Below are 196,423 nucleotides of genomic sequence, written 5' to 3' on the forward strand. Positions count from 1 at the left end.
CCATCGGCAATATATGCGACATCTTCGAGCCTAATGAATGCTGGAACTTCTTTAAGGCTGCAGGCTATGCTTCAGATTAAAAGCAAAATGCTTTAAGGCTATTTGCTTTCGATCCGCCAGCCGATCAGACACATCAACCCCAGAAGAATAGCAACGACCGGAAGAGGCAACAGATTGGTAATGCCGCCAATCACTGTGCGATAGCTTTCCGTTTCCATCAAGCCTGCCCAGTTTGTGCCAAACCAGACACGTTCCTCTTTCACCCGGCGGAAATCGGGAAGCCCTTTTTCGATGCGATCAATATATCCGCCATTGGCCAGAACCAGTTCGCGTAAAAGGTCCGATGTCGAGTTGGTGTTGCGACGTTCACTGGTCAGAACATCGCGGTCGACATGCAATGCTGACTGGGTAACGCCGTCGCGATCAAGGGCCTGAACGCGGATCAGGCCGCGCTCTGCGATGGGCAGGGTGGCCTGCCATGTCTGATCCGATGTTCGTTCAAATGTTGTGCGCACAACTTCGCCGGTTTCCGGATCGGCACCGGTTGCGGTTGTCGGTTCAGCCCCGATCTTGCGCCAGCTCAGGGTCAGACTTTTACCATCGGCGCTGCGTTCGGTGGCAATGGTGTTTTCGTCAAGGGCCGGTTCCTTCATCAGCCAGTGCGACAATCGGCGTAGTAATTCGGCAATCGGTCCGCCACCATCATGGCCGCGCTGCCACAACCACATCTGATCCGAACTCAGCATAGCTGCCCGGCCTTCTTCAACACGCCGCAAAGACAATAGGGGTAATTGATCCACACCGGTCAAAAGCGTCATGACGTCATTGTCAGTTTCCCGGGTTTCGATTTGCCGATACCAGCGGCCCCATTTTGGCGGGGTATTGATTGAACCGGCAATCGGGGCTGTCACCGGATGAATGCGTCCGGCTGTGTTCACGCGCGGCGCAAAAGGTTGTTCAATCACACGGCCCGTTGCCCGAACCGGCATCAAATCACCCAGAACCGTGTTTGAAAGCCCATCAGGTCCAAGATATTCCGGCCCGGCGACAACAAGGGCGGCACCACCCCATCGGACATAATCCACCACCTTTTCCAGATAGTGGGCAGGCAAAACCCCGCGCATCTGATAGCGATCAAAAATGATCAGATCGAACTGCCGCAGGCGCACTTCAAACAGATCACGGATCGGAAATGGGATCAGAGCCAATTCGTTGATCGGGGTATCGTCGCCTTTTTCCGGTGGGCGTAGGATCGTGAAATGCACCAGATCAACACCGGGATCGGCACGCAGAAGGTTCCGCCATGCCCGTTCGCCGGGATGCGGTTCGCCCGAAAGCAGCAGGACACGGAGCCGATCACGAACGCCAGTCGTTTCAAGGATCAGCCGGTTGTTGGTCTGATCTGTTTCGTCAGGATTTTCATCCATGCGCAATTCGGCGATCACCGGCCCGGCATGGGGCACAGGAATGGTAACCCGGTGCGGTTCGTTGGCCGGCAGTGTCAGGTTCCGTTCGGTGCCATCTTCATGCAGCATGCGGACCGATACCGGACTTCCTGTCGCAAGGTTGCGATCAATGGCTTCGACCATGAAATCCGCGTTCTTGCCGACAATACCGTAATCCGCGGTCTGGCGAATTTGCAAACGCCGGTCATGTTCATCTTCGCGCCCGGTAATGAGCGCATGCAGGGGCGCACCCAGATTCAGACTGGCGGGAATATCGTGAATTTGCCCATCGGTAATCATGACGACCCCGGCCAGTCGTTCGCGCGGGATTCCGCCAAGAAGCCGGTCAAGGGCGGCAAACATCAGGGTGTCGGTTTCGCCCGGCACTTCTTCGATACGCAGTTCGATACTTTGATCATCGGCAAAGCGGTTGCGTATCTGCGAGATCGCGGCATCCGTCTGGTCGGTGCGGCTGCCGATATTCTGGCTATTGGAACGATCCACCAGCACAAGGACGATGTCGCTTAGTTTTTCACGGTTCTGATCGGTAAATTGCGGCGCAATCAGTGCAAGCAGCATGACCGCCATCGCGATTGCCCGCCAGATCGTGCCCCGCAGGCGAAATACCGCAAAAAGCAGAATGGCGGCTACACAGGCGATGGCAAGTATTTGCAGCAGCCCGATATCAAGTAATGGTGCGATCTGAAAATCCTGCCAGCTTCTGTTCATCGGCCAAGCCTTTCAAGGATTGCCGGTAAATGAACCTGATCCCCCTTATAACTGCCGGTAAGCGCATACATCACCAGGTTGACCCCGAAACGCCAGGCCATTTCGCGCTGGCGCGGGGAAATGTCATCGGTGCGGCTCTCTGTCTGGATGCCTTCGTTCAGCATCCAGGCCGATGCCCAGTCATTCCCGCCAAACAGAACAGACGCAACACCGTCCAACCGTTGATCGGGCCGTGCATCAAGCCAAAGCGGCGCGGCAAAGCGGCCATAGGCATGGTCCAGCAGATAGAAACTGCGAAACAGGATATGATCCCCCGGCGCCTTATCAAGGATCGGGATTTCCAGCCCGGCCAGTAATCGGCGCAGGCGGGCGGGTTCGACTTCCTGATCACGGCTGTCAATCAGGATCATGCCGCCGCTATCAAGATATCGGTTGATACGCGTCCGGGCAAAGTCCGAAAAAGGCTGCTGTCCGTCAACCAGCGGCCAATAGATCAGCGGATAAAAGCTGAGATCGTCGGCTTCGGGGTCAATGGCATCCGGGGCGGCCAGGTCAGCGGCCGTTCGCCGACGCAGGATTTCGGTCAAGCCGGCAAGTCCCGACTGGCTGAGACGGTCAATCGGGGCAACATCCGTCTTGAGATAGGCGAGACGCGGTTGCAAAGCAGCGGCCTGGGTTTCGACCGCCCTGGCGTCGCGGCCACCCAGCAGCATCGTTGCCGAAGCACCGATAAATGCCAGCAGAAGGAAAGATGTCAGCGCATCTTTATGCCGGGTACGTCTCAGACTGACGTGATGGACGAGTATCAGGGCAACCCCGTCAAGGATCAGAAGCAGCATCGCAGCCATCAGGCACATCGCGGCAAGATCGATTTGGTCCTGATCGGTGATTTCGCGTATGACCGTGCCGGACGGCCAGCGAACCTGACTGTCAAGATTTTCAAGGAATGAGCCAAGGTTAAGCGCAACGGCCTGACCATTTTTGCCGTATATCCCCGGCGGATGCCGTGGATCGGGCATCGGCAACGGTGTGCGCAAGGGCAGGGTCGTTGCATCAGGTTGATGAGCACGGCCAAAGCCATCGAGCACGGATTGGGCCGGCAGGCTTGTTTGCAGTTCGGCCTCAGACCGGTCACTTGGGCTTGCAAGGGGTAAAAGGCGTTGCCAGATTTCGACAAACAGGCCCGACATCGGAAGGTTCGACCAATCGGCCCACGGGGTCACATGGAAAAGAACAATTCGCCCGGCATTGCGCGGGGCACTTGTAATCAGCGGGGTGCCATCAGTCAGGCGGGCCCATGTTTTGGCAACAATTTCCGGATCGGGTTCGGCAAGAAGTTGCCGATTGATGGTAATTTCCTCGGGAATCAGGACGCCGAAAAATGGACTGGTTTCCGGAAATGCCAAAAGTCGTTTCGGTTTTTCCCATGACATCGATCCGCCGAAATCCCGATTGCCAAGACGCAGCGTCACAGGCAGGAATTCCGGTTCGACCTCGGTCGTGCTGTCCCCTGCGAAACGCACCAGCATACCGCCATCGCGGACCCAGCGTTCAAGGGCTGAATATTGGCTGCCAAGGCCGGAAATCGGTCCTGTGGCGACAAGGATATCCATCCCGCTTTCAAGCAGCTTTCCAAGTGGTGCATAGGTCACGTCGGCATAGGGGGAAATTGCCCGGTCCAGAAAGAAATACCGATCCGACAGCAGCACCGGACTATCACCTGAACTGACAATCACGCCGACTTTTCGCTGTTGCCAGCGGGCGCCGGTTTGAAAGACCGTGGCAGCGGATTCTATGCCTTCTATTCCTAAGGACTGTATCGAATTGGTGATGTCGCTGGGTAGTGGGATTTGGGTTCTGGTCTGATGGGTTGCAGGTTCAATTTTTACGGTGTGACGCAACAGAACCTGACCACGTTCATTGCGCGCAAGAAGGGCAAATTCGCCTGGCGCATTCATATTCTGATGGGCCAGGGTGACATCAAGTCCGGTACGGTTGCGTGTCAGCGATTGAACCGCGATGCGGTTTTCACGTTTGGGACCAAGTACGGTAATCGGTGCAATGGTACCAAGTTCGTTGGCAAGATCGGCCTTTGCGGGGTGTTCCATATTATCCGTCAGCCACATAATGCTGCCGATGGAATTGGCCATATGCTGGTGATCGGCGATCCGGTTTGACAGAGCCGTATAATCGGGGCCCCATGGGCGCGGATGCAGTCGATCAATAAAACGGTCAGCTTCGTGCGGCGATATCGGGCCGATAATATCGGGTAATCTTGTTGTTGTTGCGCCGGATGCCTCGGGTGCGGTTTGTGCGATATAGATACTGCGCAAGTCCAGCCGTGCCTGATTGATGATCTGGCTAAGGCCGGTGCGATATTCCTGCCAGTTTGCTGCTGATGACCAGCTGTTTTCGGCAATGATCAGAATAGCGCCCTCGTCGCGCGAGAATTCTGTTCTGTTAAGGACTGGTCGCGCGGCGGCGAGGATCAGCATGGTCAGGATCAGGCAGCGTAAAAGCGTTTGCCAGATTGGTGCACGTTGCATGTCACGCCGGTTGGCACGAAGCCCCCGCAACAACCGGGCCGCCGGAAACACGACTTGTTTGGGCGACCTTGGTGCGGATCTGATGATCAGCCAGACAATCGGCAGAACCAAAAGACCGGCCAGCATCGCAGGGTATAAAAAGGTGATGGCCGCAAGGTTCATCGCGGCCTCGTCGGGCTGTTGCGGTTCATTGCCGGACGACCACGTCCGTTAGAGCCACTTTGGCTTTGGCGTTCGCTTAGATGCTGATAAAGCGCAAGCAGGGTCGGGCTTGCACTTTCCGAAGTCACATGCTGGTCACACAGCCAGTCGTTTTCACGCGCGGCGTCGCGGATGTCGGCACGCCAGGTTTTGGCCCGCTGCCGGAAACCTTCCCGAAGGTCTTCAAACCGTTCGCTGCGGTAAATCATCTGATCGTCGGTATCCATGAAATTGACCCGACCGGTAAAGGGGGGCTCGATTTCAGCGGGATCAAGAACATGCACCAGCGCACCGTCATTCTGATACTGGCCAAGGGTCTTGATCGCGCGGACCGGCGACTGCTTGCTATCGACGAATTCCAGAAAATCACCCAGCACCAGAACGGAATGTTTGCGACCGGCATGCATCGAACCGGCATGGTCGGTGATGTTGCCCGGGCTTGCCAGCATGGCGTGGGCCAGTTTTTCAAGATGTTCGGCAGATGTGATGCGAGTCCGTTCGGCATCGAATGTTCCGACCGTTTCCCCGTTGCGCAGCAGCAGATCGGCAAGTGCGATGGAAATGACAAGGGTGCGTTCGGCCTTGAAAGGGATGTCTCGTGCCGATGACCAGTACATGGATGGCGATAGAACCGGCCAGATCCAGTAATTGTGGCTGGCCTGCCATTCGGTCTGGCGGATAAAGGTATGATCGCTACGCGCGGAACGACGCCAGTCGATCTGGTTGGTCGGGTCGCCAGTGATATAGGGGCGGAACTGCCAGAAATCGCTGCCAGGGCCGACTTTGCGGTTGCCGTGAAGGCCGCTTCGCAAGCTGATCGCCATGCGTCGGCTTTCATCGATCAGTTGCGGCAATCGGGCCGCCAGTGCACGTGCGGCTGCAACATGATCGTGGACCGCGGGCAATGCCAATTCTTATTTCTCCTGCAGATGTTCCAACGCGTTGGTGATCAGGCCTCTGGCGGTGAAACCCTCGGCACGTGCCCCATAGGTCAAGCCGAAACGATGGCGAAGCACCGGAACGGCAAGGGCTTCGATATCTTCGATCGAGGGGGCGAAGCGGCCAAACAGCATGGCACGGGCACGACAGGCAAGCGACAGGGCCTGTGCCGCACGCGTGCCGGGGCCCCAGGCAACATTATCGCGGATATCGGTCATATGCGTGCTTTCCGGTCGGCATTCACGGCAAAGTGCAATGATGGTATCCAGCACCCGGTCGGGCATTGGCAGACGCCGGACGAAATCCTGTGCTTCGGCCAGATCGTCGGCCTGAAGCACCTGCCGCGGGCGCACAGGATAGCGGCCAGTGGTTTCGGTTACGATGCGTCTTTCTTCATCCTGATCGGGATAGCCCAGCCGGACTTCCAGAAGGAAACGATCAAGCTGTGCCTCGGGCAGGGGATAGGTGCCTTCCTGTTCCAGCGGGTTCTGGGTTGCCAGAACGTGGAACGGTTCCGGAAGCTTGTGGCTGTAACCGGCGACGGATACTTCGCGTTCCTGCATGGCCTGCAACAGGGCGGACTGGGTGCGCGGGCTGGCGCGGTTGATTTCATCGGCCAGAAGCAACTGACAGAAAACCGGGCCCTTGATGAAACGAAATGCACGTTTGCCGTCTGCCCCTTCTTCCAGAACTTCGGAGCCAAGGATATCGGCCGGCATCAGGTCGGGTGTGAACTGGATACGCTTATCAAGCAGGCCAAGGACTTTTCCCAATGTATGGGCCAGTAATGACTTGCCAAGTCCGGGCGCACCGACCATCAGGACATGTCCGCCGGATAAAATGCCGATAAGTGTTTGCTCTATGGCTTCATTCTGCCCAAATATAACAGATGAAACCATCTTGCGGGCTTCGTCCAACCGGCCAACACAGGCGTCAAGCCGCCCTGCGTCGCGTTCAAGGCTGCTGTCTTGTGAAAGACCCATTTCTTCGGGAAAACGTGGCGCGTTTGTCATGACAGGAAACTTTGCTTCCTCTGTTGTGCCGGTAATCGAAGCCGGTTACCCAATAAGGATGGTATCAGCGTTATAAAAGCGCGCAATCTTTTGGTTTCGGACCTAAGTGTATAGCATGAGCAGTAACGAAAAAACCGTCGATCTTGCCGAAAAGCTCTGGACCCGCCTTCGCGCCGGAAAACCGGCAGGCGGACGCCATCCACAGATCTGTGGCGACATTCCCATGTCTATAGGTCGTGATGGAACCTGGTTCTATCAAGGTGGGCCGATTGGCCGTATCGAACTTGTCAAACTTTTCGCATCTGTCCTGCAACGCGACGAGGAAGGCGGGCACTGGCTGGTGACCCCGGCCGAGATGGCGCGCATTGAGGTCGAAGATGTTGCTTTCATTGCGGTCGAGCTGGAAAAAACCGGCGAGAGTACGGCATCTGTCATCCGTTTTCGGACCAATATTGATCAGTGGGTCGAGCTTGATGAAAATCATGGTTTAAGGGTTGAACACGACCCCGAAACCGGTGAGCCGTCGCCCTATGTGAAGCTTGATCGCGGTCTTGAGGCCCGACTGAACCGGGCTGTATTTTATCAGCTGGTCGATATGGCTGACGAGCTTAAAGAACCGGAGACCGGCAAAATGCGTATTGGTGTTTACAGTCACAATCAGTTCTTCGAGATCGGAACGCTGGAGGCTGGCGAATGACACCGGCCCAGATCATTGCCGCATTGAATGCGCCGCGTGATGATATTCTGCAGCGGCGTGGGGACCATGCGGTTGACTATCCGGGATCGAAATCACGCGCGCGCGAATTTGCCGAGGGGGAATTGATTGCGCGTCCGGCAGCGGTTCTTGTGCCGCTTGTACGTCGCGACGAAGGCCTGCATGTGATTTTGACGCGCCGCACCGATCATCTGAGCGATCATGCCGGTCAGATCAGTTTTCCCGGCGGTCGTCAGGAAGACCATGACAATACGCTTGAGGAAACCGCCCTGCGAGAAACCGAGGAAGAAATTGGGCTGTCGCGCGCGCATATCGAACTGGTTGGTCGTCTGGACGATTATTACACTGTAACCGGATATCGGGTGACGCCGGTTGTTGGGCTGATCACACCGCCTTTCGACCTTGCACCCGATGCACATGAAGTGGCAGAAGTATTTGAAGTACCTTTGGAATTCATTGTTGAACCGCAAAACCAGAAACTTCAGACCGTGACCTTCGAAGGGGCAAAGCGCCGCTATTTTGCCATCCCGTATCAGGAATATTACATCTGGGGGGCAACGGCCGGAATGCTGGTGAATTTCAGCGAGGTTCTTAAGGCGAGTACTGAACGGTAATGATTGGAGACTATCGGTAATGCTGCGACAGATTATTCAGATTGCCATTCCCGTAATCCTGCCGTTTCTTGTTTACGGTCTTTGGCTTAAATGGGCGCGGGCTAAGGCGATTCGGGAAGGGCATGATGTTATTCCGCCCTGGGACAAAGGGCCGTGGCTTTTGCTGCTTGGTATTGGTGTGGCGCTGGCGGCGGCAATCCTGATTGTAACGGCACTCGGGACTGGTGCATCACCTGATTCCATTTATCATCCGCCGGTATTAAAGGATGGTGTCGTTCAGCCAGGATTTTTCGAACCCAAGGAATAACTCGGAAAAAAGACATCCGCCTGCAAGGTTTCAGGCCAGCAAAGATTTACCGATGACCGAACTGACAGCAACCGGACATCTGCAGCCCTATGGGGTGATGACGCATCCCGACACAGCACGTGTATTTGATGCAATTGCAGCACATGGCGGCACGGCCCGCTTTGTTGGCGGGATCGTACGCGATGCGCTTTTGAAACGTGATCTGATCGATGTGGATATCGCGTGCGACCTGAAACCGGAAGAAACCGTTATTGCCCTTGAAAAGGCGGGGCTCAAAGTTATCCCCACCGGGCTTAAACACGGCACGGTGACGGCGATAACCGATGCATCGGCCTATGAAATCACGACGCTGCGCATTGATGTCACGACCGATGGCCGTCATGCAGAAGTCGCCTTTACTGATAGCTGGCTTGGCGATGCCAGACGTCGTGATTTTACATTCAATGCGCTTTATTGCGATCTGGACGGGACGATCTATGATCCGTTTGACGGTGAAACGGATTTGCGCGAAGGCCGGGTACGTTTCATCGGTATTGCCGAAGACCGGATTGAAGAAGACTACCTTCGTATTCTGCGATTTTTCAGGTTTCAGGCATGGTTTGGTCGACCACCACTTGACCCGATTGGTGCGGAAGCATGCCGCAAGGGGGCGCAAGGGCTTCGGGATATTTCACCCGAACGTATTCGCGATGAGATGTTTAAATTGCTGCGTTCACGCAGCCCGGCAGCCACGATTAAGGAAATGATCGGCTTTAATGTGTTGCCGGTTATCTTGCCGGATTTGGCAGATACACCGCGACTTCGCATGATGGAATGGCTTGATAGTACGGCTCTTGCCGATTCTGCAATCAAGCCCGATCCGTTGCGCCGTCTGGCGGCCTTGTACCGTGCGCCGGAAAATGCTGATGACGATTTGCAGGCGGCAACCGAATTTGGCAGGGCATTGAGATTGTCCAACGACGAAGCTGACCGTTTCGCGGCAATGATTTCCAATGCCAATCTTATCAGTGCCGATTTGTCCGAGGATACGATCCGGCGTGATCTTTATCGCATCGGGCCGGATGCCTTTCGCGATGCGGTTTTGATTGCCTGGGCGGCGCGTGCGGCGATCCCGCCACGGGCCAGCAGTGCCGAAAACCGCGATTGGCAGGCTTTGTTGCAGGCGGCAACAGACTGGGTCGATGTTAAAATGCCAATTCAGGGGCGGGATCTTCTCGCAGCGGGTCTTGTGACCGCCGGGCCGACAATGGGCTGGTTATTGAAGATGGCGGAAGAATACTGGATTGCAAATGCCTTTGCGCCCGGTCGCGAGGAACTGATGAATTATTTGGCGGCGCAGAATGCCGCAAAGTTGCAGGAGTAATCATGACCGAAGGTGTTACAGGTCATCGCATTTGCTGTTTTGGGGACAGTCTGGTCAATGGCGTGCGCGACGGGGATAAAGGCGGTTGGCCAATACGGCTAGGCCGCCGGTTGCTGGACGAGGCCAAGCGCGAAACGACGATCTATAATCTGGGCATTCGTGCCGAAACCAGCGAGGGCTTGAAAGCTCGTTGGAAGTTTGAGGCCGAACTTCGCATGGTGCCGGAATTCCCGACGGTTTTGATGTTCAGTTTTGGTGTGAATGATGCCAACCATGCCGAAGACCGTGGCGAGGAAACCACAATGCGGGTTTCCCCCGCCAAATCGGCGGCAAATGCAGCAGAGATCATAGGCGAAGCATCCAAATTGGCACCGACCTTGTGGATCGGACCGCAGGCAGTCATTGACGGCGGTAAGTCCAGTAAGGAAATCAACGAACGCCTTGAAGGGCTAAACCAGATATATGCCGAAACGGCGCGGGGTTTTGACGTGCCTTATCTTGATCTGCATGCAACGACGCTTGCCGATCAGGATTGGCAGCGCGCGCTTCGTCGTGGAGATGGCTATCACCCGGACCGGGCCGGTTATGACCGGATTGCCGAACTGATTTGGAACTGGGATGGGTGGAAACGTACCCTTGGGCTTTAAGGCCGGGTTATCGCTGCTGTCAGGTTAGACGTAGAAATCAACAAGGCTGCCACGGTTGTTGGCACCCCTGGCGAAGGTGTGACTGGACTTCCCGTTGGCCCCGTAGCTGTTGGCGGGATCATCGCCCTGATTATTTTCAAGTGTCAGGGCAGTCTGGCCATCCTGAAACCGGCGTTCATTGCGTGCCGTTTCCGCAGCACGCTGAACGCGTTCGATTTCTTCGTCAGAAAGCTGGATCGAGTTTGCGACCTGCTCGACGGATTGCTTCTGTTCCTGCTGCGTCTGGGATGCACGTGGCGATACCGGACTTGCCGGGCGGACCGGAATCGGCGGCAGAATTTCAGAAGTGCTGGTAACGCTGACCATGATGGCAGGACGGCTCGCTACATTTGTTATGACGGGCAGCAAAACAAGTGTGCTGTATTTTCCGGATTTTAGCGTCAGTGATTTTAAAGAAAAGCGTTATTTGCAACGATAACGCGTATCACCTGTTATCCGGGTTCCTGTATCATCGGCGCGATATTGTCCGGCGCGTCATAATGGCCCGCGGCAAAGCGGGTCACGCTATTTTTGGCAATCGTTTTGAGTTTCGCGGCCTCGATCGAGATATGGTCAAGCGTAATGTCTGTGCGTTCCGGCGGGATACGTACCAATGCCGCACTAACCGTCATCAAAGGAAATTCGCTGCTTTCACCGTTGCGCCCCTTGCCGATCAGGTAACCCTGATCGCGGGTTTGGGCGTCATAGAAGCTTTTGATCTGTTCATCGAACATGGATTGGGCACGTTGAACCGCACTTACGGCATCCTCGAAGTCAATTGACTGGACATAGGCAAAGAAATCATCGCCGCCGATGTGACCAACAAACCAGTCATTCTGGCTTAGCGCTTTGCCCAATATATCCTTGAAAAGCAGTATCGCGCGATCCCCTTGCCGGAAACCGTAAAGGTCGTTGAAGGGGTTGAAATTGTCGAAATCAAAGTAAACGGCAAAGCGACGGCGGCGCGGTTTGGCAAGTGCGTTGGCCGCATAGCGATAAATCGCACTGTTTCCCGGAAGACGGGTCAGCGGATTTTCATCGCGTGCATTTAGCGTATTGCGTTCATTAACCGCGCGCAGCAGCGCACTTTGATCAAGCACGCCAAGGTAAACCCCCTTTTCAGTCAGGATCACACCATCAAGCGAGTTTGCCGCGACAAAGGTTTCAAGCAGTTCTGACAGACTGGTATTGATATCGGCAATCGGGCAGCGGCGCAAAAAACGGCTGATATTTGTGCGGTTGGCCGGGTTTTGCAAAAGCTCGCGACCAAATGGCGTGTATATGAAAGCCTTGAAATCCGAATCCCTGATCACGCCAAGCGGTTCGCCCTGCCTGTTGATAACCGGTGCAATGGCGATGTCGGTATTTTTCTGGAAATAGGACAGGATTTCCACCGGATTGATGTTGTTTTCGATCGGTGGCGTCTCGAGCAAATAGGACCGCAAAACATCGCCGTCACGTTCCACCCCGCGCCGGTTTTCTATCGCAACCCCGGAAATGGCAGGGACGATATCTGTACGTTCCGGCAGGTCGACCGATGGCCGTGCAATAAAAAATCCCTGCACCAGATCGCATCCGATCCGTCGACAGCACAAAAACTCTTCGCGGGTTTCAACGCCTTCGGCCACGACCTGCGCGGCAATCATATGCGCGAAAGCCGTGATTTGGGATACAAACAGTTCCTTGCGCCGGTCGCGATCAATCCCGTCGATAAAGAACCGGTCAATCTTGATGATGTCTGGTTCGCATTCGTAAAGCGCGCGAAGCTGGGCAAAGCCGCTGCCATAGTCGTCGATCGCAACCTTGAAACCCTGACTGCGATATCGCGTCAGAATATCCTGAAGGTATTGGGCGTTGCTGATGTCGTGACGTTCTGAAATTTCAAGAAAGATGGTGTCGCGTTCAAGACCGGCTTTCCGCAGCAATTCGGCGGTGCGGCCCGGCTGATAATCCGGGGTACGGACAACACGACTGTCAAAATTGTAAAACAGTTTCAATCGGCGTGCTTCGGGCAGGCGGGCAAACTTTGCAATCGCCTTTTCGCGCAACATCATGTCAACGCCGTGCAGATTGCCGGTTTCCCACGCCGTATCGAAAAGGGACTGGATCGACTCAAAGCCGCTGTCTTCCCAGCGACGCAAAAGCGCTTCGTAGCCAAATATGTGGCCGGTATGCGGGTTGACGATCGGTTGAAAGGCAAAGTCGACTTTTTCGACGATCTGCTTCCAGTTCCGAAGGCGGAGTGCCGAGCCGGCAGCTCTGTCCGCGGTCAGTTCATCCTCCGCATCAAATGCCAAGGCTATTCCCCGATCTTGAAAAATTTACTGAATCCTCTGAACGGCAGGAGCATCACGGTACATGCAAAGCTCCTAACGCAGGATCGGCAACAACCTGATGACAGTACAGTTACGAATATATGACATCCGCAGAAAACCGACACTTTCCACAGCATTTGGTCGAGGTTTCTTATACAGAGAGCTAGACAAATTTTGTGATTCCGGCGGGCGAAGTCAGCCACGTTGCAGTTGAGCAAGTGGATGGTGTTCCTGCACAAGGCCGCGTAAACGCGATTCGAGGACGTGGGTATAGATTTGTGTCGTTGAAATATCCGAATGGCCCAGCATCTGTTGCAGGCTGCGCAAATCGGCCCCGTTTGCCAGAAGGTGGCTGGCAAAGGAATGACGCAAGACGTGCGGGGAAACCCGTGACGGGGCAATTCCGGCCTCGGCAGCAAGGTCCTTGACCATATTGAGGAACATCTGGCGCGTCAGATGACCCGATTTGCCGCGCGACGGAAACAGATAGGGTGATTGGCCGGGCTGGTTTGCCTTGGTGACCGGAATAAACAATGCCCGGACTTCAAGATAATCCCTTAAGGCATCACGGGCAGGATCGGACAGCGGGACGAGCCGCTCCTTGTTTCCCTTGCCCCGAACGATCAGCATTTGCGGGTCACGCGCCGCAGCGGCAAAAGGCAGTTCAACCAGTTCGGAGACGCGCATGCCAGTGGCATACATCAATTCTACCATCGCCAAAAGGCGTTTGCCCTTGATGCCGTCATGATTGGTGGCGGTGACAATCAGTCGATCAATTTCATCAATGGTCAGGAATTTTGGCAATGTATTGCCCTGCCTAGGGCTGTCGATATGGGCAGATGGATCGTCATTGCGATATCCATCGGCATAAAGGAATTTGTGGATCTGCCGGACGGCGGAAAGCCGACGGGCCTGGGTTCGCGGCGCCAAACCTGCATCGCCAAGCGATGCCATATATTTCCGGACATGGATGTCCTGCGCACCGATCAGGTCCGATTTTTGCGTTTTCAGACTTGCAACATAATCTTCCAGATCACGGCGATACGCGTCGAGCGTATGAATGCTTGCCCCACGTTCTGCTGCCATCATTTCCAGAAAGGCCGCGACAAGATTGCTGTTAAGCGGCTGTGCCACGATATCTGTCCGTTATTGGCTTCGAGCCATCAGGATTTCGACGGCAAGACGGCGCGCCTCGCGGTTAAGCCCGATATGGTTGAGTGCGGCAACCGCGTCCGAAAGATCCTTCGGATCACCGTTGGGAACCCCCGCAACCTGCTGCGCATGAATGGCAAGGGCGACGGTTTTGCCGCGCTGCATATTCATTGCTGCGGTTTCCAGATGATGGTTGACTGCCGTGCTTACGGTTTGGCGTTCATCAAGATAGGGTGCGGTCAAAAGCGCATCCCAAAGTGCAATCGGGACTTCAATGCCAAAGCCGTCAAACAGGCTAAAGATCAGTTCTGAATCACGTTTTGCCTGAATCTGATCGCCGCGGGCGGCGTCCATTTCCTGCCATTCGGTCATACGGGCGCGGTGTTTGGCCTGTGCGTCGTTCATCGGTGCAGAAGTTTTGGCTGGTGGCGTAAGAGTTACAGCACCGCCCAGTCCATAACGGACAGGCGTTGTTGCCCCATCGTCGGGCAGATTAACCGTGACACTGCCATTCGACCCGTCGGCCATTTCGGTGGCGGTTGGTGTTCCGGTATCTTCAAGTCCGGCAAGTGCCAGAACCGGATAAAGAAGGATCAGACGGGATTCGATATCGTTGCCCGGATTGGAACTGTTTTTGGCGGTTTGCAGCCAACCGGACGCACGTTCCATATTGTTTGCCGCAATCGAGGATTTTAGCGCATCAATCGCAAACCACGAAAAATCACTATTCACCGGGATATCGGTCAGCAGATCGGACGTCAGGCGTGATACCTGAACGAAATCACCATTGATGATTGCAGATTCATAAAGGGCAGCAAGGATTTCCGCACGGACTGCTGCAACATCACTTTTGGTGGCCGCCTGATACAGTTTGGCATATTGGCGGGCCTGCACCCCTTCGGGGGCATCGTCAAGCGCATTGGTTATCGCATCTGCGTCAAAAGAGACGTCGCTATAAATCTTGCGCAACTGCGCGGCTTCGATCAGGCCAAGTTTTTCAGCTTTGCGGGCGGCTTCAAGGCGCACATCGGTCGACGTTGCACGCGCATTGATCATGCCCAGAATGGCGGCGGCATTACCGGTTTCAAGCTGATTGGTCGGAATGCTTTGCTTGGCGATTTCAAGAAGCGCAATATCGATCGGGCGCAACGTGTTCAGCGAGTTCAGAATGTCTTGCGACGGGGCCGATCCATTCCGGATGGCTGATACCAGACCAAAGAAGGTTTTGTCGGTTTCGCCTTCCATTTCGCGGACCAGATCTGTCGAAAACGATGCCGATGTCCGGTCATTGGCATGAAGCGCGCACATGACAGCGGCTTTGAGCCAGAAAATATCGTCGAAGTTGTTGCTGTAACCATCGATTGCCGCACAGGCATCATCAAGTTTTCCAGCAATCATCAAAGCATTCACTTCGGCCTGTGCCAGCAACGAGCCCCGTGCCCCTTGTGGTGTGGCGCGGACCAGATCAATCGCACCGTCCAGTTCACCCATATTGATCAGCTTGGCAGCACGCGTTTCAAGCATGCTGATTTCCTTGTGGTCATCGGGAACGGCCGCGATGCTTAACAACAGGCGACGTGCAAGGTCGCGGCCCGTATGCGTTGCGGGCATTGCCGGAATATCTGTCAGAAGACGTGCCGCCGTTTCCCGGCTTGTGCCGTTCCACATATCGGCACCAAATCCGCCACGTTCACGTCCCAGTGTACCAACGGCCTCGGCATCAACAGCTTGCAACGTAACCGTCTGGACCGCGTCGGGGTCGCTTGGGAATGTATCTGGTAGTGTACCGGTACCCTGACCAAAATTGCTGTTTTGGCCCGAATTGCCGCCTGTTGCAGGGGCGGTCGCATCCGGTTGCGAATTTGCGTTCTGTTCTGCTTCCTGTTTCAAAAACAGCGGCACCGGTGCCTGCGCGTTGGCAAAAGCCACGGGCAAGGTGATTCCTGTCCCTGCCATCATTGTGACGAAACAGGATTGCATCAGCAGGCGAGAACGCAAGCGCATGTCAGTTGAACCTCGAATTCGGGATGGTTTCTTCCATCTGGGTCGTTGGCGATGGAATATCCCAAGTGACCAAAAATGTTGCGCCACCAGCGATGACAGCAATAATCAGCAATAAAATGAGACGCGAAATTATCTTCATGGTTATCCAGACTTCGGTGCGTTGGTTCTATATGCGCAAAGATCAGTATGCGGGGCCCGGTAAAAGATGCAAGACAGAGCCGAACCGCTTTGGCCCAAAGCCATGAATTCAGCCTGTGATTTCTCCAACCCCGTTCCCCGAACCTTTTCCCTGACATTCCAATTCGGCGATATAAAGGCAGTTTAGGGTCCGGGTCCTCACAGAGGGTTAACACGATGGCCAAAAGTTTTCGGCGGGTGCACAAATCTCGCTGCGTACCGGAATTGCTCAGGTCCCTTGTGTAACGAAGGAATTTGTCGGTGAACAGCGCGGTTTGCTTGCGTTCAGGCCGCAGCTGGCCTAAAGAAATGGGTAAATTGTTTGATAACCGGATTAAAGACAGGACTGCAAACCGATCATGGAGAGCAATATTGCCGAGTCGGGTTTGCGCGATGACGTGATTGCAAATATCCGGACAGGGCTGAAAGGCCGACCGCTGGTGTTTATCGGTCTGATGGGGGCCGGGAAAAGCTGCATCGGACGTATGGTCGCCAAGGCACTTGATCTGGATTTTGTTGATGCTGATCGTGAAATCGAGGAAGCCGCAGGCTGTTCGATTGCCGACATCTTCAAGCTATACGGCGAAGAAGCATTTCGCGAAGGTGAAGAACGCGTAATCGCGCGTCTGCTGGATGGCGAGCCGCTTGTGCTTGCGACCGGTGGTGGTGCGTTTATTCGCGAAAAAACCCGGGAACTTATTCTGGAGAAATCGGTCTCGGTCTGGCTGCGTGCCGACCTTGATCTGTTGCTGCAACGTACCAGCGGGCGAACGCATCGTCCGCTGCTCAATAATGGCGATCCGCGTCAGATTCTTGGAGATCTGATCGAGGCGCGCTATCCGGTTTATGCCGGAGCAGACATCATTTTTGACTGTGACGAATCCTCCAAGGAAGAAACGCGCGACGGGGTCATTGCCCTGCTTGGCCGTTCATTCGATAAAGACGGGAATATAATCCGGTGAGCAATCAGACGTCTCCTCTTGCGGCAAATCATGACGTTTTGCGCGTCGAACTTGGTGCGCGCAGCTATGATATTCTGGTCGGAAGCAATCTTTTGGCGGATACCGCAAGCCATATCGCGCCGTTCGTCAGAAAGGCCGGTGTCGTCGTTATCAGTGACGCGACGGTGGCGGAACGCCATCTTCCGGTGGTTCTGGCATCACTTGACGGGGCGGGTATCGCGCATCGCGAAGTGATCGTTCCTGCCGGTGAAAAATCCAAAAGCTTTGCCGTATTTGAAGATGTTATCGAACAGATTCTGGCGATGGGGATCGAACGTTCGACCCTGATCATGGCACTTGGCGGTGGGGTGGTTGGCGATCTTGCGGGTTATGTTGCAGCGTCGCTTTTGCGTGGTCTTGATTTCGTTCAAATTCCGACAACCCTGCTTTCACAAGTCGACAGTTCGGTTGGTGGCAAAACAGGCATCAATTCGAAATCGGGCAAAAACCTTGTCGGTGCATTCCATCAGCCGCGCCTTGTTTTGGCAGACACGGCGGTTCTTGATACATTGCCGCGCCGCGAAATGCTTGCCGGGTACGCCGAGGTTGTTAAATACGGCCTGATTGATGATCCGGACTTCTTTGATTGGCTTGAACAGAACGCCGAAGCCGTTTTGAGCAACGATGGTGCGGAGCGCCGCGAAGCCGTGATGCGCAGCTGTGCGGCCAAGGCGCGGATCGTCTCTCAGGATGAACGCGAGTCCGGGAAACGTGCTCTATTGAATTTGGGTCACACATTTGGGCATGCGCTGGAAGCGGAAACCGGATACGGCGCAAAGCTTCTGCATGGCGAAGCCGTCGCGATGGGGATGGTCATCGCCCATGACGTTTGCGCGGCAATGGGCATGGCCCCGGCTGGCGAAAAAGAACGGATTGCAAGTCATCTGAAATCGGTTGGTTTGCCGGTATGTGCGTCCGAAGTTCCGGGCATGCATTGGGATATTGATCGTTTGATCGGCCATATGTCGCGCGATAAAAAAGTTCGTGACGGTGAAATCACGTTTGTCATGACGCGTGGTATCGGCAAGGCTTTTACATCCAAGGCGATGGACATTCAGAAAATGCGTGCTGCCATTACCCGTTCCTGCCACGGCTAAGGCAGAAGTTCGGGGCAATAGCGACTGTGAACATGATGACTTGCCCGATCAGAGATTGACCTGATAGGCCGCAACAGCACAAAGTAAATATCTGTTGCGTACACCCATTGGAGACGAACCTGAATGACAATCACGATTGTCGTGATTTTTATCCTGCTGATGCTTTCGGCTTTCTTTTCTGGCTCGGAGACTGCGCTGACAGCAGCATCAAAGCCAGTCATGCATCACAAGGAACAGGATGGAGATCAGCGGGCAGGGATCGTCAACCGGTTGCGCCAGTATCAGGAGCGGCTGATCGGTGCCATTCTGCTGGGTAACAACCTTGTCAACATTCTGGCATCTGCCTTGGCAACGTCTGTCATGATCGAGCTTTTTGGTGAACGCGGTGTCGTTTATGCGACCGCGGCCATGACGGCACTTGTGCTTATATTTTCTGAAATTCTGCCAAAGACCTATGCGCTTCAGCATGCAGACAGCATGGCGCTGCGCGTTGCCCGGCCGATGAGTATTCTGGTTGTTGTTTTTGCGCCGGTTACTCAGACCATTCAGGTGCTGGTACGTGCCACCCTACATCTTTTTGGCAGCGGCGACGGCCCGGGAACCGACCGCGAGCGTGAATTGCGCGGTGCCATTGAATTGCATGCGGATGACGTCGTTGTTGGTGATCATCATGCAGAACGCACGATGTTGCATGGGGTTCTTGACCTTGAGGATGTCGGGGTCTGGGAAATCATGGTGCACCGTCGCAAGGTGCAGATGATTGATATCACGCGCCCGATGGAAGAAATCCTTGATACGGTATTGGCAAGCCCGCATACGCGTATTCCGATCTATGACAAGGATCCGGATAACATCGTTGGCGTTTTGCATGCGCGTGAGGCGCTGAAAGCGATCGTCCGCGGGGCAAAGCCTGAAACGGCAGAAGATGTTCGCATGCTGAGTTCCGAACCCTGGTTCATCCCCGATAGCACCACGCTTGCCGATCAGCTTAAGGCGTTCAAGGAACGTCACGAGCATTTCGCGATTGTCGTCGATGAATATGGGGCGTTCGAAGGCGTCGTGTCGCTTGAAGATATCCTTGAAGAAATTGTTGGGGATATCGCCGATGAAACCGACGTCGAGGTTGTTGGTGTTCAGCCGCAAACCGATGGATCGGTCATTGTGCGCGGTGATGTGACCATTCGTGACCTTAATCGTCGTTTTGGCTGGCGTTTGCCCGACGAAGAGGCCGCAACCGTTGCCGGGTTGTTACTTTATGAAACCCGCCGTATTCCCGATGTCGGACAGCAGTTCCGATTCCATGGACTGGAATTCGAAGTCCTGCGTCGCATTCGAAATCAGATAACCCGCATCAAATTGCGTGAAGTGCGCGAAGTCGCAACCGACGATACGAACTAGCATTGATTGCATCAAAACAAACGGGCTGCACGGGAAACCGGGCGGCCCTTTTTGTTTGATGGGTGTAAATATGTTATTTTAAATCTACTTATCGGTTAAAATGATCGACAAAGGTCTTGATCGATGTGATTGCAGGGCCACTTGCAAATAAGGGCCCCGGACGCATTTGATGCGTTGTTTTCAGCAATCTGATCGGGGCAGGGCACGTGGCAACAGCAACCCGCAGAGGGAAAAACATGGATACGAAAATCGTACCTGGTGTGGTCAAAGAGCAGTCGATCGCAACCTTGAACCCAGCAGACTCGGTCATGGACGCCGTTAATATGATGACCGAACGCAAGATCGGTGCTGTGATCATTGTCGATAACAATGCCAGGCTTGCCGGCATCTTTACAGAGCGTGACCTTGTAAACCGGGTTGTCGCAAAGGGTCTTGATGCGGCTTCTACCCCCCTTAAACAGGTTATGACGGCCAATCCCGATACACTTGCACCCGGCGATACGGCGATGAATGCCCTTGAATTGATGAGTGCGCGCCGCTACCGACATCTTCCGGTGCTTGATGGGGAAAATGTCGTCGGCATGGTGTCGATCCGCGATCTGTTCAATGTCGTGAAGGCACAGCTTGAAGAAGATTTGCGCGAACGCGAAAAGTTCATTTTCGGGTCCGATTACGGCGTCGCGTAAATCAGGTTTAGTCCATGAAATATGCTTTGGGCGGCTGATGCGGAGGTTCCGCATCAGCCGTTCTGCGTTTTTGAAGGTTGACAACGTGCCAGTTACTGTCTTTACGTTTACGTAAAGGAGATATACGCCATGCCTTTATCCAACCCTTCGGAACGTGACCATATCCATACCCGCAACGTTACCTGCACCGGATATCGTCGCAAGGACGGTCTTTGGGATATCGAAGGCCATATCAACGATACCAAGACATACGGGTTCGAAAATAACGACCGCGGCGAAATTCCCGCCGGTGTACCGATCCATGAAATGTGGCTGCGCATTACTGTGGGGGATGACATGGTGATAAGTGCGGTTGAAGCCGTCACTGATCATGCCCCGTTCAATGCCTGTGATGAAATTGCCCCGAACTACGCCGCACTGGTCGGACTTCGGATCGGGCCGGGGTTGAAACAGCAGATTCGCGAACGGGTTGGTGGTATTCACGGATGCACGCATCTGACCGAACTGATGGGACCGGTGGCAACGACTGCGTTTCAGACAATCTTTCCGATCCGCGCCCGCGAGGCCGAAGAACGCCGAAAGCAGGCGGAAAAGGATGGCACGGTGCCAAACCCGCCGAAAAAGCGCCGATCCCCATTGGTGAATAGCTGCCACGGGTGGCGAAGTGACGGTGCGGCGGTCAAACGCATTGCGCCCGATATGTATACCGGTGACTAAGCGGTCAGTCTTGTAACGCTGTTATTACACCCAATATCACCGGTGACGGGGTTTGGTGAATGTCAGGTGTTGCATGAGACGCCATACACAGCCATCAGGACAAAATCTTTCGGGGCGATTTGCGTCGGCCTATAGCTGTATTTTGCTGCTTGGCCTGATGGCATGCGTGTTTGTGATTACGCTGAAAGGCCTTCCCGCACAGGGGCAGGAACAAGCACAGGATTCTACCGGCTCATCGGACAAGAACGCATTCCTCATTCTTCAAACCAATCTTCAGCCTCCCTATCAGCAATTGCAGAACGGCATTTTGCGAGGCTATTCCATCGCAGTATTGAATTGCGCGTTTGACCGGATCGGGGTTGGGTTCGGGATCGCGATTGCACCCCGCCAGCGCAATCGGGAAATGGTGCGAAATGGGCAGGCGGACGGGTTCTTTCTGGCGCGGATCAGCTCCTTCATGGACGAATACGCCGAGCCGACCTTGCCGTTAGCACTTGAAAAATGGGTCTGGATTTCAGCTGCCGGACAACAGGGCAGTTTCGCGTCAAGCCCGACACCCGACAGTCTGCTTTCTGTTGGTGCCATCCTTGGCTCCAACGAAGCAGAATGGCTGGCAGAGCAGGGGTATCAGAAAATTGCCAAGGCACCGTCCATCAACTCCCTGATTTCGCAGGTCCTGGCCGGGCGCGTTGAATACGCCTTGGTCGACAAACAGACATTCGAGGCCGCGCGCGACAGCATGGGCAACCATGAAGATCAGTTCAACGTCCAGTTCGAACGATATGCCCCGCTTGTTGTTTATATTGGGCGGGAATATACCCGCCTTAATCCCGGGCTAATTGCGTCGCTGAATACGGCGCTGGGTGCATGCGAAACCTTACCCATGCAGCTTGAGGATTGGGAACGTGATCTGATTACTCGTCAGCAGTTACCGGCGATCCGCGCCATGGCGGCGAATGCGGAACTTGTTGGGGCGGTACGGTCCGCAATGGGTCGAGCACAAATTCAGCCTGATGCGATTGTCGAAATCGATCGCGAATGGCGTCAGGGCAGCGAAGGCGGGATTGCCAGCCCGAAGGCAACCGAAATCCTTGAAAATCCGCTTTCCGATATCTTGCGGGCCTTTCAGGAAAGCGACGCCGACAATATTGCTGAAATATTCGTATTCGATACCAACGGCGCGGTTATCGGCATGAACCGGTTGACGACCGATTTCGATCAATCAGATGAGCAGAAATTCGAGGTCGCCATTAGCCATGACCCGGATATAAGTCAGATCGCCGACATCTATTTTGATGGATCAACCCGCGCCTTTCTGTCGCAGGTTACGGTTCCGATCATCAATCCGGAAACCGGAGATGTTATCGCGGCAATGACGGTTGGCCTTGATGTTTCAGGGGCACTGCGACCCGACAGCTGATTTTGGTTTCAGTTCGGTTTGGTCGGATCGGTGATGTTGATCGTAATCGCACTGTACCAGTCTGCTGCGGTCTGCATTCCTCTATCGTCAAGCTCGGTTGCAATTGGCGACATGATGTCATGATTGCGCTTGCCGTTTCGGAACGCTTTTAACTGTGTTTCGAGATAGATATTGGTTTCACCGGCAAGGTTGGGAACGTCCGGCATTTCCGAAATCCCGTTTGAACCATGGCAGGTGCTGCAAAGTTCCGGGGCATCATCAGGGTTTTTCCCGGCTGGCAGTGTGGCAGTCACATCAAAATGGTTATACCAGGCCGCGGCGTCGGCGATCTGCTGGTCGGTTAAACTGCTGGCAACCACGGTCATCATTTCATGTTCCCGGCTGCCATCGCGAAACGCGCGCAATTGGGTTTCAATATATGCCGCGGGTTCGCCGCCGATATGCGGGGCAATCGGGATGCGGGCAAATCCGTCCAGACCGTGACAGGTTCGACATATGCCCGCAACTTTCCGACCGGCATCAATGTCCTGTGCCACGGTAGCCCCGGCGGGCAAAAGCCCGCCGAGAATCACGATAAGCAATATCCGCATTATTTCCCCTCGTACCAGATGCGGTACAGGGCACCGGCAAGGTCGTCCGATACAATCAGGGACCCGTCGCGCAGCTGGGCGACATCAACCGGGCGGCCAAGATATTCCCCGTTTTCATCGATCCAGCCTTCGGCAAAGGGCTCTATGCGGGCCGTGCCGTCACTGTCGATAAAGGTTACCATCACGCGCGCGCCGACCGGCGTGGTGCGGTTCCACGATCCGTGCTGGGCCGAGAAAATCGCATTCTTGTATTTGGCCGGGAACATCTTGCCCGTGTAGAAGGACATGCCAAGGTCGGCAGCATGTGCAATGGTTTCGACCGCGGGCATCACGACATCATAGGGAACTTCTTCACCGGCATATTCATTTGTGCGAACGTTGCCGCCGCCATACCAGGGATGGCCGAAATGCTGACCGGCTGCTGTCTGGTGATTGATTTCACCGGGCGGAATGTCATCGCCCATGCCGTCAACCTGATTGTCCGTCCACCATAGTTCGCCGGTTTCCGGATGGAAGTCATGACCGACGGAGTTCCGGACCCCGTATGTGTATACTTCACGGCCGGTTCCATCGATGTTGATGCGTATAATACCGCCGATCCCGTGTTGGCGATAAAGATCAAGCTTGTCCTTGGGGGAAACGTTGAAGGGTTGCCCAAGCGAGATATAAAGTTTGCCATCCGGGCCGATTTTGCAAACACGTGCGGTGTGATTGTAGCTTTCTTCGGACGGTGGAATCAGCTCACCCTGCTTAACGACATTGAATGCCGCGACATCGGGGCTTTCATAGAAAAATTCGGCGGCGGGGAAGGTCAGAACCCTGTTTTGCTCTGCGATATAGAGCATGCCATCGGGAGAGAAGCACGGACCGTTGGGAATGGAGAACCGCAAGGACGGGGCGAAGTCCTTGACCTCGTCTGCAACACGGTCCTTGTTGCGGTCGGTTACCGACCAGACCTTGTCCTTGCGCGTGCCGACAAATGTCACAACCCCTTGCGGGCCAACGGCGATATGGCGGGCATCGGGAACAACGGCATAAAGGGCAATCTTGAAACCGTCCGGCAGAGTAATGCGTTCAAGCGTTTTCTTGATGCCGTCAGCATAGTCACCGGTTTGCTCGATTCTTGTGAACTCGCTGGTGCCTGTAGACTGGAAATTGGAGAGTTTTTCAAGATTGTCCGGGGCAGGGGCCTGTGCGTAGGCCGTTCCAGACATAAACAGGGCGACGCTTGCCCCGATAAGGCGCGTTCTCATAACCTAGTCCTCCCGTTTGTATCGGGCGCAGATTTGACCGGCGCCCGTGCCCCATATGCAGGAGACTGCGTATCGGGCTTCTGGGCTTATTATTGCGCCGAAAAATAACGGTCGTCTAAGTTGATTTCACGATGCGGAACAAACGCATTGGTTATTTTTAGATCGCAGCCGCTGCATATTCGGAAGGTGTCATGGTTTTCAAAGCCAGCGCGTGAACGCGATCTTTCAGAAGCTGATCAAGGGCTGCGTAAACCAGCCGCTGGCGATTGACTCGGTTCTCGCCATCAAATTTTTGGGAAACGACCAGTACGGAAAAATGCGACTCTCCGCGTGGGTCGGCGCCTGAATGACCGGCATGTTTTGACGAATCATCGATGATTTCGAGTTTCTCGGGGGCGAATTCCGCGGTCAGGATATCGCTAATCTGTTGGGCTACCTGCATGACAATGGCCTCATGTTTCGGTGTGTTTCGCATGAATTAATGCGAAAATCTGACTGTTGGCACCGTTGTGGCACGCGATGGCAGTTTTTCAAGCCTTTTATCGCATTAAAACGGCTCGTATGATATTGCGAAGCTTAATGATCAGAACATATAAACGCAGATGAACCGCGGCCAACGCAACAAACGCAAAACCCTTTACCATGAAGAACCAGACCTGCCCGTATGTGAATGGCCGGGATGTGAAGGTCATGGGGAATTTCGTGCGCCCAAGGACCGCAAACTTCGCGAGTACTATAAGTTCTGTCTCGACCATGTCCGGGAATACAACAAGTCCTGGAACTATTACGAGGGCATGAAAGCCGAAGACATCGAAGACGATGTCCGGCGTGATACCCATTGGCAACGCCCGACATGGCGGTTCGGGCATATTCGCGGCGCCAAGAAACCGTTTAACTTCAAATTCAGCGACGGTTTCGGCTTCTTTAACGAAGATGGTGATCCGACCCATCATGGCCCAGGGGGTGACCCCGCGGGGGATCGCCGACGCAAAAGCGAAGATGCCCAGCGTCGCGCGGGGGCTATGGGCATGCCATCCGAACAGCAACAGGCCATGGCAACGCTTGATCTTCCTTGGCCGTTTTCCAAGGACGAGCTGAAGTCAAAATACAAGGCGTTGTCGAAAAAATACCATCCCGACGCCAATGGCGGCGACAAGGTTGCCGAAGAACGCTTTAAGAAAATCAGTGCAGCCTATTCGTCGCTGATGAGATACATCCGTGATCTGGAAGCACGTGTTTCCACGTAATCAGAGACTGGTATCGGGCGAAATTTGATAAAATCTGCCTTGCAATTCGTGCCGCGGACCTTTTCATTGTTCGATCCATTGGCGGCGATAGATTTTTTTTGCGCATCTTCCCTTTGTCACGCGCATCTTAGCCGCTATTAATGAGCTAGTTTCAAACGAGACCGCGTCACCGGTCCGACAAATGCGCGAGTACTTATGAGCCAAGGTTACGAAGCGACAGGTGCAGCCGCCGAACATCCGCTGGATGCACCAGACATCAAAATCTCCGTTCGTGAAGCGTTCGGGATTGATTCCGACATGAAGGTTCCGGCATTCAGCCAGGGCAGCGAACATGTTCCCATGATTGATCCGACCTATCGGTTTGATCGCGATACCACGTTGGCCATTCTGGCGGGCTTCGCCCATAACCGCCGCGTGATGATCCAAGGGTATCACGGTACGGGTAAGTCGACCCATATCGAACAGGTTGCTGCACGTCTGAACTGGCCTTGTGTTCGTGTAAACCTTGATAGCCACATTTCGCGTATCGACCTGATCGGCAAAGATGCCATCGTGTTGCGCGATGGCAAACAGATCACGGAATTCCGCGAAGGCATTTTGCCCTGGGCGCTTAAACGTCCGGTCGCGATGGTCTTTGATGAATATGATGCCGGTCGCCCCGATGTGATGTTCGTTATCCAGCGTGTTCTGGAAGTCGATGGCAAGCTGACCCTGCTTGATCAGAACAAGGTCATCCATCCGCATCCGAATTTCCGCCTGTTTGCGACGTCAAACACGGTCGGCCTTGGCGATACCACGGGCCTATATCACGGGACCCAGCAGATCAACCAGGCCCAGATGGACCGTTGGTCGATTGTTGCGACCCTGAACTATCTGTCGGTTGCCGATGAAACCAACATCGTGACCGCCAAGGTGCCGTCGTTCGACAATGCCGAAGGCCGCAAGAAGATCGAGGCCATGGTTGCCCTTGCCAACCTGACCCGCCAGGGATTTGTCGCAGGCGATATTTCGACTGTCATGAGCCCGCGTACCGTTATTACGCTTGCGGAAAACGCCGAGATTTTCGGGGAAATTTCCTATGCGTTTCGCGTGACGTTCCTTAACCGTTGCGACGAGGTCGAACGCCCGATCCTTGCTGAATATTATCAGCGGTGCTTTGGCGAGGAACTTCCCGAAGAAGCCATCAATGTGATGGTCCGTTAGGATCATCCATTGTTAAAGCAAATCGGCGACCTGATTCCAGAAGCGAGTAGAGCAATGAAGAATGATGAAGCGCTTTCCGGATTTTTGCGCGGCACAGCGGCGACATTTCGCGCGCTTGCCGGACGCAATGATCTTGAAGTCGGCTTTGTCAAAGGCGGTCGGGCAGGTGGCTATGGCGAACATGTGCGCCTGCCGATGCCCAAACAGGCGCTGCCGAAGGACGAGGTTGCCGACCTGCGCGGGGTTGCCGATGGCTGGGCGTTGAAACTGCGTCACCATGATGTGGCCCTTCATGCCCGCCGTATGCCCGAAACCGCCGAGGCACAGGCCGTTTACGACGCGCTGGAAACGGCCCGTTGCGAGGCAGTTGGTTCGCGTTATTTCCCGGGGGTCCGCAAGAACCTGCGTGAACATGCCGAACAGGATTGCCGTGCCAAAAACTTCCATCGGTTGACGGCGCGCGAAGATGCCCCGTTTGCTGATGCAATCGGGATGCTGGCGCGCGAGATTTTTACTGGTGAACCCGCCCCGTCATCGGCCCGCCCGCTGATCGATCTGTGGCGTGCCCATATCGAAGAAAATGCCGGTACAGACCTGAACGATCTGCGCGATCTGATTGACGATCAGGATGCGTTTGCGCGGGGATTGCGCCGCCTGCTTGATCATTTGTCTCTTGAAGATGATATCGACGAAGCCCCGCCTGAAAATGATGGCGAGGATGAGGACGAAAAAGAAGGCGAAACCGACCCGGACGAGGAACTTGACAGTCAGGGTGGCCAGCAGGGGCAGGCTGACGAGTCCGAACCTGATGGTGATGATCAGCAGCAGGATGCCGGTACCGAAGAAGCCGAAGCCGGTGAAGGCGATATCGATGACCAGCAGCTTGAAGCCATGTCACAGGAAGAACAGCCTGCCGGACCCGGTGAACAGCCTGAATTTGACGGTCGGAACGAACCGATTGAACGCGGCTATGAACCCTTTACGCGTGAATTTGATGAAATCGTAACTGCCGACGAGCTTTGCGAAGGCCTGGAGCTTTCGCGTCTGCGCGCCATGCTCGATAAGCAGCTTGCGAATTTGCAGAATGTCGTTTCGCGCCTTGCCAACCGCTTGCAGCGCCGCCTGATGGCGCAGCAAAATCGTGGCTGGGACTTTGACCTTGAAGAAGGCATCCTTGATGCGGCGAAGCTGGCGCGTATTGTTTCAACACCTTCGACCTCGCTGTCCTTCAAACAGGAACAGGATACAGATTTCCGGGATACGGTCGTGACGCTGCTGATCGATAATTCCGGTTCCATGCGCGGGCGACCGATCACGATTGCCGCTCTATCGGCCGACATTCTGGCACGTACCCTTGAACGGTGCGGGGTGAAGGTCGAAATCCTTGGTTTCACTACCCGTCAGTGGAAAGGCGGGCAATCGCGCGAAAAATGGGTTGAAAGTGGCAAGCCGCCAAAACCGGGCCGTCTCAACGACCTGCGACACATCATCTATAAAGCGGCCGATACCCCGTGGCGGCGCGCGCGCAAGAATCTTGGCCTGATGCTGCGCGAAGGATTGCTTAAGGAAAATATCGACGGCGAAGCCCTGCTTTGGGCGCACGAACGCCTTCTGGGCCGTTCGGAACAACGCCGGATTTTGATGGTGATTTCCGACGGCGCGCCGGTCGATGATTCGACCCTGTCGGTAAATTCCGGAAATTACCTTGAACGGCACCTGCGCGAGGTCATCGACTGGATTCAGACCCGTTCGCCAGTTGAGCTGCTTGCGATCGGGATCGGACATGATGTGACCCGCTATTACCAGCGTGCGGTAACGATCAACGACCCCGAAGAGCTTGGCGGGACGATGTTGCGTGAATTGTCCGATCTGTTCGATGAACAGGGGGGCCGTCAGCCCAAACGTCCGATGCGTCATGTGCCTGCGGATACCGCCAAGGACAAGGCGACCGGTGATCGTGACCGCTGGTAGGTCATGGGGATAGGGCCGTTATGACAGCCATTACCCGCTTTGCCCCCAGTCCGACCGGGTTTCTGCATCTTGGTCATGCGGCCTCGGCCCTGTTTTCCGCAAAACAGGGCGGGCCGGATGGCCGTTTCCTTTTGCGGATCGAAGATATAGATCAAACCCGCTGTCGCCCGGAATATGTTGATGCGATCTTTGAGGAACTTGCTTGGCTGGGGCTTCGATGGGAAGAACCTGTTCGCATTCAGTCGCAGCATTTCCGTGATTATGAGAAGGTCCTGGATCGTTTGAGCGAGGCGGGGCTGCTTTATCCGTGCTTTTGCACGCGAAAAGACATTCAGGAAGAAATCGCGCGGATTGGAAATGCGCCGCATGGGCCGGATGGTGTGCTTTACCCGGGGACCTGTCGTAATCTTAGTGCTTCCGAGCGCGCAGACCGTGTTGCGACGGGGGAAAGCTATGCGCTGCGTCTGGATATGGTGCGTGCCCTTAGACAGGTCGCCAGCCCGTTATCGTGGTATGACCGCAAGCTTGGCAAACAGGATGCAACGCCGGAAATATTTGGCGATGTTGTTCTGGCGCGCAAGGACACGCCGACAAGCTACCATCTATCGGTAACCCATGATGATCATTTGCAGGGCATCAACCTTGTCACCCGCGGTCAGGATCTGTTTTTTGCAAGCCACCTGCATCGCCTGTTACAGGAATTGCTGGGATATGATGTTCCTGAATATCATCATCATGTCCTGCTTACGGGCCCGGATGGCAAACGGTTTGCCAAGCGCGACAAATCAAAAACACTGCGATCCATGCGTGACGAGGGTATGAGCGCCCAAGAGGTCATTGCGCTAAGCGGATATGTCTAGGCGACGTCGTTCTGGTTTCCAGAAGGTCAGGTCGTTCGACGAACCAGCTGCGAATAAAATCAATCATCAACCGGTTTTTGACCGGCAGGTTTTCCTGATAGGGGTAAACCAGATAGATCGGTCGTAACGGCGATGAATAGCCATCCAGTGCCGTTTCAAGCAATCCGTCGAAGATTGCCGGAAGGGCAACATACCGGGGCAGCCGGGCAACGCCCAATCCGCGGATCGCGGCATTGCGCAACAGCGGATAATGATTAAGGCGCAGATTGCCCTGTGCCGGAACTGATTGTGCGCCATCATCGGAAAAGAAAACCCAGTTGCCATCTTTGTAGTACTGAAAATTCAGCAGGCAATTGTGATTTCCCAGATCGGCGGGTGTTTCGGGCTTTGGGTGCTTTGCCCAGTAGGTAGGGCTTGCGCAGATCAGTTCGGACAATTGACCCAGCGGAATGGCAACCTGTTCTGGGTCGTCGGATAATCCGACGCGAATGGCGATATCGATATGGGCAGATTGCAGCGCGCGGAAGGTGTTTTCCAGTTCCATTTCGATCTGTATGCGCGGATGTGCTTTTTGAAATGCGACGATGATGTCATCAAGAAACATCTCGCCAAAGGAAACGGGAACCGTAATGCGAACGGTGCCGACCGGCTCGCCGCGCATAGCCTCGACGGCTTCGAATGCGGCGGCGGCACTTTGGGTGATGTTTTGGCAATAACCCAGAAATGTGATCCCGATTTCGGTTGGTTCTACCTTGCGGGTTGACCGGAACAGCAATTGCGCCCCCAGCTCTGATTCCAGTCTTTTGACATGCTGGCTGATCAGGCCCTTGGACACGCCAAGTGCCTTGGCGGCGTGGGTAAAGCCACCATTTTCCATGACGGCCGCAAAGCTGCGCATTTCACTCAGATAATCTTTCATTGTTTAGAATATTAAACAAAATGTTTGGAAATAACCAGATTATCCTTGCAATTGTCTCATGAGACAATCCATCCATCGAAGCACTTCCATGGATGGAGGATCAGATGAAAGTTCTTTTGGTAGGCGCATCGGGGATTGTCGGGCGCGGGATTGATTCCGAGTTGTCCCAACGCCACGACATCATCCGTGCGTCCCGCGCAAGTGGAGACGTTAATGTTGATCTGACGGATATCGCATCAATCCGTGCGATGTTTGAAAAGGTCGGCAAAGTCGATGCGGTTGTTTCTGCGACCGGAAAGGTTCATTTCGGTGATTTTGCCGAAATGGACGATGACAAATACCGCATCGGGATCAATGACAAACTGATGGGGCAGGTCAATCTGGTGCTGGTTGGGCGTGATCACGTGGCAGACAATGCATCATTCACGCTGACCACTGGTATCCTGTCCAAAGATCCGATCCGTTACGGTAGCTCGGCCTCGATGGTGAATGGCGCAATCGAGTCTTTTGTGCGGGCTGCTGCAATCGAAATGAAACCGGGGCTTCGCATTAACGCGGTCAGCCCCGGTGTGATCCTTGAGGCCATGGAAGGCTACGCACCGTATTTCCGCGGGCATGATCCCGTTCCGGCGGCACGTGCGGCCCTTGGCTATGCCAAATCGGTCGAGGGTCTTCAGACCGGGCAAGTCTTCGAGATATTCTGAGGGTATATTCTGACGATCTGGCATCGAAAGCCGACCGGGGCAAAACCGGGTCCCGGTCGGCTTTGGGGCTTACAAGGGGCATTGCTTCAAAAAACCGCACTTTCTATCTGGAATTATTTAGGGTGACTGCTTACCATCCAAATAGCTAATGTTGCGCATCCGATTGTTAAGCGTGTAAACGGCTATAACGGAATTTCCGGATGGGGCAGTTCACAGCCAGGATGGCTGACACCTTGAAACGGCTGCTTTGGGAACCCGGACACGGGACCGAAGCAGGGCCGAAATTGCAAAAGAAGGTTCGCGCGGACCTTCTTGATCTTGCCTATCGCAACAACTGGGCGAACGTCCTTGTCAATCTGTCGGCCGGAAGTGGTCTTGTCGGGACGCTTTGGTTTCAATCCGAACTATCATTTGGCATGACCGTCTGGATTTGCGTGATTTTTGCAACGACGGTGATCCGGCTTTTTATCGGGTATCGCTATCATGTCGAACGACGGCTGGTTTCTGCATTTGATGATGCGGAATTCCATAGATGGTTTATGCGATATGCCTGTGGTGTTTGTTCCGGCGCTATCCTTTGGGCGTTGGCGTCAATCTTTGACTTGCCAACGCAAAGTAATGAAAGCCGTTTCGTAACCCTGATCATATTGGCGGGGCTTGCCGGTGGCGCGACCGGAATTCTTGCACCTGTTTTCAGGGTCGGCCGGTTCTATCTTCTGATGTTGCTACTGCCTGCCTGTATTGTTCTGATTGTCATGCCGGAGCCGAATTACGTTCTGTCGGGGCTTGGCTTCATCTTTGTAACCGTCATGATGATCACCCATCGCAATAATCACGGTATTCTGTATCGGTCGCTTGTGCTGAAGCACGAAAACGACTCTCTGGTTGACGACCTGCGCGAGAAAAACCGGATAACCGAGAACTGGAATGCGACACTTGAAGCTCGGGTGGCGAAACGAACCCGTGAACTTCGCAATCTTCTGGTGCGCGACACCCTGACAGGATTGCTGAACCGTGATGGCATCGTTTCCTGGTTTGAAGAGGCGCGCGCAAGCTGGGGCAATCGTGCCTATGCCGTTCTGTTCATTGATCTTGATCATTTCAAACAGATCAATGACGGGCTCAGTCATGCGATCGGTGATCTGGTGCTTAAGGAAGTTTCGCACCGTTTACGGGAATATGTCGATGATCGTCATGCTCTCGGGCGGTGGGGTGGCGATGAATTCATCATGATTCTGACCGACCACCCGGAAAATCTGCATCAGATGGTAGATCAAACCATCGCCGAGGTCCGGGCGGCTGTTAACCGGCCAATCCATATCGCACGGCAGACATTGCATGTCGGTTTCAGCACTGGTGTCGCATTTGGTATGGACGAGAACCCGCAGATTGCGGAATTGATCCATTGGGCCGATCTGGCCGCAGCCGAGGTTAAGCGGTCCGGGCGTGGCAGCGTGCAAAGTTATGACAGCAAGTTGCTTGTTGAGCAGGAACGTCGATTGGCGATCAATCAGGCCCTGCGTCAGGCTTTGTCCGCCAATGAGCTTTTTCTTGAATATCAGCCGGTAGTCAGTGCGAAGACGGGCGACATTACCGCCTATGAGGTGTTGTTGCGCTGGGAAAGTGCGGAACTTGGCCGTGTACCACCAGACGAGTTTATTCCGATTGCTGAGGAATCGGCGCTGATTGTCGATATCGGCGAATGGGTGATGCGCGAAGCCTGCAAAACGATCCTGGACTGGTCCGGCTTTGCCGGTGGGCCCAAGATTGCGGTTAACGTATCGGTGCGTCAGATTGTTGTGCCGCGTTTTGCCCGTATGGTGGAAAATCTGCTGCTTGAAACGGGTCTGCCAGCCAACCGTCTGACTATTGAAGTGACAGAATCGATCTTTGATATCCGGCGCACACAACTGATTTCAGAAGTCCTGTCTGATCTGCATGATCAGGGAGTGGAAGTTCATATTGATGATTTCGGTACGGGCTATTCATCGCTTTCCCGCCTGCATCAGATCCGCGTTGATGCGGTCAAAATCGATAAATCTTTCATCCTGAAAATGGATGTCAATTCACGTGCGGTGATCGAAGGCGCCATTCTGATTGCGCATCGGTTCGGTCTTGATGTGATTGCCGAGGGTATTGAGACCGAGCAGCAACGCAGCGAACTTGCGGCGATGGGGGTTGATGCCTATCAGGGATATTTCTTTGCCCGCCCGTCGGCGGGGCCCTGTGAAAATCCCCATTGGCAACAAAGAAGTTCAGCCGTCTGATCGTGATTTTTCAGGCGAAAGCCCCCCAAACAATAAAACGGCCCGCCGAAACTGGCAGGCCGTTTTATTGTTTGCAGACAGTGCGCAGGATTAGCGGCTGAAATCCAGAAGCACGAGGAAGACGACCGGGACCAGTGCGAGTGCGACGTAAATCCAGACCGATGCAATCGGCACACCGAAATGCGCAAGCACATAACCGGCCAGATACAAAACAAGGCCGATCACAGCGACCAGCAGAATGCCCAAAAGGGGCAAGGATACCTTGGAATCGGTTTTCATCATGCGCAGTGCTCCCCAAGCGTGTGCGGAATAACTATGACGGCACGCTAACACCGAATGCGCGATGATGTTTTGACAAGGATCAATCTGGGTGACCTTGGGTGTTCTGACCTCTACCTTCTGAATCCTTATAAAGAACTTAACGTCAAAGAGCCAATATGAGCAGCGAGAAGGCCTGAACCCGACTTTATATATGTTTGTCTTTGCCGGATGCCGTCCAGAATCGGGTCGCATCATCGTTATGTAATTGCTAAACCGAACCGGGGGTATGGCTGTGTGCCGGGGAAAATCGCTTGATTCCGTGTGGTTGAGATGGGAAAAGCCGTCCTTGCGTGATGCAATATGAACGGATTGCGCAAAACAGGTGTTTTTGTAGCGTAAAAGCGTGGATGAAGGCTTGACGGCATCTGTCAGAGACGGTAATAACCCGGCTCCAAGCGCGGGCCTGCCTGTCAGGCCAAGCGTCCTTTTGCGAATTATAGACCAGGAGATCAGGTCATGGCACGTCGCTGCCCGGTATCCGGCAAAGGCGTTTTGGTCGGCATGAATGTGAGCCACGCCCACAACCGCACCAAACGTCGTTTCCTTCCGAACCTTCAGCCGGCTTCGCTGCTGAGCGAAGCGCTGGGTCGTTCGGTGCGTCTGCGTCTGACCACCAATGCGATCCGCACCATTGAAAAACGTGGTGGTCTGGATGCATATGTGCTCGGCACAGCAGCTTCCAAGCTGTCGGCAGAGCTGGTGAAAGTCAAACGCCAGATCGCCAAAGCTGTTGAAGCGAAAGCTGCCTAAGGCAGACTTTTGCTTTAAGAATTACGAAGGCTCGCGATTGCGGGCCTTTCGTTTTTCAAAGATTTCAGATCGCCCTGTTCCGGGGCCATAAAAGGGTCGTGCATCATCGATGCGCGGCCTTTTTGTTTGTCCGGGCGTTGATGTGCCTGATTGCGAGTCGTACCTGGTGCCGCCGGTTTTGCGTAAATGTTTGCGACTCGGCCTCAAGCGGGATTTGCGCTTTGCGAAAATTGGTCTATACTTTGCTCTATCAGTGATTTACGTGACCGCGTCGCATGGATTGATGAAACGTCATGATATGTTCATCACCCGCGATTCGCGAACCTGCTAAATAGTGGGTGCGACTCGGTAAACACGGTGGAGCGGATGATATGCATTTATCGCCCAATGCGTGTCCGGCACTTGTCCTTAATGCCGATTTCCGGCCGTTAAGCTATTTCCCGCTGTCCTTGTGGTCCTGGCAGGATACGCTTAAGGCAGTGTTTCTGGAACGCGTTGATGTTCTCTCGGAATATGATCGCGAAGTCCATTCCCCATCTTTCAAAATGAAACTGCCGAGTGTCATATCGCTTAAGGAATATGTATCGCTCAAAAGCAGCCCGGCCTTTACCCGGTTCAACGTTTTCCTGCGTGACCAGTTTTCCTGCCAGTATTGCGGGGATCGTCTGCCGACCAGTGACCTGACATTCGATCACGTCATTCCGAGGTCGCGGGGCGGGCGAACGAACTGGTCCAATATTGTGACTGCCTGTTCGGACTGTAACCTTTTCAAGGGTAGCCGATCGATCAGGGAAGCCGGACTCCGGCTGCGCAGGACCCCCGAACAGCCGAGCATGCACGAACTCCAGACCATCGGACGCCGCTTCCCGCCAAACTATCTTCACGAAAGTTGGCGGGATTTTTTGTATTGGGATACCGAACTGGAATACGACTTCTGATCCGGGTCCGGTATATGTGGACAAAGTAAAAGCACCGTCGTTTCCGGCGGTGCTTTTATGTTTTACGAAGTCTTTCGCAATCTGACTACCAGCGATATTTGACCGTGGCGAGAATCGTGCGTCCCTGACCGTAGTAGCAGGCATTTGTTCCCGAGCAACTTGCGACCCAACGTTCATCCGTCAGGTTGGTCGCATTCAATGCCAGAAGGTAGCCTTCAATCTCATAGTGGATGCCGGCATCGAACAGAGTGGTTGACGGGACTTCAACGGTGTTTGACTGATCAGCGTACTGTTTACCGAGATAGCGAACGCCACCATTGAACCCAAAGCCACTCATTGTGCCGGACTGTAACGTATAATCAGCCCAAAGAGATGCTGTATGTTCCGGAACGCCGACCGGGGCTTTGCCCTGATAGCCATCGTTGTCTTTGGTGACTTCGGCATCGTTGAAACTGTATGCAGCTTTGCCAACCAACCCTTCAAAAGGCTCAATGGTTGCTTCCAGTTCGATACCGCGCGAGCGGACCTCGCCTGACTGGATTTTACGTGCTGTATCGTCAGGGTCGGTTGTCGTGACATTTTGACGGCGCAGATCATATAAGGCAGCGGTTAACAGGCCATCGAAGCTTTCAGGTTCGTATTTGGCACCAATTTCGTATTGCTGACCTGTTTCAGGATCGAAGTTTTGTGTTCCCTGACTGGCGACGGGGGTAAAGGATTCCGAGTAGCTGATATATGGCGTAAGGCCGAGTTCGGTTTTGTAAACGAGCCCGGCCTGACCGGAAAAGGCATGATCGTTTTTGCTGCTCTCTGCACCGTTATTGGCGTTGTCGTATTTTTTCTCGTCTGACCAGTCCTGGCGACCGCCAAGGGTCAATACCCAATGTTCATCAAACTCGATCTGATCTTGTGCATAAACACCAAGCTGGCGAAGCGTTACATCGTCATCGTACCAAGTCGTCAGGGCAGACAGAGTTCCGCCGTAGGACGGGTTATAGACGTTTAGCGCCGACGCACTGCCGAACGCGGCATAGCGATCATAGATGTAATGCTGATAATCCAGTCCGGTCAGAAGGGTGTGATTGACAGTTCCGGTTTCAAACCGGGTTTCCAGCTGGTTATCAATTGTAATGGCATGTGCATTCTGGTCGGTGCGCAGGAGACTGCGATTTAGCGTGCCAGCATTTACATCTGCCCAGCCGTTTCCGTAGATTGTTTTGTAATCGACATCAACAAAGGCATATCGCGCGTTCTGGTGGAATGTAAGATCATTCGTGAAGTCATGGCTGAGCTCGTAACCGAGTGAATACTGAATGCGCTTGTAGCCCTCAAACGCCGGTTCCCCGGTAAAGACATCAACCGGAATTGCACCATTGGGGGCGCCAAATATTGTTCCGACGGCGGGCAGCCAGTTGTTTGCCGAGCCGGTATCGTCTTCCTGATAATGGGTGAGAAGGGTCAAGGAAGTGTCGTCATTTTCCCATTTCAGCGATGGCGCAAGATAAATCCTTTTGTCGTCGACCATATCGGTCTGGGTGCCGGAATCTTTGACGAGGCCTGTAACGCGGTAAAGAACGCTTCCGTCTTCAACCAGCTTGTCGCCGATGTCAAAGGCCCCTTGTTTGTGATCGAAGCTGCCGGTTTGCAGTTCTACTTCGTTCAGCATGTCTGCATGAGGGCGCTTGGAAACGACGTTGACGATACCGCCCGGCGCATTCTGACCATAAAGAACCGATGTCGGGCCACGCAGGAGTTCAATGCGTTCTGCCCCATATGCCTCTTGCTTGAATGACGCATAACCCGATGAGCGAAGCTGCATACCATCGCGGTAAAGGCCTATGTCCTGTTGGGCGAAGCCCCGGACCTTGAACCAGTCATAGCGGGTGTCGTAACCATACAAATCCGGTTGAATGCCCGGCGAATATTTAAGGGCATCCATAACGGTCTGGGCTTGGCGTGTTTCGATCTCTTTTTTTGAGACGACCGATATGGCGCGGGGCGTTTCCGAGATCACGGTACCGGTTTTGGTTGCTGTTGCGCTTTGCTTTGCAACATATCCCTTAACAGGTGACGTTGCTGTTTCACTTTGTTGGTCGGCTTCGATCAGGATGGGATCAACAAGGATTTCGTCTTTGGCCTGTTGTGCGAAAGCCTGCATTGGTGATGTTGCGAAAATCATTGCAACACTGCCAAGAAGAGCGGCTCTTAAGTTCTTGTCTCTGAAGGACTTCATTGGGTCTGTTCTCTGCGTCAGTTGTCACGTGTGACGTCCCGATAGCACGCAGCGAATGGGGAAATATTGAACCCTATTTGGCTATATTGAACGGTTTTTGGTTTAATTTATGATAGCCTGTTCGCGGCGCCATGCGCCGGGTGTGGTGCCTGTGATGCGGCGGAATACCCGTGTGAGATGGGCCTGATCTGCAAAGCCGATTTGGGTTGCGATGGATGCCAAAGGAGTATCGCATTTACGCAGCATGGTTTTGGCACGTTCTATTCTGGCTTTCATCTGCCACTGGTGGGGCGGCATGCCTGTGCTCTCGCGAAAAGCCGAGCAGAAATAAGATTGAGACAGTCCTGCAAGTTCGGCTAATTCATCCAGGCGAATAACGCGACCGCAATTTTGTTCAATATAATCGACAGTCCTGCGTAGCTGGAACGGGGCGAGCCTGCCGCGTTTGCGTGTCGTATCGGTTTCTGGCATCGGTGCCAGAAGGGCGCTGGTCAGTGCGGTTAAAAGTCCTTCACCATATAGCGCCGGTGATGGGCTATCGGTTGCGATGTCGTCGGCAATCATGCGCACAAGCGCATTGATGCGCTGATCATAAAAGCCGATCCGCGGCATTTCGAGGACGCTGGGATCTGCCTTGTAGCCAAGACATTGTTCAAGCCGTTGTGTATCAAGATGGATGTCAAGATGGCGCAGGCGGCATGAGCCCTGTACCTCAGAGGTGACATGCATGCCGGCCGGAATATAGAACAGGCACCCCTGATCACCGCGGCCTTCACCAGTATGGTTTTTGTTTGCGCGAATGTAAAATTGCGCATCCCCGGCGCATTCCAGAATGGCAACCAGTCGCGGCGCTTCCGAGACATAACTGCCACCCGAGGTTTCTGCACATTGCACATGCCATAGATCGGTAATCCCTGTGTTCCAGCGTCTGAAACGAAGTTCTTCCAGGAATGTGATTCCTTCGATCTTGGTTGTCATATGGGGATGGAATGTCTGGTCTGGCATTCCTGCCTATATCCTCGCTGGGTATATTTGCTCTTCGGTCGTGCTCGATCAGCGCAGACCTATCTGGTTCGGTATTCCTTAAGGCTGCGGATATTATAAGAAGAATTTTATGCAAACAAGAATAATTCGCATTATTATTTAACGGAGGGAAAAAGAATATCTCGTGTCCGCAACCTGGTGTGTTTTTCGCAAAAAAAAGCCTGCCAGCAAAGCGTCTGGCAGGCCGGATTTCGGGTTTGACTTTGATCGTTCTAGCGTTTCATCCACCGTGATGGGGCGATCAGGCAAAGGATCGTCAGCGCGGCCGAGAAGAAGACATTGACCGTTGGCATAGTGATGCCAAACAGGGCCCAGTCGATCTTGTCACAGCGGACAATCGGCTGGGCCATCAGTTGCGCTTTCAGGTCGGCGACCGATGCCGCACCGCTGGTAAGGCCGCCACACATGGCCGGACCTTCCCACCAGAGTTCCTGAACGCCGACATGATAGATCGCAATCCCGGTACCAATGGCAAAGGCAACACCGCATAGATAAACAATAACCCGCGAAGCACCCGGTATGCGCAGCAGCAAAAGGGCAAGAATGGCAAGGCCACCGGCAACATAAAACGGCACGCGTTGATAAAGGCATAACACACAGGGCAAAAGCTTCTGCACATACTGCGCATAGAAGGCAAAGCCGAGGCTTCCGGCAGAAATCAGGAAAATGGCAACAGGTGGCAGGGCTGGGGCATAATGTGCGCGAAGCAATTTGATCATCGGGTTGTTCCGTTATCGTTTTTCGGTGTTAACCGTGCGGGATCAGTTTGATGGCAGCAAATCCACCGACAAGAACCACGACAAATATGGTAAAAACGAGGCCAAGCCGCCTTTCGATAAAGTCGCGAATGACCGGGCCAAATTTCCAGATCAGGGCTGCAATAATGAAGAAGCGCAAACCACGCGCCAGAACCGATGCGACCATGAATATTGCCGGATCAAGTGCTGTCACACCCGACAGGATGGTAATGACCTTGTAGGGGAACGGGCTTATCCCGGCGATGAACACAGCCCAGGCACCCCATTCGTTATAATAATCGCGGAATACATCGAACTTGGCGCTATAGCCATAAAGCTGCAATACCGGTTGGCCGATGCTTTCAAAAAGGAAGTAGCCTATGCCATAACCGGCAATGCCGCCAAGAACAGACCCGACAAGGCAGATTAACGCATAGCGCCATGCGCGTGTTGGCGCGGCAATGATCATCGGGATCAGAAGAACGTCCGGCGGGATTGGAAAAACCGAACTTTCCACAAAGGCGATAATGAAAAGTGCAATGGCAGCGTGGCGATGGGCGGCCAGGCCAAGGGTCCAGTCATAAAGGCTGCGCAGCACGGAAACGCCCTTTGCATTTAAGACGATAAAAACAATACGGCACTATGGCCCAGGAACGGCTGATGTAACCGCATTTGGGGCCGTCTCGCAATGCCGTTTTCCCGAGAAAAGTCCGCTGCGGCCAAAGATGTAATTTTTGCGCAAAGCCCCATTGACCGGACGAAAATTACAGCTATTATCCGCCCCCACGATGGCGGGTGCGCAATGCACCCATATGTGCCTGCCCCTGTGGCGGAATTGGTAGACGCGGCAGACTCAAAATCTGTTTCTCTTTGAGAGTGGGAGTTCGATTCTCCCCGGGGGCACCATCGCTTTTTCAAAATCAATCTCCAAGAAATGCTCGTGGTATCCCGTGTCGTGTTTGCGGGCTGTTGCGCGCTAACCGATCATTCTAAGTCTTGAGTTGATCGATATCCGCTCCCTTTTTCGGTGGAAATGCTGATTTGCGTCACCTTTTTGTTGGCACGACAATTGCCACTCTCTAAGTGCTTATCAACTTAGGGAGGAATAAATGCAAAAAGCAAAAATCCTGATTTCTGCATCAATAATATTGGGTTTCATCGGAGCTGCCGACAGTGCATCGGCAGATGACAGGTTCATCTCGCGGTTTGGTCCGGATGATCAGATCGGAGCCGCAAACTATCTTTCATCAGATGTAACCCTTGCGGCAAGCAAGCTGATTTCCGAGGGAAAAGTCTACTCATTGGGTATGGAAATTTCGCGCGATACGCCTGCATTCGCACCGCGTGGTGTGGCTGTAACGGTTTTCTCGCCCGGGCAAAGTGGGAACAAGACCATCGGCAGTAATGCCGGAACGTATAATGACGACATGTTTACCGGCTGGCTCGGCGTGGGAACCCAGATTGATGGCCTTGGTCATCTTGGCGATCACCACACTTACTATAACAATAATCACGCCGAAGACATGGTCGCTGCCACCGGATTGACCAAGCTGGGTATTGAAAATGTTCCGCCAATGGCAACCCGTGGTGTGCTGCTGAACGTTGCCGCGATAAAGGGAGCTGCCCGGTTGGAAGGTGGATATGTCATTACCCTGGATGATATCATGGCCGCCCAAAAGGCGGCTGGGACTGAAATCCGCAAGGGTGACGTTGTTCTGATCCATACCGGCTGGCTTGATCTGGTGGGTAAGGATAATGCGCTTTATGGCAAGACCGAACCCGGTATCGGGCTGGAAGCAGCGGAATGGCTGGCTGGGCGGGGTGTGGTCGCGGTTGGCGGAGATACATGGGGCCTCGAAGCGGTTCCTCACGAGGACCCGAATGCCTTCTTCCCGGTTCATGTCAAGCTTCTGGCAGAAAACGGCGTTTATATCCTTGAAAACATCGTCACCAAGGATCTGGCAGCAGACCGCGCCCACGAGTTTCTTTTTGTTCTGGGGCAGGCAAAGTTAAAAGGCGCAGTCCAGATGATCATCAACCCGGTTGCCATTCGGTAATCCGGGATCGCCTCAATTGATTTTAAGAACCGGCGGCCAAGCGACCAAACAGGCCGCCGGTTCTTTGCCACTGTATAAATCGGAGTTCACAAGCGGCTAAATCAGAAAACGCTGCGGTAAATGGCTTCAATATCGTTTGTCGTCATATCGCGCGGATTGCTCTCGATCAGGCGATGGATTTTGGTAAAGACCTCCTCGGCCATTTCAGGCAGAGAGTCTTCGGTGATCCCCAGTTCATGCAATCGTGTTTCAAGGCCGCTGGCAAGGACCATTGCCTCAATCCGGCGAACAAAGGCCTCTGCGGCATCTTCATCGGATGAGAAATCGGCATCTTCGATCAGACAGGGCGCAAGTTCGGCATAGAGTTTACTTGCGGCGGGCAGGTTGAAGCGCAAAACTTGCGCCATTACCAGTGCATTGGCGTGTCCGTGCGGAATATGGAACCGTGCGCCCAACGGATAAGCCAGCCCATGGACGGCTGCGACTGACGCATTGGCAAAGGCCATCCCGGCAATCAGTGAGCCCTGAAGCATTGCAGATCGGGCTTCCTTGTCGCCGGGGTTCTCGATCACCTTCATCAGGTTCTTGCCGAGCAGAGAAAGCGCGGTGATTGCCATGCCATCAGCAATCGGGTTTTTGCGTGTGCGGCTGGTGTATCCTTCGATGGCATGAACCATGGCATCAAGACCGGTTGCCGCGGTGACTTTCTGTGGCAACCCATAGGTCAGTTCAGCATCCAGAAGCGCGATATCGGGCATCAGTTGCGGGGTATAAACAACCTGTTTCAGATTATTGTTATCGGTGATGACCGACACCCAGGTGACTTCCGATCCGGTGCCAGCGGTTGTCGGGATCTGGATCAGGGGCAAACGGTCGCCGGTTGCCTTGTCGATCCCGTAAATGCCTTCGATTGTCTGATCGCTATTGGCAAGCAGCGCGACAAGTTTGGCACTATCAAGCGAACTGCCACCCCCAAGACCAACCACACCATCAGCCTGCCACTCCTTGGCACCATCAATGGCCTGCTGAACGATATTCTGGGGGGGATCAGCTTTAACATCGGAGAATATCTGAACGGCAATACCAGCCGCTTCCAACGATTTTTGCACCTGATCGGCAAAGCCAAGTGTGACAATGCCCGGATCGCAAACAACAGTGACGCGGGTTGCGCCAAGTTCTTTCATCAGGGTGCCGGTTCTGGCAATGCCGCCCGCCTCGCATACGATGCGCGGGACACTGCGAAACATGAAACTCATGGTGGGGCTCCTTGTTGCCGGTCAGTTGGCTTTCCCGGCAAGACCGCCGAGACACATATATTTGATTTCGACAAAATCATCGATGCCGTATTTCGATCCTTCGCGGCCGATACCGGATTCTTTCACACCGCCAAACGGGGCTGATTCTGTGGAAATGATCCCTTCATTGATGCCGACAATGCCGTATTCCAGTGCTTCGCCAACCCGCCAGATACGACCGATATCACGGGCATAGAAATAGGCCGCCAGTCCAAAGGGCGTATCATTGGCCATACGAATGGCGTCTGCCTCGTCGCGGAACCTGAACAGGGGGGCAACCGGGCCAAAAATTTCCTCGGAGAAAATCCGCATGTCGGCGGTAACACCGGTCAGGATGGTCGGGCTGAAGAAATTGCTACCCGGTTTGGCGCGTGCGCCACCCAATACTGCTTTTGCGCCACAACTGATCGCGTCATTGACAAGGGTTTCGACCTTCTCAATGGCCTTGGTATTGATCAGCGGCCCCTGGGTTACACCCTCCTCGGTGCCGGGACCGACACGCAGGCTGGCAACGGCGGCGGCAAGTTTTTCGGCGAAGGCGTCATAGACACCTTCCTGCACCAGAATGCGGTTGGCACAAACGCAAGTCTGTCCGGCATTGCGGTATTTCGATGCGATGGCACCGGCAACGGCCTCGTCAAGATCGGCATCATCAAAGACAATAAATGGCGCATTCCCACCAAGTTCCAGACTGACCTTTTTGACGGTGTCGGCGCATTGCCGCATCAAAAGTTTGCCGACCTGGGTTGAACCGGTAAAGGACAGTTTGCGCACAATCGGGTTTCCGGTCAGTTCATTGCCGATATCCGCCCCATGCGATGCGGTCACCACATTGATCACGCCATCGGGGAAACCCGCACGCTTGGCCAGTTCGGCAAGGGCAAGGGCGGTCAAAGGCGTATCTTCGGCAGGTTTGATGACAACCGTACAGCCCGCGGCAAGTGCCGGGGCACATTTGCGGGTGATCATGGCCATCGGGAAATTCCAGGGCGTGATCGCAGCAACAACGCCAATCGGTTGTTTGACCGTGATGATGCGTTTATCCGCACCGTGCGAGGGAATGACATCGCCATAAATGCGTTTACCTTCTTCGGCAAACCATTCAAGGAATGACGCGCCATAGGCCACTTCGCCACGGGCCTCGGCAAGGGGTTTTCCCTGTTCGCGAGTCATTAGCAAGGCAAGGTCTTCCTGTGCGGCCATGCACATGTCAAACCATTTGCGAAGGATGTTTGCCCGTTCCTTGGCAGTCTTTGTCCGCCATGCCGGAAGGGCGGCATTGGCGGCATCAATCGCCAGCCGGGTTTCGGATGCCCCCATATCGGGAACATCGGCAAGATGTGCGCCGGTTGCAGGATCTGTCACTGAAAAGGTTATACCATTTTCAGCCGACACCCATTTGCCATTGATATGACCAAGGGTTTGCCAAAGACCGGTATCATTGAGTTCAATCGTCATGGGGCTATCCTGCGGTTACAGCACGGTGGCATAAATGTCGCGGGCGGCTTCAAAGGTCATCTCGCGCGGATTATTGATCAAAAGACGTTCGACCTTCATCGCATCCGTCGCCAACATGTCGAGATCGGACTCGGTCACGCCGACATCGCGCAGCTGTCGGGTAAACGGCATGCGTTCGACCATGTCGGTCATGTAGCTGATAAAGCGATCACAGGCGGCATTATCATCGGCAAACCGTTCACCCGGCAGAACAGCACGGGCCAGTTCCGCATATTGCGCGTGGGCGGCATCGCGGTTGAATTTAAGAACCTCGATCAGGACAAGCGCATTACTGTGACCATGCGGCACATGAAAATGCCCACCCAGCGGATAGGCCAGCGCATGAACTGCGGCGACCGGGGCATTGGCGAATGCCATGCCGGCCATCATTGATCCTTGCAACATGGCTTCGCGGGCTTCGCGTGATGGTGTTGCCGATACCGCATCATCAATATGGGCGGTCATCAGCTGCATCGCGCGAATGGCCAAACCATCAGACAGCGCGTTTTTCTTGTGCTTGGTTGTATAGGCCTCTATTGCATGAACCATCGCATCAATACCGGTCATTGCCGTAATCGATGCAGGAAGACCCATCGTCAGTTTGGCATCAAGCAATGCGACATCCGGATAAAGAAGCGGCGATACAACGCCCTTTTTCTCCTGGGTCGGAGTGGTAACGATGGAAATGGGTGTGACTTCAGAACCGGTGCCTGCGGTGGTTGGAACCTGAATAAGCGGTAGTCTCGGTCCTTTTGCCAGACCGATCCCATAGATCGCGTCAAGTTGCTGCGGGTTGCCACACAGCAAGGCCACCAGCTTGGCGGTATCCATCGATGATCCACCACCCAGGCCGATAATGATATCGGCCGCGAAATCCATCGCGCCCTTTACGGCATCAAGGATGGTGCTTTCAGGCGGGTCGGCTTCAACACGTGTCCACAGAAGAGTATCGATCCCGTCATCAATAAGGGCCTGATAGGGGGCATCAATCAATCCGGCTTTCTGCAGGCCCGGATCGGTGATGAGGATGGCGCGTTTTGCGCCGAACTCGTTACACAGGCTGCCCAACTGAAGTGCGCCATCAAACTCGCAGATGACGCGGGGCGTGGTTTCAAATGTAAAATCTGACATGGGGGTCCTCGCGTTGGCCGGTTCAGGCGAACTGGGTTGCTGATGGGGAAACTGTGCCGCGTTCGATGCGGTAGCTCCCTGTCACCAGATCGGCGGAATGGGTGTCATCTGACTCGGAAATCAGGACGCACAAACCGCTGCTGCCAAGGTTGGAAATGACTTCGGACAGGCGGCGTGACAGAACCGGGGCAACACCTTCGAACGGTTCATCAAGCAGCAACAACTTCCGGCCCGGCATAAGGGCGCGGCCAAGTGCGACCAGCTTTTGCTGTCCCCCCGAAAGCTGTAAGGCGCGGCGCGCCCGGAACTGCGCAATTTCCGGAAGCAGGTCATAAACCCATTCCAGACGTTCCCTGGCATCGGCAATGCCGTTGGCCCATGCAGGCAGAAGAATATTTTCCTCAACCGTAAGTGACGGGATCAGGCGGCGGTCTTCGGGCATGTAACTGATACCGCCTTTTGCCCGACCAAAATCAGCCGTTTTGCGCAGGTCCTTGCCATCAAAGGTAATGGAACCATCGTCGGCCTCAAGCAATCCCATGATGGCACGCATCAATGTGGTTTTGCCTGCACCATTATGACCGATCAGACCAAACATCTGCCCGGACGGAACGGTCAGCGAAACATCACGCAGGATCGGAATGTTGCCGATTGAAACATTCAGGTTCTTGATTTCAAGCGTCATGATGCGCCATTCCCCTTTTTGTGAGTGGGACGATGGCCGGTCACGAGATCACGCACGCGTTCTTCGGCAAGAACCGCCGACGGGTTGCCGTCGGCGATGATTTCACCGCTATAGAAGGCCAGAACACGCGAAACGTAACGTTCGACCACATCCATGTCATGTTCAACAAACAGCACTGTCACACCGTGCTGGCGGACGGCATTCATCACGGTGTCCATCAGGGCGGTTTTCTCGTCCATGCTGACGCCACTGGTCGGTTCATCCAGCAAAAGCATCTGCGGATTGCCAATCAGGGCCATTGCGATATCCACCAGTTTGCGTGCACCTTGCGGAACTGCCGTCACCAATGAATCACGATAATTTTCGACACCGAATTCACGCAGGATGTCTTCGGCCCGTGCGATGCGTTTGTCGCTGCGAAGCGGGCTCAGGAAGCTTGGGCGTGGACTTTCGGCAGCGGCAAGGGCAACGATCAGATTGTCGATTACCGTCATTTCAGGAAATAGTTGTGCAACCTGAAATGAACGTGCCATGCCAGCACGGGTGATGGCACGTGGCGAACGGCCAAGAATAGACTTGCCGTTAAACTGTATTTCACCACGGGTCGGCTTAAGATAACCGGTCACCATATTGATGAAGGTTGTCTTGCCCGCGCCGTTGGACCCGATGACGCCAACGATTTCACCTTTGGAAATCCGGACATCAAGATCCTTTGCGGCGATGACCGCCCCAAATTCCTTGTTTAGCGATCTGGTTTCAAGAATGACAGTCATGCACGTTCTCCTGACTTTTTCCGTGATACCAGGCTCCAGAGCCCTTTAGGCAGGAAGACGATGACACCCAAAAGGGTAAATCCGAGGATCATCTGCCAGGTATGGGGAACCAGTTCGATTGCATAGGTCCGCACGACCGAGAAAACCACGGCGGCAATGAACGGAGCGGCGACATGACCCAACCCGCCGAGAAGAGCGATAAAGATGAATTCGCCCGATGTGGTCCAATAGGCCATTTCAGGGTCGACATGCCCGGTGGCCAGGGCAGTCAATCCACCGCCAAGTGCGGAAACTGCTGCGGCACAGACATAGTTGCCGTACAGTAGCCAGCGCGGCGAGAGACCAAGATATTCTACGCGGACTTCGTTTTCGCGAACGGCTTCGCAGATCACGCCGATCCCGGCCTTGGTATAACGGTGGATCAGAACGGCAATGACCAGACCTGCCAGAACGGTCAGGGTGAAGACAGTAAGCTGACTGCCTTCGCCGCCTTCTGGTGCCCAGCCAAAGACGGTCCAGTTATGCACGTTAAATCCGTCCGTACTGCCCAGTTCAGGGCTTTTGACAAGGATGCCGAACAGGATCATCGAAAAGGCCAGCGACAGCATCGCAAAGAAGATGTCCCGATATCGGGTCAGCAACAGCCCCAGCAACATGGCAACCGCAATTGCCACCAGCATGCCAAGGGTCAGGGCTGCAATTGCATCATGGATGCCAAAGAACTGGCCACCCATGCCGACGGTATATCCACCAATGCAGTAAAATAGGCCCTGGCCAAACGATACCAGGCCGGAGCGCATCTGCATGACAACGCCTTGCACAACGAGGGCTTTGGCAAAGGCGATGGTCAAAAGGAAGATCAGCCAGCCGGGCGATACAAACCCGAACAGCACGCAGGCAATCGCAATTGCAGCAAGCGAGATTTCTGTTTTATCGAAGCGCATGTCAGATTTTCCTCGCCAAAGTACGGCCAAACAGGCCTTCGGGGCGGAACGCCAGAACCAGCGACATCACGCCGTAAATGACGAAAAGTTCGAATTCAGGGGCATAATGAACGGCAGCGGCGCGGCTCAATCCAACCAGAAGGGCACCAACCGCGGCACCGCCGATGCTGCCAAGTCCACCAATCACGACCACGGCAAAGGCCAGAACGATGACTTCAATCCCGATACCCGGCACAACCGAGATGGCAGGTGCGGTCAGCGCACCTGCAAGTGCACCAAGGATGGTACCTATGACAAAGGTGATGGTGAACATGAGGCGGACATTAACGCCCATCGCCACCGCGATCTCGCGGTCATGGATCACCGCGCGCAATACCTTGCCGGTATTGGTGCGTTCGAGCAGCCCCCACAAAACAAGGCCAATGACGGCCGAAACCCCGACCAGTGACAGGTCGTAATTCGAAACCTTAAGCAGTCCAAAAGACGTTCGGCCGAGTTCGGAATAGGGCTGATAGGCGAAATACGGATTGACCCCCCAGACGATTTTCATCGTGTCTTCAAGGATAAGCAAAAGCGCATAGGTAATGATCACCATCAGGATTTCGTCGCGGCCGTACATCAGGCGCAGCAATCCGCGTTCAATGATCACGCCGACAATCAGTCCGGCAACCAGTGCCGCACCAACCAGCAAAAGATAACTGATCCAGGCCGGGCCGATACCGTTGTTGAAATACCAGCCAACAAGGGATGCTGCCGAATAGGCGCCAATGGCATAGAAGCTGCCGTGCGCCATGTTCAGGATGCGCATCACCCCGTAAATCACGGTCAGGCCAGCGGCCACGAGAAACAGCCACGATGCATAGATCGAGCCATCAATCAGGACGGCAAGAAGACTTGTCATCACAAATATCCAGTGTGCAGGGAAAAGGGCGGGCATCCCCCAAAAGAGATGCCCGCATCGCAGGAAGATTGCGTTTAGTTACACTGAGCGCCCGGGAAGCCCTGGGCAATCCAGTCTGCGGCAGAAACACCTTCTGGCGGAGTTACGCATTCGCCTGAGAATGAAACGGTATTGACGATGGACGCCTTGCCGTCTTCATAGTGGTATTCGCCATAGGTGATGCCCTGCATCGCCTGATGACCATTGCCGCGCGCCATTTCGACAGTACCCGAAACGGATTCAAAGGTTGCCCCCTTGAGGCCCGTCGCAAGCTGATCTGCGGTCGGGATTTCCTTGTCGGCAAGGCCTGCATTTTCAGCGGCAAATTTCAGGCCGAGGATCGCTTGTGCCATCTTGGTTGCCGGGTAAACCGGATCAAGATCATAGGCGGCGTTATAAGCACCCTTGAACCAGGTGTTCAGGGCGTTGTCCGGCGCAAATGCACCGAACGGACCGCGCGCACCAATGATCATGCCATTTGGTGCCTGATCTTTATAGGTGGCAAGGCTCGCTTCACCGCAGGTTAGCAAACCGGTGGCGTCTTCAAGAAGGCCACGGGCATTTGCCTGAAGAACCAGGGCTTCCATGTCGCCACCCCAGAAGGAGCTGTGGACGATTTCCGGACGTTTGACCGACAGGGCAGAGATTTCTGCGCCATACTGGCCCTGATAGATTTTTGGGAACTGTTCTTCGACGATTTCTGATTCCGGCAGCAGTTTTGCCGCTGCAGCGGTAAAGTCAGCCCAGCTGTCCTGACCCCAGGAATAGTTCTGCTGAATACCTGACAGACGGGTTACGTCCGGACGGGTTGCTTTGAGATAGCGAACGGCACCGATATTGTCGACCGATGCATCAAGGCCGGTACGGAACATATATTGTGCATCGGGGTTATCCGCAAACAGGCGGGGAGTGCCGCAATCATACGCAATAGTGAAGGTTTTCAGTTCTTCTGCTACAGGAGCAACTGCGAGGCAATCACCCGAAGACACATAGCCGATCACGGCATCAACTTTCTGGCGCTGGACAAGGTTGCGGTATTCTTCAACCTGCTTGGTTGCACCACCAGCCTCATCAATAATAACTGCTTCGATTTCCGCCCCATTGATGCCAAGCTTGTTATAAGGTGCCGGTACTTCTCCCTTGTTAAGCGCTTCGACAAGAATTTTGGCGGCATTCGCAGAAGGAACGCCAAACGGACCAGCAGCCGGGCCAGACAGGAAGGTGACGATGCCGACGCGGAATTTGCCGTTTTCGGCAGCCGATGCAACTGATGCAAGGCCGGCCGTCAAGGCAAGGGCAGCGACGCCCGAAACCAGATAATTACTGAAAGTTGTTTTATTATTCTTCACTTTTTTCCTCCCTTGGGAAAGGTCTATGGAGATGGCGGTGGAACAGCCTCAGACCCACCGGCCACGGCATCGCGGCGGCGTTTGACCATCTCTTTTGACGGTTTGAGGTCTTCGGCGTCATAGATCGCCCAATTCCCCACCATCAGTTTCGATGGCGGAAAATCTTCGTTATGGACGACCGTGCCCACGGCTTGCGCCTGGACAATCTGGTGGGTGTCGGGATCGATATAGGATGCAAAGCCCGGCGGGTCTTCGGGCAGGGCCAGTTGCAACCCTTTGAGTGCGGTGATCAGTGCCCTGTCATCGTCTGAGCCGCCCGCCTTTTCGATGGCACGCGCAATTGCAATAATGCCGGTATAGGCACCCTCGGCGGCATAAGTCGGATAACGACCGGTCAGGTCATGGAATTGCGCGACAAATCGTTTGTTACGTCCGGTTTCTGGCCAATTATTGTGATGACGAGCCGAAAGGATCAGACCGGGATAGGGCTGATTACCCAGCGCCATCATCACATCGTAATTGGCACCGGTATCAAAATTGGCCAGACGGGTGGTTTCAAAGAAACGGGTCGTTGATGCCTGTTTGATGAAGGCAATGAAATCTCCACCCCAAAGTGCGGTGACAACGACGTCCGGCTTCGCCGATTGCAGGGCATTGATATAGATCGAATAGTCCGGCTCATAGAGCTTGGGCCATAATGCGCTGACGGTTTCATATTCAACACCAAGGCCATCGAGTGCCAGTTGCAAGTCCGTCCAGGAAACATGCCCATAATCATAGTCGGGCCCCACAAAGGCCAGCCGTTTCCAGCCAGTTTCCTTTTGAATGTCGCGCAGATAGCGCGCCCCTGCGGCCATGCTGGTCCAACTGTCATTTGTGACCCGGAAATAATAATCATGACCGGCTTCGATGCTGAGCCGAGAAGATGCATGATCGGTTCCGATCATGATGACTTTTTCCTGACGGGCAAGGTCGCTTACTGCGTGGGCAACGCCTGATGATACGATCCCGCAGAAAAACCGGGCTTTATCCTTGGCGATGAAGTCCTGTGCCAAACGCACGGCATAAGATGCCTTTGATCGCGGATCATCGGCAATGATGCGAAGTTTTGGTGGGGTTAGTCCTGCCTTGGTTTCAGCGGCAAGGTCATCAAGTGCGATTTGAATGCCGACGATGCTGTCTCGACCATAGGTCGCCGATCGACCGGTCATGGGGTACAAACAGCCGATCACCGCATCCGCTTCTTTGGCTGATGCACCCAGCTCAAAACGTTCGGCTTGTGCGCTATTGGCGACAAGCATTGTGAACGCGGCAATAATTATGGTGATGCACCCGGAAACCGGGCGTTTGAGCATCTCCATGATGTATCCTCCCTACGAATGGTTGTTCCATTCGTGTTTGTACCTTTGTCCCACTAATTGGCAAAGGCTGTGCCAACTGATCACTAAAAAGAAAAAGGCAGGGAGATTGCGGTTTTGTGCGATGGATGTGCGGGCGCTCACAAACAATGCGCGCGGTTATGAGCGGTTGGCGCTCCGAACGGAAAAAACCATTGAGCGGTTTTCGCTCAATGGTTTTTGATTTCGTGAATGGCCGGAACCGCCCTTTTTGTTATTGCAGTCCAAGTCTTTGCAACCTTCGCTTTAAGGCGTGTCGTGAAATGCCAAGGATTTCTGCCGCTCGGCCCTTGTGCCCGTTTGCCTGATCAAGCGCGTCCCGCACCAGATTGCGTTCCGTGGTATCAAGGCGATCCTGCAATTGCGGCGCGTTAGAGCTTGCGGGCTGATGGGGTTCCCGTTCGCCATCCAACTCGTCTTCATGAAATTCGGCAGGCAGGAGTTCCGGGTAAATCATCTTTGCCGGATACAAAATGGTCAGCCGTTCGATCAGGTTCTTGAGTTCGCGTACATTCCCGCGCCAACGATGTGCAAGCAAAATATCAACCGTTTCCAGTGCAAACTTGATCGGTTGGCATCCCTCGGCTTTTGCCTGTTTATCGGCAAAATGTTCGACCAGTTTGATGATGTCGTCACCCCGTTCCCGAAGGGCCGGGATATCAATGGTAATGACATTCAACCGATAGAACAGGTCTTCGCGGAAATTGCCTAGACGGACTTCTTCGGCAAGGTCGCGGTTGGTTGCCGCAATCACACGTACATTGGCCGATGCCGAATGCTCGCTGCCAACCGGGCGATAAGCACCATTTTCCAGAAAGTGCAGGAATTTCGCCTGCAGAGCCAGCGGAAGTTCGCCGATCTCGTCGAGAAACAGGCTGCCACCATCTGCGAGCTTTACCAGACCGGTACGTTTCTGATGGGCACCTGTATAGGAGCCTTTTTCCGCGCCAAAGAGTTCGGACTCAATCAGTTGCTCGGGCAATGCTGCGCAGTTCACCTCGATGAAGGCGCGCGATGATCGTGGGCTTTCGCCATGGATTGCACGTGCGACCAATGCCTTGCCAGTGCCGGACTCTCCCAGCAAAAGAATACGGCTGGCACTACTTTTGGCGACGCGTTCAATAGTGGTGCGCAGGTTGCTCATGACTGTGCAATCGCCGATCAGGCCGTTGGCCGGAACATCGCGTTTACGATGATATTCCAGTTCCAGCGCCGTCTGATTTTGATCCAGAACCGTATTGATCGTGTGGATCAGCTCATCAAGTTCGAACGGCTTGCTAAGATAGTCTGCGGCCCCAAGCTTGACGGCCTTGACTGCCGCACGGGTATCGCCATGCGCCGAGATCATGATCGCAGGTATATCAATGTCAAGATTACGGATACTGTTCAGAACCTCCATGCCATCGGCGCCGGGCAGGCGCAGATCAAGCAGGATAATGTCGAACTGGTTCTTCCGAACTTCGAGAAAGGCATCTTCGCCGGAATGAACGCCCGTGACGTCCATACCTTCTGTTCTCAGTGCAAAACTCAAAGAACGAACGAACGATTCCTCATCGTCGACGATCAGTATTCTGATCTTCTGGGACATTTTCGGGATATTCCTCCTTGGAAGTTCCTGCTTTTGCGGCGAGGAACTTCAATGTAATTGTCGTGCCCTCTTGCGGGGCGCTTTCAATATGAATGGTACCTTGATTGGCCTCGACGAGCTGCTGGCTGATCGTCAGGCCAAGACCTGTCCCTTTGCTTTTCATGGTAAAAAATGGTTGTACCACGTCAAGCAAATGCTGTTTGGGGATGCCCGCGCCATCGTCTGTGACGCGGATTTCTACCCACTCTTCGTTCTGTTCTGCCCGCAAACCGACGGTGCCGCCGACCTTACAGGCCTGAATGGCATTGATGCCAAGATTAAGCAGAACCTGCAAAACCTGATCCGGGTCGATATTAAGCTTCAGCCCGGAATCGCCGCTGGTGTAAAACCGGACATTCGCTTCTTTGGCAATCGGTTCAAGAACGCGGGAAGACTGACGAAACAGCTCGCGAACTTCGGCATTTTGCAGATTGGCCTCTCCCGGGCGTCCATAAGCCAGAAGATCGTTCACCACGCGTGAAAGGCGATCAATCTGATGGCCCATGTCGTCAAGCAAGACCTTGCGTTCACCATCCTGTTCCTTGCGAGTGAGGGCCTGAACGGTGGTTTTCATCGTGGCCAATGGATTGCGAACTTCGTGGGCAACGCCCGTTGCAAACTGTCCAAGTACTGCAAGTTTTTCGGCGCGAACGGTTCGGTCAATCAGGTCTTTAAGCTGCCATGCCATGGTGTTGAATGCTTTGGCAACCGTGCTGATTTCATCACGGCGGCGGCCTTCGGGCAGACGGTAATATAGATCGCCCGATGCAATGCTGTGCGCGCCCTGAACCAGTGTATCAACCCTTCGCCGCAGGCTGCGCGACAGGGCAAAAAAGATTGCCAGAATGACCAGGATTATAAGGGTCGCTGTGACATAAAGCCAAAACCGGGTCTGATCAATCGGTTGCAAAATGGTGCCTGGATGAACACTCATGACGATATTCCAGCCCGGAAGAATGCTGGGGCCTTCAATCAGTTCACCGGTGACTTCGGCTGGACGGCCCGTTGGGTCCAGAACAACACCACCTGGCGTTCGCAAAAGCGGTTCAATCACCCCGGCAACACCAGCACTGACAAGGAGTTCGGTCAGGGATGCAAGACGCATATGAAGCGCAACAGACGTATTCTGGCCAAGCCCGTTATCGCGAATATGCTGACGCATCAAAATCCAGCCGGAATTCCCATTTTCGGGCAGTTGCGGTCCGATGAATTCGATACCTTCATGTTCGACGCGGGGAAGACCCCGGATATCCCAACCAGTTTTGGACCAATATGGCGGGCCGGACGCGGCTTGCCCGGCAACCAGTCGGTCCAGATTATCATTCCAGTCAAAAAATAGGACGCCATACAAATCAGGTGAATCCGCCTCGACCCGCAGCAATGCAAGCGCCTCTTCTGCCTGCGGTGAATTTGGCGCATCAATGAAGGCCGGTAACGCCGGGTGGTTTGACAGGGTCACCAATTGATAAATGCGGGCGTCCAGAAATGCGGAAAGTTTGTTTGATGTTGCTGCAACCTGCGCGCTCAGGCGCTCACCCGTCAGGCGGTCAATCAGTTCATTGGAAAAACGCTGATAAAAGAAGCTCAGTGCAACAAGCGCACATATAACAACGCCGACCGATAAAAGCGTGTATCGGCCAACCAAACTCATACGCTGATTGCGCGACCAATGGAAACCGGACACTTAGCGCCTCCCATGCGCTGGTTTTACCAACGCGCATTGTTCATTTGCTTAGTTCTGTCGGAATTGTCTTCATCCGGCAAGTCAAACGTCTCTTTTGCCCAAGGACGACAATTTAACAAGTCGTCCTAGAATGTGACGCACATCAATCTTCAGCCGCATGCCGGGGGGCAAGATGGCAAACCTGCCAGACGTTTCATCGGGCCTAACTAGGGGGCCTCATGAAGAAGGCTGTGACATGAATAATGCCACAGCCTTCTTGGTATCCGGATAAACAGGAAGCAAGTTCAATTGGCGAAAGACAATTGAACTTTAACCGATTTGCTTCGATCTCGTGCGACGTCAAACGCTTCTTGTGCGGTTTCAAGCGGATAGGTTTGGGTGATGATTGGGGTGACATTTATGTCACCGCGGTCAATCAGGCGCACAGCATCGGCAAATTCCGCGTGGAATCGGAAGGTTCCGGTGATCGTGATTTCCTTGGCGACCAGCGGGTTGAATGGGACAGGGATTTCACCTGCAACCCCGACCTGAACCAGAATACCCTGCGGCCTCAAAACACTGATTGCAGACCGCAATGCCGCCGGGGCGGCTGAGCATTCCAGGCAAACGTCAAACAGACCTTTGTCCTGTTCATAGGCTTTCAGGTCGTCCGCGGCATTGGCGATATTGATGGTGCTGGTTGCACCCATTTGCTGCGCAACATTCAGCGCGAAATCCTGCAAATCGGTAACAACAATTTCACTGGCCCCCGCACGTTTGGCCGCGGCGGCACAAAGGCTTCCAATCGGGCCAGCCCCGGTAATCAGAACCTTTTTCCCCGAAAGGTCACCAGCACGCGCCACGGCATGCAGACAGACTGCCAGTGGTTCTGCACAGGCGGCATGGCCGATATCTGTTTGATTGCTGATCGCAAAGCACTGGCCTTGCCGGACATTGACCAGATCACGGAATGCTCCCTGAATATGGGGCATTGGCATTGCAGAGCCGAAGAACTTCATGTTCAGGCAATGCTGCTGCAGGTTTTTCTTGCAATAGCTGCATGTGCCGCATGGGTGACTTGGATTGATCGCTACCTTTTGTTCGATGGCAAGCCCAGTAACATCAGGGCCAAGTGCAACAATCGTCCCAGCGGCTTCGTGGCCCAGAATGATCGGTTCGCGCACGCGGATCTGACCGATGCCGCCTTCGAAATAATAATGCATGTCCGAACCGCATACACCGCCGGCCCCGACGCGGATAAGAACTTCGTCATGGGCGGGAGCAGGGGCGTTTTCAGTTTCGATCCGCAGATCGTCTTGGCCATACAGACGGCAAACACGTGTTTGCATAGATTACTCCATCAGGGACGGCAGCCAGGTTGACAGCGCCGGGATATAGGAAACAAGAAACAGGATCAGGATGTTCGTCAGAAGGAACGGCATCAGGGCCCGGATCACCGTGGTGACCGGTGCCTTGGCAATGTTTGCGCAGATAAACATGCAAATCCCGACCGGCGGAGTTGTCAGACCGATCATCAGGTTGAGAACGGCAAAAACCGCAAAATGGATAGGATCAACGCCGACATTGGTCGCCAGTGTCAGAAGCGGCACAAACAGGATGATCAGGGCTGCGATAGTTTCCATGAACATGCCGACGACAAGCAGCACCAGATTGATCAGTAGAATGACGACATATTTATTGTCGGTCACGGACAAGACCGCATTCGAGATCATCTGGGGAATGCGTTCAGAAACCAAAATCCAGCCAAACACGTTGGCCAAACCGACAAGGGCCAGAATGGCCGCCGCAGTGACGGCACTATCGACAATGATTTTTGGAACCTTGCGCAGTGGCAGTTCACGATAAATGAAGCAGCCAACAATCAGGGCATAGAGGCTTGCGATGACGGCGGTTTCTGTAGGCGTGACTATGCCGCTTAGCAGACCACCAACGATTAGTGCCGTCATGGCAAGAGCCCAGAAGGCCCCCATGAAGGAGCGAAGCAGTTCGCCAAAGCCCTGCCATGGCTGGTGGGGGAATTTGCGACGAACAGCGATGATGTAGCAAGTAATCATCATGGCAATGCCCATCAGGATACCCGGGATGGCCCCGGCGATGAACATTTTGCCAACAGAGATACCCGAAAGTGCGCCGACGATGATCATTGGCATGCTTGGCGGAATGATCGGGCCAACCGTAGATGAGGCCGCGGTCACCGCCGCAGAAAAGGCAGGGGTATAACCGGCGCGCACCATGCCGGGAATCATCATGCCCCCGATGGAAGCAGCATCGGCAACCGCGGTGCCAGAAATGCCACCAAACAGCATGGAGCCGGTAACATTGGTAAGGCCCAGCCCACCGCGCATCCAGCCCACCATTGCATTGGCGAACCGGACGATGCGCGGCGTGATGCCACCCCCATTCATCAGGTTCCCGGCAAGGATGAAGCCAGGAATACAAAGCAGAACAAAGACGTCCATCCCCGCGAACATTTTTTGCGGGATGACGACGAGCGGAATGCCTTCAATGAGCAGATAACAAAGCGAAGACAGGCCCAAAGTAACGGCAACGGGAAGCCCGATAACAAGGCCGAGCGCGAAAACGCCAAGTAAGATTGCAAGGCTCATGGGAAGTCCTTTGTCGTGTCTTCGGGTTTTCCGTCAGATACACCGGCGATAACACGGATCATACGCAAGGTTGCGAAAAGGCTAAGCAGCACGAGAAGGATGAATACCGTCGCGTGAATAAAGTCCATGCGGACCCCGAGTGCAGGCGAGGTTTGCATGACGCCGATGGAAACGAACCTCGATGCGGGGGATACCAGAATTAGGCAGAAGCCAGTGGTTAGTGCGGCTGAAACGAACATGAGCGCCCGCTGTATGCGCAGGGGTAGCATTTCGCATACGATATCAACATTGACCAATTCACCATTGCGGAACGAGAGGCCAACGCCGAAAGCGGCGAGAAATAGCAGGGCATAGCGCGTTAGTTCTTCTGTCCAGACCGGAGAGCTGGGCATGAAGGTGCGCGAAAAGACCTGTATCAGAACCGTGCACATCAGGATGCTGAAGGCAGCCCCCGTTGCGATGCGACACAGTGCGATAATGAACGCGTATAATCTGGCAAAAAGCACGTTGCTTCCCCGTCGGAAAGGGATCGGTCACGCGAAGTGACCGATCCCGCACATTTTATTTTGCGAAGAGTTCTTCGACGAACGGACGAATTTCGTCGGAAACATTGGCGAGAACTGCATCTTTAGCTTTTGCAGCAAAGGCTTTTTTGTCAACTTCAACAAAGGTCATGCCTTTTTCCTGAAGTTCTTTGGTCAGGCGTTCTTCGTCCGCGGCGAACAGGTCGCGTTCGTAAGCTTGTGCGCGTTTTGCGGCCTCGGTCACAGCAGCCTTGTCTTCGTCAGACAGGTTGTTCCAAGTGATTTCCGAAATGGTCACGTAGATCCATGAACGAACATGCTCGGTTTTGTTCACGAATTTCTGAACTTCATCGAAGCTGGCGGAATCGATGAGTGCAAGCGGGTTTTCCTGCGCGTCAATTGTGCCAGCCTGAAGCGAGGTAAAGACTTCGGAAAACGCCATCGGTGTCGGCTGTGCGCCAAGCGCCTTCCAGACATCGAGGAACAGCGGCACGTTCGGAACGCGCATTTTCAGACCATTGAGATCATCCGGGCTTTTGATTTCACGGTTCGAGGTCAGGTTACGCGGACCACGTGCAAAATAGGCGATCGGACGAATCTGTGCCTTTTCGACGATCTGATCTTCGATTTTTGAGCCGATTTCGCCGCTGGCAACCGCATCCATGTCTTCTAGCGTGGGATAGGCGTAAGGCACAGCCAGAAGGGCTGCCATCGGAGCCCAGTTCTGAAGGCTTTCACCGGTAATGGTCATGTCGACTGAGCCAAGCTGCATGCCGTTGATTAGGTCGATTTCCTTACCGAGGGTTTCGTTCGGGAAAACCTGAACTTCAATACGGCCATCGGTCAGCGCAGAGACTTCTTCGCCGAACTTCAGAGCCGCTTTGTGCCAAGAGTTCTGTTCATTGGCGAGGTGGCCAAGTTTCAGAGTTACTTCTGCGGCAAATGCGGACTGGCTCATCATGACGGCTGCCACACCGGCAAAGATCAAATTTTTCGTAGTTTTTCTTAGCATCGGTTCCTCCCTATTCGGTTTGATGCTTTACGGAGAAGACGCAGAAGTCGCGTCGTCAAACAGCTCCGATCTGGAGCGTGCTATATCAGGCAGCGTATGCAGGATTTCACGAAGGTGTTCCCGCATGGCCGCACAGGCTGTTTCGGGATCGCGCGAGGTTATCGCCGAAACAATTCGGACATGCTGTTCGATTATTTCATCCATCGGAAACTGGAAGTAGCTGAGATACCGGACCCGGTCGAGCTGGGCGCGGACGTCTTCGACTACTTTCCATGCATAGGTTTTCCCCGCGGCTTCGGCGAGGCAGCGATGGAAGTCATGATCCAATTTCAGAAACGACCGCGCATCGCCTTTCATTGCTTTGCGCTGATCGGAAATCAGTTGTTCGAGACGGGCAAGAAACGCATCGTCAGGTTCTTTTGCAACAAAGCGTGCAATGTCGGCTTCAATGGCTTCGCGGACAAATCGTGCGTCAAGAACAGCGGCAACAGAAATTTTCCGCACATAGGTTCCGCGCTGCGGACGAACTTCCAAAAGACCCTCGTCGGCAAGCTTGATGAAAGCTTCGCGGACCGGTTGGCGGCTGACATTAAAATGTTTTGCAAGTTCTGCTTCGGACAGGCGCACACCGGGAAGCAGGTCCGTACACACGATCCGTTCGCGTATGATGCGATGGATCTGTGGGCCGACAGCCTGATCGTGCGTGATTTCCCAGTCGTTTTGTTCGGGATCGCCCATCAATCTCTCCTTGCTTTTCTGAGTCATGATGCATACTACCATACTAGTCAACAAAATTATGTCGTGATACTGTTCACAACCGTTATAGTCGGTGTTGAAGACACCACGCCAATACAGAGAGAAACACATGAAACAAACCTGGAGATGGTTCGGCCCGAGTGACCTGGTCAGCATTGACGATATTTGTCAGGCCGGTGCACATGGTGTGGTTTCCGCCCTTCATCATGTGCCGAGTGGCGCTGTCTGGACTTCCGATGAAATTGCCAGGCGTCATGCCGAAATCGCGACCATGAAAGATGGTGCGCCGTCGGGACTGACCTGGGATGTTGTTGAAAGTCTCCCGGTTTCCGAATCGATCAAACGTCAGGTTGGTCCGTGGCGTAATCACATCGAAGCTTACAAGCAAAGCCTTCGCAACCTTGCCGATTCCGGCATCCGTATTGTCTGTTACAACTTCATGCCGGTTCTTGACTGGACACGCACGCATCTGAATTGGCGACTAGCCAACGGTGCGACCTGCATGCGTTTTGACCTGACCGATTTCGTCGCGTTTGACCTGTTCATCCTGAACCGTGCCGGTGCGGAAAATGACTATCCCGCCGGAATCGTTGCCGAAGCCAAAAACCGTTTTGCCGAAATGACGGACAAACGCCGTGCCGAGCTGGAACGAACGGTTGCCTTTGGTTTGCCGGGGTCGGTTGAAAACCTCTCTCTGGATGATCTGCGTGCTCTGCTTGAAACCTACGCCGCGATCGACGCCGATACGCTGCGGGCCAATCTGGTCGCGTTTCTCGAAGAAGTTGTTCCGGTCGCGCGCGAGGTTGGTATTCGTATGTGTTGCCATCCCGATGATCCCCCCTTCGCGCTTCTGGGGTTGCCGCGGATCATGTCGACCGAAGACGATTACGTCTTTATCATGCGTGCTATCGATATCCCGGAGAACGGTATTACGTTATGTTCCGGCTCGCTTGGTGTCCGTCCTGAAAATGACCTGCCGGGGATGATGAGGCGCTGGGGGGATCGCGTGCATTTCATCCATTTGCGCAATACCAAACGCGAAAGCGAAGGCTTGCCGTGCAGTTTCCACGAGGCAGAGCACTTGGACGGTGACACCAACATGGTCGATCTGATCGAGGAAATCCTGCGAGAGGAAGCACGCCGGAAGGCTGCGGGACGTGCGGACTGGAACATCCCCATGCGTCCGGATCACGGGCAGGATATTCTTGATGACCTGAACCGGAAGGGACAGCCGGGTTATCCGGCGATCGGGCGTCTCAAGGGCCTTGCCGAGTTGCGGGGGGTAATGACGGCACTTTCTGCAAGGTTTGATTTGCTTGGGGCCCAAAAATGACACCTTCTGATAATTCCGCTGCTGCCCCCCATGCAGATATGGCAACGGCCGGTATCGTGCATATCGGCATTGGTGCTTTTCACCGTGCCCATCAGGCGGTTTATACCGACGTGGCGATGCAGGCCAAAGGCGGGAACTGGCGCATCCTCGGTGTCAGTTTGCGCAGCACTGATATTGTCGATGCCCTGAATGCCCAGGACAGCGCCTTTACGGTGATTGAACGTCATCCGGATGGCCCCAAGGCCCGCAGGATCACCAGCCTGTCAAAGGCAATAGCGGCTTCGCGCGATGTTGCACCGGTTTTGGATGCGCTTGCCGATCCGGAAATCCGGATTGTTACCATCACGGTCACCGAAAAGGCATATGGCATTGATCGGGTGTCGGGGACGGTTCAGGCGGAACATCCGGCTGTAAAACATGATCTGGCATATCCCGCCACGCCAACCGGGCTTCTCGGGATATTGGTTGCCGGGCTGAAGCGCCGCAAACAGGCCGGTATTCGTCCATTTACAATCGTTTCTTGTGACAACCTGCCATCGAACGGGGTGTTGTTGCGCAACGGTGTGATTGACTTTGCCAAGCGGAGCGACCCGGACCTTGCAGGCTGGATCAAGGATAATGTGTCGTTCCCTTCGACGATGGTTGACCGGATTACCCCGGCTGCAACCGCGACAACGCTTTCGGATGCCAAGCGTTTAACCGGGATCGACGACCCGGCGGCAATTGAAACCGAACCCTTTTCACAGTGGGTTATCGAGGATGATTTCCCCGATGGCAGGCCCGCCTGGGAAGAAGCCGGTGCAATTCTGGTTCACGATGTAGAGCCATACGAGCTTATGAAGCTTCGTATGCTTAACGGCAGCCATTCCCTGATCGCCTATTTGGGGCAAGTCGGTGATTACCGCTATGTCCGCGACGCCATGGCGAACGAGGCTTTCTCGCAACTTGTTGCGCAGCATATGGAAAATGCTGCTGCAACGATGGCACCGCTTGCCGGGATTGATTTTTCGGATTACGGGGCCGAACTGGTCGCGCGTTTCCGCAACCCGGAAATCGCACATGAAACTCGCCAGATCGCCATGGATGGCACAGAAAAACTCCCGCAGCGGATTTTTGCCCCGGCCTGCGACCTGCCACAGGAAAGCAAGAAGATCGGTACATTTGCCCTTTGTTTTGCTGCCTGGATGGCTGTGATGCGCCAGCGTGTCAACACTGCGCCAGACGCAGCTGCCGAACTTCTAAATGACCCGCGTGCGGACGAAATAATAGAAGCATTGGCCGGTCATCAGGATGCAGCAGATATATATGAAAATCTTGCGAAGCTTCCCGGCTGGATGCCCAGACAGTTGCAGGACAGTCCGTTCTGGCGTGAAGCCGTAATTGAACGTTTGGCCATGTTATTGTCGGACGGCGCCGATGCTGCCATTACCCACGAGATCAATGCGTGGCTTTGCCCTTGTTAATCGTGGTCGGTGAATGGGCGATCGAAAGGGCATCTGATCAGCTAAGGCATCGCCACTTATCGATGCTTCGCATGTTTTGATTGGTGTGGTTACAAAAAGCATCAACAATATTGAAAATGATTATCATTACTGATACTTTCCGCTCGTCACCGTTGTGGGGGCTGTCTGTCCGGGCGCGCGAAACGGGCCATAGGGCGGAGTTTCATAGGTAATGATAGAACATACGCATGAGTTTCTGGCGGAACACACTTGCAAAGCTGTTCGAAGACCATCGGCGTCAGCTTGTCGCGATGGTTGTTCGGCGGATACGTGATCGTGAAGTTGCGGCCGAACTTGTGCAGGATGTCTATGCGCGTCTGATGCAGTCCGGTGATTGCGGCGAGCCGGAAGCCAATACCAAGATGCTTTATGCGTCAGTACGCAATGCCGTCATTGATCATCACCGCAGCACCTTTGGCCGCGCGAAGGCCATGAACGGGGTCCTTCCGGATCAGATATGGCAGTGTGAAACGACGTCTCCTTACGATCATACCGAAGCCCGTCAGGCGCTTTCCGCGCTTGACCGTGCCTTGCTGGAACTTTCGCCAAAGGCGCGCGAGATGTTCATCCTTCATCGTGTCGATGGCATATCCAACGCAAAATTGGCGAAAAAGTATGGCATTTCCGTCAGTGCGGTGGAAAAACAACTGGCCCGGACCATGCGCCATTGCCAGGAACGGCTGGCAGCCTATCGCGACGACGTCTGATAAATCCCATACGTGCTATGAGGATATTTTATCGTCATCCGTTATTGTTTATAGAAAGGGAATTTGGCGGATCACATCATTTACTGATATGAACGCCAGATCATGACGGGCGAAACGGGAACCTATGCAAGGCGCTTTTGAACCGACTGAACAGCAAAAGGACGAAGCTGCACTCTGGCACGCAAGACGGGCAGGTGGTTCGCTGTCGGCTGAGCAGGAATACGAGTTCGAACAATGGTTGAATGCAGACCGCAATAACCGGCTGGCCTTCGATCAGATGCGCGTGCTTTGGGCCCGGATCGAGGAGCCGGCAAGACGTCTTTCTGAAACCCAAAGGAAGCCAGCACTTTCCGGTTTCCTCTCATGGTTCCGCCCGCGGCGCTCTTTTGCCGCCCTTGCGGGAATGGTATTTGTCGCGGGCGCGGTCTTTTTCCTTCATCCCGATTTCATCGATAACATCCAGGCCGATATCGTTACCGGGCAGTCAAATGTCACTGCAATTGCATTGCCCGATGGTTCGGTTGTGCGGCTTGCGGCCAACAGTGCGTTATCGACCGACTTCGATGAAGGCCACCGGGAAATACAATTATTGCGGGGACAGGCATTTTTTGAAGTTGTCCACCGTAATGGAGATCCGTTCCGGGTGCGGACCGGCGATGCCACGGTACAGGTCGTTGGCACTCGATTCAATGTGGATCGCCTTTCACAACAGACTGTTGTGGTTGTCGAGGATGGGGCTGTTCGCGTATCAAGCGGGCTGAATGAAAACGGTGTTCTGCTGGGACCGGGGCAGCAGGTTGTTGTCAATGACGGAACCCTCTCGCCATCTGAAATCGGCGATGTCGGACTCGCACTATCCTGGATGAAGGGGCGGCTTAGTGTGCACAACATGTCCGTTTCAGAGCTGACCGCCAGGTTGGAAAACTTTGATGAAGGCCGCATCGTTGTGATTGGCGATGTAGGAACGCGCAGCATTTCCGGCAGTTTCCCGACGACCGATATTCCCGGATCGCTTGAAACTGTTGCCGATGCGATTGGCGCAAAGGTCGTCAGAACCTCGCCCTGGTTGACTGTTGTTTACTGAGATTGCGAAAAATTCGCAAAAAATCATTCTCCGATGTGAGGACTCTTATTTCCCGTTCGTTTGTCCTTTTAGATGCAGGGGGGACCTGCCTGAAAGAAAAGACGTTTATGGAGCGGGAAGTTGGAATTCAAACAAGCAAGAACAAGAACATACTCTCTGATTTCGGCATTGCTGGTTTCCACGGCAATGGTCGTTCCAGCGACATCGGGGGCGCTGGCGGCAAATGTGCAGACCGAAATTGCACAGGCGACCTATTCATTTGATATCTCGGTTTCCTCCCTTGCCGAAGGGATTGCTGAAATCGGCGCCGCTTCGGGATGGCGGATTGCCTATACGATTGATCTGCCGTCTATCGATGGTGCGTGCGCAATCCGCGGGGATATGACGGTTCCCGCCGCAATTGATACATTGCTGCGCGGTACCGGGCTTTCCTATCGTGAAACTGGCGAAAATTCCCTGATCCTGATCGACCCTGCGGCGGAAGCAGGGCAAAGCGGTGCTGCGGTTGTTGATCCGATCCGGGTTGAAGCCAACAGCACGCAATCCGATCTGCCACCTGCCTATGCCGGTGGCCAGATCGCGACCGGTGGCCGTCTTGGCATGCTGGGCAATACGGACATCATGGATGCACCCGTCAGCATCACCAGTTACACCAGCGAAAAGATTGCCGATCAGCAGGCTCAGACGATTGCCGATGTCTTAAAGCATGATCCATCCGTTCGGTCACCAAACAGTAGTGGCGGGATGCTTGATACCTATCAAATCCGTGGTTTCAACATGAATACCGGTAACTCTGGCGAAGTTTCCTTCAATGGGGTTTACGGTGTTGCACCAACATATCGTGCGCAGACTGGTTATGCCGAGCGTATCGAAGTTCTTAAAGGCCCCGCTGCGCTTCTGGGGGGAATGGCACCTAATAGTGGTGTTGGTGGTGTGATCAATATCGTTCCCAAACGTGCCGGAGACGAAGACCTGAACCGGGTCAGTACCGATTACGGACTTGGCGAGCAGGTAGGGGGTAACGTTGATTTCGGTCGTCGTTTTGGCGACGAGAATCAGGTGGGCGTCCGCTTCAATGGTGGCTACCACAACGGCCATACGTACCTTGATCATCAGGAACGAGAAGCATCGTTAGGGGCGCTTGCCCTTGATTATCGTGGTGATGATTTCAGAGCAACACTTGACCTGATTGATCAACGTGAAAACCTGAATGCGCCATTCCGGGAATTTCTGGTGGATGGAGCTGTTACCTCGATGCCAAATGCGCCAGATGGGAATAGAAACGTTGCCAACAAGTGGGAATGGTCCGAGGTGGCCGATCAGTCAGCTCTTCTTGGGGCCGAATATGACCTTACCGAAACAATGACCGTGTTTGGCAGTTTCGGTGGCGGGAAAACCCAGGTAGAGCGTCTGTTCGGCTATCCTGAAATCCAGAATTCTGCCGGGGATACAACCGACACCGTTTCGTACGCAAAGTTCCAAACCAAGCGCTGGACTGCGGATGCGGGAGTTCGTGGGGAGTTTGAAACAGGTTTTGTCGGACATCAGGCAACTTTGCAAGTCAGCCGTTATTCCGATGAATTTAGCCGGGGATTGCGGAACGGCGATGATACTCTGAATTCCAACATATATTCACCTGTTGCCAATCCGATGGATGCTGTCGCGGTTCCGGCAGGCCGCCCAAAACTCTCAGAAACCGATCTGAGCGGGATTGCCATCGCAGATACCCTGTCGATGTGGGATGATTTCATGCAAGTGACAGTGGGCGCTCGTCACCAGCGCATTGAGACGGACAACTTCAATGCCTCGACCGGGGCGATAACTTCAAGTTATGACGATAGCGTCGTGACCCCGATGGTTGGTGTTGTCGTGAAACCAAACAATTCGCTGTCGGTTTATGCCAACTATCTTGAAGGGCTCAGCCGCGGCAGCATTGCACCAAATACAGCGACCAATGCCGGCGAAGCAATGGCACCATACGTTGCCAAGCAGATCGAGACAGGTGTGAAGCTTGATTACGGTAACTTCGGTGCTACGGCGGCGATATTCCAGATCACGAAACCATCGGGACAGTTGGTAAATAACGTTTATAACTCCGATGCAGAGCAGCGAAATCGCGGTATTGAGCTTGGTGTTTTCGGTGAAGTTATGCCCAATGTGCGATTGCTTGGCGGCGTCATGTTCCTGGATGCGGAACTGACCAAAACCAATAGTGCGACAACAAAGGGAAATCAGGCTGTTGGTGCACCGGAAATGTCAATCAACCTGACGGCCGAATGGGATACACCATTTGCGCAGGGGCTGACGCTAAGTGGCACGGTCAACCACGTTTCCGAGCAATATGTCAACACAACGAATACGTTGGATATCCCGGATTCTACGACGCTGGACTTGGGCCTCCGTTACAAAACAATCTTCGCAGAAACACCAGTTACCTTCCGGGCGACGATCCAGAATGTAACGGACGAGGACTATTGGGCGGGAGTCAACGAATTCAGCATGGTCTCTGTCGGAGCACCTCGTACGGCTCTGCTGTCTGTAACGGCTGATTTCTAGTCGGATGTCCGTTCGCTGGCAGATACATCTTCTGTTTATCATCCAGCTGGTCTCGATGGGTGCGATGGAGATGAGCGGGCCGTTCTGGCCCGTTCATTTGCATTCATTAAGCCATTCGGACGACCTGTTCACATTTGCCAGTATTGCGGTCTATGTCGGGCCGATGCTGGGCATCATGCTGACCAGCACGTTCTGGGGGCGGCTTGGGGATCGGTTCGGTCATAAGGCGATGATGATGCGCGCCCTTTTCGGGCTTGCGATTACCCAGCTTGCGCTGGCCTATGCCAATGACGTGTGGCTGATCCTGATGTTGCGGTTCCTGCAAGGGGCGTGTGCGGGCTATATTGCGCCAGCACAAGCTTATGGCGTCAGTATCGAAAGTCCGGCAAGACGGGCAAAGCTGTTTGCCTATCTTCAGGTCTCAACCAATGTCGGTTCGCTTGGCGGTGCGTTGGTGGGGGGCGTGATCCTTGATCATGCGGCTTTCTTCTGGATCAACTTTTCCGCGGCCATTCTTTGCACGATCTGTTTGATCTCGGTTTGGGTATTGCTGCCGGTTGCAACGCCAAAAGGTACAAACCGTGATGCTGCCCCGGATGCAACGCCCGTCGCAAAGATCAGTATTTTGCGATCACCACAGATCATCCCCATTCTGACCATTCTCGGCATTTTGCTACTCGGCAGAATGGTAACCCAATCGCCGTTTTCGATTTATGTGCTGAACATCTTTGATGTTGGCAACTGGGTCGTCGGTTTTTGCTATGGCTTGCTGGCACTTGGTTTTGTTGTTTCGGCATCCCTTTGGGCGCGCTATTTCGAAGGGCGTGCGGCGCGCGATATTCTGGGCGGCATGTGTCTGGTGATTGCCGGATGTGTGGTGGTGACCGGGCTTGCCGGTGCCACCCGGTCGATCTTTGTTTTTACCACGATGTATTTTATCTGGGGTGTGTTGCTTGGTGCGACGACGCCGGTACTGGCCGCCCTTGTGTCACGTGCGGTGGGCGACCACAGCCAGGGTCATGTCCTTGGTCTTGCGCAAAGTACGGCACAATTTGCCTCCATCGCGGGTATCGCCCTTGGCGGCTGGTTCAGTCAGGCCGCCGGACTTTCAAATATCTATTTCCTTGTCGGATTTGTTTACGCCATCGGGTTTGTCCTGACCGTTTTTGCGCGCGCGCGTGCAGACACGATTGCCCGACCATCAGAAATTCCCGGAGAATAATAATGATCGTAAAAGCGATATCACGCCTGATTACCGCCGCAGGTTTAAGCCTGCTTTGTATCCAGGTAGCACAGGCCGAAATGATCACCGTCACCGACATTGCCGGACGCGAGGTCGGGGTTAATATGCCGATCCAAAGGGCTGTCTTGGGTGAAGGGCGGCAGCTTTATATCATCGCCGCATTGGATCGTGAAAATCCGGCGAAACGGATTGTTGGCTGGCGCAAGGACCTGATTGAGGCAGACCCGGCTACTTATCAGGCCTATCTGGCGAAGTTCCCGGCATTTGGCGATATTCCGGCTTTTGCCGGGCTGGAACAAAGCCTGATTGATATCGAAACCACGATTGCGCAAAAGCCTGACGTCGTGTTCCTGAACCTTGAAACACAACAGGCCGTTGACGAGGCGAACTATGTTGAGAAGCTTGGTGCGCTTGGCATTCCGGTGATCTATGTCGATTTCCGGCATGACCCGGAACGCAATACGGAGCCATCAATCAGGCTGTTTGGCAAACTGTTCGATCAGGAAGCCCGTGCAGAAGAGTTCATCACATTCCGCGCCGCCGAAATTGCCCGCGTGACCGATAAACTGGCGGAAGCCAATCCGGCGCGCCCCAAAGTCTTTATCGATCGGGCCGCCGGTTTTTACGAGGATTGCTGCCATTCGTTTGGCGACGGCAATTTCGGTGCGATGGTTGAAATGGCGGGGGGGGATAACATTGCCAAGGACCTGATCCCCGGAACGTTCGGGCAAATCAATGCCGAACAGGTTCTGGTTTCAAGTCCCGATCATGTGATTGTCACCAGTGCCGCGTGGGATGCCTATGTGCCGGGCGGGAAATGGGTGCCGGTCGGGCCGGGGGCGGATGCGCAACTGGTTGAGAAGAAGCTAGAATATTATCCGGCACGTTCGGCCTATCTTGGAATTGCGGCGCAAAAAACGCAAGCATTCCATGCTGTCTGGCACCAATTTTATAATAGCCCCTATCAGTTCGTTGCGATCCAGCAGATGGCAAAATGGTTCCATCCTGACCTGTTTGCCGATCTTGATCCCGATGAAACGTTCCGCCAACTGCATGACCGGTTCCTGCCGATCAATTATCAGCTGGGTTATTTTGCGTCACTGGACGCGGCGAAGTAATAGGCGATTCCCCGCGATAACATGATGGATATCGCGGGGTATTTGGCGATCTATAAGCCTTCGAGAACCGGCGTGGTTAGAAGTTGACCGGTGGTAACATCGCCGATCCCGCGGTCGGTTTGGTGCGGGCCGGGATTGCAGGCCAACGTTGCGCCAAACAGGGCCTTGAAAACCAGATAGGGCGGTTGCCAGTCGACAATCGCATCCGCGGCGGTTCGGATATCGGCAAATTGCTGCGCAACATGATCCATGGGGGCGTCCGAAACCAGCCCGCAAAGCGGCAGGGGAAGAAGCGCATCAAGCTTGCCGTTTGATGCCACCGCCATACCGCCACCGGCACGGATGACGGCATTGGCCGCCACCATCATGTCGCGCGGGTTACCGCCAAACACCGTAACGTTGTGGCTATCATGCGAGACGGTGGTGCAAACAGCACCTTTCCAGTCACCCCATCCGGTCAGGAAGCCGACGCGTGGTTTGCTGTCCGCCTTTCCGTGGCGATGGGCAACAGCGATCATGGTCGTGCCCGAAGGTGGCACAACATAGCCGTCCTTTACATCGGTGTCAGCCGTCGCCCAGCGGGTAAAGCGCGGTCGGTCGATGATGGCAATCCGGACGCGATCCCCGGACGCAGGCACGCGAAAATCATCAATGCTCAGGACATCCATCTTCATTGTGTCGGAAAGGGGGGCGGGATCAATCGAAACGGCTTTCGCCGTCATTTCACCTGCCTCGGAAACAATCTCGCCATTTGCGATGACATGGCGCGCCTGAAAATCGGTCAGGTCGTCATAGACGACAATATCGGCACGCCGTCCGGCGGCAATCAGACCAAGATCGGAACGGCCAAGGCGCATCGCAGCATTCAGGGTTGCCGCCCGCAACGCCCATTCCGGTTTCATGCCATAACGGACCAGGCGACGCACCACATCATCAAGCCCGCCAGCATTGAACAGGTCGTCGGGGAAGACGTCATCGGTACAAAGCGTGACGGTTTGTGGCAGAAAACCCAATTCATTAAGCGTTTCGACAAAACCCGGCAGCAGATGGTCGTGCGATCCGCGCATTTCAATCGCGAGACCGGCACGCAGTTTTGCCATCAGATCATCGTTTGAAACCAATTCATGATCAGAACTGACCCCTGCCGTCATAAAGGCGGCAAGATCAGGTCCTTCAAGGCCGCGTGCATGACCGCAGACAAGTTTCCCCGATGCAAGCCCTGCCTGCATGATATTGGTCATGCGCGGATCGCGATCAATCACACCGCGCATATTCATGACTTCGGCAACCCCGGCGATTTCGGGCCAGGACAGCATTTCGGCCATGGCATCACCGTCAAAATCAGCACCGGACATTTCAAGGCCGGGCGCAGCGGGAACGCAGGACGGTGCCAGAACAAGTACGCGCAATGGCATGTCACGTGTTGCTTCAATCGCCCAGCGGACACCGCCAAGCCCCCGCACATTGCCAAATTCATGCGGATCCCAGACGATTGTGGTGACGCCGCGGGCAACGACTGTTTCGGCATAGACCGCCGGTGTGACCATCGAGCTTTCGACATGCATGTGTGTATCGATCAGGCCGGGGCTGACATAACCGCCCCGGGCGCTGATGATTTTGCGGGCGTCGCTTCTGGTTGCCGGTTCATGGACGCTTGCGATCATTGGCCCGATCAGGCCAATATCGGCCTTGCGAATTTCACCGGTCACCATATCGACGAGCTTGCCACCGGTAATCAGGATATCGAACGGTTCATCGCCGCGTGCGGCGGCAACGGCACGTGTGCGCAATTTATGGCAGGTCAGATCACCGGGTTCTGTCGTGCGGTTATTCATTTCGCTGCTTCCGCCTTCAGGGCTGAAAAGATCAGGTCGCGCGCGCGTTTTGTATCAACAGAAACGGCATATTGCGCGTTTTTGATCGCGGTCGGGTGTGGGTCAACAATGGTTTGCCCACGCGAAGGACCCTGGCTGGTATCAATTTCGATATGTGCATCGGCAAAGCTGATCGCATCCTGATCAATTACCGCGACCGCCGCGCAAGGATCGAAAATCGCCATCGCATCGCGCCCGCGTGATAGGGCAATATTGATATATCCTTCGGTCAAGTCCGCCAGAAGACCGGCATTTTTTCCGCCAGCATTGCGGATAGGTGTCACATCATTCGGGGTGGCCAGTACCTGCCGACAGAGATCAAGATCCACCATGCGCAGGGGCACCTGATGGGACAGGGTAATGGCAACAGCTTCGGGGTCGGCAAAGGCATTATATTCGGCGAGTGCGGTATGATTGCCGCGCGTTACGGCACCCCCCATCCATGTCACACGGTCGATTTTGCGCGCCAGATCAGGCCGGGCCAGAACCAGAGATGCAATATTGCCAAGCGGGCCAAGGGCCAGAATATGGCGTTCATCATCCGGTCCGGATTTGCCTTCAAGCCAGTTGCAAAGACCGTCGAACGCGCTGCTTTCGGCAATCGGACGGCAATCGGGCAGGTGTGCGCCGCTTGATTGCATGCCAAGGGGGCCGAGAATCCGTTCGGCGGTTTCAAGTCCCCCCATAACCGCCGTTTCCCGGCCGGTATAGATTTTGAAACCCCAGCCAAACTGGCGTGCGGCACTGGCTGCATTGATCCGCACGCGTTCAAGCGGGGAATTCCCGGCAATCAGGGACATTCCGTCGATCCGCTTTCCGGCATGGATGACAATCAGCACCGCGGCCAGATCGTCAAAGCCCATATCGGTGTCAATCCACAGTCCCATCAAAGGCTCCCGACGCGCGATAGGGGTGCGGCCTGCGATACAGGCAGATCGAATTTCAGGACAGAACCGAATTCATGGGCCGGAAGGCTGGCATCGCATTCCGCCTTGATCGGGCCAAGTGGGGTATCAAGCAGGTATTCCCGTGTGCCTCCGGCAAATGACGTACCGCGTATGGTGCCCTCGAACGGTCCGCTGCCAAGGGAGACCATCGACGGTCGCCAGGCAAGGCCTTTGGTATCAAGCGGGGGCGTGCCCGAAAGTTCGACAGTTCCGGTTGCGGTTTTGAGTTTGCCGTCTTCAAGCGCGAAGACATTTTCAAACCCGACGAAGTCCGCAACAAAATCGGAAACCGGGCGGTTATAGATATCTTCGGGCGTGCCGATCTGTTCGATATGACCATCAAGCATCACGATAATCCGGTCGGCCATGGCAAGGGCTTCGACCTGATCGTGAGTAACAAAGATCATCGTGACACCGCTTTCCTTTTGCACACGCTGTAATTCGGTGCGCATTTCAAGGCGGAGCCGTGCATCAAGGTTTGAGAGCGGTTCGTCAAGAAGCAGCACCTTGGGTTCCATCACCATCGAACGCGCCAGCGAGACGCGCTGCTGCTGGCCGCCGGAAAGCTCGGCGGGTTTGCGGGTGGCGAATTTGGACAGGCCGACAGTTCGAAGGCCTTCCTGGACCTTGTCGTCCAGCTCCTTGCCGCGAACTCCCATCAGCTTCAGGCCGAAGGCCACGTTTTCATAGACATTAAGGTGCGGGAACAGGGCATAGGACTGGAACACCAGCCCGACCGGCCGTTTGTTGGCGGGGGTTCGGGTGATATCGATATTATCAAGGATGATCTTGCCCGATGACGGCTCCATCAGCCCGGCAATTGCGCGCATGGTTGTGGTTTTGCCACAGCCTGACGGGCCAAGCAGGGCAACCAGTTCACCCTTGCCGATATCTAGATCCATTTCCGGCACGGCAACATTTTTGCCGTAGGACAGGGTCAGTTTTTCAAGACAGAGAAAGCGGGCATCAGACATAGCGGGAAAATCCTAGGAAACGTTCGGCCAGAAAGACAATGCCCAGCGACATGAAGGCCAGCAGCGCGGACAGGGCTGCGACCGACGGGTCATAGGTGATTTCCATATAGGCGAGCATGTCGATGGGAAGGGTTCGGACGCCGGGGCCCGACAAAAACAGGGAAACCGGAACCTGATTGAAGCTGGTGACAAAGCCCAGAATGAAGGCAGCAAGAATACCGCCACGGATATTGGGCATCACCACGCGGAAAAAGGCGCCAATCCGCGATGACCCCAAAAGCACGGCGGCTTCTTCGATGTCAGATCGCAAATTGTTCAGGCTGGCCGACACCACGCGCACCGCATAGGGCAGGATCAGTGCGGTATGCGCCAGAAACAGCGCAAACAGAATGCCGAAATTGAAAGGTACAACGAAATAACGCAGCAGTGCCAAACCGACGATGATACCCGGCACAATGATCGGCGACGATACGATGGTCCGGATGGTTTCCGCACCGGGAACCTTGTAGCGCGACAGCGCATAACTTGCCGGAATGCCAAGGATCAGGGCGGCAAGCGTGCCGCCGATGGCAAGAAACATCGAGATGCCGAAACTCGCACGGAAGCTTTCGACTTCGAAGACTTTCAGCACCCAGCGCAGGGACAGCCCTTGAGGCGGGAAGGCAAGCGTTTCGCCCGCCGACAGCGATGCCGCGATAATGATCAGGAACGGACCAATCAGAAAGGCCAGTACCAGCAAAAGAATGATCGGGGAAAACAGCTTGTTGGTCATCGCTTGTTCCTCGCGGTGGCAAGGCGTTTGAGCAGAAGGTTGGCTGCAAATGCCATAACGATCAGGATCAGGGCGATCACACTGGCTGATACGAAATCATTGGCCACGGTCACGCGCTGATAGAGCAGGGTTTCAAGCATCAGGACCTTGGACCCGCCGAGAATGGCCGGGGTGATATAGGCGGTCATGGATCCGGTAAAGACCAGTGTGCCACCGATCACAAGGCCTTCTTTGGTTAGTGGCAGGATGACTTTGGTGAAAACCTGTAACCAGTTGGCACCAAGAACACGAGCAGCCGGCACCGCATCGCGCGGCATGTTTTCAAGCGCACTGATCAGTGAAATGATCATGAGTGGCAGGAACAGTTGCAGCAAGCCGATGAAAACGGCGGTTTCGGTGAACAGGAAGCGGATCGGTTCATCCGATAGCCCGACGGCAACCAGTGCCTTGTTCACAAATCCGGTCCGGCCAAGGATCACCAGCCACGCATAGGTCCGCGCCACCGGTGAAATCATCAGCGGCAACACAACAAGCCCGGTGATCCGGCCCTTGCCCTTTGGCGGCAGGTTCACGATTGCAAAGGCCGCAGCATAGCCGATGACGGCCGAGGCGGCCGTGACCAGCGCTGCCAGTTTAAGCGTGCGCAAAAAGACAGTCTGATTAAGCGACTGGGAAAAGAAATCGATATAGGCCTGTATCGTCCAGCTATCGCCCGACCGAAAACCTTCGGACAGAAGAATCAGAACCGGGGCCAGAAAGACCACAGCGGCAAAGATCGCGGCAGGGAGGACCAGCGCAAAGGCTTCGGCCCGGTTCTGAAACATCTCGGCAACCTTGTCTTCGGTTAAAGTCAATAAGTGATGGCGCGAGCAAGGCCCGCCGGATCGGGGCAAATGGCGACCTGCCCCGATCCGATAATGATCATGGTGGCGATTACTGGCCGACCTTGTTGTTCCATTCCGACAACCAGGTTTCCTGATTGTCGATGGCAACCTGTGACGGGATCAGATGCAGATTGGCAACGGTATCGGCCCCATAGGTCAGGTTTTCGGCAACCTCGTCGGAAACCTTGACGTCCTTGTTCGCCGGACTGTCGACAAGGTTTTCCGCCAATGCCGTCTGGATTTCGGTCGAAAGCCAGAAATCCATGAATTCAAGCGCAAGATCGCGGTTCTTGCTGCCCTTGGTCAGGACCATGACATTCATGCCGCCGGACTGGCCTTCCTTCGGGGTTGCCCATTTGATCGGCAAATCCATTTTCGAAAAACCGGACCATGCAAAACGCCCGATGGGTGCGGCCCAGATTTCTTCCTGCTGCATCAACTGCACCAGTTGGGAAGAACGGACATAGAAGGTGACGATCTCGTCCTTCTTTTCGCCAACGGCGGCAATCGGGGTTTTGAGCGACGGGTCTTCATCGCCAAGGGCCTTGCCGAGCATATAAAGCGTCAGCGGGCCCTGTGTGGTCGTGACGTTCGGAAGGGCAACATGATCGACGACATCATCGGCCAGGAGGTCCGCCCAGCTTTCGACTGTCATCTTGTCAGAACGATAGGCAATCGAGCTGGCATAGAAGGTGTAGCCAACACTCATGCCATCGTCATTCGGGTCTTTGGCAATGTCATAAAGCTTGTCAAAGTTCGACAGTTTTGATGTATCGACCTTGTCGGTCAGGCCGTCCTTGGCAGCTGCCAGTGCATCACGCATGGAAATAACCGCAAGGTCGATTACCGGATCGGCTTTGTTGGCTTCGATTTTGGCAAGACGTTCGACCGAGTTGCCGGTTTCGACAACCAGTTCGCAACCGCATTTTTCTTCGAACGGGTCATACAGGATTTTCTTGAATTCATCCTGTGCAAAACCATAGACCGAAATGGTCAGGGTCTTTTCCTGAGCCTTTGCCGCACTTACGGACAGCAAAAGGGCAGCAGAAGCCATAAGCAGTTTTTTCATCGGCATCACAGCGTTTCTCCGGTTGGGAAGGGTGCGTCAGGGGAAACCGCCGGTCCGCTTGACGCGCGGACCATCAGTTCCATCGAAACCTTGGATATGTCGGCAGTGACGGTGCGTTTTAACGTCTTGCCGGTTGGGGCAGTGGATTTGGCCTGCTCGATTTCGCACACAAGGGCGGCAATCGCCAATTCGGCAATTCGGGCCATATCCATATGCACCGTGGTCAACGAAGGGGTCACCACGGGCGAGAAAATAAGATCGTCAAAGCCGGTCACGCTGACCTGTTGCGGGACCTTGATCCCGGCAGTCTGCAATTCGGTCAGAACGCGAAGGGCGTGTAAATCCGAAACGGCTGCAATTGCTGTGACCCCGTTTTGAACGTGGTCAATCAGGCCAAGCGATGCCCGTTCGCCACGTTCGCGCATCAATGTTTCAAGCCAGATCGTCGTATGACGGATATTGCGGCCAAGTGCCGATTTCATGCCGCCGATGCGGTCATTTTGCACGTTCGATGCCGGGTCATGCCCGATCAGAAGAAAATTTTTGTGACCCAGATCGACCAGATGGCGCGCGACCTTGGCCCCGCCTTCCCAATGGTCTGCCGAAACGGTGTTGCCCGGTGTTGAAGGGGTATCGACCATTGCAACAGGGCATCCAACATCGCCGATCCGTGTGCCACGACGCGGAATGACGACCAGACCATCAACACCACGTTCGATCAGGCGGCTGATGGCTTGTGTCTGGGTGGTGACATTGCCACGCGAGTCCGCAATCAGAACCCCGTAACCGGCATTTGATGCCGCCGTTTCCATCGCCTGCGCGATTTGCGGGAACAGCGGGTTGGAAATATCGGGAAGGACAAGGCCCAGTACATTTGATCGACCGGTGCGCAGTGCCCGGCCCGCATTGCTGGGAACATAACCAAGTTCGTCGGCTTTTTTGCGGATTTTATCGACCAGATCGGCCGATACCCGGCCCTTTCCCGACAGCGCGTTCGATACGGTTGCCGAAGACACCCCAAGGGCGTCGGCAATCATGCTCATATTCGGTCCGGAACGCGGTGAAGCCACTTAATACCCCCGTCAAACACCCAAAAGATGTGATCTGGCATCATTGATTAGCTGGTTAATCGATTAATCAAACGATATCGGAGTCTTTTTGAAGAGTCGAGGGTAAATTTATACAATATCCTGTCCGCCGCGTTCTGCGCGGACTTGTCGGTCGTCGATTTTGAAGTTGTTCAGGAAATAGCTGCTCTATAATGGCATTTCTTTTCCGTACCGGGTCCTGGCGTGCCGTGGGGCCTCAGGTGTGGTTGCTGACTGTGAAGATTGCGCGCATGCCGCCCGCGGCAAGGAAGGTTGTATCGCATTTCCAGTTGCAACGTTCGCAAATCCGGCGCACCAGATGCAGGCCGATGCCTTCGCCCTGATCGCGGACATAATCGCCGGCACAGGTCATCAGGTTGTTTTCGACAATCAGTCTGTTGGCTTCAAGCCGGACCGTAACCCGCCCCTTGGGCGTGTGTTCGAACGCATTGCGGATCAGGTTGGATACGACAATCATCAGGGCGGCAGGTGATGCTGTGATCGCGCCGCTTTCATCGTCGGCACTGAATTCGCATGTCAGGTTCTTGCCGTCTGTCAGATAGGCAAGATCGACGATGGCTTCGCGCACGAAGGCCGGATAGTCGATCTTTTCCTGAATACCGTTCGGTGTTGCTTCGCGCCCCAGCCAAAGCAGGGTTTCAATCAATTGCTGCATGTTGCGGTTGGCGCGTTTGATGCGCGCGGCCAGACGAACCTGAATTTCGTTTAACGGTGTTTTATCGAGCAGTTCGACATTGCCGCTGACAATCGTTACCGGGGTTCGCAATTCATGGCTGGCCTGACGCAGGAATTCGCGTTCACGTGTCACGAACTTGTCGACCCTGACCAGTGACTGATGCAGTTCCTTGGCGACGTCATTGAGTTCGGTAAAGCCGAAATCGGGGACCGGTTGATCGAGATTTTCCGTCGACAGGGTTTTAGCCCAGCTTTGCAGGTTCTCCGATGGCTGCGTCATGCGTTTGCCGATCAGCCAAAGCACATAGGCAAATATCGCAACAACACCAAGCGCAAACGGAATGGAAAGAAGAGCCAGTTTGTGCAATCGCGAAAAATAGACGCTGTCCTCATCACCCGCGTGATAGGTCTGCAACAGCAGGATTTGCGTGCCGTCGGCAAGAATATGGGGAAACACCAGAAAGACCGGGTTGTCGGGGTCTTTTTGCGCGGCATATTTATCGGTGTTCAGGTAGTAAAGCTCGCCCGGGTCGATATCTTTGGGCTTGTAGCGGTCGCGCAGCCGTTCCGGCAAAGCGTCATAATCCGTGAAGGTCTGGATGTTAAAGCCGTTGGGAAGCGGGGTCGTTGGGTCTTTGGCGCGCATTTCATCATATTGTTCCGCGATGGTCTGCAACTGGAAACTCGCAACCATCCACTTGCCATACAGCATGTAGAAATTAACCACACCGGTATAGATCACCAGCGTAATGACAAGTGCCAGCAAAACGTAGTTCCGTACAAAGCGGGAAAAGGTTTTCTGGATCGGTGCGCAGGAATGCATGTCTTTTTTACTCGCGAAGGGCCACGCCCTGGCCGGCAACTGTATGGATCAGGTTTTGATTGAATGGTTTGTCGATGCGCATCCGCAATTTGTAAAGATGCGTCTTGAGCGCATTGGTATCTGGCGGGTCTCCCTGCCACAGCGCCATCGACAGTCGTGATCGTGTCACAACATGCGGGCTGTTTTGCGCGAGAACTTCCAGAATGGTCCAGCTTGTTGGGGAAAGACTGATTGCCTGCCCGGATCGTGCGACCTGTCTGTTTTCGAAATCAACAATCAGATCGCCAAGTGAAAACCGCCGGATTTCACCACTGCGGCGGCGCGACAGGACCCGTGTGCGCATCAGAAGTTCTTCAAGGGCAAAGGGTTTGACCAGATAGTCATCGGCCCCGGCACTGAAACCTTCAAGCTTGTCAGACAGCGTATCGCGTGCCGTCAGCATCAGAACCGGCGTGTCGATCCCTTCGTTGCGCAATGCATTGCAGATGCTGATGCCATCGCGAAACGGCAGCATGATATCAAGTAATATCACATCATATTCGCCGGTAAGTGCGCGCTGAAAACCCGTTTCACCGTCAAAGGCATGATCGCATTCGATGCCTTCAATCGTCAGGTAGTCGCTGATTGTTCCGGCAATATCCATGTTGTCCTCGACCAGAAGGACCATGATGTTGGCGGTTGATTTCATAAATGCGCGGTTCCGGTTGCGGCGTTTTTCGCCAGATGCTGAAGATATCCAGATTGCCTTAAAATCGGTTGCAGGTCAGCTTGCTTCGAAAAGCTGGCTGGAAAACAGTTTCAGATCTTCCGGGGTATCGATATCGAATTCTGCATTCGGGATTGCAATCGCACTGATATTGTAACTGCTGTTATTAAGCACCTGTTGTGCACCGCGCGCGCCACCCATCATGGAAAGTTCCGGAAAATAGGCGGCCGGAAACAGTGCAGGAACGCCGTTCATTTCCTTATAGCGCGATGCAATGATGTGGCTTCCGTCAAAGGCATTCAGAAGTTTCTGATAGTCGCTGCCGGTTAAGCCGACCTGATCACCAAGGGCGATCAGAACACCGTCATACGTACCAGCCGCACAAATTCCGGCAATCCCGGCTGCAATCGACGATCCCATGCCGGATTGCCAGTTATCGTTGGTGATGGTTTTGGCACGATTGCCGATCACCGAGAGGATTTCATCGCGATAGGCACCCAGCACGACATAAAGATCATCTTCGAAGATCGGGCGAAGCTGATCAATTGCGTGTTCAAGCATCGGCTTGCCATCAATATCGGCAAGCTGTTTGCGTCCGCCAAATCGCGTGCTTTCACCCGCAGCAAGGATAAGAGCGGCGATTTTCATCATTCCGCTGCCTGTGCCAGGGCGGGTGCCGCATCAAATTTGTAAAGTGCCGCGTGAATGCCCGATAGCATCGAAAGTGCTATGCTTTCAGGCAGTTGTCCGCCGATATCAATTCCGGCGGGGCTTGCCACCGGGAAGGGAAGGGCAGGTTCGGCAAGGTCCGCACGTTCAAGAACGTCGGCGAAACGATGGCGCGGACCCAGCATAGAAATATGGCGCAATGGGCTGGATTTCAGAATCTGAAGCGCCTTGGCATCGATATCAATGCTGTGTGACATCAGGATTGCGGCATCAACACGATGTTGCGCAACATAATCAGCAAGAGTTGGATCGATCCGGCGCAGGATCGTGCTTGCCTTGGGGAAGTGTTCCAGGCGGGCATTTGCGGGGCGGGGATCAACCAATGTGGTTTTCCAACCCATTTCATGCGCGATGGAAACCACAGGCCGGGCATCCAGTCCGCCACCGACGATCAGGATATGCGGTTCGGGCACAATTGGTGTGACAAGCCAGTCACCATCAATGCGGTCCTCGACATAGGCGGAGCGCTGACCGGTGTGGTCGGCGCGTTTGAAATATCCGCGCGTGTCGCCGATTTTCTGGAAATACAGACCGCTTTGGCGAACCATTAACGCATAGCAAAGGTCCGAAAGTCCAAGGTCGTTTGCGCGGTCAAGCGGTTGCAGCATGATGAAGACCTTGCCGCCGCAGCCGACCCCAAGCCGGAAGGACAGATCGTCTTCGTCATTGCCGTCATAAACCAGCATGACCGTTTTGCCGGTAACCATGGCGCGCCTTGCATTGCGGATGATGTCGGCTTCAAGGCAGCCGCCGCTGAGCAGCCCGAATTGTTGCCCGTGCCCGTTGATCAGCATCATTGCCCCGGCCTTGCGATAGGCCGAACCCTCGGTGCGATAAACCGTACCCAGAACCCATTCGGTATCTGTTTTGCCTTCCTGCCAGGCGCGTAGCATGGCCGATAACTGGTTACTCATGATCTGCTCCCGCAAAAGGGACTGCCCGGGGAATGGGTGGGGGACCCGAAAGTGATCCCCCGGGCAGCATGCCTTACACGAAGTCGAAACCGGCTTTGGTCATCGGAAGATCCGTGATCCGTTTTCCGGTTTTGGCAAAAATGGCGTTGGCAACGGCCGGGGCGGTCGGGGGGACGCCCGGTTCACCAACGCCCGTAGGGGCATTGTTCGATTGAACAATCGCCACTTCGATAGCAGGCATTTCGGCATTTCGAAGCAGTTCATAGTCCGGGAAGTTGGACTGGTCGACTTCACCATCGGTCAGGGTGATTTCGTTGCGGAAGGCAGCACATAATGCATAGCCCGCACCACCTTCCATCTGTGCCCGGATGACATCGGGGTTAACAGCTACCCCGCATTCAACCGCCATGAACAGTTTGTTCACATGCACACTGGTGTCTTCGACCGTGACGTCGGCAACAACCGCAACGCAGGTATTGAACGAAATATGTGCGGCAAAACCGCGTGTGTCGCCCTTTTCCCATCCGGATATTTCGCGGACAAGCTTGATGGCGTCGATCATGCGGGCCTGATTGGCACCGGCCGGATCAAGCATCGCAAGGCGCATTTCGATCGGATCCTGCCCGGTTTCGGTGGCAAGCATATCCATCAGTGTTTCCATGACATATCCGGTGTGGGTATGTCCCACCGAACGCCACCACAATATGGGGGTCGGGGTCTGGAAGTCGCTTAACCCGATGCCATGATTGGGGATGGTATAAAGACTTTCGGTGACACCTTCGACCGAGGTCGGATCGATGCCATCTTGTACCATGCCTTCCATCGGACCGCCCTTCATGATGGATTTGACGGCCAGCCGGTGATCCCAGCCAACAATCTTGCCGTCGCTATCCAGACCGATTTTTGCGCGGTGTGCCGCCATCGGGCGGTAATAGCCACCGCGAATATCGTCTTCGCGGCTCCAGACCAGTTTGACCGGAACTTTGCGACCTGAAACGGCAAAGGCCATTGCGGCTTCGACATTATAGTCGGAGGCGCCGTTGGCACGACGACCGAACGAACCACCGGCATAAAGCGTTCTGATCTCTACCTGTGATGGTTCCAGCCCAAGGGCGGCTGCGACCATCGGCCGGGTCAGGGTCGGGAACTGGCAGCCATCATGGAGGCGAACGCCATTTTCGGTCGGCTCGATGATGCAGTTTTCCGGTTCCAGCGGGGCGTGAGCCAGGAACGGGAAGGTGAATTCTGCATCGATGGTTTTGGTGGCATTGGCCAGAAGCGGTTCAACGGATGCCAGCGGTACTTCATGGTTGGCGTCAAACTGCGGCGCATCAAGCAGTGCCTTATGATCGGCAATCATGGCATCCGTGCTGCGTGTTTCGGCCTGGCTGAAATCCCATTCAACCGACAGGGCATCACGCGCCTGAAAGGCCGACCAGGTGTTTTTGCCAAAGGCCACAACCCCCGCCTTGTTTGGCAGAACCTGTGCGGCAATAAAACCTGCAACGTCTTTGGCACTGCTGTCATCAAACGAAACGACGGTGCCGCCGAATTTTGGACTGCGCATGATCGCGGCATAGATCATGCCCGGCAGATTGACATCCATGGCAAACATTGCCGTGCCGTTGATTTTGCCGGAATTGTCCTTGCGGTGGAGTTTTTCGCTGCCGATCAGTTTGAACTGATCCGGGGTTTTGATGGTTGGCTTTTCAAGTGCTTCAAGGGTTGATGCAATCGCAACAAATTCCCCGAAATGGCCGGAATTGCCACCGGATTTCAGCACGCCGTTTTCAACGGTGATGCTGCTGGCATCGACACCCCAGCTTTGAGCCGCCGCACGGACCATAAGATCGCGCGCAGCAGCACCAGCTTCGCGGTATTGCATGAAGGAATTGGCGATGGAGGTTGAGCCGCCGGTTCCCTGCGCATGGAAAAACAAATTGGCATAACGTTCATTATCGGCAGGGGCGAAGGCAGTCTGAACCGTGTCCCAGTCAGCGTCGAGTTCCTCGGCCACCAGAGTGGTCAGGCCGGTTGTCGTGCCCTGGCCCATTTCGAAATGTTTGATAATGACGGTGACGGTGCCGTCGGTATCGATTTTGACAAACGGGTTAAGGTCGGTTGCCGCAGCCACACTGCCGCCCGAGGCAAGAGCACCTTTGGCATTGACGCCGACCAGTAGGGCAGCGGTACCGGCGGCTGATCCGATCATGAAGCCGCGACGTGATACATTGATTGTCATGACTTATGCCTCCAGCTTTTCAGACGCCAGTTTGATGGCTTCGTTGATCCGAACATAGGTCACACAACGACACGCATTGCCGTACATGTATTCCTTGATTTCGTCGTCGGTCGGTTTCGGGTTCTCAGTCAGAAGGCCGATGGCCGACATGATCTGGCCGGATTGGCACCAGCCACATTGCACAACGTCCTTTTCCTGCCATGCGGCCTGAACGGCTTGGGCGATTTTATCGGTTGCGCCTTCGATGGTGGTGATTTCGCTGTCGACAGCGTCTTCAATGAAAGTCTGGCAGGAACGGGTCGGGTACCCATCGATATGAACGGTGCACGCGCCGCAATAGGCAACGCCACATCCGAATTTGGTGCCGGTAAGTTCCAGACCGTCACGCAGAACCCATAATAGCGGGGTGCCGGGTTCTGCTTCGACGGTGCGGGATTCTCCGTTTATTTTCAGCTGATACTGCATGGCCGCCTCATCTCTCTCGATAAACTGTGATTTATCTTCGGATGAGTTGGGGTAACCGATGGGTAAACGCCCCTGAGGAGCGGCCTGCCATCGGGCTTATTGCGGATTGACGGCCAGTCCCTCAAAGTCCTTGAGCACGTTTAGCACAATCGAGGTTTTGACATGCTGCACGGAATCGTGGGGCAAAAGAACCTCGTTCACAAAATGCGAAAGGGCGGCAAGGTCTTTGGTTACGACCTTCAGGTGATAATCCATTTCCCCGGTCAGGGAATAGGCTTCCAGTACTTCGGGAAGGTCTGCGAGCAATTCGGCAAACCGTTTGGCATTGTCGCGATTATGGGTGGCCAGGGTTACGGAAATCACCACCATCAGGCCAAGACCCATTTTTTGCCGGTCAATGTCGGCGCGGTATCCGCGAATGAAACCTTCGGCTTCCAGTCGGGCGCGGCGGCGCGAGCATTGCGATGGCGATAATGCGATCCGTTCTGACAGATCATTATTGGTCAGGCGTCCGTCGCGCTGCAATTCGGCAAGCAGTTTCAGATCAAGTTTATCAAGTTGCGTCATTCATGCACCATTTTGATCATTGATGCATGATATGTGTATGAAATACCGAAAATCAATCGTGAATGCACGCACATTGCGGCCGATCTGGCGCAAGATAGGTCCATAACAAGAACCTTTCAAATTCCAGATCAAGGAGCCTTCGATGGGACCGTTTCCACATGATGCCCCCCGCGCAACGATCACGGCCGATAACCCGGCCGGAACCGATGGTTTTGAGTTTGTCGAGTTTGCCCATGAAGAAGCCGAAAAGCTTGAAACCCTGTTTACGCGCATGGGCTATACGCCGGTTGCCAGACACAAATCAAAAAACATCACCGTCTGGCGTCAGGGTGACATCAACTATATTCTGAATGCCGAGCCCGGTTCGCATGGGATGAAATTTGTTGAAAAGCATGGCCCCTGTGCGCCGTCGATGGCGTGGCGGGTGGTGGATGCCAAACATGCGTTTGATCATGCGGTTTCCAAGGGGGCGGAGCCGTATCTTGGCGATGACAAGACCCTTGATGTCCCGGCGATTGTCGGCATTGGCGGATCGATTTTGTATTTCATCGATGCTTATGGTGAAACCGGTTCGGCCTATGATGCGGAATTTGACTGGCTGGGCGAACGTGACCCGAAACCCGAAGGGGTCGGTTTCTACTATCTCGACCATCTGACGCATAATGTCTATCGCGGCAATATGGATAAATGGTGGGATTTCTATCGCGACCTGTTCAATTTCAAGCAGATCCACTTCTTTGATATTGCAGGTAAAATCACCGGTCTGGTCAGCCGCGCGATTACATCGCCGTGCGGCAAAATCCGTATTCCGTTAAACGAATCAACCGATGATAAAAGCCAGATCGAAGAATACCTCAAAAAATACAACGGCGAGGGCATCCAGCATATCGCGGTCGGGACGGATGGTATCTATGACGCCACCGACAGGCTTGCGGCCAATGACCTTAAATTCATGCCGGGTCCGCCCGATACCTATTACGAACAATCCCATGATCGCGTGCAGGGCCATGACGAGCCGATTGAGCGCATGAAAAAACACGGCATCCTGATCGATGGCGAGGGCGTTGTCGATGGTGGCATGACCAAAATCCTGTTGCAGATTTTCTCGAAAACCGTGATCGGCCCGATCTTCTTTGAATTCATCCAGCGCAAAGGCGATGAAGGCTTTGGCGAGGGCAATTTCCGCGCCCTGTTTGAAAGCATCGAAGAAGACCAGATCCGTCGCGGTGTCCTGAAAGTCGATGCGGCGGAATAATCGTTGGTGAGAGATATTTTGCAAGGGCCCGGATTGCGTGATCCGGGCTTTTGCGATCTTGCTGTTCAGGCAGACAGGTTCTTTTCAAAATAAACGCGATTGAACCCGTTTTCAGTACGCCGTCCTGTTTCGACATAACCAAGATGCGGATAGATCGATAAATTCGCAGTCATCTTTTCATTGGTATAAAGACGGATATGTGAGAACCCCTGCTGCCTTGCGCTTTCCTCGCAAAAGGCCATCAGTCGTTTACCAATCCCGCGCCCTTCTTGGTCGGGCGTAACCGCAATGTTTTCGAGCATCATGGTCGTATTGTTATCAGGGTAAAAAACAATGAAGCCGACAGCCTGGTCTTTGTCATCTGTTGCGACGTAAACATGCCCGGCCATAATCTGCGCGGCAAAATCGGCGGTCATGGGAGCCGGTTTGCGCCCGATGATGGCAACATATTGCTGATAAGCCGAAATGGCGCAGTTGCGGATAGCGGTTTCATCCCTCGGTCGGGCAGGGCGGATCATGTCGTTCCCAAATCAGTTGTGGCACCATGATTTTTTTATGATTGTGCAAGTAAATCAATGGGTTTGGGGTATGTCGGGAACTTTTTCCGGGTTTTTTAGAAAAAGTTCTTGATTTGTTCTTTTCCTTGTGGCATAAAGATAAAGTCAACAGGACAAATGGGTCCGGAGACAAACCCGCAAAGCGTGATTCGCTTTTGCGGGTTTTTTGCGTTTCGGGCGGCAAAAACAGGAATTGGATGATGATAGGGCAGCGATCTGACGCGATGACATGGCGGGGACGGTATCGCCGAAGGGACGTTAAAGGCGCATGGAAAAGTCATTACGGCGGTGGTGTGTTCGTGCCGTAAGGCCGCGGGAAATTTGCGAAAAACGGGTGTTTATCATGACGGGAGAAATGTGCCCTTGGGGCAAGGGCGTTTGTTCGGGGCAGCGAAAGCCGGGGCCAAGTTGGTTCGGTTCGGTTCAGTCCGGTCGGTGAAGTCTGGCGATACCGAGAATCAGCGGGCCCGAATTGCGCCCGGATTGGGTCGGCACGGGATCGGCTGGCCGGGGTGCCGGGGGCAGGCAGGATCGGTTGCCAGCGGGCCGATGGAGCGTTCGGAGATGCCGAAAGGCTGGTGATCGATGGCGGGATTTGTGCCAGCCATGCGACAACGCGGTTGCCCTTTGGGGGAGGTGCGTTTTCGGTGTTCATCGAAAGCCAGAGGTGTTTGTTTGGGGCAGCGGGGATTGGGGCGAGGCCGGTCTGGTGCAGCCCGGTTCCGTTCATCCCCGTCTCGTCCTCTCCGCTTCCGTCTAGCCCGCCCGGTCGGTAGCGTTTGGCAATGCCAGGGCAGCGGGCTTGGATTGGGGTGGTGTTGGATCGGCTTGGCTTGGCTTGGTTGACGGGGGGATTGCCAGTGGTGCCGGTGGAGCGTTTGGACATGCCGAAAAGCCACGGTTCTTTGGGGCCGGAAGGTTCGAGGCGAGGCCAGACTGGTCCCGTTCAGTTCCGTCCGGTTCGCCGGTCGGTGGTGATTGGCGACGCCGAGGGGCATCGGACTTGTTTGGCGGCAGGCCGATTGTGCGTTCGGGCATGCCGGGAGGTCGGTCATCGATGGCGGGGTGTGTGTCCTGCCATCGATGATGCTGCTGCCCTTGTCCGGGGTTGGGGCGGGTTTCCGGCATGGGTCGAAAACGGTTACACCGGGGCCTGATCGCTAGTAGGCGCCAAACCCCAGAAGATGCGGCAGCCACAGGACCAGACCGGGGATGGCGACCATCAGGATGACGCGGATGAAATCGGCGGCGAGGAAGGGCAGGATGCCACGGGACAGGGTGGTGATGGTCATGTCGGATGACACGCCCTGAATGATGAAGAGGTTCATGCCAATCGGGGGCGTGATCAGGCCGATTTCAACGACCGATACCAGAACAACCCCGAACCAGATCGGATCATAACCAACCCCGGTGATCACGCCATATGCCGGAACCACGGTGAGGAGGATCATGGAAAGGCTGTCCATGAAGCATCCGAGCACGACATAAAACACCAGAAGGGCGATTAGCACGACAAGCGGCGAATAGCCCTGTGTCGTGATCCAGTCGACGAGGGTTTGGGTCAGGCCGCTGGTTTCGATGAAGAAGTTGAACAGCGCCGCCCCGATCAGGATCAGGAAAATCATCCCGGTCATGCCGGCGGTTTCGCGAATGCCGGTGCGTAAAACCGTCCAGTTCAGGCGTTTGCGCAGGAACGCGAACAGCAGGGCGCCACCGGCACCAACCGCCGCGGCTTCTGTGGGGGAAAACAGGCCGGCATAAATCCCGCCGATCACCAGAACGATCAAGACGATGGCATCCCACATGCGCAGCAAGGCGCCCCAACGTTGAGACCAGGGGACATAGTCACTGACCGGGGCGAGGGAAGGATTTCGCATGACCTGAATGCGGATGGAGACGATGTAAAGCACGGTTGCCAGAAGGCCCGGGATCATCGCACCGGCAAACAGCGCACCGATGGATTGTTCGGTCATCAGCGCGTAAATCACCAGCAGGATCGATGGCGGGATCAGAACGCCAAGGGTGCCGCCCGCAGCAATCGATGCCCCGGCGAGGCTTTTGGCATAGCCGCGTTCGCGCATTTCAGGAAGGGCGACGCGGCCCATGGTCGCACAGGTCGCAAGGGACGATCCGCAAATTGCGCCAAATACCGCGCTGGCCCCGATGCTGGATGCTGCCAGGCCGCCCGGACGATGGCCGGAAAATGCGGTGATGCCGCGAAACAGATTGTTTGATAGCCCGGAATGGGAGGCAAACACGCCCATGAAAATGAAGAGCGGCACCACCGAAAGGCCATAGGGGAATATCGCCTCGAACGGGAGGCTTGCCATGACGTAGCTTGCCGACATCCAGTCGGTCAGAAGCAGGGTGCCGATGATGCCGACAAGTGCCATTGCGACCGCGACCGGTACGCGCAAAAGGGCCAGTGCGAGTGCGGCCACAAACCCGATCAATCCCGCCCATTCCGTCGCCATCAGTTCTTCTCGTCCGTTAAAAGCAGTTTTAGAAATTGCACAAGACACACCAGTGTCGAGATCGCCATGCCGGTCAGAAGGAAGGCCCAGAACAGGATCATCGGGATCGCAAGGTTTTGCGATACATCCCCATAGGTCCATTGTTCCATCGCGCGGCCCCATGACAGATAAAGCAGGAAGGCCATCAGCCCGGCGCATAAAAGCGGGATCAATCGATCAATGGTTTTAAACAGGATGCGAAGGCGGTTCTTGCCGATCAGATCAACGGTGACATGGGCATGCGCGCTAAAGGCATAGGGGATGGCCCATGAGGCGGCGGCCATAACGCAAAACTGTGTGAGGTCAACCGCCCCCACCAGCGATTGCCCGCCAATGCGCCGCCAGATGATATCGACAACCACAATGGCAATCGCCCCGATCAAGGCCGCCATGCCGACAAAGGCCAGCATATCGGTCAGCCGGTTCATCAAGTGATCCATTTGGTGAACCGCGGCATAAAGCCGCGATCCACCGGATTTTTCAGCCCGTTGCGTCATTTGTCGCCAGCGTGATATTTGGCATCAAATTCCGCGATCAGAGCTTGCGCGCGTTTATAGATGGCGTCGGGGTCGGAGACGCCCTTTTCCTTCAGCCCGGCCAGGTATTCCTGGATCATCGGCTGGGATGCTTCCTGCCATTTGGCACGGGTGGCGTCATCGATCGTGATGATTTCATTGCCGTGCTGCTGCGCATTGGCCTTGCCAACGGCTTCCCATTTGGTCCACCAGTCGCCAAATTTGCCGACAAGGACATCGCCGGAAATTTCGTCGATGGCGGCACGGACATCATCGGGCAGGCTGTCATATTTCTTCTGGTTCATCACGAAATAGAAGCCGGCGGTATAGGCCGCGGCATCGGTGTGATATTTCAGAAGTTCGTTGGCCTTGACCGCGTTGACCAGATCCCAGGTGGCAACCAGACCTTCGATATTGCCCTTTTGCAGGTTTTCATAGATTGCCGAAGGCGGCAGGCCGACCGGGGATGCGCCAAAGGATTCCAGCATCGCCGAAATCGCCGGGCTTGGTGTTCTGAGGCGAAGGCCCTTGAGATCGTCAAGGGTGCGAACCGGGTTATCAAGGGTGTGGATCAGACCGCCCGGGTGGGTGAACAGGCCGAGCACCTTGAAATCGTTATAATCGGTGCCAAGCAGGCCTTCCTTGTAAAGCGTCCAGAGGGTTTCAGACCCGGAATCGGCATATTTCACCAGAAATGGCAGTTCAATGATCGAGGCCGCCGGATAGCGGTCACGCGGAATGCCGTTCAGGCCGACGGCCATATCCATGACACCTGCGCGGACCTGATCGGCCTGACGGTCGATTTTGCCAAAGGCGGATGTCGCGTCATAAATTTCGACGTCGACCTTGCCGTTGGTTTTTTCCGACAGTTCCTTGCCCCAGCTTTCGAGGAAGTCTTTCTGGAAGCCGTGGCTTGGCGGCAGATAGTGGCTGGCCTTCAGCGTGATGTCGGCGGCCTGCGCCATGCCCGCGCTGGCAAGGATCGTTGCCCCGGCCAGAAGCCCAAGCAATGTGTTGCGAAGTTTCATCGGTTTCATGTTCCTCTCCCTGTTTTTTTGATCGTGTGTTTGTTCGGGCTTTTGATCGGGCGGGTGCCAAGGGCGCATCGGTTGCTGATGGGTTTTCCGCGTCCTGATCATCGGTATCTGATCTGTTGTGGTCTGTATGGAATGCTGTTTTTTCTTTGAATTGGAATTATGATATATATAATCAATTACGCAATATGAAATTTATGCAGGTAAATTTTGACCAAAGCCCCATCGAAAAACATCCCGGTTGCCGATACCGAAATCGACATTGCTGACGCGGTTGATGCGGCCGATACGCGCAAGGGCATTCAGTCGGTCGAGGTCAGCGGCGTGATCATTGCCGCATTGTGTGATTTCAAATTCCCGGTGCCGTTAAAGGATCTGGCTGCGGCGGTTGATATGCCGCCGGCAAAGGTTCATCGCTATCTGGCGAGTCTGGTTCGGATCGGTCTTGCCTGGCAGGATGATCTGACCGGGCTTTACGGGCTGGGTCCGATGGCGTTGCGGATGGGTATTTCGGCGATTGAACGCAATGATGTGGTGATGCGGGCCGGAAGGCTTTTGCGCAATCTGGCGATTGATTTGCGGTCGTCCGGGCATCTGGCGATCTGGGGCGAACGCGGGCCGGTCCTGATCCGGACGGAACATGGCGGGCCGCCGATCATATCGACCATGGGGCTTGGCACGGTGATGCCGTTATTGCGGTCCGCGACCGGGCAGGCGTTTTTATCGACCATGCCGCGTGGGGCGATTGAGCATGTGATCCGGGCCGAACAGGATATCCTGCATTGGGATGATGCGACGGTGAACCGATTGATTGCCGCGACACGCGAACGCGGTGCGGCGGTGATCGAGGGTGATATCGTGCCGGGTTTATCGGCGATCAGTGCGCCGGTCTATAATCTGGACGGGGCGGTGGCGTGTTGCGTGACCCTGATGAACCCGAAGGCCAATTATTTTCAGCCGGGGCAACCGGCCTTTGACGTGTTTTTACGCGCGATTGCCGATTTCACCCAGAGCTGGGGCGGGAAGCCGCGCGATGAGGCCGAGGACATTCAAACAGAAATTATCAAAGATCATTCAGCTTTGTCAGGAGGTCGGAAAGACGTTTGAAATCCGCATCGCCCAGAAAATCGCGGACCTTTTTGTCATAGGCAATGCCTGCTTCGCACAGCGACTGAAAGGCCGATTGGCCCTGCGAGGTCAGTTCAAGGCGATGAACGCGACGATCATTTTCGTTCTGGACGCGTCGGAGCCAGCGGCGTTGTTCGATGGAAAAAACGGCACGGGATACCTTGGTTTTGTGAAGCCCCGTATGGGTGACGATTTCGGTCGCGGTAAGCGCGCCATATTGCCCAAGGGTTGCCAGAACCCGCCATTCGGATCGCGTCATCCGGTATCGGTCGCGATAGATGTCGCGAAAGCCAAGACTGACCTTTTCGCTGGCGTGGTGCATCAGGAATGGCAGAAAGCGGTGCAGATCGAATTCGGATTTCGCGGATTTCATGGCTTCAAAAGGCTGTTTGATAGTTACAAAAATTACAGTTACGGATGTAACTATATCGAAGATTGGTAGGAAAAAGGCAATGACGGATCACAACGTTACCAATGGAACCGCCGGAAATGCTGCAAACGGCGTTGCGAACGATCTGCGTTACATGCCCGGTTTTGGCAATGATTTCGAAACCGAAAGTCTGCCCGGTGCCTTGCCGCAGGGGCAGAACAGTCCGCAGAAATGTGCCTATGGCCTTTATGCCGAACAGCTTTCGGGCTCGCCCTTTACCGCGCCGCGTGGCACCAATGAACGGTCGTGGCTGTATCGGATGCGGCCCAGTGTGCGCCATAACGGGCGGTTCAAACCCTTTGCCCTGCCGGAATGGAAAACCGCCCCATGTGTGAATGACCATAGCCTTGCGCTTGGTCAGTTGCGCTGGGACCCGGTGCCGATGCCAAGCAAACCCACCGATTTCATTTCCGGTATGCGCACCGTGACCACGGCCGGGGACGCCATGACCCAGACCGGCATGGCAAGCCACGTATATGTGTGCAACACCGATATGGTGGATGACTATTTTTTCAATGCGGATGGCGAATTGCTGGTGGTGCCCGAAAGCGGCACGCTTCGGATTTTTACCGAACTTGGCATCATGGATGTCGAACCGCTTGAAATCGCATTGATCCCACGTGGCATGATGTTCAAGGTGTCGATCCTGACGCCGGGGATTGATGGTGGTGCGCGCGGCTATGTCTGCGAAAATTACGGGGCGAAATTCACCCTGCCGGAACGCGGGCCGATCGGGGCCAACTGCCTTGCCAATCCGCGTGATTTCAAAACGCCTGTGGCGGCCTATGAGGATAAGGAAACACCGTGCCGTATCCTGATCAAATGGTGCGGGCAGTTTCATGAAACCGGGATCGGGCATTCGCCACTGGATGTTGTGGCGTGGCATGGCAATTACACGCCGTTCAAATATGATCTTCGGACATTTTCGCCGGTGGGTGCGATCCTGTTTGATCATCCCGATCCGTCGATCTTTACCGTGCTAACCGCCCCATCGGGCGAGGCGGGGACGGCCAATATCGATTTTGTCATCTTCCCGCCGCGCTGGATGGTGGCGGAGCATACCTTCCGCCCGCCATGGTATCACCGCAATATCATGTCGGAATTCATGGGGCTGATTTGCGGGCAATATGATGCCAAGGAAAAGGGTTTCGTTCCCGGTGGCATGAGCCTGCATAACATGATGCTGGCCCATGGGCCCGATGCATTCGGGTTTGAAAAGGCATCAAACGGGGAGCTTGGCCCGCAGAAGCTTGAGGGCACGATGGCCTTCATGTTTGAAACCCGTTTTCCGCAGCAATTGACGAAATTTGCCGCCGAACTTGAAACGCTTCAGGATGATTATCTTGATTGCTGGGACGGGCTGGAGCGCAAATTTGATGGCACGCCGGAAGGTCGCCCGTAAACGGCGACCGGTAAAAAGAACATCACAGGACTTAACGACAGGAATGCCGGAGGCATAAAACCGATGAAACTCGCAACCCTTAAAAACGGCACCCGTGACGGCCAGCTTGTTCTGGTGACCAAAGACCTTGGCGAATATGTCGATGCCAGTGCGATTGCGCCGACATTGCAGGCAGCGCTTGATAACTGGGACGATGTTGCGCCGCGCTTGCGCGAACTGGCCGATGAAATCGCCGCCGGATCGACGATTGCCAAACGTTTCGCGCTTGATGAAGCCAAGCTGCATTCGCCGTTGCCACGTGCGTTTCAGTGGGCGGATGGGTCGGCCTATGTCAACCATGTTGAGCTGGTGCGCAAGGCGCGCGGTGCGGAAATGCCCGACACCTTCTGGACCGATCCGCTGATGTATCAGGGCGGTTCGGACAGTTTCCTGGGGCCGCGTGATGATATCGCCATGGCCGATACGGCCTGGGGCATTGATATGGAAGGCGAGATTGCCGTCATCACGGGTGACGTGCCGATGGGTGCATCGATTGATCAGGCGCGCGATGCGATCCGTTTGATCATGCTGGTTAATGATGTGTCGTTGCGGGGTCTGATCCCCGGTGAACTTGCCAAGGGGTTTGGCTTTTTCCAGTCCAAGCCGTCCTCGGCCTTTTCGCCGGTGGCGGTGACGCCCGATGAACTTGGCGATGCGTGGGATGGTGGCAAGGTTCACCTGCCGCTTTGCGTTGATCTGAACGGCAAGCCATTTGGCCGGGCCAATGCCGGGGTCGATATGACCTTTGATTTTGCCCAACTGATTGCGCATGCCGCGAAAACCCGCCCGCTTTGTGCCGGATCGATCATCGGGTCGGGCACGGTTTCGAACAAGCTTGACGGTGGGCCGGGCAAGCCGGTGGCGCAGGGCGGGGCGGGATATTCCTGCATTGCCGAAATCCGCATGATCGAAACCATTGAAAACGGCAAACCGGAAACCCCGTTCATGCAGTTTGGTGATCAGGTCCGGATCGAGATGCGCGATGCCAATGGTCAGTCGATCTTTGGCGCGATTGACCAGAGCGTTGTGAAGTACGAACCATGAGCGACGTCATCCTGTATGATTATTGGCGGTCTTCGGCCAGCTATCGGGTCAGGATTGCGCTTTCGCTGATGGATATGGCGTATCAGACCGTTGCGATTGACCTTGTGGCGGGGGCGCATAAAGCGCCTGATTTCCGCAAGCGTAATCCGCAGGGATTGGTGCCCGCCCTTGAGATCGACGGGTTGGTGCTGACCCAGTCACTTGCAATCATCGAATATCTTGATGAAACCCGAAAGGATGCGGGGTTCCTGCCGAAGGATGCGGTCGGGCGGCAGCGGGTGCGCGCACTTTCGCATGCGATTGCGATGGATATTCACCCAGTCTGTAATCTGGGTGTTGTCGGCAATGTCATGAAACAGGCCGAGGCCCATGGCGAGGACCCGGCCAAGGTGCGGCTGGCATGGATGGGGAAATATATCGGCGCGGGGCTTGAAGCGTTTGAGCGGCTTCTGGATCATCCGGGCACAGGCAGCTTTTGCCATGGGGATCAGCCTTCGATGGCCGATATCTGTCTGATCCCGCAGATTTATAATGCGCGGCGGTGGGAGGTTGATTTAAGCCACCTTCCGATGGTCAACCAGATTGCCGAGCGGTGCCTTGCGATGGACGCGTTTGCGCGCGCCCATCCTGATCTTTGTCCGCGTTAATTGCTGCTGGCCGGTTTGCCGGTCTGGCAGGCCTGTTCAATAGCGCTGCGGTCAAGTCCGATATCGCGCAGCATGAAATCGGGATAGTCGCGCAACAATGCGGCATCGCGGGCGATCTTGCGGCGGTGCGCAACCGTCTGAACGGAAAGGACGAGCCAGCGCCAGACAAATGTGCCGAACGACGCGTGCGCGGTCGGCCCGGCATGGGGGGCGGTGGCGACGAGGGAGTTTGTCGTGATCTGTGCTGGCATGATGCTGGCTCGCTAGTTTGCTTTTGCTAATGAGTTCGAGATCGGTTTCGAACACAGGTAAAAATTAGCCTGCCTTGCGCGAGTTCGGTACGCAAAGATCGCAAAAGCGTGCGAAATTTCCGCAAATTTTACGTAAAAACGATTTTTCTTATCGGCCCGGTTCGGTCATTGTTTCGGGCGTATTGAGAGCCATGGGTTTGGGGCAGGGGCATTTTGACCGAACTTGATAAATTCGACTATCGCCTGCTGGAACTGTTGCAGCAGAACAGTCGCCTGACGGGAAATGAATTGTCGGCACAGGTGGGATTGTCATCGGCGGCGTGTCTTCGCCGGGTGCAGCGTTTGCGCGAAAGCGGCGTGATCGAACGCGACGTTGCGATTGTGTCGCCCAAGGTGTTTGGCAAACGGATGATGATCATTGTTTTGCTGACCATGGATCGTGACCGGCCGGATCGCTATATGCTGATGCGCGAGGAATTCGGCAAAATGCCCGAAGTCGTGCAATGCCATCACGTGACCGGGGCACATGATTTTGTCCTGCGCATTCAGGTCGCCGATATGGATGAATATAGCGCGTTCGTGGATCGGGTTTTTCATCAGCCCTATATCAAGCGCTATGAGAGCCTCGCGGTTCTGGGGTCGCTTAAATAAAAACGGCGGGCATCAAAGCCCGCCGTTCGTATTTTGGATCATCAGGATTATGGCTTAGGCGAAATCAAGCGCCCGGTCGCCATTGGTATCCTTGATGCGGGTCGGGAGACCCATGTGGTTGAGCAGGTTCAGGAACGGTTTGGATGGCAGTTCTTCGACATTTGCCATCTTTTTCACATCCCATTCGCCGGTTGCGATCAGCATGGCGGCTGCGACGGGCGGAACGCCAGCGGTATAGGAAATGCCCTGGCTTCCGACTTCCTCGTACGCGTCCTTGTGGTCAGCAACGTTATAGATCAGGACTTCGGTTTCCTTGCCGTCCTTGCGGCCCTTGACCAGATCGCCGATGCAGGTTTTGCCGGTATAGTCGGGGGCCAGCGAGCTTGGATCGGGCAGGCAGGCCTTGACGACCTTGAGCGGCACGACTTCGAGGCCCTCGGCCGTCGTGACCGGCTTTTCCGAGAGCAGGCCGATATTGTTCAGGACCGTGAAGACATTGACGTAATGATCGCCAAAGCCCATCCAGAAACGGACATTGGGGACGTCCAGATTCTGTGAGAGGGAATGGACTTCGTCATGGCCGGTCATGAAGGTCTGGCTTTCGCCGACAACCGGCATGTCCCAGATTTTCTTGACCTCGAACATCCTGTTTTCCTGCCAGGCGTTGTTCTGCCAGGAATAGACCGTGCCGGTGAATTCGCGGAAATTGATTTCCGGGTCGAAATTGGTGGCAAAATATTTGCCGTGGCTGCCGGCATTGATGTCGATGATGTCAATCGAGTCAATCTTGTCGAAGTAATCCTCGACCGCGAGTTTGGCATAGGCATTGACCACGCCCGGATCAAAACCGACGCCCAGGATCGCGGTGACACCGGCCTTTTTGCATTCTTCACGGCGTTTCCACTCGTAATTTGCGTACCAGGGCGGGGTTTCGCAGATCTTGTCCTGTTCTTCATGGATGGCGGTATCAAGATAGGCAACGCCCGCCTTGATGCAGGCCGACATGACCGGCATGTTGATGAAGGCGGAACCGACATTGATGACGATTTCGCAGCCGGTTTTTTTGATCAATGCGACGGTGGCATCGATATCGGTTGCGTCAAGCGCATGACCTTCGAGCGTGCCGGCATTCTTCAGGTTTTTCTTTTCATGAATGCTGTCGATGATTTTCTGGCATTTTTCCGCAGTACGCGACGCAATATGGATATCGCCAAGCACATCATTATGCTGTGCACATTTATGCGCGACGACCTGTGCGACGCCACCTGCGCCGATAATCAGAACATTCTTCTTCATTTCGGGCCAAAAACTCCCTTTTTCGAATAGATGAAACCCAAAGCGCCTTTTTACGAAAGGCTCGAAACATAATCATCGAAGGTGAATTCGCGTATAACGCGTTCGCTACCGTCGAGTTCCTTGATCACGATGGACGGCATGCCGACACCGTTGAACCAGTTCTTTTTGACCATGGTGTAACCGGCGGCATCCTGAATGGAAATGCGGTCGCCGACCCTGATCTCGTTTTCGAAATTGAATTCGCCAAAAACGTCACCGGCAAGGCAGGATTTGCCGCAGATCATATAGGTATGATCGCCTGTGTTCGGCTCGATCTTGGCGGTTTCGCGATAGATCAGAAGATCGAGCATGTGGGCTTCGATCGAGCTATCGACAATCGCAAGGTTTTTGCCGTTAAACAGCGTATCAAGCACGGTGACCTCAAGGGTGGTGCTTTTGGTGATCGAGGCCTCGCCCGGTTCGAGATAAACCTGAACGCCGTATTTTTGCGAGAAGGCCTTGAGCCGGGCGCAGAATTTATCAAGCGGGTAATTGTCACCGGTGAAGTGAATGCCGCCGCCGAGGCTGACCCATTCGACACGCGACAGAAGCGAGCCGAACTTGGTTTCGATATCGCCCAGCATTTTGTCGAACAGATCGAAATCGGCGTTTTCACAGTTATTGTGGATCATGAAGCCGGAAATGCGGTCCATGACGGCCTCGACCTTGGTGACGTCCCATTCGCCAAGGCGCGAAAACGGGCGGGCCGGATCGGCCAGATCGAAGCTGGAACTTGAAACCTGCGGGTTCAGGCGAAGGCCGCGCACGATGCCCGATGCAGCATCGGCAAAGCGGTTAAGCTGGCTGATGGAATTGAAGATGATCTTGTCGGCATTTTCGATGACTTCGTCGATTTCGGAATCGGCATAGGCCACACTATAGGCATGGGTTTCCTTGCCGAATTTTTTGCGGCCCAGTTTGACTTCGTGCAGCGACGAGGACGTCGTGCCATCCATATAGTCCGACATGAAATCGAAGACCGACCAGGTTGCAAAGCATTTTAGTGCCAGCAACGCCTTTGCGCCGGAATGTTCGCGCACATAGGCGATCTTTTCCATGTTGCGCAGCAGTTTCGATTTATCGATCAGATAATAAGGCGTATGCGGCATCGTATTCTGGTTCCTCGACCGAAGGCCCTGTTTTCAGGGACCGAAAAGACAACACGGAAAACGTCCGTCGACCGGCAAACATTCCCCGCAAGGTTCGGCATTCAAGCCCGGTTTGCGCCAACGAATTTCATACCATCGATGCGAAGGCGTTCTGTGCCTGTATCGCATGCGCCGCGACCCAATAGCAGCGGCGCGCACATGGGTCAACAGTATGACCGCATTGTATGATCGCATGGCCTGTTGATCGGCGCGGTTGGCGGGGCGTTTAAAGCAGGGTTTGCGGCATTAACCATCTGATTTCATAGGGAAACAGGCAGCGATCACATGCAGGTTTCCGTTTCGTGAAACTTGGCGCGGTCCGGCGGGGCTTTGCGCATGTCCGATTTCCGACAATATCACCAAATCGCGGATTTTGCATGGTAGGGGGGCAAAAAGCCCTAACGGGATTTTGGCGATTGCTTTTTTGTACCGATTGGAACATAGTTTACCAATTGGTACAAAATGAAGGAGAAAATCATGTCCGAACTACGTCAACCCCTGCCGCCCTTTACGCGGGAAACTGCAACCCAGAAAGTCCGCATGGCCGAAGATGGCTGGAACAGTTGTGATCCAGCGCGGGTGTCGCTGGCGTATACGGTCGATACGATCTGGCGGAACCGTGCGGAATTTGCCAATGGTCGTGAGGAGGTCATTGCCTTTCTGACCCGCAAATGGAACAAGGAGCTTGAATATCGATTGATCAAAGAGTTGTGGGCGCATGACGGCAACCGGATCGCGGTGCGTTTTGCCTATGAGTATCGCGATGATTCGGGGAACTGGTATCGGGCCTATGGCAACGAGAATTGGGAATTTGCCGACAATGGCCAGATGCATCGCCGGTTTGCCTGCATCAATGACATGCCGATCCGTGAAGAAGATCGCAAATTCTTCTGGGATCGTTCGGGGCCGCGTCCGGCTGATCATCCGGGCCTGTCCGATCTGGGATTATAAGTAAGCCATGCCAAAGATTATCGCGGAGCGTTCCGATGTTATTCCCGTCCTTGCGGAGATTTTCCGCGAGTATGGCTATGAAGGGGCGAGCCTTTCACTGATCGGGAGCCGGACGGGTCTGGGAAAGGGCAGCCTTTATCATTTCTTTCCCGGCGGCAAAGAGCAGATGGCATCCGAAGTGCTTCGCGAGATCGATGGCTGGTTCGAGGACGCGGTTTACAAGCCGCTGCGTGACGGGGATGACCCGCGGGCGGCGATCTTGGAAATGTGCCGGTCGGTTGCGACCTATTTCCGGTCGGGAAAGCGGGTGTGCCTGATCGGGGCGTTTGCACTTGATAATGTGCGTGACCGTTTTTCCGACGCAATCCGCGATTATTTTGCCGGTTGGCAACGGTCGCTTCGGCAGGCGCTTGTGCGGATCGGCCATGATGCGGACCGGGCATCGGATATCGCCGAAGATGCGATTTTATCGATCCAGGGGGCGCTGGTTTTGTCGCGTGCGCTTGACGATACGGCGGTGTTTGAGCGCGCCATGGCGCGGGTTGAAGCCGGGTTGCAGGCCGGGCCCGGTCAGGGGTGCTGACACTGAGCACCTATCGAGGTGCCGATACCATTGATGGTGTCAGAAATGACAGGTTGCCAGACGTTTGGCCCTTGATCATCGGGATCGGATGACTAAGTTTTATAATGATTTAGGGGCCTGACCCCAATCACCCAAGCGACAAATGAGGAGGCGTCCATGCCTGCACCCGTCAGTGTCGATCACTTGGCCTTTCCCACCCGCGATCTTGCGGCGACGGATGATTTTTATTCCCGTGTTCTGAAGGCCCGGCTGGTTCATGCCGAAAGCGGTTACAGTCCGTCGTGGAAAAGCGATTATCTGCTGATTACCTTTGCGCTTTCTGATGGGACGCGGCTGTCATTCTTTGACTGGCCAGCCGATACCGGGCCGTATCCCGATGATCCCGATATGCCAGATGACGTGTTTCATATCGGGTTGCGCTGCGATGCGCCGCGTGATGTGATTGCCTGGCAGAACCATTTGTTCCAGCACAAGGTGGTTTACCATAACGAGGATGACGGGAAATCGCGGCGGTTGTTCATCCGTGATCCGAACGGCATCCGGTTTGAAATCTTTGCCGCCGATCAGCCGAAATACAGTGGCGACCACGAAGATCGGGCGCGGGCCGTTTACGAGGAATGGCAGAAGATCGCCAATCGCTGATCGCTGATTAATTTGGGCAGGGGCCGGTGCTTTGGCGGATGATCAGCTCGGTCGGGACAATGACCGGATTTTCCGCCGGTTCCGGGATGGTTCCGGTTTTATCGAGCCGGGCGAGGAGCAGCGAAATGGCCTGTTCACCCAGACGTCGGCGCGGTTGACGCACGGTTGTCAGGGGCGGGTCGTAATTGGCGGCGAGATGGATATCATCGAACCCGACGACGGAAACATCGTGGGGCACGCGAAGCCCAAGTTCCTTGGCCGCGACAATGACGCCGATTGCCATGCCGTCCGATGAGCAGAAAAACGCCGTCGGGCGGTTTTTGATGTCTTTGAGCAGGGCGCGCGCCGCCGAGATACCCGATTCAATCGAAAAATCGCCGCTATAGATCAGGGACGGGTTGGCTTCGATGCCGCTGCTTGATAGTGCGCGGCGATATCCGGCGACGCGATCCGTCGTCAGGATGTTGCTGGCGGGGCCGGCGATATGGGCGATGCGGCTGTGGCCGAGGTCGAGCAGATGTTTGGTCGCGCTAAAGGCGGCCTTTTCATTGTCGATAATCACGGTCGGCAGGTTGCAGCCCGGAATGCGTTCGCAGGCAATGACCACCGGCGGGATGATCCCGCGCGGGGTGTTGGCCAGCGGTGCGGGCAGGCGACCATTGAGCAGGATCATCGCATCGGCCTGATTGCTGCGCAGATAGGCGGCGTAGGTGGCCTCGCGTTCGGGTTCGTTCTGGGTATCGCCGATCAGGACGTTATAGCCCGCCTTGCTGGCGCCCTGTTCGATTCCTGATAGAATTTCCGAAAAGAAGGGGTTGCCGATATCGGGTACGAGCAAAAGGATCATGCCCGACCGGTTCAGGCGGAGGTTTCGGGCCATGACATTGGCGGTATAACCGGTCGCGGCGATGGCGGTTTGCACCTTTTCGCGCGTGCTTTCGGAAACCACATGGGGTTTGTGCAAGGCGCGGCTGACGGTGGCAATGGATACCCCGGCATGTTCGGCAACATCTTCAATCGTCGCGATTTTTTCGATCATGCTTCTTCCTACTCTGCCGCTGATACGCTGTCCAGCGGCATTGATGCCCGTGCGAAGGCCGGATTTCCGACGTGATTTTCATCACAATGCGGTAAATGTAAAGGTTTACATAAATAATGAAAACGTTTACACAAGAGGCAATCAAAAGTTGATCGCATCAATGCGGCGCTAGGGAGGTTACATAGATGACGGATGCGGCTGTTCATGCCGTTAATCCCGGCACGGAGGGCAAAATACGCCTGTCCGGTCGGAAGATTTGCAAATCATTTGGCCCGGCCCAGGTGCTTTTCGATGTTTCCATCGATCTGTATGCGGGGGAAGTGCATGCGCTTTTGGGCGAAAACGGTGCCGGCAAATCAACGCTGGTTAAAATCCTGTCGGGCTATCACGAACCGACCGAGGGCGGGCTTGTCCTTGACGGGGCGGAGGTCAGCTTTGCCGATAGCGAGGCGGGCGAGGGGCATGGGGTTATCCTGATCCATCAGGAGCTTAACCTTGCCGAACAGCTTAGCGTTGAAGAAAACATCTTTCTGGGTCGTGAGATCAAGCGGGGATGGTTCCTTGATAAAACCGCGATGCGCGCAGAGGCCAAGCGGCTTCTGGATCAGCTTCAATGCGATGTCGATCCGCGTACCCGTATTCGTGAGCTTTCGGTTTCCGATCGCCAGATGGTCGAAATTGCCAAGGCACTTAGCAAAAAGGCCGATATCCTGATCCTGGATGAACCCACCGCGGTTCTGACCGGGCGGGAGGTTGAAATCCTGTTTGATCAGATCCGGCGTCTGCGCGAACAGGGTGTCGCGATCCTTTATATTTCCCACAAGCTTGATGAAATCAAGGCGATTGCCGACCGCGTGACCGTGCTGCGCGATGGCCGCCATATCGTGACCGAACCGGTGGTGGGGCTTAGCAAGGATGACATGGCGCGGCTTATGGTCGGGCGCGACATCAAACAGATGTTCCCGCACCGGGTTTCCGATACCAGCGCGCCGATTGTTTTATCGGTGCGTGATCTTTCGGTTCCGGGGCAGGTGCGCGATGCCAGTTTTGATCTGCATAAGGGCGAGGTTCTTGGCTTTGCCGGGATTGTCGGCGCGGGGCGGACGGCGTTGATGGAGGCGATCATCGGCCTTCGCGAGCGGTCATCGGGCACGATAGAGCGCAATGGTGCGCCGGTTCGCATCACCAGTTTGCAGGATGCCAAAAACAGCGGCATTGCCTATCTGACCAAGGATCGCAAGGGCAGCGGGTTGTTGCTGAATATGGATATGCGGCCCAACCTGACCTTGCTGGCGCTGGAAAAATTCGGGCGCGTGATTGTTGATCGCAAGGCCGAAGAAGCCGCCCTTGAAAAAGCGATTAAGGCATTTGACATCCGGGCGGCGGACCGCAAGGCCAAGGTCGGTGATTTTTCCGGGGGCAATCAGCAAAAGCTGTTGCTGGCGAAGGTCATGGAAACCGATCCGGATATCGTGATCATCGACGAGCCGACACGCGGCATCGATATCGGCACCAAAAGCCAGATTTACCATTTTATCGGCGATCTGACCGATCGCGGAAAATCCGTCATTCTCCTGTCGTCGGAAATGCCGGAAATGCTGGGCCTGTCAGATCGCATCGCGGTCATGGCGGCAGGCCGCATTACCGGCATTCTTGAAGGAAACGACCGCAACGAACATGAAATCATGCGGCACGCGACAGGAATTTCAGGCCAGGAGGGAGTGTCTGTTCATGAGTAGCCTTGAGCGCCGCGAGGCCAGTGCCTCGCCCCGTTTTTCCATCGATTTCAAGGCGCTTGGCCCGTTTATGGCCCTTGTCGTGTTGTTTGTTCTGGGAACGGCGATCAATGATGCCTTTCTGAGTGGCGGCAACCTTTCGAATATTTTCACCCGTGCGGCCTTTATCGGCATTATCGCGGTGGGGGCGACCTTTGTGATTACGGCGGGCGGGATTGATCTTTCGGTCGGTTCGATGGCGGCGTTCATATCCGGTGCGATGATCGTGGTCATGAATACGCTGGTCGAGACACTCGGACCGGGGCTTGAGACCGTTCTGATCGGGATTGTGGTAAGCATCATTCTTGGTATCGGGGCCGGGGCGGTGAATGGCCTGGTCAGTACCAAGGGCAAGATCGAGGCCTTTATCGTCACCCTTGGCACGATGGGGATTTATCGGTCGCTTGTGACCTATATGGCCGATGGTGGGACGCTGTCGCTTGATTTCGAGGTGCGCGGCACCTATCGCCCGGTTTATTACGGCGAATTGCTGGGCATTCCGGTGCCGGTTCTGGTGTTCCTTGCCGTGGCGGTGGCGGGTTATGTGTTGCTCAACATGACGCCGTTCGGGCGCAAATGTTTTGCCATCGGCTCGAACGAGCAGGTGGCGCGTTATTCGGCGATCCATGTCGACCGGGTCAAGACGATGACCTATGTCATTCAGGGGCTTTGTGTGTCGATTGCGACCATCATTTATGTGCCCCGCCTTGGGTCGGCATCGAGTTCGACCGGTGTTCTTTGGGAACTTGAAGCGATTGCAGCGGTGATCATCGGCGGCACGATGCTTAAGGGCGGTTATGGCCGTATCTGGGGCACGGTGGTCGGGGCGATCATGCTGACCACGATTGGCAATATCCTTAACCTTACCGATGCGATCAGCAATTACCTGAACGGGGCTGTTCAGGGCTTGATCATTATCGTTGCCGTGTTCCTGCAACGCGGGGACTGGCGACGCAAGAAAAGCAAATAACCGGCGATCAACGTCCGGTTCAAGATGACGTACAGAATCATTTTTTGATCAGGAGGAAGCTTGAATGAAAACGATTACAAAGTTTCTTGGGGCGGCCTGCGTTGTGGGCCTTGGTCTTGCATCGACCTTGGCATCGACCACGGCACTGGCACAGGAAAAAATCAAGATCGGGGTTTCGATCCCGGCGGCGACCCATGGCTGGGCTGGTGGTCTGAACTATCACGCCGAACAGGCCGAAAAGCGCCTTGAGGCGACCTATCCGAACCTTGATGTCATTGTTGTGACCGCCAATGGCGCGGGCGAACAGGCCAACGATCTTGAAGATCTGGTATCGGTTCAGAATATCGATGCGCTGGTGGTTCTACCGTTTGAATCCGATCCGCTGACCGTGCCGGTCCAGCAGGTCAAGGAAGCGGGCAAATTTGTTACCGTGGTTGACCGTGGCCTTTCGCTGCCGGGGATCGAGGATGTTTATGTTGCCGGTAACAACCCGGAACTGGGCCGTGTATCGGGCGAATACATCAAGGATCGTCTGGATGGCAAAGGCAAGATCGTCATCCTGCGTGGCATCCCGACCGTGATTGACGAGGAACGCGTCGAAGGTTTCATGACGGCAATCGAAGGATCGGATATCGAGGTCCTTGATATGAAGCACGCCAACTGGAACCGTGATGACGGGTATGAAGTCATGCAGGACTTCCTGTCGCGCTTCCCGGAAATCGATGCTGTCTGGGCGCAGGATGATGACATCGCGCTTGGCGTGATCGAAGCCGTCAAGCAGGCCGACCGGACCGATGAACTGTTCATCGTTGGCGGGGCTGGCATGAAGGACATCATCAAGCGCGTGATGGATGGTGATGAACTGACCCCGATTGACGTTCTGTATCCGCCATCGATGATCGCAACCGCGATGGATATTACGGCGATGAAGTTCGTTTCCAATGCGGCGGTTGAAGGCCGTTACATTCTGGGTGCGACCGTCGTGACCCAGGAAAATGCCGAGAACTTCTATTTCCCGGATAGCCCGTTCTGATCGGGTTTGGCGTGAGCGCATAAACGCGAGCAGGCAGAAGGAACCCCGCCCTGTCACGACAGGCCGGGCGGGGTTTGATTTTACATCACATTCGTCACCAGATGACATCCGGGCCACCCGGAAGAAAACACACGAGGTCAGTATGAAAACGCTTAAGGGACCGGCGATTTTCCTTGCCCAGTTTGCCGGGGACGAGGCCCCGTTTGACAGCCTTTCCAATATCGGACGCTGGGCGGCGTCGCTTGGCTATAAGGGGGTGCAGATCCCGAGCTGGGACAAGCGCCTGTTCGATGTTGAGAAGGCTGCCCAAAGCAAGGATTACTGTGACGAGGCCAAGGGCATTCTGGCCGAGCATGGTGTCGAGATTACCGAGCTTTCGACCCATTTGCAGGGGCAGCTTGTGGCGGTGCATCCGGCCTATGACGAGATGTTTGACGGGTTTGCCGCCCCCGAAGTACGCGGCAATCCCAAGGCGCGCCAGGAATGGGCGGTCAATCAGGTGAAGGATGCGATCAGGGCATCGCGCCATCTGGGCATTGGGGATCATGCGACATTTTCCGGTGCGCTTGCGTGGCCCTATGTCTATCCGTGGCCGCAACGCCCGGCGGGTCTGATTGAAACCGCGTTTGACGAACTGGCGAAACGCTGGTTGCCGATCCTTGATGTGGCCGAGGAAAATGGCGTCAATGTCTGCTATGAAATTCATCCGGGCGAGGACCTGTTTGATGGCGTGACGTTCGAGATGTTCCTTGAGCGGGTCAGGAACCACGCGCGGTGCAACATCCTTTATGATCCGAGCCACTTTGTGTTGCAGCAGTTGGATTACCTTGATTTCATCGATATCTATGCCGACCGGATCAAGATGTTCCACGTCAAGGATGCGGAGTTCAATCCGACCGGGCGGCAGGGCGTTTATTCCGGGTATCAAAGCTGGGTCGGGCGTGCGGGGCGGTTCCGGTCGCTTGGCGATGGGCAGGTTGATTTTGGCGCGATCTTTTCGAAGCTTGCGGCGATTGATTTTGATGGCTGGGCCGTGCTGGAATGGGAATGCGCATTGAAGCATCCCGAAGACGGCGCGCGCGAAGGGGCCGATTTCATTCGCAACCACATTATCCGCGTGACCGAAAAGGCATTTGACGATTTCGCCGATGGCGGCACGGACGAGGCCACCAATCGTCGCCTGCTGGGGCTTGATTAAGTCCGGCAGCAGAAAACCAATCAGGACGGAGATTGACATGACTGAGACGAAAAATCCGGCGCGGCGCATCCGCCTTGGCATGGTTGGCGGCGGGCAGGGGGCGTTTATCGGCGCGGTGCATCGCATTGCCGCCCGCCTTGATGATCGCTACGAACTGGTTGCCGGGGCGTTGTCGTCCAAGCCCGATGTGGCGCGTGCGTCGGCGGCGGAACTGTTTATTGCGCCGGACCGGTCCTATGACAGTTTTGCCGACATGGCCAAACAGGAAGCGGCGCGCGCGGACGGCATTGATGCCTGTGCGATTGTCACGCCAAACCACCTGCATTTTCCAGCCGCCATGGCGATGCTGGATGCCGGTATTCATGTGATTTGTGACAAGCCGCTTTGCCTGAATGTCGAGGAAGCCGAATTACTGGCAGCCAAGGTGCGCGAAACCGGCCTTCTGTTTGCGTTGACACACAATTACACCGCCTATCCGATGGTGCGCGAAGCCCGTCAGATGGTTCGTGACGGGAAGCTTGGCGATATCCGGTTAGTACAGGTTGAATATCCGCAGGGCTGGATGGCAACGCGCGTCGAGGATACCGACAACAAGCAGGCCCATTGGCGTGCCGATCCGGCCAAGGCCGGGATGGGCGGGGCGTTAGGCGATATCGGAACACATGCCCATAACCTTGCCGATTTTGTCACCGGGCTTGAGATTTCGGAATTGTGCGCGGATATCGACGCCATCGTGCCGGGCCGCAAGCTTGACGATAATGTGCAGATCCTGCTGCGCTACGATAATGGCGCGCGCGGGATGCTTTGGGCAAGCCAGGTGGCGATTGGCCATGAAAACGGCCTCAGGCTTCGGGTTTATGGTGACAAGGGCGGCATTGAATGGGCGCAGGAACATCCCAACCATCTGCATTACCGCCCGCTTGACGGTCGCCCGAAATTGATGACGCGCGGCGGGGCGGGTATTGGATCGGCAGGTTTGCGCGGGGTCCGCGTGCCGCCGGGCCATCCGGAAGGTTATCTTGAAGGCTTTGCCAATCTTTATACCGATTTCGCCGATCAACTGATCGCGCGGATTACCAATGGCAAGGCCGATGCGGCATCGATGCTGATCCCGGGGATCAATGAAGGTGTCAAAGGCATGAAATTTGTCGAGGCCGTGGTCCGTTCTGCAAAGAGCGGCGCGGTCTGGACCAAGATTTAAACGTTTATTCCCCGGGTATTATCCGGGAAAATAAACCAGACATCCTGTTCCCGTTTTTGGGTTCTTCCCGTCTGATCCCGTGTCAGGCTATCGGGCCGCCGCCAGCATGGTAGCGGCCCGTATTTTTCAGTTCCGCACAAATTCCTTGCCATCAATGGTCAGGATTCGGCCATTGAAGCTGCATCGTGCACTGCCTCCGGGGATCGAGGTGCGTTGCAGGACTGCGCCACTTGATGCATCGCGATATATGCCCTCATCATATTGGAAGGTGATGCTGTCCGGGGTCGTATCAAATTGAAAATCGATATCAAATTGATACTGTGCCCCGCCGCCATAGGTGAATTGCCGGAAATGCCCGCTGCCGCTGCCTGATCCGTTCATGGTGTAGGTGGTCAGGTTGCCATCGGCGCTAAAGGTGCCGGTGGCGGTGGTGCAGTCATCAGCCTTTTTCGGCATGGCGGCTTCGCGCGCGGCCTGTTCGGTGGCGGCTTTTCGTTGTGCTTCTGCTGCCGCAGCGGCGGCGGCCATTTCAGCCTTGCGCTGTTCTTCGCGTTTCTGGCGTTCAATTTCGGCAAGGCGTTTGTCTTCGGCAATCTTTGCGTTGAGTTCGGCTTCTGATGCCAGTTCCTTGCCCTTGTAATACGGACAGGTTCCATCAGGCTGCGAGACCGAACCACAGGGCCGCAATCCGATGAAATTTTCTTTCATTTCATAATTGTCGTATTCAACCCAGTGACCATCGGGGGCGGTCATGCGGCCCTTGCCCGTTGGGTTGCCCTTGGCGATCTCGCCTTCCCAGACCGAGCCGCTTCGGCGGTTAAGTTTGCCTGACTTGGGCACAACAACATCAAATGTGCCTTCGAAGGTTTCCCCATTCTTCCATTTTACAATAGGGCTGGGGTCCAGCCTGAATTCTGACTGGTCAAAGCGTCCGTCAAACCTGCCGCCATCGGACAGTTCGAACGTGCCCGTGATGCTTTCGGGGGTAATTTTCGCCTCGAAAATGCGGGCTTCTTCATTGCCATCATTCGATATCCGAACGGTGCCGGGGCCGTTGACTTCACCATTGAGTTGCGGGCCGAGAAACTCGAACTTCCATTGCCCGCTCCAGGCAACGACGACAGGCAGAAAGATGTCTTCGGCCCTGTTGAGTACAGTGGCCAACAGGAGCTGGTTTTCGTTGTAAAACGGAAAGCGTTCGGATTTTACGGAGTTGGAGAAATAGCCGTATTCTCCGGTCAAGCGCAGCGTTTCTCCGGCCGAAATCGTAACGACCCTGTCGAATTTATCGACCGTATTATGTCGGACGATGACACGATAATCGCCGGGCCATAGTTGAACGCTATGCGTATTTGCAACGGTCAGCATTGGCCCGTTGACGCCAACAAAATTTTGGCTGCTGGCGGTGGGATAGACAAAAAGATACCAATCGTCCCCGATTGGCCCACCCCCGCCAACGAGGAGGGATAGCAATCCCCATTTGTATGGCGACTTTTTTATCATGCTTTCAGGCGCTGCAGACGCGGTATTTGCTTCAGCGGAGGCGGCCTGCTTTGTTGCAGGCGCAGTGGCTGAAGTTTCGCTCGCATTGGTGAGCGTACTGAAAAAGTCGCTGGTCGCGGTGGTGATGTCGGTCGTCTGGCACCCGACAAGGGCAATGAGTGCGACAAGCAGGGTGCCTGCATGTGATAGGCGGCGTGCTTTGAAAACAGCTTTCTGCATAGATCCCCCCAATGCAGATCGAACATATCAATATTTGTGCATAGAAGCGTGAATTGGGAAAGAGGCAAAGGCAAACGCAGCGGCATGAAATTTGTCGCGGTGGTGGTTCACGTTGGTCCGAGTGGTACCCCATGCGGGGCCGCGGCCATCTTTGCGAAACGGAACCACCACGCAAATCGGAACATCCGGGGATAAACAGATGGCGATCATACTGATCGGCCGCCTGTTTTTTATCTGCGTTGTGATGCCGTTACGGAAAGGGCGATTCGGGCGGCTTTGGCGTGAAGCGTATCACTATCTGGTATTCCATCTGGTGGAAAAAACACCCCGATGAGTTGATCGTCTATTGCCCTGTTTGTCGCAAAGGTGTTTCATTGCATTATAAATAAAACTGCAATCCATGCAGGAAACAGGGAGTAGACGATGGCGGAAAAGCCGGTGCTACTGATCACCCGGCGTTTGACCGATGCGGTGCAGGCGCGTGCGGCGCGTGATTATCAGGTCATTCTGAACGACGCGGATCATGTGTTTTCACGTGAGGAGCTGCTTGCGCGCTGTCAGGATGTTGACGCCGTTCTTCCCTGCCATTCCGAACATTTCAGTGCCGATGTCATTGCCGATCTTGGTGATCGGTTGCGCATCATCGCCAACCATTCGGTCGGTGTTGACCATGTTGATCTTGAGGCGGCAAAGAAGGCCGGGATCTTGGTCACCAACACCCCCGATGTTCTTTCCGATGCCACGGCCGAAATCGCCATGTTGTGCATGCTAGGCGCGGCCAGACGTGGGGCCGAGGGCGATGCGATGGTGCGGGCCGGAAAATGGGATTTCTGGTCGCCGGCCTTCATGGTCGGGCGGCAGGTAACCGGCAAGCGGTTTGGTGTTCTTGGCATGGGCCGTGTCGGGCAGGTGGCCGCCGAACGCGCACGCGGTTTTGGCATGGAAGTGCATTACCACAATCGGACCCGTTTGCCCGACCCCCTTGAAAAAGGCGCTGTTTTCCACGACACGGTCGAAGGGCTTCTGGCGGTATCGGATGTTTTGTCGCTGCATTGTCCGGCAACACCGGAAACCACCGGCCTTATCAATGAAAAGACCATCGCAATGCTGCCGGATCGGGCGATCCTGATCAATACGGCGCGCGGCAATCTTGTTGACGAGGCCGCACTGGTCAAGGCGCTTGAAAGCGGCAAACTGTTTGCCGCGGGGCTTGATGTTTTCCGCAATGAACCGGGCGGAAACCCGGATCTGGCCGCCCTTAGAAACGTGTTCCTGTTACCGCATATCGGCTCCGCAACCGAAGAGACGCGTGATGCCATGGGGTTTCGGGCACTTGATAATCTTGATGCCTTCTTTTCCGGTGGGCAACCACGGGATCGCGTTGCCTGATCGCGGCGCCAAAAACAAAAACATGCTGCATCCCGGAATTCATCAGGGTCCGGGAAATAACAATCGAAGAAAGTTTTCCACATGGTGGAAGGCCAAATATTCGATGTTCCTTGTATCGGGTCTGTCCCTATGTAAGGCTTAAAATCATCGCCAGTTTTCCGCCAATTAGTTGTCGGTCGCGGCGATAATTCTGGGAGGAAGTAATGAAAAAGATACCTACGCCTGAAGACGTGAAGTCCAAGCAAGTGTCCCGCCGTTCGTTCCTTACCAAGGGTGCGACCGGTGTTGTTGCCGGTGGTGCTGCTGCTTCGGGGCTGTTTGCCGCCCCGGCAGTTCATGCGCAACCGGCACCTTTGGTCGTCAAAATGCAGACGTCCTGGCCGTCATCCGATATCTGGATGACGTTTGCCCAGCAATATGTTGATCGTGTCGAAGCCATGTCGGGTGGTCGCCTGAAGGTTGACCTTCTGCCGGCTGGTGCCGTTATCGGGGCATTCCAGGTTCTCGATGGCGTCAATGATGGTGTGATCGATATCGCCCATTCCGTGCCGGTTTACTGGTACGGCAAGAACAAGGCGGCGTCGCTGTTTGGTACCGGCCCGGTGTTTGGTGGTTCGGCCACCACCATGCTGAGCTGGTTCTATGCCGGTGGCGGTGAAGAATTCTATCGCGAGCTGACCCAGGATGTTATGGGGCTGAACGTGATTGGTCTTCTTGGCTTCCCGATGCCAGCCCAGCCGTTCGGCTGGTTCAAAGGCACGATTAACGGTGTGGCCGATATTCAGGGCTTCAAATACCGCACCGTGGGTCTGGCGGCTGATCTGCTGCAATCGATGGGCATGTCGGTTGCACAGCTTCCGGGCGGTGAGATCGTCCCGGCGATGGAACGCGGCGTTATTGACGCGTTCGAATTCAACAACCCGTCATCGGATATGCGGTTCGGTGCGCAGGATGTGGCGAAGAACTACTATCTGTCGTCCTATCATCAGGCGTCCGAAAGCTTCGAGTTCATCTTCAACCGTGATTTCTATGAAGATCTCGACCCTGATCTACAGGCGATCCTGCGCTATGGCGTGGAGGCTGCTTCGACGTCGAACACGGCACTGGCGATGGATAACTATTCGTCCGACCTGCAGAAACTTGCGGACGAAGGCGTTACCATCCATCGTACATCGAAGGAAATTCTGGCCGCACAGCTTGAAGCCTGGGACAAGCTGATCCCGCAGCTTGAAGAAGATCCGTTCATGAAAAAGGTTCTTGATAGCCAGCGTGCCTGGGTTGAGCGCGTGACCTATTATGAACTGATGAACTCGCCGGACTATCAGCTGGCCTATGATCACTACTTCCCGGGCAAACTGAAACTGTAATGAAACCGGCCGGTTTCATACGGTTTGTCTGAGCCAAAGGCTGCCCCGGGGACCAGTGGTTTCCGGGGCGGTTGCGACGGTAACGGAAAAGACTTCATGATCAGTTTTATTGAATTCGCGGACAAGCTTTCGGCCTGGTTTGGCAAGGCTTTCGGGTGGCTCATCATCCTGATGACGTTGGGAATGAGTTACGAAGTGATGGCGCGTTATGTTTTCAACGCACCGACGACATGGTCACTTGATGTGTCCTTCATCATGTATGGTTCGTTATTCATGATGGGCGGGGCCTATACGCTTTCACGCGGCGGCCATGTGCGGGGTGATTTCCTTTATCGTCTCTGGAAGCCACGGACACAGGCGAGTGTCGATCTTGTGCTTTACATCTTCTTTTTCTTTCCCGGTATCACCGCCCTGATCCTGTCGGGCTGGAAATATTCGTCACGGTCGTGGGGATACGGGGAAGTCAGCGTGAACAGCCCGGCGGGTGTTCCGATTTTCCAGTTCAAGTCGATCATGGTGGCCGCAGGCATTCTTCTGTTCATTCAGGGGATCGCACAGGTCATGCGCTGCATCATGTGTATCCGCGAAGGATACTGGCGGGGTGCTGATGACGATGTCCAAGAAACCGAAGAATTGCTGATGAAGCAGCATGTCGCAAAAGACAATTAACCAAATCGAATTCCGCGATAACCGGTCCGAACGGAGCTGCAAACGTGATTGACGCACATGTCGCCCTGATGATGCTTGGCATCTTCATTATGCTTGTTTTCCTTGGCTTTCCCGTTGCGTTTACGCTGATGGCGCTGGGGATCGGTTTTGGTTACTACGCCTATTTTGACGCAGGACGCATGTGGCGTGCCTTTAACCGTCTGGCCGAGGACAGCGATAGTCTGACATCGGCGATCACCTGGGTCGAAGGGGCGGTGAATAACCGGATATTCGATCTGTTCATCAACCAGACATATACGGTGATGTCCAACGAGGTCCTGACCGCGGTTCCGCTGTTCCTGTTCATGGGCTACATCGTTGAACGCGCCAATATCGTCAATCGGTTGTTTTCGACACTTAATATTGCCGCCAAAAATGTCCCCGGTTCGTTGGGGGTTGCGGCCCTTGTGACCTGTGCGCTGTTTGCCACCGCGACCGGGATTGTCGGTGCGGTGGTGACCCTGATGGGGATGCTGGCACTGCCCGCGATGCTGAAAGCGCGCTATGACAAAAGCTTTGCCACCGGTATCATCTGTGCTGGCGGGACGCTGGGTATTCTGATCCCGCCATCGATCATGCTGATTGTTTATGCCGCGGCGTCGGGGGTATCGATCGTGCGGCTTTATGCCGGTGCATTGTTGCCGGGACTGACACTGGTCGGGCTTTATCTGCTTTATGTGGTCGGGCGGGCCGTGTTGCAGCCCAAAGCCGCGCCGCGTCCGACATCGGATGAAATTCCCGATGTGCCGCTGCTCAAGGTTCTCTGGTTGCTGGCGACGTCGTTCTTCCCGCTGGCATTCCTTATTCTTGCGGTTCTGGGATCGATCCTGTTTGGTCTGGCAACCCCGACCGAGGCGGCATCCATCGGGGCGCTGGGCGGGATGGTTCTGGCGCTGGCGTATCGTGCGCTGACCTTTGACCGGTTGCGGGAATCTGTTTATCTGACGGTGCGGACATCGGCGATGGTGTGCTGGCTGTTTGTCGGTTCCTATACGTTCTCGTCGGTGTTCTCATATCTGGGGGGCGAGCATGTCATTGCCGAATTCGTTGGCGGGCTTGATCTGACGCCGCTTCAGTTCCTGCTGCTGGCGCAGTTGATCATCTTCCTGCTGGGCTGGCCGCTGGAATGGTCGGAGATCATCATCATCTTCGTGCCGATCTTCCTGCCGCTGCTGCCGCTGTTTGATATTGATCCGCTGTTCTTTGGCATTCTGGTTGCGCTGAACCTTCAGACATCCTTCCTGACGCCGCCAATGGCAATGTCGGCCTATTACCTTAAGGGCGTTTCGCCTCCGGGTGTTTTGCTGACGGATATTTTCAAGGGAATCATGCCATTCCTGTTCATGGTGATTGTCAGCATGGTGCTGATGTATACCTTCCCCCAGATCGTGTTCCATCTGCCTGATCTGTTCTATGGTGCACGATAGGAGGATGTGGTCATGACCCTTAATCCGTTGCTTAACCTTGACGTTGTTGAATTGCGCGACCGTCTGGCAAGTGGGGCGGTGCGCGCGGTGGAATATGCCGAGGCGTGCCTAGAGCGGATTGCGGCCCTTGAGCCTGAAATTCAGGCATGGGCCTATCTGGATGGTGATTACGTGATGACGCAGGCCCGTGCACTTGATGCGCGCCGCCAGTCTGGCATGCCCATCGGGCCGTTGCATGGGCTGCCGGTCGGGTTGAAGGATGTGATTGATACCGCCCGGATGCCGACAGAAAACGGTACCCCGCTTGATGCCGGGCGGGTGCCGACCGAGGATGCGGTGCTTGTCGAACGGCTGCGTGCGGCGGGCGCGATCATCATGGGGAAAACCGTTTCGACCGAAATGGCGTTCATGTGCCCGTCGAAAACCCGAAACCCGCACAACACATCCCATACACCGGGGGGATCATCGGCCGGATCGGCGGCGGCGGTGGCCGCGGCGATGGTGCCGCTTGCCGTGGGGACGCAAACCGGCGGGTCGGTTATCCGGCCAGCATCCTTTTGCGGGGTGGTCGGGTTAAAGCCGACCTTTGGCGCGATTGCCCGCACCGGGGTTCTGCCCCAGTCGCCGACGCTTGATACCATTGGTGTTTTTGCCCGGTCGGTTGAAGGGGCGGCATTGATTGCCGAAATCCTGTTTGGTCATGATGCCCGTGACCCGGCGACTATGCCGCAGCCGGTGCCAAGGTTGCTTCAAACGGCCCGGGCCGAGCCGCTGGTGACGCCGACACTGGCTTTTGTTCGTCCGCCGCAATTTGACACCGTGGCCGACGACGATACCGTGATGGCGTTTCGCGAATTGACCAGTATGCTTGGCGAACAGTGTTTCGAAGCCCCGTTGCCCAAGGCATTTGATGATGCGGCGGATTTGCGCGCCAAGATCAATTTTGCCGAAATGGCGAAATGCTATTACAGCTATGAAAAGCGCGGGCGTGATCAATTGTCCCCGCAGATGACAGAGGCGCTTGATGCGGGGAACAGGGTAACGGCGCGGGATTATCTTGCGGCACTTGATTGGCGCGATCTTTACAATGTTGCGCTTGATGAAGTGTTCCAGCGTTGCGATGCGATCATTACCCCGGCAGCGCCGGGACCGGCACCCGGAAACCTTGATACGACGGGAAATGCCATTTTCAACGGTCTTTGGACGTTATGCGGCACGCCTGCGATTACGGTGCCGTTGCTTTGGGCGGAAAACGGATTGCCGATGGGCGTGCAGCTTGTCGGGCGGCGCGGCGATGATGCGCGGTTGCTGCGAACGGCGCGCTGGCTTGTTGAATTTTTGTCGAATTCTGAAAATGAAGGAGCATCGTCATGACCACGTCACGTCTTGATCAGGCAATGGCGATCCTGGCCTTTATCGTGTTTGCCGGTTTTCTTGGCATTCTGTTTGGCTATGTCACGCGCTGGGATCTTGGCATTATGGTCGGGATTACGCTGGCGCTTTGTGGCTGGGATTTCTGGCATATGGGCACAGGGCGCAAAAGCGACCATCACTGATCGCTTTTGCCAGATATCGGATATCGATTAATTCAGGACGCGCCGGGGATTTGAAAGTCCCTAGGCGCGTTTTGTTTTTGCGGCACCTGCACCGTCCTGCTGTGTGCCGTCATAGCCGAAACGGGCCGCGGCAATCGCGGTGACATCGCGGATCAGATCAATTTCATCATCGCTGAATTTCGGGCGGTAATAGGTTGGGGCGTGAATGGTCGGGGCGACTTCACTGATGATCGGTTCGGCGTCGGGCAGGTCGACATGGTCAAACAGGCGGCGTAACTGATTTGCCGGGTCGGCGACGAAATCCTCGTACCGGACCACCAGTGTTGCATCTTTAAGGGACTTGTTCACGGTCATGCGATCAGCGATGTAATGGTGCAGGTCGGTCCAGTAATGGGCCCAACCGGCGACTTCTTCGCCGTCTTTCCAGTGTTTCATGATCTGGCGGGTGGCATGCAGATCGCCGGTATTGATCGGACGACGATCAAGGCCGAACTCGTAATGACCGACACGCTGCATATGGGCAACCGCACGCGGGTTACCCTGTTCGCCCTTGCAGAACAGGTCGTGCTGCTTGGCAAGGGATGCGATATGCCACAGCGGGTCACGCACCGGCAGGACGAACCGGGCATCGGGGAAGATCGAGAGCAGATATTCCATCCGGGTGACCAGATAGTTTGCCTTCGATATGTAACGCTTGCCGCCGCGAATATGGATCAGTTTGCGGATGTGATCGCGATAGAACTTCTCGAACGCCGGGTTGCTGATCTGACCGTCAAGGACGTTGCTTTCATTCACGTCATGCAGATGGCGGAAAAACGCCATCCAGATCATTTCCTCGAACGCTTCGGGGCTTTCGGGCGTGATGTTGATGCCGTCCGCATGGGTGCGTTCAACCGCTACTTCCTTGCCCTTGGGGGCAAGGTCGACAAACTTGTTCCAAAGATAGGGCGTGAAAACCGGCGGATAATCGCGGTAACGATGGGTTGCCGCATCGGAATGGCGTGCGAGCGTTTCGAGAAGGATCGTGCTGCCGGATCGGGCGAGCCCTGCGACAAAGACCGGCTTTTCTATTTGGACATCTTCAATCACATCACCGGCAAGTTTTGTTTCAAAATTGCCAAGTCTGATCCATTGCATCGGATGGCGGGCAATCAGGCCGCTTAGCCAGTTATCCCAGCCCGATACATGGAATGCTGCGCCGTTGGACGCGGATGCGGTGGATTTTTCGGATGTCGTTTGGCCCGTCATTCGATGCGAAATCCTTTTTTGATCGCCAGCGACCCCAATATGAGGGCAAGGAAGAAAGTCAGTTCCCAGCCACGTGCCCAATCCGGGCCGGCGCTGATGATGTGTTGGGTTGGCAATTCGAAACGAAGCTGTGTCACCGGGCTGTCGTCGGGCAGATAACCCGCCGGGTTGCCGATGATGAAATTCCACCACTGTTTTTGATGGATCACGGGAATGGCGGCGGCCGGTGCCACCAGATAGGTTTCGCCGTCATTGGCACCGGGTACCTGAATAACCGGGCAGGCACCGTCTTCCATGCCAGCCGGATTGATGCCGACCTGTTCGATGGTGGCATTTTCCGGCTGGGTGGTGATCGAAACCTGCTGTCCGGGGGGCGGGCAGCTATACCCATATTGCCCGTCCAGCCAGACAATCAGGGCAAGGGCCGGCAGGGATGCGACAACCGCCGGGCCGATGACAAAACCGACCAGCTTCAGGGATTGGGCCAACTGCGCCTTGGCCAGTTTCATGCCTTCGGCAAAGTCTTCGCCGTCGTCTTCGGCCATGGCCTGACGGGCTTCTTTTAGCCGTTCCTTGATCGCCTTGATGCGGGTTTGCGGTGACAGCCATTTATAGAGCAGCATCGATATCACGGCACAGATCAACGCCCAGATCAGGACGCGACCAAACGGCCCGACGGCATTTGCCATCAGGGTATCAAGCGCACCAAAGGCGGGGGCGGGCCAATCGAGTATTCCCATGCTTTATTCTTTCCGTCGCTGTTCCCGATCAGGCTTTGGGCTGATGGGATGCACTGGAAGATGCCGAATGCGTGGTGCTGGCGGTGTTTTGCTGCGCGCGTTTGCGTTTGCGCATCATCTTGCGGATCGGCCACAGCAGGACAAAGCCGACCGCGACAAATACGGCGGCCAGAACAGCCCACAAGGCGGACAGCAAGCTAAGCCCGGCACCCGGCCCGACATAGGCCTGTGCGGGAAGGGCGGTCAGAAGGGTGGCCGCGGCAATCGTGGCGGTGCCGATCGAAAGCAGTTTCATGTTCTGTTTCATTGGATGTCTCCATTCGTGGAGGTCGGGGTGAAGTCGGTATCGCGATAAAGGGTCGCGCGTTCATCGCTGATGCGCTCAGACTGCGACACGACGGGGATCAGTTTCTTGCCGGGATTGTCCGGGTCATCACGGCGGATCGGATTGTGGAATTCCCAGACGATTTCGCCTTCCGGGGTGACTTCGAGCAGTCGTCCGCCGCTTGATTCGGTAATCAGGGTATTGCCATTGGCAAGGCGTTGCTGATCAGCGCGGATGTTGCTGTCGAATTTCTGTTCGGCTGTGCCCTTGTATTCCCAGGTGATGCCGTTGGTTTCCGGATCGATTTGCAGGATGCGCGATTGTCCGGCTTCCGGATCGGCAAGCTGTCCCTGATTGTCAAACAGCAGGATATCGCCGTTTGGCAGGACATCCGGGTCATGTTGGCCCAGCCACGGGCCGCGTGTGGCCCAGACGACTTTTTCCGCATCCATATCAAGCACGGCAATTATGCCAAGATCACGGAAGGACAGAACCACGTCGCCCGCCTTGCCCTTGGCAAAGTTTTGCGCCGTTTCTTCGGTAATCAGCTGGATCGTGTTGGTGTGCAGCACATCCTCGTTCGAGAAATAGGGCGCGAAATCGACCATGTTGGCAAAGCTGGAATTGATCAGCGCATCAAGGATCGAGACACGTTTGATTTCCTTGCCTTCGGGGGACAGTATTACCGCGAAATCGTCCAGACGCGGTGGGGTCAGCTGTTTGCGGTTGGGATATGTGTTAAAGCGGAATTCCTGGGTCAGGGCATAAACCCGGCCATCGGGCGCAATCGAAAAATCGTGATGCGCGGTCCCCAGATATTTCCAGACCGGTTTGGAATTGCGGTCGATCTTGGCCATGCCATAGCCATAGGGCGTATCGCCCGCCGCGGTATATTGCACGATCAGATCGCCATCCGGTGCCATTTTGGCCGTGTGCCAATGCATGAAATCGTCTTTTTGCGGGTTGGGGATCGGCGATGTTTCATCGTGGATTTCGCTGAACGGCATGCGCCATTCATGGACGATGTTGCCATCCATATCGATCAGAACGGCATGCGGCCCGTCCCCCGATGAATACAGGGTCAGACCTTTCTGGGTTTTTGCCGCATCATTGATGGTGACACCGGTTTTTTCGGTGCGGGCCGGGGACCAGAAATCAAGCCGTTCGACGCTGCTGTATTTGGTGCGCTGTTCCCATAATGCCGTGCCCGCGCGCCAGGCATTTTTCATCGACTGATAGGGTGGGACTTCGGCCAGTATGACAAACGCACCGATGCCAAAGCTGATCGCGGCGATGCCGGTCATGAAAGCAGCAAAAAAGATTTTATCGCCGCGGTTGTTTTCCGCAGATTCACTGGTTTTTTCAGGTGCAGGCACGCAACAATCTCCTTGTCATCTGACAAAAATGTTACGTGTGCCTGTGGGCAAATTTGCGGCCAATATCAAGGGGATTGGGGCGGTTTGGCCGCTTTTCGCCTTTGTTTCGCCCAAGAGTTTAATTGCAGGTAGGGATGTTTTCGGGCGGTTTGTTCGTTTGATTACTGCCGGTATTCGACCCCGTCCATCACCAGAAGATTACCGTCAAAACGGCATGGTACGGTGCCTGATGGCACACTCATGCGTTGCAGGACCTGCCCGGTTGCCGCATCGCTATAGGTGCCGTTGCCATAGGTGACCGAAATGCTGTCGGGCGTGGTGACATAGGTGAAACCGATCTCGAACCGGTATTTCTGGGCACTGCCATAGGTGTACGTGATGAAATTACCACTCCCCTGTCCGGGGGAGTCGAGTTGAAGGGTGGAATTGCCGGTATTGTCGCGGAATGTGCCGCTGGCATTGCGGCAGCCGCCTTGGTCTGCGGTCTGTGGTTGGGTGGCTTCGGTTGCGGCTTTTTGTGCGGCGGCTTCGGCGGCTTTTGCGGCAAGTTGACGATCACGTTCGATCAGGGCGGCCAGTTCGTCCGGCCCCGAAAGCTTTTTGCCGCCATAATAATAGCATTCACCGGTCGGGACGGTTTCCCCGCCGCAGACGAATTCGCCGGTCTGGTTTGGGAATGCCAATCCTTCGGGCAGTTCCATCCAGCCGCCTTCCCACCAAGTCAGGCGGCCCTGACCAGAAGGCTTGCGTTCGCGTACCGGCCCCTGCCAGACATTGCCGTCCGCCATGCGCAATTCACCGTCAAGCGGGTCAAACACGCGATAGGTGCCGGTGAAGCTTGTGCCATCGGGCCATTTTGTCGTGCTGCCCGGTTCGATCTGGCGGCTGTCGCTTAGATAGTCGCCGTCCACCACGCGGCCATCGGCATATTCGATGTCGCCAGTGATTTTGTCGCCGGTAATGTCGGCATTGTCGATTTCGGCAAAGGGTTGTCCGTTGCGGGTGATTTCGACCGTGCCGGTGCCGATCGGATTGCCGTTATTTTGCGGGCCGGTATATTCCGCCTGGTATCCGTCATCGGTAAAAAGGGTTTCCGGACCATAGGTGGTGCTGATCGGTATGCGCCATATCGTGGTGTCGATATTCGGATCAATCCGGGCGGGATCGGGTTCGCGGCTGATTTTGACGTCTTCGGAAAACAGACCGTAATCGGCATAAACCACCGTCACTTCGCCGGGCAGCACATCGACCCAGCTTTCCGATTTCAGTTCACCCAGCCGATAGACCCTGACCTGATAGCTGTCGGGCCACAGCGTGTATTCCTTCATCTGACCGGCGGAAAGCTGTTCGGTGGTGAAGGGCTTGAACCCCTTGTTGCGCGCCGCCTTTACGATCTGCATCTGCCAGCCGTAATAGGCCCCGTTGCCCGACGGGTTGATCCGAAAGGCGATGCTGCCGGGATCGGAAACATTGGCCGGGGCAAGGGGTGTTTGCGACGGGACGGGCGAGGGGGCCGGGGCGGATGGGGATGGGGTGACCGTTTGGCAGGCGGCAAGGCCGATAGCCAGAATGCCGACGGTCATGGTCCTGATCATCGTAACGCCCGGTTTCATCACCCATCCCCCATAGGCCATCTGATAAAACCGATTTCGCCACAAGTTTGGCAGGTTGGGAAGTGTTTAAATTCAGGGGACAGGGTGTTTCGCCCGTCAATGTTGGGTATTGGGTGTTAGGTGTTATTTTCGCCCCCCGGGATCCAGAAGGGCGTCAATCGGTGGGACCGGTGTTACCTTGACCTTTTTTGTGACGATATAGGTGAAATAGCGGTCAATGCCGATCCCCGCGATCAGAAGCCCGTCGATCAGGCGCTGATAGGCATCGACATCGCGGCAGAGTACCTTGAGCATGTAATCCACCCCGCCGCCAAGCGCGTAGCATTCGACAATCTCCGGGATATCCTGAACCGCCTTTTCGAAAATCGCGAAATCCTCGTGCTGGTGATGGCGCAATGTTACCTCGGTCATCACAAGGGTCGGCTTGACCAGCATTTCCAGATTGATATGGGCGTGATAGCCCGAAATGACGCCAAGGTCTTCAAGGCGTTTGAGCCGTTCCCAGCAAGGGCTTGGCGAGAGGTTCACCGCCTCGGCCAGTTTGACCTTGGTGATGCGCCCCTCGCGTTGCAGCGTGAGCAGGATTTTCAGATCCTGATCATCCAGCCTGATCATTTCCCGACCACCTCGGCAATGACGGCAAGACAATCGCCGGTCTTGATCAGGCCGGGGAAATGGCGACAGGCGACAATACCGTCGCGCGGTGCCTTGTATTCGGTTGGCACCCCGCCGGTCCGGTTGGCATCGTAAACGCGCGCAATCAGATCACCGCGCAGCACCGTTTCACCCAGATCGACGCAGGGTTCGAACAGGCCGCCTGAAACCGACGCGACAAAGCAATTGCCGTCCGGCATATCGAGCATGACGCTGCCCTCGTCGGGGACGTCGGGTTCACCGGTCAGAATACCGGCATGGATCAGAAGGTTGCGCACCCCGCGATCCGCAATCGCCACCCGTTCGGCCGTGGTCGAGCCGCCGCCGCCCAGTTCGGTGGTGACGAATGTTTTGCCGGCTTCCTCGACCACGGTGTCAAACATGCCGACCGAATCAAGTTCGAGCATCATCATCGAATAGGGGGCAGCAAAGGCCTTCATCGCGCTTATGCATCGGGCTTCCTGTTCCTTGTCTTCAAGGACGTGGACGGCAGCAAACGGAATGAAATCAAGCGTCTTGCCGCCGGAATGCAGATCAAGGACGATGTCGGCTTCGGGCACCAGATGGCGCAGAACATAATCGGCGATTTTCTGTGTCACCGTACCGTCGGCCTTGCCGGGGAAGCTGCGGTTAAGGTTGCCCTTGTCAATCGGGGATGTCCGCGATGCATTGAGGAATGCCGGGAAGTTCATGGCGGGCAGGATGATGACGCGCCCGCGGATTTCGGCGGGCGAGAGTTTACCGGCCAGTTTGAACAGCGATACCAGTCCTTCGTATTCGTCGCCGTGATTGCCGCCGGTCAGAAGGGCGGTGGGACCATCGCCGTTGCGAATGACCGTAATCGGGATCATCACGGCCCCCCACGCGGAATCGTCACGCGAATAGGGCAGCTTTAAAAAGCCGTGATGAACGCCATCCTGATCGAACGGGATGGTTGGCGTAATCGGGGATTTCTTTGTCATGGCCGTTTCCTTGCATAATGCAGGATACCGCGACCGTCGGTATCCTGCGTGGCAGTCTTGCACCGGCATTTTATCTGCGGTGCGATTTTGATCGGCGGTATTCGCGTCAGTTTTTGACGAATAACTGCCTTGGATAACTGGTCAGTGTCTTGCTGCCGGTTTCCGTGATCATCATGCTTTCGGTGATCTCGATCCCCCAGTCATCAAACCAGAGACCGGGCATGAAATGGAATGTCATGCCGGGTTCAAGAACCGTGCGATCACCGGGGCGCAGGCTCATGGTGCGTTCGCCCCAGTCTGGCGGGTAGGAAAGCCCGATGGGGTATCCGCACCGGCTGTCTTTGTGGATGCCGTATTTTTGCAAGACGCCAAAGAAGGCATTGGCGATGTCTTCGCAGACATTGCCGGGTTTGGCGGCTTCAAGGCCAGCCTGAAGGCCTTCGATCAGGGCACTTTCGGCATCAAGGAAACGCTGTTCGGGCTGCCCCAGATAAACCGTACGCGACAGCGGCGCGTGATAGCGTTTATAGCAACCGGCAATCTCGAAAAATGTTCCGGCATCGCCCGGTATCGGTTTGTCATCCCAGGTCAGATGTGGTGCACCGGCATCGGCCCCCGATGGCAGCAACGGCACGATTGCCGGGTAATCCCCGCCGATCCCGTCAATGCCGACAATCCCGGAACGATAGATTTCGGCGACCAGTTCGTTTTTCTTCATGCCCGGTTCGACGACTTCGAAAATGCGTTCATGCATGTTTTCGACGATGCGGGCGGCCTGGCGCATATAGAAAATCTCGGTCTCGGACTTTACGGCACGCTGCCAGTTCACAAGTGCCGTGGCATCATGGAACTTTGCATTGGGCAGATGGGCCTGCAATTGGGCGTAACATCTGGCGGAGAAATAGTAGTTATCCATTTCAACACCGATATTGCGCGTGCCCCAGCCGCGATGTTCGATCACCTCGGACAGGTAATCCATCGGGTGATGGGTGGTCGATTGCACATAGTAATCGGCATAGGGGATGATGCGGTCATGGGTCATATAGACCGTGCGCTTTGCCCCGTTTGCATCCTGTGATCGCCCGAACCAGATCGGGTCGTCCTCTATCGGGACAAGCACGCATTGGTGAACATAAAACGACCAGCCGTCATAGCCGGTCAGCCAGGCCATGTTTGATGGGTCGGTCACGATCAGAAGATCGAGCCCCTTTTCCACCATGGCTTTTTTTGTTTTTTCCAGACGCTCGGCATATTCCTCGCGCGTGAAATTCAATTCAACCTGGCTCATTGCAGGCCTCCAAAAAAAGGCGGGGTTTCAGTTTTTCCTGACCCTGTTTCCTTTTGTTATTACGACGTGATCTCGGTCCCGGCCTTGACTGCATCGCAGCGCGCCCGGGCGAGGGTGGCGATTGCGGTGTCCTGGACACCCGTACCGGTCAGATCGGCAACCGTGATCGCATCGTCGGAAGCACGTCCCGACGCCGATCCGGCAATAATCTGACCCAGTTCTGGAAATGTGTGGTCGGCCTTGATGATCCGGGCATCAATGGCGTGATGCAGTTCACCCAGAATCCGGCATTGCGAAAGGCTGTCGCACACATAAAGGTCTGCCCGGCCGATCAATGCCGGGTCGATTTCGTTTTTATGTTCCGCATCCGACCCCATGGCGGTGATATGGGTGCCGGGTTTGACCCAGTCCGATAAAAGGACGGGTTCACGTGCGGGGGTGGTGGTGACGATGATATCAGCATCCTGTGCCGCGGCCCGGCCATCGGGCGTTGCGGTTACGGACAGGCCAAGTTCGCTGGCGCAGGCGGCGGCACAGATTTCGGCCTTGGCCATGTCGCGTGCCCAGATGGTGGCCGATGTGATGCCACGCACCAGTTTAAGCGCCTTGAGCTGCAATTTCGCCTGCACACCGGCCCCGAAGATCGCGGCATGTTTTGCATCCTTGCGCGCCAGATGTTTGGCGGCAACGCCCCCGGCGGCAGCGGTGCGGATATCGGTCAGATAACCGTTATCGAGCATCACGGCTTCGAGCAGGCCGGTTTTGGCTGAAAACAGGTTCATCAACCCGTTGACCGACGGCAGGCCGAGTTTCGGATTGTCAAAGAAGCCGGGGCTGATTTTGATGGCGAAACTGTCGAGCCCCGGCACATAGGCGGTTTTGACATCGACCTCGCCATTGTGATCGTCGATATCAAGCCGAAGGATCGGCGGCATCCGGACATCCTTGGTCGCCAGTGCCAGAAAGGCATTTTCGATAAAGGCAATCGCATCGGTATCAAGGGTGATCACGTTGCGAAGGTCGGTTTCGGTCAGAATTCTGATGTTGGGCATATCGGTTACTCCGCCATCAGGTCGACGTCTTCGCCGCCGACAATACGTTTATGCAAATCCATGTCGATATTGCAGCCGGTGGACAGAACCACCGTGGTGCCGGGATTGTCGATCAATCCGGCGCGAAGGGCCGCGATGCCAACGGCGGCGGCCCCTTCGATGACCTGCTGGTCATCGTGATAGGCGGCGCGGATGCCGTCCGCGATCTGGGTTTCATTCACCAGAACAAAGTCATCGGTCAGATCGGCACACATATCGAAGGTGTATTGGTTGTTTTGCCCGATGCCGCCGCCCAGACTGTCGGCCAGTGTCGGCAGTTCCTTAACCGCGGTCGGTTTGCCTTCCTGAAGGCTTGTGATCATGGCACAGCCGCGTTCCATCGAAATGCCGACAACCCGGATCGCCGGATTGATTGACTTTGCGGCCAGTGCCACACCGGCCAGAAGTCCGCCGCCCGACAATGGCACCAGAAGCGTGTCGGTTTCGGGAAGCTGTTCAAGGATTTCAAGGCCAAGGGTGCCCTGCCCGGCGATGATATCGGCATGGTCGAAGGGGGGCAGCATGGTCATGCCGTTTTCCGCAACCAGACGATCCACTTCCTTTTGGGCCTCGTCCTGCGAGGTGCCGGAAATGCATATTTCGGCACCTTGGGCGCGAATGCCTTCGACCTTGTTTTTCGGGACCAGTTCGGACATGCAGATCACGGCGCGAACCCCGGCATTGCGTGCGGCATTGGCAAGAGCGCGGCCATAATTGCCGGTCGATACGCCGACAACGCCCTTTTCCTTCTGTTCGGGCGACAGTTTCAGAACGGCATTCGCCGCCCCGCGCAGCTTGAAGCTGCCGGTATATTGCTGGTGTTCGCATTTCAGCCACACGGGCGATCCGATCCGCTCAGACAGGCTGGCGGACGGACGCAGTGGTGTATGGATCACGTGGCCCGCGATGGTCTTGCGGGCAGAAAGCACATCACCAAGTGTGATGGGTTCTTTCATGGCGACCTCGTTACGATTTGTGTGGGGCGTGGTCAAACAGGGTTCCGAACCCTGTGACCGGTTTGTCGTATTTCATCAGATTCAGGGCGTGCCAGATCATGGCCTGATTGCTGGTAATTACCGGCTTGCCCAAAAGCTTTTCCGCACGTTCGGCAATCTCGGCCGAGCGGATGGCCGTGCAGGAAATGAACACGGCATCGGCATCCGGGCTGTTGGCCTGTAATGCCGCAGCCAACAGGGCATCGGGCGGGATTGCCGTCATATCAATATCGTTTTCAAGCCCGAAACCCAGCAGCCGGGTCACATCGAAACCGCGCACGATCAGCTGTTCGGCAACGGAACGGGTGACATCAAGAACATAGGGGGCGACCACGGCGATTTTTTGCGCACCGATTGTTCGCAATGCGACATCGGCCGCCAGCAACGGATTGGTCACCGCCGTACCGGGCATGCCCATGTTGATCAGGGCTTCGATCCGGTCCGATCCATTCACCGCCGTACCCGATGTGCAGCCGAAAATGGCAACATCCACACCATATCCCGGCAACAGGGTGCGGGCCGCACGCGGCAGATCGTCGGCCATGCTGCGCAGGGTGTCGACCGTGATGGGATTGGCATTTTCAATGCGGGTGGTGAACAGGCCAACATCATGGGGAATGATGCGGCGCAGGTCATCCTCGCCGTTGAAATCGGTGGCAAGCGTGATCAATCCGATCCGCCCGGCCGGGGCAACCGGATCGGGCAAATAGGACAGGTCTACCGGCTCTGGCGTGACCGCGGGGGCAACGGACATCGTCCTGGACTCCTTGATGGGGCGGGGCAATGAATGCCCGCACCCCGGTTTGATATTGTGGTTCGTCTTTTCCGGGACGATCCCGGAGCCCTGCCGATTAACGGAATGCCATGGTCGGCAGGAACAATGCGATCTGCGGAACAAGGACCAGAATCACGGCTGCCAGCAGAAGCATGAAGATAAAGGGCGGCGTGCCCCGGATGACCTCGTAATAAGGTCGCCTGAAGATCGCGATGGCGGTGAAAATATCGCACCCGAACGGGGGCGTTGCCGACCCGATGGCGACCTGAAGCGTCACCAGCGTGCCAACGAGAACCGGATCAAGTCCGGCATCACGCACCAGCGGCATGAAGATCGGTGTCAAAACCAGAATGACAACAATCGGATCAACAAACATGCAACCGATAAAGAACGCGATGCAGATTGCCGCCAGGATCAGATAGCTGTTTGCACCTTCAAGGCCCAATGCACCGATCACGTGTTGCGGGATCTGGGCAAAGGAAATCACGAACGAGAATGTTGTCCCCGCGCCGACAAGGATGAAGACCACAGCGGTAATCAGGCCGGTCGAACGGGCAATTTCCAGAAGTTCGGACCATTTCACCGACTTGAAGATCATGACTTCAAGAATGATGGCATAGACCACGGAAACGGCTGCGACTTCGGTCGGGCTGACCCAGCCGAGATAAATGCCACCAACAATCAGAACCGGGAACATGATGGCCGGACCGGCATTGATGACGGCCTTGCCACGTTCGGCCCAGCCCATGCGCGGGATGGTCGGGATGTTGTTCTTTTTCGCGTAGTAAATGCAATAAGCCGAAAACATCAGCAGGATCAGGATGCCTGGGCCGATACCAGCCAGGAACAATTCACCGATGGATACCTTGCCCACCACGCCAAACACGATCATGCCGATGGAAGGCGGGATCAGAAACGCGATGTCGCTGGCATTGATGATCAGGGCCATGGCAAAGCTGTCTTTGTAACCGGCTTTCAGCATTTTGGGACGCAGCGGGCCGCCCATCGCGACCACGGTGGCCTGTGTCGAACCCGACACGGCCCCAAACATCGTGCAGCCAAGGGCGGTGGTGACCGCAAGGCCGCCGCGGACATGGCCCACAAAGGTCATGGCAAGGTCGATAAGCCGGTTGGCCGTATGCCCCTTTGTCACGATATCGGCGGCAAAGATGAACATCGGCACGGCAATCAGTGCCACCGGCGAGATCCCCGTCACCATTTGCTGGATCAGAATTTTGGGATCAATCGGCATGTAGAAGGTGAAAGCGACGACGCTGGCCATGGTCAGCGGCACCATCATCGGGAAGCCCAGCACCAGAAGGACGAGCATCACAATCAGAATTGTGGTTCCAAGATCCATTTTCCGTCCCCTTACAGATGATGATCGTCAGCGTCGGAAAACGTATCTTCCACCCGGTAGGACAGATGCGTCCCCGGTCTGAAGATATTCGTTGCCGCGGCAAGTACGAACTGGATTCCCGTGACCGTCAGGCCAAAGGGTACGATGAGGACGGTGAAATAATAGGGGATGCGAAGGGCCGGTGTCAGGCGGTTCGACTGGATCAGGGATGAAACATAGCCGACGGAGTACCATGCCAGAAGAAACAGAAGGGCGGCTGTACCCAGCGTGATGATGATCATCATGATCTTGCTGGCCTGCGGGCCCAGCATATCGGTAAAGGCCGACATGCGAATGTGGCGACCCATGCGGGCGGCCTCGCTGATGCCGACAAACGTGACAAGAATGATCAGAAATTGATTGAGCTCTTCGGAAAAGAAGATGCTCGAACTGAAACCCAGCCGCATGATCACATTGGCGACCGTGTTTACGGCCATGATCACGATGCTCCACCCCAGCAACTGACGCTCGACAACGGATAAACCGTCATCAAGCCGTTTCAGCACCGACAGCACCCCGCCTTGTGGCGAGGGAGCCTCCCCGTTAGAATCTGACATACGACCTCCATGATGCGCGTGCGAGACATTCTTGCTGAACGTTGTGTGTGGTTATTGGTTCCCTCCCACACGTTTCCTGTTCGCTTCGCGCCAGACCGTCAGAATAAAAACGGTTTGTGACGGTTCAATCAGATTTTTGTCATGACACAAAAATCAATACATAACGTCGAAGGCATGGACACCCGGCATCTGTTCCATCGTATGGCGGATCTGCATCAGCCCGTGATGCAGGGACGGGGTATCCACCGCCCCGCCGACACAAATCCGGATGGCATTCGGGCGGGGGACCTTGACCGTCATGAACGGGTCGGAAATCGTCACGGCAACGCCGTTTTTCCTAAGTTCTGATGCGAACCATTCTTCCTGCCAGTGATGCGGAATGCGCACCCAGGCGCTTAGCGATGTGGGATGATGGCGGACCACGGCATCCCCCAGTATTTCGGCAACAAGGGCCTGTCTTTCACGCATCAGGGCGCGTTGGACCGTTACCGCCTGATCAACGGTGCCATCAGTGATCCAGCGCGCGCCGATCTCGGCCATCAGGGGGGTGCCCATCCAGCCGGTGACTCGCAAAACGCTGCTGGCACGGATCGACAGATGCTGTGGCACGACCAGAAAACCGGTGCGAAGCCCCGGCATGACGATCTTGGTCAGGCTGGAAACATGGAAGCCCAGCCGCGGCAGGAAACTTGTGATCGGGGGCAGGTTCTGTTCCAGAAGCGGGCGATACACATCGTCTTCGATGACGTAAACGCCGTAATGTTCGGCGATCTCGGCGATTCGTTTGCGCCGTTCCAGCCCCATCAGGCAGTTGGTCGGATTGGTATAGATCGGGGTCACGACAAGGGCGCGAATGTGGCGTGCACGGCATTCACGTTCAAACGCGTCGGGCAGAATGCCTTCGTCATCGGTTGGCAATGCGCCCAGCTTGAAGCGAAGGATGCTGGCGGTGCCAATGACACCATGATCGGTCAGGCTTTCGGTCAGCACGACATCGTCGGGCTGAACCACGGTGGCAAGGGCGGTAAAGACCCCCTGTGCCGCGCCATTGGTGATCAGGATGTTGGGAAGCTCGGCCGAAATTCCCATCGATGCCAGCCATTTGCTGCCGATTTCGCGGTGGTATTCGAACCCTGCGACCGGGCGGCAGCTTTCCATCCAGTTGTGATGGGTTTCCTCGGCCAGTTTGCTGTGAATCTGGCGCGACAGATCATTGTGGAAATCGGTGTAGGCCGTGCGCACAATCGACAGGTCGATCAGGTCGGGCTGGCGATTATCCAGAATGAAGGTCGATGCGCGATCTGTCAGGCGTGCCTGAACGAATGTGCCGCGACGTCGTTCCGACCTGAGATAACCCTGTCGTTCGACTTCCTTATAGGCGGCACTGACGGTTTGCACGCTGACATGCAGCCGATAGGCCAGTTCACGATGGGTCGGCATGCGGACATCATGGCGAAGGCGTCCTGCCTCGATATCGGTGATGATCGCTTCGACAAGGGCCTTGTATTTCGGTCCCGTATCGCCGCTCAGGTCAATATTTGGCAGCCACATCCTGTTGATTTCCAGCCTTTTCTACCCTTGTGCCCCCTTGGGGGTTTTCCAACCCTAACATGACCTGAGGGTTAATGTGTAGACGTCAATGTTATTTTGTCATGATACAAAACTAACATTGACCTGATGCAGGAACATTCCAACACTTTGCGCGTTCATAACATTGATGTGCCAACTAATCGCCGCCGATTAAGGGTTAGATCCCGGTCGTCGCGGCACAATAAGGGAGACTTCGATATGAGTTTGAACAAGCTCTTCAAGGCGACCCTGTCTGCCGCCGCAATCTTTGCGGTTGCCGGGACAGCCGCCCAAGCCGAAGAATGGAAATTTGCGCATGAAGAAAGCCCGGGCGATGTACAGGACCTGTATGCACAGGAATTCAAGCGCCTGGTCGAGGAAAAAACCAACGGTGATGTGACGGTTACCGTCTACACCTATGGCCAGTTGGGTACCGAAAACGACATTACCGAACTGACGACGGCGGGGGCTGTCCAGTTCTCGAACGCGTCGCCGGGCCATCTGGGCACCTTTGTTCCGGAAATTCAGGTTTTCGGCGTTCCCTACCTGCTGTCGCAGGATAACGAGGTGAACAAGGAAGTCCTGTCGAGCAGCCCGACGATCTATGACGGTCTGTCGAAGGATTTTGAGTCCAAGGGTCTTAAGCTTTATACCATGTATCCCGAAGGCGAGATGGTCTGGACCACCAAGAAAAAGGTGACTCAGCCGTCCGAATTTGACGGGGTGAAATTCCGCGTCATGACGTCGCCGATCCTGATCGAAAGCTATGAGTCCTTCGGTGCCGATCCGGTGGCGTTGCCCTGGGGCGAAGTTTATTCCGGTCTTCAGACCAGCGTTATCGATGCGCAGGTCAACCCGATCTTCTTCATCGAAAGTGCGAAATTCTATGAAGTTACCGACTATCTGATCTATGCCGGTCAGCAGCAATATACCACCACCGTGGTATCAAATGCCGCCTTCTATGAAGGTCTGTCGGATGAACGCAAAGAGATGCTGGCCGAAGTAAAGGCCGAACTGGATGACTTCATCTACGAAGCCCAGGAAAAGGCAAATGCCGAGGCACTTGATCGCATCAAGAAAGCCAAGCCGGAAATCGAAGTCATTCGTCTGAATGATGAACAGCGCGCGGCATTCAAAAAGGCGTCGGCCGGTATTGGTGACAGCCTTGTCAGCGAAGTCGGTGGTGACACCGAAGAAGTGCTGAAAGCGCTCCGCAAGGAATTCGGCACCGAGATGTAATCATCTCTGACCGCAATTTCCCCTTAGCGGGATGATATCGGAAACCCCTGCCATGTTGGCCGCAGGGGTTTCTTTTTGTCTGCTTGGTAGAGGCAGGTGTCGAAAAAAAGATTTTGTACTGACAAAAAAACAGAGGCCGGCATGGGTCCGGCCTCTGAGGTGCACCCGATCGTCATAAACAAGACCGGGTGGGGATGGTGTGAGACGGGTTACTTGCCGCTTGCGACCTCGTTAGCAACCGCATCGACGGCCTGTTTGGCGATGTCGATGACCTTGTCGATTTCGGCCTTGGTGATGCAAAGCGGCGGGGCGAAGCCCAGGATATCGCCATGGGGCATCGCACGTGCGATCATGCCGCGTTCAAGGCAGGCGGCCGAAACGCGCGGACCGATTTTCGCATTCGGATCGAACCGTTCCTTTTTGGTTTTATCAGCGACAAATTCCAGTGCCGCCATCAGGCCGACACCGCGCGCCTCGCCAACCAGCGGATGCTCGTTAAAGGTTTCGCGCAGGCGTTTCTGGAAATAGCCCCCGGTATCGGCCGCATTGCCGGTCAGGTTTTCACCATCGACAATATCAAGGTTGGCATTGGCGGCAGCCGCACAGACCGGATGGGCGGAATAGGTCCAGCCATGGCCGATCGGCCCCATCTGATCCGACCCCTGTTCCAGAACCTTCCAGACGCGTTCGCCAATGATGACACCCGACAGCGGCAGGTAGCCAGATGTAACACCCTTGGCAATCGTGATCAGGTCGGGCTTCATGCCGTAATGGTGCGACCCGAAATAGGACCCGGTACGGCCAAAGGCGGTCACAACCTCGTCGGCGACCAGAAGAACATCATATTTGTTCAGCACCTTCTGGATCGCGTCCCAGTATCCTTCGGGCGGGGTGATGATGCCGCCCGTGCCCATGACCGGTTCGCCGATGAAGGCGGCAACGGTTTCCGGGCCTTCGCGCAGGATCATTTTTTCAAGGTCATCGGCACAGCGTTTGGCAAATTCGGCCTCTGTCTCGCCCGCGTCGGCATTCCAGTAGTGATGCGGGCAGGTGGTGTGCAGGATCGGCGCACGCGGCAGGTCAAACGCGTTGTGGAAGGCTGCCAGACCCGTCAGGCTGCCGGTCATGATGCCCGAACCATGATAACCGCGCCAGCGCGAGATGATTTTCTTCTTCTGCGGCAGGCCGCGAATATTGTTGTAATACCAGATCAGTTTGATGTTGGTTTCGTTCGCATCCGACCCTGACATGCCGTAATAGACGCGCTGCATGCCTTCGGGGGCGGATTTGACGATGCGATCCGACAGGCGGATGACCGGCTCGTTCCCGTGCCCGACATAGGTGTGGTAATAGGCCAGTTCCTTGGCCTGGGCGTAAATCGCATCGGCGATTTCAGTACGGCCATAACCGACATTCACACAGTAAAGACCGGCGAAGGCATCAAGGGATTCCTTGCCTTCGGTATCATGGATATAGATGCCCTTGCCGCCATTGATGATGCGGTTGGGGGTTTCGCCCGCCGCGTGCTGGCGCATGTGGGTCGAGGGATGCATGAAATGGGCGCGATCCATTTCCTGCAGATCGGCGGTGGTGTTTTTGATGACATTCATTTTGCTTCTCCCATGTGAATGCGGTGGCTGCTGCGCATGTTACTGTTTGAACGCGGCGCAGACATATTTGAGTTCTGTGAATTCTTCGAGGCCGTGGCGCGACCCTTCGCGGCCAAGGCCGGATTGCTTGACCCCGCCAAACGGGACAGGTGCGCCGGTGATTTTCACGCAGTTCAGTGCGACCATGCCGTATTCAAGTGCGTTTGAAACACGCGCGGCGCGATCATGATCCTTGGTATAGACATAGGCCGCCAGACCATATTCGCTATCATTGGCGCGGCTGATGACTTCTTCCTCGGTATCGAACGGGATGACCGGGGCAACCGGGCCAAAGGTTTCCTCGTGATAGATTTTCATATCTTCGGTCACATCGGCCAGAAGGGTCGGGGCATAGAACAGCCCGCCCATCTTTTTGCCACCGGTCAGAACGCGGGCACCCTTGGCGCGGGCATCTGCAACATGTTCATCGCATTTGGCAACCGCACGGTCATGCATGAGCGGACCGATTTCGGTGGTGTCATCAAGCCCGTTGCCAACGCGCAGTTCGCCGATTGCCTTGGCATATTTGTCAAGGAACGCATCATAGATATCACGATGGACAAAGATGCGGTTGGCGGCAAGGCAATCCTGCCCGCTGGTGGCGAATTTGGCCCCGACCGCGTGATTGACAGCCTCATCCAGATCGACATCGGGGAACAGGATGAACGGCGCATGTCCGCCCAGTTCCATCGACATTTTTTTGACGGTCTGAGCCCCTTGCGACAGCAGCAGTCGGCCGACTTCGGTCGATCCGGTAAAGGACAGTGCGCGCACAACCGGGTTGCCGCAAAGTTCGCCAACAACCGGATTGGGATCGCCGGTCACGACGTTAAAGACACCGGCCGGGATGCCGGCCCGTTCGGCCAGTTCGGCAAGGGCGGTGGCCGAAAACGGCGTTTCGGTCGCCGGGCGGACAATCATGGTGCAACCGACTGCCAGTGCGGCGGCGGCCTTGCGCGTGATCATCGCACACGGGAAGTTCCACGGTGTTACTGCCGCGGTGACGCCAACCGGTTCGCGTTTGACACTCATATTCCGGCCGGGCAGGTGGGATGAGATGTTTTCGACATTCACCCGTTTGGCTTCTTCGGCGAAGAATTCGATGAAGCTTGCGGCATAATCAATCTCGCCACGGGATTCCGAAATCGGTTTGCCCTGTTCAAGCGTCATCAGAAGGGCGAGGTCTTCCTTGTTTTCAATCAGAAGATCAAACCAGCGGCGCAGACGCGCGGCGCGATCCTGCGGCAGAAGGGCGGCCCATGCCGGAAAGGCCGCATGGGCCGCGGCAATGGCGTTACGGGTTTCGGCAATGCCCATATTTGGCACGGTACCAAGAAACGCACCGTCGAACGGATTGGTGACTTCGATAACCTGACGGTTGTCGGCCGAGCACCAGCGCCCGTCAATATAAGCGTGTTCGCGCAGAAGCCGAAGATCGGACAGCTGGCTTAACGACACGCAGCGCTGTTCTTTGAGTTGTGCCGTCATGAAAACCTCCTTGAAACAAGGCCGCGCCTTTTGGCGTCAGCCCCTGTTTTGTTGAACTGCCAGCAGGCTATCAACAAGCTGGCAGAGGAGGTCTCCGAACTCGATGCGATTTGATGCGGTTTTTTTGGCAAGCCCCGGTCGAAAGCAGATGTTTTTTCTGCCGGGGCTGTGCGGATATTCAATCGTCGGCGTTATCTTTGAGAAAAGCGCGCATTTCGCGGCGTTCGCGCCGTTTCTCGATGACGGTGCGGATGATGATCACGGCAAAGAACAGCACAACGATGCTGGTGGACATCGGAAAGGCGACCGGGATGCCGATGATAAAGACAATGGCACCAAAAAGCCCGCCGCCGATCATCGCCGCCATTCCGCCAAGCAAGGCGATGGCGAAAACGGCGGCGATGATGATGGAGGCAAGCTTGTTCATAACAGGTCCGGTGGAGCGTAATTCACTCAGCCACTGCGGCTGGTAAGCTGTTTGGTGGTGACATCAACACGGTGGGCCAGAACGCGGATCAGCTGAACGGCAACCGCCTGGTCCTGCCGGACAAGGCCAAGGAACTCGTTTTTATCGAGTTTCAGGACCGTCATTTCCTCGACCGCGCGAATGGTTGCGGAACGCGGTGCATCGACCAGAAGGGCGATTTCACCAATGACTTCCTTGGGTTCGACATCGCGAAGCTTGATTGTTTGGGCTTCGTCGGTCGTCAGCCAGATTTCACCGCGCCCGGAAATCACGATAAAGGCCGCATCCCCCGGGTCGCCCTGTTTGACCAGAACCTCGCCGCGTTTGAAGGTCAGACGCGGGCTGGTAAAGGCAAGCAGCTTGATCACGCTGGGGTCAAGGCCGGCAAACAGCGGAATGGTCCGAAGCAGCCGGACTTCCTGTTCGATGCTGCCATCATTTGCATCAGATGCGGTTTCGGCGACTTCGTCTTCGGCCTGTTCGGCGTCGGCATCGTCGATTGCATGGCTTTGGCGTTTAACGATTTTGCCGTTCGCCATATGCAGATAGGTTCCGAAACGCTGGCTGTCGGTTTCATCACCATCAACCCAGATCACACTGCGATGTTCGGATTGCCCGGTCAGCCAGTCAATGACCTGTTCGCGTGTTTCACGGTCCAATGCCGAAAGGGCTTCGTCCACAACCATCAGATCGGGATTCTTGATCAGGGCACGGACCAGCGCGATTTTCTGACGCAGGCTTTGTGAAACGCGGCTGCCGCCGACACCAACCTGACTATCAAGGCCAAGTGTGACAAGCGCCTCGTAAAGGCCGCCTTCATGGGCGATTTCAAACAGCACTTCGCCAACACGTTCTTCGGAATTTGCACGGCCATAGGCAAAACGACCGAACAGAAGGTTGTCGATGACGGGGGCCGCAGCGGCATATTCATCTACCTTGAAGAAGTCGATCATGTCCGCCAGATCGTCGGGCAGTTTGCCATAGAATTTCGGACGCGCTTTGAGGACCAGCTGGCGGAATTCGTCATCGATGACGCGCAAACGATGGCGTGCCGGGGTCAGGTTCATGGCGACGTCAAGGAGGCGTAGCTTGTCCTCGGCGCGCATATCCGTGATCGCGACCCCGTCGGTGCGTTTCAGCATGTTTTTGACCTCGGGCAGTTCGTCGGCCGAGATAAAGCTGTAACGGTCAAAGAATTCGTGTCCGGGCGGCAGGCCGGTAAACAGTTCGACCATCAGATCAAGCGTGTCGCGGCCCATGCTGATCATGACGTCGTAAAGCCCGGTCTCGCGCAGGGCTTCCTGCATATAGGGATGCGACAGAAATGCCGTGCGTTCGAAATCGGACCGGGCCGGGGCACCAAACAGAATGTTGACGCCGACCGGTGCGTTGTCGTTGTAAAGATCAATGTCATAGGGTTCGACCAGATCGGACAGGCCACGCTCGGCAAGGATTTCCTTGAGTTTCGGGCGGGCCGTCAGAACGGCTTCGACCAGATCCGGGCGTTCTTTCGGATCAATGCGGCGTTGCAGGCCGATGCGGTAAATATCGCGGTCAAGCTGCACGACTTCAAGCAGGCGCATCAGTTCGACCTTCAATTCATCAATCGAATTGAAGCCCGGACCGATATAGTCGATCCATTCTGCCGCCGGGTCATAGGGGATATTACCGGACCGCTTGATTTCGTCGTACATCTCGTCGGTCAGACGCCACGGCAGATCGGTCGGATCGGTCAGTTCGATATGGTCGACAAATTTCGGCAGCGGCAGTTTCAGGTTTTCGTCATCCCCGTCACCGTCACCGTCTTTTTCATCGCCGGTTTTGATAGCAAGGATCGGACGGTGTTTCAGGCCATAAAACAGGTTGTCGGCGATGGTGCCGTTAAACAGATAGGCGTCATTGCCGATATAGGCCAGACGTTGCCCGAATGTGGATGCCGGAAGGTCTTCGGCATTGCGGTCGCTGAACTGGATGCGGCCACCGGTCGGGGTCAGTAACCGCGCGATCAGGCGGGCCAGTTGCGATTTTCCGCTGTCAGCCGAGCCGGTCAGAAGGGCCGAGCCCGGCAAGGGCATGTTGAACGACACATTTTCAACAACCCGGGTGCCGTCATCATCGACCCATGACAGGGCCGCGACATCAAGCGGTCCGGGCAGGCGTTCGGATTTCGGCGCGATCAGTTCGTGTTCACGGCCAAGATCAGGCAGTTCGAACTGTTCGTGAAGCTGTTCATATTTGATCCGCGCATCGGCAAGGCGCTGGTAATAGGCCAGAAGCTCTTTCCAGGGGGCCGACATATCCTTGTAGGCGGCAAGGGCCGCGACCAGCGCACCGAAGCTGAGATCCCCCATGATCACCAGATAACCACCAATCGAATAGAAGAAGAACGGCGTGATCTGGGCGATGAAGTTGTTCAGGAACTTGATAAAGAATTTGCGGAAATAGATTTCCTTGCGGATTTCAAAAATCCGGCCCATCCGCTGGGTGAAATGGGTCAGCTCGAAACCTTGCGTTTCATGGGCGCGGATATCGGTCGCACCGGCAACGACTTCGCCGATATGTTCAGACATGCGGCGCACATTCTGCACGCGCTGTTTGCCAAGCTGGTTCACGCGGCGTTGCAGTTTCGGGATCAGGTAGCCCTGCAACGGATAAAACGAAATTGCCGCCAGCCCCATCAACGGGTCCTGAATAAAGATAAAGGCCGTGATCGTGACCAGAATACCGCCCTGATAAAGCGGCAGCGAAAACGCTTCGCCAAAGAAACCGCCAAGCGGTTCTGCTTCGGCGGTGATCATGGAAACGATTTCACCCTGGCTGGTTTTACGGAAATGCGGCAGCGGAAAACGCAGAACCCGTTCAAACAGGGTATAGCGCAACCGGCGCAAAAGCCGTTCGGACATCACGCCGACATAGACGTTGATGAAATATTTGAACCCGCCATTGATGAAGACCAGCGCGAGAAAGATACCAGACAGGGTGAACAGATATTCGATCTGGTTCAGTTCGATGCCAAGAACATCATAAGGTTCGCCAGCGCCACCGATTGCCTGGTTGACGATCAGCTTTGGCAAATCCAGCGAGTAATACAGAAATGGAAAGGAGATCACCGTGACCAAAGTCAGGATAATCTGCTGTAAGCTGCTGTGTTGCCAGATATAGGCAAAAACCGACTTTGGCATTCACGGGTCCCGTATTCTTGTCGGAACGGATTTTTTACCCGTTCCTATTGCTCGTTTTGATGCAGAATGTACCCGGCCTTTAAGGCTTTAGCCAAGTTCGAAACTTTGACCCGGTTCAACAAAGCCGCAAAAGCCGTCAGAAACCGCATCGGGCTTTGGATAGGCCTGATAGTGATAGAGCCACATTTTGGCTTTGATATCGGCAGGAAGGGTCACAAGCTGTTCGTAATGGGCATGAACGCCTGAATGGCGGGGACCAAGTTCGCAGTCCTGAAAAATGATATCTGCTCTCTGGTACAGCGGCATATGGGCATCAGGATTGAAAATCGCATCTGTCGTCAGGAAGAAGCTTTGTTTTTTCCCATGCCCGAACAGCGCGTAGGAAAGCATCGTCCCCTGGGACGTCACGATATGTTCAACCGGGATGACATCAAAATGCACGCCCTGCCAGTCAAACCCCTTGGCCGGGCTGAGTTCATTGACCTTGAAATAGGATGACAGGCTGTTATTGCCCTGATCGCTGATCTGAAGTCCGCCGCGCAGGCTGTGTTCCCAAAGCGGTTCAAGCAGGTCGTGAACGGCAAACAGTTTGGCCTGATGACCTTCGAAAATGAAATAATTGGCCAGTGCCATCCATTCCAGACCGCCAATATGATCCGAATGCAGATGGCTGATATAAACAGCATCAAAGTCATTGGGCATATAGCCCAGATTGCGCAGCGAGTGCCGTGCATCTGAACCACAGTCAATCAACATGCGTGCCGGTTGGTCACTGCCGGGCTGAACTGCTTCCAGAACCATATTGCTCTGGAAATTGTCAGCCGCCATGCAGAATGCCGAACCTGTCCCCGCAAACGTAAGCTTCATTCCCCGATCTCCCGACATTTTGACGAAAGATTAGACGAGGTTTGGGGCAAAGAACCACCCCCTTTGATGGGGAAATGCTAATTTTCCGGATAAAAGCAGCGGGCTGACCCGCGGTTCAGCAAGGTATAGCGCGCTATTCGCCGGGTTGGCGAACCGTTTCAATGTCCTTTTTGCCATCGGCCAGACGGGTGACTTCGGCACGCAATTCCCGCAATTCCCGCAGGATTTCGTGATGATCAAGGCCAAGTTCATTGCGAGTCTGCGTTTCTTCGACGTCAACATGGGTGGCCATGGCATCGACGACGATGGCAATGAACAGGTTCAGAACGGCAAAGGTGGTGACCAGGATGAAAGGCACGAAAAACAGCCACGCCAGCGGATAGATTTCCATAACCGGGCGGACGATTCCCATCGACCAGCTTTCGAGCGTCATGATCTGGAACAGGGAATAAAGCGACGCGCCGATGGTGCCAAACCATTCGGGGAAGCCCGATCCGAACAGCTTGGTCGCCATGACGGCAGACACGTAAAACACCAGCAACAGCAGGGTCAGGACCGACACCATACCGGGAATGGCCTTCATCAGGGCTTCGACGACCTTGCGCATCGAGGGTACCGTCGAAATCAGGCGGAAGGCACGCAGGATTCGAAGGGCACGCAATACCGATACGCCCTGCCCCATCGGCAGCAGGGTGATGGCGACAATCGTAAAATCAAAGATGTTCCATGATCGCCGGAAAAAGCCCAGCCGATACACGGCCAGTTTCATCAGAAGTTCGATGACGAAAATCGCGACCGCGATCTGATCAAGCAGATGCAGGATCGATCCGGCGGCATTCATGACGGTTTGGGAAGTTTCAAGTCCGAGAATGATCGCGTTGATCGCAATGACCGCAGTGATGAAATTCTGGAACTTTGAAGATTCGACGATCCGGCGCAGCGTTTCCATTAAACCCTCCCGGTGGGTACCGGTTCAAAAGGCGCGGCAGCCGGGGTTTTCACCGACGGGCGGGACTGCGCCGGAAAGAAAACACGAACAGGGCGCAGATCAGACTTGCTGACGACTGCGCCCTGCGAAATCAGTTCAGGCCGTGACGGCCCATATCAAGGAACTTGTCACGACGACGCGCCTTGAGCACACCGCCTTCGACATTGTCCATGGCTTCAAGTGCTTTGACGATTGCGGTGCCAACCCGTTTGCAGGCATCGACCGGCGAACGTTGTGCACCACCCAGCGGTTCGGTAATGATTTCATCAATCACACCTAGCTGGTGAAGGTCCTGTGCGGTCAGGCGAAGGGCTTCGGCCGCCGTTTTGGCCTCGTCACCCGAACGCCACAGGATCGAGGCGCAGCCTTCCGGCGAGATCACGGAATAGATCGAGTTTTCAAGCATCATGACCGAGTTTGCGACCGCAAGCGCGATGGCACCGCCCGATCCGCCTTCGCCGATAATGACCGAAATCAGCGGAACCTTGATATCAAGGCAGGCTTCGATTGACCGTGCGATGGCTTCGGACTGTCCGCGTGCCTCGGCATCGGCACCGGGGAAGGCACCGGCCGTATCAACCAGTGTGATAACCGGAATGCCAAAACGTTCGGCCATGCGCATCAGGCGGATCGCCTTGCGATAGCCTTCTGGTTTGGCCATACCGAAATTGTGCTTTACGCGGGATTCGGTATCGCGGCCCTTTTCATGACCGATCACCATGACGCTGCGCCCCTGCAAGCGGGCCAGACCACCAATGATGGCTTCGTCTTCGCCAAACAGGCGGTCACCGGCAAGCGGGGTGAAACCCTCGAACAGGTGGGCGACGTAATCGGTGAAATGCGGGCGATCAGGATGACGGGCAACCTGCGTTTTCTGCCATGCGGTCAGCTTGCCATAGGTGCTTTGCAGCAGCTTGGTCAGCTTGTCCTGCAGGCGTGCGACCTCGTCGGCGATGTTGACTTCATCATTGCCGGTCAGGTGGCGCAATTCTTCGATCTTGCCTTCGAGTTCGGCGATCGGCTTTTCAAAATCCAGAAAGTTATGCATCAGGGCATCATATCCGGCTGGGAAACAATGAGGCGGAACATAGTTGATCAACCCGTCACGTCAAGGGTTGAGGTCCGATAGGCATATAAATTCCATCCTTGCACGAATTATATCGTATATTTCGCGCTGCACAGTGACAGTTTTGCACACGGAAATCCATGACGTCCAGTATCGAGATCACATCGCCCAGCGATCCCGCCCTTGTTCCGTTCGACCGGCTTGTTGAAATTCTGCTGGCCGCCTTTGCCTTTCAGGACGATATCGTCGATCCGCCAAGTTCGGCAAAATCGGTCAATATTGCCGAACTTCAATGGCGGTTTGCCCGTGATACGCTGTTTCTGGCCCATGATTCAGCGGGTCGTGTCATTGGCCAGGTCTGGATCGAGGATGTTGGCAAAGACGCCTATCTTTATAAATTGTCGGTTGATCCGTCCATTCAGGGTGGCGGCATTGGCAAGGCACTGGTCGAGGCGGCCTGCGCCCATGCCGAAAAGGCGGGCAAGGCAAACATGCGGCTCCACGTTCGGGTTGAACTGACCGGTAATATTGCCTTTTTCAAGTCGCGCGGCTTTGAAATCGCCGGTGAAGGCGTTCACGATGGTTATGATCGCACGACATTCTGGAAAATGGCGCGGCCTTTACAGATGGCGAAATCGGCCTGATCCAACCGGCAGTCAGGCGACGCTGGTTTCGGGTTTGGTGGCATAATAGGGAACGTGGGTTTCGCCCCAGTCCTTGAGAGCCACGATAATATGGCGCAGCGTCTCGCCCTTGGCCGTCAGGCTGTATTCCACGCGCGGCGGGACTTCGGCATAGACTTCGCGGTGGATCAGGCCGTCGGCCTCCATCTCGCGCAGTTGGCGGGTCAGCATGCGCTGTGTCACGCCGGGCATCAGACGACGCAATTGATTGAACCGTTTTGTCCCGTCCAGCAGATGGAACAGGACGACACCCTTCCATTTGCCACCAATCACGTCCAGTGTCCCTTCGACCGGGCAACCGGGGCTGCGATCCGGGGGGCAGGCCAATCTCGATGCCATCAAATGGCTCCTTAAATCCGCAGAAAAGGTCAATAGTATACAAAATGACACTATTGGTCCAAATTGTGCTTACTTACGATTATCGCTATAATGCGCTAGGTCTGGTGCATTCGCAATTCAAACCTTTGATCAAAAGGATGACATGATGAAAGCAATCGGACTTTATAAAGTAGCCCCCGTCGAGACGGACGGGCTGTTCCGTGAAATCGATATGGAAACTCCAAAGGCCGAAGGCCGGGATATTCTGGTCCGGGTCAAGGGTGTTGCCGTCAACCCGGTCGATTTCAAAGTGCGCCGCGGCAAGGCGGATGATGGCAATTTCAAAATCCTCGGCTGGGATGCGGCCGGTGTTGTTGAAGCGGTTGGCGAGGATGTCACCCTGTTTCGTCCGGGTGATGCGGTCTGGTATGCCGGGGATGTGACCCGGTCTGGCAGCAATGCTCAGTTCCAGCTTGTCGATGAACGGATCGTTGCGCCAAAGCCAAAGTCGCTTGGCTTTGCCGATGCGGCGGCACTGCCATTGACCACGATCACGGCGTGGGAGGCCCTGTTTGACCGGATGATGATTCATCGCAACGCCAGGGACGCCAATGCGGGCAAGGTGCTTTTGGTGATTGGCGGGGCTGGCGGGGTTGGATCGATTGCGATCCAGTTTGGCAAACTGGCGGGATTGACCGTGATTGCAACCGCATCGCGCCCGGAAACCATTGATTGGGTCAAGAAACTTGGTGCCGATCAGGTGATCAACCATCGCAATCCGTTGAATGACGAGCTAACGGCAATCGGCATTGCTCATGTCGATTATATTCTGTGCACGTCGGAAACCGATCAGTATTTCGATGTGATGGCTGAAATCATCGCCCCGCAAGGCCGGATCGCGACGATTACCGAGGCCAGCGAAAACCATAATGTCGATCTGCTGAAGGCGAAATCGGCCAGCTTTTCCTATGAATTCATGTTTACCCGTTCGATGTTCCAGACCCCGGACATGATCGAACAGCACAAATTGCTGGCGACCGTGGCCGATCTGATCGATGCCGGAACCTTGAAAAATACCGCAAATGAAAGTTTCGGGGCCTTGACACCCGAAAGCCTGCGCAAGGCGCATGCGTTGCTGGAATCCGGCAAGGCCATTGGCAAGATCACCTTTGAGGGCATCGCGGATTAATCTGTTGCGGTTGCCATAAAAACAAAGGGAAAGGGGTGCCGCCCGGCACCCCTTCTTGTTTGGCAGAGTGTAATGATTTATCCCGCGTCGCGTGCGGCAATGGCTTCGGCCTGTCGGACCATGACTTCGGCCTGTTTGATGGATGCGATATCGATCAGTCGGCCATCAAGGGCGACGGCACCGGCACCTTCGGCCTGTGCCTTGGTCATGGCCTCAAGGATGCGTTTGGCCTTGGTGACCTCGGCCTCGGACGGGGAATAGACATCGTTGGCAAGGGTGATCTGGCTGGGATGGATGGCCCATTTGCCTTCGCAGCCCAGCACCATGGCGCGCGCGGCCTGCGCACGGTAGCCATCGGGATCGGAAAAATCGCCAAACGGCCCATCAATCGGACGCAGGCCATTGGCGCGTGCGGCAACAACCATGCGGGCAATGGCGTAATGCCACATATCGCCCCAGTGATAATCGCGGGGATTGTCGCCGTCCTTGTCGGTCAGAACGCCATAATGCGGGTTCGGGCCGCCGATGCCGGTTGTCATGGCCTTGGTCGAGGCGGCGTAATCGGCAACCCCGAAATGCAGGCTTTCATTGCGTTTGGAGGCACCGGCAATTTCGTGGACATTCTGCATGCCAAGGGCGGTTTCAATGATCAGTTCGAACCCGATGCGTTTTTTGCGGCCTTTGGCGGCCTCGATCTGGGTTGCCATCATATCAAGTGCATAAACATCGGCGGCCGTGCCGACCTTTGGGATCATGATCAGGTCAAGCCGGTCACCGGCCTGTTCGAGCACATCGACGACATCGCGATACATATAATGTGTATCAAGACCATTGATGCGGACCGAAAGCACCTTGTCGCCCCAGTCGATATCGTTGATCGCGGCAATGATGTTTTTGCGCGCCTGTTCCTTGTCGCTTGGCGCAACCGCGTCCTCAAGATCAAGGAAGATCGCATCGGCCTTTGATCTGGCGGCCTTTTCAAACAGTTCGATGCGGCTGCCCGGAACGGCCAGTTCGGACCGGTTCAGACGTGCCGGGGCCGGGGTCGGTGTGGTGAAGCTCATGGTAACGTCTCTCCAAAGCCTGTCATTCTGGAAGGATCGGCCTGTTTGTGTCTGGGCCAAGCTTCCGGCGTTAAATGCTTTTGTCCCGTTTTCGGGATCGTACCGTGGCCGCCGTGACAGAATTCTGAGCCCGCGGTCATTGTGCGCCGCAGTGAGATAGAGCGAATTTGATCCAATTTATGGTGCGCATGCTAACAGATGCAAGCCATTTTGCGCACACGACCATTGTCTGATGCCAACCGGAAGGCAACCCTGATGCGGGTCTGTCCGACTGGATTAGAAAAAACGCAGAAACAAGGCATAAAGCAATGGCCCGTTAAGGGCGCAGTGGTTAGATTACCCGGAATATTGCGGATCGGCTGTGCCCGTTTCCGTATCCTTGGGGGAATTTCAGGCAGAACCAAACCGCCCATGCGTCGCGCTTATTCCATTCTTGTCTCTGCCGGGCTGGCACCCTTTCTGATTTTGGGGGCTTGCCTTGTGCTTGCGCTTTCACCGGGGCTGGTGCCGGGTGAACTGGCAGGGCTTGTGCGATATGGCCCCTTTATTCTGGCCCTTCTGGGCGGTGCGATCGGCTGGTGGTTTAACCGCGGGCGGGCGGTTTTCGTCATGATCCTGCTTCTGGTCTGCTACTGGTTGCTGGTGGGAAATGGCGGCGGATTTTCAGCCGATGGTTTGGCATTCCTGCGCATTGCGACGCTTTATCTGATCCCGGTTAATCTGCTGGTTCTGGGATTTACCGCCGAACGCGGGGTTCTTAATCCACGCGGTATTGCGCGGATGCTGGTGCTGGGATTGCAGCTTTTTGTCATGCTGATGCTGGCCGGCAAGGCCGATGTCGGGGCGGCGCTTTATCAGGTCCTTAATTACCGGCTGATCGATACCGGAAGTTTCATGGCCGACATGCCGCAACCGGCCCTTATCCTGTCGATCCTGTCGGTCGGTATTTTGCTTGTATTGCATCGGCCGCTTGAAACCAGCTTTGCCGCCGCGATCATTGCTATTGCGGTGGCAACTGTCATGGGCCCCGGTTTTATCAAGTTCGGTTATCTGGCGGCAACCGGCGTGGTTCTGGCCGGGTTGGCACAGGAAGCCTGGCGGATGGCATTTGTCGATGATCTGACCGGGTTGCCCGGGCGGCGTGCGCTGGGCCATGCCTTGGCCGAACTTGGCAGCCAGTATGCGATTGCCATGCTTGATGTCGATCATTTCAAGAAATTCAACGATACCTATGGCCATGATGTCGGTGACATCGTGCTGCGCAAGGTTTCCCGCGAACTGGCGCGCGTTGGCGGCGGAGGAAAAGCCTTCCGCTATGGTGGCGAGGAATTCACCGTTGTCTTTGCCGGACGGAGTGCTGAAAAAGCCCACGAGCCGCTTGAAGCCCTTCGCAAGCGGATTGCCGCAACCAGAATTACCCCGCCCGACAAAAACAAGACGGTTTCCGTGACAATTTCGGTTGGTCTTTCGGAACGTGACGACGATGTTGACGATCCCTGGGCGGTGCTGAAACAGGCAGACGAAAAACTTTATGCCGCCAAGCAGGCCGGGCGTAACCGGGTTGCGGTTTAAGGGCGTCATTGGCGCGGTGTCGTGCCATTACTGGCAGAAAACCCGCATTTCCGGTTGAAAATCGAACTATATTTTAGGTTTTATTTTCCTTTTTAGAATCACCCATAGGGCGTACCGTTGAGTCGTTTCATTCAACGACAGGAGGCCTTCCATGGCACGGATCATCGGTACAAACGAAGACGACGTGTTGAACCATACCTCTCGTGGTCGTGACATTATTTATGGGCTGGATGGTGATGATGAAATCCATTTCAGCCAGTCAGACACGGTGATCGGTGGAGCCGGGGCCGACAGCTTTTTCGTCAGTGGGCGATCTGACGATTACGTATTGTCCTATGCGACGTCGCGCGAACCGCTAACCTTCAAATTCTACAATAACGAAGATGCCCCGTCTGGCGAACAGGTGGCCGAACTTGACGTCAGTGGTGGTGATGCGGATGGCGATCAGCTGATTGTTGGTGAGTATGGCGACCATATCTCCCAGAAGCTGGGCGTGATTGGTACTGACGGAGACGATTATTTTGAAGGAGAAATAAGTGCGGTCGAAGGTGGCGGCGGTGCCGATACCATCAACTTTGATTTCCGCGATATTTTTCCCTCTTCCTATTCCCGCTATGCGCCGACTGTTGCCTATGGCAGTTCGCCCGAAGCCATTTACTTCGATCAGGACAGCATGAAGGGTTATGGCGGGGATGCCGAGGGGGACAGAATTTCCTTTGCCGACGATAGCGAGCTTCGCGATCTGAACATACGCGGATCAAATCATGATGACCTGCTGATTGGTGGGGAGGGGCGCGGTGGCACCCTGTTTGGCGCGGGGGGCGATGATTTGATGATTGGTCGCGGTGGTGACAATACAATGGTCGGCGATACCGGCAATGACACCCTGATGGGAAATGATGGTGATGACCACCTGACAGGCGGCCGTGGGGCCGATTTCCTTGATGGCGGCAGCGGGCAGGACACGATCAGCTATCAGACGTCTGCCGAGGCTGTGCATATTGATCTTGGCGCGGGCATTGCCGAAGGTGGGGATGCCAACGGGGATGTCCTGATTGATGTCGAGGACATTTTCGGAACCAGCCATCGCGATCTTTTGATCGGTGACGATCAGGACAACAATATTGATGGCTATTTTGGATATGACACCATCTATGGCAAGGGCGGTGATGACACGCTAACCGGGGCGACGGCCTATGGTGGTGACGGCAACGATACCCTTTCTGGCACGGAATATGGCCAGCCTGATCGCGACTACCTTTACGGTGATGCCGGTGATGACACCATTCTGGGTAATGAAGGCGGCGATTATCTATATGGCGGCGAGGGCAATGACACGGTTCTGGCCGGTGAGGTGTATTATGACGATGATCTCTTTCCGCCGGACGGCACCCATGCCGATGGCGGAGACGGAGATGACATTGTCAAAGGCCACAATGCGGACGACTTTCTTTATGGCGGCGCCGGGAATGACCTTATCGAGGGTGGTATGGGTGATGACGCAATGTATGGCAACGATGGTCAGGACATCATGCGCGGGGATCACGGCGATGATCAGTTAGTGGCGGGTGCTGGTCGCGACCTTCTGGAAGGTGGTCGGGGCGCGGACCGGATGTTCGGGCAAGACGGGCATGATGTCCTGCGCGGGGATTATGGCGAAGACGCGCTGTTTGGCGGGGATGGCAATGATCTTCTGACCGGCGGTGCATCGTCGGACAATTTCGTCTGGGTCCGGTTCGAAGGTGGGGCGGAACGCGATCGCATTACTGATTTCGAAGCAGGCGAAAATGGTGACAGGCTTTTGCTGGGCAAGACATTCCAGGAAAAAAGCGGCATCGATGATTTTGATGATTTCATCCATCACGCCGAACAGAACGACACAGGTGTTTATGTCGATTTCAGTGGTGGTCGACATTACAGCTATGGCGTTCAAATCGACGGGATCGAGATCGGCGATCTGGTTGAAGGCAACGTGACCTTTGATGTCGACGATTACGGAAGCTTGTAAGCCGCGACGCTATTTCAGTTCTTCAAACCCGAACAGCATGCGCATTGATCCCGCGGTGTTGGCAAGCGTTGCCAGACAGGCAGCCGCACGGTCGGCCGGGATTGCAACCGCAAAGCGTGTGGTATAAATGCGCGCGTCTTTTTCATCGGTTGCCGATGCCGCCAGTTGCACGATATTGGCGTTGAATTCGATGAAAATTTCCGACAGCCGGGCGATCAGGCCGGGTTGATCAATGCCGGAACATTCAATCATGTGCGTGGCCCCCGGTGCGCGGGTCAGAAGCGGGGCGGGCTGAATTTCCTCGACGGTGATTTCGGCCTGTTCCATCGGCAGTTCACAAAGGGCTGCCTCGCATTCGGTGATCGGGCAGGTGTCGGGCAATTCGCAGGTGGTGACAAAATTCGCGCGCCCCTGATCGAGCACAAAGCTGGTCGGCCCCAGATTGGCACCGATATCAAACAGACGACCGGATATATCCGATACCAGACCGACACGATCAGTGCAGGAAATGGTGATGCGCGTGTTGGCATTCATGCGTGGGGCTCCTTGAGGCGATCATAAGATGGCATCAAGCATAGCATTCCTTGCCGTTTCCGGGCACCGGCTTTTTCCCGTTTTCAAGACGCACAATCGATGCTGTACGCAGGACTGCCCTGTGTGGATGTCGGGCGGTCATCACAATTAAATGATGGATCAGAATGGATCCGTTGGGTGCGAAGGGTGCGTACGGATTTCGACAGCACAAATGTCGGGAACATCCGACGACATATGGACAGGAGTTCGAAACATGACTGCTTTGAAGAAAACCGTGATCGCAACCGTTACCGCCGCGGCATTCGCATTGGCAACCCTTCCGGCAAAGGCTGCCGACATCGTGGATACAGCTGTATCTGCCGGGTCCTTTAAGACGCTTGTTGCCGCGGTTCAGGCAGCCGGGCTTGTCGAAACCCTTAAAGGAGAAGGGCCCTTTACCGTTTTCGCGCCGACCGATGATGCGTTTGCCAAGCTGCCAGCAGGAACTGTCGACGACCTTCTGAAACCGGAAAACAAGGAAAAGCTGGTGGCCATCCTGACCTATCATGTGGTGCCGGGCAAGGTTATGTCTACGGACATCGCGGGCAAGGAAATGGAAGTTGCCAGCGTTCAGGGCGACACCATTGATGTAAATGCGACCAGTGGTGTCATGGTTGACGGTGCAACGGTAACCCAGGCCGATATCGAGGCCGACAACGGCGTTATCCACGTTATCGATACCGTCATCATGCCGGGTATGTAATCGGCCAGAATATATTTGCGCAAAAAAGTCAGGCCCGGACGGGATCGTCCGGGCCTTTGTGTGTTATGTCGGCTGGTTTGTTATCTGGTGGCGAATTCGCGCCGTGCGCCTTCGGCCTGTGTATCAAGATGGGCCCGCAATTCGCCAGGCAGGCCAAGGCAACCGGCCAGCCGGTCAAGATATTGCTGTTCGACCTGTTCATCGGGATCAATCGACAGGCTGGATGCCAGATAGATTTCGGCACCCTGTTCGCTGGTGCGTGCGAGACGGGCAATCGCCAGCGGATCGGCATCGGCGGAAAATGCATCAAACAGAAACGCCTTTTCCGATGCGCCCAGTTCAAACTGTTCGATCTGGGCGGCAATGCGTTTGTGTTCTGCCTGATCGATATGTCCGTCGGATTTGGCGGCGGCAATCATGGCGCGCACCAAAGCAAGACGGAAATCAACATCATCCTCGCCGCGTTCCTGCTCCGGGGCAAAGCCGCTATCGGCTGGAATACTGGCAAGATCGGTGTCGCGTGCATGGTTTTGTGGTTTCTGGCGGTTGCTGTAATCGCGCCATGCCTTGTAGGCAAGCCCCGCAACAAGGGCTGTGCCGCCGTACGCCAGCACCTTGCCGCCCATCTTGCGGCCCTTTTTTGAACCAAGAACCGCAGATATCAGCCCACCGCTTAGCGCGCCACCAACGAGACCGCTATTGCCCAGTACCTTGCCGATTCCGCTGGTCGATCCGCCGGAAGTGGCTTGCTTGATCCGGTCGCCGATCTGGCCGGTACTGCCGGAACCGAGTACGCCACCGAGAATTTTTCCGATATCCATTCCTGTCTCCTTGCGGGCGGGATTGCTGTTCTCCCCAGATATGTTTGAGGGACTGGCTGGGGCAAGGATGATGGATAAAAGTTGCGTAATAAGGGCAGATAACCGGTCTGAAAGTGTAATCCGCTTCACATTTCTGCGTTCCGAAAGGCCGGACGGCGAAAGCGCGATAAATTTTGATCCGGAAATGGCAAAGGCCCGACGCGATAACGTCGGGCCTTTGAATGGCGCGCCCGGAAGGATTCGAACCTCCGGCCTTCTGATTCGTAGTCAGATGCTCTATCCAGCTGAGCTACGGGCGCTTTGCCTTGGTTTCCGCCAGTTTGCGTTGAGTGCTCCCCGTCGGCGGAGCGGAACTTATGCAAACGAGCGGGGCATTGCAAGCGGTAAATTTCAAAAAACCGTATTTTTTCCGAATGCAGGTTTTTTACCGCTGCTAGGGCCTTGTTCTGCCCCGGTTTGTTGCTTTTGACAACGATATGACAAACTATGGCTAAAAAAGGGGCAAATGCGTCTTGTTCCACACGTGGTCGTGGACTAAGATGCATTCAATCCCGGGGGAGCAGGGGCTTGTTTCAATTCATAAAAAAGCAGGCCCAGGGAGATTCGCTTATTCCTACTTAGGTAATAGATCGAAATGGCCGTTCGTAAAACCTACCTCGCCGTAATCGGCGCCGCCCTTTTGCTGGGGGGATGTTCTTTTTCTTCAGAGGCCCTTTGGCCGACTTTGGCTGGCGAAGAGAATGCCGGCTCTGAAAATTCAGCAGCAATGGCTGATACAAGCGGGGCAGATGCTACGACATCAAGCGATGTTGCGCGCAGTTCCCAACCGCTTACAGGCATTTCGCAGACCGGAACCTTTGTCGGGTCCAAGGTCGAAAACATGCAGTCCGAGCTTAATCGCCTGAAGGCTGCGCTGAATGATCACAACAACGAATTGCAGCAGCTTCGTGCGCAGACAGTTCGCAATTCGCAGGCCTATCACGGGACTGTGGCAGCGATCAGCGCACGTTTGCAGGTTGGTACCACGCCGGGCAACCCGGTTCTGGTGCAGCAGTGGAATACTGCGCAGCAGGAACTTGATCGTGTGAATGACGACATTGCGGCGATGAATTCGCTGGCCAACAAAGTGGCCGCTGATTCGACCCTGTCGACCTTCCTGCTGGAATCAGTCCGGTCTGCCTATCAGGTTTCCGGTGCTGTTGACGAAGATCACCGTCAGCTCGCACTGCTTGAAGACGAAACCAATCGCACCACGGTTCTGATTGATCGTCTTCTGAATGAAATCAGCGAAGGCCTTGCCCGTCAGACGTCTTATGTCAGCAACGAGCGTGCAAACCTCAATGCGCTGGCACTGGCCGTCAAGAATGGCGAGATTTTCGGTGACGCGCTTTCCAAGCGTGTCTTCCAGTCACAGGCTGCACCGGCATCTGCCGGTGCCAGCATGGCATCGGCCAGCGAACGTCCGCTGGTGGTTATCCGTTTCGACAGCGCGAGCGTGAAATACGAGCAGGCGCTTTATAACGCGGTCAACCGCGTTCTGGAGCGCCGCCCGCAGGCCAGCTTTGATGTTGTTGCGGTAACGCCGAATCGTGGTACCCCGGCGCAGGTTGCGCTGAACAGCAACAAATCAAAACGCAATGCGCAATCGGTTCTGCGTTCCCTGACAGATATGGGAATGCCCAGCACGCGTGTACGTGTTTCTGATGCGACCAGTGCCTCGGTTTCGGCCAACGAGGTACATGTCTTTGTCCGCTAAGGCGGTTTGAGGCAGCAGGTTTTATCAACGGTTTGCCAAGCTTCCAGGCGGGTGCCCTGATCATTCAGGGTGCCCGTTTGTCATTTCAGGCCGCGATGAAAGGGGACGTCCGCATGGGCGATCTTGTCAATCTGCGTCAGGCGCGCAAGCAGAAGAAGCGCACAGCCAAGGAAAAACAGGCCGATGCCAATCGTGCCCTGCATGGCCGAACACGCGGCGAGCGCACGAAAAAAGACGCCGAGGACCGCAAGGCCGACAGGCAGCATGATGGCCATTATCGCGGTGGTTCCGAACCGTCTGAAAATACTAGATCCGATGAAACCGGCGATGAAACCGAATCCGCTGTTGCCGGGGGCCGGAAAAATTCCGATGACGTCGATATGGCATCTTCGGACACCGACACCGACACCGACATCGAAACCGGCGCTGGTAGCGACAACGTGATTTCGTTCTTCCGCGCCGCCAATCCGAATTCCAGACCCGATAACGATTAAGCACAAAACGCTTTAGTTCCCCCAAATGGTGCCGGTCGCAGATTTTCATGCCGGGCCGCATTCATGGCCGGAATGATTGCCTATCTTACAAGCGTTTCGGCTTCGCGTTTGCTTTGATCAAGCGCTTCGTCCCAGCCCATCAGCCAGTCTTCATGATCGCGGCTGTCGGACGGATAGGGGTTCTCGGTTAACCGATGGGACCCTAGTCCCGCCGAGAAACCCGATCCATAAGCGGGATTGGGAAGGTGCCGTTCATGCACAACCGGGGCATTGGTATCGTAAATCTGATTGCGAAAGGCCGGTAGTGAACACAATACCCCATCATCAATCCCCATCGGATAGGCCATCATCATGGCCCTGCCAAGGGATGTGATGGACAGGCTGTTATCCGTTGCCGTGTCCACCAGACCGGCAATTTTCAGATGCGAAATTGCGTTACTGATGCGTCGTCGCAAGTCGGGTGAGTCTTCGACAATGATCTGATTGCCGTCATCATCCGTGCAAAACAGGGATAAAATGCGTTCAAGCAGGATGCTTTGGTCAAGGTTGCCATCGGCACCGCGGAGCACCGTCAGCATCAAGGCGGGATCGCCAGGCACGAAATCAGTCGCAGTGGACATCAGGAGCCTCCGTTCTGTCCGAACCGAATTCCCTCCCATAGGCAGCGTTTTCTCTCTCGTTTTCGGGGCCGTCGCCGGACCCTGCTGCCTTTTATTATTATAGTTTGCAGATATGTTTCCATCTTGTGAAGACAAGATTGCGCTTTGGTAGAATTTTTTGATTTTTAAATAGATTTTGACGCAAATCGCGCGCTACCCCGCAAGAAATGCGGTGGATTCAACGCGATATCCCATGTCCGGATCGCGTCGCTAAAAACGATCACATTTTCGATATCGGCTGCGGTACTCAGGCGTCGGATTTCGATCCGTCGGTTTTGCCGGTATTCTTGGGGCCATCGGGATTGCGCCAGACCCGGACCTTGTTCCGGCCGCCTTCCTTGGCGGCATAGAGCGCCTGATCGGCCTTTTCGATGATCTGTTCGATCGTGCGGGTTTTGGTCATCGGGGCCGCCCCGATAGAGGCCGTGACCGGCAAAATCGTACCATCATTCAGCGTCACCGGGGATGCTTCGATAACGCGGCGCAGGCGTTCAAGAACGCGTGCGGATTGCTTCATGTCGGCATTTGGCAGGCAAATCAGGAATTCTTCACCGCCATAACGATAGACCTTGTCGAACGGGCGGACATGCGATTGCAGGATACCGGCAACCGATTGCAGCACCAGATCGCCGGCCTGATGGCCATGTGTGTCATTGACCGCTTTGAAGTGATCCAGATCGACCAGGGCAATCGCGGTTGGTGTATCGGTGCGCACAGAACGTTCGCGTTCATTGCCAAGGTCGCCCAGCATGGTTTGCCGGTTATAGGTGCCCGTCAGCGGGTCGACATCGGAACGTGCGGTCCGGAAGGCCCGTTCGAGCCGACGAAGCTGGGCAAAAAACGATTCGGCGCGCAGTGACAGCATTTCGAATTCGGCTTCGTCGACGCTGCCATCAATCTCGTGGCCGTCCAGAAGCCGTCTGGCGGACGCATGAAGCTGTTCATGGGTTGTGGCAAGCGCATGCATCGCAGGCTGGTCTATGAGCCTGTTATGGCGATTAAGCGCATACCATGCCCCGAAGTCGCAATCGTGATCTTCGCTATGGTCGTGGGCTGTTGTGGGGGGCTGTTTGCCCGCGGGCAGGGTCAGGCGGCGGCACCATCCCAGCAGAAGCGAGATATGTTCGCTAAGCGCCTTGTCGAGTTCTGCCAGAATATCACGTTCCGCATCAGCCATGCCGACTTCGGCGATGCTTTCGCCCATCTTCCGGGAACTGCCCGGTTTGGCTTTGCTGTTTCTGGCACCCCTGTTCTGGCTGTCACTCATCTGCGAATCCGGGGAATACATCGACAAAGGTCTGTTTTAACAGCCTATCGAGTTCCGCCATAGAAATATCGACGCCCAGATCGGCAAGGCTTGTGACCCCGTGATCGGAAATGCCGCATGGGACAATGCCGCCGAAATGCGATAAGTCGGGATTAACATTGATCGCGATGCCATGGAACGTGACCCAGCGTCGCACCCGCACACCGATGGCGGCGATCTTGTCTTCGCGTCCCCCATCGCGCACAACCCAGATACCGACCCGACCATCCCGGCGTTCGCCGGTAACCCCCAGCAATGCCAGGGTGCGAATCACCCATTCTTCAAGGTTATGGACATAGGCCCGAACGTCCCGACCGCGCTTTTTTAAGTCCAGCATCAGGTAAACGGTGCGCTGTCCGGGGCCGTGATAGGTATATTGCCCGCCGCGTCCCGCGTCATAGACGGGGAAGCGATCCGGATCGACAAGATCTTCGACATGCGCGCTGGTTCCGGCCGTATATAGCGGCGGATGTTCCAGAAACCATACCAGTTCCGTGGCTTTGCCGTCATGGATGGCTTCGGCGCGCGCTTCCATTTCGGCCAGCGCTTCGGGGTAGGAAACCAACCCGGAGGCGGTGCGCCAGTCGGGAATTTGCGCGGTAGGGGCGATGGTTTGCATTTTTCCTGTCAAATAAGTGAAATGAGCCCTTGATCAGGGGTAACCTTTTTGCTATCTCCCTTTCCGCACCAAGGCAAGCCCACAAAATTACCTCAACGGGCTTGCAGACAAGACATATGCGGTCGTGGCGGAATTGGTAGACGCGCAGCGTTGAGGTCGCTGTGGGCTAACCCCCGTGGAAGTTCGAGTCTTCTCGACCGCACCATTATCTGGATCCCTCCTTCGGGAAGGGTCATGAAAAGAACCCGCCAGCGATGGCGGGTTTTTTCGTTTCGGATGATCCCCATATGAAACGGGACCGCTATTTGGTCGGTAACGAGGAAAGTTGCAGTGTGGCGTTGAAAATTATGCAATGCTGACCCTTGTCGTGTTTGGGCGGTTCTTTGAACTGAATGCTTCAAACCGGCTTGAAAGTACTTTACGCTGTGCGCCCCACTTAAAGACAAAATAATCAGGATTTAACCAATTTACGGTTAATTTGGCTCAAATACCTGAAATTAAAAGGTATTCTTATGGCAAACAGAAATGACAAGCTGCGCGAAGCAGCTTTGGACTATCACCGGTATCCCACCCCGGGGAAGCTGTCCGTTACGGCAACCACAACGCTTGCAAACCAGCGCGACCTTGCGCTGGCCTATTCGCCCGGTGTCGCGTTCGCCTGCGAGGAAATCGTCAAAGACCCTGAAACCGCAGCCGAATATACCGCGCGCGGCAATCTGGTTGGTGTGATTTCCAACGGCACGGCGGTTCTGGGCCTTGGCCCGATTGGCCCGCTGGCATCCAAGCCGGTGATGGAAGGCAAGGCGGTTCTGTTCAAGAAATTCGCCAATATCGATGTCTTCGATCTTGAAGTGAATGAAACCGACCCACAGAAATTCATCGATATTGTTGCAGCCCTTGAGCCGACATTTGGCGGTGTTAACCTGGAAGACATTAAGGCACCGGAATGCTTCATTATCGAGAAGGCATTACGCGAACGTTGCAACATTCCGATTTTCCACGATGACCAGCATGGCACGGCGATTTGCGTTGCCGCAGCCGTGCGCAACGGCCTTCGGGTTGTTGGCAAGGATATCAGCAAGGTACGCCTTGTGGCATCTGGTGCCGGGGCGGCCGCACTTGCGTGCCTTAACCTTCTGGTTTCCATGGGGCTGCCGCGCGAAAACATCACCGTAACCGACCGGTTCGGTGTGGTTTACAAGGGGCGCAAGGAAGAGATGGATCCGTGGAAAGCGGAATATGCCATCGACACCAATGCACGGACCCTGAGCGATGTGATCGAGGGTGCGGATGTGTTCCTTGGTCTTTCGGCGCCGAACATCATGGGCGAGGAAGAACTGCGCAAGATGGGTGAACGCCCGATCATCATGGCGCTGGCTAACCCGACCCCGGAAGTGTCACCCGAACTGGTCAAGGAAATCCGCCCGGATGCGGTTATGGCGACCGGACGGACGGATTATCCGAACCAGGTTAACAACGTTCTTTGTTTCCCGTTCCTGTTCCGTGGTGCGCTTGACGTTGCCGCGACCGAGATCAACGAGGAAATGAAAATTGCCGCGGTCGAGGCGATTGCCGATCTGGCAACTGCCGAGGTTTCCGACATTGTGGCGGCTGCCTATGGCGGGCAGGAGCTGCGTTTTGGGCCGGAATATCTTATTCCCAAGCCGTTTGACCCGCGCCTGATGCTTGAAATCCCGCCGCGCGTGGCAAAAGCCGCGATGGATAGTGGCGTTGCCAAACGTCCGATCACGGATTTCGATGCGTATCGTCAGCAGCTTGAAGGCTTTGTCTTCCGGTCCGGTCTGGTGATGAAGCCGGTGTTTGATATGGCGCGTTCGCAGAAAAAACGCGTTGTCTATCCCGAAGGCGAATCGCGCCGTGTTCTGCAGGCCTGTCAGGTTCTGGTTGATGATGGTGTGTGTCATCCGGTTCTGATCGGTCGTCGTGATGTGATCCTTGAACGCATTGCCGAACTTGGTTTGCGCCTGATCCCGGACGAACAGGTTGAAATCCATGATCCGGAAGACAATCCGCATTTCGAACAGGATTGGCAGGATTTCCACAACATCATGGGCCGCCGTGGTATCAACCCGGAATATGCGCGTTCCATCGTGCGGACCCGTCCGACCGTGATTGCCGCCCTGATGCTGCGCCGTGGCGAAGTCGATGCGATGCTGTGCGGGTGCCAAGGCGGTTTCCTGCGTCATCTGCGCTATGTGCGGAACCTTGTCGGCGTGCAGAAGGGGGTTACCGACTTCTCGACCGTCAACATGATGATCATGAAGCAGGGTACATTCTTCCTGACCGATACCTATGTGTCGGTTGATCCGACGCCGGAACATGTTGCGGAAACCGCGATCATGGCGGCCGACGTGGTCAAGCGTTTCGGGATTACGCCGAAGGCCGCCCTGATTTCGCATTCGAACTTTGGCAGCCATGAAAACAAATCGGCCTGCAAGATGCGCGATGCGTTGCAGCTGATCCGTACCCTGGCACCCGACCTTGAGGTTGAGGGTGAAATGCATGCCGATGCCGCGATTTCCGAAGAAATCCGGTCACGCATTTTCCCGAATTCGATGCTGAAAGGCTCGGCAAACCTTCTGGTGATGCCGACCCTTGATGCGGCGAACATTTCCTACAACATGGTCAAGATGCTGGGCGATGGTTTGCCGGTTGGCCCGATTCTGGTCGGTGCGGCCAAACCGGCCCACGTGGTCAGCCCGTCGATCACCGTACGTGGGATTGTTAATATGAGTGCGATTGCCGTGGTTGATGCCATCAATCGCAGTCAGGAACACAATTAAACCGCACATTGCTATCGCGCGGCCCTTGACCGGGCCTGACCGATAGCGCAGAAACAGCCGTGCCGGACAACTGGTCCGGCACGGCATTTTTAATTGAAGTGCAGGAACGAACTTAGCGCGCAACACAATCAGGGGAGGGGCAGATGACGGATCAGGTCGAAGAACTGGAACGTCCGGCAGAAAATACGTCGTCTGGTGACGAGTATGTCGATCTTACTCCTGAATATGCGCGCGAGATTCTTGATGCACTGGGCGACGATGATGTATCGCGCGCCGAAGAACTGATTTCCGAACTTCACTTTGCCGATATTGCCGACCTTCTGGGGTGGGCCAGCAGCAGCCAGCGCGTCAAGCTGGTCGATCTGATCCGTCCGGATTTCGATCCGGAACTTCTGACCGAACTTGATGACGAGCTGCGCGAAGAGGTCATTTCGCTGCTTGGTACCGAGGCGGTGGCCGAAGCAATTTCCGAACTCGATTCGGATGACGTGGTCGAGGTTGTCGAATATCTGGAAGAAGAAGACCAGAAAGAACTTCTGGGTGCCCTTTCCGATATCGAACGTGCGCGCGTTGAAGAAGCGCTGTCCTATCCGGAATATACCGCCGGTCGTATCATGCAGCGCGAGCTGGTGGCGATTCCGGATTACTGGTCGGTCGGGCAGACCATCGATTTCCTGCGCTCGGCGAAAAACCTTCCCGATGATTTTTATGACATCATCGTGGTTGATCCGCGCTACAGCCCGGTCGGGATCGTGCCGCTTTCACGGGCTATCCGCACGAACCGCCCGGTTCTGATCCGTGATGTCATGGATTCTGAGAACATGCGCACGGTCGTCGTGACCGAAGAACAGGAAAACGTCGCCCACCTGTTCCGTCAGCGCGACCTTATTTCGGCGCCGGTTGTCGACGATAGCGGCCGACTGGTCGGTGTGATCACGGTCGATGACGTGGTTGACGTCATTGATGAAGAATATGAAGAAGACATGATGCGCCTTGCCGGTGTTGGCGAGGAAGACGACCTTTCAAGTGCGATTTTTGATACCACCCGATCGCGATTTACCTGGTTGCTGGTCAATCTTTTTACCGCCATTGCGGCATCGATGGTCATTGGCGTGTTTGAAGCAACCATCCAGCAGCTTGTTGCGCTGGCGGTTCTGATGCCGATTGTGGCCTCGATGGGGGGCAATGCCGGGACCCAGACCCTGACCGTTGCCGTGCGTGCGATTGCCACACGTGAACTGACCAGCACCAACGCCTGGCGTGTTATCCGCAAGGAAGTCGCCGTATGCGGTTTGAACGGGATTGCCTTTGCCGTTCTGACCGGTGCTGTGACGTGGTTCTGGTTTGATGATGTCATGCTTGGTGGTGTGATCGGGGCAGCAATGATCATCAATCTGCTGTTTGCCGGATTGTTTGGCGCGCTGATCCCGCTTGGTCTGGAACGGGCCGGCATCGACCCGGCGGTGTCTTCATCGGTATTTCTGACGACGATTACCGATGTGGTTGGCTTCTTTGCCTTCCTTGGGTTGGCAGCGACCTTCCTGCTGTAACAGCGCCAAATGCAAAAAACGGCAAGGCCGGGCATTTTACCCGGTCTTGCCGTTTGTGGTTCATCCTGAAAGCCCGCGAAATTCAGCTTCGCGGCGGTGACTTTTCTGCCGGGTTCTGATGGCTGAGCAGTGCGGTCGTTTCAATCGCATCGACCGGCGGCGACAGCAGGAAGCCCTGCAATTCGTCGCAATCGGCGGATTGCAGGACGGCAAGCTGATCCTCGGTTTCGACGCCGACAGCAACCACTTTGCGGTTAAGGCTTTTGCACAACCGGATGGCCGGTTGCAGGATGCTGTTTTCGGGCTGTTCATCAAGCGCGATGTTAAACAATGCCTTGGACAATTTGATCCGCTGCACCGGGAAGCGTTTCAGATAGCGAAGCGATGTGTTGGCCGCAGCAAAATGATCCAGTGTCAGACCAATCCCGGCCTCGGCAAAGCGATAGAACTGGCCAAGTGCGCGTTCGGGATCACGCATGGCAATTTCTTCGGAGACTTCGATCTCGATCATTGCCGGGTCGATTTCATATGCCTTGGTAAGCTCGACAATGCTTTTAAGCAGATCGGCCTGAATAAACTGGCGGCTTGAGACGTTCAGTGCCACCGGAACCGGGATGTAACCCTCGTCCCGCCATTGCGCAATTTGTTTGCAGGCGGTTTCGATGATCCAGCGCCCCAGCGGGGTCAGCAGGCCGGTGCGATCCGCAACGGCAATGAAGTCAGGCGGCAGGCGTCTTTTCCCGCTTTCATCGATCCAGCGCAGCAGGGCCTCAAAGCCGGTAAGGGTCCGGTCAGATGTGCGATAGCGCGGCTGGAATTCCAGAACAAAGCGCTTTTCATCGACCGCCCGACGCAATTGCGTTTCCATCGACAGGCGGGCATGCATCACGCTGTTCATTGTCTCGACAAAGAAGCAATAGGACGACTCTGCTGATTTTTGTGCGCGATACATCGCGGCATCGGCATTGGCCAGCAATTGCGAAGGTGCCCTGGCATCGTTGGGGTAAAGTGCAACGCCCACACTTACATGCAGGCGGATTTCATCATTGCCACCGGCCTGGATCGGCTGGGACATGGACTCGACAATTCGTTCTGCGACAAGGGCCGCCCCTTCGGCTTCGGACAGGTCGGTTGCAATGACGGCAAACATATCGCCCGAAAAACGCGCACAACTGTCTTTTTCCCGAACCGTCGCGCGCAAGCGACCGGAAACCGTGCGCAATGTTTCATCGCCGATATCCGATCCGAACCGGTCATTGATGGCACGGAAATTATCGATATCCACCACCAGAACCGCCAGAAGCTTTTCATAACGTTTGGCATGGGCAACGGCCTGATTAAGCCGGTCATCAAACAGTGCGCGGTTTGGCAGGCCGGTCATCGGATCATGCGTTGCCAGATAGCGCAGGCGATTGACCGATGCATTGGCCGCCGGATTGTGATGCAGGGTGATATCAACGCAGTCATCGTGATTGACAGATGGCCGCATCGACAGGTCGCAGACCACATGAACACCCTCGGCACTGCGGACAACCCATTCGCGACGAAGTTCTTCGTCCCCGCGGCTCAGCGCAAGCAGCATCTTTTCCTGCGCCCGGCGTGATGCCGTGCCGTCGGACTGGAATTCCGGTGCCAGATTGTAAAACCGGATAAAGCCGTAATCTTCTTCGCGCAGGTCAAAGAAATCAGCCGTTTCCGGCGTCATGGATTTCAGGTGACCATCCAGCCGCGTGATGGCAAGCGACAGATCGCTGATATCGTCAGGCGCACGCATGTGCTGGATGATGCGTCCAGATGATCGCGGTTGGCGGTTGGCAAGCACGAAGACAATCATCGTCATGATGATCGTGATCGCCGCCCCGATAAACAGCACCGTTTCCGGGCTGAACATCGCCTGGTTGGCAAGGGTCGGGTCGGCGGTAACATCAATGTGCCATTGGCGACCGGCAATATCGACCGCCGTGGTCTGTTTCAGCTCCGGATCGTCGCCTTCGCCCTGAAGGTCAAACAGGACGGTGTCGCCTTCGCGGACACGGACCGAATACCCCATGATCCCGTCGTCATCGATAACCGATGTCAGCATTGTGCGGATACGAATAACACCGTTGATCACGCCGATGATCTGCCCATCGCGGCTAAGTACCGGGGTATAGACGGCAAATCCGCGCCCCCCCTGCAGCAGTTCAAGGGTGGGGGTGATCTGTGTGCGGCGCTGATCAAGCGCAATATCAAGCACCGGCCCGGCAAGCGGATGGCGTTTCAGGTCCGCACCCATCGCCGGGACATTCCCCTTGATCGGGGCGACATACATGATGATGTAGTTCGGTGTGACCCAGTTGACGGCCTGAAGGGCCGGGAAACGGGCCTGCAACGGGGTGGCGAGGCTCAGATAATCGCGTTCTTCCGCAGGTGGGCCGTCCTGCCAGTTATCGGCAAAGGTTTCGAGCACATGCAGATTGTTATCGACGATCTGTTTGACCTGCTGTGCAATGCCAGAAGACATGATCCGGGCCGCGGACAGCAACATGGTATCGCGATTCTGAAGCGCGTTGCTCCAGAGCAGAAAAGTCGCGAGGGCAAGCAGCACGCCGGTCATGAAGCTGGCAAGAAAGGCCTGCTTGCGGATGCCGGTTTTGCGCTCGGTTGCGGATTCTTCGGTTGGCCGGTTATCGTCTTCCATGTCTTCCCCAAGTCTCACGATCATTGCTTAATCGTGATTTTATTCTGCGCCTCAGCCTGATGAGACAGATTGCATTGCCGGGATGGTGTTCGTGCAATTGTCGAAAATAGCGTGCCAGCGCTTTGTGGCCCCGAAATTTAATCCACTACGCTGTTTATGTGGGCATTCTTACACGATTTTAAGGGTTTGAGCGTGTGCAAAAGTGAATAAAGGCTAAATTCAACTGACCCGATGATCACTTGTGATGCTGGGAAAGGCGGATTTCGGGCTGTCAGGCAGCCATGCATTGTGCGGGTCTGTTCGTGATTGCATATCTGGTGTATGTCGATGCCGATGCGCCATCCCGCAAGGTGCAGCAGAAGCCGGATCAAAGAGAGAGTTCATGAAACATCATCACCGCAATCCCCGTGCCCGCGGTGGGCGTCGTAAATCCGCGCCGCGCCGCGATCCGTTGATCGGGTTCGAGGCGACAACGACAATCCGCGAAATCGGCGCGCGGGGCGACGGCATTGCAAGCATCACGGGGCCGGATGGTTCCAGCATCATTGCCTATGTCGATTGTGTCCTGCCCGGTGATGACGTGCGTGTGGCCCTGCGGCAAAAACGCGGTGACGGATATGGTGCGGAACTGGTCGAACTGATTGCGCGCAGTGCGCCTGCCAGTGCCCCGCGGTGCAGCCACTATGAAAGCTGCGGCGGATGTGCGCTTCAGCATCTTGATGATGACAGCTATCGCAACTGGAAACGCCAGAAGGCATTAACCGCGGTCCAGCGTGCCGGACTTGATCCCGACGAGGCCGAGGAACTGGTGGGAGATGTCGAAATTTCACCCCCGGCAAGCCGTCGCCGGGCCGGTTTTGCTGTTCATGTGGGGGCAACCGGTGTGCATGTCGGTTTCCATGGCCGGTTCAGCCATACGGTCATCGACATTACCGACTGTGCCGTTCTGCATCCGGACCTGATGGCGTTCCGTGATGCCTTTGCGGCCTTTCTTGGCAAATGTGATCCGGATGCTGCAAAGACCGTCAAGGAAGTGTTTGTGACCCGTGCGGATAACGGCCTTGATGTGGTGATACATGCAGGTGTCGAACCGGGGCTCGATATGCGGCAGGATCTGGCCGAATTTGCCGAAAATCTTGATCTGGCAAGGCTAAGCTGGAAGGTCGGTGACGCCAATGATGAACCGGTGGCAGCGCGCCGTACCCCAACCGTTGCCTTCGAAGGCATCGATGTGCCCGTGCCGCCGGGGGGCTTCCTGCAGGCGACCCGGAATGGCGAGGCATCCCTGACCAATGCGATAAAGGTGGCGTTGCAACGTATCCCGGCCCGCCATGTCGCGGATCTGTTTTGCGGGATTGGCAGCTTTACCTTTGCGCTTGCATTGGGGGGGGATCGCCGCAATGTCGTTGCGGTGGAAAGCGACCCGCGTGCCGTGCGCAGCCTGCAATATGCCGTCGGACAATCGTCGAGTCCGATCAAGGTTGTCGAACGCGATCTATTTCGCCGTCCCCTTGATAAGGCCGACTTGTCCGGACTTGATCTTGTCCTGTTTGATCCCCCACGTGCCGGTGCATTGGCGCAGTGTGAAAACCTTGCGATTGACGGGCCTGAATGGGTGATCGCGGTGTCGTGCAATCCGGCGACATTTTCCCGCGATATCAGGGTGTTGCGCAATGGTGGGTATGAACTGACGCGGGTTGTTCCGGTCGATCAGTTCCTGTGGTCATCGCATCTTGAGATGTTCGCAATCCTGCATCGAAACAAAACATCGGCCTGATTGAACGCGCCAGTTGTTTGTTTTGGCTTAATATTTCGTTCCAAATATACTATACTTATGTCTGGTTTTTCTGCCGGGCTTTCAGGATGGGCTGCCCGGCTTCGGATCAATGTGATTCGGACCGGCGCGTGGCATGTAGCTGCATAACCGGCTTGTTTGTGCGGAAACGACATTGCAGGCAGTTGGTAGTCCTTATCCGGTCTATACTGACACTGCGCGCGCCATCGCGCCGCAGAACCGCCTGCTTGCGTCCGTCGAGAGCATCCAAAGCAACAATTCCCCGAACACCAACCTTAGTAACGATGCCCTTCGCAATAGCAGTGCTGCATCCCGGAGCCTGCGGGGTTCGCTTGGTCGTGCGGATGATTTTCTTAAAGTTGCCGCCGATGATCTTTCGCGGATCGGCTCTGCTTTGGACGAAGTCGATACACTGGTCAGCAGCGTTGAAAACAACCCATCACTGTCACGCGTCGAACGTGGGTTCATCACAGCGCAAATTCAGGACTATCTTGATCAGATCGACGAAATCGCCACCAGCAGCAATTATGATGGCAAAAACCTGCTGGACAGTGATCAGACAATTGAATTGCAGATCGGATCGGGGACGTCATCAGGCAACCGTCTGAATGTTGAACTGTATGCATCCGGAACCGAAGGACTGGCAACCGGGCTATCTGCCATCGACATTTCCGATGATGCCGCGGTTTCCAACGCGCGTGACCGTGTTGATGCCGCGCAGGAAGCGCTTTCAAACCGGGAAATATCCCTACAGGCAGACCGCGAAAGCATTGCCGGGGCGGCTGATCGCAGCCGGGTTTCCGAGGTTGCAGGTAACAACATCCTTCAGGCGCAACTTGCCGCAACCGAACCCGGCGACGCTGATCAGGTGCGGCGCGGAATCATAGAAGCTTTTCAGGGCTATCTTGGCGAAATATCGGCACGTTTGCAGGATCAGACCGTGACGATTGGTGGCATCAGTCTGCCAGAACCGCAGCCAAGACCTGAGCCGGTTACCGAGCGTGATGATCCGTTTGCCTATGATCCGAACGCGGATCCATTCGGGCGTGATGATGGGCAATACTTCGCGCCGACAACAGGAAGAAATACCAACGATCCGGTCCCGTCCAACACGTTTGGCGGTTATGACAGCAACGGTGGTGGGACGGGTATTGGCGGCACCTTGTCAGGTGGTGGCGGGGCTGATCAATCCAGCGCGCCCCGCGTATCGATAGAAGCCTGAATGATATAGGCCCTGGTCGGACAAGACATAAAGCCTATTCGATATATTCCCCGTCATAAATGCCCCAGTAGCCCTGACGCGGGGCCCATCCTTCGAAATCGCCAAACTGCAACTGACACCAGTCAACCGAACGCGGGCAGGTTTCGATTTTGCCAATCACCGAATTGGAAACAAGGGCGATCTTGCGGGCATTTTCATCGGCGGCGGAATAAAGCGTGATGGTATCGGCGGTAACAATCACATGACGTGATCCCAGCAAAAGACTTTGATGCACCCATCCTTCGCTGCCTTCCCAGTCGCGAACCTTGCGCCAGGTATCAAATTCCGAAATGACTTCCATCGGCATGTTGCGGCGCTGATAGATCCAGACCTTTGGGTAACGCAGGCCGGGCCCGGATCGCAGGTGAACCTTGTCTGACCGCAATGCAACAAAGCGCGGGATCGGCAGGCCTGATTCCTGCGCGCTGGCGACAATCGGCGCGCCAAGGCTGCCAAGGATCGCCATGGCGACAAAAGTATGAAGGAATTTACGGATGATCCGCGGCATTGTGACGGTTTTCCCTGCTCTTTCTTCTGCTGCCGGAATAGAATTTCGGAACCGGCGAACCTTGCTCTTTAAGAAATAAAATTACAAAAATGACGTCAAAATTCTTGCTTTAATACCCTGTGACGTGGCATCACTGCATTGCGGCAAGAGCGCATTTGGCGCAAGAAACCCATCTTGTCAGCAAAAGAGTTAAAAGACCGCATAGGAACGGCAGATGACCAAGAAAAAACCCCTCGTCATCGTGACCCGCAAACTGCCGGAAGCGATTGAAACCCGCATGATGGAACTGTTTGATGCACGTCTGAACATCGACGATGTCCCGATGTCCAAGGCCGAATTGATCGAGGCGGTCAAACAGGCCGATGTTCTTGTCCCGACGGTGACGGACAGAATCGATTCCGCCGTTCTTGCCCATGCGGGGCCGAATTTGCGCCTGATTGCCAATTTCGGGACGGGTGTTGACCATGTCGATCTGCAAACCGCACGGTCACGCGGTATCACCGTCACCAACACCCCCGATGTGCTGACCGAAGATACCGCTGATATGACAATGGCGCTGATCCTTGCGGTATCGCGCCGTGTGGCCGAAGGCGAACGCATGATTCGCAGCGGCGAATGGACGGGCTGGGCACCGACATCGATGCTGGGGCATCGCATCTGGGGCAAGCGGCTTGGCATTGTCGGCATGGGGCGCATTGGCCGGGCCTTGGCCCGGCGGGCAAAGGGTTTTGGTCTTTCGGTGCATTATCATAACCGCCGCCGTGTTCATCCCGATACCGAGGCGGAACTGGATGCGACCTGGTGGGAAAGCCTGGATCAGATGTTGGCCCATGTTGATGTTGTGTCGGTCAACTGCCCGCATACACCGGCAACCTATCATCTGCTGTCGGCCCGTCGCCTTAAACTGATGCAGCCGCACGCCATTCTGGTCAATACGGCCCGTGGCGAGATTGTCGATGAACCGGCATTGACCCGGATGCTGGCTGATCGTGAGATTGCCGGGGCCGGGCTTGATGTGTTCGAACATGAACCGGCCGTGAACCCGAAACTGCTTGAATTGCAGAACGCCGTTCTGTTGCCGCATATGGGGTCGGCGACCATCGAGGGGCGTGTCGATATGGGCGAAAAGGTGCTGATCAATATCAAGACCTTTGTCGATGGTCACACACCGCCGGATCGGGTGATTGAAGGGCTTCTGTAAGGACCTGATATATATCCTTTGGCGATACCTGTGGGGGAATTGATGTGCCGGGTACTGTTATCCGGCACATTGCGTTTCGCGGGGTGATTGGCCTTAAGACGACACAGGTTGCTTTGCCGGTTTGGTGAATATTTTCGCGGCCTGCCCGATAACCAGCGGTACCAGACTTCCCCCGATAACCAGAAGCCATCCCGTGCCGCTTGGCGGGGCAATCATGAGCAGCCGGGACAATGCGGTAACATAAAGCGTCAACCCGATCAGGAGCACGCAAATTCCCAAGGCAATCCAGATGAAAGGGTTGCGGGTAACATCGTTGAAAATCCAGCCGGAAGATCGGGCGCGCATGTTGAAAACATGCAGCAACTGTGCGGTTGCAAGTGTCAGGAACGATACCGACAAAGCTTCCTGATCCCCAAGGTTGAAAACATGCAGTGCCATGGCGAAAGCACCAAGTACGCCGACCGTAATCAATGCGCCGTAAAAAAGAATGCCACCCCAATCCTGTTTGGTCAGAACCGGTGTTTTGGGATCGCGCGGGGGCTGGTTCATCACATGCCGGTCTCCTTCGCCAATACCAAGTGCGAAAGCCGGAAACACGTCCGTTACAAGGTTAAGATACAAAATCTGCAACGGCAGAAGCGGTAAGGGAAGCCCGCTTGGCACGGCAAGGCCGATCACGAGTATCTCGCTGAGATTGCATGACATCAGATACAGCACAAAGGTGCGTATATTGGCAAAAATAACCCGTCCCTGATGCATCGCGGTTACGATTGACGGGAAGGCATCGTCACGCAGAACCATGTCTGCGGCTTCGCGGGCGACGTCTGTGCCTCTTTTGCCCATGGCGATGCCGATATCAGCCTTTTTAAGCGCGGGGGCATCGTTAACGCCATCGCCGGTCATGGCAACAATGGCACCTGCCTGCTGGTGAAGGGAAACCAGATTTAATTTTGCTTCGGGGCTGACCCTTGCAAAAACGGGGGTGGCAAGAATGCGGTCACGTTCTGTTTTCTGTGTCAGGTCGGTTGCCTGAAGCATCCTGCCTTCAAGTCCCGATGCCGTTGCATCGCAAAGTCCGACTTGCGCCGCAATATTCCTGGCGGTGCCGATATGATCGCCCGTTACCATGATGACCCGAACCCCCGCCGCATGACAGGCCTGTATTGCGGCAGGCACATCTTCTCGCGGGGGATCAAGAAGGGCGATCAGGCCAATCAGGATCAGATCCTGATAGGGGGGCGTATCGACCGCAGGGGCATTTTTCATCGCAAGGGCAAGAACGCGCAAGCCCTTTTGCGTCATGTCATTGCTTAAATCCGACCAGCGCCGCCGGGCTTTTTCGTCCATTTCACGCGGGCCATGATTTTCAAGGAAGCCGGTGCTGTTTTTTATGACGGCTTCGGGTGCGCCCTTGATCGCAACAAACAGGTTATCGGGTGTGTTTTGATCGCGATGAAAGGTTGCCATCATGCGGGTCTGCGCGCTGAAAGCTTCCTTGGCGATTTCGGGGTATCTGGCTTGTTGTTCTGTCTGGTCAATGCCTGCATTCCGGGCGACTTCAAGCAGGGCCAGTTCCATCGGGTCGCCAATATGCTTTTCCGTGCTGCCGGATGGCAGCAGAATTGCATCGTTGCACAAAACGGCAATCCGTATGGCCAGTTCTTCGGGGCTGTTTGCTGCCAGCAATGCGTCAGGAGATGACGTAAAATCAACCTCGTTTTCCGAGGTCCGGAGGGCTACGACCGTCATCCGGTTTTCGGTAAGCGTTCCGGTTTTATCGGTCATGATAACCGTGGTCGCACCCAGCGTTTCAACGGCTGACAGGTTCTTGATCAATGCATTGCGTTTCGCCATCCGCCACATCCCGCGGGCAAGGGCAACCGTTGCAACAATCGGCAATCCTTCTGGGACGGCGGCAATCGCAAGGGCGATACCGGTCTTGAGCATCATCACCATGTCTTTGCCGACATAAATGCCGACAATGGCGATGCATATGGTCAGTCCCAAAGTGGCCCAGATAAGATGACCAGCCAGCGTATCAAGACGTTTTTCAAGCGGTGATGTTTCGGCTTCTGCCATTTCGGTCATCGCCGCGATATGACCAAGTTCGGTTGTCATTCCGGTGGCAACACAGACGCCCGATCCGTCCCCGCGGCTGATGGCCGTGCCCTTGAACACCATATTCGTGCGATCCCCAAGCGGCAGGTTTTCATCGGTTCTGACATCATCGGGCAGGTTGATGGTTTTGTCCGTCGGAACGGACTCCCCTGTCAAAGCAGATTCATCTGCCTGCAGGTTGCTGCATTCTATCAAACGGATATCAGCCGGAATAACGTCGCCCGCTTCAAAGATAACAATATCGCCCGGTACGATGTCGCGGGCCTCCAGCACGTGGATTTGCCCATCCCGCCTTACCTTGGCGTGAACACTTGAAAGCTTTCGCAATGCCTCCATCGAACGGATGGCCCTGAATTCGGATGTAAAGCCGATGGCTGCATTGATGATCAGCACCACGACGATGGCAATGCCCTCGGTCAGGTCGCCGAAATAAAATGAAAGGGCCGCGGCACCGGCCAGCATATAGACAATCAGCCCCGCAAATTGCCGGATCAGGATGGTCCAGAACGAGACGTGCTTCTGGTCCTTAAGGCTGTTCCTGCCGTATTTCTTCCGGCGTTCTGTGGCGTCCGTTTCCGAAAGGCCGACCTCGGGGGAAACATTCAGATGTGCAAGGATTTCCGGTATTGGCTGAATATGATGATCGGACATGCAGAAACCTTTGCAACCAGCAACAAGCAGACGGGCAGGCACCAGCCAACTAGGTCACTAAATCAGTGACCGGTCAAGCAACCGGCCATTTGAGGGCACCTGATTTGATGGTGCAGCATCCTCCTGACAGCTTCTGACAGGGAGGCGGATTAAATCCGTACTCAAAGCATTTCAATTTATCAGCAGCTTGGGTATCAGTAAGGACAATATTTCCATCAGGATTTCCTTCAAGGGGGCCACCATGAATTTTGTCTTTCCCGCAGCCACGCCGGTTACCGTTCCGGTGCAGAATTCGGATCAGCTTTTCCCGGTCAATCGCATCTTCTGCATTGGCAAGAATTATGCCGACCATGTGCGCGAAATGGGCTCCGACCCGGCCGACACCCCGCCTTGCATCTTCATGAAGCCGACGGATTGCCTGAAGGTTGGCAACGGTGATCTTGCCTATCCGTCGGGAACCAAGGACCTCCATTACGAGGGGGAGCTTGTTGTGGCCCTTGGTGCGGGGGGCAAGAACCTTGATCGTGCGGCAGTTGAAGCCGCCATTTTCGGATATGCTGCGGGCCTTGATATGACCCGCCGTGATGTGCAGGCCGGCCTCAAGGACCGCCGTTTGCCGTGGGATATGGCAAAGTCCTTTGATGATTGTGCCGCGATTTCGGCAATCCGCCCCAAGGCAGACGCAGGCAATCCGCAGGCAACCAATCTGAAACTGTCGGTCAATGGCACGGTCAAACAGGATGATACCACCGCCAAAATGATCTGGCCGATGGTTGACGCATTGGTGCATCTGTCGACCCTGATCGAGCTTAAGGCAGGTGATCTGCTGTTTACCGGAACCCCCGAAGGTGTCGGTCAGGTGGTGCGCGGTGACCGCATGGATGTGGTGATTGCCGATGTCGCCGAACTGTCGGTTACGCTGAAATAGCATCAGGATATCAAGATACAGGGATTAAAGGGTCAGGGCCCACTCACCTCATCAGGAAACGGAGTCCGTTTTGAAAATCGTTAGTTGGAATATCAATTCCGTTCGATTGCGCATCGAACAGGTCATAAAGTTTTTAGAAGAACAACAACCCGATGCGCTGTGTCTTCAGGAACTGAAATGCCCGGACGAGCATTTCCCCCACGAGGCATTTGAAGCCGCCGGTTACATTCATCGTCATAACCATGGCATGAAAAGCTATAACGGTGTTGCGATCCTGTCGCGATTGCCGTTTGCCAAAACCGATATCAGGCATTTCTGCGGCAAGGAAGACCGCCGCCATTGCATGGTGACGTTTGAAAACGGGGTCGAGCTGCACAATTTCTACATCCCGGCCGGGGGCGACGAACCGGACGTGACAATCAATGAAAAGTTTGCCCACAAGCTTTCCTTCCTTGATGAAATGACCGCATGGTGGGCGGAACGCCGGGTTGCCGACCCGGATCGCAAGGCCATTCTGGTCGGCGATTTCAATATTGCCCCGTCGGAAAATGACGTCTGGTCGCACAAGCAGCTTTTGAAAGTTGTCAGCCACACACCGATCGAAGTCGAAAAGCTCGAAGCATTCCGTAAATCCGGTGATTTCGTGGACTCGGTGCGTGAAATCGTCGAAGAGCCGGAAAAACTGTTCAGCTGGTGGAGCTATCGTTCACGCGACTGGCGGGCCAGCAACAAGGGGCGTCGTCTGGATCATGTCTGGATGACACCGAATATGGCCGGATCGGTTCGTACCGCATCGGTCTATGACCTTGCCCGTGACTGGGAAAAACCATCCGATCATGCACCGGTGGTTGTCGAGTTCAATATCTGAATACCGTTTTTTCAGCATCAAACAGCGGGCCGGATTTATCCAGCCCGCTGTTTTTTCGTCTAAAAGGTCTTGATCACGGGACGTGCCGGGGTGAAGCTTCTGATTGAACCCGGAAACGAACGTCCCCAATTCTTTAAGCAGTTTTATCCCGATGAAACAAAAAACAGGATACGGGCAATGAAAAAGATCCTCATCGCGTTGGCAGCCATCATTTTGCTGGTCGTTGCCGGACTGGTGTATGTCTATGTCAATCTTGACAATATCGTCAAAGCAACCATCGAAGAAGCTGGAACCCGTGTGACGCTGGCCGATGTGACGGTGGATAATGTCAAGATTGAAACCACCCAGAACACGGCATCCATTGGCGGGCTGGTTGTCGGGAACCCGGATGGTTTTGAAACCGACCATGCCTTTTCGCTGGGCAATATTTCGGTGCGACTGGATGGTTCGACCCTTACCAGCAATACCATCCGCGTGATCGAGGTGATCGTGGATGCGCCCAGTGTGACCTATGAATTGGGGCAGGGTTCGTCAAACATCGCGACCATTCAGCGCAATGTTGAAAGCTTTGTCCAGCGTGTCTCCGGCCCGACCGGTGCAGGTGGTGACAAGGCAGATACCGCCGCCGATGACGGTTCGGGTACCAAGGTCGTGATTGATAATGTCTATATCCGCAACGGCAATGTCAGTGTCTCGGCCGCGATGTTGCAGGGTAAAAAACTGTCTTCGGGACTTCCTGAAATCCACCTGAAGGACATTGGCAAGGAAGAAGGCGGGGCGACCCCGGCGCAAGTCGCCGAGGAAATCATCACCGCCCTTAACACCGCAGTGTTCAAATCGGTTTCCAGTCTGAATGTCGATGGACTTTTGCAAGGGGTCGGTGACCTTGGCAAGGGTGTGACCGGATTGATTGGCGGTGCTGCAACCGGAACCGGCGGCGTGGTCAAGGACGGTGCGGGTGCCGTCGGTGATGCGGTCAAGGGACTGTTTGGCGGTTCGTCCGAATAACGGGACTCGGAACCGGAATTACGGGATATTTCAATAATATCCTTATAATCAATGTCTTGGCGGAAGGGGCGGTAATCGCTCCTTCCGTTTTTCTTTTTAACGGCGAATTGACGGTACTGCCGCACCGCACAAGGACAATCCGCATATTACTGATGTGAGATTTTCTCTATCTCTCTGCTTTTTTTCATGAATTTGGTTTCCATATATTTTGGGGTATGGAAACATTTCACCGATGGACGGTGTCGTCTTGGGGAATCTTGTTCGGCAATATGAACCGGAAAGATTATTTTCGGGGTCTGGTCACTCTTCCGATCTGGTCATCGACAACGATTTACACCGCCAAACAAAGATCGATGCATTGCATTGGTTACGCGGCGTTTGCCATCAAGCCGGATCAACCGGTTGGTTATGCGCCCTGAAAATAGAATATTGGGATTGGGATCATTATTGTCGTCATCCAGACAAGGAGTGAAGACCGATGAGAGCTAAACTGCTTTTTGCTGTTTCCGCAGCTGCCTTTCTTGCGGCCTGTGCGAACATGGATATTCCGGGCGTTCGCGGGATGACCGATACGGGGTCGGCATTTGATGCAGCCCTTCATCAGGCGTATTCCGACCTTGCGCAAGCCGAATATGACGAAGCGGACTGGGCGGATGCGCGTTACTTCACCAACCGCGCGAAAACGGCGGCGATGGGACAGGATACCGGTCCGCAACCATTGGCAGATCGCAATCTGCCCGAAGAAGGCCTGGCAGAAATAAGTGTTGCACGGGCTGATTTGATGGCGGCCTTTGATGCGGGCGGACGGGACAAGGCACCAGAGGCCGCCGCACGGGCCCAGGCTGCTTTCGATTGCTGGATGCAGGAACTTGAAGAAAACATTCAGCAGGAAGACATCGATAATTGCCGTGCCTCGTTCTATCAGGCACTTGCCCTTGTTCAGGCGGAACTTGATCAAAAGCCGATGGCCGCGGCTGCGCCGATGATGATGCCTGAACCGATGAAAATCTACTTTGCGTTCGACAGTGCCGTTCTTGGTGACAAGGCGATGCCGGTTATTGACGGGATTGTCGAAGCATATGAAAAATACGACCCGAAAATGATCAGTCTTACAGCCTATGCTGACCGGGCCGGTGATCCGATGTATAATGACATCCTTGCCAAATCGCGCGTTGATGCGGTGGTCAAGGCATTGCGTGATCATGGCGTCAGCCCCAGCAGGCTTGCCATCAGCATCAGCGGCGAGGCCAACGTACCGGTTCCGACTGCTGATGGTGTCGCGGAAAAAGGCAACAGGGTTGTTACGGTGAAATTTGAAGACGGCATGTAAGCCGACATAACAAAGAGGATGAATATATGCGGTTACTCATCGCGCTTCTGCTGCCATGGTTGTTGTTCTTTACCATCGGGCGGCCCATTGCAGGTATCATCTGCCTGATCTTGCAGATTACCCTTCTGGGGTGGATTCCGGCAGCAATCTGGGCTGTCTATGCGTTGAGCCAGTACAACACCGACAAAAAAATCAGTCAGGCCATGGGCGGTGGGCAGGGTTAATTCCCCATAGCCCATTCGATGGTGTTGATGATTGGCGGTTGAACCGCATTGCATGTGAAAGGCAGGCTTCCGGGCCTGCCTTTTTTGTTAATGCATGTGGCGACGGACCCCGCCGATAAACCGCGATATTAGTCGTGAAACGGTGAAACGTGTGATGGCAAACGTAACGAAACCGGCAATCCCGGGCCAGTACCATGCCTGTATTTCGGGCCGCGTGCTTTGTTCAACCAACCCATAAACGACGGCCGCCAATCCTGCGCCCGCCATGAAAGCCAGACGCCTGCGATAGCGACCGATGAACGGGGCAAATAACCACATCGCCCCGTTTCCTATGCTTGTGTCCGGCCGTTACGATTGCCGCGCATCAATGCTGCCCGCCGCCGATATCGCGCGCAAGGCGGGCGGCAAAGTCGTCGGTCATGCCCGATATGTAATCAAGGATCGTCAGATACAGGTTGTAAAGCGGTGCGCCGACCGGCATCGAATCATTGCCGATCAGTTCGCGAACCCGTCCGGTACGATAGGAAAGCTCTGCGTCATCCTTGGCCTGATGGATTTCAAGGGCTGTTTTGCAGAAGGTATCAAGCAGCGTTTCAAGGCAGGCAAATGCGCCGACCTCGATCTGGACTTTGCGCCGGTTCAGAATGATCTGCTTTTCTGAAAACTGTTTGGCGGTCGCGATCATTTCGTTGAACGGACCATCGGCACAGGACAGAAGATCACCATCGACTGCCCCGTTCAGCAACTGCTCCTCGCGCAAGACAAAGGCATCGGTCAGGGCATCGAGCAGCCCGGTGATGATCTTGCCGCGCAGGAAGGTCATCTTGCGCCGGATGTTGGTTTCACGGTGATATTCGCTAGGAATATCGCCCGGAATGCAGGGCAATAACAGGTTTTCAAAGACGCTGAAATCCACCAGTTCCAGTTCGACGCCATCTTCGATATCAATCAGGGCATAACAGACATCATCGGCCGCCTCGACCAGATAAACCAGCGGATGGCGGCAAAATGATTGCGCGCCGGTGCGGATCAGGCCGGTGGCATCGGCGACCTCGGTCAGAAGATCCATCTCGCGCTGAAACGCACCGAATTTCATTTTTTCGGGATAAGGACTGCCAATCGCCGACCATGGATATTTTACAAAACTTGCCAGCGTCGCATAGGTCAGGCGCATGCCGCCGTCATAAAGGCCGCTTCGTTTATGGGTCAGTAACCTGAACCCCTGCGCATTACCTTCAAAGGTGGTCAGATCGGCGCGTTCGGCCTCCGACAACGGCGCAAGATATTTGGGATCGGCATCCAGAAACCACTGACGAACAGCATATTCCCCGGCATGGCCGAATGGCGGATTGCCGATGTCATGGGCAAGGGCGGCGGCCTGAACAATGGCGGCCATATGATCGGGTTCAATTCCGTCGGGTAGGTGGCCTTTTTCGGCCAATTGATGGCCGACCATAAGTCCCATGGACCGCGCAACACAGGATACTTCAAGGCTATGGGTCAGGCGAGTATGGACATTGTCGTTTTCAGGCAGCGGATGAACCTGCGTCTTGCGTTGCAGACGCCGGAAAGCCGACGAAAAAATGATCCGGTCGTAATCCTTGTGAAAATCGGATCGACCGAACGCCCCGACACTTGAATGTCGTGTGCCCAGACGCGCGGGTGACAACAGTTTTTGCCAGTTCATCATCGGTCCGAATTTCCCGTATGCCAAAGTCTGTTTGCCTAATGTGGTGGTTATATGCCGGTGTTTGGTAAAGAACCGTTTTAAATTTGCAGAATCTGCAAAAGAAAACGGCGCATCGAATGACGCGCCGCTTTGGTTTTACATCGAACAGGGACGGGTTAGCTGCCCAGACCCTTTTCCATCACCAGATCAAGGCGACGGGCAAAGCTGACCGGGTCGGGCAGGGCTTCGCCTTCAAGGATGCGGGCCTGATCAAGCAACAGCAGGGCGGCGTCATGAAGGATCGGGGTCTTGGCGTCCTTGATGGCAATGTCCGACAGCTTTTTGATCAGGCTATGTTTCGGGTTGATTTCAAGGATGCGCGGGCTGATTTCATCAACACGGTTATGCTGCTTCATCAGGCGTTCCATCCGCAAATCCATGCCGGTTTCATCGGCAATCAGACAGCAGGCCGAACTGGTCAGGCGATCTGATTCACGGACATCCTTGATGCTGGTGCCAAGTGCGATCTTGATCGATGCGATCAGGGCATCAAGGGACGCATCGGACGCGGCATCGTCTTTCTTGTCGTCCTTGGCATCATCCTTGTCATCGGATTTGACGTCGGCAAGGTCCGCACCGCCACGGGTGACCGATTTGAAGTCTTTTTCTTCAAACTGGCCAACAGATGGCAACCAGAATTCATCCACCGGATCGGTCAGCAGCAGAACTTCGATGCCCTTGGCGGCAAAACCTTCAAGCTGCGGGCTGCGTTTGAGCGCATCGACGTCTTCGCCGCTGATATAGTAGATCGCCTTCTGACCATCCTTCATGCGGGTGACATAGTCGGCAAGCGTTGTCCAGCCATCCGAATGCGTGGAACGGAAACGTGCCAGTTTCAGGATGCGGTCGCGGTTGGTGTAGTCTTCATACAGGCCTTCCTTGACGACAGAACCGAAGTTTTCCCAGAAGGTTTCGAAACCTTTCGAGTCTTTATTCGATGCGGTTTCAAGTTCGGACAGGAGTTTTTTGGTCAGGCCGTTTTTGATTTTGGTCAGGACCGGATTGTGTTGCAGCATTTCGCGCGAAATGTTCAGCGGCAGATCCTGGCTGTCGACGACACCGGACACAAACCGCAACCACGGCGGCAGCAGATCATCTGCACCTTCGGTGATGAAGACCTTGCGGACATAAAGTTTCAGATGACCTTTGCGCGCCGGATCATAAAGATCGAACGGGCGCATGGTCGGCAGGAACAGAAGACCGGTATATTCGATCGCACCTTCGGCCTGATAGTGGATGGTTTTCCACGGATCGTCGAAGGCGTGCGAATTGTGTTTGTAGAACTCTTTATACTGCTCGTCGGTAATGTCGGATTTCGGGCGGGTCCAGAGTGCCGATGCCTCGTTCAGCGTTTCGTCATTGCCGTCCGCCTTCATCAGGACAACCGGGATGCCGATATGATCGGAATAGGTTTTGACGATATGACGCAGGCGGTGTTCTTCGGTGAATTCCTTGAAATCATCGGTCAGATGCAGGGTGATCTGGGTGCCGTGGCCTTCCATTTCGGCTTCGGCGATGGTGTATTCGCCCTTGCCGTCCGATGACCATTTCCACGCCTGATCTTCACCGGCCTTTTTCGTGACGACGTCGACCTGACCCGCAACCATGAAGGCGGAATAGAAACCGACGCCGAACTGACCGATCAGGTCAACATCCTTTGTCTTGTCGGATTTCGACAGGGCCTCGACGAATTTCGCGGTGCCTGAATTGGCAATCGTGCCAAGGTTTTCGATCAGGTCGGTTTTGTTCATCCCGATCCCGTTATCGGCAATCGTCAGAACATTACGGACGTTATCGGTCAGAAGACGAACCTTGAATTCTGAATCCCCTGCGAGCAGTTCCGGTTTTGCAATCGCCTCGTAGCGCAGCTTGTCGCAGGCATCCGACGCATTGGAAATGAGCTCGCGCAGGAAGATGTCCTTGTTCGAATAAAGCGAATGGACAACGATATCGAGCAGGCGGCTGACTTCAGCCTCGAACCGCATTTTTTCTTCCGTCATGACCTCTGTGTTCTCCTGTAATTTCAATCCACTATGTGCAATTTGCGCCGTTGGGTCCCGATTTGGCAACCTTCAGGCAGTGCTTGATATGCGTCAACGCATCTTGCAGCGCAAGCCCTGTATCCTAAGTATATAAAAAGACGGTTTCATTACAGGGCACGAGGCTTGCGGAAGTTGTCTTGGGTCCTGTCCTGCCCCGAAACGGCAAACGTTTCGGATAATTGCAAGGTGCAATGCCTTGTGAATGTCTCAGGCTCTATAACAGGAGGCCGCAATATGAAGGTTCCCGTTCAAATCACCTACCGTGATGTTGATCAATCAGATGCGCTGGACGAGCGGATCCGCTTCAAGGTGCAAAAACTGGAAGAAACCTTCGACCGCATGACAAGTTGTCATGTCATCGTGGAAAGACCCCATGCATCCCACGCACAGGGAAACCGCTATGCGGTTCATTTCGGAATTCATGTGCCGGGTAAGGAGATTATGGTGAAGCGCGACAGTGCCGATCATGCCCATGAGGATGTCTATATCGCGCTCAAAAACAGCTATCAGGCCGCGCGCCGTCAACTCAAGGAATATGTCGACCGGATGCGCGCCCACTAGGGTTCCTGTTAACAACAGCGAGTAATTGAAATGACGGGGCGGTCAGTCGACCGCCCCGTTCATGATATCGTGACCTCCGGCATTTCGGCCCGGACTTGTGGATAGCGGCCCTCTCGCAATGTGCGCGCCCACCATTTCAGATCATTGACCATGTGTTTAAGGGCCGCCTCGGACCCGGCTTTGTCGATCGGATAACCATTCGGATCAAACTGGTCCCAGACATTGGCAAAGCTGACAACGTCGCGCATGGTCACGACATGCAATTCGGCAAAAACCAGTCGCAATTGTTCGACCGCCCGCAAACCACCCGACATTCCGCCATAGGACACAAATGCCAATGGCTTTCGGCGCCATTCGGGCTTGGCAGCGTCGATCAGCAATTTCAGTTCGCCGGTAAAGCTGTGATTATATTCGGGGGTGACAACGAGGAAGGCATCGGCTTCGGCAAGAGCGGATTGGAGTTCGGCAACACCGGGATGCGCATTGCCGACGTAACGAGATGGCAGATCGAGCTTCGCCGGATCGATAATATCAACCGACAGATCCGGATCTGTTTTCAGTATTTTGATCGCCCAGTCGGCAACTGTGTCGCAGAACCGGTCTTCACGGGCACTGCCATAGATCAGTGCAAGATTGAAAGTCTCTTTCATGACGTCACTCCTTGATTATTTCGCAGCAAGGAGTAAATCTATAGAACCTTAACAATAGTTGAGGTCAATGATGAATTTCAAGCGCATCAGAACGCCATGAAAAAATAACGGAAAGGGCAGGAAAATGGTGAAACCCGGGCCATTGCACCGCTATCTCAGTGTGGGTGAAGTCGCCAAAAGAAGCGGACTTGCCGTATCAGCGATCCATTTTTACGAGCGTAAGGGGCTGATCGCCTCGATCAGAACGGATGGCAATCAGCGACGCTTTCCGCGCGGTATCCTGCGCCGGGTCGCGATCATCAAGGTCGCACAACGCACCGGCATTCCGTTGGCCGAAATCGCGAATGCGTTATCGGGGCTGCCAATTAACCGGGCCCCGACGACACAGGACTGGGAAAAGCTCTCGTCGCGGTGGCGTGATGATCTTGATGCCCGGATCGAACAATTGACTCTGCTGCGCGATCAATTGGGCAAATGCATCGGGTGTGGTTGCCTTTCGATCAGCGACTGCCCGCTTCGCAACCCGTCGGATGAACTGGCAACGGATGGTCCCGGCGCGCGGTTGCTTGAACTTGATGACGCACAGGATCACGAACCGTCAGATGGAACGTCTTGATCCGTAACGGAATGCATTGGGATACTCTTGCCGATGCGGCAGAATGCTTGACATTGTGCGATGCGGCGTGTTGAAAGGCGCATTGATCTAGGCGCGCGAAATCATCCGCGATGCCTGCTGGAAAAGTTTGATGCAGATTTCAACCCGAACCGGTCCCCGTATCCTTGCCATATTGGGGCCCACCAACACCGGCAAGACCCATCTGGCCATGGAACGGATGTTGGCACATACCTCGGGTATGATCGGTTTTCCGCTGCGGCTTCTGGCGCGCGAAAACTATGACCGCGCGGTGGCCCGTGTTGGCAAGGGTGCGGTGGCCCTGATCACCGGCGAAGAACGCATCCTTCCGAAATCAGCACGCTATTTCCTGTGTACGGTCGAAGCCATGCCGGTCAACAAGCAGGTTGATTTTCTGGCCATCGATGAAATCCAGATGTGTGCCGATCCCGAACGCGGGCACGTATTTACCGACCGGCTTTTGCATGCGCGCGGTATCAGCGAAACCATGTTCATGGGGGCGGAAACCATCCGTCCGGTGATCCGTCAACTGATCGACAATGTCGAATTTGATACGCGCGCACGGTTTTCGACTCTGACCTATAACGGATCGAAAAAGATCCAGCGTCTGCCATCCCAGTCGGCCGTCGTGACATTTTCCGCACAGGAAGTTTACGCCGTTGCCGAATTGGTCCGCCGCCAGAAGGGCGGGGCGGCCGTCGTGCTTGGCGCGCTTAGCCCGCGCACGCGCAATGCCCAGGTCGAGATGTTCCAGAATGGCGAGGTCGAACACCTGATTGCGACCGACGCGATTGGCATGGGGCTTAACCTTGAACTGAACCATGTGGCCTTTGCGGCCCTTCACAAGTTTGACGGTCAGTTCAATCGCGGGCTTTCGGCGGCGGAAACCGCCCAGATCGCCGGGCGCGCCGGACGTCATATGAATGACGGCACCTTTGGGGTGACGGGCAATCTTTCGGGGATTGATCCCGATATTATCGAACAGATCGAAGCCCACGAATTCGAACCGCTTGCCAAAGTCTTCTGGCGCAATGCGCGACTGGATTTCAGAACCGTCGATGCCTTGCAGAAATCGCTGCGCAAGCGGTCGGACAACCCGACGCTTGTTCTGGCGCGCGAACCGGTCGATGAAGTCATGCTGGCGCATTTATCGCAGAACGAAGACGTCGCGCGCATCGCATCGGCCCCGGATCGGGTGCAACTATTGTGGGAAGTCTGCCAGATTCCGGACTTCAGAAATATCCATACCGATGCGCATCCAAGGCTGCTAACATCCATCTATCGCTATCTGGCAAAACCAAATAGTAAACTGCCTGTCGACTGGTTGGGCGAACAAGTCTTGCGCCTGGACCGTTATGATGGTGATATCGATCAGTTGTCATCACGGTTGGCGGGTATTCGCGTCTGGACTTATGTATCGCACAAGCATCACTGGCTCGAAGATGCCAATCATTGGCAGGAACGTACGCGGGCCATTGAGGATAAGCTCTCTGATGTGCTACATGAACGCCTGACCCAAAGGTTCGTTGACAGACGAACTTCGGTTTTATTGAAAAGTCTCAAGGACAAGTCTGAACTCATGTCTACCATCACTGCGAATGGTGAAGTCCAGGTCGAAGGTGAATACGTCGGCCGACTGGAAGGATTCCGTTTCATCGCCGATGAAACCGATGCTGCGTTTGAAGGCAAGGCAATCGCCAGTGCTGCACGTCGTGCACTGACTGGCGAAATTGCGCAGCGTGTCAAACAACTGGAAACCGATGAAGACGACAAATTCGCGGTGAATGGTCAACTGGAAGTCCTGTGGAACGGGGCGGTTGTCGGTGGGTTGAAAAAGGGCGACACCGTCCTCAGCCCTGACGTCCAGGTCATTGACAGCGAGTTTTTTGACGGCCCGACCCGCGAACGCGTACGGACCCGTCTTCAGAATTTCGTCAACGCCCATATCGAAGCGCGCCTGAAAATGCTGACCCGCCTGCGCGATTGTCAGCTTCCCGGTCCGATTCGCGGCCTTCTGTTCCAATTGAACGAAGGCCTTGGTTGTGTGCCGCGTGCCGATCTTGAAAGCCTGATCAAGGATCTTTCGGACGAAGACCGCAAGGCGCTGGCCAAGCTTGGCGTGCGGTTGGGGGTTGAAACGGTTCATGTGCTTGACGCGCTGAAACCCGATCCCGTCGAACTGCGTGGCATCCTTTGGGCGATTTCGCGCGAACTTGATGCGCTCCCGGAACTGCCACCGGCAGGTCGCACATCGGTTCCAAATGATCGCAGCAATTCCAAGGGCTTCTATCTGGCTGCCGGTTACATGCCGGTCGGGCCGCTTGCAGCACGCGTCGATATGCTCGAACGTTTTGCCGCATTGCTGCGCCAGAAGGCGCGCGAAAATGATGGCAAGGTAAAACCCGATCCCGATCTGCTGTCGCTTCTGGGCTGCACGGTCGAGCAGGCCGAAGGCGTGTTTACCGCACTTGGCTGGCGTGCCGAGGTGGTCAAGGTCAGCAAGGCTGAACTTGATGCCAAGGAAGCTGCTAAAAAGGCTGCTGAACCTGTGGCTGTGACCGCAGATGCACCGGAAGCTCCTGCTGAAGCCGTAAATGCCGATGAAGCGGCCAAAGAAGCTCCGGCCGACGCCGTCAGCGAAACGCCCGTCGAAGAAGCTGCCCCGGCAGCCGGTGAAGCCGAAGCCGAGCCGGAATTCGTCGAGGTTAAATATTTTGTCCGTGTCGACCGCCGCAAGCGCGGTGGTGCCGGCAAAGGCCAGCGTGGCGGTCCGCGCCAGGAAGCCCATGGCAAAGGTGCGCCGAAAGGCAAAGGTGGTCAGCGCCCGAACCGTGGCGGCCCGAACAAGGGCGGCGACCGTGGCGGAAAAGGTCAGGGGCGTCCGAACAATGCACCGGCCAAAAACAATCAGATCAACGAGGATTCGCCATTTGCCAAGCTGAAGGAAATGCTGGCGGCAAAGGGCTGATCCCGACCTGTTTTCTGTGATGCGGCGACCCTTTGCGGGGTCGCCGCATTGCGTTTGGGATGGTAAAATCAATCCATGACACTTGATCAGACAGGCAGCAAAGTCCGTATCGATAAATGGCTATGGTATGCGCGGTTCTATAAGACCCGTTCGCTTGCCAGCAAGGCATGCCAGTCGGGCCATATCGTTCTGAACGGTCAGTCCGTCTCCAAAGCCAGCGTTACGGTCGTTGTTGGGGATCGGCTGCAATTCTTTCAGGGCCCGCATCTGCGCGTGATCGAAGTGGTGGCACCTGGCGAACGACGTGGCCCCGCCCCCGAAGCCCAGCAGCTTTACATTGATCACTCGCCACCACGTGTGGCGAAAAAAGAGGTCGCGGCCGATATCCGAACCGCTCCGATTGCTGAACGCGAAGCGGGCAGCGGACGTCCGACCAAGGCCGAAAGGCGGGCAACGGACCGGTTGCGCGGCGATGAATAACTTTTACAGGCTGTAATCTGATCTGACACCAGGTACGGCGCGAACAACATACCGGGTTGTAGAACCTTCAGGATTTTCTTGCCTCCAGCATAGTCATGGGCTATTGATCCTATATCAAGGTATAATACACCTACTTTAGTATGGTTTCGCTTCGACTTGGAGAATGACTGCGTTATGAAACGCAAGCCTGGCCTGCATATCGGCACTTTGTCACATCTGGGGGCAGGCCGTTTTGCCATATTGCTCGCAGCATTTGTGATCAACCTGCTGTCGCTGGCACTGCCGGTGACCCTGTTGCAGGTCTATGACCGTGTGCTGCCCCATAATGCCATCCCGACTTTGACCTTGCTTATACTCGGGGTTTTTGGCGCGTTGGTGCTTGAAGCGGCTTTGCGCCTTGGTCGGGCCTACATATCGTCGCTGTCGGCGGCAAAGTTCGAACATAAAAGTTCGCAGGCTGCTGTCGGTCATTTGTTGGCGACCAGTCTTTCCGATTACGAAAAAACCGCACCTGGCCTGCATCTTCAGCGGCTGAACAGTCTGAATGTCCTGCGTGACTTTTATGCCGGGCAGGCAATCGGGGCGGTGATCGATCTGCCGTTCATTATCCTGTTCCTTGGTTTGATCGCCATTATCGGTGGCAAGCTTGTGCTGGTACCGCTGGGCATTCTGTTTGCCTTCATGCTGACCGCGATGATCCTGGGGCGGCGGTTGCGTCGCGCGCTTGATGAACGCAGTCAGGCCGACGAGCGGCGCTATAATTTCATTATCGAAACCCTGACCGGCATTCACACCATCAAGGCGATGGCGATGGAAAACCTGATGATCCGTCGCCATGATCAACTGCAAATCCAGTGTTCCGAGGATGACCTTGTCGCCGCGCGTTGCGCCCATGCCGCGATCAATTCAAGTGCCAGCTTTTCGATGATCACGATGATCCTTGTTGCTGGTGTCGGCAGTCTTCTGGTTATCAATGCCGATCTGACAGTGGGCGGGCTTGCCGCCTGCACGATGCTGGCCGGGCGATCAATCCAGCCGCTGCAACGTGCCATGGGTCTTTGGACCCAGTTTCAAAGCATTCGGGTTGCGCGTGATCGGTGCCGCGAACTTTTCCGTCTGCCGCCCGAAGATGCCGACGATGCTGCTGAAATGCCGCCGCTTGAAGGGCGTATCGAGCTTGACGATGTCAGTTTTTCGCACGCGGGCGGGGACACAGTTTTTGAAAATCTGACGCTTGCGATACAGCCCGGTGAATCTGTTGCAATCACCGGTGAAAATGGCACCGGTAAAACCACCTTGCTGTGGCTTCTGATGGGGGCGTTACGCCCTGATCGCGGTTCGGTGCGGCTCGATGGTCGTGATCCCGGTAAATATGCATCGGAATCGATCCGCCGCCAGATTGCCTATCTGCCGCAACATGGTGTGATGTTCAAGGGAACGATCCTTGAAAACATCACATCCTTCCGCAAGGAAATCGGCACGGATCGTGTCGTGGAAATCTCGCGGCGTCTGGGGCTTGATGAAATCGTCATGCGCATGCCCGACGGTTACGATACCGAAGTGGGCGGGCAGGCATCCGAAACCCTGCCGCGCGGCGTAAAGCAGCGTATCGCGATTGCGCGTGCCCTGATCGACTATCCGCGCATCGTGCTGTTTGACGAAGCCAACAGTTCGCTTGATATCGCGGGTGACAACATTCTTGCCGGTCTTCTGATTGAACTTCGCAAACATTGTACGCTGGTGATGGTATCGCACCGACCGTCACTGATCGCCCTTGCCGACAGACAATATCGCCTGATGGAAAAACGTCTGGTGCCGGTCCTGCGGCGCAGCGGCACCCAGCCGGTGATCGAGGCAGAAGAAGTCGCACGCGCAGGAGGCCGGTCATGAATATCGAAAACATGGACTTCGCGCTGAATTACCGCATGGGCCTTGCCAGCAATGACGCCCAGTCGGATTTTGATGCCTGCCTGTGGCCTTTGTTGCAGGCGCTTGGCTGGCGTGGGCTGCCCCGTCAGGTCGCAGAAGCATTGCCGCATATGGACGAGGCCCTTGATCTGACCGATTTTCGCAATGTACTGGCGAACCTGAATTACCGGTCGCGCGAAATCGATACCACATTTGATCGGATTGATGATCGGTTGATGCCCTGTCTGTTCGTGCCCGATAACGGCACCGCACTTGTGGTGATCAAGCCGGAAAATGCTGGCATCCGGGTGTTTGATGGCGGCACCAGCCGCGAAATGGTGATCAAGCCCGGCAATCTTCCGGGGCGGTTGTTCCAGTTTACCCAGGCCGGGCGTCACGAACGGTTTTTTGAAGAGGACAAACGCGGCTGGTTTGGCGGAATAACCGACCGGTTTTCCGCCCTTGGTGGACAGCTTTTGCTGATTACCCTGATGCTGAACCTGATGGCGCTGGCCAGCCCGATTTTCGTAATGGGGATCTATGACCGGGTCATTGGAACGCGGTCGATCCCCATGTTGATCCAGTTCGGGATCGGCATGGGGATTGTCCTGATCCTTGACTGGGTCCTGCGCAATCTGCGCAGCCAGATGGTCAGCCATTTTGGGGCGCGCCTTGATACACTTGTCAGCAGTGCCATTTTCGAACGGCTCCTGTCCCTGCCACCCGCCTTTACCGAACGTGCCCCGGTCGGGGTTCAGATTTCGCGGATTCGCGATTTTGAAAGCGTCCGCGAATTCTTTAGCGGACCAATGGCGCTTGTCATTCTGGAAATGCCCTTCCTGCCGATCTTCCTGATTGTTCTGGCGATTCTCGGGGGGTGGCTTGCGCTTATTCCGATTGGGCTGATCGTTGTTTTTGTCCTGATCGGGCTGGTGTCTTTTCCGGTGGTGTCACGACGGGTTTCGGAACTTGGCCGCAATGGGGCGAACCGGCAGGAATTTCTGGTCGAGACGGTCGGCAAGATGCAGGCGTTGAAATATACAGGCACAGAACATCGCTGGCTGTCGCGTTTCCGCGATATTTCGGCCGATACGGCTTATGCCGGGTTCCGGGTGGCAATGATCAATAATCTGATCAACACATCGGCACAGATTCTGATGGTCTCATCCGGGGCGCTTATCCTTGCCTTTGGCGCGGTTCAGGTCATGGCGGGTTCAATGACCGTCGGCGCACTTGTGGCATCGATGATGCTGGCATGGCGTGTACTTGGCCCGATCAATCAGGCGTTTGTCGGTATGCCGCGGCTGGCACAGCTTCGCGGGTCTGTCCGGCAGATAAACCGTCTGATGACGCTGGCACCGGAACGTGATCTGGTGCCGCGCACGGTTGGCCAACGCCGTTTCGAGGGCAATGTCACCTTCTCGCGTGTCAGCTTCCGATATACGCCGGACTCCGATCCGGCTCTGGTCGGGGTGAATTTCGATATCAAGGCCGGACAGGTGGTTGCGGTTGTCGGATCGAACGGGGCGGGCAAGTCATCGCTGATCAAATTGATCGCCGGGATGTATCAGCCACAGGCCGGTGCTGTTCTGATCGACGGCGCGGACATCCGCCAGATGGATCCGCAAACCTTGCGTCAGTCCATTTCCTATGTGCCGCAGGATGTTGAATTTTTCCGTGGATCAATTGCGCAAAACCTGCGCCTTGCCAATCCGATCGCATCACCCGATGAATTGCGGATGGCCTGTATGTCGGCGGGTATTCTTTCGGAAATCGAAGCCCTGCCCGACGGTTTTGAAACACGGATCGGCGATCAGCATTCCTCGCGCTTTTCGACAAGCTTCCTGCAACGCCTGGCACTTGCGCGTGCCTTTGTCCGCGAAGCACCGATCATCCTGTTTGACGAGCCGACCAATGGTCTGGATCAAAAAGCGGATCGGGCATTCCAGCATGCGATCAACCGTCTGCGCGGCGGATCGACGATTTTCCTGATTACCCATCGGCCAAGCCATCTTGATCTGGCCGACCGCATCATTGTTCTTGAAGCAGGTCAGGTGCGCGCCGATGCGCCGCCAGCACGCATCAAGCAGCAGGTGCTTGACGGAGGTTTCCTATGAGCGAAGCAGTTCAGAACACCGCAATTGAACGGTTCCGCCAGTCGCGCCGTATGGCACGCTATCTGTCACATGCCGTCTTGCTCGAAGAAGGCGGGATTTCGGTCTTTGTCCGTTCGGCAATGGTGATGCTTTCGGTTGGCTTTATCGCGCTGATCGCGTGGGCGGCAACCACCCAGATCAAGGAAACGGCAACCACCTTCGGGCAGGTCATGCCGACCGGGGCGGTTAACAAGATCCAGCATCTTGAAGGTGGCATCATTTCCGAAATCATGGTGCGGGATGGTGACTTGGTCGAAAAAGACCAGGTTCTGATGCGGTTGAAACCCGAAGCATCGCAGGCCGAACTGTCGCAGGCCGAAACCAGACAGGCCAGCCTGCGTCTTGAAGCCGAACGTTATCGCGCACTTGCCGAATCGCGCGATCCCGACTTCACCCAACTGATGGACCAGTATCCGGAACTGGCAAAAAACCAGCAGGAAATCTATCGGATCAAAACCGACCTTGATAGCAGCCAGCGCGAAATCCTTGACGTTCAGATCAAGGAACGCAACGCCGAACTGGCCCAGCTCCAGCAGCAGGAAGGGACTTTGCGCCGCTCTGTCGAGCTGCTTAACCAAGAAGTGACGATGCGCCGCTCGCTGTATGAACAGGGGCTGAACTCCAAGGTCCTGTTCCTCAATATCCAGCGTGAATTGAACGAAGCGCAGGGCAATCTTTCAAGTGTCATTGCGGAAATGGCGCGTGCGCGCGAAACCATCGCCGAAGCCAATCTGCGCCAGAACGAACTTCGAAACAGCCAGCGCGAGGAAGCGCTAAGTGAACTGGGGCGGCTTGGCGGTGAAATTGCCCAGGCCGATGAAGCGCTGCGCAAGCTTAAGGACCGCGTCGCGCGACTTGAAATCCGCGCCCCGTCCAAGGGCTATATCAAAGGGCTGCAATTTACCACGATCGGCGGGGTGATTGCCCCTGCACAGGTGGTCATGGAGCTGGTTCCGACCGATGATGCACTGGTCGCGGAAACCCGGATTTCGACCGAGGATATCGGTCATGTCCATCTTGGACAGCCGGTGACTGTTAAAGTCAGCGCATTTGACTATATACGATATGGTAGTATCAGTGGTGAATTGGTATCGATATCGGCCTCTACTTTTGTTGATGAAGATGGACGACCGTATTATAAAGGACGGGTGGCACTTGATTCCGACCGGGTCGGTGAGGGTGCCCGCGCTCAGCCGATTATCCCTGGCATGACGGTTCAGGCCGACATCCAGACGGGTGAAAGGACATTGCTGCAATATCTGCTCAAGCCGGTTTATGTCTCGCTTGATCAGGCATTTAGCGAACGCTGAGTTTTCATAATGGTCCCGCTGGAAATGTTCATTTCATTTCTACTGCCTGGCCGCACGTTTCTCTGGTAAAACAGAGAATTCTATACTTTTGTATAGAAATGCGGATCAGGGATTCCCGTCCCGCATTTCTCGGAGAATGGGCTAGATGGCGGACGATCCTCGCGACGCAGAAGACACTCGCAACGAACTGGGCGGAAACCGGGCAGATACCGGTACCGGCGGTGATGATCTTATGCGTGATGATCGCAGTGGCGATGACCCGGACGAGCATGTCGAACTGCATGGTGATCAGAATGGTGATGGTGGCATTCCCAACGAACAGTTGGGCAGTGTTCATTATGGCAATCAGGTCAATAATCCGCAGGGCGAAGACCAACGCCAGTTCCGCCAGCGCAACGCGGGCGATCAACGGGCCGAGGAAACAACCCAGGCCGACGCCACGGAAAAGCAGATAAAGGCCGAGGCCGAGCGGGTCGAGCTTGAAAACAATATCGATACGGTTGGCGAGGGCGCTGAAACTGCTGGTGGCAGCTCAGGAAACGACCCGGTTTCCCTGCGGTCAAACGATGCAGGTGGTGCTGATAACCCGCAACCGGTTTCAACACCCGATACGACCATTGTGCCTGGCGCCCGCGAAGGCGGTGGTGGCCGCTCCGGTCAAAATATTGAAACTGATTTTGCGCCCCGGTCCGCACCGGCATCAGAGGCTGCTGTTGCGGCGGCTGATGTCAGTGCGACGGCTTCCGCCGAACTGGACGAGGTTCTGGAACTCGACACCCGGAACGAGGTGCCAAAAGTCGCCGACGCACCAAGCCTTTCTGCCACGGATGTTAGCGGTGACGAAGACAGTGCGATCTCGCTTGATGTCTCTGCCGCTCTTCGTGACCTTGATGGCGGGAACGAAACCCTCTCAATCACGATTTCCGGCGTGCCGGATGGGGCGGTTTTATCGGCCGGCACGGATAACGGCGATGGCACATGGTCACTGACACCAGGCCAGCTTGCGGGCCTGACGATCACGCCCGCTGAGAACTACAACGGCAGCTTCGATCTTTCGGTGACCGCGACCAGCACCGAGGCCAATGGCAGCACATCATCGACAAGCACAAGCTTCACGGTCGATGTCGAAGCCGTTGCCGATGGTGCAACGCTTGATGTCCGCGATGCCGCCGGTGCCGAAGACAGTGCGATTGCACTCTCGATTGATACCGAGCTGCTTGATGCGAACGAGGGCATCTCGATCACCATCTCAGGCGTGCCCGATGGCGCAACCCTGTCCGCCGGAACCGACAATGGTGACGGCACCTGGACCCTCGACGTCGCCGATCTCGACGGCTTGACAATCACACCGGGCGAAAATTTCAGCGGCAGCTTCGACGTGACCGTATCTGTCTCGACAACTGACGGCACCGATAGCGCAGTCGTTGTCGAAGAGATTAAGGTTGATGTTGCGGGGCTCGCAGACGCGCCGACATTGGATGTGTCGGATGCGAACGGGTCCGAAGACAATGCGATTGCACTCGACATTGACGCGGGTCTGACGGACAGCAGCGAAGTTCTAACCGTTACGATCAGTGGCGTGCCAGAAGGTGCGACCTTGTCTGCGGGTGCTGATAATGGTGATGGCAGTTGGACTCTAAGTCCCGATCAGCTTGCAGGCCTGACGATCACGCCAGCGGATGATTTCAGCGGATCGTTTGATCTGACCGTCACCGCGCAGTCTGCGGATGGCAACGATGTTGCGACCACAACGGGCCGGATTACGGTTGATGTTGCCGGTGTTGCCGATGCTCCGACGCTGGATGTCTCTAACGCCAGTGGTTCGGAAGATTCTGCGATTGCACTCGACATTGATGCAGGCCTGACGGACAGCTCCGAAGTTCTCACCGTTACGATTAGTGGCGTGCCAGAAGGTGCGACCTTGTCTGCGGGTACTGATAATGGTGATGGCACTTGGACTCTGAGTCCCGATCAGCTTGCAGGCCTGACGATCACGCCAGCGGATGATTTCAGCGGGTCGTTTGATCTGACAGTCACCGCGCAATCTGCGGATGGCAGCGACATTGCGACAGCGACGGATACGATTACGGTTGATGTTGCCGGTGTCGCCGATACGCCGACGCTGGAGATCTCCGTCGCCAGTGGTTTGGAAGATTCGGCTATTGCGCTCGATATTGACGCGGGTCTGACGGATTCCAGCGAAGTGCTGACGGTGACCATCTCTGGTGTCCCGGAAGGGGCAACTTTGTCCGCGGGCACCGATAACGGTGATGGCAGCTGGACGCTATCTGCTGCCGACCTGAACGGTCTGACGATTACACCAGCAGATGATTTTAGCGGATCGTTTGATCTGACGGTGACGGCGCAGTCGGCTGATGGTGACGATGTTGCGACGAGCAGCGGCACGATCACTGTTGATGTTGCCGGTGTGGCAGATACGCCGACATTGGAAGTTTCTTATGCCAGTGGTTCAGAAGATTCGGCGATTACGCTCGACATTGACGCAGGCCTGACGGACAGCTCCGAAGTTCTAACCGTTACGATCAGTGGCGTGCCAGAAGGTGCCGCCTTGTCGGCTGGCACGGACAACGGTGACGGGACTTGGACCTTGTCGGCGGCTGACCTGAACGGTCTGACGATCACACCAGCGGATGATTTCAGCGGATCGTTTGATTTGACGGTGACGGCGCAGTCGGCTGATGGTGACGATGTTGCGACGAGCAGCGGCACGATCACTGTTGATGTTGCCGGTGTGGCAGATACGCCGACATTGGACGTTTCTGATGCCAGTGGTTCGGAAGATTCTGCGATTGCACTCGACATTGATGCAGGCCTGACGGACAGCGGTGAAGTTCTAACCGTTACGATCAGTGGTGTGCCAGAAGGTGCGACCTTATCTGCCGGTACCGATAACGGTGATGGCAGCTGGACTCTAAGTCCCGATCAGCTTGCAGGCCTGACGATCACGCCAGCGGATGACTTCAGCGGGTCGTTTGATCTGACAGTCACCGCTCAATCTGCGGATGGCAGCGACATTGCGACAGCGACGGATACGATTACGGTTGATGTTGCCGGTGTCGCCGATACGCCGACGCTGGATGTCTCTGACACCAGTGGTTCAGAAGATTCTGCCATTTCGCTTGATATTGACGCGGGTCTGACGGATTCCAGCGAAGTGCTGACGGTGACCATCTCTGGTGTCCCGGAAGGGGCAACTTTGTCCGCGGGCACCGATAACGGTGACGGCACCTGGACTCTTGGTTCCGATCAGCTTGCAGGCCTGACGATCACGCCAGCAGATGATTTCTCCGGCAGCTTCGAGCTTGGTGTGACCGCAACGTCGGCAGATGGTTCTGATGTAGCAACCACGACCGGTTCAATCACGGTTGATGTTGCCGGTGTCGCCGATGCACCGACGCTGGAAGTATCGGATGCTTCGGGTTACGAAGACCGGCCAATTGCGCTTGATCTTGACGCTGTCCTGACAGACGCCAGTGAAGTTCTCTCTGTCACCATCTCCGGTTTTCCGGATGGCGCAAGGCTCTCTGCCGGTACGAACAATGGTGACGGCAGCTGGACGCTGAGCCCGGATCAACTTGATGGCCTCAGAGTCAGGCCGCCATATAACTATAGTGGCGCGTTTGAGCTTGATGTAACGGCCCAGTCTGTGGACGGGTCGGATATTGCCACGACAAGCGGCTCAATCACGGTTGATGTCGAAGGCGTCGCAGACCGACCGACGCTTGATGTGTCGGATGCGCAGGGTCTTGAGGATACAGCGATTGCGCTCGATATTGATGCCGCGCTGACAGATTCCAGCGAGGTGTTGAGCGTCACCGTAAGCGGTGTGCCCGATGGTTCGGAACTGTCTGCCGGGATCGACAATGGTGATGGCACATGGACGTTGGATGCCGATGAGCTTGCAGGGCTGACGATCACACCACCGGAAAACTTCAGTGGCGCGTTTGATCTTAAGGTGGTCGCACGATCCACAGATGGCGATTCTGTTGCATCAACATCCGATCCGGTGCGTCTTCTGACGCGCAGCGGCAACAGCACAATTACCGTTGAGGTGACCGGTGTCGCGGATGCTCCGACACTCGAAGTAAGTGATGCGTCTGGCAACGAGGACAATGTTATTGCCCTCGACATTGATGCCGGTCTGACGGATTCCAGCGAAACTCTGACGGTCACGATCTCTGGTGTTCCGAATGGTGCAACCCTGTCTGCGGGCACCGACAATGGTGATGGCACCTGGACGCTGGGCTCTGATCAGCTTGATGGTTTGACGATCACCCCGGCGGATGACTTCAGCGGTTCGTTTGATCTGGGTGTGACGGCGACCTCTGCCGATGGTTCAGACGTTGCGACCACGACGGGTTCGATTACGGTTGATGTTGCCGGTGTTGCCGATGCTCCGACATTGGACGTTTCTGATGCCAGCGGCAACGAAGACAGTGCCATTGCTTTGAATATTGACGCTGGTTTGGCTGATTCCACTGAAACGCTGACAATTACGATTAGCGGGGTCCCAGAAGGTGCGACGCTGTCGGTAGGTACTGACAACGGTGACGGTACATGGACACTGACAAGTGATGAACTGGAAGGTATCAGCGTTACACCGCCGTCTGATTTCAGCGGTAGTTTTGACCTTGAAATTACTGCAAGTACGCAGGATGGCACCGATATCGCATCGGTTACAGATACCGTTATGGTGGACGTGGCCGGTGTGGCCGACGCGCCGACGCTTGATGTCAGTGACGCGTCTGGCAACGAGGACAATGGTATCGCCCTCGACATCGACGCCGCTCTTGCTGACAGCTCGGAGACTCTCACTGTCACCATTAGGGGCGTTCCGAATGGCGCGATCCTGTCGGCAGGGACCGATAATGGCGACGGGACCTGGACGCTGGGTTCGGATCAGCTTGACGGTCTGACGATCACGCCTGCGGATGACTTCAGTGGTTCGTTTGATCTTGATGTGACGGCGTCCTCTGCCGATGGTTCAGATGTTGCAACCACGACCGGCAGCATCACTGTTGATGTCGCTGGTGTTGCGGATGCACCGACGCTGGAAGTGTCCGACGCCTCTGGCGACGAAGACAGTGCGATTGCACTTGATATTGACGCAGGCCTGACGGACAGCTCAGAAGTACTGACAGTGACCATCTCCGGTGTTCCGGATGGGGCAACCCTGTCTGCGGGCGCCGATAACGGAGATGGCACCTGGACGTTGACCCCTGCACAGCTTGAAGCTCTTACGATCACACCATCGGAAAACTATTGGGGCAACTTTGAGCTGACCATTACGGCCACATCGGTTGATGATGAGGACAGTGCAAGCATCTCACAGGTGCTGCAGGTCGAAGTGATTGACGATCCGAATGAGAGCGTGATTGGTACGGCCGGTTCTGATGAAATCACGACCGCTGAGGGTAATGATTATGTCGAAGGCCTGAGCGGCAACGATATTATCAATTCCGGTGCAGGTAATGATACCAACTATGGCGGCAGCGGCGATGACATTATTGATGCAGGCGAGGGTAATGATATCGTCTATGGCGGCAGCGGCCATGACATCATTGATGCCGGTCAGGGTAATGATACCGTCCATGGCGGCAGCGGACGTGACACGATCAGCGGCGGCGAGGGTGAGGATTATATCAATGCCGGTGGCTCGGATGACATTGTAACTGGCGGTGCCGGAGACGACACGATCTACGGTGGCAACGGTCGTGACACGATTTCGGGCGGCGACGGCAGTGATTACATCAATGCCGGAAATTCTGATGACATCGTGAATGGCGGTGCAGGTAACGACACCGTTATTGGCGGCGGCGGCAAGGATACCCTGGACGGTGGAGACGGCACGGATACGCTTTATGGCGGTAGTTCCAACGACACGCTGACAGGGTCGGGCGATGACAGGCTTTATGGCGAGGCCGGAAATGACGAGATCAATTACACCGTCGATCTGAGCGCAGAGGGAACCGGCATTGTCGATGGCGGTTCAAACACCGATACATTGAAGCTTTATCTGAATTCGGATCAGCTTTCAGGCGAGGGTGTTCTTGAAGCATTGCAGGACCTCAAAGCCCATGTCGAAAGCGGTGAGGGCGGCAGCCTGATGCTTGACGCACTCGGGGTCGAGGTCCGCAATATCGAGAATCTCGAAATTTATGTCGATGGTGCGTCCTATAACCCGGCGGCAGAGGCTCCGGCACTGGATGTCGCTGATGCCACGGGTGCCGAGGATGGCGGCGCGATTGCCCTTGATATTGATGCGTCGCTTGGCGACGCAACCGAAATCCTGAGCATCACCATTTCTGGTGTGCCCGAAGGTGCCACCCTGTCTGCCGGAACCGATAACGGAGACGGTAGTTGGACGCTGGAGGCCGCAGATCTTGAAGGTTTGACGATTACACCGGCCGATGATTACAGCGGTACATTCGATCTTACCGTTACGGCAACTTCAAGTGCTGGCGATGACAGTGCATCGACCAGCCAGGTCATCACTGTTGATGTCAGTGCAGTTGCAGATACACCGACTTTGACCGTCTCGGATGCATCGGGCAGCGAAGACAGCGCGATTGATCTGGATGTCGATGCGGGGCTGACAGATACCAGCGAAACGATGACCATCACCATCAGCGGTGTTCCCGATGGGGCCAGCCTGTCGGCTGGGACCAATAACGGTGATGGCAGCTGGACATTGAGCGCGAGTGATCTTGAAGGTCTGAGCATCACCCCGAGCGGTGATTACAGCGGCAGCTTTGATCTGACCGTCACGGTAACATCGCAGGACGGCAACGACACGGCATCGATCAGCGATACCATTACGGTTGCTGTCGCCGGTGTCGCGGACAAGCCAGCACTGGATGTATCAAATGTATCCGGCACCGAAGACAGTGCCATTGCGCTCGATATCGATGCCGGCCTGACAGATGCATCTGAACTCCTGACCGTCACGATCAGTGGCGTTCCGGAAGGTGCCGCCTTGTCGGCAGGTACGGATAACGGCGATGGCAGCTGGACCTTGTCGGCGGCCGACCTGAACGGCCTGACGATCACACCAGCGGATGACTTCAGTGGATCGTTTGATCTGGCGGTCACCGCGCAATCTGCGGATGGCAGCGACATTGCGACCACAACAGGCAGCATTACGGTTGATGTTGCCGGTGTTGCCGATGCTCCGACGCTGGATGTCTCCGACGCCAGTGGTTCAGAAGATTCGGCCATTACGCTCGATATTGACGCAGGCCTGACGGACAGCTCCGAAGTTCTCACCGTTACGATTAGTGGCGTGCCAGAAGGTGCGACGTTGTCTGCCGGAACCAATAATGGTGATGGCAGCTGGACGCTGTCGGCGGCTGACCTGAACGGTCTGACGATCACACCAGCGGATGATTTTAGCGGATCGTTTGACCTGACAGTCACCGTTCAATCTGCGGATGGCAGCGACATTGCGACAGCGACGGATACGATTACGGTTGATGTTGCCGGTGTCGCCGATACGCCGACGTTGGATGTCTCTGACACCAGTGGTTCAGAAGATTCGGCGATTACGCTCGACATTGACGCAGGCCTGACGGACAGCGGTGAAGTTCTAACCGTTACGATCAGTGGCGTGCCAGAAGGTGCTGCCTTGTCGGCTGGCACGGACAACGGTGACGGGACCTGGACCTTGTCGGCGGCTGACCTGAACGGTCTGACGATCACGCCTGCGAATGACTTCAGTGGTTCGTTTGATTTGACGGTGACGGCGCAGTCGGCTGATGGTGACGATGTTGCGACGAGCAGCGGCACGATCACTGTTGATGTTGCCGGTGTGGCAGATACGCCGACATTGGACGTTTCTGATGCCAGTGGTTCGGAAGATTCTGCGATTGCACTCGACATTGATGCAGGCCTGACGGATTCCAGCGAAGTGCTGACGGTGACCATCTCCGGTGTTCCGGAAGGTGCAACCTTGTCCGCCGGAACCAACAACGGCGATGGCAGTTGGACATTATCTGCTGCCGACCTGAACGGTCTGACGATCACGCCTGCGAATGACTTCAGTGGTTCGTTTGATTTGACGGTGACGGCGCAGTCGGCTGATGGTGACGATGTTGC

General features: G+C 55.3%; 165 protein-coding genes, 3 tRNA genes and 1 pseudogene. 76 read left to right on the forward strand and 93 right to left on the reverse strand.

The window, feature by feature from the left end:
• Positions 1-98 precede the first annotated feature (98 nt).
• Genes ABIE64_RS15970 through ABIE64_RS15985 form a run of 4 tightly spaced genes read right to left on the reverse strand, consistent with a single transcriptional unit; the run spans position 99 to position 6,873 of the window.
• Positions 99-2,174 carry a hypothetical protein gene (locus ABIE64_RS15970; protein WP_354377931.1) on the reverse strand — a complete coding sequence of 692 codons (2,076 nt, stop codon included), beginning with the start codon at positions 2,172-2,174 and terminating at the stop codon, positions 99-101.
• The gene (locus ABIE64_RS15975; protein WP_354377932.1) at positions 2,171-4,882 is read right to left on the reverse strand and encodes a DUF4159 domain-containing protein; all 2,712 of its coding nucleotides are present in this window, start codon (positions 4,880-4,882) and stop codon (positions 2,171-2,173) included. Before ABIE64_RS15975 ends, ABIE64_RS15970 begins: the two co-directional genes overlap by 4 nt.
• Entirely contained in the window at positions 4,879-5,832 is a 954-nt protein-coding gene (locus ABIE64_RS15980) for a DUF58 domain-containing protein (protein WP_354377933.1), read from the reverse strand. Before ABIE64_RS15980 ends, ABIE64_RS15975 begins: the two co-directional genes overlap by 4 nt.
• A gap of 3 nt (positions 5,833-5,835) precedes the next feature.
• Positions 5,836-6,873, reverse strand: a complete 1,038-nt coding sequence (locus tag ABIE64_RS15985) for an AAA family ATPase (protein WP_354377934.1) — start codon at positions 6,871-6,873, stop codon at positions 5,836-5,838.
• Between the two features lie 115 nt (positions 6,874-6,988).
• Here ABIE64_RS15985 and ABIE64_RS15990 point away from each other — a divergent pair, with 115 nt between their 5' ends.
• From ABIE64_RS15990 to ABIE64_RS16010, 5 genes are read left to right on the forward strand one after another with little or no spacing between them, the layout of a single operon-like run.
• On the forward strand, positions 6,989-7,570 hold the full coding sequence (locus ABIE64_RS15990) for a DUF1285 domain-containing protein (RefSeq protein ID WP_037990551.1): 582 nt from the start codon (positions 6,989-6,991) through the stop codon (positions 7,568-7,570).
• A complete protein-coding gene (locus ABIE64_RS15995) occupies positions 7,567-8,202 on the forward strand; it encodes a CoA pyrophosphatase (RefSeq protein WP_071240839.1) in 636 nt (211 codons plus the stop codon). The genes ABIE64_RS15990 and ABIE64_RS15995 overlap by 4 nt, the downstream gene beginning before the upstream one ends.
• A gap of 19 nt (positions 8,203-8,221) precedes the next feature.
• Positions 8,222-8,509 carry a hypothetical protein gene (locus tag ABIE64_RS16000; RefSeq protein WP_007089055.1) on the forward strand — a complete coding sequence of 96 codons (288 nt, stop codon included), beginning with the start codon at positions 8,222-8,224 and terminating at the stop codon, positions 8,507-8,509.
• Positions 8,510-8,561: 52 nt separating this feature from the next.
• Positions 8,562-9,872 (forward strand): CCA tRNA nucleotidyltransferase, encoded by a 1,311-nt coding sequence (locus ABIE64_RS16005; protein WP_071240838.1) that lies wholly within the window; start codon positions 8,562-8,564, stop codon positions 9,870-9,872.
• A 2-nt stretch (positions 9,873-9,874) separates the two neighbouring features.
• The gene (locus ABIE64_RS16010) at positions 9,875-10,519 is read left to right on the forward strand and encodes a DUF459 domain-containing protein (protein ID WP_037990554.1); all 645 of its coding nucleotides are present in this window, start codon (positions 9,875-9,877) and stop codon (positions 10,517-10,519) included.
• Between the two features lie 24 nt (positions 10,520-10,543).
• Here ABIE64_RS16010 and ABIE64_RS16015 read toward each other — a convergent pair whose 3' ends face one another.
• The 4 genes from ABIE64_RS16015 to ABIE64_RS16030 all read right to left on the reverse strand — a co-directional run bounded on the left by ABIE64_RS16015 (position 10,544) and on the right by ABIE64_RS16030 (position 15,954).
• Positions 10,544-10,885 (reverse strand): hypothetical protein, encoded by a 342-nt coding sequence (locus ABIE64_RS16015; RefSeq protein WP_354377935.1) that lies wholly within the window; start codon positions 10,883-10,885, stop codon positions 10,544-10,546.
• A gap of 125 nt (positions 10,886-11,010) precedes the next feature.
• A complete protein-coding gene (locus tag ABIE64_RS16020) occupies positions 11,011-12,855 on the reverse strand; it encodes a GGDEF domain-containing protein (protein WP_354377936.1) in 1,845 nt (614 codons plus the stop codon).
• 213 nt (positions 12,856-13,068) lie between these two features.
• Positions 13,069-14,007, reverse strand: coding sequence for a site-specific tyrosine recombinase XerD (gene xerD / locus ABIE64_RS16025; RefSeq protein WP_354377937.1), 939 nt, complete (start codon positions 14,005-14,007; stop codon positions 13,069-13,071).
• Between the two features lie 12 nt (positions 14,008-14,019).
• Positions 14,020-15,954 (reverse strand): antifreeze glycopeptide, encoded by a 1,935-nt coding sequence (locus ABIE64_RS16030; protein WP_354377938.1) that lies wholly within the window; start codon positions 15,952-15,954, stop codon positions 14,020-14,022.
• 611 nt (positions 15,955-16,565) lie between these two features.
• On the opposite strand from ABIE64_RS16030, the gene ABIE64_RS16035 reads away from it, so the two are divergent.
• The 6 genes from ABIE64_RS16035 (at position 16,566) to ABIE64_RS16060 (ending at position 22,525) form a co-directional block, all read left to right on the forward strand.
• Positions 16,566-17,168 (forward strand): shikimate kinase, encoded by a 603-nt coding sequence (locus tag ABIE64_RS16035; RefSeq protein WP_007089047.1) that lies wholly within the window; start codon positions 16,566-16,568, stop codon positions 17,166-17,168.
• Positions 17,165-18,304 carry a 3-dehydroquinate synthase gene (gene aroB / locus ABIE64_RS16040; protein ID WP_354377939.1) on the forward strand — a complete coding sequence of 380 codons (1,140 nt, stop codon included), beginning with the start codon at positions 17,165-17,167 and terminating at the stop codon, positions 18,302-18,304. Before ABIE64_RS16035 ends, aroB begins: the two co-directional genes overlap by 4 nt.
• 123 nt (positions 18,305-18,427) lie before the next feature.
• Positions 18,428-19,702 (forward strand): HlyC/CorC family transporter, encoded by a 1,275-nt coding sequence (locus ABIE64_RS16045; protein WP_007089045.1) that lies wholly within the window; start codon positions 18,428-18,430, stop codon positions 19,700-19,702.
• A gap of 236 nt (positions 19,703-19,938) precedes the next feature.
• Positions 19,939-20,388, forward strand: coding sequence for a CBS domain-containing protein (locus tag ABIE64_RS16050; RefSeq protein WP_007089044.1), 450 nt, complete (start codon positions 19,939-19,941; stop codon positions 20,386-20,388).
• A 129-nt stretch (positions 20,389-20,517) separates the two neighbouring features.
• Complete coding sequence (locus tag ABIE64_RS16055) at positions 20,518-21,105, forward strand: DUF2889 domain-containing protein (protein ID WP_354377940.1); 588 nt, start codon at positions 20,518-20,520, stop codon at positions 21,103-21,105.
• Between the two features lie 73 nt (positions 21,106-21,178).
• Positions 21,179-22,525 carry a transporter substrate-binding domain-containing protein gene (locus ABIE64_RS16060; RefSeq protein WP_354377941.1) on the forward strand — a complete coding sequence of 449 codons (1,347 nt, stop codon included), beginning with the start codon at positions 21,179-21,181 and terminating at the stop codon, positions 22,523-22,525.
• Positions 22,526-22,533: 8 nt separating this feature from the next.
• Here the strand turns inward: ABIE64_RS16060 and ABIE64_RS16065 are convergent, their stop codons facing one another.
• The 3 genes from ABIE64_RS16065 to ABIE64_RS16075 form a co-directional block, all read right to left on the reverse strand.
• A complete protein-coding gene (locus ABIE64_RS16065; protein WP_354377942.1) occupies positions 22,534-23,115 on the reverse strand; it encodes a c-type cytochrome in 582 nt (193 codons plus the stop codon).
• Entirely contained in the window at positions 23,115-24,368 is a 1,254-nt protein-coding gene (locus ABIE64_RS16070) for a PQQ-dependent sugar dehydrogenase (protein ID WP_007089040.1), read from the reverse strand. The genes ABIE64_RS16065 and ABIE64_RS16070 overlap by 1 nt, the downstream gene beginning before the upstream one ends.
• Positions 24,369-24,525: 157 nt before the next feature.
• On the reverse strand, positions 24,526-24,810 hold the full coding sequence (locus ABIE64_RS16075; RefSeq protein ID WP_354377943.1) for a BolA family protein: 285 nt from the start codon (positions 24,808-24,810) through the stop codon (positions 24,526-24,528).
• Between the two features lie 160 nt (positions 24,811-24,970).
• Between ABIE64_RS16075 and ABIE64_RS16080 the strand changes: the two genes are divergently transcribed.
• The 4 genes from ABIE64_RS16080 (at position 24,971) to gluQRS (ending at position 29,649) form a co-directional block, all read left to right on the forward strand.
• Positions 24,971-25,615 (forward strand): J domain-containing protein, encoded by a 645-nt coding sequence (locus tag ABIE64_RS16080; RefSeq protein ID WP_354377944.1) that lies wholly within the window; start codon positions 24,971-24,973, stop codon positions 25,613-25,615.
• A gap of 195 nt (positions 25,616-25,810) precedes the next feature.
• A complete protein-coding gene (gene cobS / locus ABIE64_RS16085; RefSeq protein WP_007089037.1) occupies positions 25,811-26,818 on the forward strand; it encodes a cobaltochelatase subunit CobS in 1,008 nt (335 codons plus the stop codon).
• Positions 26,819-26,872: 54 nt separating this feature from the next.
• Positions 26,873-28,789: a cobaltochelatase subunit CobT gene (cobT, locus tag ABIE64_RS16090; RefSeq protein ID WP_037990567.1), complete on the forward strand. Its 1,917-nt coding sequence runs from the start codon at positions 26,873-26,875 to the stop codon at positions 28,787-28,789.
• A 20-nt stretch (positions 28,790-28,809) separates the two neighbouring features.
• Positions 28,810-29,649 carry a tRNA glutamyl-Q(34) synthetase GluQRS gene (gluQRS, locus tag ABIE64_RS16095; protein ID WP_354377945.1) on the forward strand — a complete coding sequence of 280 codons (840 nt, stop codon included), beginning with the start codon at positions 28,810-28,812 and terminating at the stop codon, positions 29,647-29,649.
• On the opposite strand, the gene ABIE64_RS16100 is transcribed toward gluQRS, so the two are convergent.
• A complete protein-coding gene (locus ABIE64_RS16100; RefSeq protein WP_354377946.1) occupies positions 29,624-30,547 on the reverse strand; it encodes a LysR family transcriptional regulator in 924 nt (307 codons plus the stop codon). The two genes, gluQRS and ABIE64_RS16100, sit on opposite strands and share 26 nt — an antisense overlap.
• A 125-nt stretch (positions 30,548-30,672) precedes the next feature.
• On the opposite strand from ABIE64_RS16100, the gene ABIE64_RS16105 reads away from it, so the two are divergent.
• Together ABIE64_RS16105 and ABIE64_RS16110 are read left to right on the forward strand one after the other, a co-directional pair.
• Positions 30,673-31,272, forward strand: coding sequence for a short chain dehydrogenase (locus ABIE64_RS16105; RefSeq protein ID WP_071240826.1), 600 nt, complete (start codon positions 30,673-30,675; stop codon positions 31,270-31,272).
• 233 nt (positions 31,273-31,505) lie between these two features.
• The gene (locus tag ABIE64_RS16110) at positions 31,506-33,539 is read left to right on the forward strand and encodes a putative bifunctional diguanylate cyclase/phosphodiesterase (RefSeq protein ID WP_354377947.1); all 2,034 of its coding nucleotides are present in this window, start codon (positions 31,506-31,508) and stop codon (positions 33,537-33,539) included.
• A gap of 90 nt (positions 33,540-33,629) precedes the next feature.
• On the opposite strand, the gene ABIE64_RS16115 is transcribed toward ABIE64_RS16110, so the two are convergent.
• Positions 33,630-33,821: a hypothetical protein gene (locus ABIE64_RS16115; RefSeq protein ID WP_007089031.1), complete on the reverse strand. Its 192-nt coding sequence runs from the start codon at positions 33,819-33,821 to the stop codon at positions 33,630-33,632.
• Between the two features lie 495 nt (positions 33,822-34,316).
• On the opposite strand from ABIE64_RS16115, the gene rpmB reads away from it, so the two are divergent.
• Together rpmB and ABIE64_RS16125 are read left to right on the forward strand one after the other, a co-directional pair.
• The gene (gene rpmB / locus ABIE64_RS16120; protein WP_037990572.1) at positions 34,317-34,610 is read left to right on the forward strand and encodes a 50S ribosomal protein L28; all 294 of its coding nucleotides are present in this window, start codon (positions 34,317-34,319) and stop codon (positions 34,608-34,610) included.
• Positions 34,611-34,981: 371 nt separating this feature from the next.
• Positions 34,982-35,548: an HNH endonuclease gene (locus ABIE64_RS16125; RefSeq protein WP_007089028.1), complete on the forward strand. Its 567-nt coding sequence runs from the start codon at positions 34,982-34,984 to the stop codon at positions 35,546-35,548.
• 85 nt (positions 35,549-35,633) lie between these two features.
• On the opposite strand, the gene ABIE64_RS16130 is transcribed toward ABIE64_RS16125, so the two are convergent.
• The 4 genes from ABIE64_RS16130 to ABIE64_RS16145 all read right to left on the reverse strand — a co-directional run bounded on the left by ABIE64_RS16130 (position 35,634) and on the right by ABIE64_RS16145 (position 40,160).
• On the reverse strand, positions 35,634-37,781 hold the full coding sequence (locus ABIE64_RS16130; RefSeq protein WP_354377948.1) for a TonB-dependent siderophore receptor: 2,148 nt from the start codon (positions 37,779-37,781) through the stop codon (positions 35,634-35,636).
• 102 nt (positions 37,782-37,883) lie between these two features.
• Complete coding sequence (locus ABIE64_RS16135; RefSeq protein WP_354377949.1) at positions 37,884-38,786, reverse strand: helix-turn-helix domain-containing protein; 903 nt, start codon at positions 38,784-38,786, stop codon at positions 37,884-37,886.
• Between the two features lie 251 nt (positions 38,787-39,037).
• A complete protein-coding gene (locus tag ABIE64_RS16140) occupies positions 39,038-39,544 on the reverse strand; it encodes a disulfide bond formation protein B (protein ID WP_354377950.1) in 507 nt (168 codons plus the stop codon).
• 28 nt (positions 39,545-39,572) lie between these two features.
• Complete coding sequence (locus tag ABIE64_RS16145) at positions 39,573-40,160, reverse strand: YqaA family protein (RefSeq protein WP_037990576.1); 588 nt, start codon at positions 40,158-40,160, stop codon at positions 39,573-39,575.
• 222 nt (positions 40,161-40,382) lie between these two features.
• On the opposite strand from ABIE64_RS16145, the gene ABIE64_RS16150 reads away from it, so the two are divergent.
• Together ABIE64_RS16150 and ABIE64_RS16155 are read left to right on the forward strand one after the other, a co-directional pair.
• Positions 40,383-40,468: transfer RNA gene (locus ABIE64_RS16150), tRNA-Leu, on the forward strand.
• A 203-nt stretch (positions 40,469-40,671) separates the two neighbouring features.
• Positions 40,672-41,619, forward strand: coding sequence for a cyclase family protein (locus tag ABIE64_RS16155; protein WP_071240822.1), 948 nt, complete (start codon positions 40,672-40,674; stop codon positions 41,617-41,619).
• Between the two features lie 101 nt (positions 41,620-41,720).
• On the opposite strand, the gene ABIE64_RS16160 is transcribed toward ABIE64_RS16155, so the two are convergent.
• The 16 genes from ABIE64_RS16160 to ABIE64_RS16235 all read right to left on the reverse strand — a co-directional run bounded on the left by ABIE64_RS16160 (position 41,721) and on the right by ABIE64_RS16235 (position 59,821).
• A complete protein-coding gene (locus tag ABIE64_RS16160) occupies positions 41,721-42,875 on the reverse strand; it encodes an iron-containing alcohol dehydrogenase (protein WP_071240821.1) in 1,155 nt (384 codons plus the stop codon).
• Positions 42,876-42,896: 21 nt separating this feature from the next.
• Positions 42,897-44,372: an NAD-dependent succinate-semialdehyde dehydrogenase gene (locus ABIE64_RS16165; protein ID WP_175484506.1), complete on the reverse strand. Its 1,476-nt coding sequence runs from the start codon at positions 44,370-44,372 to the stop codon at positions 42,897-42,899.
• A gap of 15 nt (positions 44,373-44,387) precedes the next feature.
• Entirely contained in the window at positions 44,388-45,542 is a 1,155-nt protein-coding gene (locus tag ABIE64_RS16170) for an iron-containing alcohol dehydrogenase (RefSeq protein WP_071240820.1), read from the reverse strand.
• A gap of 22 nt (positions 45,543-45,564) precedes the next feature.
• Entirely contained in the window at positions 45,565-46,227 is a 663-nt protein-coding gene (locus ABIE64_RS16175; protein WP_007089019.1) for an ATP-binding cassette domain-containing protein, read from the reverse strand.
• Positions 46,224-47,000 carry an ABC transporter ATP-binding protein gene (locus ABIE64_RS16180; protein ID WP_007089018.1) on the reverse strand — a complete coding sequence of 259 codons (777 nt, stop codon included), beginning with the start codon at positions 46,998-47,000 and terminating at the stop codon, positions 46,224-46,226. The genes ABIE64_RS16175 and ABIE64_RS16180 overlap by 4 nt, the downstream gene beginning before the upstream one ends.
• Positions 46,997-47,944: a branched-chain amino acid ABC transporter permease gene (locus ABIE64_RS16185; RefSeq protein ID WP_063095261.1), complete on the reverse strand. Its 948-nt coding sequence runs from the start codon at positions 47,942-47,944 to the stop codon at positions 46,997-46,999. Before ABIE64_RS16185 ends, ABIE64_RS16180 begins: the two co-directional genes overlap by 4 nt.
• A gap of 1 nt (position 47,945) precedes the next feature.
• Positions 47,946-48,845: a branched-chain amino acid ABC transporter permease gene (locus ABIE64_RS16190; protein WP_063095260.1), complete on the reverse strand. Its 900-nt coding sequence runs from the start codon at positions 48,843-48,845 to the stop codon at positions 47,946-47,948.
• Between the two features lie 74 nt (positions 48,846-48,919).
• Positions 48,920-50,233, reverse strand: a complete 1,314-nt coding sequence (locus ABIE64_RS16195; RefSeq protein WP_354377951.1) for an ABC transporter substrate-binding protein — start codon at positions 50,231-50,233, stop codon at positions 48,920-48,922.
• Positions 50,234-50,256: 23 nt separating this feature from the next.
• On the reverse strand, positions 50,257-51,594 hold the full coding sequence (locus ABIE64_RS16200; RefSeq protein ID WP_354377952.1) for an ABC transporter substrate-binding protein: 1,338 nt from the start codon (positions 51,592-51,594) through the stop codon (positions 50,257-50,259).
• Between the two features lie 250 nt (positions 51,595-51,844).
• Positions 51,845-53,218: a sigma-54-dependent transcriptional regulator gene (locus ABIE64_RS16205; protein WP_354377953.1), complete on the reverse strand. Its 1,374-nt coding sequence runs from the start codon at positions 53,216-53,218 to the stop codon at positions 51,845-51,847.
• Positions 53,181-54,941 carry a sensor histidine kinase gene (locus ABIE64_RS16210; RefSeq protein ID WP_354377954.1) on the reverse strand — a complete coding sequence of 587 codons (1,761 nt, stop codon included), beginning with the start codon at positions 54,939-54,941 and terminating at the stop codon, positions 53,181-53,183. The genes ABIE64_RS16205 and ABIE64_RS16210 overlap by 38 nt, the downstream gene beginning before the upstream one ends.
• A 284-nt stretch (positions 54,942-55,225) precedes the next feature.
• Positions 55,226-56,269 (reverse strand): L-idonate 5-dehydrogenase, encoded by a 1,044-nt coding sequence (locus ABIE64_RS16215; protein WP_354377955.1) that lies wholly within the window; start codon positions 56,267-56,269, stop codon positions 55,226-55,228.
• 3 nt (positions 56,270-56,272) lie between these two features.
• Positions 56,273-57,547, reverse strand: a complete 1,275-nt coding sequence (locus ABIE64_RS16220) for a TRAP transporter large permease (RefSeq protein ID WP_354377956.1) — start codon at positions 57,545-57,547, stop codon at positions 56,273-56,275.
• A complete protein-coding gene (locus ABIE64_RS16225) occupies positions 57,544-58,053 on the reverse strand; it encodes a TRAP transporter small permease (protein WP_354377957.1) in 510 nt (169 codons plus the stop codon). Before ABIE64_RS16225 ends, ABIE64_RS16220 begins: the two co-directional genes overlap by 4 nt.
• A gap of 55 nt (positions 58,054-58,108) precedes the next feature.
• Complete coding sequence (locus tag ABIE64_RS16230) at positions 58,109-59,083, reverse strand: TRAP transporter substrate-binding protein (protein ID WP_354377958.1); 975 nt, start codon at positions 59,081-59,083, stop codon at positions 58,109-58,111.
• 27 nt (positions 59,084-59,110) lie between these two features.
• Positions 59,111-59,821: a GntR family transcriptional regulator gene (locus ABIE64_RS16235; protein ID WP_354377959.1), complete on the reverse strand. Its 711-nt coding sequence runs from the start codon at positions 59,819-59,821 to the stop codon at positions 59,111-59,113.
• Positions 59,822-59,948: 127 nt separating this feature from the next.
• On the opposite strand from ABIE64_RS16235, the gene uxuA reads away from it, so the two are divergent.
• The 7 genes from uxuA (at position 59,949) to ABIE64_RS16270 (ending at position 69,382) form a co-directional block, all read left to right on the forward strand.
• Positions 59,949-61,172, forward strand: a complete 1,224-nt coding sequence (gene uxuA / locus ABIE64_RS16240) for a mannonate dehydratase (protein ID WP_354377960.1) — start codon at positions 59,949-59,951, stop codon at positions 61,170-61,172.
• The gene (locus tag ABIE64_RS16245; RefSeq protein ID WP_354377961.1) at positions 61,169-62,635 is read left to right on the forward strand and encodes a mannitol dehydrogenase family protein; all 1,467 of its coding nucleotides are present in this window, start codon (positions 61,169-61,171) and stop codon (positions 62,633-62,635) included. The genes uxuA and ABIE64_RS16245 overlap by 4 nt, the downstream gene beginning before the upstream one ends.
• Before the next feature lie 227 nt (positions 62,636-62,862).
• Positions 62,863-63,381 (forward strand): RNA polymerase sigma factor, encoded by a 519-nt coding sequence (locus ABIE64_RS16250; RefSeq protein WP_071240811.1) that lies wholly within the window; start codon positions 62,863-62,865, stop codon positions 63,379-63,381.
• A gap of 124 nt (positions 63,382-63,505) precedes the next feature.
• Complete coding sequence (locus ABIE64_RS16255) at positions 63,506-64,465, forward strand: FecR family protein (protein WP_062958713.1); 960 nt, start codon at positions 63,506-63,508, stop codon at positions 64,463-64,465.
• A gap of 120 nt (positions 64,466-64,585) precedes the next feature.
• A complete protein-coding gene (locus ABIE64_RS16260) occupies positions 64,586-67,021 on the forward strand; it encodes a TonB-dependent siderophore receptor (protein WP_354377962.1) in 2,436 nt (811 codons plus the stop codon).
• 4 nt (positions 67,022-67,025) lie between these two features.
• Entirely contained in the window at positions 67,026-68,243 is a 1,218-nt protein-coding gene (locus ABIE64_RS16265) for an MFS transporter (protein ID WP_354377963.1), read from the forward strand.
• Positions 68,244-68,245: 2 nt separating this feature from the next.
• Positions 68,246-69,382, forward strand: coding sequence for an ABC transporter substrate-binding protein (locus tag ABIE64_RS16270; RefSeq protein ID WP_354377964.1), 1,137 nt, complete (start codon positions 68,246-68,248; stop codon positions 69,380-69,382).
• A 50-nt stretch (positions 69,383-69,432) separates the two neighbouring features.
• On the opposite strand, the gene ABIE64_RS16275 is transcribed toward ABIE64_RS16270, so the two are convergent.
• The 14 genes from ABIE64_RS16275 to ABIE64_RS16340 all read right to left on the reverse strand — a co-directional run bounded on the left by ABIE64_RS16275 (position 69,433) and on the right by ABIE64_RS16340 (position 84,132).
• Complete coding sequence (locus ABIE64_RS16275) at positions 69,433-71,217, reverse strand: adenine deaminase (RefSeq protein WP_354377965.1); 1,785 nt, start codon at positions 71,215-71,217, stop codon at positions 69,433-69,435.
• A complete protein-coding gene (locus ABIE64_RS16280) occupies positions 71,214-72,143 on the reverse strand; it encodes a nucleoside hydrolase (RefSeq protein ID WP_354377966.1) in 930 nt (309 codons plus the stop codon). Before ABIE64_RS16280 ends, ABIE64_RS16275 begins: the two co-directional genes overlap by 4 nt.
• Entirely contained in the window at positions 72,143-73,177 is a 1,035-nt protein-coding gene (locus ABIE64_RS16285) for an ABC transporter ATP-binding protein (protein WP_354377967.1), read from the reverse strand. The genes ABIE64_RS16280 and ABIE64_RS16285 overlap by 1 nt, the downstream gene beginning before the upstream one ends.
• Positions 73,170-73,949 carry an ABC transporter permease gene (locus tag ABIE64_RS16290; protein ID WP_037990613.1) on the reverse strand — a complete coding sequence of 260 codons (780 nt, stop codon included), beginning with the start codon at positions 73,947-73,949 and terminating at the stop codon, positions 73,170-73,172. The genes ABIE64_RS16285 and ABIE64_RS16290 overlap by 8 nt, the downstream gene beginning before the upstream one ends.
• Positions 73,946-74,773: an ABC transporter permease gene (locus tag ABIE64_RS16295; RefSeq protein WP_037990615.1), complete on the reverse strand. Its 828-nt coding sequence runs from the start codon at positions 74,771-74,773 to the stop codon at positions 73,946-73,948. Before ABIE64_RS16295 ends, ABIE64_RS16290 begins: the two co-directional genes overlap by 4 nt.
• Before the next feature lie 109 nt (positions 74,774-74,882).
• On the reverse strand, positions 74,883-75,908 hold the full coding sequence (locus ABIE64_RS16300) for an ABC transporter substrate-binding protein (RefSeq protein ID WP_354377968.1): 1,026 nt from the start codon (positions 75,906-75,908) through the stop codon (positions 74,883-74,885).
• A complete protein-coding gene (locus ABIE64_RS16305; protein ID WP_114093723.1) occupies positions 75,908-76,945 on the reverse strand; it encodes a LacI family DNA-binding transcriptional regulator in 1,038 nt (345 codons plus the stop codon). The genes ABIE64_RS16300 and ABIE64_RS16305 overlap by 1 nt, the downstream gene beginning before the upstream one ends.
• Before the next feature lie 262 nt (positions 76,946-77,207).
• Positions 77,208-78,452 (reverse strand): sensor histidine kinase, encoded by a 1,245-nt coding sequence (locus ABIE64_RS16310; protein WP_354377969.1) that lies wholly within the window; start codon positions 78,450-78,452, stop codon positions 77,208-77,210.
• A gap of 64 nt (positions 78,453-78,516) precedes the next feature.
• Positions 78,517-79,197: a response regulator transcription factor gene (locus ABIE64_RS16315; protein ID WP_341363201.1), complete on the reverse strand. Its 681-nt coding sequence runs from the start codon at positions 79,195-79,197 to the stop codon at positions 78,517-78,519.
• A gap of 75 nt (positions 79,198-79,272) precedes the next feature.
• A complete protein-coding gene (locus ABIE64_RS16320) occupies positions 79,273-79,866 on the reverse strand; it encodes a nucleotidyltransferase family protein (RefSeq protein WP_354377970.1) in 594 nt (197 codons plus the stop codon).
• Positions 79,863-80,858 (reverse strand): XdhC family protein, encoded by a 996-nt coding sequence (locus tag ABIE64_RS16325; RefSeq protein WP_354377971.1) that lies wholly within the window; start codon positions 80,856-80,858, stop codon positions 79,863-79,865. Before ABIE64_RS16325 ends, ABIE64_RS16320 begins: the two co-directional genes overlap by 4 nt.
• A 73-nt stretch (positions 80,859-80,931) precedes the next feature.
• The gene (locus ABIE64_RS16330) at positions 80,932-83,100 is read right to left on the reverse strand and encodes a xanthine dehydrogenase family protein molybdopterin-binding subunit (protein WP_354377972.1); all 2,169 of its coding nucleotides are present in this window, start codon (positions 83,098-83,100) and stop codon (positions 80,932-80,934) included.
• 3 nt (positions 83,101-83,103) lie between these two features.
• Entirely contained in the window at positions 83,104-83,565 is a 462-nt protein-coding gene (locus ABIE64_RS16335) for a (2Fe-2S)-binding protein (RefSeq protein ID WP_007088986.1), read from the reverse strand.
• 96 nt (positions 83,566-83,661) lie between these two features.
• Positions 83,662-84,132, reverse strand: a complete 471-nt coding sequence (locus ABIE64_RS16340; protein WP_063095214.1) for an Lrp/AsnC family transcriptional regulator — start codon at positions 84,130-84,132, stop codon at positions 83,662-83,664.
• Between the two features lie 142 nt (positions 84,133-84,274).
• Between ABIE64_RS16340 and hppD the strand changes: the two genes are divergently transcribed.
• The gene (gene hppD, locus ABIE64_RS16345; RefSeq protein WP_354377973.1) at positions 84,275-85,387 is read left to right on the forward strand and encodes a 4-hydroxyphenylpyruvate dioxygenase; all 1,113 of its coding nucleotides are present in this window, start codon (positions 84,275-84,277) and stop codon (positions 85,385-85,387) included.
• 65 nt (positions 85,388-85,452) lie between these two features.
• Here the strand turns inward: hppD and ABIE64_RS16350 are convergent, their stop codons facing one another.
• From ABIE64_RS16350 to ABIE64_RS16365, 4 genes are all read right to left on the reverse strand, one after another.
• Complete coding sequence (locus ABIE64_RS16350) at positions 85,453-85,905, reverse strand: GNAT family N-acetyltransferase (protein ID WP_354377974.1); 453 nt, start codon at positions 85,903-85,905, stop codon at positions 85,453-85,455.
• 1,199 nt (positions 85,906-87,104) lie between these two features.
• Positions 87,105-88,418 carry a TRAP transporter large permease gene (locus tag ABIE64_RS16355; RefSeq protein WP_341363208.1) on the reverse strand — a complete coding sequence of 438 codons (1,314 nt, stop codon included), beginning with the start codon at positions 88,416-88,418 and terminating at the stop codon, positions 87,105-87,107.
• Positions 88,418-88,885 carry a TRAP transporter small permease gene (locus ABIE64_RS16360; RefSeq protein WP_354377975.1) on the reverse strand — a complete coding sequence of 156 codons (468 nt, stop codon included), beginning with the start codon at positions 88,883-88,885 and terminating at the stop codon, positions 88,418-88,420. The genes ABIE64_RS16355 and ABIE64_RS16360 overlap by 1 nt, the downstream gene beginning before the upstream one ends.
• 65 nt (positions 88,886-88,950) lie before the next feature.
• Positions 88,951-90,009 carry a TRAP transporter substrate-binding protein gene (locus ABIE64_RS16365; RefSeq protein WP_354377976.1) on the reverse strand — a complete coding sequence of 353 codons (1,059 nt, stop codon included), beginning with the start codon at positions 90,007-90,009 and terminating at the stop codon, positions 88,951-88,953.
• 207 nt (positions 90,010-90,216) lie between these two features.
• On the opposite strand from ABIE64_RS16365, the gene ABIE64_RS16370 reads away from it, so the two are divergent.
• Positions 90,217-91,113, forward strand: coding sequence for an IclR family transcriptional regulator (locus tag ABIE64_RS16370; RefSeq protein ID WP_354377977.1), 897 nt, complete (start codon positions 90,217-90,219; stop codon positions 91,111-91,113).
• On the opposite strand, the gene ABIE64_RS16375 is transcribed toward ABIE64_RS16370, so the two are convergent.
• Entirely contained in the window at positions 91,070-91,507 is a 438-nt protein-coding gene (locus ABIE64_RS16375; RefSeq protein ID WP_354377978.1) for a MarR family winged helix-turn-helix transcriptional regulator, read from the reverse strand. The genes ABIE64_RS16370 and ABIE64_RS16375 overlap by 44 nt on opposite strands.
• Before the next feature lie 79 nt (positions 91,508-91,586).
• On the opposite strand from ABIE64_RS16375, the gene hmgA reads away from it, so the two are divergent.
• The 3 genes from hmgA to maiA all read left to right on the forward strand — a co-directional run bounded on the left by hmgA (position 91,587) and on the right by maiA (position 94,696).
• Positions 91,587-92,966 (forward strand): homogentisate 1,2-dioxygenase, encoded by a 1,380-nt coding sequence (gene hmgA / locus ABIE64_RS16380; RefSeq protein WP_354377979.1) that lies wholly within the window; start codon positions 91,587-91,589, stop codon positions 92,964-92,966.
• Positions 92,967-93,029: 63 nt separating this feature from the next.
• On the forward strand, positions 93,030-94,049 hold the full coding sequence (locus ABIE64_RS16385) for a fumarylacetoacetate hydrolase family protein (RefSeq protein ID WP_354377980.1): 1,020 nt from the start codon (positions 93,030-93,032) through the stop codon (positions 94,047-94,049).
• A complete protein-coding gene (gene maiA, locus ABIE64_RS16390) occupies positions 94,046-94,696 on the forward strand; it encodes a maleylacetoacetate isomerase (RefSeq protein ID WP_354377981.1) in 651 nt (216 codons plus the stop codon). Before ABIE64_RS16385 ends, maiA begins: the two co-directional genes overlap by 4 nt.
• Here maiA and ABIE64_RS16395 read toward each other — a convergent pair.
• Positions 94,693-94,947, reverse strand: coding sequence for a DUF1127 domain-containing protein (locus ABIE64_RS16395; RefSeq protein ID WP_354377982.1), 255 nt, complete (start codon positions 94,945-94,947; stop codon positions 94,693-94,695). The two genes, maiA and ABIE64_RS16395, sit on opposite strands and share 4 nt — an antisense overlap.
• Positions 94,948-95,160: 213 nt before the next feature.
• Here ABIE64_RS16395 and ABIE64_RS16400 point away from each other — a divergent pair, with 213 nt between their 5' ends.
• Positions 95,161-95,598, forward strand: coding sequence for an Lrp/AsnC family transcriptional regulator (locus ABIE64_RS16400; protein ID WP_007088972.1), 438 nt, complete (start codon positions 95,161-95,163; stop codon positions 95,596-95,598).
• Between the two features lie 54 nt (positions 95,599-95,652).
• Here the strand turns inward: ABIE64_RS16400 and ABIE64_RS16405 are convergent, their stop codons facing one another.
• Together ABIE64_RS16405 and ABIE64_RS16410 are read right to left on the reverse strand one after the other, a co-directional pair.
• Entirely contained in the window at positions 95,653-96,894 is a 1,242-nt protein-coding gene (locus ABIE64_RS16405) for a saccharopine dehydrogenase family protein (RefSeq protein ID WP_354377983.1), read from the reverse strand.
• A 50-nt stretch (positions 96,895-96,944) separates the two neighbouring features.
• Positions 96,945-98,042 (reverse strand): carboxynorspermidine decarboxylase, encoded by a 1,098-nt coding sequence (locus ABIE64_RS16410; protein WP_354377984.1) that lies wholly within the window; start codon positions 98,040-98,042, stop codon positions 96,945-96,947.
• A gap of 516 nt (positions 98,043-98,558) precedes the next feature.
• On the opposite strand from ABIE64_RS16410, the gene ABIE64_RS16415 reads away from it, so the two are divergent.
• The 3 genes from ABIE64_RS16415 to ABIE64_RS16425 all read left to right on the forward strand — a co-directional run bounded on the left by ABIE64_RS16415 (position 98,559) and on the right by ABIE64_RS16425 (position 100,257).
• Complete coding sequence (locus tag ABIE64_RS16415) at positions 98,559-99,032, forward strand: nuclear transport factor 2 family protein (protein WP_354377985.1); 474 nt, start codon at positions 98,559-98,561, stop codon at positions 99,030-99,032.
• 7 nt (positions 99,033-99,039) lie between these two features.
• On the forward strand, positions 99,040-99,615 hold the full coding sequence (locus tag ABIE64_RS16420) for a TetR/AcrR family transcriptional regulator (RefSeq protein WP_354377986.1): 576 nt from the start codon (positions 99,040-99,042) through the stop codon (positions 99,613-99,615).
• Positions 99,616-99,771: 156 nt separating this feature from the next.
• Complete coding sequence (locus ABIE64_RS16425) at positions 99,772-100,257, forward strand: VOC family protein (protein WP_063093097.1); 486 nt, start codon at positions 99,772-99,774, stop codon at positions 100,255-100,257.
• Positions 100,258-100,264: 7 nt separating this feature from the next.
• On the opposite strand, the gene ABIE64_RS16430 is transcribed toward ABIE64_RS16425, so the two are convergent.
• Positions 100,265-101,296, reverse strand: coding sequence for a LacI family DNA-binding transcriptional regulator (locus ABIE64_RS16430; RefSeq protein ID WP_354377987.1), 1,032 nt, complete (start codon positions 101,294-101,296; stop codon positions 100,265-100,267).
• A gap of 185 nt (positions 101,297-101,481) precedes the next feature.
• Here ABIE64_RS16430 and ABIE64_RS16435 point away from each other — a divergent pair, with 185 nt between their 5' ends.
• The 5 genes from ABIE64_RS16435 (at position 101,482) to ABIE64_RS16455 (ending at position 107,473) form a co-directional block, all read left to right on the forward strand.
• Positions 101,482-103,035, forward strand: a complete 1,554-nt coding sequence (locus tag ABIE64_RS16435; protein ID WP_354377988.1) for a sugar ABC transporter ATP-binding protein — start codon at positions 101,482-101,484, stop codon at positions 103,033-103,035.
• On the forward strand, positions 103,028-104,041 hold the full coding sequence (locus tag ABIE64_RS16440; protein WP_354377989.1) for an ABC transporter permease: 1,014 nt from the start codon (positions 103,028-103,030) through the stop codon (positions 104,039-104,041). The genes ABIE64_RS16435 and ABIE64_RS16440 overlap by 8 nt, the downstream gene beginning before the upstream one ends.
• Positions 104,042-104,105: 64 nt before the next feature.
• A complete protein-coding gene (locus ABIE64_RS16445) occupies positions 104,106-105,074 on the forward strand; it encodes an ABC transporter substrate-binding protein (RefSeq protein WP_063093093.1) in 969 nt (322 codons plus the stop codon).
• A gap of 142 nt (positions 105,075-105,216) precedes the next feature.
• Positions 105,217-106,272: a sugar phosphate isomerase/epimerase family protein gene (locus ABIE64_RS16450; protein WP_354377990.1), complete on the forward strand. Its 1,056-nt coding sequence runs from the start codon at positions 105,217-105,219 to the stop codon at positions 106,270-106,272.
• Positions 106,273-106,309: 37 nt separating this feature from the next.
• The gene (locus ABIE64_RS16455; protein ID WP_354377991.1) at positions 106,310-107,473 is read left to right on the forward strand and encodes a Gfo/Idh/MocA family protein; all 1,164 of its coding nucleotides are present in this window, start codon (positions 106,310-106,312) and stop codon (positions 107,471-107,473) included.
• Positions 107,474-107,599: 126 nt separating this feature from the next.
• On the opposite strand, the gene ABIE64_RS16460 is transcribed toward ABIE64_RS16455, so the two are convergent.
• On the reverse strand, positions 107,600-109,195 hold the full coding sequence (locus ABIE64_RS16460; RefSeq protein WP_354377992.1) for an MORN repeat-containing protein: 1,596 nt from the start codon (positions 109,193-109,195) through the stop codon (positions 107,600-107,602).
• A 423-nt stretch (positions 109,196-109,618) separates the two neighbouring features.
• On the opposite strand from ABIE64_RS16460, the gene ABIE64_RS16465 reads away from it, so the two are divergent.
• The 6 genes from ABIE64_RS16465 to ABIE64_RS16490 all read left to right on the forward strand — a co-directional run bounded on the left by ABIE64_RS16465 (position 109,619) and on the right by ABIE64_RS16490 (position 115,642).
• Positions 109,619-110,584, forward strand: coding sequence for a 2-hydroxyacid dehydrogenase (locus ABIE64_RS16465; protein WP_354377993.1), 966 nt, complete (start codon positions 109,619-109,621; stop codon positions 110,582-110,584).
• Between the two features lie 203 nt (positions 110,585-110,787).
• Positions 110,788-111,951: a TRAP transporter substrate-binding protein gene (locus ABIE64_RS16470; protein ID WP_071240782.1), complete on the forward strand. Its 1,164-nt coding sequence runs from the start codon at positions 110,788-110,790 to the stop codon at positions 111,949-111,951.
• A 96-nt stretch (positions 111,952-112,047) separates the two neighbouring features.
• Positions 112,048-112,620, forward strand: a complete 573-nt coding sequence (locus ABIE64_RS16475) for a TRAP transporter small permease subunit (protein ID WP_007088957.1) — start codon at positions 112,048-112,050, stop codon at positions 112,618-112,620.
• Positions 112,621-112,664: 44 nt separating this feature from the next.
• Positions 112,665-114,086 (forward strand): TRAP transporter large permease, encoded by a 1,422-nt coding sequence (locus ABIE64_RS16480; RefSeq protein ID WP_354377994.1) that lies wholly within the window; start codon positions 112,665-112,667, stop codon positions 114,084-114,086.
• A gap of 12 nt (positions 114,087-114,098) precedes the next feature.
• Entirely contained in the window at positions 114,099-115,460 is a 1,362-nt protein-coding gene (locus ABIE64_RS16485; RefSeq protein WP_354377995.1) for an amidase, read from the forward strand.
• Positions 115,457-115,642, forward strand: a complete 186-nt coding sequence (locus ABIE64_RS16490; protein ID WP_007088954.1) for a hypothetical protein — start codon at positions 115,457-115,459, stop codon at positions 115,640-115,642. The genes ABIE64_RS16485 and ABIE64_RS16490 overlap by 4 nt, the downstream gene beginning before the upstream one ends.
• A 60-nt stretch (positions 115,643-115,702) precedes the next feature.
• Here the strand turns inward: ABIE64_RS16490 and ABIE64_RS16495 are convergent, their stop codons facing one another.
• From ABIE64_RS16495 to ehuR, 14 genes are all read right to left on the reverse strand, one after another.
• Positions 115,703-116,890: a sulfotransferase family protein gene (locus ABIE64_RS16495; RefSeq protein WP_354377996.1), complete on the reverse strand. Its 1,188-nt coding sequence runs from the start codon at positions 116,888-116,890 to the stop codon at positions 115,703-115,705.
• Positions 116,887-117,630 (reverse strand): hypothetical protein, encoded by a 744-nt coding sequence (locus ABIE64_RS16500; protein WP_354377997.1) that lies wholly within the window; start codon positions 117,628-117,630, stop codon positions 116,887-116,889. The genes ABIE64_RS16495 and ABIE64_RS16500 overlap by 4 nt, the downstream gene beginning before the upstream one ends.
• Before the next feature lie 28 nt (positions 117,631-117,658).
• Positions 117,659-117,937 carry a hypothetical protein gene (locus ABIE64_RS16505; protein ID WP_007088951.1) on the reverse strand — a complete coding sequence of 93 codons (279 nt, stop codon included), beginning with the start codon at positions 117,935-117,937 and terminating at the stop codon, positions 117,659-117,661.
• Complete coding sequence (locus ABIE64_RS16510) at positions 117,934-119,331, reverse strand: arylsulfotransferase family protein (protein WP_354377998.1); 1,398 nt, start codon at positions 119,329-119,331, stop codon at positions 117,934-117,936. The genes ABIE64_RS16505 and ABIE64_RS16510 overlap by 4 nt, the downstream gene beginning before the upstream one ends.
• A gap of 161 nt (positions 119,332-119,492) precedes the next feature.
• Entirely contained in the window at positions 119,493-120,944 is a 1,452-nt protein-coding gene (locus ABIE64_RS16515; protein ID WP_354377999.1) for an MORN repeat-containing protein, read from the reverse strand.
• A 123-nt stretch (positions 120,945-121,067) separates the two neighbouring features.
• The gene (locus ABIE64_RS16520; protein WP_007088948.1) at positions 121,068-121,559 is read right to left on the reverse strand and encodes an Lrp/AsnC family transcriptional regulator; all 492 of its coding nucleotides are present in this window, start codon (positions 121,557-121,559) and stop codon (positions 121,068-121,070) included.
• A complete protein-coding gene (gene doeB, locus ABIE64_RS16525; RefSeq protein WP_007088947.1) occupies positions 121,556-122,560 on the reverse strand; it encodes a N(2)-acetyl-L-2,4-diaminobutanoate deacetylase DoeB in 1,005 nt (334 codons plus the stop codon). Before doeB ends, ABIE64_RS16520 begins: the two co-directional genes overlap by 4 nt.
• A 106-nt stretch (positions 122,561-122,666) precedes the next feature.
• Positions 122,667-123,848 carry an ectoine hydrolase DoeA gene (doeA, locus tag ABIE64_RS16530; protein ID WP_007088946.1) on the reverse strand — a complete coding sequence of 394 codons (1,182 nt, stop codon included), beginning with the start codon at positions 123,846-123,848 and terminating at the stop codon, positions 122,667-122,669.
• A gap of 59 nt (positions 123,849-123,907) precedes the next feature.
• On the reverse strand, positions 123,908-124,900 hold the full coding sequence (gene eutC / locus ABIE64_RS16535) for an ectoine utilization protein EutC (RefSeq protein ID WP_354378000.1): 993 nt from the start codon (positions 124,898-124,900) through the stop codon (positions 123,908-123,910).
• Between the two features lie 5 nt (positions 124,901-124,905).
• Positions 124,906-125,895, reverse strand: coding sequence for a hydroxyectoine utilization dehydratase EutB (gene eutB / locus ABIE64_RS16540; RefSeq protein ID WP_114093690.1), 990 nt, complete (start codon positions 125,893-125,895; stop codon positions 124,906-124,908).
• Positions 125,896-125,905: 10 nt separating this feature from the next.
• Positions 125,906-126,688: a maleate cis-trans isomerase family protein gene (locus ABIE64_RS16545; RefSeq protein WP_007088943.1), complete on the reverse strand. Its 783-nt coding sequence runs from the start codon at positions 126,686-126,688 to the stop codon at positions 125,906-125,908.
• A gap of 97 nt (positions 126,689-126,785) precedes the next feature.
• Positions 126,786-128,069, reverse strand: a complete 1,284-nt coding sequence (locus ABIE64_RS16550; protein WP_063093078.1) for a TRAP transporter large permease — start codon at positions 128,067-128,069, stop codon at positions 126,786-126,788.
• 11 nt (positions 128,070-128,080) lie between these two features.
• Positions 128,081-128,665 (reverse strand): TRAP transporter small permease, encoded by a 585-nt coding sequence (locus ABIE64_RS16555; protein WP_223304984.1) that lies wholly within the window; start codon positions 128,663-128,665, stop codon positions 128,081-128,083.
• 153 nt (positions 128,666-128,818) lie between these two features.
• Positions 128,819-130,216 (reverse strand): MocR-like ectoine utilization transcription factor EhuR, encoded by a 1,398-nt coding sequence (gene ehuR / locus ABIE64_RS16560; RefSeq protein ID WP_063093077.1) that lies wholly within the window; start codon positions 130,214-130,216, stop codon positions 128,819-128,821.
• Between the two features lie 237 nt (positions 130,217-130,453).
• On the opposite strand from ehuR, the gene ABIE64_RS16565 reads away from it, so the two are divergent.
• Positions 130,454-131,473, forward strand: coding sequence for a TRAP transporter substrate-binding protein (locus ABIE64_RS16565; protein WP_341363238.1), 1,020 nt, complete (start codon positions 130,454-130,456; stop codon positions 131,471-131,473).
• A gap of 209 nt (positions 131,474-131,682) precedes the next feature.
• Here the strand turns inward: ABIE64_RS16565 and ABIE64_RS16570 are convergent, their stop codons facing one another.
• The 7 genes from ABIE64_RS16570 to ABIE64_RS16600 all read right to left on the reverse strand — a co-directional run bounded on the left by ABIE64_RS16570 (position 131,683) and on the right by ABIE64_RS16600 (position 141,161).
• On the reverse strand, positions 131,683-133,083 hold the full coding sequence (locus tag ABIE64_RS16570) for an aspartate aminotransferase family protein (RefSeq protein ID WP_007088938.1): 1,401 nt from the start codon (positions 133,081-133,083) through the stop codon (positions 131,683-131,685).
• A 39-nt stretch (positions 133,084-133,122) separates the two neighbouring features.
• A complete protein-coding gene (locus ABIE64_RS16575) occupies positions 133,123-134,610 on the reverse strand; it encodes an NAD-dependent succinate-semialdehyde dehydrogenase (protein ID WP_354378001.1) in 1,488 nt (495 codons plus the stop codon).
• A gap of 178 nt (positions 134,611-134,788) precedes the next feature.
• Positions 134,789-135,037, reverse strand: coding sequence for a hypothetical protein (locus tag ABIE64_RS16580; RefSeq protein WP_354378002.1), 249 nt, complete (start codon positions 135,035-135,037; stop codon positions 134,789-134,791).
• 26 nt (positions 135,038-135,063) lie between these two features.
• A complete protein-coding gene (locus ABIE64_RS16585) occupies positions 135,064-138,258 on the reverse strand; it encodes an ABC transporter transmembrane domain-containing protein (RefSeq protein ID WP_354378003.1) in 3,195 nt (1,064 codons plus the stop codon).
• An 87-nt stretch (positions 138,259-138,345) separates the two neighbouring features.
• Entirely contained in the window at positions 138,346-139,125 is a 780-nt protein-coding gene (locus ABIE64_RS16590; protein WP_354378004.1) for an MBL fold metallo-hydrolase, read from the reverse strand.
• Positions 139,126-139,258: 133 nt separating this feature from the next.
• Entirely contained in the window at positions 139,259-140,074 is an 816-nt protein-coding gene (locus ABIE64_RS16595) for an ion transporter (RefSeq protein ID WP_085642155.1), read from the reverse strand.
• A gap of 130 nt (positions 140,075-140,204) precedes the next feature.
• On the reverse strand, positions 140,205-141,161 hold the full coding sequence (locus ABIE64_RS16600) for an acetyl-CoA carboxylase carboxyltransferase subunit alpha (protein ID WP_007088932.1): 957 nt from the start codon (positions 141,159-141,161) through the stop codon (positions 140,205-140,207).
• A 158-nt stretch (positions 141,162-141,319) separates the two neighbouring features.
• Here ABIE64_RS16600 and ABIE64_RS16605 point away from each other — a divergent pair, with 158 nt between their 5' ends.
• Positions 141,320-141,823 carry a GNAT family N-acetyltransferase gene (locus ABIE64_RS16605; protein ID WP_114093684.1) on the forward strand — a complete coding sequence of 168 codons (504 nt, stop codon included), beginning with the start codon at positions 141,320-141,322 and terminating at the stop codon, positions 141,821-141,823.
• A gap of 12 nt (positions 141,824-141,835) precedes the next feature.
• Here ABIE64_RS16605 and ABIE64_RS16610 read toward each other — a convergent pair whose 3' ends face one another.
• Positions 141,836-142,201: a winged helix-turn-helix transcriptional regulator gene (locus tag ABIE64_RS16610; protein WP_354378005.1), complete on the reverse strand. Its 366-nt coding sequence runs from the start codon at positions 142,199-142,201 to the stop codon at positions 141,836-141,838.
• 145 nt (positions 142,202-142,346) lie between these two features.
• Here ABIE64_RS16610 and ABIE64_RS16615 point away from each other — a divergent pair, with 145 nt between their 5' ends.
• The gene (locus ABIE64_RS16615) at positions 142,347-143,369 is read left to right on the forward strand and encodes a zinc-binding alcohol dehydrogenase family protein (protein ID WP_354378006.1); all 1,023 of its coding nucleotides are present in this window, start codon (positions 142,347-142,349) and stop codon (positions 143,367-143,369) included.
• Positions 143,370-143,446: 77 nt separating this feature from the next.
• On the opposite strand, the gene ABIE64_RS16620 is transcribed toward ABIE64_RS16615, so the two are convergent.
• A complete protein-coding gene (locus tag ABIE64_RS16620) occupies positions 143,447-144,433 on the reverse strand; it encodes an HpcH/HpaI aldolase/citrate lyase family protein (RefSeq protein WP_341363247.1) in 987 nt (328 codons plus the stop codon).
• A gap of 411 nt (positions 144,434-144,844) precedes the next feature.
• Here ABIE64_RS16620 and ABIE64_RS16625 point away from each other — a divergent pair, with 411 nt between their 5' ends.
• Both ABIE64_RS16625 and ABIE64_RS16630 read left to right on the forward strand, forming a co-directional pair.
• Positions 144,845-146,005, forward strand: coding sequence for a GGDEF domain-containing protein (locus ABIE64_RS16625; RefSeq protein WP_354378007.1), 1,161 nt, complete (start codon positions 144,845-144,847; stop codon positions 146,003-146,005).
• A 151-nt stretch (positions 146,006-146,156) separates the two neighbouring features.
• Positions 146,157-148,013, forward strand: a complete 1,857-nt coding sequence (locus ABIE64_RS16630) for a calcium-binding protein (protein WP_354378008.1) — start codon at positions 146,157-146,159, stop codon at positions 148,011-148,013.
• A 9-nt stretch (positions 148,014-148,022) separates the two neighbouring features.
• On the opposite strand, the gene ABIE64_RS16635 is transcribed toward ABIE64_RS16630, so the two are convergent.
• Positions 148,023-148,547 (reverse strand): glycine cleavage system transcriptional repressor, encoded by a 525-nt coding sequence (locus ABIE64_RS16635; RefSeq protein ID WP_007088925.1) that lies wholly within the window; start codon positions 148,545-148,547, stop codon positions 148,023-148,025.
• 253 nt (positions 148,548-148,800) lie between these two features.
• On the opposite strand from ABIE64_RS16635, the gene ABIE64_RS16640 reads away from it, so the two are divergent.
• Positions 148,801-149,289, forward strand: coding sequence for a fasciclin domain-containing protein (locus ABIE64_RS16640; RefSeq protein ID WP_354378009.1), 489 nt, complete (start codon positions 148,801-148,803; stop codon positions 149,287-149,289).
• A gap of 80 nt (positions 149,290-149,369) precedes the next feature.
• On the opposite strand, the gene ABIE64_RS16645 is transcribed toward ABIE64_RS16640, so the two are convergent.
• Together ABIE64_RS16645 and ABIE64_RS16650 are read right to left on the reverse strand one after the other, a co-directional pair.
• Positions 149,370-150,110, reverse strand: a complete 741-nt coding sequence (locus tag ABIE64_RS16645; protein ID WP_354378010.1) for a tellurite resistance TerB family protein — start codon at positions 150,108-150,110, stop codon at positions 149,370-149,372.
• Positions 150,111-150,332: 222 nt separating this feature from the next.
• Positions 150,333-150,409, reverse strand: a tRNA-Arg gene (locus ABIE64_RS16650).
• Positions 150,410-150,744: 335 nt separating this feature from the next.
• Between ABIE64_RS16650 and ABIE64_RS16655 the strand changes: the two genes are divergently transcribed.
• Positions 150,745-151,866 (forward strand): hypothetical protein, encoded by a 1,122-nt coding sequence (locus ABIE64_RS16655; protein ID WP_071239592.1) that lies wholly within the window; start codon positions 150,745-150,747, stop codon positions 151,864-151,866.
• A gap of 113 nt (positions 151,867-151,979) precedes the next feature.
• A complete protein-coding gene (locus tag ABIE64_RS16660) occupies positions 151,980-152,360 on the forward strand; it encodes a DUF4169 family protein (RefSeq protein WP_354378011.1) in 381 nt (126 codons plus the stop codon).
• Between the two features lie 80 nt (positions 152,361-152,440).
• On the opposite strand, the gene ABIE64_RS16665 is transcribed toward ABIE64_RS16660, so the two are convergent.
• The 3 genes from ABIE64_RS16665 to lipB all read right to left on the reverse strand — a co-directional run bounded on the left by ABIE64_RS16665 (position 152,441) and on the right by lipB (position 154,944).
• Positions 152,441-152,980, reverse strand: a complete 540-nt coding sequence (locus tag ABIE64_RS16665; RefSeq protein ID WP_354378012.1) for a hypothetical protein — start codon at positions 152,978-152,980, stop codon at positions 152,441-152,443.
• Positions 152,981-153,266: 286 nt separating this feature from the next.
• Positions 153,267-154,286, reverse strand: a complete 1,020-nt coding sequence (locus tag ABIE64_RS16670; RefSeq protein WP_114093678.1) for a diguanylate cyclase — start codon at positions 154,284-154,286, stop codon at positions 153,267-153,269.
• Positions 154,279-154,944, reverse strand: coding sequence for a lipoyl(octanoyl) transferase LipB (gene lipB / locus ABIE64_RS16675; protein WP_037988144.1), 666 nt, complete (start codon positions 154,942-154,944; stop codon positions 154,279-154,281). Before lipB ends, ABIE64_RS16670 begins: the two co-directional genes overlap by 8 nt.
• 118 nt (positions 154,945-155,062) lie before the next feature.
• On the opposite strand from lipB, the gene ABIE64_RS16680 reads away from it, so the two are divergent.
• The 3 genes from ABIE64_RS16680 to mgtE all read left to right on the forward strand — a co-directional run bounded on the left by ABIE64_RS16680 (position 155,063) and on the right by mgtE (position 159,298).
• A tRNA-Leu gene (locus tag ABIE64_RS16680) sits at positions 155,063-155,149 on the forward strand.
• Positions 155,150-155,456: 307 nt separating this feature from the next.
• On the forward strand, positions 155,457-157,748 hold the full coding sequence (locus ABIE64_RS16685; protein ID WP_071239587.1) for an NADP-dependent malic enzyme: 2,292 nt from the start codon (positions 155,457-155,459) through the stop codon (positions 157,746-157,748).
• Positions 157,749-157,891: 143 nt separating this feature from the next.
• Positions 157,892-159,298, forward strand: coding sequence for a magnesium transporter (gene mgtE / locus ABIE64_RS16690; RefSeq protein ID WP_007088916.1), 1,407 nt, complete (start codon positions 157,892-157,894; stop codon positions 159,296-159,298).
• 82 nt (positions 159,299-159,380) lie between these two features.
• Here mgtE and ABIE64_RS16695 read toward each other — a convergent pair whose 3' ends face one another.
• Complete coding sequence (locus ABIE64_RS16695; protein ID WP_354378014.1) at positions 159,381-162,002, reverse strand: bifunctional diguanylate cyclase/phosphodiesterase; 2,622 nt, start codon at positions 162,000-162,002, stop codon at positions 159,381-159,383.
• A gap of 358 nt (positions 162,003-162,360) precedes the next feature.
• Here ABIE64_RS16695 and ABIE64_RS16700 point away from each other — a divergent pair, with 358 nt between their 5' ends.
• Together ABIE64_RS16700 and ABIE64_RS16705 are read left to right on the forward strand one after the other, a co-directional pair.
• Complete coding sequence (locus tag ABIE64_RS16700) at positions 162,361-163,755, forward strand: class I SAM-dependent RNA methyltransferase (RefSeq protein WP_007088914.1); 1,395 nt, start codon at positions 162,361-162,363, stop codon at positions 163,753-163,755.
• Positions 163,756-163,927: 172 nt separating this feature from the next.
• On the forward strand, positions 163,928-164,995 hold the full coding sequence (locus tag ABIE64_RS16705) for a flagellin (RefSeq protein WP_354378015.1): 1,068 nt from the start codon (positions 163,928-163,930) through the stop codon (positions 164,993-164,995).
• 34 nt (positions 164,996-165,029) lie between these two features.
• On the opposite strand, the gene ABIE64_RS16710 is transcribed toward ABIE64_RS16705, so the two are convergent.
• The gene (locus ABIE64_RS16710) at positions 165,030-165,542 is read right to left on the reverse strand and encodes an SH3 domain-containing protein (protein ID WP_007088912.1); all 513 of its coding nucleotides are present in this window, start codon (positions 165,540-165,542) and stop codon (positions 165,030-165,032) included.
• Positions 165,543-165,756: 214 nt separating this feature from the next.
• On the opposite strand from ABIE64_RS16710, the gene ABIE64_RS16715 reads away from it, so the two are divergent.
• Complete coding sequence (locus ABIE64_RS16715) at positions 165,757-166,743, forward strand: 2-hydroxyacid dehydrogenase (protein ID WP_007088911.1); 987 nt, start codon at positions 165,757-165,759, stop codon at positions 166,741-166,743.
• A 93-nt stretch (positions 166,744-166,836) separates the two neighbouring features.
• On the opposite strand, the gene ABIE64_RS16720 is transcribed toward ABIE64_RS16715, so the two are convergent.
• Entirely contained in the window at positions 166,837-169,512 is a 2,676-nt protein-coding gene (locus tag ABIE64_RS16720) for a cation-translocating P-type ATPase (RefSeq protein WP_354378016.1), read from the reverse strand.
• 241 nt (positions 169,513-169,753) lie between these two features.
• On the opposite strand from ABIE64_RS16720, the gene ABIE64_RS16725 reads away from it, so the two are divergent.
• The 6 genes from ABIE64_RS16725 to ABIE64_RS16750 all read left to right on the forward strand — a co-directional run bounded on the left by ABIE64_RS16725 (position 169,754) and on the right by ABIE64_RS16750 (position 173,870).
• On the forward strand, positions 169,754-170,440 hold the full coding sequence (locus tag ABIE64_RS16725) for a fumarylacetoacetate hydrolase family protein (protein WP_354378017.1): 687 nt from the start codon (positions 169,754-169,756) through the stop codon (positions 170,438-170,440).
• A 70-nt stretch (positions 170,441-170,510) separates the two neighbouring features.
• A complete protein-coding gene (gene xth, locus ABIE64_RS16730; protein WP_037988136.1) occupies positions 170,511-171,308 on the forward strand; it encodes an exodeoxyribonuclease III in 798 nt (265 codons plus the stop codon).
• Positions 171,309-171,485: 177 nt separating this feature from the next.
• On the forward strand, positions 171,486-172,316 hold the full coding sequence (locus tag ABIE64_RS16735; RefSeq protein ID WP_114093856.1) for an AsmA family protein: 831 nt from the start codon (positions 171,486-171,488) through the stop codon (positions 172,314-172,316).
• 232 nt (positions 172,317-172,548) lie between these two features.
• Entirely contained in the window at positions 172,549-172,788 is a 240-nt protein-coding gene (locus tag ABIE64_RS16740) for a hypothetical protein (RefSeq protein WP_167332735.1), read from the forward strand.
• A gap of 6 nt (positions 172,789-172,794) precedes the next feature.
• On the forward strand, positions 172,795-173,646 hold the full coding sequence (locus tag ABIE64_RS16745) for an OmpA family protein (protein WP_037988132.1): 852 nt from the start codon (positions 172,795-172,797) through the stop codon (positions 173,644-173,646).
• A gap of 26 nt (positions 173,647-173,672) precedes the next feature.
• Positions 173,673-173,870, forward strand: coding sequence for a YqaE/Pmp3 family membrane protein (locus ABIE64_RS16750; protein WP_007088905.1), 198 nt, complete (start codon positions 173,673-173,675; stop codon positions 173,868-173,870).
• An 87-nt stretch (positions 173,871-173,957) separates the two neighbouring features.
• Here ABIE64_RS16750 and ABIE64_RS16755 read toward each other — a convergent pair whose 3' ends face one another.
• From ABIE64_RS16755 to htpG, 3 genes are all read right to left on the reverse strand, one after another.
• Positions 173,958-174,188 carry a hypothetical protein gene (locus tag ABIE64_RS16755; RefSeq protein WP_341363259.1) on the reverse strand — a complete coding sequence of 77 codons (231 nt, stop codon included), beginning with the start codon at positions 174,186-174,188 and terminating at the stop codon, positions 173,958-173,960.
• A 46-nt stretch (positions 174,189-174,234) separates the two neighbouring features.
• Positions 174,235-175,560: a deoxyguanosinetriphosphate triphosphohydrolase gene (locus tag ABIE64_RS16760; protein WP_083379295.1), complete on the reverse strand. Its 1,326-nt coding sequence runs from the start codon at positions 175,558-175,560 to the stop codon at positions 174,235-174,237.
• 155 nt (positions 175,561-175,715) lie between these two features.
• Positions 175,716-177,599 (reverse strand): molecular chaperone HtpG, encoded by a 1,884-nt coding sequence (gene htpG, locus ABIE64_RS16765; protein WP_354378019.1) that lies wholly within the window; start codon positions 177,597-177,599, stop codon positions 175,716-175,718.
• A gap of 276 nt (positions 177,600-177,875) precedes the next feature.
• On the opposite strand from htpG, the gene ABIE64_RS16770 reads away from it, so the two are divergent.
• Positions 177,876-178,202 carry an HPF/RaiA family ribosome-associated protein gene (locus tag ABIE64_RS16770; protein ID WP_007088900.1) on the forward strand — a complete coding sequence of 109 codons (327 nt, stop codon included), beginning with the start codon at positions 177,876-177,878 and terminating at the stop codon, positions 178,200-178,202.
• Positions 178,203-178,261: 59 nt separating this feature from the next.
• Here the strand turns inward: ABIE64_RS16770 and ABIE64_RS16775 are convergent, their stop codons facing one another.
• The gene (locus ABIE64_RS16775) at positions 178,262-178,852 is read right to left on the reverse strand and encodes an NADPH-dependent FMN reductase (protein WP_354378020.1); all 591 of its coding nucleotides are present in this window, start codon (positions 178,850-178,852) and stop codon (positions 178,262-178,264) included.
• A 124-nt stretch (positions 178,853-178,976) separates the two neighbouring features.
• On the opposite strand from ABIE64_RS16775, the gene soxR reads away from it, so the two are divergent.
• The 7 genes and pseudogenes from soxR to ABIE64_RS16810 form a co-directional block, all read left to right on the forward strand.
• On the forward strand, positions 178,977-179,468 hold the full coding sequence (soxR, locus tag ABIE64_RS16780; RefSeq protein WP_354378021.1) for a redox-sensitive transcriptional activator SoxR: 492 nt from the start codon (positions 178,977-178,979) through the stop codon (positions 179,466-179,468).
• A gap of 130 nt (positions 179,469-179,598) precedes the next feature.
• On the forward strand, positions 179,599-182,454 hold the full coding sequence (locus ABIE64_RS16785; RefSeq protein WP_354378022.1) for a helicase-related protein: 2,856 nt from the start codon (positions 179,599-179,601) through the stop codon (positions 182,452-182,454).
• A 75-nt stretch (positions 182,455-182,529) separates the two neighbouring features.
• Complete coding sequence (locus ABIE64_RS16790) at positions 182,530-182,934, forward strand: RNA-binding S4 domain-containing protein (RefSeq protein WP_354378023.1); 405 nt, start codon at positions 182,530-182,532, stop codon at positions 182,932-182,934.
• Positions 182,935-183,108: 174 nt separating this feature from the next.
• The gene (locus ABIE64_RS16795; protein ID WP_354378024.1) at positions 183,109-184,824 is read left to right on the forward strand and encodes a peptidase domain-containing ABC transporter; all 1,716 of its coding nucleotides are present in this window, start codon (positions 183,109-183,111) and stop codon (positions 184,822-184,824) included.
• Entirely contained in the window at positions 184,821-186,959 is a 2,139-nt protein-coding gene (locus ABIE64_RS16800; RefSeq protein ID WP_037988114.1) for a peptidase domain-containing ABC transporter, read from the forward strand. The genes ABIE64_RS16795 and ABIE64_RS16800 overlap by 4 nt, the downstream gene beginning before the upstream one ends.
• Positions 186,956-188,308, forward strand: a complete 1,353-nt coding sequence (locus tag ABIE64_RS16805; RefSeq protein WP_071239573.1) for an HlyD family type I secretion periplasmic adaptor subunit — start codon at positions 186,956-186,958, stop codon at positions 188,306-188,308. Before ABIE64_RS16800 ends, ABIE64_RS16805 begins: the two co-directional genes overlap by 4 nt.
• Before the next feature lie 145 nt (positions 188,309-188,453).
• Positions 188,454-196,423, forward strand: a pseudogene (locus ABIE64_RS16810) (Ig-like domain-containing protein); the annotation flags it as partial.

It is taken from the genome of Thalassospira sp. MBR-102, from assembly GCF_040549275.1.
Classification (GTDB): Bacteria; Pseudomonadota; Alphaproteobacteria; order Rhodospirillales; family Thalassospiraceae; genus Thalassospira; species Thalassospira xiamenensis.

Bases quoted from the DNA above. Each gene is read 5' to 3' on its own strand.
- ABIE64_RS15970 (WP_354377931.1), bottom strand. From the start codon at position 2,174: ATGAACAGAAGCTGGCAGGATTTTCAGATCGCACCATTACTTGATATC.
- ABIE64_RS15975 (WP_354377932.1), bottom strand. From the start codon at position 4,882: ATGAACCTTGCGGCCATCACCTTTTTATACCCTGCGATGCTGGCCGGT.
- ABIE64_RS15985 (WP_354377934.1), bottom strand. From the start codon at position 6,873: ATGACAAACGCGCCACGTTTTCCCGAAGAAATGGGTCTTTCACAAGAC.
- ABIE64_RS15990 (WP_037990551.1), top strand. From the start codon at position 6,989: ATGAGCAGTAACGAAAAAACCGTCGATCTTGCCGAAAAGCTCTGGACC.
- ABIE64_RS15995 (WP_071240839.1), top strand. From the start codon at position 7,567: ATGACACCGGCCCAGATCATTGCCGCATTGAATGCGCCGCGTGATGAT.
- ABIE64_RS16000 (WP_007089055.1), top strand. From the start codon at position 8,222: ATGCTGCGACAGATTATTCAGATTGCCATTCCCGTAATCCTGCCGTTT.
- ABIE64_RS16005 (WP_071240838.1), top strand. From the start codon at position 8,562: ATGACCGAACTGACAGCAACCGGACATCTGCAGCCCTATGGGGTGATG.
- ABIE64_RS16010 (WP_037990554.1), top strand. From the start codon at position 9,875: ATGACCGAAGGTGTTACAGGTCATCGCATTTGCTGTTTTGGGGACAGT.
- ABIE64_RS16015 (WP_354377935.1), bottom strand. From the start codon at position 10,885: ATGGTCAGCGTTACCAGCACTTCTGAAATTCTGCCGCCGATTCCGGTC.
- ABIE64_RS16035 (WP_007089047.1), top strand. From the start codon at position 16,566: ATGGAGAGCAATATTGCCGAGTCGGGTTTGCGCGATGACGTGATTGCA.
- ABIE64_RS16045 (WP_007089045.1), top strand. From the start codon at position 18,428: ATGACAATCACGATTGTCGTGATTTTTATCCTGCTGATGCTTTCGGCT.
- ABIE64_RS16050 (WP_007089044.1), top strand. From the start codon at position 19,939: ATGGATACGAAAATCGTACCTGGTGTGGTCAAAGAGCAGTCGATCGCA.
- ABIE64_RS16055 (WP_354377940.1), top strand. From the start codon at position 20,518: ATGCCTTTATCCAACCCTTCGGAACGTGACCATATCCATACCCGCAAC.
- ABIE64_RS16060 (WP_354377941.1), top strand. From the start codon at position 21,179: ATGAGACGCCATACACAGCCATCAGGACAAAATCTTTCGGGGCGATTT.
- ABIE64_RS16065 (WP_354377942.1), bottom strand. From the start codon at position 23,115: ATGCGGATATTGCTTATCGTGATTCTCGGCGGGCTTTTGCCCGCCGGG.
- ABIE64_RS16070 (WP_007089040.1), bottom strand. From the start codon at position 24,368: ATGAGAACGCGCCTTATCGGGGCAAGCGTCGCCCTGTTTATGTCTGGA.
- ABIE64_RS16075 (WP_354377943.1), bottom strand. From the start codon at position 24,810: ATGCAGGTAGCCCAACAGATTAGCGATATCCTGACCGCGGAATTCGCC.
- ABIE64_RS16080 (WP_354377944.1), top strand. From the start codon at position 24,971: ATGAACCGCGGCCAACGCAACAAACGCAAAACCCTTTACCATGAAGAA.
- cobS (WP_007089037.1), top strand. From the start codon at position 25,811: ATGAGCCAAGGTTACGAAGCGACAGGTGCAGCCGCCGAACATCCGCTG.
- cobT (WP_037990567.1), top strand. From the start codon at position 26,873: ATGAAGAATGATGAAGCGCTTTCCGGATTTTTGCGCGGCACAGCGGCG.
- gluQRS (WP_354377945.1), top strand. From the start codon at position 28,810: ATGACAGCCATTACCCGCTTTGCCCCCAGTCCGACCGGGTTTCTGCAT.
- ABIE64_RS16100 (WP_354377946.1), bottom strand. From the start codon at position 30,547: ATGCGCAGCTTTGCGGCCGTCATGGAAAATGGTGGCTTTACCCACGCC.
- ABIE64_RS16105 (WP_071240826.1), top strand. From the start codon at position 30,673: ATGAAAGTTCTTTTGGTAGGCGCATCGGGGATTGTCGGGCGCGGGATT.
- ABIE64_RS16115 (WP_007089031.1), bottom strand. From the start codon at position 33,821: ATGATGAAAACCGATTCCAAGGTATCCTTGCCCCTTTTGGGCATTCTG.
- rpmB (WP_037990572.1), top strand. From the start codon at position 34,317: ATGGCACGTCGCTGCCCGGTATCCGGCAAAGGCGTTTTGGTCGGCATG.
- ABIE64_RS16125 (WP_007089028.1), top strand. From the start codon at position 34,982: ATGCATTTATCGCCCAATGCGTGTCCGGCACTTGTCCTTAATGCCGAT.
- ABIE64_RS16130 (WP_354377948.1), bottom strand. From the start codon at position 37,781: ATGAAGTCCTTCAGAGACAAGAACTTAAGAGCCGCTCTTCTTGGCAGT.
- ABIE64_RS16135 (WP_354377949.1), bottom strand. From the start codon at position 38,786: ATGCCAGACCAGACATTCCATCCCCATATGACAACCAAGATCGAAGGA.
- ABIE64_RS16140 (WP_354377950.1), bottom strand. From the start codon at position 39,544: ATGATCAAATTGCTTCGCGCACATTATGCCCCAGCCCTGCCACCTGTT.
- ABIE64_RS16155 (WP_071240822.1), top strand. From the start codon at position 40,672: ATGCAAAAAGCAAAAATCCTGATTTCTGCATCAATAATATTGGGTTTC.
- ABIE64_RS16160 (WP_071240821.1), bottom strand. From the start codon at position 42,875: ATGAGTTTCATGTTTCGCAGTGTCCCGCGCATCGTATGCGAGGCGGGC.
- ABIE64_RS16165 (WP_175484506.1), bottom strand. From the start codon at position 44,372: ATGACGATTGAACTCAATGATACCGGTCTTTGGCAAACCCTTGGTCAT.
- ABIE64_RS16170 (WP_071240820.1), bottom strand. From the start codon at position 45,542: ATGTCAGATTTTACATTTGAAACCACGCCCCGCGTCATCTGCGAGTTT.
- ABIE64_RS16175 (WP_007089019.1), bottom strand. From the start codon at position 46,227: ATGACGCTTGAAATCAAGAACCTGAATGTTTCAATCGGCAACATTCCG.
- ABIE64_RS16180 (WP_007089018.1), bottom strand. From the start codon at position 47,000: ATGACTGTCATTCTTGAAACCAGATCGCTAAACAAGGAATTTGGGGCG.
- ABIE64_RS16185 (WP_063095261.1), bottom strand. From the start codon at position 47,944: ATGCGCTTCGATAAAACAGAAATCTCGCTTGCTGCAATTGCGATTGCC.
- ABIE64_RS16190 (WP_063095260.1), bottom strand. From the start codon at position 48,845: ATGACAAGTCTTCTTGCCGTCCTGATTGATGGCTCGATCTATGCATCG.
- ABIE64_RS16200 (WP_354377952.1), bottom strand. From the start codon at position 51,594: ATGGAGATGCTCAAACGCCCGGTTTCCGGGTGCATCACCATAATTATT.
- ABIE64_RS16205 (WP_354377953.1), bottom strand. From the start codon at position 53,218: ATGTCCCAGAAGATCAGAATACTGATCGTCGACGATGAGGAATCGTTC.
- ABIE64_RS16215 (WP_354377955.1), bottom strand. From the start codon at position 56,269: ATGCAAACACGTGTTTGCCGTCTGTATGGCCAAGACGATCTGCGGATC.
- ABIE64_RS16220 (WP_354377956.1), bottom strand. From the start codon at position 57,547: ATGAGCCTTGCAATCTTACTTGGCGTTTTCGCGCTCGGCCTTGTTATC.
- ABIE64_RS16230 (WP_354377958.1), bottom strand. From the start codon at position 59,083: ATGCTAAGAAAAACTACGAAAAATTTGATCTTTGCCGGTGTGGCAGCC.
- ABIE64_RS16235 (WP_354377959.1), bottom strand. From the start codon at position 59,821: ATGGGCGATCCCGAACAAAACGACTGGGAAATCACGCACGATCAGGCT.
- uxuA (WP_354377960.1), top strand. From the start codon at position 59,949: ATGAAACAAACCTGGAGATGGTTCGGCCCGAGTGACCTGGTCAGCATT.
- ABIE64_RS16245 (WP_354377961.1), top strand. From the start codon at position 61,169: ATGACACCTTCTGATAATTCCGCTGCTGCCCCCCATGCAGATATGGCA.
- ABIE64_RS16250 (WP_071240811.1), top strand. From the start codon at position 62,863: ATGAGTTTCTGGCGGAACACACTTGCAAAGCTGTTCGAAGACCATCGG.
- ABIE64_RS16255 (WP_062958713.1), top strand. From the start codon at position 63,506: ATGCAAGGCGCTTTTGAACCGACTGAACAGCAAAAGGACGAAGCTGCA.
- ABIE64_RS16265 (WP_354377963.1), top strand. From the start codon at position 67,026: ATGTCCGTTCGCTGGCAGATACATCTTCTGTTTATCATCCAGCTGGTC.
- ABIE64_RS16270 (WP_354377964.1), top strand. From the start codon at position 68,246: ATGATCGTAAAAGCGATATCACGCCTGATTACCGCCGCAGGTTTAAGC.
- ABIE64_RS16275 (WP_354377965.1), bottom strand. From the start codon at position 71,217: ATGAATAACCGCACGACAGAACCCGGTGATCTGACCTGCCATAAATTG.
- ABIE64_RS16280 (WP_354377966.1), bottom strand. From the start codon at position 72,143: ATGGGACTGTGGATTGACACCGATATGGGCTTTGACGATCTGGCCGCG.
- ABIE64_RS16285 (WP_354377967.1), bottom strand. From the start codon at position 73,177: ATGTCTGATGCCCGCTTTCTCTGTCTTGAAAAACTGACCCTGTCCTAC.
- ABIE64_RS16290 (WP_037990613.1), bottom strand. From the start codon at position 73,949: ATGACCAACAAGCTGTTTTCCCCGATCATTCTTTTGCTGGTACTGGCC.
- ABIE64_RS16295 (WP_037990615.1), bottom strand. From the start codon at position 74,773: ATGTTTCAGAACCGGGCCGAAGCCTTTGCGCTGGTCCTCCCTGCCGCG.
- ABIE64_RS16300 (WP_354377968.1), bottom strand. From the start codon at position 75,908: ATGCCGATGAAAAAACTGCTTATGGCTTCTGCTGCCCTTTTGCTGTCC.
- ABIE64_RS16305 (WP_114093723.1), bottom strand. From the start codon at position 76,945: ATGAGCATGATTGCCGACGCCCTTGGGGTGTCTTCGGCAACCGTATCG.
- ABIE64_RS16315 (WP_341363201.1), bottom strand. From the start codon at position 79,197: ATGAAATCAACCGCCAACATCATGGTCCTTCTGGTCGAGGACAACATG.
- ABIE64_RS16320 (WP_354377970.1), bottom strand. From the start codon at position 79,866: ATGATGAAAATCGCCGCTCTTATCCTTGCTGCGGGTGAAAGCACGCGA.
- ABIE64_RS16325 (WP_354377971.1), bottom strand. From the start codon at position 80,858: ATGAGTAACCAGTTATCGGCCATGCTACGCGCCTGGCAGGAAGGCAAA.
- ABIE64_RS16330 (WP_354377972.1), bottom strand. From the start codon at position 83,100: ATGACAATCAATGTATCACGTCGCGGCTTCATGATCGGATCAGCCGCC.
- ABIE64_RS16335 (WP_007088986.1), bottom strand. From the start codon at position 83,565: ATGCAGTATCAGCTGAAAATAAACGGAGAATCCCGCACCGTCGAAGCA.
- ABIE64_RS16340 (WP_063095214.1), bottom strand. From the start codon at position 84,132: ATGACGCAACTTGATAAACTTGATCTGAAACTGCTTGCCGAATTGCAG.
- hppD (WP_354377973.1), top strand. From the start codon at position 84,275: ATGGGACCGTTTCCACATGATGCCCCCCGCGCAACGATCACGGCCGAT.
- ABIE64_RS16350 (WP_354377974.1), bottom strand. From the start codon at position 85,905: ATGATCCGCCCTGCCCGACCGAGGGATGAAACCGCTATCCGCAACTGC.
- ABIE64_RS16355 (WP_341363208.1), bottom strand. From the start codon at position 88,418: ATGGCGACGGAATGGGCGGGATTGATCGGGTTTGTGGCCGCACTCGCA.
- ABIE64_RS16360 (WP_354377975.1), bottom strand. From the start codon at position 88,885: ATGAACCGGCTGACCGATATGCTGGCCTTTGTCGGCATGGCGGCCTTG.
- ABIE64_RS16365 (WP_354377976.1), bottom strand. From the start codon at position 90,009: ATGAAACCGATGAAACTTCGCAACACATTGCTTGGGCTTCTGGCCGGG.
- ABIE64_RS16375 (WP_354377978.1), bottom strand. From the start codon at position 91,507: ATGAAATCCGCGAAATCCGAATTCGATCTGCACCGCTTTCTGCCATTC.
- hmgA (WP_354377979.1), top strand. From the start codon at position 91,587: ATGACGGATCACAACGTTACCAATGGAACCGCCGGAAATGCTGCAAAC.
- ABIE64_RS16385 (WP_354377980.1), top strand. From the start codon at position 93,030: ATGAAACTCGCAACCCTTAAAAACGGCACCCGTGACGGCCAGCTTGTT.
- maiA (WP_354377981.1), top strand. From the start codon at position 94,046: ATGAGCGACGTCATCCTGTATGATTATTGGCGGTCTTCGGCCAGCTAT.
- ABIE64_RS16395 (WP_354377982.1), bottom strand. From the start codon at position 94,947: ATGCCAGCACAGATCACGACAAACTCCCTCGTCGCCACCGCCCCCCAT.
- ABIE64_RS16405 (WP_354377983.1), bottom strand. From the start codon at position 96,894: ATGAAGAAGAATGTTCTGATTATCGGCGCAGGTGGCGTCGCACAGGTC.
- ABIE64_RS16410 (WP_354377984.1), bottom strand. From the start codon at position 98,042: ATGCCGCATACGCCTTATTATCTGATCGATAAATCGAAACTGCTGCGC.
- ABIE64_RS16415 (WP_354377985.1), top strand. From the start codon at position 98,559: ATGTCCGAACTACGTCAACCCCTGCCGCCCTTTACGCGGGAAACTGCA.
- ABIE64_RS16420 (WP_354377986.1), top strand. From the start codon at position 99,040: ATGCCAAAGATTATCGCGGAGCGTTCCGATGTTATTCCCGTCCTTGCG.
- ABIE64_RS16425 (WP_063093097.1), top strand. From the start codon at position 99,772: ATGCCTGCACCCGTCAGTGTCGATCACTTGGCCTTTCCCACCCGCGAT.
- ABIE64_RS16430 (WP_354377987.1), bottom strand. From the start codon at position 101,296: ATGATCGAAAAAATCGCGACGATTGAAGATGTTGCCGAACATGCCGGG.
- ABIE64_RS16435 (WP_354377988.1), top strand. From the start codon at position 101,482: ATGACGGATGCGGCTGTTCATGCCGTTAATCCCGGCACGGAGGGCAAA.
- ABIE64_RS16440 (WP_354377989.1), top strand. From the start codon at position 103,028: ATGAGTAGCCTTGAGCGCCGCGAGGCCAGTGCCTCGCCCCGTTTTTCC.
- ABIE64_RS16445 (WP_063093093.1), top strand. From the start codon at position 104,106: ATGAAAACGATTACAAAGTTTCTTGGGGCGGCCTGCGTTGTGGGCCTT.
- ABIE64_RS16450 (WP_354377990.1), top strand. From the start codon at position 105,217: ATGAAAACGCTTAAGGGACCGGCGATTTTCCTTGCCCAGTTTGCCGGG.
- ABIE64_RS16455 (WP_354377991.1), top strand. From the start codon at position 106,310: ATGACTGAGACGAAAAATCCGGCGCGGCGCATCCGCCTTGGCATGGTT.
- ABIE64_RS16460 (WP_354377992.1), bottom strand. From the start codon at position 109,195: ATGCAGAAAGCTGTTTTCAAAGCACGCCGCCTATCACATGCAGGCACC.
- ABIE64_RS16465 (WP_354377993.1), top strand. From the start codon at position 109,619: ATGGCGGAAAAGCCGGTGCTACTGATCACCCGGCGTTTGACCGATGCG.
- ABIE64_RS16470 (WP_071240782.1), top strand. From the start codon at position 110,788: ATGAAAAAGATACCTACGCCTGAAGACGTGAAGTCCAAGCAAGTGTCC.
- ABIE64_RS16475 (WP_007088957.1), top strand. From the start codon at position 112,048: ATGATCAGTTTTATTGAATTCGCGGACAAGCTTTCGGCCTGGTTTGGC.
- ABIE64_RS16485 (WP_354377995.1), top strand. From the start codon at position 114,099: ATGACCCTTAATCCGTTGCTTAACCTTGACGTTGTTGAATTGCGCGAC.
- ABIE64_RS16490 (WP_007088954.1), top strand. From the start codon at position 115,457: ATGACCACGTCACGTCTTGATCAGGCAATGGCGATCCTGGCCTTTATC.
- ABIE64_RS16495 (WP_354377996.1), bottom strand. From the start codon at position 116,890: ATGACGGGCCAAACGACATCCGAAAAATCCACCGCATCCGCGTCCAAC.
- ABIE64_RS16500 (WP_354377997.1), bottom strand. From the start codon at position 117,630: ATGGGAATACTCGATTGGCCCGCCCCCGCCTTTGGTGCGCTTGATACC.
- ABIE64_RS16505 (WP_007088951.1), bottom strand. From the start codon at position 117,937: ATGAAACAGAACATGAAACTGCTTTCGATCGGCACCGCCACGATTGCC.
- ABIE64_RS16515 (WP_354377999.1), bottom strand. From the start codon at position 120,944: ATGAAACCGGGCGTTACGATGATCAGGACCATGACCGTCGGCATTCTG.
- ABIE64_RS16520 (WP_007088948.1), bottom strand. From the start codon at position 121,559: ATGATCAGGCTGGATGATCAGGATCTGAAAATCCTGCTCACGCTGCAA.
- doeB (WP_007088947.1), bottom strand. From the start codon at position 122,560: ATGACAAAGAAATCCCCGATTACGCCAACCATCCCGTTCGATCAGGAT.
- doeA (WP_007088946.1), bottom strand. From the start codon at position 123,848: ATGAGCCAGGTTGAATTGAATTTCACGCGCGAGGAATATGCCGAGCGT.
- eutC (WP_354378000.1), bottom strand. From the start codon at position 124,900: ATGCCCAACATCAGAATTCTGACCGAAACCGACCTTCGCAACGTGATC.
- eutB (WP_114093690.1), bottom strand. From the start codon at position 125,895: ATGAAAGAACCCATCACACTTGGTGATGTGCTTTCTGCCCGCAAGACC.
- ABIE64_RS16545 (WP_007088943.1), bottom strand. From the start codon at position 126,688: ATGTCCGTTGCCCCCGCGGTCACGCCAGAGCCGGTAGACCTGTCCTAT.
- ABIE64_RS16550 (WP_063093078.1), bottom strand. From the start codon at position 128,069: ATGGATCTTGGAACCACAATTCTGATTGTGATGCTCGTCCTTCTGGTG.
- ABIE64_RS16555 (WP_223304984.1), bottom strand. From the start codon at position 128,665: ATGTCAGATTCTAACGGGGAGGCTCCCTCGCCACAAGGCGGGGTGCTG.
- ehuR (WP_063093077.1), bottom strand. From the start codon at position 130,216: ATGTGGCTGCCAAATATTGACCTGAGCGGCGATACGGGACCGAAATAC.
- ABIE64_RS16565 (WP_341363238.1), top strand. From the start codon at position 130,454: ATGAGTTTGAACAAGCTCTTCAAGGCGACCCTGTCTGCCGCCGCAATC.
- ABIE64_RS16570 (WP_007088938.1), bottom strand. From the start codon at position 133,083: ATGAATGTCATCAAAAACACCACCGCCGATCTGCAGGAAATGGATCGC.
- ABIE64_RS16575 (WP_354378001.1), bottom strand. From the start codon at position 134,610: ATGACGGCACAACTCAAAGAACAGCGCTGCGTGTCGTTAAGCCAGCTG.
- ABIE64_RS16580 (WP_354378002.1), bottom strand. From the start codon at position 135,037: ATGAACAAGCTTGCCTCCATCATCATCGCCGCCGTTTTCGCCATCGCC.
- ABIE64_RS16585 (WP_354378003.1), bottom strand. From the start codon at position 138,258: ATGCCAAAGTCGGTTTTTGCCTATATCTGGCAACACAGCAGCTTACAG.
- ABIE64_RS16590 (WP_354378004.1), bottom strand. From the start codon at position 139,125: ATGAAGCTTACGTTTGCGGGGACAGGTTCGGCATTCTGCATGGCGGCT.
- ABIE64_RS16595 (WP_085642155.1), bottom strand. From the start codon at position 140,074: ATGGAAACGCTGCGCCGGATCGTCGAATCTTCAAAGTTCCAGAATTTC.
- ABIE64_RS16600 (WP_007088932.1), bottom strand. From the start codon at position 141,161: ATGCATAACTTTCTGGATTTTGAAAAGCCGATCGCCGAACTCGAAGGC.
- ABIE64_RS16605 (WP_114093684.1), top strand. From the start codon at position 141,320: ATGACGTCCAGTATCGAGATCACATCGCCCAGCGATCCCGCCCTTGTT.
- ABIE64_RS16610 (WP_354378005.1), bottom strand. From the start codon at position 142,201: ATGGCATCGAGATTGGCCTGCCCCCCGGATCGCAGCCCCGGTTGCCCG.
- ABIE64_RS16615 (WP_354378006.1), top strand. From the start codon at position 142,347: ATGAAAGCAATCGGACTTTATAAAGTAGCCCCCGTCGAGACGGACGGG.
- ABIE64_RS16620 (WP_341363247.1), bottom strand. From the start codon at position 144,433: ATGAGCTTCACCACACCGACCCCGGCCCCGGCACGTCTGAACCGGTCC.
- ABIE64_RS16625 (WP_354378007.1), top strand. From the start codon at position 144,845: ATGCGTCGCGCTTATTCCATTCTTGTCTCTGCCGGGCTGGCACCCTTT.
- ABIE64_RS16630 (WP_354378008.1), top strand. From the start codon at position 146,157: ATGGCACGGATCATCGGTACAAACGAAGACGACGTGTTGAACCATACC.
- ABIE64_RS16635 (WP_007088925.1), bottom strand. From the start codon at position 148,547: ATGAATGCCAACACGCGCATCACCATTTCCTGCACTGATCGTGTCGGT.
- ABIE64_RS16640 (WP_354378009.1), top strand. From the start codon at position 148,801: ATGACTGCTTTGAAGAAAACCGTGATCGCAACCGTTACCGCCGCGGCA.
- ABIE64_RS16645 (WP_354378010.1), bottom strand. From the start codon at position 150,110: ATGGATATCGGAAAAATTCTCGGTGGCGTACTCGGTTCCGGCAGTACC.
- ABIE64_RS16655 (WP_071239592.1), top strand. From the start codon at position 150,745: ATGGCCGTTCGTAAAACCTACCTCGCCGTAATCGGCGCCGCCCTTTTG.
- ABIE64_RS16660 (WP_354378011.1), top strand. From the start codon at position 151,980: ATGGGCGATCTTGTCAATCTGCGTCAGGCGCGCAAGCAGAAGAAGCGC.
- ABIE64_RS16665 (WP_354378012.1), bottom strand. From the start codon at position 152,980: ATGTCCACTGCGACTGATTTCGTGCCTGGCGATCCCGCCTTGATGCTG.
- ABIE64_RS16670 (WP_114093678.1), bottom strand. From the start codon at position 154,286: ATGAGTGACAGCCAGAACAGGGGTGCCAGAAACAGCAAAGCCAAACCG.
- lipB (WP_037988144.1), bottom strand. From the start codon at position 154,944: ATGCAAACCATCGCCCCTACCGCGCAAATTCCCGACTGGCGCACCGCC.
- ABIE64_RS16685 (WP_071239587.1), top strand. From the start codon at position 155,457: ATGGCAAACAGAAATGACAAGCTGCGCGAAGCAGCTTTGGACTATCAC.
- mgtE (WP_007088916.1), top strand. From the start codon at position 157,892: ATGACGGATCAGGTCGAAGAACTGGAACGTCCGGCAGAAAATACGTCG.
- ABIE64_RS16695 (WP_354378014.1), bottom strand. From the start codon at position 162,002: ATGATCGTGAGACTTGGGGAAGACATGGAAGACGATAACCGGCCAACC.
- ABIE64_RS16700 (WP_007088914.1), top strand. From the start codon at position 162,361: ATGAAACATCATCACCGCAATCCCCGTGCCCGCGGTGGGCGTCGTAAA.
- ABIE64_RS16710 (WP_007088912.1), bottom strand. From the start codon at position 165,542: ATGCCGCGGATCATCCGTAAATTCCTTCATACTTTTGTCGCCATGGCG.
- ABIE64_RS16715 (WP_007088911.1), top strand. From the start codon at position 165,757: ATGACCAAGAAAAAACCCCTCGTCATCGTGACCCGCAAACTGCCGGAA.
- ABIE64_RS16720 (WP_354378016.1), bottom strand. From the start codon at position 169,512: ATGTCCGATCATCATATTCAGCCAATACCGGAAATCCTTGCACATCTG.
- ABIE64_RS16725 (WP_354378017.1), top strand. From the start codon at position 169,754: ATGAATTTTGTCTTTCCCGCAGCCACGCCGGTTACCGTTCCGGTGCAG.
- ABIE64_RS16735 (WP_114093856.1), top strand. From the start codon at position 171,486: ATGAAAAAGATCCTCATCGCGTTGGCAGCCATCATTTTGCTGGTCGTT.
- ABIE64_RS16740 (WP_167332735.1), top strand. From the start codon at position 172,549: ATGGACGGTGTCGTCTTGGGGAATCTTGTTCGGCAATATGAACCGGAA.
- ABIE64_RS16745 (WP_037988132.1), top strand. From the start codon at position 172,795: ATGAGAGCTAAACTGCTTTTTGCTGTTTCCGCAGCTGCCTTTCTTGCG.
- ABIE64_RS16750 (WP_007088905.1), top strand. From the start codon at position 173,673: ATGCGGTTACTCATCGCGCTTCTGCTGCCATGGTTGTTGTTCTTTACC.
- ABIE64_RS16755 (WP_341363259.1), bottom strand. From the start codon at position 174,188: ATGTGGTTATTTGCCCCGTTCATCGGTCGCTATCGCAGGCGTCTGGCT.
- ABIE64_RS16760 (WP_083379295.1), bottom strand. From the start codon at position 175,560: ATGATGAACTGGCAAAAACTGTTGTCACCCGCGCGTCTGGGCACACGA.
- htpG (WP_354378019.1), bottom strand. From the start codon at position 177,599: ATGACGGAAGAAAAAATGCGGTTCGAGGCTGAAGTCAGCCGCCTGCTC.
- ABIE64_RS16770 (WP_007088900.1), top strand. From the start codon at position 177,876: ATGAAGGTTCCCGTTCAAATCACCTACCGTGATGTTGATCAATCAGAT.
- ABIE64_RS16775 (WP_354378020.1), bottom strand. From the start codon at position 178,852: ATGAAAGAGACTTTCAATCTTGCACTGATCTATGGCAGTGCCCGTGAA.
- soxR (WP_354378021.1), top strand. From the start codon at position 178,977: ATGGTGAAACCCGGGCCATTGCACCGCTATCTCAGTGTGGGTGAAGTC.
- ABIE64_RS16785 (WP_354378022.1), top strand. From the start codon at position 179,599: ATGCAGATTTCAACCCGAACCGGTCCCCGTATCCTTGCCATATTGGGG.
- ABIE64_RS16790 (WP_354378023.1), top strand. From the start codon at position 182,530: ATGACACTTGATCAGACAGGCAGCAAAGTCCGTATCGATAAATGGCTA.
- ABIE64_RS16795 (WP_354378024.1), top strand. From the start codon at position 183,109: ATGAAACGCAAGCCTGGCCTGCATATCGGCACTTTGTCACATCTGGGG.
- ABIE64_RS16800 (WP_037988114.1), top strand. From the start codon at position 184,821: ATGAATATCGAAAACATGGACTTCGCGCTGAATTACCGCATGGGCCTT.
- ABIE64_RS16805 (WP_071239573.1), top strand. From the start codon at position 186,956: ATGAGCGAAGCAGTTCAGAACACCGCAATTGAACGGTTCCGCCAGTCG.